The sequence below is a fragment of the Paraburkholderia diazotrophica genome (assembly GCF_900108945.1).
Classification (GTDB): domain Bacteria; phylum Pseudomonadota; class Gammaproteobacteria; order Burkholderiales; family Burkholderiaceae; genus Paraburkholderia; species Paraburkholderia diazotrophica.
Genome location: NZ_FNYE01000004.1, coordinates 1 through 227736 on the forward strand (window position 1 = coordinate 1; position 227736 = coordinate 227736).

213 protein-coding genes, 2 tRNA genes and 2 pseudogenes (1 of these 217 only partly in view) are annotated in these 227736 nt (G+C 63.1%); 97 read left to right on the forward strand and 120 right to left on the reverse strand.

The genetic code is table 11. The features are described from left to right. Positions 1 to 413 precede the first annotated feature (413 nt). On the reverse strand, positions 414 to 1547 hold the full coding sequence (locus BMW76_RS06630) for an AI-2E family transporter (protein WP_090864370.1): 1134 nt from the start codon (positions 1545 to 1547) through the stop codon (positions 414 to 416). A gap of 260 nt (positions 1548 to 1807) precedes the next feature. On the opposite strand from BMW76_RS06630, the gene BMW76_RS06635 reads away from it, so the two are divergent. The 4 genes from BMW76_RS06635 to BMW76_RS06650 all read left to right on the forward strand — a co-directional run bounded on the left by BMW76_RS06635 (position 1808) and on the right by BMW76_RS06650 (position 5785). Beyond that, entirely contained in the window at positions 1808 to 3022 is a 1215-nt protein-coding gene (locus BMW76_RS06635) for a DUF2863 family protein (RefSeq protein ID WP_090864371.1), read from the forward strand. A 198-nt stretch (positions 3023 to 3220) separates the two neighbouring features. After that, positions 3221 to 4105, forward strand: a complete 885-nt coding sequence (locus BMW76_RS06640) for a LuxR family transcriptional regulator (RefSeq protein ID WP_090864656.1) — start codon at positions 3221 to 3223, stop codon at positions 4103 to 4105. Positions 4106 to 4197: 92 nt separating this feature from the next. Then, a complete protein-coding gene (locus tag BMW76_RS06645; protein WP_090864372.1) occupies positions 4198 to 4872 on the forward strand; it encodes an energy-coupling factor ABC transporter permease in 675 nt (224 codons plus the stop codon). 223 nt (positions 4873 to 5095) lie between these two features. Then, entirely contained in the window at positions 5096 to 5785 is a 690-nt protein-coding gene (locus tag BMW76_RS06650) for a BspC domain-containing protein (RefSeq protein ID WP_090864373.1), read from the forward strand. A gap of 135 nt (positions 5786 to 5920) precedes the next feature. On the opposite strand, the gene BMW76_RS06655 is transcribed toward BMW76_RS06650, so the two are convergent. Next, positions 5921 to 7087 carry a M14 family metallopeptidase gene (locus BMW76_RS06655; protein ID WP_090864374.1) on the reverse strand — a complete coding sequence of 389 codons (1167 nt, stop codon included), beginning with the start codon at positions 7085 to 7087 and terminating at the stop codon, positions 5921 to 5923. Positions 7088 to 7116: 29 nt separating this feature from the next. Then, a complete protein-coding gene (gene yaaA, locus BMW76_RS06660; RefSeq protein ID WP_090864375.1) occupies positions 7117 to 7899 on the reverse strand; it encodes a peroxide stress protein YaaA in 783 nt (260 codons plus the stop codon). A gap of 57 nt (positions 7900 to 7956) precedes the next feature. Here yaaA and BMW76_RS06665 point away from each other — a divergent pair, with 57 nt between their 5' ends. Both BMW76_RS06665 and BMW76_RS06670 read left to right on the forward strand, forming a co-directional pair. Then, the gene (locus BMW76_RS06665; protein ID WP_090864376.1) at positions 7957 to 8472 is read left to right on the forward strand and encodes a putative toxin-antitoxin system toxin component, PIN family; all 516 of its coding nucleotides are present in this window, start codon (positions 7957 to 7959) and stop codon (positions 8470 to 8472) included. 170 nt (positions 8473 to 8642) lie between these two features. Then, positions 8643 to 9833 (forward strand): pyridoxal phosphate-dependent aminotransferase, encoded by a 1191-nt coding sequence (locus BMW76_RS06670; RefSeq protein ID WP_090864377.1) that lies wholly within the window; start codon positions 8643 to 8645, stop codon positions 9831 to 9833. Positions 9834 to 9909: 76 nt separating this feature from the next. Here the strand turns inward: BMW76_RS06670 and BMW76_RS06675 are convergent, their stop codons facing one another. After that, positions 9910 to 10557: a glutathione S-transferase family protein gene (locus tag BMW76_RS06675; protein ID WP_090864378.1), complete on the reverse strand. Its 648-nt coding sequence runs from the start codon at positions 10555 to 10557 to the stop codon at positions 9910 to 9912. Positions 10558 to 10729: 172 nt separating this feature from the next. On the opposite strand from BMW76_RS06675, the gene BMW76_RS06680 reads away from it, so the two are divergent. The 6 genes from BMW76_RS06680 to BMW76_RS06705 all read left to right on the forward strand — a co-directional run bounded on the left by BMW76_RS06680 (position 10730) and on the right by BMW76_RS06705 (position 17787). After that, the gene (locus BMW76_RS06680) at positions 10730 to 12298 is read left to right on the forward strand and encodes a 3-hydroxyacyl-CoA dehydrogenase (protein ID WP_090864379.1); all 1569 of its coding nucleotides are present in this window, start codon (positions 10730 to 10732) and stop codon (positions 12296 to 12298) included. Continuing rightward, positions 12298 to 13086: an oxepin-CoA hydrolase, alternative type gene (locus BMW76_RS06685; protein WP_090864380.1), complete on the forward strand. Its 789-nt coding sequence runs from the start codon at positions 12298 to 12300 to the stop codon at positions 13084 to 13086. The genes BMW76_RS06680 and BMW76_RS06685 overlap by 1 nt, the downstream gene beginning before the upstream one ends. Beyond that, positions 13083 to 13817 (forward strand): histidine phosphatase family protein, encoded by a 735-nt coding sequence (locus BMW76_RS06690; protein ID WP_090864381.1) that lies wholly within the window; start codon positions 13083 to 13085, stop codon positions 13815 to 13817. The genes BMW76_RS06685 and BMW76_RS06690 overlap by 4 nt, the downstream gene beginning before the upstream one ends. A 32-nt stretch (positions 13818 to 13849) precedes the next feature. Then, on the forward strand, positions 13850 to 14998 hold the full coding sequence (locus BMW76_RS06695) for a phosphotransferase (RefSeq protein ID WP_090864382.1): 1149 nt from the start codon (positions 13850 to 13852) through the stop codon (positions 14996 to 14998). Between the two features lie 30 nt (positions 14999 to 15028). Next, a complete protein-coding gene (locus tag BMW76_RS06700) occupies positions 15029 to 16294 on the forward strand; it encodes an acyl-CoA dehydrogenase family protein (RefSeq protein WP_090864383.1) in 1266 nt (421 codons plus the stop codon). A gap of 791 nt (positions 16295 to 17085) precedes the next feature. Then, positions 17086 to 17787, forward strand: coding sequence for a glutathione binding-like protein (locus BMW76_RS06705; RefSeq protein WP_090864384.1), 702 nt, complete (start codon positions 17086 to 17088; stop codon positions 17785 to 17787). 68 nt (positions 17788 to 17855) lie between these two features. Here BMW76_RS06705 and BMW76_RS06710 read toward each other — a convergent pair whose 3' ends face one another. The 28 genes from BMW76_RS06710 to BMW76_RS06845 all read right to left on the reverse strand — a co-directional run bounded on the left by BMW76_RS06710 (position 17856) and on the right by BMW76_RS06845 (position 45020). Further along, positions 17856 to 18320, reverse strand: coding sequence for a MaoC family dehydratase (locus BMW76_RS06710; RefSeq protein WP_090864385.1), 465 nt, complete (start codon positions 18318 to 18320; stop codon positions 17856 to 17858). After that, positions 18317 to 18775, reverse strand: coding sequence for a MaoC family dehydratase (locus BMW76_RS06715; RefSeq protein WP_090864386.1), 459 nt, complete (start codon positions 18773 to 18775; stop codon positions 18317 to 18319). The genes BMW76_RS06710 and BMW76_RS06715 overlap by 4 nt, the downstream gene beginning before the upstream one ends. Positions 18776 to 18808: 33 nt before the next feature. Further along, positions 18809 to 19948 carry an acyl-CoA dehydrogenase family protein gene (locus BMW76_RS06720; RefSeq protein WP_090864387.1) on the reverse strand — a complete coding sequence of 380 codons (1140 nt, stop codon included), beginning with the start codon at positions 19946 to 19948 and terminating at the stop codon, positions 18809 to 18811. Between the two features lie 10 nt (positions 19949 to 19958). Then, positions 19959 to 21155 (reverse strand): acyl-CoA dehydrogenase family protein, encoded by a 1197-nt coding sequence (locus BMW76_RS06725; protein WP_090864388.1) that lies wholly within the window; start codon positions 21153 to 21155, stop codon positions 19959 to 19961. Between the two features lie 54 nt (positions 21156 to 21209). Then, positions 21210 to 21644, reverse strand: a complete 435-nt coding sequence (locus BMW76_RS06730; RefSeq protein WP_090864389.1) for a DUF1178 family protein — start codon at positions 21642 to 21644, stop codon at positions 21210 to 21212. A gap of 309 nt (positions 21645 to 21953) precedes the next feature. Continuing rightward, on the reverse strand, positions 21954 to 22544 hold the full coding sequence (locus BMW76_RS06735) for an NUDIX domain-containing protein (RefSeq protein WP_090864390.1): 591 nt from the start codon (positions 22542 to 22544) through the stop codon (positions 21954 to 21956). 40 nt (positions 22545 to 22584) lie between these two features. Then, entirely contained in the window at positions 22585 to 22881 is a 297-nt protein-coding gene (locus tag BMW76_RS06740; RefSeq protein WP_090864391.1) for a DUF2818 family protein, read from the reverse strand. After that, entirely contained in the window at positions 22881 to 24359 is a 1479-nt protein-coding gene (gene nuoN / locus BMW76_RS06745) for an NADH-quinone oxidoreductase subunit NuoN (protein ID WP_090864392.1), read from the reverse strand. The genes BMW76_RS06740 and nuoN overlap by 1 nt, the downstream gene beginning before the upstream one ends. A gap of 26 nt (positions 24360 to 24385) precedes the next feature. Further along, the gene (locus BMW76_RS06750) at positions 24386 to 25879 is read right to left on the reverse strand and encodes an NADH-quinone oxidoreductase subunit M (protein WP_090864393.1); all 1494 of its coding nucleotides are present in this window, start codon (positions 25877 to 25879) and stop codon (positions 24386 to 24388) included. 22 nt (positions 25880 to 25901) lie between these two features. Beyond that, positions 25902 to 27962, reverse strand: a complete 2061-nt coding sequence (nuoL, locus tag BMW76_RS06755) for an NADH-quinone oxidoreductase subunit L (RefSeq protein WP_090864394.1) — start codon at positions 27960 to 27962, stop codon at positions 25902 to 25904. Positions 27963 to 27980: 18 nt separating this feature from the next. Then, complete coding sequence (gene nuoK, locus BMW76_RS06760; protein WP_087733282.1) at positions 27981 to 28286, reverse strand: NADH-quinone oxidoreductase subunit NuoK; 306 nt, start codon at positions 28284 to 28286, stop codon at positions 27981 to 27983. A gap of 17 nt (positions 28287 to 28303) precedes the next feature. Next, positions 28304 to 28972 carry an NADH-quinone oxidoreductase subunit J gene (locus BMW76_RS06765; RefSeq protein WP_090864395.1) on the reverse strand — a complete coding sequence of 223 codons (669 nt, stop codon included), beginning with the start codon at positions 28970 to 28972 and terminating at the stop codon, positions 28304 to 28306. 158 nt (positions 28973 to 29130) lie between these two features. Further along, on the reverse strand, positions 29131 to 29619 hold the full coding sequence (nuoI, locus tag BMW76_RS06770; RefSeq protein WP_012401389.1) for an NADH-quinone oxidoreductase subunit NuoI: 489 nt from the start codon (positions 29617 to 29619) through the stop codon (positions 29131 to 29133). Positions 29620 to 29634: 15 nt separating this feature from the next. Continuing rightward, on the reverse strand, positions 29635 to 30699 hold the full coding sequence (gene nuoH, locus BMW76_RS06775; RefSeq protein WP_090864396.1) for an NADH-quinone oxidoreductase subunit NuoH: 1065 nt from the start codon (positions 30697 to 30699) through the stop codon (positions 29635 to 29637). Then, positions 30700 to 33033: an NADH-quinone oxidoreductase subunit NuoG gene (gene nuoG, locus BMW76_RS06780; protein ID WP_090864397.1), complete on the reverse strand. Its 2334-nt coding sequence runs from the start codon at positions 33031 to 33033 to the stop codon at positions 30700 to 30702. Positions 33034 to 33130: 97 nt separating this feature from the next. After that, positions 33131 to 34459, reverse strand: a complete 1329-nt coding sequence (gene nuoF / locus BMW76_RS06785; RefSeq protein WP_090864398.1) for an NADH-quinone oxidoreductase subunit NuoF — start codon at positions 34457 to 34459, stop codon at positions 33131 to 33133. Continuing rightward, entirely contained in the window at positions 34456 to 34941 is a 486-nt protein-coding gene (gene nuoE, locus BMW76_RS06790; protein WP_090864399.1) for an NADH-quinone oxidoreductase subunit NuoE, read from the reverse strand. The genes nuoF and nuoE overlap by 4 nt, the downstream gene beginning before the upstream one ends. A 158-nt stretch (positions 34942 to 35099) precedes the next feature. Next, positions 35100 to 36353, reverse strand: coding sequence for an NADH-quinone oxidoreductase subunit D (locus BMW76_RS06795; protein WP_090864400.1), 1254 nt, complete (start codon positions 36351 to 36353; stop codon positions 35100 to 35102). 9 nt (positions 36354 to 36362) lie between these two features. Further along, positions 36363 to 36965: an NADH-quinone oxidoreductase subunit C gene (locus tag BMW76_RS06800; RefSeq protein WP_087733289.1), complete on the reverse strand. Its 603-nt coding sequence runs from the start codon at positions 36963 to 36965 to the stop codon at positions 36363 to 36365. A gap of 21 nt (positions 36966 to 36986) precedes the next feature. After that, entirely contained in the window at positions 36987 to 37466 is a 480-nt protein-coding gene (locus BMW76_RS06805; RefSeq protein ID WP_006052903.1) for a NuoB/complex I 20 kDa subunit family protein, read from the reverse strand. A gap of 62 nt (positions 37467 to 37528) precedes the next feature. Further along, on the reverse strand, positions 37529 to 37888 hold the full coding sequence (locus BMW76_RS06810) for an NADH-quinone oxidoreductase subunit A (RefSeq protein ID WP_007588164.1): 360 nt from the start codon (positions 37886 to 37888) through the stop codon (positions 37529 to 37531). 175 nt (positions 37889 to 38063) lie between these two features. Continuing rightward, positions 38064 to 38148 (reverse strand) — tRNA-Leu (locus BMW76_RS06815). Between the two features lie 112 nt (positions 38149 to 38260). Beyond that, the gene (secG, locus tag BMW76_RS06820; protein WP_090864401.1) at positions 38261 to 38650 is read right to left on the reverse strand and encodes a preprotein translocase subunit SecG; all 390 of its coding nucleotides are present in this window, start codon (positions 38648 to 38650) and stop codon (positions 38261 to 38263) included. An 88-nt stretch (positions 38651 to 38738) separates the two neighbouring features. Beyond that, complete coding sequence (tpiA, locus tag BMW76_RS06825) at positions 38739 to 39518, reverse strand: triose-phosphate isomerase (protein ID WP_090864402.1); 780 nt, start codon at positions 39516 to 39518, stop codon at positions 38739 to 38741. Positions 39519 to 39685: 167 nt separating this feature from the next. Beyond that, on the reverse strand, positions 39686 to 40702 hold the full coding sequence (locus BMW76_RS06830; protein WP_090864403.1) for an NAD(P)H-quinone oxidoreductase: 1017 nt from the start codon (positions 40700 to 40702) through the stop codon (positions 39686 to 39688). A gap of 128 nt (positions 40703 to 40830) precedes the next feature. Beyond that, the gene (gene pnp, locus BMW76_RS06835) at positions 40831 to 42969 is read right to left on the reverse strand and encodes a polyribonucleotide nucleotidyltransferase (protein WP_090864404.1); all 2139 of its coding nucleotides are present in this window, start codon (positions 42967 to 42969) and stop codon (positions 40831 to 40833) included. Between the two features lie 316 nt (positions 42970 to 43285). Further along, positions 43286 to 43555 (reverse strand): 30S ribosomal protein S15, encoded by a 270-nt coding sequence (rpsO, locus tag BMW76_RS06840; RefSeq protein WP_087733293.1) that lies wholly within the window; start codon positions 43553 to 43555, stop codon positions 43286 to 43288. A 190-nt stretch (positions 43556 to 43745) separates the two neighbouring features. Then, the gene (locus tag BMW76_RS06845) at positions 43746 to 45020 is read right to left on the reverse strand and encodes a branched-chain amino acid ABC transporter substrate-binding protein (RefSeq protein ID WP_245763144.1); all 1275 of its coding nucleotides are present in this window, start codon (positions 45018 to 45020) and stop codon (positions 43746 to 43748) included. A gap of 296 nt (positions 45021 to 45316) precedes the next feature. On the opposite strand from BMW76_RS06845, the gene BMW76_RS06850 reads away from it, so the two are divergent. Then, positions 45317 to 45835 (forward strand): hypothetical protein, encoded by a 519-nt coding sequence (locus BMW76_RS06850; protein ID WP_407668913.1) that lies wholly within the window; start codon positions 45317 to 45319, stop codon positions 45833 to 45835. A gap of 156 nt (positions 45836 to 45991) precedes the next feature. Here BMW76_RS06850 and BMW76_RS06855 read toward each other — a convergent pair whose 3' ends face one another. The 6 genes from BMW76_RS06855 to BMW76_RS06880 form a co-directional block, all read right to left on the reverse strand. Next, positions 45992 to 47542 (reverse strand): 2-isopropylmalate synthase, encoded by a 1551-nt coding sequence (locus BMW76_RS06855; RefSeq protein ID WP_090864407.1) that lies wholly within the window; start codon positions 47540 to 47542, stop codon positions 45992 to 45994. A 425-nt stretch (positions 47543 to 47967) separates the two neighbouring features. Beyond that, positions 47968 to 48843: a CDP-diacylglycerol--serine O-phosphatidyltransferase gene (pssA, locus tag BMW76_RS06860; RefSeq protein WP_090864408.1), complete on the reverse strand. Its 876-nt coding sequence runs from the start codon at positions 48841 to 48843 to the stop codon at positions 47968 to 47970. A gap of 19 nt (positions 48844 to 48862) precedes the next feature. After that, positions 48863 to 49501, reverse strand: coding sequence for a phosphatidylserine decarboxylase (locus tag BMW76_RS06865; RefSeq protein ID WP_090864409.1), 639 nt, complete (start codon positions 49499 to 49501; stop codon positions 48863 to 48865). Positions 49502 to 49623: 122 nt separating this feature from the next. Next, entirely contained in the window at positions 49624 to 50640 is a 1017-nt protein-coding gene (ilvC, locus tag BMW76_RS06870) for a ketol-acid reductoisomerase (RefSeq protein ID WP_090864410.1), read from the reverse strand. A gap of 110 nt (positions 50641 to 50750) precedes the next feature. Further along, positions 50751 to 51242, reverse strand: a complete 492-nt coding sequence (gene ilvN, locus BMW76_RS06875; RefSeq protein ID WP_007588180.1) for an acetolactate synthase small subunit — start codon at positions 51240 to 51242, stop codon at positions 50751 to 50753. 120 nt (positions 51243 to 51362) lie between these two features. Next, positions 51363 to 53126, reverse strand: a complete 1764-nt coding sequence (locus BMW76_RS06880; protein ID WP_090864411.1) for an acetolactate synthase 3 catalytic subunit — start codon at positions 53124 to 53126, stop codon at positions 51363 to 51365. Between the two features lie 396 nt (positions 53127 to 53522). Between BMW76_RS06880 and BMW76_RS06885 the strand changes: the two genes are divergently transcribed. From BMW76_RS06885 to BMW76_RS06900, 4 genes are read left to right on the forward strand one after another with little or no spacing between them, the layout of a single operon-like run. Beyond that, complete coding sequence (locus BMW76_RS06885; RefSeq protein ID WP_090864412.1) at positions 53523 to 54086, forward strand: RNA polymerase sigma factor; 564 nt, start codon at positions 53523 to 53525, stop codon at positions 54084 to 54086. After that, positions 54083 to 54511 carry a DUF3619 family protein gene (locus BMW76_RS06890; protein ID WP_090864413.1) on the forward strand — a complete coding sequence of 143 codons (429 nt, stop codon included), beginning with the start codon at positions 54083 to 54085 and terminating at the stop codon, positions 54509 to 54511. Before BMW76_RS06885 ends, BMW76_RS06890 begins: the two co-directional genes overlap by 4 nt. A 17-nt stretch (positions 54512 to 54528) precedes the next feature. After that, positions 54529 to 55299 (forward strand): DUF3106 domain-containing protein, encoded by a 771-nt coding sequence (locus BMW76_RS06895; RefSeq protein ID WP_090864414.1) that lies wholly within the window; start codon positions 54529 to 54531, stop codon positions 55297 to 55299. A 50-nt stretch (positions 55300 to 55349) separates the two neighbouring features. Next, entirely contained in the window at positions 55350 to 55883 is a 534-nt protein-coding gene (locus BMW76_RS06900; RefSeq protein ID WP_090864415.1) for an RDD family protein, read from the forward strand. Positions 55884 to 56103: 220 nt separating this feature from the next. On the opposite strand, the gene BMW76_RS06905 is transcribed toward BMW76_RS06900, so the two are convergent. The 4 genes from BMW76_RS06905 to BMW76_RS06920 all read right to left on the reverse strand — a co-directional run bounded on the left by BMW76_RS06905 (position 56104) and on the right by BMW76_RS06920 (position 61357). Continuing rightward, complete coding sequence (locus tag BMW76_RS06905; RefSeq protein WP_090864416.1) at positions 56104 to 57444, reverse strand: ABC transporter permease; 1341 nt, start codon at positions 57442 to 57444, stop codon at positions 56104 to 56106. A gap of 19 nt (positions 57445 to 57463) precedes the next feature. After that, positions 57464 to 59038: a sugar ABC transporter ATP-binding protein gene (locus BMW76_RS06910; RefSeq protein ID WP_245763135.1), complete on the reverse strand. Its 1575-nt coding sequence runs from the start codon at positions 59036 to 59038 to the stop codon at positions 57464 to 57466. A gap of 112 nt (positions 59039 to 59150) precedes the next feature. Beyond that, positions 59151 to 60107 carry a substrate-binding domain-containing protein gene (locus tag BMW76_RS06915; RefSeq protein ID WP_090864417.1) on the reverse strand — a complete coding sequence of 319 codons (957 nt, stop codon included), beginning with the start codon at positions 60105 to 60107 and terminating at the stop codon, positions 59151 to 59153. Between the two features lie 194 nt (positions 60108 to 60301). Next, entirely contained in the window at positions 60302 to 61357 is a 1056-nt protein-coding gene (locus BMW76_RS06920; RefSeq protein WP_090864418.1) for a LacI family DNA-binding transcriptional regulator, read from the reverse strand. A 291-nt stretch (positions 61358 to 61648) separates the two neighbouring features. Here BMW76_RS06920 and BMW76_RS06925 point away from each other — a divergent pair, with 291 nt between their 5' ends. From BMW76_RS06925 to BMW76_RS06950, 6 genes are all read left to right on the forward strand, one after another. Further along, positions 61649 to 62590: a UDP-2,3-diacylglucosamine diphosphatase gene (locus BMW76_RS06925; RefSeq protein ID WP_090864419.1), complete on the forward strand. Its 942-nt coding sequence runs from the start codon at positions 61649 to 61651 to the stop codon at positions 62588 to 62590. Positions 62591 to 62625: 35 nt separating this feature from the next. Then, entirely contained in the window at positions 62626 to 63657 is a 1032-nt protein-coding gene (locus BMW76_RS06930) for a glycosyltransferase family 4 protein (protein WP_090864420.1), read from the forward strand. Positions 63658 to 63726: 69 nt separating this feature from the next. Next, positions 63727 to 64506 carry a diacylglycerol kinase gene (locus tag BMW76_RS06935; RefSeq protein WP_177200321.1) on the forward strand — a complete coding sequence of 260 codons (780 nt, stop codon included), beginning with the start codon at positions 63727 to 63729 and terminating at the stop codon, positions 64504 to 64506. A gap of 227 nt (positions 64507 to 64733) precedes the next feature. Then, positions 64734 to 65450 (forward strand): TetR/AcrR family transcriptional regulator, encoded by a 717-nt coding sequence (locus BMW76_RS06940; protein WP_087733310.1) that lies wholly within the window; start codon positions 64734 to 64736, stop codon positions 65448 to 65450. 2 nt (positions 65451 to 65452) lie between these two features. Next, positions 65453 to 66037, forward strand: coding sequence for an LOG family protein (locus BMW76_RS06945; protein ID WP_090864421.1), 585 nt, complete (start codon positions 65453 to 65455; stop codon positions 66035 to 66037). Positions 66038 to 66112: 75 nt separating this feature from the next. Beyond that, positions 66113 to 66856 carry an SDR family oxidoreductase gene (locus BMW76_RS06950; protein ID WP_090864422.1) on the forward strand — a complete coding sequence of 248 codons (744 nt, stop codon included), beginning with the start codon at positions 66113 to 66115 and terminating at the stop codon, positions 66854 to 66856. 95 nt (positions 66857 to 66951) lie between these two features. On the opposite strand, the gene BMW76_RS06955 is transcribed toward BMW76_RS06950, so the two are convergent. The 14 genes from BMW76_RS06955 to BMW76_RS41785 all read right to left on the reverse strand — a co-directional run bounded on the left by BMW76_RS06955 (position 66952) and on the right by BMW76_RS41785 (position 82167). Further along, positions 66952 to 67587 (reverse strand): DUF924 family protein, encoded by a 636-nt coding sequence (locus BMW76_RS06955; RefSeq protein ID WP_090864423.1) that lies wholly within the window; start codon positions 67585 to 67587, stop codon positions 66952 to 66954. Next, complete coding sequence (locus BMW76_RS06960; protein ID WP_090864424.1) at positions 67584 to 68315, reverse strand: alanyl-tRNA editing protein; 732 nt, start codon at positions 68313 to 68315, stop codon at positions 67584 to 67586. The genes BMW76_RS06955 and BMW76_RS06960 overlap by 4 nt, the downstream gene beginning before the upstream one ends. A 134-nt stretch (positions 68316 to 68449) precedes the next feature. Further along, positions 68450 to 68860 (reverse strand): group II truncated hemoglobin, encoded by a 411-nt coding sequence (locus BMW76_RS06965; protein WP_090864425.1) that lies wholly within the window; start codon positions 68858 to 68860, stop codon positions 68450 to 68452. 86 nt (positions 68861 to 68946) lie between these two features. Beyond that, positions 68947 to 71436, reverse strand: coding sequence for an ABC transporter permease (locus tag BMW76_RS06970; protein ID WP_090864659.1), 2490 nt, complete (start codon positions 71434 to 71436; stop codon positions 68947 to 68949). A gap of 116 nt (positions 71437 to 71552) precedes the next feature. Beyond that, the gene (locus tag BMW76_RS06975; RefSeq protein ID WP_090864426.1) at positions 71553 to 72164 is read right to left on the reverse strand and encodes a DUF4126 domain-containing protein; all 612 of its coding nucleotides are present in this window, start codon (positions 72162 to 72164) and stop codon (positions 71553 to 71555) included. Positions 72165 to 72437: 273 nt separating this feature from the next. Next, the gene (gene sugE / locus BMW76_RS06980) at positions 72438 to 72758 is read right to left on the reverse strand and encodes a quaternary ammonium compound efflux SMR transporter SugE (RefSeq protein WP_090864427.1); all 321 of its coding nucleotides are present in this window, start codon (positions 72756 to 72758) and stop codon (positions 72438 to 72440) included. Between the two features lie 139 nt (positions 72759 to 72897). Then, positions 72898 to 73596: a two-component system response regulator KdpE gene (gene kdpE, locus BMW76_RS06985; protein WP_090864428.1), complete on the reverse strand. Its 699-nt coding sequence runs from the start codon at positions 73594 to 73596 to the stop codon at positions 72898 to 72900. Next, complete coding sequence (locus tag BMW76_RS06990; protein ID WP_090864429.1) at positions 73593 to 76499, reverse strand: DUF4118 domain-containing protein; 2907 nt, start codon at positions 76497 to 76499, stop codon at positions 73593 to 73595. The genes kdpE and BMW76_RS06990 overlap by 4 nt, the downstream gene beginning before the upstream one ends. A 587-nt stretch (positions 76500 to 77086) precedes the next feature. Continuing rightward, positions 77087 to 77398, reverse strand: coding sequence for a hypothetical protein (locus BMW76_RS06995; protein WP_143062218.1), 312 nt, complete (start codon positions 77396 to 77398; stop codon positions 77087 to 77089). A 4-nt stretch (positions 77399 to 77402) separates the two neighbouring features. Continuing rightward, complete coding sequence (gene kdpC / locus BMW76_RS07000; RefSeq protein WP_090864431.1) at positions 77403 to 77984, reverse strand: potassium-transporting ATPase subunit KdpC; 582 nt, start codon at positions 77982 to 77984, stop codon at positions 77403 to 77405. 36 nt (positions 77985 to 78020) lie between these two features. Next, complete coding sequence (gene kdpB, locus BMW76_RS07005) at positions 78021 to 80105, reverse strand: potassium-transporting ATPase subunit KdpB (protein WP_090864432.1); 2085 nt, start codon at positions 80103 to 80105, stop codon at positions 78021 to 78023. Between the two features lie 57 nt (positions 80106 to 80162). Continuing rightward, the gene (kdpA, locus tag BMW76_RS07010) at positions 80163 to 81968 is read right to left on the reverse strand and encodes a potassium-transporting ATPase subunit KdpA (RefSeq protein WP_090864433.1); all 1806 of its coding nucleotides are present in this window, start codon (positions 81966 to 81968) and stop codon (positions 80163 to 80165) included. After that, positions 81965 to 82057 carry a K(+)-transporting ATPase subunit F gene (kdpF, locus tag BMW76_RS07015; protein ID WP_090864434.1) on the reverse strand — a complete coding sequence of 31 codons (93 nt, stop codon included), beginning with the start codon at positions 82055 to 82057 and terminating at the stop codon, positions 81965 to 81967. Before kdpF ends, kdpA begins: the two co-directional genes overlap by 4 nt. Then, positions 82054 to 82167, reverse strand: coding sequence for a potassium ABC transporter ATPase (locus tag BMW76_RS41785; protein ID WP_090864435.1), 114 nt, complete (start codon positions 82165 to 82167; stop codon positions 82054 to 82056). The genes kdpF and BMW76_RS41785 overlap by 4 nt, the downstream gene beginning before the upstream one ends. 226 nt (positions 82168 to 82393) lie before the next feature. On the opposite strand from BMW76_RS41785, the gene BMW76_RS07025 reads away from it, so the two are divergent. Then, positions 82394 to 82750 (forward strand): hypothetical protein, encoded by a 357-nt coding sequence (locus tag BMW76_RS07025; RefSeq protein WP_090864436.1) that lies wholly within the window; start codon positions 82394 to 82396, stop codon positions 82748 to 82750. Between the two features lie 131 nt (positions 82751 to 82881). Here BMW76_RS07025 and BMW76_RS07030 read toward each other — a convergent pair whose 3' ends face one another. The 3 genes from BMW76_RS07030 to BMW76_RS07040 form a co-directional block, all read right to left on the reverse strand. Then, complete coding sequence (locus BMW76_RS07030; protein WP_090864437.1) at positions 82882 to 83856, reverse strand: quinone oxidoreductase family protein; 975 nt, start codon at positions 83854 to 83856, stop codon at positions 82882 to 82884. A 53-nt stretch (positions 83857 to 83909) separates the two neighbouring features. Then, positions 83910 to 84299, reverse strand: coding sequence for a methylglyoxal synthase (locus BMW76_RS07035; protein ID WP_090864438.1), 390 nt, complete (start codon positions 84297 to 84299; stop codon positions 83910 to 83912). Between the two features lie 112 nt (positions 84300 to 84411). After that, on the reverse strand, positions 84412 to 85191 hold the full coding sequence (locus tag BMW76_RS07040) for an SDR family oxidoreductase (protein ID WP_090864439.1): 780 nt from the start codon (positions 85189 to 85191) through the stop codon (positions 84412 to 84414). 319 nt (positions 85192 to 85510) lie between these two features. Here BMW76_RS07040 and upp point away from each other — a divergent pair, with 319 nt between their 5' ends. The 12 genes from upp to BMW76_RS07095 all read left to right on the forward strand — a co-directional run bounded on the left by upp (position 85511) and on the right by BMW76_RS07095 (position 95275). Then, a complete protein-coding gene (gene upp / locus BMW76_RS07045; protein WP_090864440.1) occupies positions 85511 to 86161 on the forward strand; it encodes a uracil phosphoribosyltransferase in 651 nt (216 codons plus the stop codon). Positions 86162 to 86618: 457 nt separating this feature from the next. Next, positions 86619 to 87347 carry a YebC/PmpR family DNA-binding transcriptional regulator gene (locus tag BMW76_RS07050; protein WP_090864441.1) on the forward strand — a complete coding sequence of 243 codons (729 nt, stop codon included), beginning with the start codon at positions 86619 to 86621 and terminating at the stop codon, positions 87345 to 87347. Between the two features lie 244 nt (positions 87348 to 87591). Further along, on the forward strand, positions 87592 to 88869 hold the full coding sequence (purD, locus tag BMW76_RS07055; RefSeq protein ID WP_090864442.1) for a phosphoribosylamine--glycine ligase: 1278 nt from the start codon (positions 87592 to 87594) through the stop codon (positions 88867 to 88869). Positions 88870 to 89207: 338 nt separating this feature from the next. Beyond that, positions 89208 to 90140 carry an oxygen-dependent coproporphyrinogen oxidase gene (gene hemF, locus BMW76_RS07060; RefSeq protein WP_090864443.1) on the forward strand — a complete coding sequence of 311 codons (933 nt, stop codon included), beginning with the start codon at positions 89208 to 89210 and terminating at the stop codon, positions 90138 to 90140. 63 nt (positions 90141 to 90203) lie between these two features. Continuing rightward, positions 90204 to 90941, forward strand: a complete 738-nt coding sequence (locus tag BMW76_RS07065; RefSeq protein ID WP_245763145.1) for a nicotinate-nucleotide adenylyltransferase — start codon at positions 90204 to 90206, stop codon at positions 90939 to 90941. 3 nt (positions 90942 to 90944) lie between these two features. Beyond that, positions 90945 to 91400, forward strand: coding sequence for a ribosome silencing factor (rsfS, locus tag BMW76_RS07070; protein WP_090864445.1), 456 nt, complete (start codon positions 90945 to 90947; stop codon positions 91398 to 91400). Between the two features lie 76 nt (positions 91401 to 91476). Beyond that, on the forward strand, positions 91477 to 91947 hold the full coding sequence (gene rlmH, locus BMW76_RS07075) for a 23S rRNA (pseudouridine(1915)-N(3))-methyltransferase RlmH (protein ID WP_090864446.1): 471 nt from the start codon (positions 91477 to 91479) through the stop codon (positions 91945 to 91947). 165 nt (positions 91948 to 92112) lie between these two features. Continuing rightward, a complete protein-coding gene (locus tag BMW76_RS07080; RefSeq protein ID WP_090864447.1) occupies positions 92113 to 92742 on the forward strand; it encodes a Maf family protein in 630 nt (209 codons plus the stop codon). A gap of 7 nt (positions 92743 to 92749) precedes the next feature. After that, positions 92750 to 94219, forward strand: coding sequence for a ribonuclease G (gene rng / locus BMW76_RS07085; protein WP_090864448.1), 1470 nt, complete (start codon positions 92750 to 92752; stop codon positions 94217 to 94219). Between the two features lie 81 nt (positions 94220 to 94300). Continuing rightward, on the forward strand, positions 94301 to 94525 hold the full coding sequence (locus BMW76_RS07090) for a hypothetical protein (protein ID WP_090864449.1): 225 nt from the start codon (positions 94301 to 94303) through the stop codon (positions 94523 to 94525). A gap of 138 nt (positions 94526 to 94663) precedes the next feature. Further along, the gene (locus tag BMW76_RS41015) at positions 94664 to 94825 is read left to right on the forward strand and encodes a hypothetical protein (protein ID WP_177200322.1); all 162 of its coding nucleotides are present in this window, start codon (positions 94664 to 94666) and stop codon (positions 94823 to 94825) included. A gap of 153 nt (positions 94826 to 94978) precedes the next feature. After that, on the forward strand, positions 94979 to 95275 hold the full coding sequence (locus BMW76_RS07095; protein WP_090864450.1) for a hypothetical protein: 297 nt from the start codon (positions 94979 to 94981) through the stop codon (positions 95273 to 95275). A gap of 132 nt (positions 95276 to 95407) precedes the next feature. Here BMW76_RS07095 and BMW76_RS07100 read toward each other — a convergent pair whose 3' ends face one another. From BMW76_RS07100 to msbA, 5 genes are all read right to left on the reverse strand, one after another. Continuing rightward, positions 95408 to 96661: a glycosyltransferase gene (locus BMW76_RS07100; RefSeq protein WP_090864451.1), complete on the reverse strand. Its 1254-nt coding sequence runs from the start codon at positions 96659 to 96661 to the stop codon at positions 95408 to 95410. After that, complete coding sequence (locus tag BMW76_RS07105; RefSeq protein WP_090864452.1) at positions 96658 to 97926, reverse strand: O-antigen ligase family protein; 1269 nt, start codon at positions 97924 to 97926, stop codon at positions 96658 to 96660. The genes BMW76_RS07100 and BMW76_RS07105 overlap by 4 nt, the downstream gene beginning before the upstream one ends. Beyond that, the gene (locus BMW76_RS07110) at positions 97923 to 99050 is read right to left on the reverse strand and encodes a glycosyltransferase family 9 protein (RefSeq protein ID WP_090864453.1); all 1128 of its coding nucleotides are present in this window, start codon (positions 99048 to 99050) and stop codon (positions 97923 to 97925) included. The genes BMW76_RS07105 and BMW76_RS07110 overlap by 4 nt, the downstream gene beginning before the upstream one ends. A gap of 263 nt (positions 99051 to 99313) precedes the next feature. After that, positions 99314 to 100393 carry a glycosyltransferase family 4 protein gene (locus tag BMW76_RS07115; protein ID WP_090864454.1) on the reverse strand — a complete coding sequence of 360 codons (1080 nt, stop codon included), beginning with the start codon at positions 100391 to 100393 and terminating at the stop codon, positions 99314 to 99316. A gap of 135 nt (positions 100394 to 100528) precedes the next feature. Next, the gene (msbA, locus tag BMW76_RS07120; protein WP_090864455.1) at positions 100529 to 102322 is read right to left on the reverse strand and encodes a lipid A export permease/ATP-binding protein MsbA; all 1794 of its coding nucleotides are present in this window, start codon (positions 102320 to 102322) and stop codon (positions 100529 to 100531) included. 336 nt (positions 102323 to 102658) lie between these two features. Between msbA and BMW76_RS07125 the strand changes: the two genes are divergently transcribed. Beyond that, complete coding sequence (locus BMW76_RS07125; protein ID WP_090864456.1) at positions 102659 to 103426, forward strand: glycosyltransferase family 2 protein; 768 nt, start codon at positions 102659 to 102661, stop codon at positions 103424 to 103426. A gap of 65 nt (positions 103427 to 103491) precedes the next feature. On the opposite strand, the gene dnaE is transcribed toward BMW76_RS07125, so the two are convergent. Continuing rightward, a complete protein-coding gene (dnaE, locus tag BMW76_RS07130; RefSeq protein WP_090864457.1) occupies positions 103492 to 107079 on the reverse strand; it encodes a DNA polymerase III subunit alpha in 3588 nt (1195 codons plus the stop codon). 282 nt (positions 107080 to 107361) lie between these two features. Between dnaE and BMW76_RS07135 the strand changes: the two genes are divergently transcribed. Together BMW76_RS07135 and gluQRS are read left to right on the forward strand one after the other, a co-directional pair. Continuing rightward, positions 107362 to 108234 carry a sulfurtransferase gene (locus BMW76_RS07135; protein WP_090864458.1) on the forward strand — a complete coding sequence of 291 codons (873 nt, stop codon included), beginning with the start codon at positions 107362 to 107364 and terminating at the stop codon, positions 108232 to 108234. A 44-nt stretch (positions 108235 to 108278) separates the two neighbouring features. Next, complete coding sequence (gene gluQRS / locus BMW76_RS07140) at positions 108279 to 109160, forward strand: tRNA glutamyl-Q(34) synthetase GluQRS (RefSeq protein WP_090864459.1); 882 nt, start codon at positions 108279 to 108281, stop codon at positions 109158 to 109160. Positions 109161 to 109274: 114 nt separating this feature from the next. Here the strand turns inward: gluQRS and BMW76_RS07145 are convergent, their stop codons facing one another. The 6 genes from BMW76_RS07145 to purT all read right to left on the reverse strand — a co-directional run bounded on the left by BMW76_RS07145 (position 109275) and on the right by purT (position 116647). Then, positions 109275 to 110729 (reverse strand): DEAD/DEAH box helicase, encoded by a 1455-nt coding sequence (locus BMW76_RS07145; protein WP_090864460.1) that lies wholly within the window; start codon positions 110727 to 110729, stop codon positions 109275 to 109277. Positions 110730 to 111207: 478 nt separating this feature from the next. Next, entirely contained in the window at positions 111208 to 112644 is a 1437-nt protein-coding gene (locus BMW76_RS07150) for an aldehyde dehydrogenase family protein (protein ID WP_090864461.1), read from the reverse strand. An 87-nt stretch (positions 112645 to 112731) separates the two neighbouring features. Then, on the reverse strand, positions 112732 to 114384 hold the full coding sequence (locus tag BMW76_RS07155; protein ID WP_090864462.1) for an acetolactate synthase large subunit: 1653 nt from the start codon (positions 114382 to 114384) through the stop codon (positions 112732 to 112734). Positions 114385 to 114694: 310 nt separating this feature from the next. Then, entirely contained in the window at positions 114695 to 115066 is a 372-nt protein-coding gene (locus BMW76_RS07160; RefSeq protein WP_090864463.1) for an MliC family protein, read from the reverse strand. A gap of 114 nt (positions 115067 to 115180) precedes the next feature. Then, positions 115181 to 115372, reverse strand: a complete 192-nt coding sequence (locus BMW76_RS07165) for a DUF6726 family protein (protein ID WP_245763146.1) — start codon at positions 115370 to 115372, stop codon at positions 115181 to 115183. A gap of 60 nt (positions 115373 to 115432) precedes the next feature. After that, positions 115433 to 116647 carry a formate-dependent phosphoribosylglycinamide formyltransferase gene (gene purT / locus BMW76_RS07170; protein ID WP_090864465.1) on the reverse strand — a complete coding sequence of 405 codons (1215 nt, stop codon included), beginning with the start codon at positions 116645 to 116647 and terminating at the stop codon, positions 115433 to 115435. A gap of 293 nt (positions 116648 to 116940) precedes the next feature. On the opposite strand from purT, the gene BMW76_RS07180 reads away from it, so the two are divergent. Together BMW76_RS07180 and BMW76_RS07190 are read left to right on the forward strand one after the other, a co-directional pair. Next, positions 116941 to 117555: an META domain-containing protein gene (locus tag BMW76_RS07180; RefSeq protein ID WP_090864467.1), complete on the forward strand. Its 615-nt coding sequence runs from the start codon at positions 116941 to 116943 to the stop codon at positions 117553 to 117555. A gap of 186 nt (positions 117556 to 117741) precedes the next feature. Next, positions 117742 to 121950, forward strand: a complete 4209-nt coding sequence (locus tag BMW76_RS07190) for a DNA translocase FtsK (protein WP_090864469.1) — start codon at positions 117742 to 117744, stop codon at positions 121948 to 121950. 38 nt (positions 121951 to 121988) lie between these two features. On the opposite strand, the gene BMW76_RS07195 is transcribed toward BMW76_RS07190, so the two are convergent. Both BMW76_RS07195 and BMW76_RS07200 read right to left on the reverse strand, forming a co-directional pair. Next, complete coding sequence (locus BMW76_RS07195; protein WP_245763136.1) at positions 121989 to 122627, reverse strand: antimicrobial peptide resistance and lipid A acylation PagP; 639 nt, start codon at positions 122625 to 122627, stop codon at positions 121989 to 121991. Positions 122628 to 122732: 105 nt separating this feature from the next. Further along, positions 122733 to 124040, reverse strand: coding sequence for a lactonase family protein (locus BMW76_RS07200; protein ID WP_456090124.1), 1308 nt, complete (start codon positions 124038 to 124040; stop codon positions 122733 to 122735). Between the two features lie 251 nt (positions 124041 to 124291). Here BMW76_RS07200 and BMW76_RS07205 point away from each other — a divergent pair, with 251 nt between their 5' ends. Further along, positions 124292 to 124447: a DUF3096 domain-containing protein gene (locus tag BMW76_RS07205; protein WP_090864472.1), complete on the forward strand. Its 156-nt coding sequence runs from the start codon at positions 124292 to 124294 to the stop codon at positions 124445 to 124447. 271 nt (positions 124448 to 124718) lie between these two features. On the opposite strand, the gene BMW76_RS07210 is transcribed toward BMW76_RS07205, so the two are convergent. Next, the gene (locus BMW76_RS07210; protein ID WP_090864473.1) at positions 124719 to 124964 is read right to left on the reverse strand and encodes a hypothetical protein; all 246 of its coding nucleotides are present in this window, start codon (positions 124962 to 124964) and stop codon (positions 124719 to 124721) included. Between the two features lie 254 nt (positions 124965 to 125218). On the opposite strand from BMW76_RS07210, the gene BMW76_RS07215 reads away from it, so the two are divergent. Together BMW76_RS07215 and BMW76_RS07220 are read left to right on the forward strand one after the other, a co-directional pair. Continuing rightward, complete coding sequence (locus BMW76_RS07215; protein ID WP_245763138.1) at positions 125219 to 127381, forward strand: glycoside hydrolase family 15 protein; 2163 nt, start codon at positions 125219 to 125221, stop codon at positions 127379 to 127381. A 230-nt stretch (positions 127382 to 127611) separates the two neighbouring features. Continuing rightward, entirely contained in the window at positions 127612 to 128892 is a 1281-nt protein-coding gene (locus BMW76_RS07220; RefSeq protein ID WP_090864474.1) for a polyhydroxyalkanoate depolymerase, read from the forward strand. A gap of 90 nt (positions 128893 to 128982) precedes the next feature. On the opposite strand, the gene BMW76_RS07225 is transcribed toward BMW76_RS07220, so the two are convergent. Next, on the reverse strand, positions 128983 to 129615 hold the full coding sequence (locus tag BMW76_RS07225) for a TetR/AcrR family transcriptional regulator (protein WP_090864475.1): 633 nt from the start codon (positions 129613 to 129615) through the stop codon (positions 128983 to 128985). 412 nt (positions 129616 to 130027) lie between these two features. On the opposite strand from BMW76_RS07225, the gene rsxB reads away from it, so the two are divergent. From rsxB to BMW76_RS07240, 3 genes are all read left to right on the forward strand, one after another. Further along, positions 130028 to 130924: an electron transport complex subunit RsxB gene (gene rsxB / locus BMW76_RS07230; protein ID WP_090864660.1), complete on the forward strand. Its 897-nt coding sequence runs from the start codon at positions 130028 to 130030 to the stop codon at positions 130922 to 130924. Positions 130925 to 130933: 9 nt separating this feature from the next. After that, positions 130934 to 131578: an endonuclease III gene (gene nth / locus BMW76_RS07235; RefSeq protein WP_090864476.1), complete on the forward strand. Its 645-nt coding sequence runs from the start codon at positions 130934 to 130936 to the stop codon at positions 131576 to 131578. Between the two features lie 197 nt (positions 131579 to 131775). Continuing rightward, complete coding sequence (locus tag BMW76_RS07240) at positions 131776 to 132210, forward strand: DUF1841 family protein (protein WP_028365591.1); 435 nt, start codon at positions 131776 to 131778, stop codon at positions 132208 to 132210. Between the two features lie 128 nt (positions 132211 to 132338). Here the strand turns inward: BMW76_RS07240 and BMW76_RS07245 are convergent, their stop codons facing one another. Further along, the gene (locus BMW76_RS07245) at positions 132339 to 132725 is read right to left on the reverse strand and encodes a c-type cytochrome (RefSeq protein WP_087734499.1); all 387 of its coding nucleotides are present in this window, start codon (positions 132723 to 132725) and stop codon (positions 132339 to 132341) included. A 110-nt stretch (positions 132726 to 132835) separates the two neighbouring features. Then, positions 132836 to 133204: a c-type cytochrome gene (locus BMW76_RS07250; protein ID WP_090864477.1), complete on the reverse strand. Its 369-nt coding sequence runs from the start codon at positions 133202 to 133204 to the stop codon at positions 132836 to 132838. Between the two features lie 494 nt (positions 133205 to 133698). Between BMW76_RS07250 and BMW76_RS07255 the strand changes: the two genes are divergently transcribed. The 5 genes from BMW76_RS07255 to BMW76_RS07275 all read left to right on the forward strand — a co-directional run bounded on the left by BMW76_RS07255 (position 133699) and on the right by BMW76_RS07275 (position 139099). Continuing rightward, positions 133699 to 134541 (forward strand): AAA family ATPase, encoded by an 843-nt coding sequence (locus tag BMW76_RS07255; RefSeq protein ID WP_090864478.1) that lies wholly within the window; start codon positions 133699 to 133701, stop codon positions 134539 to 134541. A 48-nt stretch (positions 134542 to 134589) separates the two neighbouring features. Continuing rightward, the gene (locus BMW76_RS07260) at positions 134590 to 135765 is read left to right on the forward strand and encodes a vWA domain-containing protein (RefSeq protein ID WP_090864479.1); all 1176 of its coding nucleotides are present in this window, start codon (positions 134590 to 134592) and stop codon (positions 135763 to 135765) included. A 169-nt stretch (positions 135766 to 135934) separates the two neighbouring features. After that, positions 135935 to 137149: a benzoate/H(+) symporter BenE family transporter gene (locus tag BMW76_RS07265; RefSeq protein ID WP_090864480.1), complete on the forward strand. Its 1215-nt coding sequence runs from the start codon at positions 135935 to 135937 to the stop codon at positions 137147 to 137149. Positions 137150 to 137470: 321 nt separating this feature from the next. Continuing rightward, a complete protein-coding gene (tal, locus tag BMW76_RS07270) occupies positions 137471 to 138424 on the forward strand; it encodes a transaldolase (RefSeq protein ID WP_090864481.1) in 954 nt (317 codons plus the stop codon). Between the two features lie 240 nt (positions 138425 to 138664). Further along, on the forward strand, positions 138665 to 139099 hold the full coding sequence (locus BMW76_RS07275) for a VOC family protein (protein ID WP_090864482.1): 435 nt from the start codon (positions 138665 to 138667) through the stop codon (positions 139097 to 139099). Positions 139100 to 139130: 31 nt separating this feature from the next. Here the strand turns inward: BMW76_RS07275 and BMW76_RS07280 are convergent, their stop codons facing one another. From BMW76_RS07280 to BMW76_RS07305, 6 genes are all read right to left on the reverse strand, one after another. Then, positions 139131 to 140360, reverse strand: coding sequence for an FUSC family protein (locus BMW76_RS07280; RefSeq protein WP_090864483.1), 1230 nt, complete (start codon positions 140358 to 140360; stop codon positions 139131 to 139133). A 160-nt stretch (positions 140361 to 140520) separates the two neighbouring features. Next, the gene (mctP, locus tag BMW76_RS07285) at positions 140521 to 142074 is read right to left on the reverse strand and encodes a monocarboxylate uptake permease MctP (protein WP_090864484.1); all 1554 of its coding nucleotides are present in this window, start codon (positions 142072 to 142074) and stop codon (positions 140521 to 140523) included. After that, positions 142071 to 142298 (reverse strand): DUF3311 domain-containing protein, encoded by a 228-nt coding sequence (locus BMW76_RS07290; RefSeq protein WP_090864485.1) that lies wholly within the window; start codon positions 142296 to 142298, stop codon positions 142071 to 142073. Before BMW76_RS07290 ends, mctP begins: the two co-directional genes overlap by 4 nt. A gap of 426 nt (positions 142299 to 142724) precedes the next feature. Beyond that, entirely contained in the window at positions 142725 to 143642 is a 918-nt protein-coding gene (locus BMW76_RS07295; protein WP_090864486.1) for a class I SAM-dependent methyltransferase, read from the reverse strand. Beyond that, the gene (locus BMW76_RS07300) at positions 143639 to 144112 is read right to left on the reverse strand and encodes a DNA-deoxyinosine glycosylase (protein WP_090864487.1); all 474 of its coding nucleotides are present in this window, start codon (positions 144110 to 144112) and stop codon (positions 143639 to 143641) included. The genes BMW76_RS07295 and BMW76_RS07300 overlap by 4 nt, the downstream gene beginning before the upstream one ends. Further along, on the reverse strand, positions 144112 to 144810 hold the full coding sequence (locus BMW76_RS07305; protein ID WP_090864661.1) for a chorismate--pyruvate lyase family protein: 699 nt from the start codon (positions 144808 to 144810) through the stop codon (positions 144112 to 144114). The genes BMW76_RS07300 and BMW76_RS07305 overlap by 1 nt, the downstream gene beginning before the upstream one ends. A 186-nt stretch (positions 144811 to 144996) precedes the next feature. Between BMW76_RS07305 and BMW76_RS07310 the strand changes: the two genes are divergently transcribed. Further along, entirely contained in the window at positions 144997 to 145263 is a 267-nt protein-coding gene (locus tag BMW76_RS07310; protein WP_090864488.1) for a hypothetical protein, read from the forward strand. 94 nt (positions 145264 to 145357) lie between these two features. On the opposite strand, the gene htpG is transcribed toward BMW76_RS07310, so the two are convergent. Together htpG and BMW76_RS07320 are read right to left on the reverse strand one after the other, a co-directional pair. Next, complete coding sequence (htpG, locus tag BMW76_RS07315; RefSeq protein WP_090864489.1) at positions 145358 to 147250, reverse strand: molecular chaperone HtpG; 1893 nt, start codon at positions 147248 to 147250, stop codon at positions 145358 to 145360. A 121-nt stretch (positions 147251 to 147371) separates the two neighbouring features. Then, positions 147372 to 148838, reverse strand: coding sequence for an aminotransferase-like domain-containing protein (locus tag BMW76_RS07320; protein WP_090864490.1), 1467 nt, complete (start codon positions 148836 to 148838; stop codon positions 147372 to 147374). A gap of 407 nt (positions 148839 to 149245) precedes the next feature. Here BMW76_RS07320 and BMW76_RS07325 point away from each other — a divergent pair, with 407 nt between their 5' ends. From BMW76_RS07325 to BMW76_RS07355, 7 genes are all read left to right on the forward strand, one after another. Next, the gene (locus BMW76_RS07325) at positions 149246 to 149926 is read left to right on the forward strand and encodes a VOC family protein (RefSeq protein ID WP_090864491.1); all 681 of its coding nucleotides are present in this window, start codon (positions 149246 to 149248) and stop codon (positions 149924 to 149926) included. 25 nt (positions 149927 to 149951) lie between these two features. Continuing rightward, positions 149952 to 150857 (forward strand): DMT family transporter, encoded by a 906-nt coding sequence (locus tag BMW76_RS07330; RefSeq protein WP_090864492.1) that lies wholly within the window; start codon positions 149952 to 149954, stop codon positions 150855 to 150857. A gap of 65 nt (positions 150858 to 150922) precedes the next feature. After that, positions 150923 to 152119: an aminotransferase-like domain-containing protein gene (locus BMW76_RS07335; RefSeq protein WP_090864493.1), complete on the forward strand. Its 1197-nt coding sequence runs from the start codon at positions 150923 to 150925 to the stop codon at positions 152117 to 152119. A 44-nt stretch (positions 152120 to 152163) separates the two neighbouring features. Further along, positions 152164 to 152628, forward strand: coding sequence for a RidA family protein (locus BMW76_RS07340; RefSeq protein ID WP_090864494.1), 465 nt, complete (start codon positions 152164 to 152166; stop codon positions 152626 to 152628). A 219-nt stretch (positions 152629 to 152847) separates the two neighbouring features. After that, complete coding sequence (locus BMW76_RS07345; protein ID WP_090864495.1) at positions 152848 to 153738, forward strand: PhzF family phenazine biosynthesis protein; 891 nt, start codon at positions 152848 to 152850, stop codon at positions 153736 to 153738. Positions 153739 to 154254: 516 nt separating this feature from the next. After that, positions 154255 to 156624 carry a bifunctional diguanylate cyclase/phosphodiesterase gene (locus BMW76_RS07350; RefSeq protein ID WP_090864496.1) on the forward strand — a complete coding sequence of 790 codons (2370 nt, stop codon included), beginning with the start codon at positions 154255 to 154257 and terminating at the stop codon, positions 156622 to 156624. Positions 156625 to 156831: 207 nt separating this feature from the next. Then, on the forward strand, positions 156832 to 158067 hold the full coding sequence (locus BMW76_RS07355; RefSeq protein WP_177200323.1) for a chromate transporter: 1236 nt from the start codon (positions 156832 to 156834) through the stop codon (positions 158065 to 158067). A gap of 114 nt (positions 158068 to 158181) precedes the next feature. Here the strand turns inward: BMW76_RS07355 and BMW76_RS07360 are convergent, their stop codons facing one another. The 3 genes from BMW76_RS07360 to BMW76_RS07370 form a co-directional block, all read right to left on the reverse strand. After that, positions 158182 to 158640, reverse strand: coding sequence for a CopD family protein (locus BMW76_RS07360; protein ID WP_087734477.1), 459 nt, complete (start codon positions 158638 to 158640; stop codon positions 158182 to 158184). Positions 158641 to 158938: 298 nt separating this feature from the next. After that, complete coding sequence (gene parC / locus BMW76_RS07365) at positions 158939 to 161260, reverse strand: DNA topoisomerase IV subunit A (RefSeq protein ID WP_090864498.1); 2322 nt, start codon at positions 161258 to 161260, stop codon at positions 158939 to 158941. A gap of 75 nt (positions 161261 to 161335) precedes the next feature. After that, positions 161336 to 163321 (reverse strand): DNA topoisomerase IV subunit B, encoded by a 1986-nt coding sequence (locus tag BMW76_RS07370; protein ID WP_090864499.1) that lies wholly within the window; start codon positions 163319 to 163321, stop codon positions 161336 to 161338. Positions 163322 to 163808: 487 nt separating this feature from the next. On the opposite strand from BMW76_RS07370, the gene BMW76_RS07375 reads away from it, so the two are divergent. After that, positions 163809 to 164168, forward strand: coding sequence for a HepT-like ribonuclease domain-containing protein (locus BMW76_RS07375; protein ID WP_177200324.1), 360 nt, complete (start codon positions 163809 to 163811; stop codon positions 164166 to 164168). 28 nt (positions 164169 to 164196) lie between these two features. On the opposite strand, the gene BMW76_RS07380 is transcribed toward BMW76_RS07375, so the two are convergent. Together BMW76_RS07380 and BMW76_RS07385 are read right to left on the reverse strand one after the other, a co-directional pair. Beyond that, positions 164197 to 166122, reverse strand: coding sequence for an ATP-binding cassette domain-containing protein (locus BMW76_RS07380; protein WP_090864501.1), 1926 nt, complete (start codon positions 166120 to 166122; stop codon positions 164197 to 164199). A 254-nt stretch (positions 166123 to 166376) separates the two neighbouring features. After that, positions 166377 to 166778, reverse strand: a complete 402-nt coding sequence (locus BMW76_RS07385) for a DUF4399 domain-containing protein (protein ID WP_090864502.1) — start codon at positions 166776 to 166778, stop codon at positions 166377 to 166379. 276 nt (positions 166779 to 167054) lie between these two features. Here BMW76_RS07385 and BMW76_RS07390 point away from each other — a divergent pair, with 276 nt between their 5' ends. The 5 genes from BMW76_RS07390 (at position 167055) to BMW76_RS07405 (ending at position 169987) form a co-directional block, all read left to right on the forward strand. After that, positions 167055 to 167246, forward strand: a complete 192-nt coding sequence (locus BMW76_RS07390) for a rubredoxin (RefSeq protein WP_407668900.1) — start codon at positions 167055 to 167057, stop codon at positions 167244 to 167246. Positions 167247 to 167356: 110 nt separating this feature from the next. After that, a tRNA-Arg gene (locus BMW76_RS07395) sits at positions 167357 to 167431 on the forward strand. 172 nt (positions 167432 to 167603) lie between these two features. Then, positions 167604 to 168950: a hypothetical protein gene (locus tag BMW76_RS07400; RefSeq protein ID WP_090864504.1), complete on the forward strand. Its 1347-nt coding sequence runs from the start codon at positions 167604 to 167606 to the stop codon at positions 168948 to 168950. Beyond that, complete coding sequence (locus BMW76_RS40205; RefSeq protein ID WP_143062220.1) at positions 168931 to 169251, forward strand: hypothetical protein; 321 nt, start codon at positions 168931 to 168933, stop codon at positions 169249 to 169251. Before BMW76_RS07400 ends, BMW76_RS40205 begins: the two co-directional genes overlap by 20 nt. Before the next feature lie 112 nt (positions 169252 to 169363). Beyond that, positions 169364 to 169987, forward strand: a complete 624-nt coding sequence (locus BMW76_RS07405; RefSeq protein WP_090864505.1) for a hypothetical protein — start codon at positions 169364 to 169366, stop codon at positions 169985 to 169987. Positions 169988 to 170213: 226 nt separating this feature from the next. On the opposite strand, the gene BMW76_RS07410 is transcribed toward BMW76_RS07405, so the two are convergent. The 9 genes from BMW76_RS07410 to BMW76_RS07445 form a co-directional block, all read right to left on the reverse strand. Continuing rightward, positions 170214 to 170843, reverse strand: coding sequence for a hypothetical protein (locus tag BMW76_RS07410; protein ID WP_090864506.1), 630 nt, complete (start codon positions 170841 to 170843; stop codon positions 170214 to 170216). Positions 170844 to 170883: 40 nt separating this feature from the next. After that, on the reverse strand, positions 170884 to 172488 hold the full coding sequence (locus BMW76_RS07415) for a hypothetical protein (RefSeq protein ID WP_090864507.1): 1605 nt from the start codon (positions 172486 to 172488) through the stop codon (positions 170884 to 170886). After that, positions 172488 to 175190, reverse strand: coding sequence for a transglycosylase SLT domain-containing protein (locus BMW76_RS07420; protein WP_090864508.1), 2703 nt, complete (start codon positions 175188 to 175190; stop codon positions 172488 to 172490). Before BMW76_RS07420 ends, BMW76_RS07415 begins: the two co-directional genes overlap by 1 nt. A gap of 191 nt (positions 175191 to 175381) precedes the next feature. Beyond that, positions 175382 to 175621, reverse strand: a complete 240-nt coding sequence (locus tag BMW76_RS07425; protein WP_090864509.1) for a hypothetical protein — start codon at positions 175619 to 175621, stop codon at positions 175382 to 175384. Further along, positions 175618 to 175788: a hypothetical protein gene (locus tag BMW76_RS41020; protein WP_177200325.1), complete on the reverse strand. Its 171-nt coding sequence runs from the start codon at positions 175786 to 175788 to the stop codon at positions 175618 to 175620. Before BMW76_RS41020 ends, BMW76_RS07425 begins: the two co-directional genes overlap by 4 nt. Further along, on the reverse strand, positions 175785 to 176135 hold the full coding sequence (locus BMW76_RS07430) for a hypothetical protein (RefSeq protein ID WP_143062221.1): 351 nt from the start codon (positions 176133 to 176135) through the stop codon (positions 175785 to 175787). The genes BMW76_RS41020 and BMW76_RS07430 overlap by 4 nt, the downstream gene beginning before the upstream one ends. Positions 176136 to 176220: 85 nt before the next feature. Further along, positions 176221 to 176490: a DUF5681 domain-containing protein gene (locus tag BMW76_RS07435; protein WP_090864511.1), complete on the reverse strand. Its 270-nt coding sequence runs from the start codon at positions 176488 to 176490 to the stop codon at positions 176221 to 176223. Between the two features lie 11 nt (positions 176491 to 176501). Further along, positions 176502 to 177320, reverse strand: coding sequence for a hypothetical protein (locus BMW76_RS07440; RefSeq protein ID WP_090864512.1), 819 nt, complete (start codon positions 177318 to 177320; stop codon positions 176502 to 176504). Positions 177321 to 177555: 235 nt separating this feature from the next. After that, positions 177556 to 177762, reverse strand: a complete 207-nt coding sequence (locus BMW76_RS07445; protein ID WP_090864513.1) for a hypothetical protein — start codon at positions 177760 to 177762, stop codon at positions 177556 to 177558. Positions 177763 to 177878: 116 nt separating this feature from the next. Here BMW76_RS07445 and BMW76_RS07450 point away from each other — a divergent pair, with 116 nt between their 5' ends. Further along, positions 177879 to 178223, forward strand: coding sequence for a HigA family addiction module antitoxin (locus BMW76_RS07450; RefSeq protein ID WP_090864514.1), 345 nt, complete (start codon positions 177879 to 177881; stop codon positions 178221 to 178223). A 10-nt stretch (positions 178224 to 178233) separates the two neighbouring features. After that, positions 178234 to 178599 carry an HVO_A0114 family putative DNA-binding protein gene (locus BMW76_RS07455; RefSeq protein ID WP_090864515.1) on the forward strand — a complete coding sequence of 122 codons (366 nt, stop codon included), beginning with the start codon at positions 178234 to 178236 and terminating at the stop codon, positions 178597 to 178599. 17 nt (positions 178600 to 178616) lie between these two features. On the opposite strand, the gene BMW76_RS07460 is transcribed toward BMW76_RS07455, so the two are convergent. Continuing rightward, positions 178617 to 178799: an antitoxin MazE-like protein gene (locus tag BMW76_RS07460; protein ID WP_090864516.1), complete on the reverse strand. Its 183-nt coding sequence runs from the start codon at positions 178797 to 178799 to the stop codon at positions 178617 to 178619. Between the two features lie 44 nt (positions 178800 to 178843). Between BMW76_RS07460 and BMW76_RS07465 the strand changes: the two genes are divergently transcribed. Beyond that, positions 178844 to 179284 (forward strand): GrlR family regulatory protein, encoded by a 441-nt coding sequence (locus BMW76_RS07465; RefSeq protein ID WP_143062222.1) that lies wholly within the window; start codon positions 178844 to 178846, stop codon positions 179282 to 179284. 169 nt (positions 179285 to 179453) lie between these two features. Here the strand turns inward: BMW76_RS07465 and BMW76_RS07470 are convergent, their stop codons facing one another. Next, positions 179454 to 179651: a hypothetical protein gene (locus tag BMW76_RS07470; protein WP_090864517.1), complete on the reverse strand. Its 198-nt coding sequence runs from the start codon at positions 179649 to 179651 to the stop codon at positions 179454 to 179456. A 288-nt stretch (positions 179652 to 179939) separates the two neighbouring features. On the opposite strand from BMW76_RS07470, the gene BMW76_RS07475 reads away from it, so the two are divergent. After that, positions 179940 to 180545, forward strand: coding sequence for a hypothetical protein (locus BMW76_RS07475; RefSeq protein ID WP_143062223.1), 606 nt, complete (start codon positions 179940 to 179942; stop codon positions 180543 to 180545). 58 nt (positions 180546 to 180603) lie between these two features. On the opposite strand, the gene BMW76_RS07480 is transcribed toward BMW76_RS07475, so the two are convergent. Beyond that, positions 180604 to 181296, reverse strand: a complete 693-nt coding sequence (locus BMW76_RS07480; protein ID WP_090864519.1) for an SOS response-associated peptidase — start codon at positions 181294 to 181296, stop codon at positions 180604 to 180606. A 303-nt stretch (positions 181297 to 181599) separates the two neighbouring features. Here BMW76_RS07480 and BMW76_RS40210 point away from each other — a divergent pair, with 303 nt between their 5' ends. Together BMW76_RS40210 and ligD are read left to right on the forward strand one after the other, a co-directional pair. After that, the gene (locus tag BMW76_RS40210) at positions 181600 to 181857 is read left to right on the forward strand and encodes a hypothetical protein (protein WP_143062224.1); all 258 of its coding nucleotides are present in this window, start codon (positions 181600 to 181602) and stop codon (positions 181855 to 181857) included. After that, positions 181854 to 182828 carry a non-homologous end-joining DNA ligase gene (gene ligD / locus BMW76_RS07485; protein WP_245763139.1) on the forward strand — a complete coding sequence of 325 codons (975 nt, stop codon included), beginning with the start codon at positions 181854 to 181856 and terminating at the stop codon, positions 182826 to 182828. Before BMW76_RS40210 ends, ligD begins: the two co-directional genes overlap by 4 nt. A 240-nt stretch (positions 182829 to 183068) precedes the next feature. Here ligD and BMW76_RS07490 read toward each other — a convergent pair whose 3' ends face one another. Next, a complete protein-coding gene (locus tag BMW76_RS07490) occupies positions 183069 to 186527 on the reverse strand; it encodes a DUF3455 domain-containing protein (protein WP_090864520.1) in 3459 nt (1152 codons plus the stop codon). A 698-nt stretch (positions 186528 to 187225) separates the two neighbouring features. Here BMW76_RS07490 and BMW76_RS07495 point away from each other — a divergent pair. The 8 genes from BMW76_RS07495 to BMW76_RS07535 all read left to right on the forward strand — a co-directional run bounded on the left by BMW76_RS07495 (position 187226) and on the right by BMW76_RS07535 (position 195549). Further along, entirely contained in the window at positions 187226 to 187486 is a 261-nt protein-coding gene (locus BMW76_RS07495) for a hypothetical protein (RefSeq protein ID WP_090864521.1), read from the forward strand. Continuing rightward, positions 187483 to 187695, forward strand: a complete 213-nt coding sequence (locus tag BMW76_RS07500; protein WP_090864522.1) for a hypothetical protein — start codon at positions 187483 to 187485, stop codon at positions 187693 to 187695. The genes BMW76_RS07495 and BMW76_RS07500 overlap by 4 nt, the downstream gene beginning before the upstream one ends. Positions 187696 to 188304: 609 nt before the next feature. Continuing rightward, positions 188305 to 188859 carry a jacalin-like lectin gene (locus tag BMW76_RS42755; RefSeq protein WP_090864523.1) on the forward strand — a complete coding sequence of 185 codons (555 nt, stop codon included), beginning with the start codon at positions 188305 to 188307 and terminating at the stop codon, positions 188857 to 188859. Between the two features lie 540 nt (positions 188860 to 189399). After that, entirely contained in the window at positions 189400 to 190938 is a 1539-nt protein-coding gene (locus BMW76_RS07510) for a hypothetical protein (RefSeq protein ID WP_090864524.1), read from the forward strand. A 1380-nt stretch (positions 190939 to 192318) separates the two neighbouring features. Beyond that, complete coding sequence (locus BMW76_RS07520) at positions 192319 to 193671, forward strand: hypothetical protein (protein WP_143062225.1); 1353 nt, start codon at positions 192319 to 192321, stop codon at positions 193669 to 193671. Then, positions 193668 to 194330, forward strand: coding sequence for a hypothetical protein (locus BMW76_RS07525; RefSeq protein ID WP_090864527.1), 663 nt, complete (start codon positions 193668 to 193670; stop codon positions 194328 to 194330). Before BMW76_RS07520 ends, BMW76_RS07525 begins: the two co-directional genes overlap by 4 nt. Positions 194331 to 194535: 205 nt before the next feature. Further along, a complete protein-coding gene (locus BMW76_RS40215; protein WP_143062226.1) occupies positions 194536 to 195021 on the forward strand; it encodes a hypothetical protein in 486 nt (161 codons plus the stop codon). Between the two features lie 153 nt (positions 195022 to 195174). Next, on the forward strand, positions 195175 to 195549 hold the full coding sequence (locus BMW76_RS07535) for a hypothetical protein (protein WP_143062227.1): 375 nt from the start codon (positions 195175 to 195177) through the stop codon (positions 195547 to 195549). Positions 195550 to 195586: 37 nt separating this feature from the next. Here BMW76_RS07535 and BMW76_RS07540 read toward each other — a convergent pair whose 3' ends face one another. Further along, the gene (locus BMW76_RS07540; RefSeq protein WP_090864530.1) at positions 195587 to 196156 is read right to left on the reverse strand and encodes a hypothetical protein; all 570 of its coding nucleotides are present in this window, start codon (positions 196154 to 196156) and stop codon (positions 195587 to 195589) included. 406 nt (positions 196157 to 196562) lie between these two features. Here BMW76_RS07540 and BMW76_RS07545 point away from each other — a divergent pair, with 406 nt between their 5' ends. Continuing rightward, entirely contained in the window at positions 196563 to 196778 is a 216-nt protein-coding gene (locus BMW76_RS07545; protein WP_090864531.1) for a hypothetical protein, read from the forward strand. A 143-nt stretch (positions 196779 to 196921) separates the two neighbouring features. On the opposite strand, the gene BMW76_RS07550 is transcribed toward BMW76_RS07545, so the two are convergent. From BMW76_RS07550 to BMW76_RS07570, 5 genes are all read right to left on the reverse strand, one after another. After that, positions 196922 to 197188, reverse strand: a complete 267-nt coding sequence (locus BMW76_RS07550) for a hypothetical protein (protein ID WP_090864532.1) — start codon at positions 197186 to 197188, stop codon at positions 196922 to 196924. 380 nt (positions 197189 to 197568) lie between these two features. After that, positions 197569 to 200517, reverse strand: a complete 2949-nt coding sequence (locus tag BMW76_RS07555) for a PriCT-2 domain-containing protein (protein WP_090864533.1) — start codon at positions 200515 to 200517, stop codon at positions 197569 to 197571. Between the two features lie 380 nt (positions 200518 to 200897). Next, positions 200898 to 201425, reverse strand: a complete 528-nt coding sequence (locus tag BMW76_RS07560) for a hypothetical protein (protein WP_090864534.1) — start codon at positions 201423 to 201425, stop codon at positions 200898 to 200900. Then, the gene (locus BMW76_RS07565) at positions 201425 to 201931 is read right to left on the reverse strand and encodes a helix-turn-helix transcriptional regulator (RefSeq protein ID WP_090864535.1); all 507 of its coding nucleotides are present in this window, start codon (positions 201929 to 201931) and stop codon (positions 201425 to 201427) included. The genes BMW76_RS07560 and BMW76_RS07565 overlap by 1 nt, the downstream gene beginning before the upstream one ends. Further along, a complete protein-coding gene (locus BMW76_RS07570) occupies positions 201928 to 202122 on the reverse strand; it encodes a helix-turn-helix transcriptional regulator (RefSeq protein ID WP_090864536.1) in 195 nt (64 codons plus the stop codon). Before BMW76_RS07570 ends, BMW76_RS07565 begins: the two co-directional genes overlap by 4 nt. 570 nt (positions 202123 to 202692) lie before the next feature. Here BMW76_RS07570 and BMW76_RS41025 point away from each other — a divergent pair. The 4 genes and pseudogenes from BMW76_RS41025 (at position 202693) to BMW76_RS07580 (ending at position 204489) form a co-directional block, all read left to right on the forward strand. Further along, positions 202693 to 202836, forward strand: a complete 144-nt coding sequence (locus tag BMW76_RS41025; RefSeq protein ID WP_177200327.1) for a hypothetical protein — start codon at positions 202693 to 202695, stop codon at positions 202834 to 202836. A gap of 252 nt (positions 202837 to 203088) precedes the next feature. Further along, positions 203089 to 203262, forward strand: a pseudogene (locus BMW76_RS07575) (helix-turn-helix domain-containing protein); the annotation flags it as partial. Positions 203263 to 203301: 39 nt separating this feature from the next. Next, positions 203302 to 203811, forward strand: coding sequence for a hypothetical protein (locus BMW76_RS40220; protein WP_143062228.1), 510 nt, complete (start codon positions 203302 to 203304; stop codon positions 203809 to 203811). A 246-nt stretch (positions 203812 to 204057) separates the two neighbouring features. After that, complete coding sequence (locus BMW76_RS07580; protein WP_245763140.1) at positions 204058 to 204489, forward strand: hypothetical protein; 432 nt, start codon at positions 204058 to 204060, stop codon at positions 204487 to 204489. On the opposite strand, the gene BMW76_RS07585 is transcribed toward BMW76_RS07580, so the two are convergent. After that, positions 204486 to 205496, reverse strand: a complete 1011-nt coding sequence (locus BMW76_RS07585; RefSeq protein WP_090864538.1) for a tyrosine-type recombinase/integrase — start codon at positions 205494 to 205496, stop codon at positions 204486 to 204488. The genes BMW76_RS07580 and BMW76_RS07585 overlap by 4 nt on opposite strands. Before the next feature lie 313 nt (positions 205497 to 205809). Beyond that, a complete protein-coding gene (locus BMW76_RS41630) occupies positions 205810 to 205995 on the reverse strand; it encodes a hypothetical protein (RefSeq protein WP_090864539.1) in 186 nt (61 codons plus the stop codon). A gap of 181 nt (positions 205996 to 206176) precedes the next feature. Here BMW76_RS41630 and BMW76_RS07595 point away from each other — a divergent pair, with 181 nt between their 5' ends. The 7 genes from BMW76_RS07595 (at position 206177) to BMW76_RS07625 (ending at position 212496) form a co-directional block, all read left to right on the forward strand. Next, positions 206177 to 206467: a hypothetical protein gene (locus BMW76_RS07595; protein ID WP_090864540.1), complete on the forward strand. Its 291-nt coding sequence runs from the start codon at positions 206177 to 206179 to the stop codon at positions 206465 to 206467. 477 nt (positions 206468 to 206944) lie between these two features. Further along, positions 206945 to 207268, forward strand: a complete 324-nt coding sequence (locus BMW76_RS07600) for a hypothetical protein (protein WP_090864541.1) — start codon at positions 206945 to 206947, stop codon at positions 207266 to 207268. A gap of 310 nt (positions 207269 to 207578) precedes the next feature. Further along, positions 207579 to 208877 carry a DNA (cytosine-5-)-methyltransferase gene (gene dcm / locus BMW76_RS07605; protein ID WP_090864542.1) on the forward strand — a complete coding sequence of 433 codons (1299 nt, stop codon included), beginning with the start codon at positions 207579 to 207581 and terminating at the stop codon, positions 208875 to 208877. After that, positions 208877 to 209323 (forward strand): very short patch repair endonuclease, encoded by a 447-nt coding sequence (locus BMW76_RS07610; protein WP_090864543.1) that lies wholly within the window; start codon positions 208877 to 208879, stop codon positions 209321 to 209323. The genes dcm and BMW76_RS07610 overlap by 1 nt, the downstream gene beginning before the upstream one ends. A gap of 232 nt (positions 209324 to 209555) precedes the next feature. Next, the gene (locus BMW76_RS07615) at positions 209556 to 210065 is read left to right on the forward strand and encodes a YbhB/YbcL family Raf kinase inhibitor-like protein (RefSeq protein ID WP_090864544.1); all 510 of its coding nucleotides are present in this window, start codon (positions 209556 to 209558) and stop codon (positions 210063 to 210065) included. A gap of 212 nt (positions 210066 to 210277) precedes the next feature. Continuing rightward, complete coding sequence (locus BMW76_RS07620) at positions 210278 to 211720, forward strand: MFS transporter (RefSeq protein ID WP_090864545.1); 1443 nt, start codon at positions 210278 to 210280, stop codon at positions 211718 to 211720. Between the two features lie 185 nt (positions 211721 to 211905). Further along, positions 211906 to 212496: a glycine zipper domain-containing protein gene (locus tag BMW76_RS07625; RefSeq protein ID WP_090864546.1), complete on the forward strand. Its 591-nt coding sequence runs from the start codon at positions 211906 to 211908 to the stop codon at positions 212494 to 212496. 125 nt (positions 212497 to 212621) lie between these two features. Here the strand turns inward: BMW76_RS07625 and otsA are convergent, their stop codons facing one another. From otsA to BMW76_RS07655, 6 genes and pseudogenes are all read right to left on the reverse strand, one after another. Continuing rightward, positions 212622 to 214043, reverse strand: a complete 1422-nt coding sequence (gene otsA, locus BMW76_RS07630) for an alpha,alpha-trehalose-phosphate synthase (UDP-forming) (RefSeq protein WP_090864547.1) — start codon at positions 214041 to 214043, stop codon at positions 212622 to 212624. Positions 214044 to 214242: 199 nt separating this feature from the next. Further along, positions 214243 to 214455: a hypothetical protein gene (locus BMW76_RS07635; RefSeq protein ID WP_090864548.1), complete on the reverse strand. Its 213-nt coding sequence runs from the start codon at positions 214453 to 214455 to the stop codon at positions 214243 to 214245. A 216-nt stretch (positions 214456 to 214671) separates the two neighbouring features. Continuing rightward, positions 214672 to 214884 (reverse strand): annotated as a pseudogene (locus BMW76_RS07640) (hypothetical protein); the annotation flags it as partial. Positions 214885 to 215071: 187 nt separating this feature from the next. After that, complete coding sequence (locus tag BMW76_RS07645) at positions 215072 to 216478, reverse strand: sigma-54-dependent transcriptional regulator (RefSeq protein WP_090864549.1); 1407 nt, start codon at positions 216476 to 216478, stop codon at positions 215072 to 215074. 309 nt (positions 216479 to 216787) lie between these two features. Continuing rightward, positions 216788 to 217045 carry a hypothetical protein gene (locus tag BMW76_RS07650; RefSeq protein ID WP_090864550.1) on the reverse strand — a complete coding sequence of 86 codons (258 nt, stop codon included), beginning with the start codon at positions 217043 to 217045 and terminating at the stop codon, positions 216788 to 216790. 68 nt (positions 217046 to 217113) lie between these two features. Then, a complete protein-coding gene (locus BMW76_RS07655) occupies positions 217114 to 217431 on the reverse strand; it encodes a DUF883 family protein (RefSeq protein WP_090864551.1) in 318 nt (105 codons plus the stop codon). Between the two features lie 521 nt (positions 217432 to 217952). Between BMW76_RS07655 and BMW76_RS07660 the strand changes: the two genes are divergently transcribed. The 3 genes from BMW76_RS07660 to BMW76_RS07670 all read left to right on the forward strand — a co-directional run bounded on the left by BMW76_RS07660 (position 217953) and on the right by BMW76_RS07670 (position 220521). Next, complete coding sequence (locus BMW76_RS07660) at positions 217953 to 219011, forward strand: sigma-54 interaction domain-containing protein (RefSeq protein WP_090864552.1); 1059 nt, start codon at positions 217953 to 217955, stop codon at positions 219009 to 219011. 362 nt (positions 219012 to 219373) lie between these two features. Continuing rightward, positions 219374 to 219961 carry a hypothetical protein gene (locus BMW76_RS07665; protein ID WP_407668903.1) on the forward strand — a complete coding sequence of 196 codons (588 nt, stop codon included), beginning with the start codon at positions 219374 to 219376 and terminating at the stop codon, positions 219959 to 219961. Then, positions 219958 to 220521, forward strand: coding sequence for a hypothetical protein (locus BMW76_RS07670; protein ID WP_090864553.1), 564 nt, complete (start codon positions 219958 to 219960; stop codon positions 220519 to 220521). Before BMW76_RS07665 ends, BMW76_RS07670 begins: the two co-directional genes overlap by 4 nt. A 131-nt stretch (positions 220522 to 220652) precedes the next feature. On the opposite strand, the gene BMW76_RS07675 is transcribed toward BMW76_RS07670, so the two are convergent. Beyond that, positions 220653 to 221996, reverse strand: a complete 1344-nt coding sequence (locus BMW76_RS07675; RefSeq protein ID WP_087734456.1) for an ABC transporter ATP-binding protein — start codon at positions 221994 to 221996, stop codon at positions 220653 to 220655. Positions 221997 to 222018: 22 nt separating this feature from the next. Next, positions 222019 to 223773 carry an ABC transporter permease gene (locus BMW76_RS07680; protein ID WP_090864554.1) on the reverse strand — a complete coding sequence of 585 codons (1755 nt, stop codon included), beginning with the start codon at positions 223771 to 223773 and terminating at the stop codon, positions 222019 to 222021. Positions 223774 to 224469: 696 nt separating this feature from the next. Between BMW76_RS07680 and BMW76_RS07685 the strand changes: the two genes are divergently transcribed. Next, positions 224470 to 226149, forward strand: a complete 1680-nt coding sequence (locus tag BMW76_RS07685) for a sensor domain-containing diguanylate cyclase (protein ID WP_090864555.1) — start codon at positions 224470 to 224472, stop codon at positions 226147 to 226149. Between the two features lie 158 nt (positions 226150 to 226307). Then, positions 226308 to 226574 (forward strand): double-stranded DNA-specific endonuclease, encoded by a 267-nt coding sequence (locus tag BMW76_RS07690; protein ID WP_087734453.1) that lies wholly within the window; start codon positions 226308 to 226310, stop codon positions 226572 to 226574. Positions 226575 to 226682: 108 nt separating this feature from the next. Here the strand turns inward: BMW76_RS07690 and BMW76_RS07695 are convergent, their stop codons facing one another. Beyond that, positions 226683 to 227736: the 3' portion of an ATP-binding protein gene (locus BMW76_RS07695; protein WP_090864556.1), read on the reverse strand. 278 nt of this gene lie beyond the right edge of the window; the window shows 1054 of its 1332 coding nt (coding positions 279-1332); its start codon lies off the right edge, out of view — the gene reads right to left on this strand; its stop codon occupies positions 226683 to 226685.

Below are 227736 nucleotides of genomic sequence, written 5' to 3' on the forward strand. Positions count from 1 at the left end.
TGACAGATGGTCCGACCGGGTTTCTCAACCCCATCGGACCTTCCTCAATTTCTTTCTGTGTGAGACTCGATTACTTTCGCTACCGGTGATTCCGCAGAACCACCGCGCGCCGCCATCGAGCACCCACATCTGTCGGCTGTTAGTTTTTAAAGAACATCCGCACGAGGCGCCTTGCCTTCGTTGCGTTGCTGCATCAGCAGCAGAGAAACGAGATTATGCAGAACCTTCCGGTGTTCGTCAACAGGTTTTTTGCATCATCGCTTCAAACCCTGCCGGCTACACCACCGCGCCGTTTCTGCCGCGGCCCCCCCCGCTGTGTCGCGCCACAAACCGCGCACCCGAACGAAGGACGCGAATCTTAGGTCATCCACGGACCAATGACAAGGGTGTGACGGAAGTTTTTTATCGGCGGCTTATTTGCTCGACGTGCCTGGCGCCTTCTCCACTTGCGCGACCGTATCGGCAGGTTGGCTGCCCGTACTCGCCGCCAGCTCGCGGGCATCCGGTGAACCAATTGTCCAGTCGTGCAGCACCGTATAAGCCACGGCAAGAAGCGTCGGCCCGATAAACACGCCCAGGAAACCAAACGCGAACGCGCCGCCCAGAATGCCGAGCATCACGAGGATCAGCGGCATGTCGCTGCTCTTGCCGATCAGAATCGGCTTGATGACGTTATCGGACATGCCGACGACCAGCACGCCCCAAACCACGAGAAAGATTGCCCAGCCCGTTTCGCCGCCGTGATAAAGCCAGATTGCAGCGGGCAGCCATACCACGACGGGGCCGCCGGGAATCACCGACAGGAAGAAAGTCGCGAGCCCCAACAGCGCCGGCGCCGGCACGCCCGCGATCCAGCAGCCGAAACCGGCCAGTACGCCCTGCACCAGCGCCGTCCCGAGGATGCCGTACACCACGCCCTTCACCGTGCTGCCCGCCAAAGTCAGCAGATAGTCGGCGCGCTCGCCCGCGATACGCCGCATGCCCAAGTTGAGCCACGCGGCAGCGCCCTCGCCGCCCGTATAGAAGAAGAAAGTGAGGATGATGCTGAGCGCCAGCATTCCGAGACCGTGCGTGACGGCGAGCGCCGCAGCGAGTATCCACTTGCCGGCCGGCGCGGCCAGCACGCGCAACTGCGCGACCATTTCCGAGTTGCTGCTCGTCACGCGCTCCCAGAAGGACTCGATGGTCGAGCCGACAAGCGGAATGCGCGCAACCCAGTCCGGCAGATCCGGCAAGCCCGAATCCATCAGACGCTCGACGAACGCGGTGATGTCCTTCGCATGCGCACCCAGCGCAAAACCCGCATAGACGAACGGCCCCAGCACGACGACCAGAATGATGAGCACGATCAGCGTCGCGGCCCATTTACGCCGCCCTCCAAGCGTCGCGGACAATTTGCGATAGAGTCCCCACGAGCTGTAGCTGAGAATCGCGCCCCACAGCAGCGCCGTCGTGAACGGCGCCAGCACCAGTAGCGAGCCGCCGACCAGCAGCAGCAGCGCGAACACGGCTGCGAGCCGCTCGATCAGTTGGTCCGATTTCACCATGCGCCTCTCCCGATGCCATTCCCGCCAGACCGCGGCGACCAACACGCAGACGGCCAAACGTCTGCAAAAAAAGTATAGGAAAGTGCGAAAGAAAGCACTGATCGACGGCAACGACGCTGACAGAACGCGCCGCCACCCGCCCTTTCGCGGCTGCGGGACGCCCGCTCGACGGGCCAACGACTGCCAGCAATGCGTGTCGATAATATGTCGACGCAGAAAGGACTAGAATATATGGTTCTCTGCACACAACCTCCGGATTTATGCGCTCGCGAATCGCCAAACGTCTCCCTCCCGACGCCGACAAGCTGGTCGGTCTTTCGCTCGCGCTTTTCGCGTCGGGCAGCCGCACCGAGGATCGCTTCTGGGAAGCCAAGCTGGACGCGCTGCTCGCAAAAATAGTCCGCAACGGCAACCAGACGACTCTCGACGCCGCGCTCGACCATCTTCAGCAGAATCATCCGGACGCCTATGGCGCCCTCGCTGACATGGCCGAAACACATAGCGAATCGCTGACCGTCGAGCACGACGGCGTCCAGTACGAAGCGTTGCTGATCGCCGCGCCCGTGCTGGCGTGGACGCGCTACGTGATCCCGTCGGGCTCGCTCAAAGGCGATGCGGCCGACGCGCTGCGCGCGCATCTGCAGGCGCATGTGCTGGCCGACGGCACCCGCGTCGCGATGGCGCCCTTCATGTATAGCATCGACCAATTGCCACGTCATCACGTCGAAACATGGCGTCTCGCGCAGCAACTCGCGCAGGCGGCTGTCGGCGGCGGCAACGCGAAGATCAACTTCGGCGAGTTGCCGGAAACGTCGCCCATTCTTGCCGATCCGCGCTTCCTGCTGGCCGTGGTCGCAGCGCCCGTCGGCGCGCCTGTGTTCCGCTGGCAGGAAGAAGAGCACGGCACGCGCATCGAGCGCGGCCAGTGTCTCGAGCAATGGGCGACGCAAGGCGGCGCCAACCTGGCCGTCGTGCTGCCGGGCTGCGAGTTCGAATGCCTGTTGCCCGATGCGTACTACTCGGCCTGCCGCGACGCGGACGAGCGCGTGCGCCCGCACACGGTACGCACGGCAGTCCGCTATCTGTTCGACACGATCGGCGCGACGCCCGATGAATTGCGCGCCGTCGTCGCTGGCTTCGGCGAGCGGCGCATCGACGAATACCGCATCGGCTTCACGCGCCGTGGCAGCAACGATGTTATCTACGGCGTCGTGTGGCCGCTGTACGGCCGCGAGAACGGCGACCCCGGCATCGACGAAGAACCGCAAGAAGCGATGGCAAGCGACGGCCCGCTCGAAGACATCGTCGCGCTGCTGAAAGAAACGGGCATCACCGATATTCGCCGTCACGCGGGCCGCTTCGAGCCGGAATATTGTGACGACTGCGGCGTGCCGCTTTATGCGGATCCGCTCGGCGAGATCGTTCATGCTGAAATGCCCGAAGATGCCGAGCCCGCGCAACCGCATTTCCACTGATCACTTCAGAATTTTCTCTGCGTCGAATCAAGCCCCGCTGAATGCGGGGCTTTTTTCATGGCACTCGTCCTATGCCACCTGGACAGGCCGTCACGAGACAGGGAATTTGTCATCATCGTTGCGATGGTGCGTCGCTGCACGACGACAATCTCGTCGCGTGCAGCGCGCCGCCACGACCGATCGATCAGGAGGCAGTGCATGCGATTTTCAGTTCTCAACTCGGACGCCGAACGCAGGGAAGGACTCAAGGCGCTTCTGCGGCAAATCGACCGACAGGCACGCTTCGGCGAAGCGCAGGACTGGCCACAGGCGGAGCGCACGTTGCGGCGCCTTGAGCCGGACCTGCTGCTGATCGACTGGGAAGACTGGATGTCGCCCGCCGACGCACGCGCGCTGCTCGCCAACCATCCGGGTCTGCCCGTCGCCGTGCTGGTCGATGATATATCGCCAGCTCACGTGCGCGCGCTCGTCGAAAAAGGCGTGCTCGGCGTCATTCCGCGTACGACCGATCCGCGCGTGATCGTGCGCGCACTCGAAATGGTTCTGCTCGGCTGTCATTACATCCCGGCCGGCGCGTTGTCGCTCGACGCGCCGACGCACGGCGGCAAGCTCGCACGTCCTCGGACGGAAGCGCGTTCGCTCGACCTGATCCCGACGCCGCCGAAGCGGCCGCGCTTCGCGGGCGGCCTTTCGCCGCGACAGGAACAGATCATGCGCTGCGTCCATATGGGCAGCACGAATAAAATGATCGCACGCGCACTAGGCATCAGTGAGGGCACCGTGAAAATCCATCTGGCGACGATCTTTCAGCAACTCGGCGCGCCGAACCGCGCAGCCGCCGTGGCCATCTACAACGGCTGGCTCACCGCGCAGCTCGAGGTGCTGCGCAGCGGACACAATCGCATCCCGCGGCCCGCGCGCGTGACGTCGAATGTTGCGCCGCTTCGTCAGCGCAAGCCGCGCACGTTCCGTTATCCGTTGCCTGCCAACGACAACGCGAATGCGCTGCCGATGGCGGCCGAAGCGACCACGCCTTACGGCGCGCGCCGCAAGAGCCGCGCACCCGACGACGGCGCGATGTAAAGGTTCAAAGGAAGCAACCGTGAATCGACATAAAACGTTGCTGGCACGGAATCCGCTCACACCTTTGGGCCTTCAACGAGTAATATGAAGACATGGGTTTCCTCTATACGCCGCTTCCGTTCTGGGTCGCTGTCGGTGGCTGGATCGCCGCTGTGGCCCTGCTCGCGCTCGCGTTCTGGAAGAACCCGTTCAAGCGATTGCAGGAACCCGTGCTTCAGCATGTGTGGCTCGCGATCATCGTCGCCGTTTCGGTGCTGTGGGCGACGAACGCATGGCTCGAAGACGGCACTGTGATTCACCTGCTCGGCGCAACGCTCGTCGTCACGCTGTTCGACTGGGGTCTTGCGCTCATCGCGATGGCCGTCGTCACCGGCCTCGCCGCCGTCGTCTTCGATGCACCGTGGCAAGGCATCGCGCTTACGTTCCTCGTATTCGGCGCAGTGCCCGTTGGTGTATCGACGCTTCTGCAGCGCGCGAGTATCGCATGGCTGCCGCGCAATCTGTTCATGTTCATCTTCGGGCAGGGCTTCGTGTCACCTGCGATTGCCGTTTCGGTCGCGTCAGCGGTTGCGCTGGGAACGCACATCGCGCTTGCCGACGGTTCGATGTCCGTTATCCCGGCCGGCTATGCATTCAGTGTGTTCCTGCTTGCCTCGGGCGAATCGTGGTTCACGGGCATGTCGACTGCATTGATCGCCGTCTATCGTCCCGCGTGGGTCACGACTTATGATGTGCGGCGCTATCGTCTCGGCGGCCCACGCACCTGAGCGCTTCGTGAGCTAACCTTAACCGTCGATGTCTGTCTGAAACGCTCGCGCTTACGCGTCTGCGAGCTGACACGCAAGCAGCACAGGCGCACCCATCTCCGCTTGAGTTGCGTCACGACGAAGCCGCAAAATATTTCTGCCGGGATTGAACTCAACCCCTTCGATGGGCATCTTATTTGCCTGAAGTCTCCAAAGCATTTCACAGCATTTTTTACCCAGATAGATGGAACGCACCAACGCACCGCGCCGATTGCTGCGGTTGGTCGGCCGGTTAGCGGTGTGGGCTGCGAGCGCGTCGCTCGTGTGCGCTATGCCCGCCTTCGCCGATCAACTCGGGCAGCACAACGACCTCGTCAACAAATTCATCAACGAAATGCACGCCGATCCGCTCGTCGCGGATTGCGCCGCGCATGGCGATTTCGTCGCGAGCACATCGACGGCTTTCGATCACGTGGAGTTTCCGCCCAGCTCGTTCGATAGCGCGCATGCAGCCGTCACCCCCTGGAACGATTCGTTCGACGAAGGCAAGCAGAAGGTCAAGGTCGACAACATCGTGACCGTCGAAGGTCTCGGCATTCCGCAAGGCGGCGGGGATCCGTCACAACTCAAGTTCCGCTGTGGCTATGTCGGCCCGCAGATGCTCGCATTCAGCTGGAACGATCCCGTGCCGCCGTTGCGCGCGCGTAGCGCAGCATCCTCAGGCTCGCACGGCGCGACAGGCAAGCACGCGGGCGGCAAGGGCTCGAAGAAGAAGTCTGGCGGAAAATCGACGAAGGGCGGCGCAGCCGGCAAACCGGCTACCAAACAGAGCAGCAAATCGTCGGGCAAGCCGGTGACGGCCAAGAGCAGCGCGACGAAGAGCAATGCCTCGAAGGCGAGCACGAAGAAGTCGGCGGCGAAGAAAAAGCAATGACGCTTGCGTAACGGCAGCGTCGAACGTCCGATCAAACGACAAGCAAAAAGCGAGGCCACACATCATGTGTGGCCTCGCTTTTTTTGCATACCTTTAGTACGCGCCAATTCGATGCACGTAAGCGGCCAGGCGCCGTCAGACAAACGCCTCCATATGCCAGAGAATCGCCTGCAGCATCGCCGCGCCGAGCGATGCGCTGCGCTCTCCGTTCCAGCCCACGCGCTCGTCCGGCAGATTCGCGTTGTCCTTGAACGGCATCTCCAGCGTCAGCGACAGGCAGCCGAACTCGTTGCTGATGTACTTCGACGCGAGCTTGAGCGCATCCTGCCGATACTTGCTCGCTTCGTAACCATACTTGTCCTGGAAGTCGGGACTCGCGTGCTTGAAGCCTTCGACAAACGCCGTCTGTTCCTGCCGTTGCCGCTCGGTAAAGCCCCGCAGCATCTCGGAGCCCGCGACGAACACATATGGCAGCGCTTCGTCGCCGTGAATGTCGAAGAACAGATCGCAGCCGGTCGCATGAATCGCGTCGCGCACGAGCAGCACTTCGGGACTGCGCGCGGCATCCGGCTCCATCCATTCGCGATTCAGGTTCGCGCCCGCCGCATTCGTGCGCAGATTGCCATGCACGCTGCCATCGGGATTCATGTTCGGCACGATAAAGAAGTCGGCGTAATCGTAGAGCTTGCGCGCGACGGGGTCGCCTGACCAGTCGCCCCACCCCGCGAGCCGCTTCACCAGTCCTTCGACGAACCATTCGGCCATCGTCTCGCCCGGATGCTGGCGAGCGATGATCCAGATTTTCTTCTTGGGCTTCAGCGTTCCGTCGTCGAGCAGCGTCGGCGTGCCGAGCGTCAGCAGCGACATCGGCCGGCCTTCGACGGTCTTGCCGAGTTCCGTCAGCGCGGCATGCGGCATCTGCTGGACGGCGCCGAGAAATTCCGAGTGGCGCTCTTCGCTATACGGCTCGAAGTACGCGTAGTAGATGCTGTCGAAATCGGGCGTGTGATCGATGGTGAGCACGCGGCCGTCATACTCGGTCGGCACGCGGAACCAGTTCACGCGATCGTAGCTCGCGCACGCCTTATAGTTGCGCCAGCCTTCGGCGAACGCGCAGTCGGCGGCGTTCTCGAACGTCATCACGCAGCGCTCGCCGCGCGCGCCCGTCAGGCGGAAATAGAACCACTGCGCGAAGTCGGCGTGGCTGTCGGGTCGCACGCGCAAACGGATGTTATCGGCCTGCTCGCACGACAGGACTTCGATCGCGCCGGCGTCGAAGTTGCTCGTAATGGATAACGTCATGATCTCTTTCCTGCTCGTTTGGCGCGGCGTCAATCCGCGATGCGCCGGCGAAATACGTAAGTGGAATCGTTCGATGCGTCGGCGTCGAACGCATAGCCTTCGGCATCGAAGGCCTTGAGCTGCTCCGGCGCATCGAGGCGATGCTCCACCGCGAAGCGCGCCATCAGACCGCGCGCGCGTTTCGCGTGAAAGCTGATGATCTTGTAGCGGCCGCCCTTCCAGTCCTCGAACACGGGCGTAACGACGGGCGCGGCGAGCAGCTTCGGCTTGACGGACTTGAAGTATTCCGTCGACGCGCAATTGATCAGCACGCGCGAATCACCGGCTTTTTTCTCCAGCTGCCGGTTGAGCGCCTGCGTGATGCGCTCGCCCCAGAACGCGTACAGATCCTTGCCGCGTTTGTTCGCAAAACGAGTGCCCATTTCGAGCCGATACGGCTGCAACAGATCGAGCGGACGCAAGAGACCATACAGCCCGGACAACACTCGCACATGCTGCTGCGCGTAGTCGAGATCGGATGCCGAGAGCGACTTCGCGTCGAAGCCTTCATACACGTCGCCGTTGAATGCGAGCACGGCCTGCTTCGAATTGGACACGTCGAATTTCGGCGACCAGTCGGCGTATCGCTGAAAGTTCAGATGCGCGAGCTGATCGGAAATGTCCATCAGCGATGCAATGTCTTGCGGCGACAGACGGCGCAGATCGCCGATCAGTTGGGCGGCGTCATCGACAAAATCGGGGATCGTGTGCTTCTTGACGTGCGGCGGGGTGTCGTAGTCGAGCGATTTGGCCGGCGACAGAACGATTATCATAGAGGCTTTCAGGCACGCCGTGCCTGGCGGTCAAAGACGAAAGCCAGATTGTAACGAATGCCCGAAACCCCTGCCTTGCCTCAAAAGAACGCCTCCGCAGCCACGCCCGCTATCGTGCTCGATTCGAACGTGTGGATCGATATTCTCGTGTTCGACGATCCGCACACGCGCCCCATTCTCGCCGCGCTCGAACGCGGCGCGTTGCGCGCGCTGATCGACGCGCGGTGTCTCGCGGAACTGACGCACGTGCTCGACTATCCGCAGTTCGAAAAGCGCGCCGTCGACAAAGCCGCCGCGCTCGCAAGGCTTGCGCGGCTGTCGACGCTCGTCGAGCCGCCCGCTCCCGCCGATCACACTGACGACACGCGCCCGCTGCCCAAATGCAAGGACCGCGACGATCAGAAATTCCTTGAGCTTGCGCATGCAATGCAGGCCGACTGGCTGATTTCGAAGGATCGCGCGGTGCTGAAGCTCGCGAAGCGGATCGGGCGCGATTTCGGTTTCCGGATCGCGCAGCCCGCGCCGTTCGTCGCCGAGTGCGCGCTCGCCAGCGACGAGCCCGTCGCGGCCTGAAGCCATCATGAAGAGATCCTGAAGCCGTCTCGCAGCCGAAGACCCATGCGCTTCGAGCCCGGCTCGCAGATGCGCCGCGCAGATTTTCCCTACAATCGAGCATCACACCCGCCCCCAACGGCATCGATGACCGCGGCCTCGGCAACCGGGCGCCGCATTCGGACCGCGAGATGAACGCACCGCACGACACGACGATCACGCCTATGACGACCACGCCCCCTTCGTTCCCCTCCCGCCTGCCGAACGTCGGCACGACGATCTTCACCGTGATGAGCGCGCTTGCCGTCGAAAAGGACGCGGTCAATCTCGGCCAGGGCTTTCCGGATTTCGATTGCGATCCGCGCATCGTCGAAGCCGTGTCGAACGCGATGCGCGAAGGTCACAACCAGTACCCGCCGATGGCGGGCGTCGCACCGCTGCGCCAGGCCATCTCCGACAAGATCTCAAACCTGTACGGCCGCCGTTACGACGCGACGACGGAAATCACCGTGACGGCAGGCGCAACGCAAGCGCTTCTGACGGCCATTCTGTGCGCCGTGCATCCGGGCGATGAAGTGATCGTCGTCGAGCCGACTTACGACAGCTATCTGCCGTCGATCGAGCTCGCGGGCGGCAAGCCTGTATTCGTGACGCTCGAAGCACCCGACTACGCGATTCCGTTCGACAGGCTCGCTGCTGCCATTACGCCGAAGACGCGCATGATCCTGATCAACACGCCGCACAACCCGACGGGTACGGTCTGGCGCGCTGACGACATGAAAAAGCTCGAAGAGATCGTGCGCGGCACCAACGTGCTGATCCTGTCCGACGAAGTCTACGAACATATGGTCTACGACGGCGCGCCGCACGAAAGCGTCGCGCGCTATCCGGAGCTTGCGCAGCGCAGCTTCGTGGTGTCGAGTTTCGGCAAGACGTATCACGTGACGGGCTGGAAGGTCGGCTACGTGGCCGCGCCCGCGCCGTTGATGGCTGAATTTCGCAAGGTTCATCAGTTCAACGTGTTCACCGTCAACACGCCGATGCAACTGGGCCTCGCGCATTACATGCAAGACCCGGCGCCGTATCTGAACCTGCCCGCGTTCTATCAGAAGAAGCGCGACTTCTTCCGCGCCGGTCTCGAAGGCACGCGCTTCAAGCTGCTGCCGTGCACGGGCACGTATTTCCAGTGCGTCGACTATTCGGCCATCAGCGACATGCCCGAAGCCGAATTCGCGCAATGGTTGACGAGCGAGATCGGCGTCGCGGCGATTCCCGTGTCGGCGTTCTATCACGAGCCGCATGAATCGGGCGTCGTGCGCTTCTGCTTCGCGAAGAAAGAAGACACGCTCGCGACCGCGCTCGAACGGCTGGCGCGTCTCTGACATGGCGCGCGCGATGTCGCGAACGAACCCAGGTTCTTCGCCATCGCGCGCGAAGCGGTCCGGCGCACCCGCTTCGTTACTTCTTCCTTTGCGCGTCGACGTACGCCTTGCGGTCGTCTGTCACGCGTTGCGCAGCCGGCCGCGCATTGATCGCCTTCACGTACGGCTTCCAGTCGATGCCGACATCGAGCAGAAAATCGCGTCCGTAAATGGCCTGCGTCGCCATGCCGACCAGCGGCAGACTCACAAAGCCCGCGACGTCCGCGATGCTGAACCGGTCGCCGCGCAGATACGGCGTGAACTTCGCAAGCCGTCTGAAGCCGTTTATGTGATGGATCAACAGTTTCTCGGTGCGCCCCTTGGTGGCATCAGTGATCGTGCCGCCGAAGAACGCCTGCTTGTACAGATTGCGCGCCACCAGTTCGAGATGCACATCGACGAACGTGATCAGCTCGCGCTCTTTCGCGGCTTCCCACGGATCGGGCGAGAACATCGCCTTTTCCGGGTAGGCAGCAGCCAGATATTCGATGATCGCCTGCGACTCGCACAGGCTGCCATGCTCCGTTTCGATGAACGGCACCTTGCCGAGCGGCGAATGCGTGAGAAACGCCTCATCCTGGCTCGGCATCGAAAGCACTTCCTCGAACGGAATGCCGAATTCGAGCAGCGCAAACTTCACTTTGTTGTAATAGTTGGACAGCGCAAAACCGTGCAGCTTGATCATCCGATGTCTCCCTGCGGATGGTTGTCGAAAGTCGTTTGTCGTTCGTCGCGCCTTGCGCTTGCGCACATCGCGCAGCGCACCGCCCGATTCGACGCGCACCGCGTCAGGCGACGAATGCGATCGATTCGAAACGAACGTACTATTTTAAAATAACCATGGAGTGAGTCACATCATGTCATCCGTCACCTCTCGCCAGTACAGCATCGAGACCGTCGGCATCGTCGGTACGGGCGCGATGGGCCGCGGCATCGCGCAGATCGCCGCGCTCGCGGGCCTCAAGGTCCGCCTCTACGATACCAATTCGACCGCCGTCGGTGCCGCGCGCGATTACCTGTCGGACACGTTCGCGAAGCTCGTCGCCAAAGGCAAGCTCGACAGTTCGCGCTCGCTCGCCGCCCTCGCCTGCGTGACGGGCGCGAATGCGCTCGAAGAACTCAAGGACTGCGATCTCGTCGTCGAAGCAATCGTCGAAAAGCTCGACGTGAAGCGCGGGCTCTTCAAGGAACTCGAAGGCATCGTCAGCGAGCGCTGCATCCTCGCGTCGAACACGTCGTCGCTGTCGATCACGGCGATTGCGGCCGCATGCGCGGACCCGTCGCGCGTGCTCGGCTATCACTTCTTCAACCCGGTGCCGCTGATGAAGGTCGTCGAAGTGATCGACGGTCTGCGCAGCGATCCGGCGGCCGGCGACGCGCTGATGGATCTGTCGCGCCGCATGGGCCACACGCCCGTGCGCGCGAAGGACATGCCCGGCTTCATCGTCAATCATGCGGGCCGCGGCATGAACACGGAAGGGCTGCGCATCGCGGATGAAGGCATCGCGAGCTTCGTCGATGTCGATCGCATCATGCGCGAGCAGGCGGGCTTTCGGCTCGGGCCGTTCGAACTACTCGATCTGACGGCGCTCGACGTATCGCATCCCGTGATGGAATCGATCTATCACCAGTTCTACGAAGAACCGCGCTTCACGCCGTCGCCGATCACGGGTACGCGGCTCGCGGGCGGCCTGATCGGACGCAAGGCGGGCGAAGGCTTCTACAAGTATGTCGACGGCAAGCAACAGGTAGATGCCGAAGCGGCCGCACCGACGGAATTGCCCAAGCGTGTGTGGGTCAGCAGCCGTATGCCCGCCGCGCGCGATGCGGTGCTCGAACTCGTCGCGAAGGCTGGCGTTACCGTGGACGATGGCGCGATGCCCGCCGCCGATTCGCTGATCGTCGTGACGCCGCTCGGTCTCGATGCGACGACGGCTGCCGTCGACGAAAGCCTGGACGCGAGCCGCGTCGTCGCGATCGATACGCTGTTCCCGCTCGTCGGCGCGCAACGCCGCACGCTGATGACGACGCCCGCGACCACGCGCGCCGCGCGCGATGCCGCGCACGCCCTGTTCGCGCACGACGGCGTGCCCGTCACCGTGATCCATGATTCGACGGGCTTTGTCGCGCAACGCGTCGTCGCGACCATCGTCAACATCGGCTGCGATATCGCTCAACGCAGAATCGCGTCGCCGCAGGACATCGATCTCGCCGTGACGCTCGGCCTCGGCTATCCGAGGGGACCGCTTGCGCTCGGCGACGCGCTCGGCGCGCAAACCATCCTCACGATTCTGCGCAACATCTTCAGCGTGCTCGGAGATCCGCGCTATCGCCCGTCGCCGTGGCTCGCGCGCCGCGCGCAGCTCGGCATGTCGCTGACGCAGGCCGATGCCGCGGACAACGGCAACGCACAGGAGCACGCATAATGGCCGCCGAACTGCTCGCCTGCCGCCCAGCCGAAAGCGAATCGACGCTCGTGCTGACGCTCTCGAATCCGGGCGCGCGCAACGCGATGCACCCGGACATGTACGCGGCCGGCATCGAAGCGATGGATACGGCCGAGCGCGATGCGTCGATCGGCGCCGTCGTCATCACAGGCGCCGACCAGTTCTTCTGCGCGGGCGGCAACCTGAACCGCCTGCTGGAAAATCGCGCGAAAAATCCTTCCGTGCAGGCGCAAAGCATCGATCTGCTCGGCGAATGGATTGCCGCGCTGCAGGCCTCGTCGAAGCCCGTGATCGCGGCCGTCGAAGGCGCGGCGGCAGGCGCGGGCTTCTCGCTCGCGCTCGCATGCGACCTGATCGTCGCCGCCGACGACGCGAAGTTCGTGATGTCTTACGCGCGCGTCGGCCTCACACCCGATGGCGGCGGCTCGTGGTTCCTCGCGCGCGCGTTGCCTCGCCAGATCGCGACGGAAGTACTGATCGAAGGCAAGCCGATCGGCGCGACGCGTCTTTATGAGCTTGGCGTCGTGAACCGGCTCGCGAAGCCGGGCGCCGTGCGCGATGCAGCCATCGCGTGGGCCGACGATCTCGGCAAGGTGTCGCCGAACGCGAAGGCGCGCATCAAAGGCCTGATCGCGGCGGCGGGCATACAGTCGCTGCCCGATCACCTCGTCGCGGAGCGCGACAGCTTCGTCGCGTCGCTGCATCATCGCGACGGGCTCGAAGGCATCACGGCGTTCCTCGAAAAGCGCGCGCCCCACTACAAATGAGCACGCCGACGCAATCGGGCTATCAGCTGCCGAAGCGCCGCCGCATCTATCTGATGCGGCACGGCGATGTCACGTACTTCGACGCGTCGGGTCGCACGATCGACCCGGAACGCGTGCCGCTCAATGAGAACGGCCGCGCTCAGGCGGACGCCGCGGGCCGCGAGTTCGCCGGGCAGAACGTGCGCTTCGATCGGGTGATCGTCAGCGGCTTGCCGCGCACGGTCGAGACGGCGCAGCGCGTGCTCGCGCAAATGAACCGACACGATCAGCAAGTCGAAATCGAACCCGCTTGGGAAGAAATACGCAGCGGCGCACCCGGCTCGATTCCCGCTGCCGATCTCGAAGCGGCGTTTCTCGGCGCGTTCGACGGCATCGTGGCGGAAGACACGCGCTTTCTCGGCGGCGAGACGATCGGCGAACTGTTCGACCGCGTGCTGCCCGCCGTGGCCGCGCTGCGCGACGACACATCGTGGGATGTCACGCTGCTCGTGCTGCACGGCGGCGTCAATCGCGCGATCCTGTCGCACGCGTTGACCGCGGGCGGCCGGACGTTCTTCGGCCATATCTCGCAGGCCACAGGCTGCATCAATGCGCTCGACCTTGGCGACGCGCCGCGCGACTGGGTCGTGCGGCTCATCAATCACTCGCCGCCGTCGCCGCTGCATCGTGACGTGCGCAACACGACGATGGAAATGCTTTACGCGCAATACGTCCGATACAAGGGCACCTAGAAGTCGCCAATCGTTCGTCCAATGGAGGAGACATGCCGCAAGACGCGACACCAGCCGGATCGACGACTCAAACCGACTACTCCGCTTTCGAAGGCACGCGGCCTGTCAGCGAACGGCAGCGCATCGACGTCGATGCGCTTTCCGCATGGCTCGCGCAGCACATCGAATACTTCGCGGGGCCGCTGACGCTCGAACAGTTCGCGGGCGGCCAGTCGAATCCCACCTTCAAGCTGATCACGCCCGCGCGCTCATACGTGATGCGCGCGAAGCCTGGCCCTTCCGCGAAACTGCTGCCGTCCGCGCATGCGATCGAACGCGAGTACCGCGTGATGGATGCGCTGCGCCACACCGATGTGCCCGTCGCGAAGATGCTCGCGCTGTGCGAGGACGAAAGCGTGATCGGCCGCGCGTTCTACGTGATGGAGTTCGTGCAGGGCCGCGTGCTGTGGGATCAGTCGCTGCCCGGCATGACACCTGCGCAGCGCGGCGCGATCTACGACGAGATGAACCGCGTGATCGCCGCGCTGCATAGCGTCGATGTCGGTGCGGTAGGTCTCGCCGGCTATGGCAAGCCGGGCAACTATTTCGCGCGGCAGATCGGCCGGTGGAGCAAGCAGTATCAGGCATCGGAGACAGAGCCGATCGACGCGATGAACCGCCTGATCGAATGGCTGCCGCAGCACATGCCCACAGAGACGGACGAACGGAACGAGCGTGCGTCCGTCGTGCATGGCGATTACCGGCTCGACAATCTGATCTTTCATCCGCATGAGCCGCGCGTGCTCGCCGTGCTCGACTGGGAGCTGTCGACGTTGGGCGATCCCCTCGCCGACTTCGCGTATCACTGCATGGCGTGGCACGTCGATCCCGCGCAGTTTCGCGGCATCGCGGGGCTCGACTGGGCCGCGCTCGGCATTCCCGACGAGGCACAGTACGTGCAACGTTACTGCGAGCGCACGGGCTTCACGATTCGCGGCGACTGGAACTTCTATCTCGCGTACAACATGTTCCGCATCGCGGCGATCCTGCAAGGGATCATGAAGCGCGTCGTCGACGGCACGGCGGCGAGCGAACAGGCGCTCGACGCGGGCCGCCGCGCGCGGCCGATGGCCGAACTTGCGTGGCGCTACGCAGAAAGTGCGCTGATTGAACATCGCCGCTGCCGTTCAGTCAGTCTGTAGAGCGGATTCAACGTCATCCATGAGGGCAAGATGAATTTCGACTACACCCCGAAGGTCCAGGCATTGCGCGAGAAGCTGCTCGCATTCTTCGACGAGTACATTTACCCGAACGAGCAGGCCTTTGCCGCCGAAGTCGCGCGCAATCGCGAAGCAGGCAACGCGTGGGTGCCGACCGAGCTGATCGAAAGCCTCAAGCAAAGCGCGCGCGATGCGGGCCTGTGGAATCTCTTCCTGCCCGACTCCGAGCGCGGCGCCGGTCTCACGAATCTCGAGTACGCGCCGCTGTGCGAGATCATGGGCCGCGTGCCGTGGGCGCCCGAAGTGTTCAATTGCAGCGCGCCCGACACCGGCAACATGGAGACCGTCGAGCGCTACGGCAGCGACGAGAACAAACGCGAGTGGCTGGAACCGCTGCTGCAAGGGCAGATTCGATCGGCGTTCCTAATGACGGAGCCGGAAGTCGCGTCATCGGACGCGACCAACATTCAGACGAGCATCGTGCGCGACGGCGATACGTATGTGATCAACGGGCACAAGTGGTGGTCATCGGGCGCGGGCGATCCGCGCTGCAAGCTCTTCATCGTGATGGGCAAGACCGATCCGGAGGCGCCGCGTCATCAGCAGCAGTCGATGATTCTCGTGCCCGCCGACGCGACGGGCATCACCGTGCATCGTCCGCTGACGGTGTTCGGCTACGACGACGCGCCGCACGGCCACATGGAGATCACGCTCGACAACGTCCGCGTGCCGGCCGCCAACATGTTGCTGGGTGAAGGACGCGGCTTCGAAATCGCGCAGGGGCGGCTCGGGCCGGGACGCATCCATCACTGCATGCGCCTGATCGGACTCGCCGAACGCGCGCTCGAGTTGATGTGCAAGCGCACGCTGCAACGTGTCGCGTTCGGCAAGCCGATCGCCGCGCAGACGGTCACGCAGGAACGCATCGCAGAAGCGCGCTGCCTGATCGAGCAGGCGCGCCTGCTGACGCTGAAGACGGCATACATGATGGACACTGTCGGCAACAAGGGCGCGCGCGGCGAGATCGCGATGATCAAGGTTGTCGCGCCGAACATGGCGTGCCAGGTGATCGACTGGGCGATGCAGGCACACGGCGCAGCGGGCATGTGCGACGACTTTCCGCTCGCGTATGCGTACACGACGGCACGCTGGCTGCGCTTCGCCGATGGTCCCGATGAGGTGCATCGGAATGCGATTGCGAAGGTTGAACTGGCGAAGTATCGCGATTTGGGTACTGCGTCCGCTTCTCGCACAGACGTGCCGGGCGCGGGTTCATGATCGGGCCTTGGCAGGCCGTCAGCGGCCTCAGGCGAACTGTGGTCTAATTTTTTTGTCTCTGCGGCGCTGGTTGGTTTTGGGTTTTCCAGGCGTGCCGCTGGCATCCGCTTTAGCGCCTCGCGGCGCGGGCGTTGCCCCTGTGCGGGGCGGCACCTACTTTTCTTTGCCGCCGCAAAGAAAAGTAGGCAAAAGAAAGCGGGCTAACACCGCCCGCGCTTGACGATTACCCACGGGCTCTCAACGTGCCCGTGTTTCGCACGGCAATGTGCTGGCTTGTGCTTGTTGCCAGCGCTCCCGCTAAACGCCTCACCCACTTCATACGCGTGTGGCACGGCTAAAGCTATCGAACGCTTCAGCGCCGCATGTCGGTAGTGAATGAGGTTGCTGTGTCGTAGAGGGCAACGCCCGCACTGTAGCCGCATCGCGTAGCGCAGATTTCCTGTGTGGTGCGAATGCCTACACACAGTTTGCCGCAAAGGGGCCGGAATATTCGATGTCGCCGGCTGCAACGGAGGTGCATGAAGCGGGTGAGGCATTTGCTCGGTACGCTGGCAACGAAGGCGGACCCGCAAGTTGCCGCGCGAAATATGGGGACGTTGAGAGCCCGTGGGTAAACGTCAAGCACTGGCGGTGTGAGCGGCTTTGCCTACTTTTCTTTGCCGCTGCAAAGAAAAGTAGGTGGCGCCCCGCACAGGGGCAACGCCTGCGCCGCGAGGCGCATCGCGGATGCCAGCGAAAGAGCAAAAAACCGAACAGCGTCGCAGACAACCAGACATACGGAAGGAGCCACGATGATCGACGTCTACAGCTGGGCAACCCCGAACGGCCACAAGATTCACATCATGCTCGAGGAGACGGGCCTCGAATACAAGGCGCATCCCATCAACATCGGCGCTGGCGATCAATTCACGCATGCGTTTCTAGAGATCAGCCCGAACAACAAGATTCCCGCCATCGTCGACAGCGACGGACCGAAACGCGCGGACGGCAAGCCGTTTTCGCTGTTCGAGTCCGGCGCGATCCTGATCTATCTCGCCGAGAAGGCAGGCAAGTTTCTCCCCACCGATCCCGCCGCGCGTTACGAAACGCTGCAATGGCTGATGTTCCAGATGGGCGGCATCGGCCCGATGCTCGGCCAGACGCACCACTTCCGCGTGTATGCGCCGCAGCCGATCGAATACGCGATCAACCGCTACACGAACGAAGCGAAGCGCCTGTACGGAGTGATGGATGCAAAGCTTGGCAAGACGCGTTATCTGGCGGGCAACGACTACACGATCGCGGATATCGCCACGTATCCATGGACGCGCTCGTGGCAAAACCAGGGTTTGCAGATCGACGAGTTTCCGAACGTAAAGCGCTGGCAGGAAGAGATCGCCGCGCGCCCCGCCGTGCAACGCGGCGTCGAAGTGCTCGCGTCGGAGCGCGTGCCGTTGATGGACGAAAAGGCGAAGGAAGTGCTGTTCGGCGCGACGCAGTACGCGAAGCACTGAGCGGCTGCATCGGCGAAGCGCGCCGTTGCGATGCTTTGAAGCTCATCGCAACCGCGCTTGCGGGCATGCTAGAAATAGTGTCGCGTGATGAATTCCGCGATGCACACGAGGCGCTCGCTGCCCTGCCGTTCGAGCGTCACGTTCCACACGATCTGCACGCCGCCCTCTTCGACATCCGTCACGCCCGACACGGCAAAGCGCGCGCGCAACTGCGAGCCCACGGGCACAGGCGCAGTGAAGCGCACGCGATTGAGCCCGTAATTGACGCCCATGCGCTGCTCGAAGACGAACGTGCTGACGAGCAGCGCCGGAATCAGCGACAGCGTCAGAAAGCCATGTGCGATCGGGCCACCGAACGGCGACTCGCGCTTGGCGCGCTCGGGGTCGACATGAATCCATTGATGATCGCCCGTCGCGACGGCAAAGCGATCGACGCTCGCCTGATCGACTTCGACCCAATGGCTCACGCGCGGCGGCTGGCCGACGAGCGCGCGCACGTCGTCGGCGTGGCTCAGCGTCAGCTCGGGCGTCATGCAGCCGCCCCGGGCTTGCGTAGCCCGAAGATCGCCTTCGAACGCACCGTGATCACGAGTTCGCCGTTCTGATTGATGCCCTGCCATTCCGTCGACACGATGCCGCGGTCGGGCTTGCTCGCCGATACGCGCTTGTCGAGGATGCTGTTGGTCATGCGGATCGTGTCGCCGACGCGCACGGGCTTGAGCCAGCGCAAGTCGTCGATGCCCGGCGAGCCCATCGACGTCGAGCCTTGCAGCATGTTGCGCACGAGCATGCCCATCATCACCGAGCATGTGTGCCAGCCGCTCGCGATCAGCGTGCCGTACGGTGACGCGGCGGCGCCGCCATCGTCGACGTGGAACGGCTGCGGATCGTACTGCTCCGCGAAGCGGATAATCTCGTCGCGAGTGAACGTGTGCGTGCCGACTTCATACGTCTTGCCGACTTCCATGTCCTCGTAGCTCAAACCCATCTGTCACCTCGTTGCATGTGTTGAAGGCGGCGCTCACGCGTCGGCCGTCGCGAACCCGGGCAGCGCGACGGAGCGCGCAAGATGATGATCGACATCGCCGAGCGTGGTCTCGATGATCGCGAGGCGCTTGAACAGATGCGCGGCCGCGACTTCGTTCGTCACGCCCATGCCGCCGTGCAGTTGCACAGCCTGCTGGCCGACGAAGCGCGCGGCCTGGCCCACGCGCACTTTCGCCGCGGACACCGCGCGGCGGCGCTCGTCGACATCATTGCTGCTGTAGCGCACGGCCGCGAGATACGTCGCGGAACGCGCCTGCTCGGTGTGAATCAGCATCTCGACCATCCGATGCTGCAGCGCCTGGAACCGCGCGATAGGCACGCCGAATTGCTGGCGCGTCTTCGTGTATTCGACGGTCGCGTGATTCAGCGCATCGAGCGCGCCGATCGCCTCCGAGCACAACAACACGATGCCGTAGTCGGCGATGTGCTCGAGCGCTGCTGCGCCCGCATGCCTGCCGTTCAGCTTGCGTGCCGGCGTCGCGTTGAACACGAGCGTCGCGGCGCGCTGGCCATCGATCGTCCGATAGTCGGTGACTTGCGCAGTGGTCTGCGTGCTCTCAGCATCGCGTGCGACGACGAACAGCGTCACTTCTCCGTCGAGCCGCGCGGGCACGATCCAACGATCGGCCTGCGCGCCGTGCAGCACCACCGACTTCGTGCCGCTCAGCACGTAGCCGTCGCCTTGACGCGTGGCCTTCGTTTCGATCACGAACAGATCGTAGCGCGCGTCGGGCTCATGAAACGCGACGGCAAGCTTGCTCTCCCCTTGCGCCGCGCGTTCGAGCAGCGCGACGTCATCATCTTCGCCCGTGCCGGCGAGCTTCAGCGCTTCGATGCCGACAGCCGTCGACCAGTACGGCTCGACGACGAGCGCACGTCCCAGCTCCTGCATCACGACCAGCATGTCGACCGTGCCGCCGTCGAAGCCGCCCTGCGCCTCGGGCACGGGCAGCGCGGTCAAGCCGAGCTCGGTGAACGCGGACCAGTGCTCTTCCGATACGCCCGCTTCCGAGCGCACGCTCGCCTGGCGCGCTTCGAAGCCGTAGTGCTTGTCGAGGTAGCGGCGCAGCGCGTCAGCGAATTGCTGTTGTTCCTCGGTGAAATTGAAGTCCATGCGCCGCTCCTCACAGTCCAAGAATCATCTGCGCGATGATGTTCTTTTGAATTTCGTTCGAGCCGCCGTAGATCGAGGTCTTGCGATAGTTGAAGTAGTACGCGGCGAGCGGCGCGGCATCGTCGTCGCCCGCGATGCTGTGCGCGCGTTCGCCTTCGAGGAACGGCACATCGAACGGCGCGGCAAGCGGCCCGACGGCTTCGACCATCAGCTCCGTCAGTCCTTGCTGCACTTCCGTGCCTTTGATTTTCAGCATTGACGCCTCCGGTCCGGGACCGCGCCCGCCCGCTTCGTTCGCCACGACGCGCTGCACTGTGACTTCGAGCGCCATCAGTTCGATTTCGAGGCTCGCGACTTTCGCGGCAAAGAGCGGATCGTGCAGCAGCGGCTTGCCGTTCTTTTTCCGCGTCAGTGAGAGACGCTTGAGAAACACGAGTTCGCGCTTCGACTGCCCGACGCGCGCGATGCCCGTGCGTTCATGACCGAGCAGATACTTCGCATACGTCCAGCCGCGATTCTCATCGCCGACGAGATTCTCGACAGGAACCTTCACGTCCTCGAAGAACACCTCGTTGACTTCGTGATCCTCGTCGAGCGTGATGATGGGACGCACGGTGATGCCCGGCGTCTTCATGTCGATCAGCAGGAACGAGATACCCTCCTGCTTTTTCGCGCCACTGTCGGTGCGCACGAGGCAGAACATCATGTCGGCGTGCTGGCCGAGCGTCGTCCAGGTCTTCTGGCCATTGACGACGTAATGGTCGCCGACGCGCTCGGCACGCGTGCGCAGCGACGCGAGATCGGAGCCCGCGCCTGGCTCCGAATAACCCTGGCACCACCAGTCGGTGCCGTCGAGAATGCGCGGCAGATAGTGGCGCTTTTGCGCTTCGCTGCCGTACTTCATCAGCACGGGCGCGACCATCGACACGCCGAACGGCAACACCGTCGGCGCGCCGACGCGCGCGCACTCTTCGTCCCAGATATGGCGCTGCGTCGCGTCCCAGTTCGGGCCGCCATATTCGGCGGGCCACGCAGGCGCCGACCAGCCGCGCTTGCCGAGCAGCTTGTGCCAGTTCGCGAAGTCGTCGCGATTCAGACGTTTGTGGTTGAGGACTTTGTCGCGCAGCTCGTCAGGCAGATTCGCTTCGAGCCAGGCGCGGATATCGGCGCGGAACGCGTCGTCGGCGAGGGAATAGTTCAGATCCATGCGCAGTGTCTCCTGGCCGCGGCCTGTCGCCGCCAGGAGCACTGCAAGCCATGGCTATTGCAGCGGCTCTTTCAGCGCGGCGGGTACGGGCAGCGGCATCACATCGATGCCTTCTTCGACAAGGGCGCGCGCATCTTCAGGCGTCGTGACGCCCCGGATGCTTCGAGCAGGCGCTTCATTGTAGTGAATGCGCCGCGCTTCCTCGGCAAAGCGGTCGCCCACGTTCTCGGTCTTTTCCAGCACCTCGCGCAGCGCGCGCATCACGTGCGCCTGCAATTCGCTAGCGTTCGCGGGAGCCTTGTCGGACGGAGCGCTCGTCGCCTTCGACAGATTCAGGCGCGGCGCCGACGGCAAACGGCTCACTTCGGTCGCACCGCAAATCGGACATTCGACCAGCTTGCGGGACAACTGCGATTCGAAGTCATCGGCGGAAGCGAACCAGCCTTCGAACCGATGATCGTGCGGACACTGTAGATCGAGGACCTTCATGTGGAATCAGGGCTTGCGTACGAGTTTAGCGCAAAATCGAAATTTGTGAACGGTCGTTCGTTAAGATCGCCTTGGCTTCTGCTTTGGCTTGCGCTCTTGCAAGCTGGCTGGCGGCGGCGCACCGACATAGCGCTCCGACATTGGGCAAGCACGAGGTGCGGCACAAAGCGGTAAGCAGAGATTTTAGCGCGTTGGCGCACGATGCGCGGAAGCGTCGATCGCCGCCCCACAACGAACGCCAGAAATGGAAAACGGCAGCACAAGGGCTGCCGTTTTGCGGGCGGTCGCCGAGTCGAAGCGGACGGCGAATCAGTCCGCCTCTGCCGCGTTCGCCGGCCATTCGCCCGACAGCAACTTCTCGAGCCAGAACGTGCCGATGATCGTCTTCACGTCGCTCAGTTGGCCCGTGCGTATCCATTCCGACACGTCCGTCACCTTCGCGATGAACGTTTCCAGGAACTCGCCGTCGTCGAGCTTGCGCTCGCCTGCCGTCAGGCCGCGCGCGACATAGATGTCGATGAACTCGGTCGAGTACGAAATGATCGGGTGAATACGCGTCAGATAGACGTACTCGCGCGCCGTGTAGCCTGTTTCTTCGAGCAGCTCGCGCTTCGCGCAGGTCAGCGAGTCTTCGTTCGGGTCCAGCTTGCCTGCCGGATACTCGTACATCACCTTGCCCATCGCATAGCGATACTGGCTTTCCATCAGCACGCGGCCGTCGTCGAAGAGAGGAATCACCATCACGGCGCCGGGATGCTGGACGTATTCGCGCGTCGCCGTTTTGCCATCGGGCAGGCGCACGGTATCGCACTTGACCGTCATGAAGGGCCCTTGATAAGCCACTTCGCTTTTGATGCAGGTCTCGATGAGCGCAGCGTCGTGATCGGGAAGTTCTGCCATGTGCGGCCTCTTGCGGCGAGAGGCGCGACGGCTGGAACCGTCAGCGCCGTTTGACGAGATATTGAAACGTGAAGCCCGGGAAGGCGAACACGATGAACAGGCTGAACGTGATCGCGTAGAACTGCCAGCCCTGTTCGAAGCGGTTGCCGGCGCGCGCTTCGAGCAGGAAGCCGAGCGCACCGACAATGAAATACAGCACGATCAGTTCGCCGATCCTGATCCACGCGCTTTTCTTCGCTGCACTCAAGGGCACGACACCGAAGAGGCGTTGATTCAGAAACGGCAAGTTGGCGCCCGCAAGCGCCAACAGCACGATGAACCATCCCGCCGCCGACATTACAGCGGCAGCGTATGCGAAATCGCGTTCAGGCAGATCGACATCAGCGGACCGGGAACGATGCCGAGCACCAGCACGGCGACACCGTTCAGTGCCAGCAGCGTGCGTTTGCAGGCGTCGCCCACGAGCGGCGTCGTGTCGACGGGGTCATCGAAGTACATCAGCTTGACGATGCGCAGATAGTAGAACGCGCCGAACAGCGACGTGATCACGGCGAGCACCGCGAGCCACGTGAGACCTGCGTTCATCGTCGCTTCGAGAACCGCGAGCTTCGCGTAGAAGCCGACCGTCGGCGGAATGCCGGCGAGCGAGAACATCATCACCATCATCACGAACGCGAAGATGGGGCTACGCTGGTTGAGGCCCTTGAAGTCTTCGAGCGTTTCGGCTTCGAACTCGCGGCGCGCAAGCAGCATCACGACACCGAACGAGCCGAGCGTCGTCAGCAGATAGACGATGCTGTAGAACATCGCCGAGCCGTATGCGCTCGCGGCCGACCCCGTCTTGCCGTCGACCACGCCGGCCAGCAGACCGAGCAGCACGAAGCCCATGTTCGAGATCGCCGAGTAAGCGAGCATCCGCTTGACGTTGCGCTGGACGATACCCGTGATGTTGCCGACGATCAGCGACAGCGCAGCGAGGATGACCAGCATCTCCTGCCAGTCGACGGCGAGCGGCAGCAGGCCCATCACCAGGAAGCGCAAGCCCCACGCGAATGCCGCAACCTTCGGACCGCCGCCGACGATCAGCGTCATCGCAGTCGGCGCGCCCTGATAGACGTCAGGCACCCACATGTGGAACGGCACGGCGCCCATCTTGAACGCGATACCCGCGACGATGAAGATCACGCCGAACAGCAGCACGACGTCGTTGATGCGGCCCGATGCAACGGCCTTCAGCACTTCGTTCAGTTCGAGCGAGCCCGTCGCGCCGTAGAGCATCGAAATGCCGTACAGCAGGAAGCCCGAAGCCAGCGCGCCCAGCACGTAGTACTTCATTGCGGCTTCGTTCGACGGGGCGGCATCGCGGCGCAGCGCGATCACCGCGTACAGCGACAGCGACATCAGTTCCAGACCGAGGTACAGCGTCAGGAAGTTGTTGCCCGAGATCATGATCAGCTGGCCCAGCAGCGAGAACATGCCGAGCAGGAAGAAGTTGCCTTCGTAAAGGCCGCGGTCTTCCAGGTACTTGCGCGAGTAGATGATCGTCAGCGCGTACCCAAGTGACACGACCGCCTTCATCACGCTGGCGAACGGATCCACCACGTACATGCGCGAGAAGAAGTACTGCGGCCCGGCGCCCGGCGCGAAGGCTTCGATGGCAAACCAGATGCCGGCCACCACCGACGAAACGAGCGCGATGAAATACGTCGTTTTGCGGCTGTCGGGCCCGGCAAAGGTGTCGTTGAGCCACGCGACGACGATGGCGGCCATCACCAGCGCGTCAGGCAACAAGGCGGTCATAGGAGCGTTTTGCATGATCTTTTAAATTCCTCCGCTCGGCATTACTGCGGTAGCGGCAGCTTCGACTGCGCGACGTGGGAGAGGAGGTTTTCCACCGACACGTGCATCACTTCGGTAAAGGGCTTCGGATAGATGCCCATGTACAGCGTCAACGCGGCGAGCACCGCCAGCATGAAGAACTCGCGACGGTTGATGTCGACGAGGCTCTTCACGTGGTCGTTCGCAACCGCGCCGAAGTACACGCGCTTGTACATCCACAACGTATAGGCCGCGCCGAGAATCAGCGTCACGGCCGCGCCGAACGCGATCCAGAAGTTGTACTGGACGGCGGCCAGAATCACCATGAACTCGCCGACGAAACCGGACGTGCCCGGCAAGCCGCAGTTCGCCATCGAGAACAGCATCACGAGCGCGGCGAACTTCGGCATCGTGTTGACGACGCCGCCGTAATCGGCGATCTGACGCGAGTGCATGCGGTCATACAGCACGCCGATGCAAAGGAACATCGCGCCCGACACGAAGCCGTGCGAGATCATCTGCACGATCGCGCCTTCCGTACCGAGCTGGTTGAAGATGAAGAAGCCGAGCGTGACGAAGCCCATGTGAGCAATCGACGAATACGCGACCAGTTTCTTCATGTCGGCCTGCACCATCGCGACGAAGCCGATGTAGATCACGGCGATCAGCGACAGCGTGATCACGACGGGTGCGAGGAAATGGCTCGCATCCGGTGCGATAGGCAGCGAGAAGCGCAGGAAACCGTATGCGCCCAGCTTCAGCATGATCGCGGCCAGCACGACCGAGCCGCCCGTCGGCGCTTCCACGTGCGCATCGGGCAGCCACGTGTGCACGGGCCACATCGGCACCTTGACGGCGAACGCGAGGAAGAACGCAATGAAGAGCAGCACCTGCGGCGTCATCGACAGCTTCGCGGCTTGCCACGTTGCCAGATCGAACGTGCCCGTCTGCGTGTACAGGTACAGCAGGCCGACCAGCATCAGCAGCGAGCCCATCAGCGTATAGAGGAAGAACTTGAACGCCGCGTACACGCGGTTCGCCCCGCCCCACACGCCGATGATGATGTACATCGGGATCAGCGTCGCTTCGAAGAACACGTAGAACAGCAGGCCGTCGGCCGCGCAAAACACGCCGACCATGATGCCCGACAGGATCAGGAACGCCGCCATGTACTGCGCAACGTTCTTCGTGATGACCTCCCACGCGCTGATCACGACGACCACCGTGATCAGCGCCGTCAGCACGACAAACCACATCGCGATGCCGTCGATGCCGAGGTGGTACGTGATATTGAAGCGATCGATCCAGCCGGCCTTCTCTTCGAACTGCAATGCGGCCGTGCTCGCGTCGAAGTCCGTGATCAGCGGAATCGTCACGATGAAACTGAGGACAGACCCGATCAGCGAAATCCAGCGCGCAGGACCGGGATTGCGATCTGATCCGATGGCCAGAACCACCAGGCCGAAAACAATCGGCATCCAGATCGCGATACTTAGAATCGGAAACGTCGTGTGCATGTGAAGTGTCTCCAGCCTGTTCTTATTTGCCGCCGAGCGTTACAAACAGGGTCAAGAGCCCCAGCATGCCGATGATCATGGCAAACGCGTAATGGTAGATGTAACCCGATTGCAGGAAACGGATCACGCTCGCGAACCAGCCGATAAAGCGCGCGCTTCCGTTGACAATACCGTCGATGACCACGACGTCGCCTTCCTTCCACAGGCCACGGCCGATTGCCACGGCGCCGCGTGCGAACACGACTTCGTTGATCTTGTCCATGTAGTACTTGTTATCCAGCAGCGTATAGATCGGACCGAACACACGGCGCAGCGTAGCGGGCAGATCCGGTCGCTGCAGATACAGGAACCACGCCACCACGACACCCGCGAGCGCCAGCCACACGGGCACACCCGACGCGGCGTGCAGACCCATCGAGGCCCAGCCCTGGAATTCTTCCGCCATCTCGTGCAGCGCCGGATGGTTTTCGCCGATGAAGATAACCTTCTCGAACGCCACGCCGTGCTGGAAGAAATCGCCGTACAGCATCGGGCCGATGCCAATCGCGCCGATCACGATCGACGGAATCGCGAGCAGGACGAGCGGCACCCACACCACCCACGGCGTTTCGTGCGGCTCGTGGGCATGGTCGTCGTGACCATGGCCGTGGCCGTGATCGCCGTGGCCGTGCGCGGCGGCTTCGGCGCCCATCGGCGAGTCAGGATGTTTCGGACCGCGGAAGCGCTCTTCACCGTGGAACACCATAAAGTACATGCGGAACGAGTACAGCGCCGTCACGAACACGCTTGCGACAACGGCGAAGTACGCGAAGCCCGAACCCGGCAGATGCGACAGCTTGACCGCATCGATGATCGAGTCCTTCGAATAGAAGCCCGAGAAGAACGGCGTGCCGATCAGCGCGAGCGAACCGACGAGCGACGTGATCCACGTGATCGGCATGTACTTGCGCAGGCCGCCCATGTTGCGCATGTCCTGGTCGTGGTGCATGCCGATGATGACCGAGCCCGCACCGAGGAACAGCAGCGCCTTGAAGAACGCGTGCGTCATCAGGTGGAACACGGCGACGGGATACGCCGATACGCCGAGCGCAACCGTCATGTAGCCGAGCTGCGACAGCGTCGAGTAAGCGACGACACGCTTGATGTCGTTCTGCACGATGCCGAGGAAACCCATGAACAGCGCCGTGATCGCGCCGATCACCGTGATGAACGACAGCGCCGAATCCGACAGCTCGAACAGCGGCGACATACGCGTCACCATAAAGATACCGGCTGTCACCATGGTTGCCGCGTGAATCAGCGCGGAGATCGGCGTCGGGCCTTCCATCGAGTCCGGCAGCCACACGTGCAGCGGGAACTGCGCCGACTTACCCATTGCGCCGATGAACAGGCAGATGCACGCGACCGTCAGCAGGCCCCAGTCGGTGCCCGGGAAAGTCAGCGAGGCCAGTTCGTGGCTTTTCGCAAACACTTCACCGTAGTTCATCGAGCCGCCGTACGCGAGGATCAGGCCGATGCCCAGAATGAAGCCGAAGTCGCCCACGCGGTTGACGAGGAACGCCTTCATGTTTGCGTAGATCGCGCTCTCACGCTTGAAGTAGAAGCCGATCAGCAGGTACGACACGAGACCCACCGCTTCCCAGCCGAAGAACAGCTGGAGGAAGTTGTTGCTCATCACGAGCATCAGCATCGAGAACGTGAACAGCGAGATGTACGAAAAGAAACGCTCGTAGCCCGTCTCTTCGTCGGCCATGTAGCCGATCGTGTAGATATGCACCATCAGCGACACGAAGGTCACGACGCACATCATCATGGCCGTCAGCGTGTCGACGAGGAAGCCGATTTCGAACTTGACCTTGCCGGCCGTCATCCATTCGTACACGGTCGCATTAAAGCTCGCGCCGTTCAGCACGTCGAGGAAAACGATGCACGAAAGAACGAACGAAATCGCGACGCCGAGGATCGTGACCGAGTGCGCACCCGCACGCCCTACCGTCTTGCCGAACAGCCCTGCGATCAGCGAGCCGGCCAGCGGTGCGAGCGCAACCGCCAGCAACAGGTTTTCATTGAGTGTCGTTGACATAAGAGCCTGTGCCTGAAATTAACCTTTGAGCTGATCGAGATCCTCGACGTTGATCGTGTCGAGGCTACGGAACAGGGTCACCAGAATTGCGAGGCCGATCGCCGCTTCGGCTGCCGCGACGGTCAGCACGAAGAAGACGAAGATCTGGCCATGCACGTCGCCAAGGTAATGCGAGAACGCGACGAAATTCGTGTTGACCGCCAGCAGCATCAGTTCGATCGCCATCAGGATGATGATGACGTTGCGACGGTTCAGGAATATGCCGACGACGCTGATCGCGAACAGGATCGCGCCGAGCACGAGGTAATGGGCAAGTGACAACATGTTTCTTCTCCTCTACGTCAGCTGTTCTTGCCGGCGCCAGCGTCGCCGGTAATGGCTTCAGGTTCAGCCAGACGTTCCTTCTCTGCTGCCATCCTGACCACGCGCACGCGGTCTTCGCGGCGCACCTTCACCTGCTCCGACACGCGCTGGCGCTTGCTGTCCTTGCCATGACGCGCGGTCAGCGCCATCGCCGCGATGATCGCGACCAGCAGCACGAGGCCAGCCACTTCGAACGCGAAGATGTAATCCGTGTAGATGACCTTGCCGATCAGGCGCGTGTTCGACCAGTCGGCGGCGCCCGCAACGGCGGCCGTCGTGTCGCGCACGGGCTGAACCGTCGCGCCATAGCCGTGCCACAGGATCAGCGCCGTTTCGACCACGATGATGGCGCCCACCACCGCTGCCATCGGCACGAAGCGTTTGAAGTCGCGCCGCAGCACGTCGAGATTGATGTCCAGCATCATCACGACGAACAGGAACAGCACCATCACCGCGCCGACGTACACCAGCACCAGCAGGATCGCGAGGAATTCCGCCTGCAGCAGCATCCAGATCGCGGCCGCGTTGAAGAACGCGAGCACGAGGAACAACGCGGATGCCACCGGGTTGCGCGAAGTGATCACCTTCAGCCCTGACACCGTCAGGAGTAACGCGAAGATGTAGAACAGTACGGTCGTGAATTCCATGATTACCGATTCATCGTTAGGCCATCGTCAGGCTTGGTGCTTCGGCGCGCGTCTTCTGATACATCGCTTTCTCTGACGCGGCACCCAAGCGGTCTGGCAGCGCCGCACGGTTTTGCGCCTGGTAAGCCGTGCGGCGTCGAATTGCTATATCAACCCGATCAACGATAGGGTGCGTCGGCTGCCTTGTTCGCAGCGATTTCCGCTTCGTAACGGTCGCCGACTGCCAGCAGCATGTCCTTCGTGAAGTACAGGTCGCCGCGCTTTTCGCCGTGATATTCGAGGATGTGCGTTTCGACGATCGAATCGACCGGGCAGCTCTCCTCGCAGAAACCGCAGAAGATGCATTTGGTCAGGTCGATGTCGTAGCGCGTCGTGCGGCGCGTGTTGTCCGCGCGCGTTTCCGATTCGATCGTGATGGCGAGCGCCGGGCACACCGCTTCGCACAACTTGCATGCGATGCAGCGCTCTTCGCCGTTCTCATAGCGGCGCAGTGCGTGCAGCCCGCGGAAACGCGGCGAGATCGGGGTCTTCTCTTCCGGGAACTGCACCGTGATCTTGCGCTGGAACGTATAGCGTCCCGTCAACGCGAGGCCTTTCAGCAGTTCGGTGAGAAAGAAGGTCTTGAAGAAGTTTTGGATTGCGGTCATGGTTCGTCCGCCTCCTTAATTCCAGATATTCAACGGCGACATGATCCAGAGGCCGACCACGATCACCCAGATCACAGTAACCGGCAGGAACACCTTCCAGCCCAGACGCATGATCTGGTCATAGCGGTAGCGCGGGAACGTCGCACGCGCCCAGATGAATACCGACAACAGGAAGAATACTTTCAGCACCAGCCAGAAGATGCCGGGAATGAACGACAGGAACCCGAACGGTGCACTCCAGCCGCCCAGGAACAGGACGGAAGCCAGCGCCGAGATCACGATCATGTTGATGTACTCGGCGAGGAAGAACAGCGCGAACGCCATGCCCGAGTAATCGATCATGTGACCTGCGACGATTTCCGACTCGCCTTCCACCACGTCGAACGGATGGCGGTTCGTTTCGGCGATGCCCGAGATGAAGTACACGACGAACGCGGGCAGCAGCGGCAGCCAGTTCCACGACAGGAACGTCACGCCGTGGCTCGCGAAGATGCCGCGCATCTGCGATCCGACGATGTCCGAGAGGTTCATCGTGCCTGCCGTCATCATCACGACGACGAGCGCGAAGCCCATCGAGATTTCGTACGACACCATCTGTGCCGCCGCGCGCATCGCGCCGAGGAACGCGTACTTCGAGTTCGACGCCCAGCCGGCGAGAATCACGCCATACACGCCCATCGACGAAATCGAGATTGCGTACAGCAGCCCCGCGTTGATGTCACCGAGCACCGCGCCCGACTGGAACGGAATCACCGCCCACACCGCGAAGGCGGGGACCACCACCATGATCGGCGCGATCAGGTAGATCCAGCGGCTCGCTTGCGTCGGCTGAATCACTTCCTTGAGGAGCAGCTTCAGCACGTCGGCGATCGGCTGCAGGAGACCTGCCGGACCGACGCGGTTCGGGCCGAGACGCACGTGCATCCAGCCGATCAGCTTCCGTTCCCACAGGATCAGGTAAGCCACGCACAACAGGATCGCGACGGACACCACGAGGATGCGCACGAGTGCCCACACCGTAGGCCAGGCCACGCCGAGAAGCTGGCTGCCGCCCGAGTTGATCGTATCGAACAAGGTCATTTACGCCTTCTCCACCACCAGTTCACCGAACAGGCTGCCCAGCGCTGCACCGGCAGGCGTCGCCGCCGATACGCGGACGACCGTCTCCGCAAGATTCGCATCTCGCACGGCCGGAACCTGCACCGAGCGATCGCCCTGACGAACGCGCACCGCGTCGCCTTCCTTCAAACCCAGCTTGTCGAACAGCGCCGCCGGCAAACCGACCGTGTGCGCGGCACGCGCGGCCGCCGTCAGCTGCAACGACTCTGCGCGGCGCACGAGCGGATCGGCGTGATAGATCGGCACATCGGCGATGCGCTCGAACGTGCCATCCGCCGCTTTAGCCGCGCTGCTGCGCGCGACGGCCGTCGTCGTTCTGTTCGACAGGCGCGGCGTCAGATCGCCATCGCCCAATGCGGCGACGCGCACTTCTTCAGCCGTGTCGTATTCGAAGCCCGGCACGCCGAGCAGGCTGCCCAGCACGCGCAGAACCTTCCATGCGGGTCGCGTATCGCCCAGCGGACGCACGACGCCGTTGAACATCTGCACCGTGCCTTCCGCGTTGATGAACGTGCCGGCCGTTTCCGAGAACGGCGCGATCGGCAGCAGGACGTCCGCGTATTCGGCGCCCGTCTGGAACGGCGACATCACGACGACCATTTCCGCCTGATTCAGCGCGGCGAGCGCTTGCGCCGGGTTGGCCGTATCGAATTCCGGTTCGAAGTTCAGCAGCACATAACCCTTGCGCGGCTGCTCGAATACTTCGCGAGCGTTCAGACCGCCCTCGCCCGGCAACGCGCCGACGAGATGAGCGCCGACCGTGTTCGCCGCTTCCGTCAGGAAGCCGAGCGATGCGCCCGTTGCATCAGCGATCCATTGAGCCGCTGCGTGGATGCGCGCGAACTCCGGATGCTGGACAGCGCCGTTGCCGAGCAGCACGACGCGGAGTTCGCCCGTGATGAGCGATGCAGCCGTCTGCTTCGCGACGTCCGACGCCTGCGCGCCTGCGAACGCTTCCGGCAACGCGGTGCCCTTTGCTTCCGACACGGCGGCAGCGATGCCGGCCAGTTCGCCGAGCCATGCGGACGGTGCCGCGGCGATGCGTGTAGCTTGCGGGATCAGCGCGTCGTCGCGCGTCGCCTGCAGCAGTGTGATCTTCGCGCCGCCCTTCGCGGCCTGGCGCAGACGCGCGGCGAACAGCGGATGGTCGCGACGCAGCGACGAGCCGATCACCAATGCCGAATCGAGCGTCGACAGATTGGCGATAGCCGTACCCAGCCACGGCGTGCCGTTTGCACCCGCCGGGAAGTCCGTCTGACGCAGACGGAAATCGACATTCGGCGTACCGACCGCATCCGCGATTTTCTTCAGCAGGAACAGTTCTTCGACCGTGCTGTGCGCGCTGCCGAGCGCGGCAAACGCGTCCGCGCCGTGATCCGCCTTGATGCCCTTCAGGCCCTTGATGACGTATTCGAGCGCTGTCTGCCAGTCCGTCTCGATCCACTGACCGCCTTGCTTGAGCATCGGGCGCGTCAGACGTTCCGGGCTGTTCAGGCCTTCGTACGAGAAACGGTCCTTGTCCGAAATCCAGCACTCGTTGATCGCTTCGTTCTCGAACGGCAGCACGCGCATCACGCGGTTGTTCTTCACCTGCACGACGAGGTTCGCGCCGACGGAATCGTGCGGGCTCACCGACTTGCGGCGCGATAGTTCCCACGTACGGGCGCTGTAGCGGAACGGCTTGCTGGTCAGCGCGCCGACGGGGCACAGGTCGATCATGTTGCCCGAGAGTTCGGAGTCGACCGTCTTGCCGACGAACGACGTGATTTCCGAGTGCTCGCCACGGCCCAGCATGCCGAGTTCCATCACGCCGGCGATTTCTTCGCCGAAGCGGACGCAGCGCGTGCAGTGAATGCAGCGCGTCATTTCTTCCATCGAGATCAGCGGGCCGACGTTCTTGTGGAACACGACGCGCTTCTCTTCGCTATAACGCGACGACGACTTGCCGTAACCGACGGCCAGATCCTGCAGCTGACACTCGCCGCCCTGATCGCAGATCGGGCAATCGAGCGGGTGATTGATCAGCAGGAACTCCATCACCGATTGCTGACCCTTCACCGCCTTTTCCGACTTCGTGCGCACGATCATGCCCGCCGACACCGGCGTTGCGCATGCAGGCACGGCCTTTGGCATCTTCTCGACATCGACGAGACACATCCGGCAGTTGGCCGCAATCGACAGCTTCTTGTGATAGCAGAAGTGAGGGATGTAGGTATCGACCTTATGCGCAGCCTGAATGATCATGCTGCCTTCGGCCACCTCTACTTTCTTGCCGTCTATTTCAAGTTCAACCATGATGGTCAATCTTCCTTAACCTGTTACCGCTCAATCGTTCGCCCGCTCGCCGCTGCGCTGTTGCGCGAAGCGGCGGCTCCTGCGCTTGCCTCTGGCGTTATGCAGCGACCGTTTCCGATGCCGCCGCTGCGCCCGCATGACCGCCGACGAGGCAACGCTTGTTGGCGACGTGATACTCGAATTCGTCCCAGTAGTGCTTGAGCATGCCGCGCACGGGCATGGCAGCCGCATCGCCGAGCGCGCAGATCGTGCGGCCCATGATGTTCTCGGCGACCGAGTTCAGCAGATCCAGATCTTCCTGGCGGCCGAGGCCGTGTTCGATGCGATGCACGACGCGATACAGCCAGCCCGTGCCTTCGCGGCACGGCGTGCACTGACCGCACGACTCTTCGTAATAGAAGTACGACAGACGCAACAGCGAGCGCACCATGCAGCGCGTCTCGTCCATCACGATGACGGCGCCGGAACCCAGCATCGAACCCGCCTTCGCGATCGAATCGTAGTCCATGTCGGTTTGCATCATGATGTCGCCCGGAACCACGGGCGCCGACGAACCGCCGGGAATCACGGCCTTGATCTTCTTGCCGCCGCGCATGCCGCCCGCAAGTTCCATCAGCGTCGAGAACGGCGTGCCGAGCGGGATCTCATAGTTGCCCGGACGCTCGACGTCACCCGACACCGAGAAGATCTTCGTGCCACCGTTGTTCGGCTTGCCCATTTCGAGGTAAGCCTGCGGACCGACCTCCAGCAGGAACGGCACGGCTGCGAACGTTTCGGTGTTGTTGATCGTGGTCGGCTTGCCGTACACGCCGAAGCTCGCCGGGAACGGCGGCTTGAAGCGCGGCTGACCCTTCTTGCCTTCCAGCGATTCGAGCAGCGCAGTTTCTTCGCCGCAGATGTAGGCGCCGTAACCGTGGTGCGCATGCAGCTGGAACGAGAAGCCCGAGCCCATGATGTTGTCGCCGAGGAAACCGGCTGCGCGCGCTTCCTCCAGCGCCTCTTCGAAGCGCTTGTACACTTCGAAGATTTCGCCGTGGATATAGTTGTAGCCGACCGTGATGCCCATCGCGTACGCACCGATGGCCATGCCCTCGATCAGCGAATGCGGATTCCACCGCAGGATGTCGCGGTCCTTGAACGTGCCCGGCTCACCCTCGTCCGAGTTGCAGACGAGATACTTCTGCCCCGGAAACTGACGCGGCATGAAGCTCCACTTCAGGCCGGTCGGGAAGCCCGCACCGCCGCGGCCGCGCAGACCCGAAGCCTTCACGTCGGCGATCACCTGCTCCGGCGGAATCTTCTCTTCGAGGATACGGCGCAGCTGCTTGTAACCACCGCGCGCCACGTAGTCTTGAAGATGCCAGTTGTCGCCGTTCAGGCCGGCGAGAATCAGCGGTTTGATGTGACGATCGTGCAAAGACGTCATTTCGAAAGTTCCTCGAGCAGCTGGTCGATCTTCTCGCGGCTCATGAAGCTGCACATCCGATGGTTGTTCACGAGCAGCACGGGAGCGTCACCGCACGAACCCATGCACTCGCCCTCTTTCAGGGTGAACTTGCCGTCCGGGGTGGTTTCGCCGAAGTCGATGCCGAGCTTCTGCTTCAGATATTCGGCGGCGCTGTCCGAACCGCCATCGGGACCGAGCTGGCACGGCAGGTTCGTGCAGAGCGTGATCTTGTGTTTGCCGACGGGCGAAGTCTCGAACATCGTGTAGAAGGTCGCGACCTCCTGCACGGCGACGGCCGGCATGCCGAGATAGTCCGCGACGAACTCCATCAGTTCGGGCGACAGCCAGCCATGTTCCTGCTGACCGACGGCCAGCGCCGCCATCACGGCGGACTGTTTCTGATCGGCGGGGTACTTCGTGATCGCACGATCGATTTCTTTCAGGCCTTCAGCTGAGATCATTTTCAGACACGACTCTTTCAATTCCTACCGAACGAAAACCTGTCGCGCACTGCGTGTTGCGACAGACCCGGCGTTCCTTTGCTTGACGCGCGCCCCGCTTCTCATGCGTTATCGGCTACGTGAGCGCGCGCCTTGATGAATACTGCTAGTGAATTCGCCTAGCGATCGACTTCACCGAACACGATGTCTTGCGTGCCGATGATCGTCACGGCGTCGGCGATCATGTGACCGCGCGCCATTTCGTCGAGCGCGGACAGATGCGCATAACCCGGCGCGCGAATCTTCAGGCGGTACGGCTTGTTCGCGCCATCCGACACCAGATAGATGCCGAACTCGCCTTTCGGATGCTCGACGGCCGCGTATGCTTCACCTTCCGGCACGTGGAAGCCTTCCGTGAAGAGCTTGAAGTGGTGAATCAGCTCTTCCATGTTCGACTTCATGCCGACGCGCGACGGCGGCGCGACCTTGTGATTGTCCGTCATCACAGGGCCGGGATTCTTGCGCAGCCATTCAATGCACTGTTTCACGATACGCGTGGATTGACGCATTTCTTCGACACGCACCAGATAACGGTCGTAGCAATCGCCATTCACGCCCACGGGGATGTCGAAGTCCAGCTGGTCATACACTTCATACGGCTGCTTCTTGCGCAGATCCCACTCGACGCCCGAGCCGCGCAGCATCGCGCCCGTCAGGCCCAACTGCAACGCGCGCTCCGGACTCACGACGCCGATGCCGACCAGACGCTGTTTCCAGATGCGGTTGTCGGTGAGCAGCGTTTCGTACTCGTCGACGTACTTCGGGAAGCGGTTGAAGAAGTCTTCGATGAAGTCGAGCAGCGAGCCCTGGCGGTTCTCGTTCAGCTTCGACAATGCCTTCGCATTGCGAATCTTCGATGCCTTGTATTGCGGCATCGCGTCCGGCAGATCGCGATAGACGCCGCCCGGACGATAGTACGCAGCGTGCATCCGTGCACCGGATACCGCTTCATACACGTCCATCAGGTCTTCGCGCTCGCGGAACGCGTAGAGAAACACCGCCATCGCGCCGACGTCGAGCGCGTGCGCGCCGATCCACATCAGGTGGTTCAGCACGCGCGTGACTTCGTCGAACAGCACGCGGATGTACTTTGCGCGGATGGGCACGTCGATGCCGAGCAGCTTTTCGATCGCGAGCACATAGCCGTGTTCGTTGACCATCATCGACACGTAGTCGAGACGGTCCATGTACGGCACCGACTGGATGAACGTCTTGTTCTCCGCGAGCTTTTCCGTCGCACGGTGCAGGAGGCCGATGTGCGGATCGGCGCGCTGGATCACTTCGCCGTCGAGTTCCAGCACGAGGCGCAGCACGCCGTGCGCTGCCGGGTGCTGCGGGCCGAAGTTGAGCGTGTAGTTCTTGATCTCTGCCATGACGTTCTCTTAGTGTTTCAGGCCGCCATAGTGATCCTCGCGGATCACGCGCGGCGTGATTTCCCGAGGCTCGATCGTCACCGGCTGATAGACGACGCGCTTCTCTTCCGGGTCGTAGCGCATTTCGACGTAGCCGGAAACCGGGAAATCCTTGCGGAACGGATGACCGATGAAACCGTAATCGGTCAGGATGCGGCGCAGGTCCGGATGACCTTCGAAGACGATGCCGTACAGGTCGAACGCTTCACGCTCGTACCAGTTGGCCGAATTCCAGATCTCGACGACCGACGGAACCAGAGGCACATCGTCGTCCGGTGCGAACACGCGCACGCGCAGGCGCCAGTTGTTCGAGATGGACAGCAGATGCAGGACGGCGGCAAAACGCGGACCTTCGTAAGCGCCTTCACCGTAAGTTTGATAGTCAACACCACACAGGTCGATCAACTGCTCGAAGTGCAGCGTCGCGTCATCGCGCAGACGCTTTGCCACTTCGAGGTAGTCGCCCGCTTTCACGACGATGGTCAGCTCACCGACAGATTCGGTGATGCTCGTCAGGCGGCCGCCAAAGGCCGCCTCGAGGTTCGCTTTGAGGGTCTCGAGTTTGCTTGCCATATTGTGGGGGAGGCTCTGGCTTTATTGACGGGCGATGGTATTGGTGCGGCGGATCTTCGCCTGCAGCTGGATCACGCCGTACACCAGCGCTTCAGCCGTGGGCGGGCAGCCCGGCACATACACATCGACGGGGACGATACGGTCGCAGCCACGCACCACCGAATACGAGTAGTGATAATAGCCACCGCCGTTCGCGCACGAACCCATCGAGATCACCCAGCGCGGCTCGGCCATCTGGTCGTAGACCTTGCGCAGCGCAGGCGCCATCTTGTTGCACAGCGTGCCGGCGACGATCATCACATCCGACTGACGCGGACTCGGACGAAACACTACGCCGAAACGGTCGAGGTCATAACGGGCGGCGCCCGCATGCATCATCTCGACAGCACAACACGCGAGACCGAACGTCATCGGCCACAGCGAACCGGTACGCGTCCAGTTGATCAGCTTGTCAGCCGTGGTGGTGACAAACCCTTCCTTCAAGACCCCTTCGATACTCATTTGTTTTCCACTCCAGACGGGCGGCGAGCCGTCGCCACCCATGCAAACCGGCGATTAACCCGTCACTCCCAATCAAGGCCACCTTTCTTCCAGATATAGGCGAAGCCCAACAGGAATTCGAGCAGAAAAATCATCATCGAGATGAAGCCCGGCCAGCCGATATCGCGCAGGGCAACACCCCACGGGAACAGGAACGCCGTTTCAAGGTCGAAAATGATGAAGAGAATGGCAACCAGGTAGTAGCGCACATCGAATTTCATGCGCGCATCTTCGAACGCTTCGAAGCCGCACTCGTACGGTGCGTTCTTTTCGGTATCCGGCCGATTCGGACCGAGGATCTTGCCGATACTGACCAGTGCTACGCCTAAACCGGTGCCCACGAGGAGGAACAACAATACGGGGAAATAGGCTGCGAGGTTCAAAGCTATCCTCAATCGGTTGGTTCTGAGTGACGTCAGGAGGAGACGTGGACTACTTTGAACAACCCCTGACGCGAAACACTTCGGGATGCTTGATGTCGAAAGCCCACAGCAAACGCAACCCTGGAAGTGAAAATGCCAGCCGAAGCTGAAGCAAGCGGCTGGCATTAGATAACATTGGTGCCGACGGCGAGACTCGAACTCGCACAGCTTTCGCCACTACCCCCTCAAGATAGCGTGTCTACCAATTTCACCACGTCGGCACTGTCTGCAATCCGGGAAAACAACTTGTAAAACCCGCGAATCGCTTCAAGACTTGAATTGTAACCCGCCTAAGCAGTTTGTTCAACGCACAAACGCGTTTTCTTCGAAAATTTATTTCGGCACATCCTGGCCTGGCGCAGAAGCTGCAGATGCAGCAACTGCAGCCGATGCATTAGCCGGTGCAGACGCAGCAGGAGCAACCGATGCAGCCACAGGAGCCGCTGCAGAAGCACCACCGAGCACGCCTGCCGAAGGTTTCGAATGGTAAGCGCCGATGTACGTCAGTGCCAACGTGGTGACGAAGAACACTGCCGCCAGTATCGCAGTCGTACGTGACAGAAAATTAGCAGAGCCCGTCGCGCCGAAGAGACTGCCCGATGCGCCACTACCGAAGGCCGCACCCATGTCGGCGCCCTTGCCGTGCTGCAAAAGCACGAGGCCGATGACGCCAAGCGCCGACAGCAACTGCACGACAATGATCAACGTTTTCAAATACAGCATCACACTCACCTGAGTCTTTATTTAACCGCGCAACAACACATGCTGCGCGTAATGGGTCATCCTCGCCCGGGCACTCTATTTTGTTGTGTCAGCGCGCGGCGGTCGCCGCGACGGCTGCACTGCAGATTGCCAGGAAATCCTTGTCTTTCAGCGATGCGCCGCCGATCAGACCGCCGTCGATATCCGGCTGGCTGAACAGCTCTTCCGCGTTCTCCGGCTTCACGCTGCCGCCGTACAGCAGCGACACGTTCCCCACATCACCGCCCTTCGCTGCGAGACGCGCACGCAGGAATGCATGAACGTCCTGCGCCTGCTGCGCCGTCGCGCTCTTGCCGGTGCCGATGGCCCACACGGGCTCATAGGCAACGACGATGCGAGCCGAATCTTCCACCGACAGCTTCGCGAGCACCGCATCGAGTTGCGCGCCCACGATCTGCTCCGTCTTGCCCGACTCGCGCTCTTCGAGCGTTTCGCCGACGCAAACGATCGGCGTCAAGCCTGCTTCAAGCGCGCGCTGCACTTTCACCGCGACGGTCTCGGCGCTTTCGCGGTGATACGCACGACGCTCGGAGTGCCCAACGATCGCAAACGATGCACCAAATTCAGCGGCCATTTCGGCAGCGACTTCACCGGTGTAGGCGCCCTGCGTGTGCGCGGACACATCCTGCACGCCCCACGCGACGCGGCCGCCTTCCAGCAGCGACTGCGCTTGCGCCAGATAAGGACACGGCACGCATACGCCGACTCGCACATCATCCGGAAGATCGTTCGCGCCATGCGATACGGCTTGCAGCAGCACGCGGTTATCGGCAAGCCGACCGTGCATCTTCCAGTTACCGACTACCAGTTTTGCTCGTTGTTTCGCCATCGTCTCGCTCGTTTTATCGTGGTGCGGGTCCTGGACGCTTCCGCTTCGTCAGCGTCCCCAGCTCTCTGGTGCCCGCGGTCCGCCTGCAAAATTCATGCAGAACGCGCAAAACACACGATTTTACTGTGTGCTGACAGACCGGGTCAAACTCAATCCAATGGGCGCTGTCAAGCACCCGCACCCCAATTCAGCACGATCTTGCCGACGTGCTGGCTGCTTTCCATCAGCGCATGCGCCTGCGCCGCCTGCGCGGCCGGGAACACCTTGTAGATCACCGGCTTGATCGTGCCGTCTTCGAGATGCGGCCACACGCGCTCCTTCAGTTGCGCCGCGATCTTCGCCTTGAATTCGACGGGACGCGGGCGCAGTGTCGAGCCCGTCACCGTCAGACGACGGCGCAGAATGTCGTTCAGATTCATTTCTGCCTTCGCGCCGCCGAGCAGCGCGATGATCACGAGACGACCGCCGTCGGCGAGCGCCTTCAGTTCGCGCGGCACGTAGCTGCCCCCCACCATGTCGAGGATCACGTCGACGCCGCGGTCATTCGTGAGCGACTTGATCACTTCGACGAAATCTTCCGTCTTGTAGTTGATCGCACGTTCCGCGCCAAGCGACTCGCACGCGCGGCACTTTTCGTCCGTGCCGGCCGTCGCGAACACACGAAAGCCGAGCGCATGCGCGATCTGGATCGCCGTCACGCCGATGCCGCTCGATCCGCCTTGCACGAGGAACGTTTCGTTCTCGCCACCCTCGCCTTTGCCGAGCATCGCACGGTCAAAAACATTGCTCCAGACGGTGAAGAAAGTCTCGGGCAAAGCCGCCGCTTCGACATCGGAGAAATCCTTCGGCACGGGCAGGCACTGCAGCAGCGGCACGCTCGCGTATTCCGCATAGCCGCCGCCCGCCATCAGCGCGCACACACGATCGCCGATCTTGAGACCGAACGGATTGCGCTTCTCGTCGATATTTCCGCCGACGATTTCGCCCGCCACTTCCAGCCCCGGCAGATCCGACGCGCCAGGCGGCGGCGCATAGCCGCCCTTGCGCTGGAACACGTCCGGACGATTGACGCCCGACGCGGACACTTTGATCAGCACTTCACCCGCTTTCGGCTCAGGCATCGGCCGCTCGGCAAGGTTCAAGACTTCCGGCGCACCGAATTCGGTGATTTCGATTGCGTTCATCGTCGTCTCTCCCAAGGTCTGGATAGCGCTGCAAACCGGCCAGGAAAACCGCTTCGCACTGCAATCCACCCTACATGAAAAACGGCCGGCGCGCTCTTGCGCCACCGGCCGTCCTGCTATTCACTGCGTTACTGCTGCGGCGTCGGTTCCGTCTGCGCCGCTTCGTTCAGAAGCGCCTTCGCCGACAGACGCACACGACCCTTTTCGTCCGTCTGGATGACCTTGACCTTCACTTGCTGGCCTTCCTTCAGGTAGTCGTTGATGTCCTTGATGCGCTCGTTGGCGATTTCGGAAATGTGCAGCAGACCGTCCTTGCCCGGCAGCAGGTTCACGATCGCGCCGAAGTCCAGCAGCTTGAGCACCGTGCCTTCGTAGATCTGGCCCACTTCGACTTCAGCCGTGATGTTCTCGATGCGCTTCTTCGCTTCGGCCATGCCTTCGCTGCTCGTGCTCGCGATCGTGACGACGCCGTCGTCCGAAATGTCGATCGTCGTGCCCGTTTCTTCCGTCAGCGCGCGGATCACCGAACCGCCCTTGCCGATCACGTCGCGGATCTTTTCCGGATTGATCTTGATGGTGATCATGCGCGGCGCGAATTCGGACAGTTGCGTGTTCGCACCCGAAACGGCTGCCGTCATCTTGCCGAGGATATGCATGCGGCCTTCCTTCGCTTGCGCGAGCGCGACCTGCATGATTTCCTTCGTGATGCCCTGGATCTTGATGTCCATCTGCAGTGCCGTCACGCCGTCAGCCGTGCCCGCCACCTTGAAGTCCATGTCGCCCAGGTGATCTTCGTCGCCGAGGATGTCCGTCAGCACGGCAAACTTGTTGCCTTCGAGGATCAGGCCCATCGCGATGCCCGCGACGTGCGCCTTCATCGGCACGCCGGCGTCCATCAGCGCGAGGCAGCCGCCGCACACCGATGCCATCGACGACGAACCGTTCGACTCGGTGATTTCCGACACGACGCGGATCGAGTAGCCGAACTCGTCCGCTGTCGGCAGGCACGCGACCAGCGCACGCTTCGCGAGACGGCCGTGGCCGATTTCACGACGCTTCGGCGAGCCGACGCGGCCCGTTTCGCCCGTCGCGAACGGCGGCATGTTGTAGTGGAGCATGAAGCGATCGCGGTACTCGCCTTCGAGCGCGTCGATGATCTGCTCATCGCCCTTCGTGCCGAGCGTCGCGACGACGAGCGCCTGCGTCTCGCCACGCGTGAACAGCGCCGAACCGTGCGTGCGCGGCAGCACACCCGTGCGGATTTCGATCGGGCGAACGGTGCGGGTGTCGCGGCCGTCGATACGCGGCTCGCCGTTCAGGATCTGCGAACGGACGATCTTTGCTTCGATGTCGAACAGCACGTTGCCGACGGCTGCCTTGTCGGCTGCCACCGTGCCCGCCGTTGCCGCTTCTTCTTCGAGCTTGACCTGCGTCGCTGCGTAGATTTCCTTCAGGCGGGTCGAACGAGCCTGCTTGTCGCGCGTCTGGTAAGCCGCGGCCAGATCGGCGTAAGCGATTTCGTTGACGCGCGAGATCAGCACTTCGTTCTTCGGCGCCGGCTGCCAGTCCCACTCGGGCTTGCCGCCTTCACGGACGAGTTCGTGGATCGCGTCGATGGCCGTTTGCATCTGCTCGTGGCCGAACACGACAGCGCCCAGCATCACGTCTTCCGGCAGTTGATCCGCTTCGGATTCGACCATCAGCACCGCACGCTCCGTACCCGCGACGACGAGGTCGAGGCGCGATTCCTTGCTTTGCGTGCGAGTCGGGTTCAGCACGTACTCGTTGTTGACGTACGCGACGCGCGCAGCGCCGACGGGACCGTTGAACGGCAGGCCCGACACCGCGAGCGCAGCCGACGCGCCGATCAGCGCGGGGATGTCGGCGGGGACTTCCGGGTTGATCGACATCACGTGCACGACGACCTGCACTTCGTTGTAGAAGCCTTCCGGGAACAGCGGGCGCAGCGGCCGGTCGATCAGGCGCGAAATCAGCGTTTCGCCTTCTGACGGACGGCCTTCGCGGCGGAAGAAGCCGCCCGGAATCTTGCCTGCCGAATAGGTCTTTTCGATGTAGTCGACGGTCAGCGGGAAGAAGTCCTGACCCGGCTTCGCAGTCTTCGCGCCGACGACGGTCGCCAGCACGACGGTGTCTTCGATGTCGACGAGCACGGCACCGCCAGCCTGGCGGGCGATCTCACCCGTTTCCATGCGAACGGTGTGCTGGCCCCACTTGAACTCTTTGACGACCTTGTTAAACATAGACATTTGTCCTCCTTGATCTTTTGGTCATGCCGCGCAGTACAGCGCGCGGCACCGTCAGGACCGAAGCCTTTCGGGTAGAGGAGTGTTATGCCATTCCAGAGAATCGCGTGGATGCCTCCACTTGCACGCGAACCGCTGGAATGACACAGCGCCCTACCCTCAAGCCCGGTTTTGTTTCGTTTTGCCCGCGACGCAACCGGCGCGCCAGACGGGCGATTCGACGGCAAACCTCACACGAAGCGTACCGTCGAAAAACAAAATGCCTGCATCAGCGGAACTGACACAGGCATCTTGCTGACAGAAAGTCCGATGCGTCCGATTACTTACGCAGACCCAGCTTCTCGATCAGAGCGCGGTAACGATCCGCGTCCTTGCCCTTCAGGTAGTCGAGCAGCTTGCGACGACGGCTCACCATGCGCAGCAGACCGCGGCGGCTGTGGTGATCCTTCGTGTGGGCCTTGAAGTGAACCGTCAGTTCGTTGATGCGCGTCGTGAGCAGCGCGACCTGCACTTCGGGGGAGCCGGTGTCGTTTGTGCCACGTGCGAATTGCGCGACGACGTCGGATTTCTTGATTTCAGCTACGGACATGTTGATTTCCTTTGAATCAAACAGGCGGTCACGGAAGAAAGGCCGTGCCGTGGGGTTACAACAAAACGAGTCGCGTATTGTAGCACAGCCGGACCATCCGGCGAACCCCGCCGTTTCGGACCGTGCTTCGGGCGAGGGCCGAGCGCCGTTTCGCGGTCAGTTTTGAGGCGCTTCTGGGCTCATTCACGGCTCACGGCCGCTTCATCCGGCACGTCGTGGCCGGCGCGGTGCGCTCGGGCGGCAATGCCAGCACCGTCCGGAAGCCGTAATGCGAACCCTCGTTGTCGAACTGGACGCCCGGCGTGCCTGCCTTGTCCATCTCCATCACGTAAAGGGGCTGGATCAGTTGATGATCGCCGGCGCGCATCCATGAGGGGTGGAAGCCATTGTCGTATTTCATGCCTTCCAACGCCTTCGCAACCTTGTCGGGCTGCGCGCTGCCCGCCCGGTTCATCGCTGCCGCCAACATTTCGATCATCAGCGGCATGCGCAGCACCGGGTAGTCGTCCTGTGCAGCAGGGAAACGCTGGCGGAACGACGCATACCATGCGTCCGACGCCGCGCCGCCCGCGTTCGGGTGCCAGTCGGCGACGGCGACCACGCGCTTGACGCCCGCATCGCCGAGCGCGGCCGGCGCGCCGAGGCTGTTGCCGTAGAACGTGTAGAACTTCGTAGCGACGCCCTGCTCGCGCGCCGCCTTGACGAGCAGCGTCAGATCATTGCCCCAGTTGCCCGTGATCACGGCATCGGCGCCGCTCCCGCGAATCTTCGCGATGTACGGCGCGAAATCCTTCACGCGGCCGATCGGATGAAACTCGTCGCCGACCACGGCGACATCCGGCCGCTTCGATGCAAGCGCCGCGCGCGCCAGCGTGCTCACGTCATGTCCGAAGCTGTAGTCCTGATTCAGCAGATAGACTTTCTTCACCGACTTGTCGCGCTGGATCACATCGGCGAGCGCGTCCATCCGCATGCCTGCGTGAGCGTCGAAGCGGAAATGCCAGAAGCTGCAGTTCGCATTGGTGAGCGCCGGATCGTCGGCGGAATAGTTGAGGAACAGTTCGCGATTGTCCGGCTCGCGCGTGTTCTGCTTGTCGATCGCGGCCAGCAGCGCCGCGGCCACGGCCGAGCTGTTGCCTTGCGCGATGAAGCCGATATGCCTGTCGGCGGCCGCGCGCAGTTGCACGAGCGCCTCTTCCGCGCTGCCCTTGCTATCGAGCACGACGAGTTCGAGGGGATGCGCGCCGTCCGCGAGCTTCACGCCGCCACGCGCGTTGACCCTCTCGACACCGAAACGCAAATTGCGCTCGACGGCCGCGCCCGCGTTCGCGAACGGACCGGACATGCCTTCGATCATCGCGATACGGATCGGCGCTCCCGACGGCGCATTCTGCGCATGCGCGCTCGCTGCCGGCCACGCTGCGATCGTCGCGATTGCTCCGATCGCACTAATTGACAGCGTCATCGCCGCCACTGCCGCCCTGGTCGATTTTGTTTTCATCAGCGCGTCTCATCTGTCGATCGAAGCGCGGATCATAGGATGCCGCGCCGCCCACGAGCAAGCGAATACGCGTCTTTCCAACTGCAACGCCCGAAAATCTTTTGGCCCGACGCGTGTCAAAATGTCTGGTCCGCAATGATCTTGCATGGGACGGGAGAAACCGCCTAAGCGCCGATTCCCGTCGACGGCACAATAACAACCAACCATCGAACGCCACCGGAGGTGTCATGATCAACCGCCTTTCATCCGTCGCGTCGACGATGCCAGGCTTGCGTACGGCGCGCGGCGCGCTGGCTATCCTCGTTTGCGCGGGCGTCGTCACGCTCGCCGGCTGCGCGCAGCCCTGGCAGAACTATCAGGAGGGCGCGGACGCGTCGACGATCGTCGCCCGCCTCGGGCCGCCGCGCGAAGTCTACGACCTGCCGAACGGCGGCAAGCGCCTGATGTGGCCGACGCAGCCGATGGGCGAAACAACGACGGCCGCCGACGTCGACGCGTCCGGCAAGATCGTGAACGTGCGTCAGGTGCTGCAGCCGAACGAGTTCTATCGCGCGGAAATCGGCAAGTGGACACGCGACGACGTACTCGTCAACTTCGGACGCCCCGTTGAAACGAACTATTTCCCGTTGATGAAGCGCGAGGTATGGACGTATCGCTATCAGGAGGACAACGTCTGGTACATGATGTACAGCTTCTATTTCGACGACCAGGGCATCCTGCGTCTGACGCAGAAGACGCCCGATCCGCTGCACGATCCGGATCGACGCAGCTTCTTCTGAAGCCGCCTTTCGCGGCCGGGCAATAACGAAAAAGCCGTCCATTGGGGCGTCCAATTGGTGGCGGCTTTTTTCATGCAACGTAGCTGATAAAAAACCCCGCCGCAGCGGATCGCCACAGCGGGGTTTTCGATGCAACCGAACGCAACGAACGCGGCGTCAGATTTCCGCGCGCTGCGGATTCAGCTTGTCCTGGCCCGCGTACAAACGGTTGAGCGCCGAGATATACGCCTTCGCCGATGCAGCGACGATATCCGGGTCCGTACCCACGCCGTTCACGATCCGCCCCGCCTTCGACAGACGCACGGTCACTTCGCCTTGCGCCTGCGTGCCCGTCGTGATCGCGTTGACGGAATACAGCAGCAGTTCCGAACCGCTGCCCACTTCGGTTTCGATCGCGTTCAGCGTCGCGTCGACGGGACCGTTGCCGTTCGCCTCGCCGACCACTTCCTTGCCTGCGACCGAGAACACAATGCGCGCATGCGGCCGCTCGCCCGTTTCCGAATGCTGCGACAGCGACACGAACTTGTAATGCTCCTTTTCCTGCGCTTCCGCCGACTCTTCCGCGACGATCGCGATGATGTCCTCGTCGAAGATTTCGGCCTTGCGGTCCGCCAGTTCCTTGAAGCGCTGGAATGCGAGGTTCAGTTCGCTTTCGCTGTCGAGCGTGATGCCGAGTTCCTGCAGACGCTGCTTGAACGCGTTGCGCCCCGACAGCTTGCCTAGCACGATCTTGTTCGCCGTCCAGCCCACGTCTTCAGCGCGCATGATTTCGTACGTGTCGCGCGCCTTCAGCACGCCGTCCTGATGGATACCCGACGCGTGTGCAAACGCGTTAGCACCGACCACGGCCTTGTTCGGCTGCACGACGAAGCCCGTGATCTGCGACACGAGCTTCGACGCCGGCACGATCTGCGTCGTGTCGATGCCGAGGTCGAGGCCGAAGTAGTCCTTGCGGGTCTTCACGGCCATCACGATTTCTTCGAGCGACGTATTGCCCGCGCGCTCGCCGAGACCGTTGACCGTGCACTCCACCTGACGCGCGCCGCCGATCTGCACGCCCGCCAGCGAGTTCGCCACGGCCATGCCGAGGTCGTTGTGACAGTGCACCGAGAAAATCGCCTTATCCGAATTCGGAATGCGCTCGCGCAGCGTTTTCACGAGATTGCCGTACAGCTCAGGCACGCCGTAGCCGACGGTATCGGCGATGTTGATCGTCGTCGCGCCTTCCGCGATCACGGCTTCGAGCACGCGGCACAGGAAGTCCATATCCGAGCGGCTGCCGTCTTCCGGCGAGAACTCGACGTCGTTCGTGAACTTGCGCGCAAAACGCACGGCCAGCTTCGCCTGCTCGAGCACCTGCTCGGGCGACATGCGCAGCTTCTTCTCCATGTGCAGCGCGGACGTCGCGATGAACGTGTGGATGCGGAAGTGATCGGCGGGCTTGAGCGCATCGGCGGCACGCTGGATGTCCTTATCGTTCGCGCGCGCCAGCGAGCAGACCGTGCTGTCCTTGACCATGCCGGCGATCGTGTGGATGGCGTCGAAATCGCCGTTCGAGCTGGCGGCAAAGCCCGCCTCGATCACGTCGACTTTCATCCGCTCCAGTTGCTTCGCGATGCGGATTTTTTCTTCCTTCGTCATCGACGCACCGGGCGATTGCTCGCCGTCGCGCAACGTCGTGTCGAAAATGATGAGCTTGTCTGCCATCTCAGGTCTCCAGGGGGATTCGGTTGGTTTGAATCAGGAAAACGGAATTCGAGTGTTTGCGCCACCACCGCAGGCGACGCTAAACAACGAACGAGGCAAACGGAGGGCGAAAACGATCAGCGCGGCAGGCGCGCTAGAGCTAGCGAGCTTAGTAGCTTGCCGGCTTGAAGAGACAGGAAGGGGAACTTGGAAAGTGCCATGCCAGCGACTATAGCGGCAATCCCGAAAACGCGCAATTGAGGCTAACCAGGGCGGTCATAGGATTTGCCGGCGCCCGGCGATCGCGACAATCACGTTCACGTCGCGAAGGTGAATCGGGGATACAAACGGGCAAGACGAACTAGCTGCGCAAAGCGGCAAGAAAAAAACGGCAGCCCGCATGCTGCCGCTCCGTATCCGTTTCACTGCGCCGCGTTTGAGCGTCGTCAGTTCGGACGCTGCGACGAGCGCGCCGGATTGCCCATCCCGCGCATCGCGCGGTACGCCCAGAACACATAGCCCGAGAAGCCGTACAGCACGAAGAGGCCGAACAGCATCAGCGGCGGATCGGACGACACCAGCACGAACGCGACCACCACCAGCAGGATCGCTGCGAACGGCACGCGATGGCGCACGTCGAGCGCCTTGCCGCTGTAGAACGGCGCGTTCGACACCATCGTGACGCCCGCGTAGATGGTCAGCGCGAACGCGACCCACGGCAGCCACACGAGCTTGAGCGGCACGCGGTTGTCGGTGGCGAGCCACACGAAGCCCGCGATCAGCGCTGCCGCGGCCGGGCTCGGCATGCCCTGGAAGAAGCGCTTGTCGACGACGCCGATGTTCGTGTTGAAGCGTGCGAGACGCAGCGCCGCGCCCGAGCAGTAGACGAACGCCGCAAGCCAGCCCCAGCGGCCGAGATCCTTGAGAATCCACTCGTACATCACGAGCGCCGGTGCAACGCCGAACGACACCATGTCCGACAGGCTGTCGAACTGCTCGCCGAATGCGCTTTGGGTATGCGTCATGCGCGCGACGCGGCCGTCCATGCCGTCGAGCACCATCGCGACGAAAATCGCAATCGCCGCGACTTCGAAGCGCACGTTCATTGCCTGCACGACGGCGAAGAAGCCGCAGAAAAGCGCGGCCGTCGTGAACGCGTTCGGCAGCAGATAGATGCCGCGCTTGCGCAGAAATTGCTGGCGCGCGGCACGCCGGCTGTCGATCACAGTGGATTCCGCGACGACGGGCGGCTTGTTGCGCCGGAACGGACGCGGCTGCGGCGCACCGCTGCTTCGAGGACGACGCGGTTTGAATGCGGCCATCGAACTCTCCCTGTGCCGCTTATAGCTCAGCCAGAATGGTGGACGACGCGGACACCTTCTCGCCGATCGACACACGCGGGCGGCTGCCCATCGGCAGATACACGTCGACGCGCGAACCGAAGCGGATGAAGCCGTAGCGCTGACCGCGCGTCAGCGGCTCGCCCGCCCTCACGTAGCACAGGATTCGCCGCGCGATCAGGCCGGCGATCTGCACCGACGTCACGGTCGCTCCGCTCGCGGTTTCGATGACAATCGCGTTACGTTCGTTTTCCGTCGACGCCTTGTCGACAGCGGCATTCAGATACGCGCCCGGAAAGTACTCGACCTTCGAGATCGCGCCATCGACGGGCGAACGCTGCGAGTGCACGTTGAACACGTTCATGAACACGCTGATCTTCAGCGCTTCGCGATTCGCATACGGATCGTGCGCGGTTTCGACGGCGACGATGCGGCCATCGGCGGGACACAGCACCGCGTTCGCCTGGGTCGGAATGGGACGGGCGGGATCGCGGAAGAACTGCACGACGAAGATGACCAACAGCCAGAAAATCCAGGCAATGCCGAACCCTGCGACGAAGTGGATCAACAACGCAACGACGACCGCGACGGCGATGAACGGCCAGCCTTCGCGCGCGATGATCGGATGGGGGTAATTCATAGATGGGTTCAGTCTTTTGGAAAACCGTAGGATAGCAAAAGCCGTCCAGGGTTCAGCACACCTGGACGGCTTTTTGACGCTTCCGGCGCATTTCGTGCGCCGGAGTGCGAAAAACAGGCAGATTAGTTCTTCGACTGATCGACCAGCTTGTTCTTCGCGATCCACGGCATCATCGCGCGCAGCTTCGAGCCGACCTGCTCGATCTGGTGCTCGGCCGTGATGCGGCGACGCGACTGCAGCGTCGGCGCGCCCGCGCGGTTTTCGATGATGAAGCTCTTCGCGTACTCGCCCGTCTGGATGTCCTTCAGGACTTCCTTCATCACCTTCTTCGTTTCTTCCGTGACGACGCGCGGACCCGTCACGTACTCGCCGTACTCGGCGTTGTTCGAGATCGAGTAGTTCATGTTCGCGATGCCGCCTTCGTAGATCAGGTCGACGATCAGCTTCAGTTCGTGCAGGCACTCGAAGTACGCCATTTCCGGTGCGTAGCCCGCTTCGACCAGCGTCTCGAAACCAGCCTTGATCAGCTCGACCGTACCGCCGCACAGCACGGCCTGCTCGCCGAACAGGTCGGTTTCCGTCTCTTCGCGGAAGTTCGTTTCGATGATGCCGGCACGGCCGCCGCCGTTCGCCGCTGCATACGACAGCGCGATGTCGCGCGCCGCGCCCGACTTGTCTTGCGCGACGGCGATCAGGTGCGGCACGCCGCCGCCGTTCTGGTACGTGTTGCGCACCGTGTGGCCCGGCGCCTTCGGCGCAATCATGATGACGTCGAGATCCGCGCGCGGGATCACCTGGCCGTAGTGCACGTTGAAGCCGTGCGCGAACGCGAGCGCTGCGCCCTGCTTGATGTTCGCGGCGACTTCCTTCGCGTACACCTCGGCGATCTGCTCGTCGGGCAGCAGCATCATCACGACGTCGGCGCCCTTCACGGCTTCCGCCACTTCCTTCACCGCGAGGCCAGCGTTCTCAGCCTTGCTCCACGATGCGCCGCCCTTGCGCAGACCCACCGTGACGTTCACGCCGCTTTCCTTCAGGTTCAGCGCATGAGCATGGCCTTGCGAGCCATAGCCGATGATGGTGACCTGCTTGCCTTTGATGAGGGAGAGGTCGGCGTCCTTGTCGTAGAAAACTTTCATGTCTGTTCCTTGGCGAAATTCAGAAAAATTCAAAGCTGCGTGTGTGTTGCGTGGGCCCGGCGGATGACGCGACGCCGGGTCCGGATCGAACCGGCTTCTGTGGCTCGTCATCAAACCTTCAGGATACGCTCGCCGCGTCCGATGCCCGAACCGCCCGTGCGGACCGTTTCGAGAATCGCGGTAGCGTCGAGCCCTTCGATGAACGCGTCGAGCTTCTCGCTCGCGCCCGTCAGCTCGATTGTGTAGGTCTTTTCGGTGACGTCGATGATGCGGCCGCGGAAAATATCCGACATCCGCTTCATCTCCTCACGTTCCTTGCCGACTGCCCTTACCTTGATCAGCATCAGCTCGCGCTCGATGTGGGCGCCCTCGGTCAGGTCGACCACTTTCACCACCTCGATCAGGCGGTTCAGATGCTTCGTGATCTGTTCGATCACGTCGTCCGAGCCAATGGAGACGATGGTCATGCGCGACAGCGAGCGGTCTTCCGTCGGTGCCACCGTCAAGGTTTCGATGTTGTAGCCCCGTGCGGAGAACAGGCCGACCACGCGCGACAGCGCGCCCGGTTCGTTTTCCAGCAGGACGGAAATGATGTGTCTCATGTTCGCTTCTTCCAGATGTCGATGCAGGCGATGCATGCCCTTATGCGATTTGGCGCCGCTCCATCCGCTCACGCCTTTTGTGAAGACGCGCATGACGAAGCCGGCGCACAAACGCGCTCGTTATAGATCTTCCGACCCGAGGAGCATCTCCGTGATGCCCTTGCCGGCCTGGACCATCGGCCAGACGTTTTCGGTCGGATCGGTCTGGAAGTCTAGAAACACCGTGCGATCTTTCAGGCGCAGCGCTTCCTTCAGCGCCGGCTCGACATCCGCAGTCTTTTCGATGCGCATGCCGACGTGCCCGTACGCTTCGGCGAGCTTCACGAAATCGGGCAGCGCATCCATGTACGAATGCGAATAGCGCTTGCTGTATTCGATCTGCTGCCACTGGCGCACCATGCCCAGATAGCGGTTGTTGAGCGAAATGATCTTGACGGGCGTGTCGTATTGCTTGCAGGTCGACAGCTCCTGGATGCACATCTGGATTGAGCCTTCGCCCGTGATGCAGACAACCTCGTCATCCGGATGCGCCATCTTGACGCCCATCGCCGCGGGCAGGCCGAAGCCCATCGTGCCGAGACCGCCCGAGTTGATCCAGCGGCGCGGCTTGTTGAAGCGGTAGAACTGTGCGGCCCACATCTGGTGCTGGCCGACGTCCGAGCACACGAACGCGTTGCCGTCCGTCAGCTCCCACAGCTTTTCGACCACGTACTGCGGCTTGATGATGTCGCTTGCGCGGTCGTACTTCAGGCAGTCTTTCGAGCGCCAGCCTTCGATGTCCTTCCACCACGCGGCGAGCGCCTCCGTGTCCGGGCCATGCTCGGCCGTCTGCAGCTGCTCGATCAGCTCCTTCAGCACTTCCTTCACGTCGCCGACGATCGGGATGTCGACCTTCACGCGCTTCGAGATCGACGAAGGGTCGATGTCGATGTGAATGATCTTGCGCGGGCGCGATGCGAAGTGAACGGGGTCGCCGATCACGCGATCGTCGAAGCGCGCGCCGATCGCGATCAGCACGTCGCAGTGCTGCATCGCCATGTTGGCTTCGTACGTGCCGTGCATGCCGAGCATGCCGAGGAATTTCTTGTCCGAGGCGCGATAGCCGCCGAGTCCCATCAGCGTGTTCGTGACGGGATAGCCCAGCAGATCGGCGAACTGGTTCAGCTCGCGCGACGCGTCCGCGAGGATGATGCCGCCGCCCGTGTAGATGTACGGGCGCTTCGCCGACAGCAGCAGCGCGACGGCCTTGCGGATCTGGCCCGAGTGGCCTTTCGTGACGGGGTTGTAAGAGCGCAGCGATACGCTCTTCAACGGCTCGTACTGGCAAGGCGCCTTCGACACGTCCTTCGGAATGTCGATCAGCACGGGGCCGGGCCGGCCGGTACGTGCGATATAGAAAGCTTTCTTGACGGTGGCGGCGAGGTCGCGCACGTCCTTCACGAGAAAGTTGTGCTTCACGCAGGGACGCGTGATGCCGACCGTATCGCACTCCTGAAACGCATCCTGGCCGATCGCAGCAGTCGGCACCTGGCCGCTGATGATCACCATCGGGATCGAGTCCATATAGGCCGTCGCGATGCCCGTCACCGCATTGGTGACACCGGGGCCGGAGGTCACGAGGCACACGCCGACCTTGCCGGTCGAGCGCGAGTAGGCATCGGCGGCGTGAACCGCGGCCTGCTCGTGGCGCACGAGGATGTGCTGGAACTTGTCCTGCTTGTACAGCTCGTCGTAGATGTAGAGTACCGAGCCGCCGGGATAGCCCCAGACAAACTCGACGTCTTCGTCGGCCAGTGCCTTCATGAGCACGGTGGCGCCGATCGAGTCAGCTTCGTGAGGGGGTGTGGTATCCGACGTGGAGAATTCCGCGCTGGGCATATTCATCGTTCACCTTTCGAATTTTCGGCAAAAAATTGATCGGGTGCTCTCTGCCGGGCTTGTGGCTCGGGTTCAAGCGGCGCGTCCAGTTTGACAGGCGAGCTTCTTGGGCTCGACTCAAATGAGACAAGTCACTTATGTTGCGAACCGTAGACGATATCTACGATGCGTCCGATGGTCAAGCAAATATTTCCATGATTGACGGCGGCCACCCTTCCGCCGTCCACTTCTGACCGCTTCGCCGAACCCGCATGATCCCTGGACAAGGCTCGACGAACGCTGGATGCAAGCCGCACGGTTGCCGCCTTTTTCCCCGATTCGCGCGAAAGTTTGTTAGCATCCGCGAGTTTTACGACATTTTTCGACCGATTCGCGCACACTCGCTGCGCCGACCCCCAACGGATGGCATCAGACAAGGAACTCGCCGATTTTCTGGCGGGCGTCGAAAGGCGCGCGTTCAAGCAGACGGTCTACGCCGTGCGGGACGATGACGCGTCGCTCGACATCGTGCAGGACGCGATGATCAAGCTCGCCGAAAAATACGGCGACCGCCCTGCCGCTGAGCTGCCGCTTTTATTTCAGCGTATTCTCCAGAATGCGACGCACGACTATTTCCGTCGGCAAAAAGTGCGCAACACCTGGGTGACGCTGTTTTCGTCGTTAGGCAATGCTGAAGACGAGGACTTCGACCCGCTGGAGACGTTCGAAAGCCAGGACGGCGCAACGGGCGCGGAAAGCAGCGAGCAGCAGTTCGAGCGCGAGCAGGTGCTGCAGTTGATTGACGACGAGATCCAAAAATTACCGGCACGTCAACGGGAGGCGTTTCTGATGCGTTACTGGGAAGATATGGATGTCGCTGAGACTGCTGCCGCGATGGGCTGCTCGGAAGGCAGTGTGAAAACGCACTGCTCGCGAGCCACGCACACGCTGGCGCACGCGCTCAAGGCCAAAGGAATCACGCTATGAGCTCCGCTCTCGAAATAAAAGAACTCGAGTTTGCGCGGCAGCTTCGCCGTGCGCTCGACGAAAACGCTGCCCGCATTCCGACCGCCACCACCGACCGGCTCGCCGCTGCGCGCAGTGCCGCGCTCGCTCGCAAGAAGCCCGAAGCCGTGCATGCGCCCGCCTTCGTGCCCGTCTTCGTCGGCGCCGGCACGCTTGCGGGCATGCCGCAACGGGAAGCATCGCGCCGCCTGCCGCGCCTGCGCAAGCTCGCGCTCGCGTGGCCGCTGCTTGCGCTCGTCGTCGGCCTCGCGGGCATCGCGTGGTGGGAAGATCATCAGCGCACGGCCGAGCTCGCCGATATCGACGCCGCCATGCTGAGCGACGACCTGCCGCTCAATGCCTATCTCGATCACGGGTTCAACGCGTATCTGACGCGCAACCACTGACCGCGGAGATTTGACGGGTGAGTTACAAGCGCGGCCTCGCCGTTGTGTCCGGATGCGTGATCGCAGCCTTGGTGTCATTCGCCGCCACCTATCCGCGCTTCTACCCGACACCGATAGCGGCCGCGGCGCCCGCTGCTGCCGGCGCGCCCGCGAAGCCGGCGCCCGCCCCGGCGCTGACCGTCGAACTGCCTGCCCTGCCGACGTCGAGCAGCCCGCTCGCATGGGCGAAGCTGACCAGCTCCGAGCACGCAGCGCTCGCGCCGTTCGCGTTGCAGTGGGACAGCTTCAGCGAAGAGCGCAAGCACAAGTGGCTGAAAATCGCGTCGCGCTACCCGAAGATGACACCCGAAGCGCAGAAGCGGCTCCACGAACGGATGACGGAATGGGTGCACATGACGCCCGAGCAGCGGCGTGTCGCGCGTGAGAACTATCAGGTGTCGAAGGAGCTGCCGCGTGAGGCGCGTCAGAACGCGTGGAAGGCGTATCAGCAGCTCTCCGAAGAGCAGAAGCAGAAGCTCGCCGCAAGCGAGCATAAGCGCCGCCCCACTGTCGTCAGCGCGCCGCCTTCCGGCAAGTCCGAGATCAAGGACATCAATCGCCTCGTGAACGGCAAGGACAAGCTCGCGAGCGTGCCCATGCCGCCGGCAGCAGGTGCATCGGCGGGCGCAGCGGCAGGCATGATGCCCGCGCCGGGCGCGCCTGCCGTTCCCGCCGCCGGCAGCTTCGCTCCGGCGACGCCGACGCCCGTGTCGCCGTCCGACGCGCCGTCGATCTTCAACGGCTCATAATCCCGCGAGCCTGCGCCGCGGGCTCATCACCGGCAACCGAGGCCCCGCCCGTGTCCACTTCCGTCGACTCCGCAGCCCTGCCGCCCAAGCCCGAATCCCCCGAACTCGCCGCGCCCACCGTCCGCCGGCGTCTCGCGACGCTGATGTACGAAGGCGTGCTGCTGTTCGGCGTGGTGTTCTTCGCGGGCTATCTGTTCAGCACGCTCACACAGCAGCGCAACGGGCTCGTGCATCACAACTGGCTCGCGGCGTGGGTCGCTCTGGTGATCGGCGTGTACTTCGTCTGGTTCTGGACGCACGGCGGGCAGACATTGCCGATGAAGACGTGGCGGCTGCGCGTCGTCGGCGCCCGGGGTGGCGAGCGCCTCTCGGTGCCGCGCGCAGTCGTGCGCTATGTGCTCGCGTGGCTGTGGTTCTTGCCGCCGCTCGCGCTGCATCCGCTGCTCGGGCTCGCCGTGCCTCAGACGTTGATCGTCGCCGCCGTGTGGTTCGTTTCGTATGCGGCCGTCGGCCGGATCGGTGCGAGCCGGCAGTTCCTGCACGACCGGCTGGCCGGCACGCGTATCGTTTCGTTGCCGCGCTGACGCGCCGGGCAGCGACCACACGAGTTCGCCACTGCGCGCCGTCTCCTTTTAGCGCACGCTTACGTTGACAGCACGCACGCTCGGCGTTCGCGACCGCCTTACGTTGATGCACACGCTTACGTCCACATCACGCAAGCGCGGCGCTCACGACGACCGCGCCACCTCACGCTGATGCACACGCCCAGGCGCGGCACGCGAGCAAGCGCTGCGCGCTCAACCCTCACGACCGGGCCTTCTCCTCAGGCCCCGGCGCATTCATCACCACGCGCCGGCCGCGCAGCCGCGCGAGCATCGTTTGCGGATTCATCCGCGTCTGCTGCAGGAACACCGCGACGACGATGATGAGCCCCTTCAACACCAGCTGCGTATTGCTGTCGATGTTGTTGAGCAGCAGGATGTTGCCGAGAAAGCCGAAGATCAGCACGCCCGCCACAGTGCCCGCGATCCGTCCGACGCCGCCCATCAGGCTCGTTCCGCCGATCACGACGGCCGCGATCGCATCCAGCTCCCAGCCGACGCCCGCATCCGCCTTCCCCTGCCGGTACTGCGCCGCGTAGAGCACGCCGACCAGCGCCGCGAGCATGCCCGAAATCGCATATGCGGCGATCTTGTGGCGATCGACCTTGAGCCCCGAAATGCGCGCGCACTTCTCGTTGCCGCCGATCGCATACAGGTACTTGCCGAACACCGTGCGATTGAGCACGAAGTCCGCGATCAGCGCGATGACAATGAAAAAGAGCGCAGGCACGGGCACGACACCGAACAACAGCGCGCGCAGATTTTCGATATCGGTGGTCGCGTTGCTGCCGCTGTAGATCGAATAAACGGCCGTATCCTGCCCGGCGACGAGCCGCGCGACGCCCATCACGCCGACCATCGCCGCGAGCGTCACGATGAACGGCTGCATGCGTCCGCGCGTGATCATGAAGCCATTGAACGCACCGATCGAGAGGCCAGCGAGCGGCACCATCCAGAGCACCGTCAGCAGCGACACCTTCTGCGGCAGCTGATGCCACGCGTAGCCGCACGCGAGCAGCGCGACGAGCGCGGCGATACCCGCGCGAACGGCGCGATGCCGCTCGCCTCGCGACCCGTGGGCATGAACGCCAGCACGAGCACCGGCACGCGCACCGCCCGCACGCATGCGCCGCGCGACCATGCCGCCCGCCATATAGACGACGGCGAACACGCTCGCGGCATCGAGTGCGAGCGACGTCCACGAAGCCGCGTTGCTGCCGGGCGTCGTGAGCAGGATCGCGGTGAGCACGCTGCCGAAGCCCATCACCGAGCCGACGGACAGATCGATGCCCGCCGTGATGATCACGAGCGTCATGCCCACCGACATCACGCCGACGTTCGCCACCTGGCGAAACACATCGGAGAAATTCGCCGACGACAGAAAGATATTGCTGCCGTCCGCTGCATGCGGCGAAGTGAGCGCGCCGAGCGCGAGCAGCACGATGAGTCCCAGGTAGTACTTCACGTTCGTCAGCCACGCGCGCAGACGCTGCTGCCGTGTGTCGGGCATGGCATTCATCGGATGTTCGTTGGTCTTCAGCATGTTCGGGGCTCCATCGGCATCATGGCGATGCCAGCTTCACGAGTTCATCGGCGGAAAACGCTTCGCGTTCGAGCACGCCGCGCGCGCGCCCTTCGCACAGCACGAGGATGCGGTCGCACATCAGCATCAGTTCGTCGATCTCCGAACTCGCGACCACCACCGTCAGTCCGCTGCGCGCCGCCTGCAGGATCTGGCTATAGATTTCGGCCTTCGCGGCCACGTCGACGCCGCGCGTCGGCTCGTCGAGCAGCAGAATCGCGGGCTGCGTCATCAGCCACTTGCCGATGATGAGCTTCTGCTGATTGCCGCCCGAGAGCGTCGCGACGGGCGACGACGCACCGCCGTGCTTCACGTTCGACGCTTTCGCCTGCGCGGCCACGCGTCGCGCGATCGCGCGAGGCCGGTAGAACGGAAAGCCTTCGATGTGCGCGAGACTCGGCAGCATGAAGTTCGCCTCGACCGACTGATCGACGATCAGCCCGTCCTTCTTGCGATCTTCGGTGACGAACGCAACGCCCGCGTCGACGGCCTCCGCCGGCGTTCTGAACACGCGCTTAGCCGGCCCGATCTCGATTGCGCCCGATACGCGATACGGCGACACGCCATACAGCGTTTCGAGAATCTCCGTCTTGCCCGCGCCGAGCAGGCCCGACAAACCGAATACCTCGCCGCGCCGCACTTCGAACGACACGCCGTCGACGACGGGCCGATGTTCGCCAAAGAGCGTGAGATCGCGCACGGCGACCATCGTGTCGGCGGCCGCGCGCACTTCGCCGGACTCTCGATGCGGCGCGACGAAGTTCTTGCCGATCATCATCGACACCAGCTGTTCCGCCGATTCGACGCGGCTCATCGGCAGCGTCGCGATATGGCGGCCGTCGCGCAGCACGGTCACGCGATCGGCGAGATCGAACACTTCGTGCAGCCGATGGCTGATCAGCACGATGCCCATCCCGCGCTCGCGCAACGCGCGCACGAGCACGGCGAGCGCATGCGTTTCGGTGTCGGAGAGCGCGGAGGTCGGCTCGTCCATGATGAGAACGCGCGCTTCTGCGAGCAGTGCCTTCGCGATCTCGATCAACTGCTTTTCGCCGATCCGCAACGCGCCGACGAGCGCATCCGGCGACGGCCTGAATTGCAGTTGCGCGAGCACGTCGCGCGCTTTGGCCCGCATCGCGCGATGATCGGGAAAACCGAAGCGCGTCGTGATTTCCTTGCCGAGAAAGAGGTTGTCGACGACGGAAAGGCTGTCCACCAGATTCAGCTCCTGGTGGATGATCGCGATCCCGGCATCCATCGCATCGGCCGTGGTTCTAAAATCGGTGCGCGTGCCGGCTACGTCGATAGAGCCAGCATCGGGCAGATACAGGCCGCCCAGTATCTTCATCAGGCTCGACTTGCCCGCGCCGTTCTCGCCGACGAGCGCATGCACTTCGCCCGGCATGATGTCGAAGTCGACGTCGGTGAGGGCAGGACTGCCGTTGAACGCAATCGAAATGCGCGTCGCGGCGACGAGCGGCGTCGCGCCCACCGGAGCGCGCTGCTGCGCGAGAGGTGGATCGAGACTGGTTGCGGTCGGCGTCATGGATTCCATCCGCTGCTTCTTCGTGGGTGGTGTGAAGTGGTATGCAAGGTGGCGTATGAAGCACGCGCGACGTTTGTGGCCACCGTTGCGCGTGCTTTACACCAACTCATTTACGTCCTGCTCAGCTCGCGACGAACTGCTTGGCGTTGTCGGCAAAAATGCCTTGCGTCGGCATGATCACCTTCTTCGGAATTTTTTCGCCGCCCAGCATCTTCAGCGCCTGGCGCAGCGCTTCGCCGCCCGGCGTCGGATAGACGAACGTCGCCGTGAGAATGCCCTTTTCAACCCACACGGCGCCTTCGTTCGGCAGCCCGTCCGCGCCGACGAACTTGATCTTCTTTTCGACCCCTGCGTCCTTCGCGGCGAGATACGCGCCGTACGCCATCGGATCGTTATGCGCGAACACGAGATCGACCTGCGGATTCACGCGCAGCACCGTCTTCATGTAATCGTAGGCCTTGTCCTGCTTCCAGTCGCAATCGACGCGCTGCCCGACGATCTTCAGCCCCGACTCCTTGCCGACGAACGACATCATGCCGTCGTGCCGGTCGTGCGAAGCCTGCGTGCCGAAGCCGCCCCACACCTCGACGATATTGCCCTTCGCCTTGCCTGCGCCGCCCTGCGTCTTCACGATGAACTCGCCCACGCCTTTGCCGATCAGCACGTTGTCGCCGCCGACGAACTGCGTGTACTGGTCGCCGTTCACCTCGCGGTCCAGCACGAACACGGGAATGCCCGCCTTGAACGCCTTCTCGACGACGCCCGTGAGCCCCGCCGACTCCTTCGGCGAGATGAAGATCACGTCCATCTTCTGCGCGATGAAGTTCTCCATGTCGGCGTTCTGCTTGTCGGTGCGATCGTTTGCATCGGCAATGACGAGATCGACATTCGGATGCCTGGCGGCCTCGGCCTTCATGTCCTTGTTGAACTGGACGCGCCACGGCTCGACGGTCGTCACCTGCGAAAAGCCGAAGCGGTACTTCTTGCCCTGCGCGTGCACATAGCCGGCTTTGATCATCAGCCCGGCGAAAGGCGCCGATAAGAGCGCGCCAGTAATCAGACGGCGATTGCGGTTCATCTTTGTGTCTCCTGTCGATCCGGAGTCCGGCGCTTTCGTGCCTCGCTCTGGTCACATGCAAGATAGTTGCTGTCATTGCGCATTACGTGATGCGCGGTTTGTGCGTCTCCTTCTCCTGCTCTCCTGCTCCACTGCCCTGCTGCTGTTACCGCTGTTGTTACTGGTTCTGCCTGCCCCACCCCGATTGAAACGTTTTAATTGCTGCGGGTCTCCTCGACTTCCGACTGCTCGACGGGCACGGGCGCCGTGCTCTCGCGCACCAGCAGTTCAGCCTTGAAGCTCAGATGCACGGGCGCATTGCGCTCGCCGTTCAGCAGCTTGAGCATCAGCTGCCAGATCGCATGGCCGATCGCCTCCACCGGCTGACGGATCGAGCTCAGATACGGACGCAGCACCGACATCCACGGCGCGTCGTCGAACGAAAGCAGCGAGATGTCCTCGGGCAGACGCAGGTCGGCGTCGCGGATCGCGCGCAACGCGCCGAGCGTCGTCACGTTGCCGCCCGCGAAGAGCGCCGTCGGGCGCACGGCATTCGACAGCACTTCGAGCGTCGACGCGTGGATCTCCGCCGCCGTCATTCCGCATTCGACGACGCGTATATGAGCGTCGAGTCCCGCGCGCTTCATCGCGTCGATATAGCCGTCCGCGCGCTCGCGCGAGTTCACGAGCTCGAGCGTGTTCAATAGAAACGCGATGCGCTTGTGGCCGAGCCCGATCAGATGCTCGGTGCCGTCGAACGACGCCGCGTGGCTGTCCGTCGTCACGGTATCGGCGGGAAAGGAATCGTCGACGCGGTCGGCCATCACGAGCGGCACGTTGCACTCGCGCACTTCTTCGATCGCGTGTTCGTAGCCACGGCACGGAATGATGATCATGCCCGCCACCTGGCGCGACATCACGAAGCGGATGCGCTCCATTTCGCGCTCGGGATCTTCGTCGGCGTGCGCCATGATCAGGCGGTAGCCGTGTTCGAGCGCGCGGTTTTCGAGCGCGCGCGCAATGTCGACGAAGAACTGATTGGTGAGATCGGGCAGCACGAAGCCGATCGAACTGGGCCTGCCGCGCCGCAAGTCGGCGGCGATGCCGTTGCGGCGATAGCCGAGCCGGCGCGCCGCGTCCCACACGCGCTGTGCGCGCGCTTCGCTCACGCCCGGCACGCCCGACAACACCTTCGACGCCGTGCCGACCGAGACCTCGGCGGCATTGGCCACGTCGCGCAGTGTCGGCAAAAGCCGCTCGGATACGCCCATGTTTCGTCAGCCCCTTTATCGATGTCCGGTTCGTCGCCCGGCCGGTCTTGTGCTCTGATCGTACGCAGAGATTGAAACGTTTCAGAGGATATGCAATCGATTACATCAGCACAAGCCACAGGCGGCCAGGGCTTTCCCGAGGGCCGATCGCGCGGTCGCAGCATTCGTGCATGGCATGTTGCGTTGCATCGAGCCGACACATCGGATACGTAATAAGAACTTCTCGTGAATGTCACGGCTTCGTCATGCGGCGATGGCGGAATGCGGGTACTGCAACTCGACGCGTGAGCCATGGACAACAACACGTCCGCGACCTCCCTCTTCCGCCAGACTGGCCCGAGCGTCGATCCCGTCGCTTTCGGGTCCCGCTCCCCCTCAGCAACCCTGCCGACGATTCCGCATCTGCCGACGCCGCCATCGCCCAACGAAAGCCACCACGATGACGATCACGAAAACTCGCATCGCTATCGCACGATCTGGCTCTCCGACATTCACCTCGGTTCGGGCGGATGCCAGGCGCCGTACCTGCTCGATTTCCTGCGGCACAACGAATCAGAGTATCTGTACCTCGTCGGCGACATCATCGACGGCTGGCAACTGAAGAAGGGCTGGTACTGGCCGCAGGCGCACAACGACGTCGTGCAGAAGGTGCTGCGCAAGGCGCGCAAGGGCACGCAGGTGGTCTACATCCCCGGCAATCACGACGAAGCGGCGCGCCAGTTCTGCGACCTCGCGTTCGGCGACATCCACGTGCGCGGCGAAGCGTTTCACACGACGCTCACGGGCAAGCGGCTGTGGATCGTGCACGGCGATCTGTTCGACGGCGTGATCCAGCACGCGAAGTGGCTCGCGTATCTCGGCGACACGCTCTATACGCTGATCCTCGTGCTGAACCGCTGGTTCAACCGGATTCGCAGCAAGCTCGGCTTCCAGTACTGGTCGCTGTCGCAATACCTGAAGCATCAGGTGAAGAACGCCGTCAACTTCATCTCGTCGTTCGAGCGCGTGATGACCGACGAAGCGCGCCGCCGCGGCTGCGACGGCGTCGTCTGCGGGCACATCCACAAGGCCGAGATTCGCGAGATCGACGGCGTGCTGTACTGCAACGACGGCGACTGGGTCGAGAGCCTGTCGGCGCTCGTCGAGACGTACGAGGGCGAACTGAAGGTGATCTACTGGACCGTGATCCGCTCGCCGCAAGCGAACGCGTCCAAGGCCCGCGCGACGGCATGACCGCACACAACCACCACTACGAGAGGGCCAACTGCATGAAGATCATGATCGTCACCGATGCGTGGGAGCCGCAGGTCAACGGCGTCGTCCGCACGCTGAAGAACACGACGCGCGAGTTGACGGAGATCGGCCACAAAGTCGATCTGCTGACGCCGCTGGAGTTCAAGACGATTCCGTGCCCGACATACCCTGAGATCCGCCTGTCGCTGCTGCCGAAGCGCCATCTGCGCGAGCGCATCGACGCATTCCAGCCGGACGCGTTGCACATCGCGACGGAAGGCCCGCTTGGACTCGCCGCGCGCGCCTATGCGATCGAGCACGAGCTGCCGTTCACGACCGCGTATCACACGCGCTTTCCCGAGTACGTGCAGGCGCGCTTCGGCATTCCGCTTGCGTGGACGTATCGCTTCCTGCACTGGTTCCACAAGCCGTCGCTGTCCGTGATGGCGCCGACGCCCGTCGTGAAGGCGGACCTCGAAAAATACGGCTTCACGAACGTGGTGCTGTGGACGCGCGGCGTCGATCTCGACATCTTCCATATGATGGATTCGAAGGTGCTGAACACCGCGCGGCCGATCTTTCTGTACGTGGGACGCGTCGCCGTCGAGAAGAATGTCGAAGCGTTCCTGAAGCTCGATCTGCCCGGCTCGAAATGGGTCGCCGGCGAAGGCCCGGCGCTCGCCGAACTCAAGTCGCGCTACCCCGCCGTCAACTATCTCGGTGTGCTGACGCAAGCCGAGCTCGCGAAGGTCTATGCGGCCGCCGATGTATTCGTGTTCCCGAGCCGCACCGACACGTTCGGCCTCGTGCTGCTCGAAGCGCTCGCATGCGGCACGCCCGTCGCCGCGTATCCCGTGACGGGCCCCATCGACGTACTTGGCGACGGAGGCGCGGGTGCGATGCACGAAGACCTGCGCGAAGCGTGCCTCGAAGCGCTGAAGATCGACCGCAGCCGCGCGCGCGAGTGGGCCGAGCGCTTCTCGTGGACGGCCGCCTCCGAACAGTTCGCCGCGCATCTGAAGCCGTTGCCGCGCGCCGCCTACAGCGAGGAAAACGCCGCCGCATAACGCGTATCCGAAGCGCGTATCCGAAGCGCACGGCCCGACGCGCGAGCGCCCTCACTTCCCGCCACGCCCATGCAAACGAGACAATCGAACGCATTGCGCGCCCCGCAGGAATCGCTGCGCGACGCAGAAACCATCGCGTCCGAAGCCGGTCCGGCCGTCGAGCCGGACCGGGAACCTTTCGGCGACGTGAACGCACGGCATGACGACGGCGCGCCGCAGTCGCGCTATGCTGGACATACTCAACCCGGTCCAGCACGCAAGCCATCTCCCATGTCATCCACGACGCGCAAGTCGATTCCGCGCGATTCCGCGCCTTCCGAAGAGGACACGCTGATCGAGACCGACATCGAAGCCGAAGCCACTGCCGACGTCCACCGCGACGCCCGTACCGAGACGCACGATCCGCACGAGCCTCTCGGCCCTGACGATCCCCTCGCGCCGCTGCCGTTCAATCCGTACAAGGGCAATCGCGGCATCACGCGCGCCTGGCACGCGATGAAGAACTCGTTCGCGGGCTTTCGCGTCGCGATCCGCGAGGAAAGCGCGTTTCGCCAGGAACTGACCCTCGCGGCGATTCTTGTGCCGTGCGGCATCGTCGTGCCCGTCGAGCCCGTGTCGCGCGTGCTGCTGCTCGGCTCCGTGTTCCTCGTGCTGATCGTCGAGCTGCTCAACTCGAGCGTCGAAGCGGCCATCGACCGCATCTCGCTCGAACGCCACGAGCTGTCGCGGCGCGCGAAGGATCTCGGCAGCGCGGCCGTGATGGTCGCGCTCTTCATGTGCGTGATGACCTGGGCGCTGATCGTCGGACCGCTCGTCGTCCACTGGGTCGGCGGGTGGTTCGGCCGGTGATCCGGATTCGGGCGCTAGCCGCCGCGCGCAAGACCCGAGCGCACATCCCGAGTCTTCAAGAGCCATCATCGCCACCGCATCCGCGCCATACAGAAGCGCGCGTTCTGGGTATAGAACGGTCGGTTTATAATCGTTCGATAGTCTCAAAAACAGCCAACCAGACCGGGCGGAAGAGCATGCCGTAGCACGGAGGCATCGCAACTGCCCGAAAACCAGGGCCGGACGATATGGAAGCCAAACCTCCCCGCCGCACGCGCGAACGGATTCTCGAACTATCGTTGAAGCTCTTCAACGAGATCGGCGAGCCGAACGTCACGACGACGACGATCGCCGAGGAAATGGAGATCAGTCCAGGCAACCTGTACTACCACTTCCGCAACAAAGACGACATCATCAACAGCATCTTCAGCCAGTTCGAGCAGGAGATCGAAAAGCGTCTGCGTTTTCCGGAAGATCATCGCGCGACCATCGACGAAATGTGGTCGTATCTACAGTACATGGTCGATTTCACGTGGCGCTACCGTTTTCTGTATCGCGACCTGAACGATCTGCTCGCGCGCAACCGCACGCTGGAAACGCACTTCAAGCAGATCATCAGCCACAAGGTGCGCTTCGCGAGCCAGTTCTGCGAGCAGCTCGTCGCCGACGGCGAAATGGTCGCGACGCCCGATGAGATCAAGGTGATCGCGACCAACATCGGCGTGATCGCGACGTACTGGCTGTCGTATCAGTTCGTGATGAACCCGCGCAAGTACAACGAGCAGGAAGCGATTCGCGCCGAGCTGCATCAGGTGAGCGTGCAGATCGTGTCGTTGATGGCGCCGTATCTGCGCGGCCGCTCGCGCGAGCTGTTCGACGATCTGGTGTCGGGCAAGCATCCGCAGCGCGAGTTCTACGACTATCTGCCGCCGCGCGAACCTCGCAACGAATCGAAGGAAAGCTGAAGATGAAGGCAGTCTGTGTGTATTGCGGCTCGTCGGACGGAGCCAAAACGCTGTATCGCGACGCCGCGAAGGCGTTCGGCCGCGCGCTCGTCGACGCGAACCTGTCGCTCGTCTACGGCGGCGGCAAGGTCGGCCTGATGGGCGTGATCGCCGATGAAGTGATGGCCGCGGGCGGCCGCGCAATAGGCGTGATTCCCGAGCTGCTGGTCAACAAGGAAGTCGGTCATGATGGCCTGTCGGAACTGCACGTCGTGCCCGACATGCATCAGCGCAAGAAGATGATGGCCGACCTGTCGGACGCGTTCGTCGCGCTGCCGGGCGGCGCGGGCACGCTCGAAGAGCTGTTCGAGGTCTATACGTGGGCGCAGCTCGGCTATCACCAGAAGGCGGTGGCCGTGCTGAACATCGACGGCTTCTACGATCCGCTGATCTCGCTGCTCGAGCACACGGTGCAGGAAGGCTTCATGCGTCAGACGTACTTCGACATCCTGCAGATCGATAGCGACCCCGCCGCGCTGATCACCAAGCTGCAGCGCTATCAGCCGCCCGCGCGCGACAAGTGGGCGGACAGGCGCGAGCGCGTGTAGCGCGCGGCGCGCTCGCTATGGTGAGCGGGATTTCGTCGCGGGCAGCGCACGTCAGGCACAGATGAGGCATACACGATGAAAGTGGTTCTGATCACGGGTGCGAGCCGCGGCATCGGCCGTGCGACGGCGCGCCTGCTCGGCGCGCGCGGCTGGTCCGTCGGTATCAACTACGCGGCCAACGAAGCCGCCGCGAAAGAAGCCGCCGCCGAAGTCGGGCGCGCAGGCGGCCACGCGCGCGTGATCGCAGGCGACGTCGCGGACGAAGCGCAGGTCGTCGCGATGTTCGATGCGCTCGAAAGCGCGTATGGCCGCATCGATGCGCTCGTCAACAACGCGGGCATCGTCGCGCCTTCGATGCCGCTCGCCGACATGGACGCCGCGCGTCTGAAGCGCATGTTCGACGTCAACGTGTATGGCGCATATCTGTGCGCGCGCGAAGCGGCGCGGCGCATGGCGAAGGATCGCGGCGGACATGGCGGCGCGATCGTCAATGTGTCGTCGGCGGCGTCGCGGCTCGGGTCGCCGAATGAATACGTCGATTACGCGGGCTCGAAAGGCGCCGTCGATACGATGACGATCGGCCTCGCGAAGGAACTCGGCCCGCAAGGCGTGCGCGTGAATGCCGTGCGCCCTGGCCTGATCGACACGGACATCCACGCGAGCGGCGGACGCCCCGACCGCGCCGCCGTGCTCGGCGCGCAAACGCCGCTGGGCCGTCCGGGCACGGCCGAAGAAGTCGCCGAGGCGATCGTCTGGCTGTTGAGCGATGCGGCGTCGTATGTAAACGGCGCTCTGCTGGATGTGAGCGCGGGCCGCTGATTCTTCGCCTGCTTCGCTCACGTTGCCATCATTGCGGACGGCACGGTGGCGGCTGCGAAGCGCCGTGCAACGTCGAAGCGCGACGCCACCGGCTTCTAGAACGACGATCCCGGCTCGCGCAAAAATGCGATTTCTTCATCAGTGGAAGGACGGGCGAGCAGCGCATTTCGATGCGGAAATCGCCCGAAGCGTTCGACGATCTGCAAATGCCGCGTGGCCGAGCGTGCATACGATGGGTCTAACCCTTGCGCTTCGAGCAGCGCGTACAGGCGCACGCCTTCGCGCTGGGCTTCCAGTGTTTCGTCGTGCTCGAACGGGATATACGCGAACGCGCGGTGATAGACGGTCGGCAGCAACAGGTCGCTACCCTGTTCGACCATCCGGCGCGCGATGCTGACCGCCTGCACATCGCCGCCATACATGCGTGCCGTATGCCGGTGACAGTTGCGCGTGAACTGATCGAGCACGATCACGAGCGCGAGCGAGCCGAGCGGCGTAGCGAGCCACGCGTCGAGTTCATGCGCGAGCGCCGCTTCGATCAGCGCGCCGAAGCGCTCGCGCAACATCGAGTCGAACGCGTCGCTGCGCTTGAACCAGCACTTGCGGTCGGTGCCGTATTCATCCGAGCCGGGCGTGCCGAACCAGCAGTCGAGCACATCGCGCGCATGCGCATCGAGCGACGCGTAGTCGCCTTGCGTCGAATAGCCAGCGGCGTCGAAGCGCGCGCTCATGCGAACTCCAGCACCAGCCGCCGTGTGCGCGCGCTCTTCTTTTCCAGCTTCGCGACGCGCAGCGCGCCGATCTCCTGCGTATTGCGCACATGCGTGCCGCCGCACGGCTGCAGATCGACGCCTTCGATACGCAGCAGCCGCACCCGCCCCAAGCCCATCGGCGGCTTCACGCTCATCGTGCGTACGAGTTCGGGGCGCGCGGCCATTTCGTCATCGGTGATCCATTGCGTCGCGACGTCATGCGCGCCGCCCACCAGCTCCGCGAGCCGCGCTTCGATCTGCTCGCGTCCGATCGGCTCGACGGTCGCGAAGTCGAGGCGCGCGTAAGCGGACGTGATGCTGCAGCCGTCGACGGGATACGGCAGCACCGCGCACATCAGGTGACTCGCCGTGTGCAGGCGCATATGCCGATAGCGGCGCTCCCAGTCGATCTGCGCCGTCACCCGCTGCCCGACGGCAAGCTGCGCGAGCAGCGCTTCCTGGCCGGGCGCCGGAACGTGGACGGCGTCGTCGGGCGTCGCGTCTTCGAATTTCGCCTTGCGCGTATCGGCGATCTCGATGCACGTGCCGTCGGCGAGCGTCAGTACGCCCGCGTCGCCTGCCTGGCCGCCGCCGAGCGGATAGAACACCGTCTGGTCGAGATGGATGCCCTGTTCGTCGATCGCGGTAATGACCGCGTCGCAGTGGGTCAGATAGGCGTCGTCGCGAAAGAGCGCACGCGTCGTCATCGGGTGTCTCCTGATTCTTTGTTCGTGCCGGACATTATGCCGGGATCGCGAATGTCCGCCGCATTCACATCGAGGCGCGCCCGGCGGGACTGTACCGGGCGTTTCGACGCGACGCTTCCAGGAAGCGCGACACGTCAGCCCGGATGATTGCGCATCCAGTCGGCCGTATCGAAGAACGAATGCAGCAGACGCTCGCGCAGCGGCTCGGGCAGGCCGACGTCTTCCATCGCCCACGCCATGCAGCGCAGCCACTGGTCGCGCTCGCTCGATGCGATCTGGAACGGCAGATGCCGCGCGCGCAGACGCGGATGGCCGAAGCGGCCGATGTAGTGATCGGGGCCGCCGAGCCAGCCGCACAGGAACCAGAAGAGCTTGTCGCGCGAGCCTTCGAGCGTCGGCGGATGCAGCTTGCGAATGCCGGCGAAGTCGGCTTCGAGGTCCATCAGGTCGTAGAAACGGTCGACGAGTTCGCGCACGCGCGCCTCGCCGCCCACGAGTTCGAAGGCCGTCGGCTGCGACGGTGCTTCGTCAATCGGATCAGTCATACGGGCAACTACACATTCAAGAGGAACACAAAGGCATCGCGCGTTCGCGCCGATGCATCAAACGACGCGCGCTTCTCACACGTTTCTCACGCGTCGCGCAGCGATTGCAGCGCGGGCCGCATCAGCACATGACGCAAGCTGATCCAGCCGCCGACGGCCGCACATGCGACGCCCGCCGCGATGCCCGTCGGCAGCAGCCACGGATTGAATTCGATCGTGAAATCGAATACACGCATCGCGAGAATGAAACCGATCAGCTGCGAGCCGAGCGCGGCCATCAACCCCGACAGCGCGCCGACCACGACGAACTCCGCAATCTGCACCGCCCGCACCTGCCGGTGCGACGCGCCGAGCGCGCGCAGCAGCGCCGATTCTCGCATACGCTCGTCGCGCGTGCCCGCCAGCGCCGCGTACAACACCAGCACGCCCGCGATCAGCGTAAAGGCGAACAGGAACTGCACCGCGCCGATCACCTGGCCGATCACGCGCTGCACCTGCGCGAGGATCGGCGCCGTATCGATCGCGGTGAGATTCGGATACTGGCCGACCAGCCCGTCGATCACCCTGTGCTGCTCGGGCGGCACATGGAAGCTCGTGATGAACGTCGCGGGATAGTCCTTCAACGCGGCGGGCGGCATCACGACGAAAAAGTTGACCTTGAACGAACCCCAGTCGAGCTTGCGCACACTCGTCACGGGCGCCTCGATCTGCAGGCCCGTCACGTCGAAGCGCATCGTGTCGCCGACCTTCACGTTGAGCAGTTTCGCGAGTCCCTGCTCGATCGATATCTGCGGCTTCGACGCATTGCCGTACCACTCGCCCGACACAATCCGGTTGTCGTCGGGCAGCTGCGTCGTGTACGACAGATTGAACTCGCGATCGACGAGACGCCGCGCGTCCTCGCTCTTGTAGTCGTTCGGGTTGACGGGCTTGTTGTCGATCGCGACCAGCCGGCCGCGCACCATCGGCGCCAGCTCGATGCCCGCAAAGCCGTGCGCGCCCAGATACTGCGTAACGGCATCGCGCTGGTCGGGCTGAATGTCGATGATGAACTCGTTCGGCGCGTCGGGCGGCGTCGAGCGATGCCAGCCTTCGATCAGGTCGTTGCGCGTCATCGCGATCAGCAGCAGGCACATCAGGCCGATCGCGAGCGCCGTGATCTGCAGCGCGCTCGCGTTCGCGCGCCGCTCCAGCGACGCGAGCGCATAGCGCCAGCCGATGCCGATATGGAAGCGCTCGCTGCGCATGATGCGCGACAGGCTCCACAATGCGGCGCGCGCGATCAGCGCGAACACCAGGAGGCCGCCCGCGAAACCGCCCGCGACGATGCCGCCGAGCTTCAACTCGCCCGCCGCGAGAATCAGCAAGCCCGCGAACAGCGCGATGCCGAGCGCGTACGCGGCCCACGCGGTGCGCCCTTCGTCGCCCCATTCGCGGCGCAGCACGCGCACGGGCGGCACATGCGTGAGCGGCAACAGCGGCGGCAGCGCAAAGCCGATCAGCAGCACGAGACCGGCCGCGATGCCTTCGAGCGCGGGCCAGATGCTCGGATACGGCAGCGTCACGTCGATCAGGCTGCCGAGCCACCAGAAGAGCGCGAGATGCCCGCCGAAGCCGAGCACGACGCCCGCGATGCCGCCGAGCAAACCGAGCCCGGCGAATTCGAACACGAACAGCGCGCGCAAGGTCCGCTGGCTCGCGCCAAGACAGCGCATCGCCGCGCAGCTGTCGAGATGGCGCCGCATATAGCGATGCGCGGCCATCGCAATCGCGACGGCGGCGAGCAACGCAGTCAGCAGCGACACGAGCGTGAGAAAGTGGTTCGCGCGATCGAGCGTCTCGCGCACCTGCGGCTGGCCGTCCCGCAGCGACTCCAGCGCGACGCCGCGCATCTTGCCGTTGTCGACGCGCTCATGCGCCCACGTCGCAAACGACGCAACGGGCTTGTCGCCGCCCGCCACCAGCAGCCGATACGTGACGCGGCTGCCGTAGCCGAGCAGTCCCGTCGACGCGAGATCGTCGGCACGCATCATCAGGCGCGGCGAAAAATTGACGAACGCGAAGCCGCGGTCCAGTTCGCGCGTGATCAGCGCGCCGATCGTGAAGTCGCGTCCGCCCACCTTGACCTTGTCGCCGATATGCACCCTCAGCGCGTCGAGCAGTTGCTGATCGACCCATACGTCGCCGGGCGGCGGAATGCCGCGCACTTCGCGGTCGGGCGCGCCGGGCGCGAGCGCGATCCGCAACGCGCCGCGCAGCGGATAGCCCGGCGACACGGCCTTCACCGCCGCGAGCCGCGAAACGGGCTGCGCCGCCGTCGAATTGACCATGCTGGGGAAGATGGCCGTCGTCGCCGTCTCGAGGCCGAGCGTTTTGGCCTGCTGCGCGAACTGCGCATCGACGGGATGATCGGCGCGGACCACGAAGTCGGCGGCGATCATGCGCCGCGCGTCGCGTTCGAGCCCTTGATGCAGACGGTCCGCGAGAAAACCCACGCTCGACAGCGCCGCGACGGCCAGCACGAGCGCGAACAGCAGCATCGTCAGCTCGCCCGCGCGCCAGTCGCGCGCCGTCATGCGCAACGACTGATGCAGCAGATGACCCAGCGACAGCCGGTGCGCGGATGCAGGCCGCGTGGGGTGTTCAGGCGGAAGCTCGGGGGGAGCCTGAGTGGTGACGCGTTCGGCTTCGCTCAATCGTGTCGGCTCCTCGCGAGTCGCGACACCATGTGCGTCGCCATGCCGCGAAAGCCGCCCTGCACGCCGCGCCACAGACGCGGCAGCGCCCAGCTCGCGAGCACCAGAAAGCCCACGAGCAGCACGAGGAACAGCACGGGGACGAACAGCGCGAGCAACAGGCCGCCGAACACGAGCCCGTCCTCGGCCGCCGACGTCACGACATTCGACACCGGCTCCGGCGACAGATTGATCAGCGCGCGCGTGCCCGCCTTAGTGAGATGCGACGCGCCCGCGAGCGTGCCGCCCGCCAGCGCGGCGATCGTCATCAGCGACGGATCGGCGTGGCCGAGTGCGCCGACGGCCAGCACGGCGCCCGCCGGAATGCGGATGAACGTATGGATCGCGTCCCACAGAGAATCGAGCGCGGGAATCTTGTCGGCGAGAAATTCAGCGATGGTCAAGACGGCCGCCGCGCCGATCACCCACGGCGACTGCAGCACGGACAGCGTATCGGGCAGATGGATGATGCCGGCGCGTCCGAAGACGCCCGCGATCAGCACGGTCAGGTACAGACGCAAGCCGCTGCCCCACGACAGCCCCGCCGCAAGCGAAAGAGGTTCAAGCATGGCCGCCTCCGAGGCGCGCGTCGCGTGCCGTCAGTTCCGGCAGCCTGCGCTCGGGACAGGAAGCCAGGGGGCTCCGCCGTGCCGAAGCCGCCGGATCCGCGCATCAAGGCCGCGCGGAGCAATTTCAGGATGATTTCCGTCTCATTATAGCCACGTCAATTCGACGGCCGCTGGGCTTAGCGGGCATTTGTGGCATGTTTGCGGCACTTTTTGAACGGGTGTGCCGACGCCGGGTGGACGAAGGTCGGCAACGGGCCGGAGATCGGCCGGCGCTCAGTGGCCCGAGGAGAGCTTGAGTCCGATCAGTCCGACGACGATCAGCACCGCGCTGCCGACGCGCGCGGCCGTCACGGCCTCGCCCATCATCACGATGCCGAAAATGAATGCGCCGACGGCGCCGATGCCCGTCCAGACGGCGTAAGCGGTCCCGAGCGGCAACTGGCGCATGGCCATCGCGAGCAGCGCGAAGCTGCCGAGCGCCGTCACGATGGTGAACACCGACGGCCAGAAACGGGTGAAACCTTCGGATGACTTGAGACCGGCCGCCCACGCGACTTCCAGCAGACCGGCGATAAAGAGAAGAACCCAGGACACGAGACGAACTCCAGTGTGAGTGGGGCCGTCCCCGTTGAAAGCGGATGCAGCAAGGTCGTCCTTGCCGGGCGCAATTATATCAAGACAGGCACCATTTCGCCGTTTGCCATACGCCGACGAATATAGCGACGCAGCCGTTTCAGACGACGCCGACGAGCCGATAGCCGACGCCCGTCTCCGTCACGATGTGCTCGGGCTGCGCGGGATCGTGTTCGAGCTTCTGCCGCAGATGCGCCATGTAGATGCGCAGATAGTGATGGCTTTCGACATGCGACGGCCCCCACACGTCGCGCAGCAGTTGCCGGTGCGTCAGCACGCGGCCCGCGTGGCGCACGAGCGTCGCGAGCAGCCGGTATTCGAGCGGCGTCAGATGCACGGGTTCGCCGTCGCGCGAGACCTGGCGCAGCCCGAGATCGACAGTCACGCCGCCGAAATGCACCTGTGGCGTTTCGTTCGCGCCGCCCTGGTTGCGCCGGCGCAGATGCGCGCGAATCCGCGCGAGCAGTTCGGAGACGCCGAACGGCTTGGTCAGATAGTCGTCGGCGCCCGCGTCGAGCGCGGCCACCTTCTCGCTTTCCTGGGCGCGCGCCGACAGCACGATCACGGGCAACTCGCTCCAGCCGCGCAGTTCGCGAATCACGTCGAGGCCGTCGGTGTCGGGCAGGCCGAGATCGACGATCAAGAGATCGGGCTTGCGCGTGGCTGCTTCGATCAGCCCCAGCTTGCCCGTCGGCGCGTCGTGCACGACGATGCCCTCGCCTTCCAGCGACGCGCGCACGAAGCGGCGGATCTGCTGCTCGTCCTCGATCAGTACGACGGTGATGCTCGGGTCACTCATGAATGGGTATGCGGGTGTGTGTCGGCTTGTTGTCGATTAGGCGGTTCCGGCGATTCCGTCGCTTTTTGCGTGTCGGACGCGTGTGTTTCACCGGGCACAGCATCGGCGGCTTCGGCCGGCTCCGGCAGTGCGGATGCCGCATCGTCGGGTCCGGGCGGCGGCGTCTCGACGGGCAGCGTGAACCAGAAGCGCGCGCCTTCGACGCGTCCGTCCGCCGCGACGCGGTTGGCCGCGCCGATTCTACCCCCATGCGCCTCCGCGATCGCGCGGCAGATCGCGAGCCCGAGGCCGATGCCCGGCTTCGCCGATTCCTTCTCGCCGCGCGTGAACTTCTCGAAGATGCGCGTTTCCATGCCGGGCGGCAGACCCGGGCCCCTATCGTCGACGGTCACGCGCACGAACGGCTTGCCGTTCTCGTCGATGCGCTGCGCGCCGATTACGAGCGGCGTATCGGGCGGCACATACTTCGCCGCGTTCTCGAACAGATTCGCGAAGAGGCGCTCCATCAACACGGCGTCGATCTGCAGCAGCGGCAGATCAACGGGCAGCGCGACCTGAACCGGATGCCGCGCGAGCGTGCGCTTGCAGTCGCGCAGCGCCGAGCCGACCGTCTCTTCGAGCAGCGACCATTGCCGGTTCAGCTTCAGGCTGCCCGCCTGCAGACGCGCCATGTCGAGCAGGTTCGTGACGATGCCCGTCATGCGCAGCGCCTCTTCGTGGATCGCGTCGACGAGCTCTCGCTGAGCGTCGTCCTGGTCGGCGCGCTGCGCGGCGAGCATCGACGAAAAGCCGACGATGGCCGTGAGCGGCGTGCGCAGATCGTGCGAAATCGCCGAGAGCAGCGAGTTGCGCAGCCGCTCCGACTCCATGCTGACGAGCGCATCGCGCGCGATATCGACGTAATGCACGCGCTCGAGCGCCAGCGCGATCTGCGCAGCGAACGCGTCGAGCATGCGCTGCTGCTCGGGCACGTCGAGCTCGCGCGCGTCCTGCGTCGCGACGGCGAGCACGCCGCGCGTGCGCATCGGCGCGCGCAGCGGCAGATAGAGCGCCTTCGCGGCAGGCAGCGTATCGGTGCCGTGGCCCGCCGGCTTCTGCTGGTCGTAGACCCACTGGCCCACGTCGACGTCGAGCGAAGCGGCATCGAGCATGATGCTCACGTCGGGATCGTCGACTTTCTGCTTCACCTGATCGGCGCTATCGGGCAAGAGCACCGCGACGCGCGCGCGGAACACCTCGCTCACGTGCCGGCTGCCGATGCCGACGATCTGCTCCGTCGTCAGCGCGGCCGCCAGTTCGCGCGCCATCGCGTACATCGCGCTCGTGCGCTGCTCGCGCCGGCGCGCGACGCTCGCTTCGCGCCGCAACGTCGACGTCAGATGGCCGATGACGAGCGACGTCAGCAGCATGCCGAAGAATGTCAGCAGGTATTGCGTATCGCTGACGGAGAACGACATGCGCGGCGGCACGAAGAAGAAATCGAACGCCGCGACGGAAAGGAACGACAGCATCACGCCCGGTCCGCGGCCGAGCTTCACCGCCGCGAAGATCACGCCGAGCAGGTACAGCATCACGAGATTGGCGAGATCGATGCGATCGATCAGCTGGCTCGCGACCAGCGTCACGCCCGCGCAGATCGCGAGCGCCCATGCGTAGCTGCGCGGCGGCGAGTGGCGGTCGCGCGCGACGCTCAACGCTTCGCGCCACGCGCGCACTTCTTCGTCGGCGCGGCGGTCGCGCGTCAAACCCTGCGTCCGTTCCGCTTCATCGCTGCTCGCGCGGATCAGCGTGAGGTCGAGATCGCTCGCGCGTTCCGCGAGACGCTCGCCGAACGGCCGGCGCAGCCAGCGCGCGAAGCCCATCGCTGCCGAGCCGCCCGCGACCAGCTTCGACACGTTGCGCACGCGCGCATAGCCGATCAGCGTCGAGACGGCATCCGCACCCGCGAGCGTGGCCGTTTCCGCGCCGAGTTCGGCGGCGAGCTTCAGCGCGTCGAGCGTGCGCTTGCGGTGCGCATCCGGGAGACGTTGAAGCTTCGGCGTCTCGACATAGACGGCGATCCAGTCGGCCTTCAGGCTCGCCGCGAGACGCGCTGCCGCGCGCACCAGCAGCGGCGCTTCGGGGCCGGGACCGACGCACACCAGCAGACGTTCACGCGCCTGCCAGATGCGCTGGATCGAACGGTCCGCGCGATACTCGCGCATCTGCGCATCGACGCGATCCGCGGTGCGCCGCAGCGCCAGTTCGCGCAGCGCGATCAGATTGCCCTTGCGAAAGAAGTTGCGCACCGCGCGCTCGGCTTGCTGCGGCATGTAGACCTTGCCATCGCGCATGCGGTCGAGCAGTTCTTCGGCGGGCAAGTCGACGAGCGTCACTTCGTCCGCGCGATCGAACACGCGATCGGGCACCGTCTCCCACACGCGGATGCCCGTGATCTGGCCGACGACGTCGTTGAGGCTTTCGAGGTGCTGGACGTTCACCGTCGTATAGACGTCGATGCCCGCGTCGAGCAGTTCGTACACGTCCTGCCAGCGCTTCGCATGACGCGCGCCCTGCACGTTCGAGTGCGCAAGTTCGTCGACGAGGATCAGTTGCGGCTTGCGTTCGAGCGCGGCATCGAGATCGAATTCGGCCAGCAGCCTGTTGCGGTATTCGATGCGGGCAAGCGGCAGGACGTCGAGGCCATCTAGCAGCGCCGCTGTTTCGCTGCGGCCATGCGTCTCCGCGATGCCGACGACGACATCGACGCCCTCTTCCTTGCGGCGGCGCGCGGCGAGCAGCATTGCATAGGTCTTGCCGACACCCGCCGACGCGCCGAAGAAAACCTTCAGCTTGCCGCGCTGGCGTTTTTCTTCTTCGCGCTGGAGTTTGTCGAGGAGTTCGTCGGGGTCGGGGCGGGGCATAGCGTATCGGTTTGCACTGGCGTGCGGGTATGGTGACATGTTTTTTGTCTGCGACGCTGGTTGGTTTTTTTAGCGTGCCGCTGGCGTCCGCGTATGCGACTGTCTGCGATGCATTGGTTTTTTTAGCGTGCCGCTGGCATCCGCGATGCGACTGTCTGCGATGCATTGGTCTTTTTAGCGTGCCGCCGGCATCCGCAATGCGCCTCGCGGCGCGGGCGTTGCCCCTGTGCGGGGCGGCACCTACTTTTCTTTGCCGCCGCAAAGAAAAGTAGGCAAAAGAAAGCGGGCTAACACCGCCAATCCTTGACCTCTACCCACGGGCCCTCAACGTCCCCATAGTTCATGCGGCAGCATGCTATCTCATGCGCGTTGCCTGCGCCTTTATTCGATGCCTCACCCGCACCGTGCACCTGCGTTCCGGCTCGCGACATCGAATACTCCGGCCCCTTTGCGGCAAACTGTGTGTAGGCAGTCGCACCGCACAGGACACCCTCGCTAAGCGATGCGGCTACAAGTGCAGGCGGCGTCCTGTACGCTACAGCAACCTCGTTCACTACCGACATGCGGCGCTAAAGCGTTCGATGCCCTTAGCTGTGCCATATATGCGTGAAGCGGGTGAGGCGTTCAAGTAGCGCGTTGGCAACGAACACAAGCCAGCACACTGCCGTATGAAACTCGGGGACGTTGAGGGCCCGTGGGTAAAGGTCAAGCACTGGCGGTGTGAGCCCGCTTTCTTTGCTTACTTTCTTTGCGGCGGCAAAGAAAGTGAGTGCCGCCCCGCACAGGGGCAACGCCCGCGCCGCGAGGCGCATCGCGGATGCCCGCGATAAGGGCAAAGCAACGAACGCATCGCGGATGCCGGCGGCAAGCCACAAAACCAAAAAAGCCGTCGCAGACATCAAATCAACGATGCTCCGCCTCATCAAGCGCAAGGTTCAACTCGAGCACATTCACCCGCGCCTCGCCGAACAAACCAAACTGCCGACCGCGCGTATAGCGGTCAACAAGCGCCGCAACATCGTTCGCGTTCATCTTGCGCGCGGCCGCCACGCGCTCGATCTGATACGCGGCCGCCGCAGGCGAAATCTCGGGATCGAGGCCGCTGCCCGACGACGTCACCAGATCGACGGGAACGGCCGTGCCGGCGGGCATGTGGCCCGCTGCCTTCAACGCATCGAGACGCCCTTTGACTTCATCGGCGAGCGCCGGATTGATCGGGCCCAGGTTCGAGCCGCTCGAACCCTGCGCGTTGTACGGCATCGGCGTCGTCGCCGACAGCCGGCCCCAGAAGTACTGCGGCGCGTCGAACTGCTGGCCGATCAGCCGCGAGCCGACCACCTTGCCGTCGTGCCCGATCAGACTGCCGTTGGCCTTGTCGCGAAAGACGGCCTGGCCGAACGCCGTCATCACGGCGGGATACGCGAGACCCGTGAACGCCGTCAGCACGGCAAAGATCACAAGCATCGGACGAAAAAGCGATTTCATGATTCAGCTTCCTTTATCTGTCTGTCGTCGCGCGCATCAGACCCAGCCGAACGCGGCCAGCACCATGTCGATCAGCTTGATCCCGAAGAACGGCACGATGATGCCGCCCAGACCGTAGACCAGCAGATTGCGGCGCAACAGGATCGCCGCGCCGAGCGGCCGGTACTTCACGCCTTTGAGCGCAAGCGGAATCAGCAGCACGATGATCAGCGCGTTGAAGATCACAGCCGACATGATCGCGGACGTGGGCGTCGCCAGATGCATCACGTTCAGCGCATTCAACGCCGGGTACGTCGTCGCGAATGCCGCGGGGATGATCGCGAAGTACTTCGCGACATCGTTCGCAATCGAGAACGTCGTGAGCGAGCCGCGCGTCATCAGCATCTGCTTGCCGATCTCGACGATCTCGATCAGCTTGGTCGGATTCGAATCGAGGTCGACCATGTTGCCCGCTTCCTTCGCGGCCTGCGTACCCGTGTTCATCGCGACCGCCACATCGGCTTGCGCGAGCGCAGGGGCATCGTTGGTGCCGTCGCCCGTCATCGCGACGAGCCGGCCTTCGCCCTGATGCGCGCGGATCGTCGCGAGCTTGGTCTCCGGCGTCGCTTCCGCGAGGAAATCGTCGACGCCCGCTTCCGCTGCGATCGCAGCGGCCGTCAGCCGGTTGTCACCCGTCACCATCACGGTTTTGATGCCCATCTTGCGCAGCTCGGCGAAACGCTCCTTAATGCCGCCCTTCACGACGTCCTTCAGCTCGATCACACCGAGCACGCGCGCGCCGCCCTCGCCCTTTTCGGCAACGACCAGCGGCGTGCTGCCGCGCCGCGCGACCTCCGTCACCGCGGTCGACACATCGACAGGGAAGCGGCCGCCGTGCGCTTCGACGTAATGCTTCACGGCATCGGCGGCGCCCTTGCGGATTTCGCGGCCGGGCAGATCGACGCCGCTCATGCGCGTCTGCGCGCTGAACGCGAGAAAGACGGGATGCAGCATCGCCATGTCACGCTGGCGGATATTGAAGCGCTGCTTCGCGAGCACGACGATGCTGCGGCCTTCCGGCGTTTCGTCGGAGAGCGACGACAGTTGCGCGGCATCGGCGAGCGCTTCTTCCGTCACGCCTGATGCGGGAATGAACGCCGATGCCTGGCGGTTGCCGAGCGTGATCGTGCCCGTCTTGTCGAGCAGCAGCACGTCGACGTCGCCTGCGGCTTCGACGGCGCGGCCCGATGTCGCGATCACGTTCGCCTGCATCATACGGCTCATGCCCGCGACGCCGATCGCGGACAGCAGGCCGCCGATCGTCGTCGGAATCAGGCAGACGAGCAGCGCGACGAGCGCTGTGATCGTCACGACATGCCCTGCTTTCGCCGCTTCGACGGAGAACATCGAGAACGGTAAGAGCGTTGCGGTCACGAGCAACAGAACGATGGTCAGCGCGACGAGCAGAATGGTCAGGGCGATTTCGTTCGGCGTCTTCTGACGCTTCGCGCCTTCGACCATCGCGATCATGCGGTCGAGAAACGCTTCGCCAGGATTGGCCGTCACGCGCACGACGATCCAGTCCGACAGCACGCGCGTGCCGCCCGTCACCGACGAGAAGTCGCCGCCCGACTCGCGGATCACGGGCGCGGATTCACCTGTGATCGCCGATTCGTCGACGGACGCGACGCCTTCGATCACCTCGCCGTCGGCGGGAATCGTGTCGCCCGTCTCGACGAGCACGACATCGCCGCGACGCAGATCGGACGCCGTCATGATGCGAATCGGCGACTTCGGATGCGGCTCGTTGAGCTTCTTCGCCATCACGTCTTTCTTCGCGCTGCGCAGCGACGCCGCCTGCGCTTTCGAGCGCCCTTCGGCGAGCGCTTCGGCGAAGTTCGCGAACAGCACCGTGAACCACAGCCACAGCGACACCGCGAGAATGAAACCCGCTGGCGCCTCCGCCTGGCCCGTCAGCGCGGCGATCCAGAGAATCGTCGTCAGGATGCTGCCGACGTACACGCAGAACATCACCGGGTTGCGGAACTGCGTGTGCGGCTTGAGTTTCTTGAATGAGTCCACGATTGCCGGGCGCACGAGCGCCGGATCGAACATGGACCGCGTAGCGGAATGATCAGTCATTTCTTCCTCTAATTGCTTCGCTTGTTTTGCGCGCCTTTCATGTGGCACATGCAGTCCTCAATGGCCTGCGATCATCATCAGATGTTCGACGCCGGGACCGAGCGCGAGCGCGGGCACGTAGGTCAGCGCGCCGACCAGCAGCACCGTGCCGAGCAGCAGCACGACGAAGAGCGGACCGTGCGTCGGCAGCGTGCCGCCCGTCACCGCGATGCGCTTCTTCGCGGCGAGCGAGCCTGCGATCGCGAGCACCGGAACGATCGTGCCGAAGCGGCCGAACCACATCGCAATCGCCGTGAGCCAGTTGTAGAACGGCGTGCTCACAGTCAGGCCCGCGAATGCGCTGCCATTGTTGTTGGCTGCCGAGCTGAACGCATAGAGAATTTCGGAGAAGCCATGCGCGCCCGGATTCAGGATGCCCGCCTTGCCCGCTTCGGTGAGCACGGCAATCGACGTCGCGACGAGCACCAGCAGCGGCGTCAGCAGCACGACGATCGACACCATCTTCATCTCGTACGCTTCGATCTTCTTGCCGACGTATTCCGGCGTGCGGCCGATCATCAGCCCCGCGACGAACACGGCCAGCATTGCGAATACGAGCATCCCGTACAGACCCGAACCCACGCCGCCGAAGATCACCTCGCCGAGCTGCATCAGGAGCATCGGCACGAGACCGCCGAGCGGCGTCAACGAGTCGTGCGTGTTGGCCACCGCGCCGCACGAAGCCGCCGTCGTCGCGACCGTGAAGATGCCCGACTGCGCGATGCCGAAGCGCGTTTCCTTGCCTTCCATGTTGCCGCCCGCCTGCAGCGCGCTCGCGGACTGATCGACGTGCAGCGTCGTGAAGAGCGGATTGCCGCTTTGCTCCGCGCCGATCTCGCCCGCGATGCACGCGGCGAACGCGATCGTCATCACCGCGAGCACGGCGACGCCCTGCTTGCCGTCGCCGATCATGCGGCCGAACACGAGACACAGCGCGGCGGGAATGATCAGGATGGAGAAGATCTCGACGAAGTTCGAGAACGGCGTCGGGTTCTCGTACGGATGCGCCGAGTTTCCGTTGAAGAAGCCGCCGCCATTCGTGCCGAGCATCTTGATCGCTTCCTGCGTCGCGACGGGGCCCATTGCGATGGTCTGCGACTTGACGGGCGTATCGACCATCACGGGGTTGCCCATCGCGTCCTTCACCGCGTTGTCTTGCGCGTCCGCTTTCGGCGCCTGGTACGTGGTGGTTTGCAGCGTCGGCACTTCCTGATAGGACTCGAAGTTCTGGATCACGCCCTGGCTCATCAGCAGCGCTGCGATGATCGCGGCCATCGGCAGCAGCACGTAAAGCGTCACGCGTGTGATGTCGATCCAGAAGTTGCCGATGGTTTGCGCGGTGTGACGCGCGAAGCCGCGCACCAGCGCAATCACGACGACGATGCCCGTCGCCGCCGACAGGAAGTTCTGCACGGTGAGTCCGAGCATCTGCGTCAGATAGCCGACCGTCTGCTCCGGCGAGTAGTCCTGCCAGTTCGTATTGGTGACGAAGCTGACGGCCGTATTGAACGCGCTGTCGACGGTCATCGCGCCGAACTGCTGCGGGTTGCCGGGCAGCGAGCCCTGCACGCGCAGCAGCACGTACAGGAACACGACGCCCAATACGTTGAACGCGATCGTGGCGATCGCGTACTGCTTCCAGCCCATTTCATGCGCCGGATCGACGCCCGCGACGCGATACAGCAAACGCTCGAGCGGTCCGCCCAGTTTGACGACGCGCGACGTGCCGTCCATCACGCGCGTCAGATAGCGCGAGACGGGTACGGCCAGCGCAAGCAGCACGACGATGAAGATCGCCGGCTGCAGGACATTGTTGAAGTTCATTCAATGTCCTCCGCGCGCAGCAGCGCATAGACGAGATAAACGAAGAGCAGCGCGGTCGCCGCCCCCGATAGCCAGAGGACCCAGATCATGAGCGCGCTCCCTGACCGCGGCCATATCGTGTGAGCCGCTCGCATCCGGCGATCAGTCCAAAGGTCAGCGCAGCGAAAAGCGCGATGCCCCCGACGTACAGCACATCCATTTTCATGTCCTCCAAATGTTGGATGATGAATGTCCGCAACGTTATGCCGATCGGCGTAAAGGGCTGGTCAAAGGTTTGTTGATGGGTATAAAAATGGCGTAAACAGATATCGCACAGCGGATAGCAGGCACGGGGACTTGGGTCGGTGGTGTCGTGCTTGACAAAACATGATGAGTGAGGAACAAGAAGCTAAATGCTTTGCGCAATATGAGCGCGACATGGACGAATGCACGACATATCGAAGCGCAATGGGCGGACAACGTTTCATGGACGCCTGCTCGCAGCGCGCATTTATGAACTATCAGCAATGCAGAGGCTATTGATGGCGAATCACCCAGACAAGAAGTGCGTGGTAATCATGTGGTCGGAAGAAAAGCAGGCGCTCGTTTCTTACACGCTTGAGGTCGAACGAGTGCTTGCAGTCACACAACGTCAATTCCCGCTGGAGCTGCCGGCGGCAGACTACAACAACGCTTTCGATGATGAATTCGCTCGCCGGTTCGGTGGTGCGACGCTCAATCTGCTCGCGCTGTCGAATCCCGGCCTCAAGCCATTCGTCAAGTTCACCCCGGCTGAAGAGTGAGACCACGGAAATCCCCGTGCTCATCACCACCAAGATCGTCCCTATAAGGGCGGCGTTGTCCCTGTCGGCGTAAACGGAAAAAGCCGCTTCACGCCCAGCGTGAAGCGGCCTTCCTTTCGAGCGAGCAGTCCTTACGGCAGCAAAACCGTCGACCCCGTCGTCCTGCGCGCTTCCAGATCCTCATGCGCCTTGCCCACATCAGCAAGCGCATAGCGCTGGTTGATGCTCGTCTTGACCTTGCCCGACGCGATCACGTCGAACAACTCACCCGCCATCGCGTCGTAATCGCTGCGCCTGCCGATGTACGTGAAGAGCGTGGGCCGCGTGAAAAACAGCGAGCCGCGCCCCGCGAATTCCGACGAATCGATCGGCGGCAGCGGGCCCGACGCATTGCCGAAACTCACGAACATGCCGAGCGGCGCGAGGCAATCGAGCGAAGCCGTAAACGTGTCCTTCCCGATCGAGTCGTACACGACGGGCACGCCCGCGCCGTTGGTGATCTCGCGCACGCGCTTCGTGAAGTTCTCGCGCGTATAGACGATGGGATGATCGCAGCCGTGGGCCTTCGCGATGGCCGCCTTCTCGTCGGAACCGACCGTGCCGATCACCGTCGCGCCCAGCGCCTTCGCCCACTGGCACACGAGCAGGCCGACGCCGCCCGCAGCGGCTTGGATCAGGATCGTGTCGCCCGCCTTCACCGGGTACGTGCGGCGCAACAGGTATTGCGCCGTCAGCCCTTGCAGCATCACCGATGCCGCGTCTTCGTAACCGATCGCATCCGGCAGTTTCACGACCTGCGCGGCGGACAGCACGCGCTCCTGTGCATACGCGCCAGGCGGCCGCGCGACATACGCGACGCGGTCGCCCGCCTTCAGGTTCGTCACGCCCGCGCCGACGGCGACCACCTCGCCCGCCGCCTCCATGCCGAGCCCGCCCGGCAGCGGCAGCGGATACAGGCCCGTGCGGAAATACACGTCGATATAGTTGAGGCCGACTGCATGCTGCCTGATGCGGATTTCGCCATCGCCCGGCTCGCCCACCTCGACGTCGACCCACTTCATCACTTCGGGGCCGCCCGTCTTGTCGAATCGAATTGCCTTGACCATCTTCTCTCCAGATTCGTTCGTGATGCCTGCTTGAATGAACACGGACGACGCCGTCAGATCTGCTGCGAAAAGCGCAGTGTCAGATCGTCGAGGATCATCCGCGCGGTCGAGATGTTCGTCGCGCACGGCACGTTGTGCACATCGCACGCTCGCACCAGCGCGTTGATGTCCGGCTCGTGCGGCTGCGGCGTCATCGGGTCGCGCAGGAAAATCACCACGTCGACCCGTCCTTCGGCGAGTTGCGCGCCGATCTGCAGATCGCCGCCGTTGGGGCCGGAGAGCATCCGCTCGACCTTCAGCCCATGCGCATCGGCGATACGCGAGCCCGTCGTGCCCGTGGCGATCAGCTCGCAGCGCGCGAGCGTGTCGACGTATTCGCCCGCCAGCCTGACGATGTCGTCTTTCTTGTGATCGTGCGCGATCAGCGCGACGCGTGTTGTCATGTCATTGCTCCTCTTGCGTTGTCTTTATGGTCGTTATGGTCGTTATGGGCGTTGTCGTTATCGTCGCTACGTCGTTGTTATCGTTGCGTTTGCGAAAGCGCGCGCGGCCCGCTCAGAACGTGCCGGGATAAGCGCCGCCGTCGAGCAGCCAGTTCTGTCCCGTGATGTAGCCCGCATGCACGCTGCACAGGAACGCACAGGCACGGCCGAATTCGTCGGGCGTGCCGAAGCGGCGCGCGGGAATCGTCGCCATGCGCTGCTCGCGCGCGTCGTCGACGGAAATGTTCTGCGATTTCGCTGACGCCTCGAACGTCACGGCGATGCGGTCCGTATCGAACAGGCCCGGCAGCAGGTTGTTGATCGTCACGCCGTGCGGCGCGACCTTGCGCGCAACGCCCGCGACGAAGCCCGTCAGGCCCGAGCGCGCGCCATTCGACAGGCCGAGCACATCGATGGGCGCCTTCACCGACGAGCTCGTGATGTTGACGACGCGGCCGAAGCCGCGCGAGATCATGCCGTCGATGCTTGCGCGGATCAGCTCGATCGGCGTAAGCATGTTCGCTTCGAGCGCGCGAATCCAGTCGTCGTGCGTGAAGTTGCGGAAGTCGCCGGGCGGCGGACCGCCCGCATTGTTGACGAGGATGTCCGGCTGCGGACACGCGGCGAGCGCTGCGGCGCGGCCTTCGGGCGTGGTGATGTCGCAGGCCACGGCCTTCACGTCGACGCCCATCTTCGCTCGGATATCGGCCGCCGTCGCTTCGAGCGTTTGCGCGGTGCGTGCGACGATCGTCACGTTCACACCCTCCGCCGCCAGCGCCTCGGCGCAGCCGCGTCCCAGTCCCTTGCTCGCTGCGCAAACCAGCGCAGTCTTTCCTGCGATTCCCAGATCCATGTGCTTTTCCTATTGTCTTGCGCGCGATACGTATGGGCGCGTCGCGCTCGCGGTCGGTCAACTGTCCCCCGATTCTAGAAGAATCGACGCGGCGCTGCCGGACGTCGCTTCGGCCGCGCTTGCGTCCCGCTTCGATTCCTTTCCACAATCTCCAGTCTCTTTCCGCCACCCTTCCGGTAAACTCGCAGCCATGGCGCACGTGTCCGCTGCCCTGCATCGCCCTCCGTAGCCCGATAAGGGGCCACAAAACGGGGCCGCGAAACGCCGCGCCGCTCTCCATCGACAGCACAGCCCATTTACCGCCGCGAGGCGCCACGTCATGACTCAGGACAGCCGTTTTCCCAATCTTTTCATCCTCGATCACCCGCTGATCCAGCACAAGCTGTCGCACATGCGCGACCGCGACACGTCCACGCGGACGTTCCGCGAGCTGCTGCGCGAGATCACGCTGCTGATGGGCTATGAAATCACCCGCAACCTGCCGATGACGACCCGCCGCGTGAGCACGCCGCTCGTCGACATCGACGCGCCCGTGATCGCCGGCAAGAAGCTCGCGATCGTGCCCGTGCTGCGCGCGGGCGTCGGCATGTCGGACGGGCTGCTCGAGCTGATTCCGTCGGCCCGCGTCGGCCATATCGGCGTGTATCGCGACGACGCTCACCGTCCCGTAGAGTACCTGGTGCGCCTGCCCGATCTCGAGGACCGCATCTTCATCCTGTGCGATCCGATGGTCGCGACGGGCTACTCGGCCGTGCACGCGATCGACGTGCTGAAGCGCCGCGGCGTCGCGGGCGAGAACATTTCGTTCCTCGCGCTCGTCGCCGCGCCGGAAGGCGTCGAGGTGTTCCAGAATGCGCATCCGGATGTGAAGCTGTACGTCGCGTCGCTCGATTCGCACCTGAACGAGCATGCGTACATCATTCCCGGACTCGGCGACGCGGGCGACCGGCTGTTCGGCACGAAGAACTGACGACAGCCACGGACAATGCGGCTGACAAAGCAGCTGACAGCAGCCGCCAAAGAATCCGGCTGACGGCGCGCCGACACACAGCGCCGCTCGGGGCCGCACGGCAAGGACAGACTCGCGCCGCCCCGAGCGAATCCGCATCCCTCCCCTACAGAAGCCGGCCCCCGGCATGATAAAATCGCACTCTGCCCATTGAACGGGCAGTTCACCCTGCTGGCATCGCTTTGCGGCATTCCTACCCCGGTTTGCGCCTTCACCGGCTACTGTACTGACGACGCCAACTGCGGCGCTTTGGCCGCTTCCGTCGATCCCGCGACGCTTTCACGGCGCCATTCTGGCGCGTTTCAGGGTGCGACCAGACTCACATCGAGGCGCGAGCGCGAATCCGCACCGCCGCCCGAAATCGCAACGACTATTGCACTATGCGTGCGCCCCGCTGGCGCGCGCGACGGAGAAAGGTATGGCGGGTCATTCGAAATGGGCCAACATCAAGCATAAGAAGGCAGCGGCCGATGCCAAGAAAGGCAAGGTCTGGACGCGGCTCATCAAGGAAATCCAGGTCGCGGCGCGCATGGGCGGCGGCGACATCGACTCGAACCCGCGTCTGCGGCTCGCCGTCGACAAGGCGTACGACGCCAACATGCCGAAGGACAACGTCAATCGCGCGATCCAGCGCGGCGTGGGCGGCGTCGACGGCGCGAACTACGAGGAAATCCGCTACGAAGGCTACGGCATCGGCGGCGCGGCCATCATCGTCGACACGATGACGGACAACCGCACCCGCACCGTCGCGGAAGTGCGCCACGCGTTCTCGAAGTTCGGCGGCAACATGGGCACGGACGGCTCGGTGTCGTTCATGTTCGATCACGTCGGCCAGTTCCTGTTCGCACCCGGCACACCGGAAGACAAGCTGATGGAAGCGGCGCTCGAAGCGGGCGCCGACGACGTCGTCACGAACGACGACGGCAGCATCGAAGTGATCTGCCCGCCGAACGATTTCCCGAAGGTCAAAGCCGCGCTCGAAGCCGCGGGCTTCAAGGCGGAACTCGCGGAAGTGACGATGAAGCCGCAGACGGAAGTCGAGTTCACAGGCGACGACGCCGTCAAGATGCAGAAGCTGCTCGACGCGCTCGAAAACCTGGACGACGTGCAGGAAGTCTATACAAACGCGGCAATCGCCGACGAGTGAGGCCGACGGTGAGCGCGCCGCCCCTGTCCGGGCCGTTGCGGCGCTCCCCGCTTCCCTCGTGTTGCGCCGGCGCGTCACGCCGTGCGCACCAATCGCACGGCATCCAGGCGATTTCCGCCACATTGTCCCGTTCCGTTGCCTGCATCACAGGCGTGGCGTTCGCGTTGTGCGAAGGTAGAGGCAGATATCCACGGCTCGCGCCGCCGCGCGGGCCGTTCACGGTTTTTAGTATTCGGGGAATCACATGAAGTTACTCGTCGTCGGTTCCGGCGGTCGCGAACATGCGCTCGCATGGAAGCTCGCGCAATCGCCGCGCGTCCAGCTCGTCTATGTCGCGCCCGGCAACGGCGGCACCGCGCAGGATGACCGCCTGCGCAACGTCGGCATCACTGACCCGAACACGCTCGCCGATTTCGTCGAGCAGGAGCAGATCGCGTTCACGCTGGTCGGTCCGGAGCAGCCGCTCGCGGCGGGCATCGTCAACATCTTCCGCGCGCGCGGCCTGAAAATTTTCGGCCCGACGCGCGAGGCCGCGCAGCTCGAAAGCTCGAAGGACTTCGCGAAGGCGTTCATGAAGCGCCACGCGATTCCGACGGCCGAATACGAAACCTTCCCGGATGTCGCAGCCGCGCACGCATACATCGACGCCAAGGGCGCGCCCATCGTCATCAAGGCCGACGGCCTCGCGGCCGGCAAGGGCGTGGTCGTCGCGCAGACGCTGGAAGAAGCGCACGCCGCCGTCGACATGATGCTGTCGGACAACAAGCTCGGCGATGCGGGCGCGCGCGTCGTGATCGAAGAGTTCCTCGCCGGCGAGGAAGCGAGCTTCATCGTGATGGTCGACGGCAAGCACGTGCTGCCGCTTGCGTCGAGCCAGGATCACAAGCGTCTGCTCGATGGCGACCAGGGCCCGAACACGGGCGGCATGGGCGCCTACTCGCCCGCGCCCATCGTCACGCCGCAAATGCACGCGCGCGTGATGCGCGAAATCATTCTGCCGACCGTGCGCGGGATGGAACAGGAAGGCATCCGCTTCACTGGCTTCCTGTACGCCGGCCTGATGATCGACGCACAAGGCAACCCGAAGACGCTCGAATTCAACTGCCGGATGGGCGACCCTGAAACGCAGCCGATCATGGCGCGCCTGAAGGGCGACTTCTCGAAGGTCGTCGAAGCCGCGATCGCGGGCACGCTCGATACGGTGGACCTCGAATGGGACCGCCGCACAGCGCTGGGCGTCGTGCTGGCCGCGCACAACTATCCGGACGCGCCCCGCAAGGGCGATTTCATCAGCGGCATTCCGCCGGAAACCGCGGACGCCGTCACGTTCCACGCGGGCACGACGCTCGCGGACGGCAAGCTGACGACGTCGGGCGGGCGCGTGCTGTGCGTCGTGGGTCTCGCGGATTCGGTGCGCAGCGCGCAATCGGTCGCGTATGAAGCGATCAACCACATCTCGTTCGACGGCATGCAATATCGCCGCGACATCGGTTATCGCGCGGCCAACCGCAAGCACAGCTGAGCCTGCCTGTCCCGGCAGGAACGCGCTACACGGGGGCGGCGAACTGGTCTCCACGGCCCTGCGGGGCCGTTCGATCCGGTTCGATCCGGGTTCGATTTGGGCTCGCTTCTGTCCGCTTCTGGCCCTTTCCGGGTCGTCGAGCCGCGCCGGCGCTACACTTGAAGCTGGCAGTGGCATCCGTAATGCGACAACGGCCTGTGCTCTGCCCGCCCCGGCGACTGCCGGCGCACCCGCCGCTGAGGGCCTGACGAAGGCCTGACGAAGGCCCGATAAAGGCCTGATGAAGTCCTGTTGAATCTCGACTGCGCCAGCGTTTCGACGTGCCGCGCCCCAACCATATGACCGATTCGATTCACGACGCCAACGATGCCCACGCCGTCCGGGCCTGGATGCAAGGTTTGCAGACGAAGATCGCCGACACGCTCGGCGCGTTCGACGGCACGCCGCTCGCCACCGACAACTGGCAGCGCACGCCCGGCGACAAGCTGCGCGGCGGCGGCTGCACGCGCATCGTCGAAGGCGGCCAGTTCTTCGAGCGCGCGGGCATCGGCTTTTCGGACGTGCAGGGCGATGCGCTGCCTGGCTCGGCCAGCGCGCTGCGTCCGCAGTTGACGGGACGCGGCTTCGAAGCGATGGGCGTCTCGATGGTGCTGCATCCGCGCAACCCGTACTGCCCGACGGTTCACATGAACGTGCGGCTGCTCGTTGCAACGAAGGCGGGCGAAGCGCCCGTGTTCTGGTTCGGCGGCGGCATGGACCTCACGCCGTACTACGGCTTCGAGGAAGACGCACGGCATTTTCACCGCGTGTGCCGCGACGCGCTGCAACCATACGGCGACGACCTGTACCCGCGCTTCAAGCGCTGGTGCGACGACTACTTCTTCCTGAAGCATCGCAACGAGCCGCGCGGCATCGGCGGGATTTTCTTCGACGACTACGCGGAGCCCGGCTTCGAGCAGTCGTTCGCGATGGTGAAGAGCGTCGGCGATGCGTTTCTGGACGCGTATATGCCCATCATCGAGAAACGCCGCGACATCGCATACGGCGAAACCGAGCGCGATTTTCAGGCTTACCGGCGCGGCCGCTACGTCGAATTCAATCTCGTGTTCGACCGTGGCACGCTGTTCGGCCTGCAAAGCGGCGGCCGCACCGAATCCATCCTGATGTCGATGCCGCCCGTCGTTAACTGGCGCTACAACTGGCAGCCTAAGCCGGGCACGCCGGAAGCGCGCCTGTACAGCGACTTTCTCGTGGCCCGCGAGTGGGTCTGACGCGCGCCGCGCCTCGTTAACCGCTGTGTCATCCGCTCCAACCGACAGGCAAAGGAACCGCAACTGAATCCGACCGTTCAACACGCCGCCTCGCGACGGGCGCTGCGCCGCCGCATCGGGATACTCGGCGGCACGTTCGATCCGATCCACGACGGCCATCTCGCGCTCGCGCAACGTTTCGCCGACGTGCTGAAGCTGACCGAACTCGTGCTGATGCCGGCTGGGCAGCCCTGGCAGAAAGCGGATGTGTCGGCGGCCGAACATCGGCTCGCGATGACGCGCGCCGCCGCTTCGTCGCTGAAGCTGCCGGGCGTGACTGTCAGCGTCGCGACGGATGAAATCCAGCACGAAGGCCCCACCTATACGGTCGATACGCTGCAGCGCTGGCGGGAACGCGAAGGCGCCGATGCGTCGATTGCGCTGCTGATCGGCGCGGATCAACTGGTGCGGCTCGATACGTGGCACGACTGGCAGCGCCTGTTCGACTACGCGCATATCGCCGCCGCGACGCGCCCCCGTTTCGACGTGACGGCCGTGCCGCCCGCCGTCGCCGCGACGATCGCGCAGCGCGCCGCGAGTGCGGACGTTCTGCAGACGACGCCGTCCGGTCATCTGCTGATCGACACATCGCTGGCCTTCGATGTGTCGGCGACCGACATCCGCGCGCACTTGCGCGCATCGTTCGAAAACCACGCGGACGGCGCCGCAGGTGCCGCGAACGGCACTGCACTGTCCGCGCAGAGTCATGTCCCCACCGCAGTGTGGGACTATATTGTTCAACATCATCTGTACCACCGGTAAACCATGGATATACGCAAGCTGCAACGCGCGATCGTCGACGGACTCGAAGACGTGAAGGCGCAAGACATTCGGGTGTTCAACACCAGCCACCTGACCGAACTGTTCGACCGCGTGATCGTCGCGAGCGGCACGTCGAACCGGCAGACCAAGGCCCTCGCGTCCAGCGTGCGCGAGAAAGTGAAGGAAGCGGGCGGCGACATCGTCAGTACGGAAGGCGAAGACATCGGCGAATGGGTGCTGGTCGATTGCGGCGATGCCGTCGTTCACATCCTGCAACCTGCGCTGCGCCAGTACTACAACCTCGAAGAAATCTGGGGCGACAAGCCGGTGCGCGTGAAGCTGTCCGCGCCGAACCCGTTCGGCGGCGCCCGTCCGTCCGAACCGATCGACGATGAAGACGAAGAAGACGCACCCGTCGCGCGCCCCGCACGCAAGGCGTCCGCACGCCGCCGCTCGTGAGCGCGCCGCTGGCGCCGTTCGAGCCGTGGGCCTCGCTCCCGGCTGCGTACCCATCTGATCCGGCGCAATCCCGACGATGAAACTGCATATCCTCGCAGTCGGCAACAAGATGCCCGACTGGATCGCGACGGGCTTCGACGAATACGCGAAGCGGATGCCGCCCGAGTTGCGCATCGAACTGCGTGAGATCAAGCCCGAGCAACGCTCGTCGGGACGCTCTGCCGAGAGCGTGATGGCTGCCGAGCGGCAGAAGATCGAAGCCGCGCTGCCGAAGAACGCGCGCATCGTCGCGCTCGACGAACGCGGCAAGGACTGGACCACGATGCAGCTCGCGAACGCGCTGCCGACGTGGCAGCAGGACGGACGCGACGTCGCGTTTCTGATCGGCGGCGCCGACGGCCTCGACCCCGAACTGAAAGCGCGCGCCGACATGATGCTGCGCGTGTCGAGCCTTACGTTGCCGCACGCGATGGTCCGCGTGCTGCTTGCCGAGCAGTTGTATCGCGCGTGGACCATCACGCAGAATCATCCGTACCATCGGGCCTGAACCTCGGGTCTGAACATGCCGGCCATCTTCCGGCCGCGCATCACGGGGCGCAACCTGGCCGAACGGCCAGGTGCGCGGCGCCCGCCTCGTCTGTTACGCTCACCACCAGTCGTCCGCTTCGCATTGCCGTAGCTGGACCCATCTCTTTCAGTTGAAGACCGATCCATGTCCACTTCGTCCGCGGCTGTTTGGCCGTTCGTCTATCTCGCGTCGCAAAGCCCGCGCCGTCAGGAACTGCTGACCCAGCTCGGTGTGCGTTTCGAACTGCTGCTGCCGCGCCCCGATGAAGATGCCGAAGCGCTCGAAGCCGAACTCCCCGCCGAGCGCGCGCACGACTACGTAATGCGCGTGTGCATCGCGAAGGCGCAGGCGGCGCGCGCGCGGCTGGTGGCGGGAGGCCATGCGAACGCGCCCGTTCTCGTTGCCGATACAACCGTCACGATCGACGATGCGATTCTCGGCAAGCCCGTCGATGCCGACGACGCCGTAGCGATGCTCACGCGTCTTGCCGGCCGCGATCATGAGGTGCTGACAGCCGTTGCCGTCGTCGATGCGCATGGCGAATTGCTGACGCCCGCGCTGTCGGTATCGCGCGTGCGATTTGCTGCGGTGCAAAGCGATGCGCTGCGGCGCTACGCGGCCAGCGGCGAGCCGCTCGGCAAGGCAGGCGCGTATGGCATCCAGGGACGCGCGGCGGAGTTCATCGAGCATATCGACGGGTCCTATTCAGGTATCATGGGTTTGCCATTGTTTGAAACCGCTGCCCTTCTGCGCGCGGCCCGCATCGACTTCTAACAAAACCATGAACGAAGAAATCCTGATTAACGTCACGCCACAGGAGACGCGCGTCGCGTTGGTCCAGCAGGGCGCAGTGCAGGAGCTTCATGTCGAACGCACGCTGTCGCGCGGGCGGGTCGGCAACGTCTATCTCGGCAAGGTCGTGCGCGTGCTGCCGGGCATGCAGTCGGCGTTCATCGACATCGGTCTGGAGCGTGCCGCGTTCCTGCATGTCGCCGACATCTGGCATCCACGGCTCGCTGGCGAAACGCAGCAACCGGCGCCACATCAGCCCATCGAGAAGATCGTCTTCGAAGGGCAGACGCTGATGGTCCAGGTCGTGAAGGACCCGATCGGCACCAAGGGCGCGAGGCTTTCCACGCAGGTGAGCATCGCGGGGCGCACGCTCGTCTATCTGCCGCAGGAGCCGCATATCGGCATCTCGCAGAAGATCGAGAGCGAAGCCGAACGCGAGGCCGTGCGCGCACGGCTCACGTCGGTGCTGCCCGTCGACGAGAAAGGCGGCTACATCGTGCGCACCATCGCCGAAGACGCGACAAGCGAAGAGCTGGCCGCCGATGTCGCGTATCTGCGCAAGACGTGGGCAACGATACTCTCGCAGGGGCAGCGCATGCCCGCCACGAGCCTGCTCTATCAGGACCTGAATCTCGCGCAGCGCGTGCTGCGCGACTTCGTCAACGACGAGACCACGCGCATTCAGGTGGACTCGCGCGAGACGTATCAGATGCTCGCGGAGTTCGCGGCGGAGTTCACGCCGGCTGTCTCATCGAAGCTGCATCACTACACGGGCGAGCGCCCGCTTTTCGATCTCTACGACATCGAAACGGAAATCCAGCGCGCACTGTCGCGGCGCGTCGATCTGAAGTCGGGCGGCTATCTCGTGATCGACCAGACGGAAGCGATGACCACCATCGACGTCAACACGGGCGGCTACGTCGGCGCCCGCAATTTCGACGACACGATCTTCAAGACCAACCTCGAAGCGGCGCACACGATCGCGCGTCAACTGCGGCTGCGCAACCTGGGCGGCGTGATCATCATCGACTTCATCGATATGGAAAACGCCGAGCATCGCGACCAGGTGCTCAACGAACTGAAGAAGGCGCTTGCGCGCGACCGCACACGCGTGACGGTCAACGGGTTCTCGCAGCTCGGGCTCGTCGAGATGACGAGAAAGCGCACGCGCGAATCGCTCGCGCACGTGCTGTGCGAGCCTTGTCCTGTCTGCCAGGGCAAAGGCCAGGTGAAGACGGCGCGCACCGTCTGTTACGACGTGCTGCGCGAAATCCTGCGCGAGTCGCGCCAGTTCAACCCGCGCGAGTTTCGCGTGGTGGCGTCGCAGCAGGTCATCGATCTGTTCCTCGAGGAAGAATCCCAGCATCTGGCGATGCTGATCGATTTCATCGGCAAGCCGGTGTCGTTGCAGGTCGAGTCGAATCTGAGCCAGGAGCAGTACGACATCGTGCTGATGTAACGCATCGCCCTTCCCATCTCGCCCACCCTCCCGTGGCACAGCAATTGCGGTGACGCACTGACACCACGCGCGGGAGGCGACATGCACACGGAACAATTCGAATACACCGACGACCCGGAACCCTTGCCAGAGGCCTGCTACGACAGGCTTTGCAGGGCATCACCCGGCAATGCCCCGACGCTGCCGAAGCGCTCGGCGGCCGGCATCTTCGCGCTCGGTGTCGCGTGGCTGTTCGGCCTCGAAGCGCTCCTTTCCGACGATGAAAATCGTTCCGCCGATGCGCGCCGCATCGACGGGCGATACTGAATTTCAATGGGTTCCGTGTAGGCGTTACAAAGATCGATCGGGGACGGCATCGAGGAAAGCGCGGACCGGGCACCGGCCGCCCTCTTCTAACAAATCAACTAGACTTTCCGTATGCAGTTGCAATAGACGGAGGCTGCCATGGCTGAATCAATGGTAAGCATCGTGGTCGGCATCGTCGTGTTGGCCGTCATCGCGACGCTGATATCGCATCAGTGGCGACGCGATCACCCTCTTCGCGACAGGATGTTGGGCCGCTTCGACGGGCATCGCTGGTGGGAACGCATGCGGCATCGGCACTGATCCCGCTGTCGCTGACCATCCATGCCGCGCCATTCGCGCCGAACCATTCGACATCACCGCGCCGCGCACCGCGGCGCATGACACGCGGCGCAGCGTCAGTCTCGCCCGTTACCCACAGGCCCATCGACGCGCCCGCCCTGCACGGAGGCAATCATGTCCGACGACGCCGTAATCCTGCGTTGGCAGACGGTCGAATACGAAGGCTTCGAGATTCATATCGCGCCATCCCTGAAGGATGACAGCGAGCGCTACACGTACATCGGCTACGTGTGCCACCCCGGCGCGGACCCGAAACTGCCCGGCCACACGGTGCCGTTTCACGCGGACGGCGAGGAGTCGTTCAAGACGCTCGACGATGCGACGTATGAAGCCGTGCACGTCGGCAAGAGCATCGTCGAGGGGACGCATCCGGATCTGTCGGTGTTATCGCTGGTGACGAGCGGCGTGTAGCGCGCGTAGCAGCGAGACACACGTCAATGGAGAGAGCGCAATGACTGCATGCTTCGCCTAGGCGCATGCGCGCATGCACGCACGCGCCCACTGCGACGCAATCGCAGCGTCAGCCGATCATCGCGTCGACCTTTACTTCATTCCGCGAAGCCGCCGCACGAGTTGCAGCATGCGTCGGCTTGCGTTTTCCGGCGCAAACGACGCCACTTTCCTGTTGGCGTTTTCGATCTGCGCGCGGCGCGCGGCGCTGTCCGTCAGCAGACGCTCAATCGCCGCCGCCATCGCGCCGACGTCGCCTGGCGGCACGAGCAGACCCGCGTCGCCGCCGTCTAAAAGATCGCGCGGCCCCGTCGGACAATCGGCGGAAACGACGGGCGTGCCGATCGCCATCGCTTCGCCCAGCACCATCGGGCAGCCTTCGTAGCGGCTGCTCAGAACCAGCATCTCCGCACGTCGTATGTACGGGAATGGATTCGCGCGAAACCCGAGGAATTGCACGTGAGCGCCGATGTCCAACTCGGCCGCGAGTTGCTCCAGCTTGGCGCGGTCGCGGCCTTCGCCGATCAGCACGAGATCGATCGGCGTCGCGGCGCGTCGGCGAACTTCGGCGAACGCGCGCAGCAGCGTCGAGTTATCCTTTTGCCCCTCGTCGAGCCTTGCCACCGACACGATATACGGATTCGCCGGATAGTCGACGCTCGCCGTCGCGTCGCGCCGGATTCGCGCGATGTCGATCACGTTTGGCAGCTCGACCAGGTTCAGCCGGTCGCCGCCGGAAAGCGACTCGGCTTCACGCGCCATGGCCGGTGTGATCATCGCGACGGCGGCATAGCGCCGGTACTGGTTCATCCTTCGCGCGATAAAGCGCGCGCCGCGGTTGCCGATGCGGGTCGCGAGACTGAAGTGGCTCACGCCGACCACGGGCACGTCGCAGCGGCCGGCCAGATGGCGCAGCGAAAAATCGTAGTCGCAGACGATGTCGAAGCTTCGCGCGATCCGCGTGAAGCGGCGCGCGGCCAGCGGCCTGACGACGCCATACGTCAGCAGCTTGTGATAGAGCTTCTTCGCGCCCTTCAGCTTGCGCTTGCGCGCGATCAGATGCGTGCCGTGCATCCAGCCCGGCTCAGCCAGCACGTAGACGGGGACATCGGCGGGAATCGAATGGGCCTGCCAGAACGCGAGATCGTCGGTCGGATACGCGACCGAGACGGCCGGCGCGAAATGCCGTCTGTCCAGCGCATTGAGCCACGCGAGCAGCGAGGTTTCCGTACCGCCTTTGCCGAAGTCGTTGATATGGAACAGGATGCGCAACGGCGCGCCGTCGGCTTCGCGCACATGCGCGTCGCGGGCTGTAACCGGTTTGGGGGCTTCGTGGCGGAGCGTCATGACATCACCGTGCGCGTTTCGCGGCTGCGCTCGCCGATTCCCAGCAGCAGACCAGAGAAAGACCAGAAAGCGAGAATTGTCGTTTGCCACATAAAGTCGTCCGTCAGATTCTTCGCGAGCATGCCCGCGACGAGCGCGATACCCGCTGCGCTGACGAGCGGCTCGACATGACGCAAATTCCAGAAGCGCGCGATGAGCGCGAGCAGCAGCACGGATTGCAGCGCGAGGCCGATGATCCCCGTCTGCAGCCACGTGTTGATGAACAGATTGTGCGCATGCGTCAGCGCCTGAGGCTCGAGCGTGAGCAGGCTCGCGGGCATCTGGTTCCGATAGGCGATGCCCGGCAGCGGCTTGCCGAAACCGATGCCAGTCCACGTATGCTCGGCGCCCACGCGCTCGTAGAACGCCCACAGCTTGGGACGCGTATCGTTCGACACCGTGTCGCCGATGCCCATCAGCGCGGGCGGCAGGTAGATCTGATGTCCGCCGATATGAAAGTCGCCTTGCGCCGGACGCGGCGCCGCGTCGCCGTAGCGCAGCCGCGCGCTGAGTTCGAGGCTTCCGAGCGCCGCAGCGGCCGCGATGATGCACACCACGCCCGCGATCAGCATCCGCTTGCGGTAGAACGGAAACAGCGCGACTAGCAGCGTGATCGCCGCGGCGGGCCAGAAGAAACGATTGAGCGTGGCGAGCCCGACGAACAGGCACAGGATAAGCCCCGTCATGCCGACTGCCCGCCAGCGCGCGCGCAACATCACGCCGGAGAAGAGCGGCATCGCGAAAACGGCCAGCGTGCTCGTATGGCCGACGCGGTTGTAGTAGTGAAGCAGAAACGTATCGGCCGTGGGCGGCTGCAGATGGCCCCAGTTGACGATGCTCGTGAGCGCCAGCAACGCGGCGGCGATCCACGTGACGGCGACGAAGGACGCCGGCCGCTGCGTGCGGCTGCCGACGACCCAGAAGCCGAGAAAGGCGACGAACGGATAGAGAATCTCGTCGAACCACTGATGCAGGCTGACGGGTTGCGCGCGCGACCATACGACGGCAGCCAGCGCCCATGCGGCCCACGCGCAGATCGGCAGGACGAGCGGCCAGCGGCGCAGCGCCGGCGTGTCCGATGCGCATGCGGCGCACAGCGTGCCGATGGCCAGCAGCGCGAGACCGTTGTAGACGATCGCGGTCATGTGTCCGAACATGACCGCAAACAGGATGATCGGGCAGGCAACCCAAAGCACGCGCTCTCCGCGCGCCGCCAAGTTTTTCATGAGACTCCCAGTGCAACGCTCAACGCCCGGCAGACGGAATCGACCGTCAGGCGACCCATGCAGGCAGCGTGATCGCCGCGCCAGTCGACGCAAGTCTCCGCGTTGCGGTCGCAACGGCGGACCCACGGCACCTCGCGGCGAAAAATAAACGGCTCGTCACGGCACGGCATATCGGCGATCGTGACGGGCACGAACGGCACATCGCTCCAGTATTGACCGGCGCCGTGAATCAGCGCATTGCCGGGACCGAAGAGCGCGATCGTCGGCACGCCGACGAGGCGCCCCAGATGCGCGACGCCCGTATCGGGACACACCACCGCACGTGCGCCGGCGAACAGATGCCACAGTTCGCCGAGCCCGAGCCGTCCCGCCAGATTCGGGTGCCCGGGGTCGGGATCGATGCGGCGAATCAGATCGGTTTCGCCGGGGCCACCGCTCCAGACTGGCAAGTATCCGAGGCCGGCAACGTATTGCGCGACTTCGCGCCAGCGCGCGTCCGGCCACCGCTTCACGGCCGTGCTCGCGCCCGGATGCAGCACGACATACGGCCGTTGTTTGAGCCGTTCGTCCAACACGGCTGAAGCGGCGGGCTGCGGCCAATCCTGTGTCCGGTAATGACGCGGCGGCTCGCCATCCACCAGCTCCGTCGCGAGGTCGGCCCAGGCGGCCGGCTTCGACGGATACGAAATGTGTTCGTTGACGGGCCAGTTCTTCCATGCGGGCACATCGGCTGCATGCGCAACGATCCAGCGGCAGCCCGCGCCGAGCGCAAGCCAGCTATGCCGGTTGTCGCCCGCGACAATGCCCAGATCGTACGGGCCCGAGCGCAACACGCGCTGCACCGTCGACAGATCGCGCGGATCGAACGGCAACGCCGTGACGTCGAACGGCCGCGCGGCATACAGCGGCACGATCGGCTTCGGGCACGCGAGCACGATGTCCGCCTGCGGATACTGCGCGCGCAGCTTCGCCAGCAACGGCGTGAGCAGCAGCGTATCGCCGAGCAGCAGATGGTGAGCAATCAGGATGCGCGCCGGCGCGGCGGGCCGGCGGCGCAATGGCTTGAGGGCGAGCCGCGGAACGGCGCGCGCAAAGATTCGGATACGTCCGGACAGTCGACTCATTGGGTGATCGCCGCGTTGGCCCTCTTCAGCGATTCCCATCTGCTGCTCACCTTGATGACAGCAGGCCGCTCTTTTCTCATACAAAACATTTCCGACGGTGTCATCTCTGATGCCCGCTGATACGTGAGCGCAACTTATCGCAAAAAAGGCGCGCAATGACTTCCGTTGCCCGTCACCCGAAATACGCGGTCGTTCGACGATTAATCTGCATCAGAAGCGCCTGATTTTACCATGTGGCCCTCCAATCCCAGCCCCGCAAGCGGCTAGCGGGCGCGGCTCAAGCGCTGCGCCAGTTTCAACAGCGTCGCGACGTGAGCCGCCACGCTCGTGTCGTAGAGCACGGAGCCGGCGGGCACGCGCGGGCCGGCAGCGGCATGGACTTCGGCTGATGACGCATTCACTGCGCGCTCGATCGCCGCCCGCAACGCGGCCACGTCGCCGTGTGCAAAAACGAACTTCGCCTGCCCGGCAATCGCCGAGCAGCAGCCGATTGTCGACGGGAAGATGACGGGCGTGCCGCACATCACCGACTCGACGCCGACCAGTCCGAAAGGCTCATATTCGGATGCGAGGATCGTGAAGTCCGCGGCACGGTAGCAGTCTTCGATTTCACGCACGTAGCCGATATGGCGGATGCGCTCTGCCGGCCTGTCGAGCGGCCGGCCCGCAACCGCGACGACGACGCGCGGATCGATATCGCGCAGCGCGGCTTCGATCAGCGGCAAGCCCTTGCGCCGGTGGCTGCTCGACGGAAACAGCAGCACGATTTCGTCGTCGGCAAAGCCGTAACGCTTGCGCAGCGCTGCGCGCGTCGCGGCGTCGACGGGCGTGAAGCGCGTTGAGTCGACGGGCGGATAGAGCACTTCGATCTTCGTCTCGTCGACGCCGTACAGCTCGATCAGCTCGTCGCGCATCAGATCGGAATGCGCGACGATCACCGCCGAGCGCTCGTACTGGCGCTTTTCGAGTTCGATCTGCCGCCGGTCGGAACGCTTCGCCGGGCGGCGCGTCGCGCGCAGAAAGCCGATGTGCGTACCGCCGCAGATCGCGATATCGGAAGAATCGACACGGTTGCAGCCGATCAGCACGTCGACGCGCGCGGCGTGGCGTGCCCTGCGCAGACGGGCCGAAAACCACACGTCGCGCCATTTTCCCGGCAGCAGCGACACGGGGATTCGATGACGCTCGACAAGTCCGCTCTCAGGCACCGACATATCGAAGCGCCGCGCGAAGAATGCAGGCTCGATGCCGATGCCGGCGAATCCGCGCACGAGGTCCATCGCATAGCGTTCGAGGCCGCCGCTGTATTTGAGCGCGTTGGCGGAGATTCCGATTTTTAGCATTGAAGGGGCTTTGCCGGAGCGTCGATCGAACGGGTATGAACGCCGAGCGCGCGGTGCGAACGCGGCACGTCGGCGTCAGCGGGCGAGGGCGAGACAATTCGCGCCGCGCGCTCAGCGATGCGCGCGCGCATCCGCTCACGCCGCATGCTGCTGAAACTGGATCCGATGCAGATGCGCGTACAGCCCGTCTTGCGCGAGCAGTTCGCGATGACTGCCGCGCTCGACGATGCGCCCCGCGTCGAGCACAAGAATGCGGTCCGCGCGTTCGATGGTCGACAGGCGGTGCGCGATCACGAGCGTCGTGCGGCCCTTCATCAGCGTTTCGAGCGCGGCCTGTACATGGCGCTCTGACTCGGAATCCAGCGCCGACGTGGCTTCGTCGAGAATCAGGATGGGCGCGTCCTTGTAGACCGCGCGCGCGATTGCGAGCCGCTGGCGCTGGCCGCCCGACAGCATCATGCCGTTGTCGCCGATCAGCGTGTCGATGCCGTTCGGCATCGAGGCCACCGTGTCCCACAGATTGGCCGCGTGCAACGCCGCTTTCACGCGCTCGGCGTCGGCTGCCTGGCCATACGCGACGTTGTTCGCAATCGTGTCGTTGAAGAGCACGACGTCCTGGCTCACCATCGCGATCTGGCTGCGCAGCGCGTGAATGCCGTACTCGGGCAGCGCGATGCCGTCGACGAGAACCTTGCCGCCGCTCGGATCGAAGAAGCGCGGCAGCAGGTTCACGAGCGTCGTCTTGCCGCTGCCCGACGGGCCCGCCAGCGCGACCATCTCGCCCGGCGCGACCTTGAACGACACGCTATCGAGTGTCTGCCGCTGCATCGGGCCGCTCGCGCCATACATGAACGACACGTCGCGGAATTCGACCTCGCCCGTCGCCCGCTCCAGCTTGCGCCCGCCGCCCTCCGGCTCCGACGGCTCGTCGATCAGCCCGAAGATCAGCTCGGCCGCCGTCATGCCGCGTTGCAGCGGCTGGTTCACGTCCATCAGGTGCTTGAGGGGCGAAATGATCAGCAGCATCGACGTGACGAACGCGACGAAGCCGCCGACCGTCGTCTGATCGTGCGACGACTGCACGACGGCAATCGTGATGACGACCGCGAGCGCGATCGACGCAAGGAACTGCGTGAGCGGCTGCGCGAGACCGCCCGACACTGTCATGCGCATCGAGTAGCCGCGCAGGCGCTTGCTCATCTGCGTGAAGCGGTCGATTTCGTACTGCTCGCCGTTGTGGACCTTGACGACCTTGTAGCCGCCCACCGTCTCTTCGACGATGTACGACAGCTCGTTCGTGAGCGTCTGGTGCTCGCGGTTCAGCCGCCGCAGCCGCCGGTTGATCTTGCCGACCAGCCAGCCGATGCCCGGCAGCAGCACCGCGACGATCAGCGTCAGGCGCCAGTTCAGATAGAACAGGTAACCGAGCAGGAACACGACTGTCAGCGAATCGCGCACGAGCGTGACCATCACGCCCGTCAACACGTTCAGGATCTGGTTCACCTCAAAGACGATCGCGTTGATCACCGTGCTCGCCGTCTCGCGCTGAAAAAACGCGACGCTGCCGTGGATCATCCGGTTGAACATCGTGAGCCGCAGATCGAGCAGAATCCGGTTCGATACATACGACAGCAGATAGCCCGACGCGTACTGCGCGACGCCGCGCACGAGCGCGAGGCCGATCACGGCGAGCGGCACGTACCATTTCGCGCTGTCGCTGCCGTGCGAGCCGAAGCCATGATCGAGCAGCGGCTTGAGCAGCGCGGGAATGCCGGCCTCGGTGGCGGCGACGGCGCCCATCGTAGCGATGGCGGCGATGACGGTCCAGATGAGCGGCTTCACATACGGCCACAGACGGCGCAGCACGACGACTGACGACGATACTTCACCCGAGCCGATGGGTTTGCTTAACGTTGGCTTGGCGCTCAAGAGATCCTCTGGAAATGCGGACGCGCTTCGCGGCGTCCCGCCGCGTCCATGAACCGCCCCTCGGGCGGATTTGCAAATGCGACATTGTAAACCGTCCAGGTTGCTATCCCGGGTCGGCCGATTGACGGTAAAAGCCCGCATTGGCGGAGTGTCCTGGCTCGTCTTGCCTGGGGTTGGCCGGGTTGGCCTTTTCAGTAGCGCGGGGCGTGATATGCGTTGTGCTGTGCGCTGTGCCGTGCGCGGTGCTGTGTATACTTGCGCAACTTTCGCTGGGCTCTGACGGCGCTTCAGCAGCAGAGCGCGCGCCGTCCGCCTTTTCTCCCGCTTTCGACTCGCATGACACAACCCACGCTCGGCGTCGCCATCATCACGAAGAATGCCGCGCGCAGGCTCGACGAATGCCTGCGGGCCGTCGCGTTCGCCGACGAGATCGTCGTCGTCGATAGCGGCAGCACCGATGGCACGGTCGAGATCGCCCGCGCGCATCGCGCCCGCGTGCTCACGCACACCGACTGGCCGGGTTTCGGTCCGCAGAAGAACCGCGCCGTCGACGCGCTCACTACGACATGGGTCCTGTCGATCGACGCCGACGAAGTCGTGACGCCCGAACTGGCCGTCTCGATTGCGAGCGCACTGGCCGCGCCCGTCGCGGATGTCTATGCGATCGACCGGCTGTCGGCGTTTTGCGGTCACTGGGTACGCCACAGCGGATGGTACCCGGACTGGATTCCGCGCCTCTTCAAACGCGGCGCCGCTCGCTTTTCCGATGATCTCGTGCACGAGCGACTCGTGTACGATACGCCCGCGAAGCGCCTCGAAGGCAAGCTGATGCATCACTCGTACGAAGACTTCGAGACGGTGTTGCGCAAGCTCGACGCGTATTCGACGCTGGGCGCACAGCAGCGTCACGCGGCCGGCCAGCGCGGCAGCTTCGGCAAGGCCGTCGCAAGAGGCACGTGGGCGTTCGTGCGGACGTACCTGCTGCGGCGCGGATTTCTCGATGGGCGCGCGGGCTTCATGATCGCGATGTTCAATGCGGAAACCGTGTACTACCGGTTCGTGAAGCTCGCGCAACTGGGCCGCAAGAACGCTTCGGGCCGTTGAACGAAGCGGAGGCCCGCTCGCGCGAGCCGGCCTCTCGTTCATCACTCGATCGATCTGTCGATCAATCAGTACACGATCTCGATCGCGCTGCCTGAAAACTCGTTGCGCAACGCGGCCAGCAATTCGTCCGTCGGCTTCACGCGCCACGCATCGCCGAGCCGCACCTCGCCTTCCGCGTTGTCGCTGCGATAGACGATCTGCACGGCGAGACCGTTAGGCATTGGCGCGGATGGGCGCTGCCCACGGCCCATATCCCCGTTCTGGCCGTTCTGGCCATTCTGCCCATACTGACCGCCACGGCCACTGCGACTCGACGCAGCAGCGGGCGCAGCGCTTTCGGCATCTTCCGGCTTCGCGCAATGCGCTTCGAGCACACGCCGCAGCGCGTGGGCGTCCGCGTTGCCGTTCATCCGCACCTTCACCGCCTGTGCGTAACGCGTGCGGGCGCGGCCGAGATCCATCGGCGTATCGACGGTAAAACGGATGCCGCCCGTGAACGCGTCGTTGCGCGCCTGGCCCTGCACGACGAGCAGTTCGTCTTCCTTGAAGAGCTGCTTGTGCGCCTCGAACTGTTCGTTGAAGACGGTCACTTCGCACTGGCCCGTGCCGTCGTCGAGCAGCGCGATCAGCATCTTGCCGCGCTGGGTCATCTGCGTGCGCAGCGAAACGATGACGCCCGCCACCAGCTTGTCGCGCCCTTCCTTCAGTTCGCCGATCTTCTGCCGCACGAAGCGCCGCACTTCGTCCTTGTACGCGTCAAACAGATGGCCCGACAGATAGAAGCCGAGCGCCGTCTTTTCTTCCTGCAGGCGGCGCTTGTCCGGCCACACGGGTTCGTCAACAAGCTCATGCCCTTGCGACGGCGCATCGCCCATGTCGAACAGGCCCGCCTGCATCGCGTTGGCGCTCGCCTGATCGGCGGCTTCCATCGCGAGCGACACCGACGCGAGCAGTTGCGCGCGGTTCGGGTGCAGCGAATCGAACGCGCCCGCGCGAATCAGCGCTTCGATCGTGCGGCGGTTGACGATGCGGCGATCGATACGGTTGCAGAAATCGAAGAGATCGACGAACGGACCGTCTTCGCGCGCGCGCAGGATTTCTTCGATTGCGTTCTGGCCGCTGCCCTTTATCGCGCCCAGGCCATAGCGAATCGTGCGCGAACGCTTGCCGTCGCTTTCAGCAACCGGCTCGAATCGATAGGCGGACAGATTGATGTCCGGCGGCAGCACGGCCATCTTGTTCGCGAGGCAGTCTTCGAACAGGATCTTGACCTTGTCCGTGTCGTCCATCGCGAGCGACATGTTGGCCGCCATGAATTCGGCGGGATGATGCGCCTTGAGCCACGCGGTGTAGTACGCGAGCAGCGCATAGGCGGCCGCGTGCGACTTGTTGAAGCCGTAGCCCGCGAACTTCTCCATCAGGTCGAAGATCTCGTCCGACTTCTCGCGCGTGAGGCCGTTCGTCGCGGCGCCCTCGGCGAAGATCTCGCGGTGCTTCGCCATTTCCTCGGGCTTCTTCTTGCCCATCGCGCGGCGCAGCAGGTCGGCGCCGCCCAGCGAATAGCCGCCGATGATCTGGGCCATCTGCATCACCTGCTCCTGATAGACCATGATGCCGTAGGTCTCTTTCAGAACAGGCTCGACGCGCGGGTCCGGATACTCTACTGTTTCGCGGCCGTGCTTACGCGCGCAGAAGCTCGGGATCAGATCCATCGGCCCCGGACGGTACAACGCGACCAGCGCAATGATGTCCTCGAAGCGGTCGGGCTGTGCGTCCTTCAACATGCCCTGCATGCCGCGGCTTTCCAGCTGGAACACGGCGACGGTGTTCGCTTTCTTGAGGATCGAGAACGAGGCCGGGTCGTCGAGCGGCACTTGCGAGAGCGACCAGTTTTCCTTCGACGGGTCCAACCGGCGGATGTATCGCTCGGCCCAGTCGAGAATGGTCAGCGTGGTCAGGCCCAGAAAGTCGAACTTCACGAGGCCGACGGCTTCGACGTCGTCCTTGTCGTACTGGCTCACGACGCCGCTTTCGTCGCCCTGCGTATAGAGCGGACAGAAGTCCGTCAGCTTGCCGGGCGCGATCAGCACGCCGCCCGCGTGCATGCCGACGTTACGCGTCAGGCCTTCCACGCGCTGCGCGAGCTCGAGCAGCTGGTGTACTTCGTCTTCGTTGTCGAAGCGCTCCTGCAGCAGCGGCTCTTCCTTCATCGCATCGGCAATGGTCACGTGCTTGCCGGGCTTGAACGGAATCAGCTTCGCGACGCCGTCCGTGAACATGTAGCCGAGATCGAGCACGCGGCCGATGTCGCGCACGGCCGCCTTCGCGGCCATCGTGCCGAACGTCGCGATCTGCGACACGGCATCGGCGCCGTACTTCTCCTTCACGTACTGGATCACGCGATCGCGGCCGTGCTGGCAGAAGTCGATATCGAAGTCGGGCATCGACACCCGCTCCGGATTCAGAAAACGTTCGAACAGCAGGTTGTAGCGCAGCGGATCGAGATCGGTGATGCCAAGCGCGTACGCGACGAGCGAGCCCGCGCCCGAGCCCCGGCCCGGCCCGACGGGCACGCCGTTGTTCTTCGCCCAGTTGATGAAGTCCGCGACGATCAGGAAGTAGCCGGGGAAGCCCATCTTGATGATCGTGCCGCATTCGAAATCGAGACGCGCATAGTACGTCTCCCGCTGCGCGTCGCGTTCGGCCTGATCGGGGTACAGCTGCTCGAGACGCTTCTCCAGCCCTTCCTTCGACAGTTGCACCAGATAGTCGTCGAGCGACATGCCATCCGGTGTCGGGAAGAGCGGCAGCTTCGGCTTGCCGAGTTCGAGCGTGAGATTGCAGCGCTTCGCGATCTCGACGGTGTTCGCGAGCGCGGACGGAATGTCCGCGAACATCGCGGCCATCTCGTCTTGCGTGCGGAAATACTGGTCCGTCGTAAAGCGCTTCTGGCGACGCGGATTCGCGAGAATATCGCCCTCGGAAATGCACACGCGCGCTTCGTGCGCGGTGAAGTCGTCGGCCGTCATGTACTGCAGCGGATGCGTCGCGACGACAGGCAGCTTCAGCGAAGCGGCCAGCGCGACCGCATGCTGCACGTACGTCTCGGCGCCCAGCTGCCCGCTGCGTTGCAGTTCGATATAGAACGCGTTCGGAAAGACTTTCGCCCAACGCGATGCATTGCGCTTGGCGGCTTCCTCGTTGCCCGCCGCGAGCGCGATGCCCACGTCGCCGTGCTGCGCGCCCGACAGCGCAAGCAGTCCCTCGGCGAGGCCGCTTTCGAGCCACGCCGCCTCGACTTCCGCGCGTCCGCGATACTGGTTCGTGAGCCACGCCTTCGACAGCAGTTCGCACAGGTTCAGATAGCCGGTCTTGTTCTTGACCAGCAATAGAAGCCGCGAAGGCTTGTCGCGGTCGTCGGGATTCGTGATCCAGACATCGCAGCCCGCAATGGGTTTGACCCCTTTGTCGCGGGCTTCCTTGTAGAAACGGACGAGACCGAATGCGTTGCCGAGATCGGTGAGCGCGAGTGCGCCCTGACCGTCTTTGGCAGCGGCGGCGACGACGTCGTCGAGGCGCACGATGCCATCGGCAATCGAGAATTCGGAGTGAACGCGGAGATGGACGAAGCGGGGATCTGACATGGGCGACATTGTAACCCTGCCCTCCCGAAAATTTTCGGCAAAACGGCCCTGAACCGGCCCGTTGGCCATCCGGCCAGGCGGGCTCGCGCGTGGCGCTTTTACGGCGGCGATCCGCGCGCATGTAGGTCGGCCATTCGGGCTATTCGCGCGCAAGTCAATATGCCGCCCGGCAGATTGCGAAGCGATCCGCAGGATGAGGGATAATACGGACTCGCACCAATTCCCCGCCGTACACGTGCTGCGCCCGCCATCGACGCGCGCCGGGGCACGGCGCTTTATCGCTGGACCAGCATGAATATCCTGAATCTCTCGGCCTACCAGTTCTCGACGCTCGACAAGACGGTCGAATGGCGGCCGCTCGTCACCGCCCGCTGCAACGAGCTCGGCTTGCGCGGCACGATCCTGCTCGCGCCGGAAGGCATCAACCTGTTTATCGCCGGTGAAATCGCGCAAGTGCGCGAGTTCATCGACTACGTCCGTCATGACCCTCTGTTCGAGGGCAAATTCGCCGAGCTTCAGTTCAAGGAAAGCCTGTCGGAGACGCAGCCGTTCCGCCGGATGCTCGTCAAGCTCAAGCGCGAAATCATCACGATGAAGAAGCCGGCCATCAAGCCGGAACTGGGCCGCGCGCCCGCCGTCGATGCGCGCAGGCTCAAGATGTGGCTCGACCGCGGTCACGACGACGCGGGCCGCCCCGTCGTGATGCTCGACACGCGCAATGCGTTCGAAGTCGATGTCGGCACGTTCGACAACGCGCTCGATTACCGCATCACGAAGTTCAGCGAATTTCCGGCTGTGATCGAGCGGAACCGCGCGGACCTCGAAGGCAAGACGGTCGTATCGTTTTGCACGGGCGGCATTCGCTGCGAGAAGGCGGCGATCCACATGAAGGATGTCGGCATCGAAAACGTCTACCAGCTGGAAGGCGGCATCCTGAAGTACTTCGAGGAAGTGGGCGGCGCGCACTACAACGGCGAGTGCTTCGTGTTCGACTATCGCACCTCGCTCGATCCGAGTCTGCAGCCGACGGCCACCGTGCAGTGCTTCGGCTGCCGCAGCGTCGTCACGCCGGAAGACCAGAAATCGCCGTACTACGTGCCGGGCAAGACCTGCACCGCCTGTCATCCGCAAGCGCAACACGCCAGCGCAGCGCGCGCGGCGTAACCCGCGCGCGCACGCCGTGATGGCTCGATGCTGACGTTCGCTGCATGACAGCCTATCGCGGACGTTTCGCCCCGTCGCCGACCGGCCCGCTGCATTTCGGTTCGCTGGTCAGCGCGCTCGCAAGCTGGCTCGACGCGCGCGCGCATCGCGGTACGTGGCTCGTGCGGATCGAAGACATCGACGGTCCGCGCACCGTCCCCGGCGCGGCAGAAGATATTCTCGAAACACTTGCGCGCTTCGGCATGGTCGCCGACGAGCCGCCCGTCTGGCAAAGCCGGCGCATGCCGCTTTATCAGCGGGAATTCGAACGCCTGCAATCGACAGGGCTCGTTTATCCGTGCGGCTGCACGCGCAAGGAGATCGCCGATTCGCTCGTGCACGCGCATGCGCGCCATACGACGCTCGCCTATCCCGGCACCTGCCGCAACGGCCTGAACGGCAAGCCCGCGCGCGCATGGCGATTGCGCGTGCCCGACGGCGATGCCGCCATCGTTACGTTCGACGATCGCTGGCAAGGCCCGCAGACGCAGAATCTCGCGACGGAAGTCGGCGATTTCGTCTTGCGCCGGGCCGACGATCAGTGGGCGTATCAACTGGCCGTCGTCGTCGACGATGCGGATCAGCGCATCACGCATGTCGTGCGTGGCGCGGATCTGCTCGACTCGACGGCGCGTCAGATCTATCTGCAACAGTGCCTGCGCGCGCCGACGCCCTCTTATCTTCACGTGCCCGTCGTCACGAATGCCGACGGAGAAAAGCTCAGCAAGCAGACGGGCGCATTTGCGCTCGACGCAAGCCGGCCGCTCGTCGCGCTCAACGACGCGGCGTTGCATCTGGGGCTGAAGCCGAGCGGGACGGCTGCGTTGTCGCGGGAAGCGTTTTACGCCGAAGCGATCGGGGCGTGGTCGGAGCGCTTGAAACGCTGACGCGTCCCGCGCGGTGCGATGAAGAGCATGAAGAGAAATGAAAACGGCGCCAGCAATGGCGCCGTTTTCAGCCAGTCTCGCCGCTCAGCGTGCCGCCGATGGCGTTAAGCGATATCAGTTCGAAGAGGTCGTCTTGCGCGGCATCCCGAAACCGCCCAGCAGCGCAGCGAGCGGCTGTTTCGAAGCCGGCTTCTGCGGCGCGGCCGGCGCCTCTTCGCGCTTGGCGGAAGCGGACACGGCCGAAGGCGACGGCTCGTACGGCTTGAAGAAGAAATCGTCGACGGGCTGCTGACGATGATGCGCCCCATGCGACGGACGCTCGTGCGCACCCGTCGTGCGACGGCGGCTACGGTCGTCGCGGTCGCGCCGCGAGCCGCGCTCGTCGTGGTGATGACGCACAGGCGTATCGACGGCGAGACGCTGCACGTCCAGCGGACGCTTGATCAGCTTCTCGATGTCGGCGAGCTGCTTGCGCTCGTTCGGGCTGAATAGCGACAGCGCGTCGCCCGATGCGCCCGCGCGGCCCGTCCGGCCGATCCGGTGCACGTAGTCTTCGGCGTTGAACGGCAGATCGAAGTTGATCACGGCAGGCAGTTCCGCGATGTCGAGACCGCGTGCCGCCACATCCGTCGCCACCAGCGCTTCGATTTCGCCGCGCTTGAACGCGTCGAGCGCCTGCATCCGTTCGCTTTGGGTGCGGTCGCCGTGAATCGCGGTCGCGACCACGCCGTCGCGTTCCAGCTGGCGCGCGAGACGGCTCGCGCCGATCTTGCTATTGCAGAACACGATCACCTGCTTGAGGCTGCGTTCGCGGATCAGTTGCACGACAGCGCCCGTCTTGTCGCCCTCGGCCACTTCGTAGACGATCTGCGTGACGTTGGTCGCCGTCGAGTTGCTGCGCGCGACTTCGATCGTCTGCGGGTCGCGCAGATAAGTAGACGCGAGCTTCTTGATTTCGGGCGAAAAGGTCGCCGAGAAGAGCAGTGTCTGGCGCTCGCTCGGCAGCAGGTTCAGGATGCGCTGCAGATCGGGCAGGAAGCCCATGTCGAGCATGCGGTCGGCTTCGTCGAGCACGAGCATTTGCACCTGGCCGAGATTGGCCGTCTTCTGCTGCACGTGGTCGAGCAGGCGCCCCGGCGTCGCGATCAGGATTTCGACGCCGCGCCGCAGTTCCGCCGATTGCGGATTCATGTCGACGCCGCCGAATACGACGGCACTGCGCAGCGCCGTGTGCTTCGCGTACGACTGCACGTTCGCGGCGACCTGGTCGGCGAGTTCGCGCGTCGGCGTGAGGATCAGCGCGCGGACGGGGTGGCGCGCGGGCGACGCGCTCGTGTTCGCGAGCGGCAGCAGGCGCTGGATGATCGGCAGCGAGAAGCCCGCTGTCTTGCCCGTGCCTGTCTGCGCGGCGCCCATCACGTCCCGGCCGCCCAGCACGACGGGAATCGCCTTGGCCTGGATCGGCGTCGGCGTCGTGTATCCCTGTTCCGCGATGGCTTTGAGGATGTCGGCGTGAAGACCGAACTGGTCGAAGGTCACGGTGCTGGGCGTGGTTGCTGTGTCGGACATGGTGGCTTTCGCTAAAAATGCGCTTGGGCGGAACCGCTTGCGCGTTGCCAAAGGCGGGCGCCCGGGCGTCCGCTCAAACTCTCTTGCAGCTTCTTCTGCAGCGGCCGGGGCCGCGGAGGGCATCAGGATGAAGGCGGAGCCACGGCGTCCATCACAAGACCCGCCCTTGGTATCACCAGATACCAGTATCGGCAGGCAGGCATGCGGCCGGCTCCGGCCGGCGGAAACATCCGCCGGAAAGGCCGGTATTGTAGCACTTCGGCTTCTGGCCTGTTCTTGTGGGACACCGGCCTGCGTCGCCCGGGGACGGCCGCGCCATCGCCCGGCGCGACGCCCGGCGCGAGCGGAACGGAGCGGACGTGTCCGACGCGGGCAGCGTAGACGGCGAACGAGTCAATCCGGTGACAGCCGCCTGACATGCGAATGAAGCGGCAAACAGCCCGCGTCATGCGCAGCCGCCCTCGTTCCTCACCCGACCTCACCACGTCTCGCGCATCACCATCAGGCGCAGTTCCGTCATGTCCTCGATCGCGTAGCGGATGCCTTCGCGCCCGAGGCCCGAGTCCTTCACGCCGCCATACGGCATATTGTCGACGCGGAACGACGGCACATCATTGATGACCACGCCGCCTACTTCCAGTTCGTCCCACGCCTGATGCGCGTGCGCGAGCGAATCGGTGAAGACGCCCGCCTGCAATCCGAAATCGCTGTCGTTGACGGTTGCGAGCGCGCTTTTGAAATCGTCGAACTTTTCGAGAATTGCGACGGGCCCGAACGCCTCCTTACGGTACAGATCGGTGTCGCGCCCGACGTTTTCGAGCAGCGTCGCTTCGAACATCGCGCCGTCCACGTTGCCGCCCGCAACGATCTTCGCGCCCGCCTTCACCGCGCCGTCCATCCAGCCCGCGAGCCGCCGCGATTCGGACTCGGAGATCATGGGCCCGACGAAGGTCTTTTCGTCCTTCGGGTCGCCCATCTTCAGCGATTTCGTCTTCGCGATCAGCTTCTCGCGCAGCGCGTCGTATAGCGATGCGTGCGCGAGAATCCGCTGCACGCCGATGCAGCTTTGTCCCGACTGATAGAACGCGCCGAACGCGAGCCGGTCGACGACATAATCGAGCTTGTCGCGCTGATCGCCATCGACGATCGCGGCCGCGTTGCCGCCCAGCTCCAGGATCACCTTCTTCTTGCCCGCCTTCGCCTTCAGGTCCCAGCCGACAGCAGGCGAGCCCGTGAACGACAGCAGCCTGAAGCGCTCGTCGGTGGTAAAGAGATCGGCGCCGTCGCGATGCGCGGGCAGGATCGAGAAAGCGCCCTTCGGCAGATCGGTTTCCGCGAGCACCTCGCCGATGATCAGCGCGCCGATTGGCGTGCGGCTCGCCGGCTTGAGCACGAACGGCACGCCCGCCGCAAGCGCCGGCGCGACCTTGTGCGCAGCGAGGTTCAACGGAAAGTTGAACGGCGAGATGAACGAGCATGGCCCGATGGGCACGCGCTTCACATACGCGTGATAGCCCTTCGCGCGCTGCGAGATTTCGAGGTTGACGATCTCGCCGTCGATGCGCACCGATTCTTCCGCCGCGACCTTGAACGTATCGATCAGGCGCGTGACTTCGCCGCGCGAATCGTTGATCGGCTTGCCTGCCTCGATGCACAGCGCCATCGCGAGTTCGTCGAAGCGCTCGCGAAAGCGCTTCACGCAATGTTCGAGCACCGCCTGGCGCTTGAACGGCGGAAACGCGCGCAACTCGGGCATCGCGGCGACCGCGAGGCCGATGGCCTTGTCGATCGCCGCCGCGTCGGCGAGCGCGACGCGCGTGGCGACTTCGCCGCTGAACTTGTCGGTGACTTCGAGATCGGTGTTCGCGGCTACCGCGACGTTCGCGAGGTAGTACGGGTAACTCTTCTGCAACATGACACGTTCTCCTTGATCCGATCAAAGGAGCGCAGCAACGGCCGTTCCGCATCCGCCGCGCCGCGCGCCGGGGAAAGCGGCGACACGTCAAAGCTGCGCCGACAGCCGCTTGATCTCGCGATTGAGCACGCGCTCGTTGTCCGAGTAGTCGATGGGCACGTCGATCACATGCACGCCGGGCGTCGCGAAGCACTCGCGCACGAGCGGCGCGAATTCGGCCGCCGACGCGATCCGGTGTCCTTGCGCGCCATAGCTCTTCGCGTAATCGACGAAATCGGGGTTCTTGAGCGTCATCCCGTAGTCGGGGAAATTCATGTTCTCCTGCTTCCAGCGGATCATGCCGAACGCGTCGTCGCGCAGGATCAGCACGACGAGGTCGAGCTTCAGGCGCACGGCCGTCTCGAGTTCCTGCGAGTTCATCATGAAGCCGCCGTCGCCGCACACGGCCATCACCTTGCGCTCGGGCAGCACGATCTTCGTCGCGATCGCCGACGGCAGCCCCGCACCCATCGACGCGAGCGCATTGTCGAGCAGCAGCGAGTTCGGCTCGTGCGCGCGGTAGTAGCGCGCGAACCAGATCTTGTACATGCCGTTGTCGAGACAGATGATGCCGTCGACGGGCATCGTCTCGTACACGTCGTTGACGATGCGCACCGGGTACATCGGGAAGCGGTCGTCGTGCTGGCCCTTCACGAGATGCGCTTCGAAATGCTCCTTGATCTCCTTGAAGCGCGCGAAGTCCCAATGCTCGCCCTTGCCCTGCAACGCCTCCTTCATTTGCCACACGGCATTCGCGATATCGCCGACCACTTCGATCTGCGGGAAGTACACGGGGTCCACTTCCGCGCCGAGAAAGTTGACGTGAATCACCGTCTTCTCGCCGGCATCGGCGCCGCGCATGAAGAACGGCGGCTTTTCGATCACGTCGTGGCCGACGTTGATGATGCAGTCCGCGTGATCGATCGCGCGGTGCACGAAGTCGCCGTCCGACAGCGTCGCGTTGCCGAGCCACAGCGGATGCGATTCGTCGATCACGCCCTTGCCCATCTGCGTCGTAAAGAACGGAATGCCGATCTGGTCGACGAATTCGCGCAACATCTTGCGTGTGGTCTTGCGGTTGCCGCCCGCGCCGATCATCAGGATCGGATGCTTCGCGTCGGCGATGGCCTTCACCGCGCGCTCGACGGCTTTCTCTTCGGCGACGGGCCGGCGGCTGTAGCTCTTCGGAATCGGCTTGCCGTCACCCTCTTCATGCGCGACGTCCTCGGGCAGTTCCAGATGCGTGGCGCCCGGGCGCTCTTCTTCGGCCTGGCGGAACGCCTCGCGCACCGACGCGGGAATATTGCCGATCGACACGATCTGCCGCGTGTACTTGGTGAGCGGCTCCATCATCCGCACGACATCGACGATCTGGAAGTGGCCCTGCTTGCTCGACTTGATCGGCTTCTGGCCCGTGACCATCAGCATCGGCATGCCGCCTAGCTGTGCGTACGCGGCCGCTGTCACGAAGTTGGTCGCGCCCGGACCGAGCGTCGCCAGGCAGACGCCCGTGCGGCCCGTGAGGCGGCCATAGGTCGCGGCCATGAAACCGGCCGCCTGTTCGTGGCGGGTGAGGACGAGCCTGATCCGGGAGCGGCGCAGCGATTCGAGGAGATCGAGATTTTCTTCGCCGGGAATGCCGAACACGTACTCGACGCCTTCTGCCTCCAGCGATTTGACGAACAGATCCGATGCTTTCATGGGAAGTCTCGCTTGACGAACGCAGACCACGTCACCGTTGCGGCGCGCGGACAAGGATGATCGAAAACGATGACAGCCGCGCAACGGCATCAGAAGGAGGCGCGGCTCGTGTGTCGCAGACAGCTTACTCCGGGTGGGGAAATCGTGTCGGCGTGCGTCCGCGGTGCGTGGGGCAGGCCGTGAACGATGAGCGAGCACACGTGATGTGCGAGGGAATCCACAAGAACGAGGGTCGGGCCCGGCACCCGGCGCGAGCAAGCGCTGCGCCGAACGACATCAGCAACACGTTAGCCGCGCGTCAGCGCACGAGTCAGCGCACGATCGTCACGCAATCGGACAACATCGGCGGCGCATTCTCTCCGAGCATCGCGTCGTACAGCGTGGCCTGCGGGCCTTTCGTCCACCACGTATAGCTCGCCGCCTGATACTTCGCACCCGATCCCGACAGCACGTTGACGAACAGCATCTGCTTGCCCTTGACGGGCAGGATCGCGAAGCTCTGTCCGTTGCTCGTGTTCAGATACGTGACCTGCAGAATGCGTCCCGTCGCACAGGTGTATTTCTGCGTGACGCGATGCGTGGTCCTGATGTCCGGCAGCGGCATCAAGTCCGCAGCGCGGGCCGCGCCCGATACGGCGGCGATCGTCAGCAAGCCCATCAACGCACACTGCCTCATGCTCATCGAAAGCCTCGTTTTTGGATGACGCAGCGACGCCGCTTTTCCCACTGCTGTTCCCATCATTTTTGCGGCCATCATCGCGCGGCGGGCCGCTGACGCGCGCGATTCAAACACGGTTCAAGGATCGATCACGTCGGCGCATGCGTCCGTCGGCGCGGCGGCCGCATGGCCGACCACGGGCACGATCTTCAGCCCCGCCGACGCAATCCGGCACGGCGCGGCGGCAAGGCCGCAGCCGCTCAGCGTCGCCATCAACGCGACGGCCGATGCGAGCAGCGCGGCTCGCCGCACGAGTCCGCCGCATTGCACACCACCTGCCCGTTTCGCTTTCACGCGCTGCTCCTCACCTGCGCCGCATCTACGTACCGACTACTTCGCCGACACCGGCTTCACGGCCGCCGCTGCCTGCTTTGCGCGCTGACGCGCTTCGCCGATGTCGCGCCCCGTCGCGAGCGCCACGCCCATGCGGCGCTTGACGAAGCTCTCCGGCTTGCCGAACAGGCGCAGATCCGCGTTCGGCACGGCGAGCGCGTGCGCGACGCCTTCGAACGCGATGCCCGCTTCGTCGAGCCCGCCGTAGATCACGGCCGATGCGCCCGGCGCGCGCAGCGACGTATCGACAGGCAGACCAAGGATCGCGCGCGCGTGCAACTCGAACTCCGACAGACGCTGCGACGCGAGCGTCACGAGCCCCGTGTCGTGCGGGCGCGGACTCACTTCCGAAAACCATACGTCATCGCCGCGCACGAAAAGTTCCACGCCGAACAGACCCCGGCCGCCGAGCGCCGCCGTCACCTTGTGCGCGACTTCGCGCGAGCGCTCGAGCGCGAGCGGGCTCATCGGCTGCGGCTGCCACGATTCGACGTAATCGCCCGCCACCTGCACGTGCCCGATGGGATCGCAGTAGTAGGTCGAAGTCTGCTGCGTGGAGGGGTCGATTGCGCGCACGGTCAGTTGCGTGATCTCGTACTCGAAGTCGATAAAGCCCTCGACGATCACGCGCCCGTAATTCACGCGCCCGCCTGCCATTGCGTACTGCCATGCCGCTTCGACGTCGGCGTCGCTCTTGAGCACCGACTGCCCCTTGCCCGACGACGACATCACCGGCTTCACGACACACGGATAGCCGACCTTCGCGATGCCCGCCTTCAGTTCGTCGAGTGAATCGGCGAACGCATAGGGCGAAGTCGGCAGGCCGAGTTCCTCGGCAGCAAGACGGCGGATGCCTTCGCGGTTCATCGTCAACTGTGTGGCGCGCGCCGTCGGGATCACTTCTGCCAGGCCATCGGTTTCGATCGCGGCGAGCGCATCGGTCGCAATCGCCTCGATTTCCGGCACGATTAGATGCGGGCGCTCCTGTTCGACAAGCGCGCGCAAAGCCTTCGCATCCGTCATGTCGATCACGTGCGCGCGATGCGCGACCTGATGGCCCGGCGCGTTCGGGTAACGATCGACCGCGATCACTTCGACGCCGAGCCGTTGCAGCGCGATGATCACTTCCTTGCCCAGCTCGCCCGCGCCGAGCAGCATGACGCGCGTGGCGGAAGTCGAAAGCGGTGTGCCGATGCGTTGGCCGATCTGCATGGAAACTCCAGAGAATTTTTACGAAACGCGGGTGGAATGAATGACTGCGGCGATGTTAACATGCGCGGCCCCTGCGCCTGCGCGCCGCGCGTGCCGATAAACCGTCCGCAGGCCGCGCTTCGAGCCGGTGAATTGCAACGGCTGCACGCGATGCATCGTGCATGGGCGCATCCGCGCCGCCGGGCATTTCGCCCATGCGCGCCGATGTGTTTTGCCGGGCGCGTTTGCGCTCGCATGCGGCAAGCGTAGTGCGATACCCTTACGCCTTCGCCAGTTTAGAGAGGAACGACGACATGCAGCCCACGTCCGCCACGCCACGCGACGCACGCTCGAACGCAACATCCGGCGCATCGTCGAATGCACTGGGCGCTGCATCGTGGGCATCGTTCCGACGCCGCGCCAGACACGCGACGACCGCGCGGGCCCTGCTTGCCGCCGTGTCGGTCGCCGGCCTGCTCGCCGCCTGCGCGATGCCGAAGCATCCCGACGTCGAAGCCGCGCCGCCCGATCCGTTCAACCCGGCGGCCACGCAACTGCTCGACAACACCGACTGGCAGCTGAGCGGGTGGAAAGTGTCTGGCGGCGGCACGCGCGACGTGCCGGGCAGCGCGAGCGGCGAACCGATCACGCTCGTGCTGTCGACGGAAAGCGGCCTGCGCCGCGCGAGCGGCTTCTCGGGCTGCAACCGCTATACGGGCACCTACATGCTGAAGGACGGCAAGCTCAGCTTCGGTCCGCTCGCAGGCACGCGCATGGCGTGTGCGACGCCGGGCGGCAAGATCGAAGCCGCGTATCTCGATGCGCTCACACATGTCGAGCACTCGGGCGTCGACATGCGCAAGCCGCAGCAACTGCAACTGATCCTCGACAACGGCGACACGCTCGTGTTCGCGCGGCGCAGCCAATGACGATGCGGCCGGCGAGCGTCCGCACTGCGCGCGATGCGTGTCGAGGCGCCCGCTCGTGCGTTGCCGCGGCATCGCGCGCCGATGCCCACGCGCCGCATGCGACGCCGGCCTTCGAAGCACAATGCTTCGTCCGATTAAACTCGACGGGTTGCGCGAGCGCGCGTCCGTCATTCGTTGATGTCTAGCATGCAAACGGTAGTTTTCGGCTGGTTCGGCGCTTCCGCCGTCTGGTTTCTTCCCCTCGTGTGGCGTCTCGTGAAGTCCGCGTTGCCGGGCGGCGCGGGGCTGCGCGGTCCGGGCACGATCAGGCTGTGGCTCGGCTTTGTCTGCGTGCTGGTCGCGAGCTGCACGCTGGAAGCGTCGCTGATCGACGCGCAGGGGCTCGATGCGTTCGGTCACGCGCTGGCGGCGGGGCTCACGCGCCTGATGGGGCGCGTCGCGACGCCGCTCGTGATGCTCGGCCTGCTCGGGCTCGCGCTGCCGTGGCTGATCGGATTCAGATGGTCGTCGTTCGTCGCGTGGGCGAATGACGCGTTCGGGCTCGGCCTGTCGAAGCGCGCCCGCGACGACGAGCCGCGCAGCCATCACCGCGCCGCCGCCGATACGGCACCTGCGCATAGCAGCGCGCCCATCAACACGATGGCGCCGAAGAACAACGGACGCTATGCGCGGCCAACCGTATGGCGGCCGCCCTCGACGGCGCGCGGCTCGAATGCGGCGGCGGCTGGCGCGGCAAGCGCGGGTGCGGCGCAGGAGGCGATGGGGATGCCTTCGGGCGTGTCGACGGGACCGTCGTCCGGTGCTGCGGCCGCGGCTATTGCGCGCGGGACGAGCGGGGCCGCAGGTGGGAGCGCGAGCGGAACAGCAAGCGGAATGACGGGCGGCGTCGCGGCAAGCCGCGCGGCCGGCCGTCAGCCGGGCCGTCCGACGCCGTGGACGCCCGCCGAACCCACGGCGCCCGCCGGCTGGCTCAGCGCCGACGCGCAGCGCCCGCATTCGCGGGAAACCATCCCGGCATCGATCGAAGGCGCGCGCGTCGCGGCCACGCCGCCGACCGTGTTCGGCAGCACCGCGGCGCTGCAATCGTCGAAAGCGGCGGCGGCCCAAGCGGCCGCCCGCGGCGTATCGGTGAATCCCGCTGTGTCGTCGGCGCGCGCGGCGTCTTTGCGCGCGGCCACGCTCGCGCAGAGCCGCCAGTCGATTTCAACCGGGGCGTCTTCATCAACCCAGACGACGCGTCCTGCAAGCCAGCCGGGTCTGCCGGGCACGCGCCGTGGGATGTCGCAGTTCAGCGCGCCCGCTTATACCCGCGCGAATCCGCCTGCCCAGCCTGCCGCGCCCACGACGAGCGTGCAGGAAACGTTGCGCAGCATCGAGGAAAACGCCGCGCGCTGGACGACGCTCGCGGGCGCGAGCCTCGCGCGGCGCTCGGCGGGCGATCCGACGCGAGTGGTCGAGGCACGGCCTTCGGCAACTGGTATCGATCAACCTGCCGCCACGCAGACACCGTTGGTTGCCACGCCAGTGACGCCCGTGGCTCCCGTTCCGCAGATGGGCATGGATGCGGCGGCTAGCGCTGCGGGCAGCGGCATGGCAGCTAACGTCGCAGCCGTCACCGCCGTCGATGAGGCCGTGTCGGCGCTCGAAGCGGCCATCGGCGCCCGTCATGCCGGCGATGCGTCAACGGTCGCGCCGCAGTCCGATGCAGCCGATGCAGTTGCGCAGGCGAAGTCGTCTGTTGTCGCAAATGCCGCGAGAGCTACGGCTATCGTGCACGGTGCCGCTTCCGAAGACGAGCCGCGAGCGAGCGCAGCGGATGCTTCGGCTGCAGCGGCAGGCTTGATCGATCGCGAAGCCACAGCGCTAGACGCGCCCCCTCCCCTATCGGCTGAAGCAAGCGATTCGACGACTGAACAAGCCCGGGACGCTTCGCACACTGCTGAGCCCGTCGCGCATACGGCAGCAACTCCGGCACCTTTGGAAGAAGCGAACGAAGACGCTGCGACGCATGTCGAGGCGCCGCACACGCCGACGACTGCCAACGTGGTCGCCGACACCCAACAGCCGCAAGCTGCGGCGCCCGAATCGGCGCCATCCACAGACGACGCGACTTCAAGCGTCGAGTCGCAACCGCACATGAGCGCTGTGCACGTCACGACGCAAAGTCAAACGGCAGAGCCAGCCATCGAACAGGCGAGCCCGACACCGTCATCGTCCACGACGAAGGAAATCCCGGCAGCCCACGTCGATCACGAGCCAGCGGATACAACATGCGCAGCCGCATCATTGACAGCAACGACGACGCCCTCCGCCGAATCAACGCCAACGACCGGCGACGAAACGGAATCGGACCCGTCTGAACCGCAAAGCAATCATCCTGCTGCGGCTCATTCAAACACTGCCGACGAAGAAACCGAATCCGCAACAGAAGCAGCCGATCAGCAGCCCGATCACGCGCAGGCACACGACGACGTGGCCTCAAGGCTCGCGCCATGGGACGCGATCACGCAATCCGTGACGCTGCTGCGCACCGCTTCCAGCCATGATCGCGCGCCCGTATCGAACGCGTCGGCGTACGACTCCGCTGTTACGCCGCTGCATCCCGTCAGTCCGCTCACCGTCATCGGCAACCCGTCCGACGTCGAAGCGGCTGACTTTGCGAACGAGGAGCCCCAGGCGCACGTATCGTCGAACATCGTCCGCTTCCCCGGCGCGACACCTATCGCGCCGACGCAAGCGCCTGATCAGCACGCCGCCGACAGCCTCGCGCAGCCGGCGCACGCGCACGACGAAGCGCCGGCATCCGCCCAGACGCCCGACGCCGAAGACGCGCCACAAGCTCCCGCGCCCCGCCCTGCCGTGCGCGGCCACACCGGTCCCGCGTTCGAGTTCCACGCGCCCTCGGCCTCGCACATCGAATTGCCGAGCCTCGATCTGCTCGCGCCCGCGTCAAGCGACGCCGAACCCGTCAGCGAAGAAAGACTCGCCGAAACGAGCGCGCTGATCGAGCAGCGCCTGCAGGAATTCAAGGTGCCCGTGACGGTCGTCGGCGCATCGGCGGGCCCCGTGATCACGCGCTTCGAAGTCGAGCCGGCGCTCGGCGTGCGCGGCAGCCAGATCGTCGGGCTGATGAAGGATTTGTCGCGCGGTCTTGGACTGACGTCGATCCGCGTCGTCGAGACGATTCCCGGCAAGACGTGCATGGGTCTCGAACTGCCGAACGCAAAGCGGCAGACGATCCGCCTGTCCGAAATTCTGCAAGCCGACGTGTATCAGAAGTCCGCGTCGAATCTGACGCTCGCGATGGGCAAGGACATCACGGGGCACCCCGTCGTCACCGATCTCGCGAAGGCGCCGCACATGCTGGTCGCGGGCACGACGGGCTCGGGCAAGTCGGTCGCGATCAACGCGATGATCGTTTCGCTGCTATACAAGGCGACGCCCGAGGACGTGCGCCTCATCATGATCGACCCGAAGATGCTGGAGCTGTCCGTCTACGAAGGCATCCCGCATCTTCTCGCGCCCGTCGTCACCGACATGAAGCTCGCGGCGAACGCGCTCAACTGGTGTGTCGGCGAAATGGAGAAGCGCTACCGGCTGATGTCGGCCGTCGGCGTGCGCAATCTGCAAGGCTTCAACCAGAAGCTCCGCGACGCCGAGGCAAAAGAGAAGAAGATCGGCAACCCGTTCTCGCTGACGCCCGACGCGCCCGAGCCGCTGTCGCCGTTGCCGCTGATCGTCGTCGTGATCGACGAGCTGGCCGATCTGATGATGGTTGCGGGCAAGAAGATCGAAGAACTGATCGCGCGTCTCGCGCAAAAGGCGCGCGCGGCGGGCATCCATCTGATTCTCGCGACGCAGCGCCCTTCCGTCGACGTGATCACGGGCCTCATCAAGGCGAACATTCCGACACGCGTCGCGTTCCAGGTGTCGTCGAAGATCGACTCGCGCACGATTCTCGACCAGATGGGCGCGGAATCGCTGCTCGGCCAGGGCGACATGCTGTTCCTGCCGCCCGGCACCGGCTACCCGCAGCGCGTGCACGGCGCGTTCGTCGCGGACGAGGAAGTGCATCGCATCGTCGAGCATCTGAAGCAGTTCGGCGAACCGGAATACGTCGAGGGGATTCTCGACGGCCCGGCAACGGACGGCGGCGGCGTGGGTCAGGACCTGTTCGGCGAGACGCCGGATGCGGAAGCCGATCCGCTCTACGACGAAGCCGTCGCATTCGTCGTGCGCACGCGGCGCGCGTCGATTTCGGCGGTGCAGCGGCAGTTGCGCATCGGCTATAACCGCGCGGCGCGCCTCGTCGAGCAGATGGAGACGGCGGGCCTCGTGTCGGCGATGGGCATCAACGGCAGCCGCGAAGTGCTCGCGCCGGGGCCGGCCGAGTAATCCGCCTGCGGTCGGCAGCTTCCTCGGTAATCGCGACATCAGAACTCGTAGCGGCCCCAGAAGAACGCGACATCGCCCTTGTTGACGCCGGGGATGCCCGGAATGAACGTGCCCATCACGGACGCCTTTCGATAGCGGATCGAGCCGATGGGCAACACGAGCGGAACCGGGAGGTAATGCGCAACGTCTTCGCGCGCGGTAAAGCCCGCGAAGTAGCCGCCGCCCAGCGACAGCCCGCCCGCCACGGGCTTCGTGTACCACTGTCTCGCCCAGCCGCCGATCGGCTCCGGGTTCTCGTGCGAATCGAGGAACACGAAAGCGAACAGGATGTCCTCATTGCCGTTTTCGTCGGTGAAGTGCTTGCCCGCGCCTCCGCCCCACGAACGGGAATTGAGCGACTTGCGCTCGTCGTCCGTATAGCCGTTGATGTGCCAGCCGTAGCCCGTCACGTAGAGATCCCACGTGCCCTGTTTCGCGACGCGCTCGATGCGCCGGCAGGCGCCCGCGAGCCATTCCGTCGAATAGCTGCAACTCGCCTCCGCGAATGCGGGCGTGCTAAAGAACCCGCTGCACGCGCCGCACATCGCGCCCGCTGCGATAAACGCGGCGCTTGTCCTCGTCTTTATCTTTGTCTTTGCCCTCGGCCTCGGCCTTGTCCTGGTTAGCGTCGTTCTCATCGTGCGTTCCGTTGTTGTTCGCGTCAGCCGGCAGCACAACCGATGACAACCGATCACACCGGCGACATGCCGGCGGACTCGTCCGGATCGCTCAGGTCACGGCAATCAGGACGGCGACACCCATTTGAAGTCGACGGGCGAGCCGAGATCGATCCGTTTCGGATTCGCTTCCAGCAAGCCGCTTTGCTGATCGCGGCGGAACACATAGACCGTGTCGCTGTTCTGGTTGCCCACGATCAGCCATTGCCCCGTCGGGTCGATCGTAAACTCGCGCGGCGCCTTGCCGAGCGTCGACTGACGGCCTGCCTCGCGGATATGGCCGTTACCGGGATCGACAGCGTAGATGACGATTTCGTTCGCGTCGCCCCGGTTGCTGGCGTAAAGAAAGCGTCCGTCCGGCGACAGATGGATCGCGGCCGCCCCGACCTGCCCCTTGAACCCGGGCTTCGTCATCGGCACGACTTGCAGCTGCGTGAGCTTGCCGTCGTCGTAGTGGAAAACGGTGACGGTTGCCGTCAGCTCGCTCGTCAGATACGCGTATTTGCCGTCCGCGCTGAACACGAGATGCCGCGGACCGGAGCCCGCCTTAACGTCGGTATAGCGCTTCTCGGTGGGGCCGAACAGGCCGCGGCTGCCGTCCGGCGTGTAGCGGTACGAATAGAGCTTGTCGGTGCCGAGATCCTGCGCGAACAGATACTTGCCGTCGGGCGAGAACACGGTCGAATGCACGTGCGCGTTGTCCTGGCGCCCCTTCACGGGACCGCCGCCCTCGTGATGCACGGTCAGCACGGATGCGCCGACCTGGCCGTCCGCCTGCAGCGGAAAAACGGCGAAGCTACCGCCGGGGTTCGCGGCAACGGAGTAGTTGGCCGTCGTCAGATATCTGCCGTCGGGCGAGATGCTCAGATAGCACGGGTCGTTGCCATCCGACGATACGCGGTTCAGGAACGTCAGCTGTCCGCTCTTCGCATCGAAGGCGAACGCGCTGATGCCGCCGCGCTGCGTCGCGGGACCGTTGTCGCCCGGCTGCTCGTTGACGGAATAGACATGGCGGCCATCGCGCGTCGCGATCACATACGACGGATTGTCTGTCTTGATCGACGATACCTGCGTCGCGTCGCCCGACTTCGTATCGAAACGGTAGACGTAGATGCCCTCGCTTTTCGGCCCGGTATAGGTGCCGACGATCAGATCGTAGACGCCGTCGGCGGGCGCGGCGGCCGTGCCTTGCGCGAAGGCCTGTGTACCAGCAAGCGAGGAAAACGAGGCAATCGATACCATGAGTGTCAATCCTCTTATCATCGAACGTAGTGCGGAGCAGGAGCGAGAGCAAGAGCCGGTTGAACCCAGGGAAATCCGGCAATTGAAAGACTGTGGCACGGCACACGCTACTCCTCGTGTACGACGCTGCATGACGACCTCCTGGCGAGACGGGTTATTCGGATTGTGCGTGTCGCTGGTCTGCCGCGCGGCTCGATCGAAGCGTGCCGTTATCGTGACGGTTGCATGGCGACGGCGGCCGTCGCGCTGCGCGCCCTCGTGGCGGGGGCTGGTCGTCGATGTCGTAGTTGGGGCAAGTATAGAAGCGTTGCTCGCGATCGCACAGTCACGCGGGCACGCGCAGGTTGTCGCTCACAGCAGTCAAGTCCAACAAAGGAGTCGCCATGAATATCCATGTCACCCTTGGCCCGCTCGTCGCGCTGATCGCCGGCGTTCTGATCCTGATCGTGCCGCGTCTGCTCAACTACATCGTCGCGCTGTATCTGATCATCATCGGCCTGATCGGGCTGTTCGGCGTCGGCGGCACCGTGCGCTTCTGACGCGTGCGTGCAGACACCCATGCGGAACGCTTCGATTCGATCGCTTCGCTTCGATTCGATTCGGTCCGCTCCGCATGGCGAGCATGCGTGAAGTCCGGCGCATGCAGCGCTGCAAGAGCGCGCGCTGTAGAAAGACTCGCAGCGCAGACGCAGCGCGCATCGACACGCGTGTCGACGCACGGACCGCCTGGTGCACGGTCCGGATGCTGGTTGCATGTCATGTGCCGCAGCGCGGCGGCGCGATCGTCGAACGATGGGCGCTAGCGTGCGGTCAACCGTTCGAAAGTTGGTCGAGGCGCCAGCGCCCCTGCAATGACAGCCCACCGACGGCATAATGACCGTCGGCTTCGCTGTGGCGCTTGAAGCAGGCGCGTTCGATCAGAAATGCCGCGGCCGTTTCCATCCCGTTGCGCGTGAGGCCGAGCGTGCGGAAGTCGAGTGGCAGGAGCGAGTCGTCAGGCAGTTCACTCGCGGCGGAGAGAATCGTGATGCAGTCGGATTTCGACGGGTTCAGCATGGCTTTATTTCCTCGAAATCGGCACTGTGCTGCATGCTGCAACACTGGGCGCCGGTGGGCTGCGATTCGTCAGAAGTCACGTTCGAATCGATTGTAAGCAGCCAATACGCAGATTGCCAATACTCGAAGTGCTCGCTGGTGTACGAACCAAAACGCATCGCGCGAGTCCGGTAACAACGACGCTCGCGCACCGTCTTGCGCTGTGCGGGAGCGTACTTATTACGCGCTGACCGACCGCTATAGACCGCCTTATCATGCCTGCACGTATCGAAGACTATGCACTCATCGGCGACGGCCATACGGCCGCGCTGGTTTCCCGCGATGGCTCCGTCGACTGGCTTTGCTGGCCGCGTTTCGATTCGGGCGCCTGCTTCGCCGCGCTGCTCGGCGCCGACGACAACGGCCGATGGTTGATCGCACCGGCAGCCGACACGGATGGCCCCCATTCCACCGATCCCACCCATTCCGCCCGCGACGACACGCATGCTGGCGCGCAACAGCACCAAGAGGAATCGGACGGCGCGGCATCGGACGCGAGCGCCGAGCCAAAGACGGACGAAAAGCCCGTCCCGAGACCAGCCGGAAAGCCTCCCGCACAAGCAACCGGAAGCGAACGCGACAAATCCCGCGCGAAGGCGGCGGCACGACACAGGAATGCAGCGGCGCAGCGCAGCCACGACGAGCATCAGGGCGACGACAGCACGCCGCGCCAGCCCGGCTATGCGCGCTCGACGCGCCGCCGCTATCGCGGCGAAACGCTGATCCTCGAAACCGACTTCGAGACACCGGAAGGCGCCGTCACGCTGATCGACTTCATGCCGCCGGGCAACGGCTGGTCGGAGATGATCCGCATCGTCGTCGGCAAGCGCGGCACCGTGAAGATGCGCATGGAACTGGTGCTGCGCTTCGACTACGGCTTTTCGATTCCGTGGGTCAGCCGCCTCACGCACGACAGCGGCATCAAGGCGATCGCCGGCCCTGACACCGTTGCGCTGCGCACGCCCGTCGACCTGCGCGGCGAGAACATGAAAACGGTCGCCGAGTTCACGGTCTCCGAAGGCGAGCGCGTGCCCTTTTCCCTCACGTACTCGGCGTCGCATCTGCGCGTCCCGCCCGCGCACGATCCGCATACGGCGCTCGCCCGCACCGAGAACTACTGGCTCGAATGGGCCGCGCGCGGCACCGTCGAGGGCAAATACGCGCCCGCGATCCGCCGCTCGCTGCTGACGCTCAAGGCGCTCGCCTACGAGCCGACGGGCGGCATCGTCGCCGCGCCGACGACGTCGCTGCCCGAGCGGATAGGCGGCTCGCGCAACTGGGACTACCGCTACTGCTGGCTGCGCGACGCGACCATCACGCTGCTCGCGATGATGCGCGGCGGCTACTACGACGAAGCGCGCGCATGGCGCTCGTGGCTCGGCCGCGTGATGGCGGGCTCGCCCGAGCAGCTGCAGATCATGTATGGCCTCGCGGGCGAACGCCGCCTGCCGGAATTCGAACTCGACTGGCTGCCGGGGTATGAGGGCTCGAAACCCGTGCGCGTGGGCAACAACGCCGTCGGCCAGCTGCAACTCGACGTGTATGGCGAAGTGATGAACGCGCTGCATCTGGCGCGCGTCGGCGGCTTGCAGGCCGACGAGACGGCGTGGAACGTACAGTGCGCGATGCTCAGGCACCTGGAAACGATCTGGGAAGAACCCGACGAAGGCATCTGGGAAACGCGCGGCGGCCGTCAGCAATTCACGTTCTCCAAGGTGATGGCGTGGGTCGCGTTCGATCGTGCGATCAAATCGGCGGAAGCGTTCGATCTGCCGGCGCCGCTCGACCATTGGCGAACGATGCGCGCGCGTATACACGCGGATGTCTGCGCGAAAAGCTGGAATCCCGGGCTCAACGCGTTCACGCAGACCTACGGCGGCGACACGCTCGATGCGAGCGTGCTGCTGATGCCCCTGCTCGGCTTTCTGCGGCCATCGGACCCGCGTGTCGCTGGCACCGTCGACGCGATCGAAAAGCATCTGGTGCACGACGGTCTCGTGCTGCGCTACCGCACGACGGAAGTCGACGACGGCCTGCCGCCCGGCGAAGGGACGTTCCTCGCCTGTAGCTTCTGGATGGTCGACAACCTGGCGCTGCTGGGGCGCGTCGCGCAAGCGCGCGAGATGTATGAGCGGCTGATGGCGCTGGCCAACGATGTCGGGCTGCTCGCGGAGGAATACGATCCCGTTTCCGGGCGGCTTGTAGGTAATTTTCCACAAGGGTTTTCCCATGTGGCCCTCGTTCATACGGGGCTGAACCTGATGAAACACGAGCAAGACATGGCAAGCGCCGCAGGGCAGCCGCCCCACGACGGACAAGGCCGGGAACCGCCCGCTGGCACGTCAGATGCTGATACGAAATCGTCACCTGTCGTCTAAAGAAAATTCGCGCTTTGACGATGACGTGAATATGACATCCGGTGCGTGCGCTAACGAACTGTTGTTGCATTGCACAAATCGTATGCCTTCTATATCATCGAACGAAGCAGACGGCCGATAATCGTCGCCATTCGCCACTAACAATTCCACACGTAACCAAAAACGGCCCGCCTCGTCGCCGCGCTTCAAAACACGCTGCCGTGCGCGAACCGCTTAACGCCGGAGCCTCCATGCTCTATCAATTTCACGAATTCCAGCGGGCACTCCTGAGCCCGCTTACCGCCTGGGCTCAGGCTGCTTCGAAATCGTTTGCGAATCCGGCCAGTCCGTTCGCCTATGTGCCAGGCGCCACCCGCCTGTCCGCAGGCTACGAACTGCTGTACCGCCTCGGCAAGGATTACGAGAAACCCGAGTTCAACCTGCATCAGATCGTCAAGGACGGCCGCAACATTCCGATCGTCGAGCAGACGATCGTCGAGAAGCCGTTCTGCCGCCTGCTGCGCTTCAAGCGCTATTCCGACGACAGCGACGCCGTCACGCAACTGAAGGAAGAGCCCGTCGTACTGGTGTGCGCGCCGCTGTCGGGCCACCATTCGACGCTGCTGCGCGATACCGTGCGCACGCTGCTGCAGGACCACAAGGTGTACATCACGGACTGGATCGACGCGCGCATGGTGCCGCTCGAAGACGGCTCGTTCGATCTGGATACTTACATCGCGTACATCCAGGAATTCATCCGCCACATCGGCGCGAAGAACCTGCATGTGATCTCCGTGTGCCAGCCGACGGTGCCCGTGCTCGCCGCCATCTCCCTGATGGCGAGCCGCGGCGAAGACACGCCGCGCACGATGACGATGATGGGCGGCCCGATCGACGCTCGCAAGAGCCCCACGTCCGTCAACTCGCTCGCAACCCAGCATTCGTATGAATGGTTCGAGAACAACGTGATCTATAACGTGCCTTCGAACTATCCGGGCTTCGGCCGCAAGGTGTACCCAGGCTTTCTGCAGCATACCGGTTTTGTCGCGATGAATCCGGAACGTCACGCGGCGTCGCATTGGGACTTCTATCAGAGCCTTCTTCGCGGCGACGAAGAAGATGCCGAAGCACACCGCCGTTTCTACGACGAATACAACGCGGTACTCGATATGGCCGCCGAGTACTATCTGCAGACAATCAGGGTCGTGTTCCAGGAATTCCGTCTTGCTGAAGGCACATGGGTCGTGGACGGCGAACCCGTGCGTCCGCAGGACATCAGGAAGACAGCCCTCTTCACGATCGAAGGCGAACTCGACGACATCTCCGGCGACGGCCAGACGCGTGCAGCACACGACCTGTGCACAGGTATTCCCGAGAAGAACCGCCGCCATTTCACTGCAGAAAAGTGCGGACACTACGGCATTTTCTCGGGCCGCCGCTGGCGCACGATCATCTATCCGCAGTTGCGCGACTTCATCCTCGAACATGGCGCCAGGAGCACGCGCAGGACGGAGGAGCACGTCGAAGCATGACGCGACCGTTCGCTGCATTCCGCCGATTGGCGGGATGCACGCATATAGCAAAACGGCCTCTCACGAGGCCGTTTTTCTTTGGGACGGCGCTTAGCGCCGCATCAGATACGCGAGCAGGATCTCGGTATTCATCTGAATGACTTCGCTGCGCTCGCCGGCGGCGCTGAAGTCGCGGCCGAGCGTCGCTTCGAGCGTGAAGCGGTTCGACACGATGTAGTAGCCCATGCCCGAGAGCGTCACGTAAAAGCGCAGCGGATCGACGTTGGTGCGAAAGAGCCCCGCGCGCTGTCCGCGCTCGAGAATCGAGCCCAACGTGGCGACGATCGGCGAAATCATTTCACGAATGCGCGTGGACTTCTGCATATAGCGCGCCTCGTGCAGATTCTCGTTGTTCACGAGTCTCAGCAGCTCGGGATGGTCGCGATAGTAGTCCCACACGAAGTGCGCAAGACGCGTCACGGCTTCGACAGGCGCAACGCCTGCGAGATCCAGTGTGCGCTCGGCTTCCGTGAGCGCGCTGAATGCGTGCTCGAGAACGGCCGTGAATAGCTGCTCCTTGCTACCGAAGTAGTAGTAGAGCATGCGTTCGTTGGTCTCCGCGCGGCGGGCAATCTGGTCGACGCGCGCGCCGAACAATCCACCATTCGCGAACTCTTCGGCCGCCGCGAGCAGAATGCGGCGACGGGTGCCTTCAGGATCTCTTTTGATTTTCGGCTGATTCATGGTGGCATGTGCTTTGTGAGCCGCGTTATCCGGATCGCCCGCCGTCCTCTTGCATGGCCTTGCAACGGCGGCGCTGCGCGGGCTGGTTGGTGGAACACCCTCCTGCGGTCATACTAAAAAGCGTTTTGATTATGGCACATGCTTCAGTAATAACAACTGGGGAAATCGGCGATAATGTGCTTTTGACCGATTGCCGATTGCACTCGCCGCGACGCTCTCATTTTTGACAACGTAATTGAGAACATTAATGCGGTTCGCGCACGATCTATGCTCACGCATTGTCTGAATTTCAGCGCGAGCTTCTGAGCTGGATGCGGCCGCACCGTTGAGGTCGCACCCATCGGAGTGAGCGCGTGACAGCGTGACGAGCAATCGGTAACAGCAAGCCCCACGAAGTCCCCGCGTCTTGACCGTGACACATTCCCAAACACTCGCCGACCGCATCGAAGATTTATTGCCGCAGACGCAGTGCACGAAGTGCAGCTATCCGGACTGCCGCGCTTACGCCGAAGCGATCGCGGACGGCAAAGCGAACTACAACCAGTGCCCGCCAGGCGGCGCCGAAGGCGTCGCACGGCTTGCCGCATTGCTCGGCAAGCCGGTGATCCCCATCAATCCCGAGAACGGCGTCGAGCGAGCGCGCCCTGTCGCATTCATCGACGAGAACCTGTGCATCGGCTGCACGCTGTGCATGCAGGCGTGTCCCGTCGATGCGATCGTCGGCGCGCCGAAGCAGATGCATACGATAGTCGCCGAACTGTGCACGGGCTGCGATCTGTGCGTGCCGCCCTGCCCCGTCGATTGCATCGCGATGATTCCTGTTACGGGTGACAAGACGGGCTGGGACGCGTGGACGCAACAACAGGCCGACGCGGCGCGCGCGCGCCACGACCGTCGCCAGGCGCGCCTCGCCGCAGAACGCGATGCGGCCGAAGCGCGTGCTGCGGCACGGCGCGCGTCGAGTGCAACGGCTGTCGCCGAAGCGCCAGCGTCGACCGTTGGCTCGCGCCCAACAGAAGCGTCAGCTGCACCGGCGGAAGCCGCCGCCGCGCCAACATCTGCACACGCCCCCACCGACGACGCCGAAGCAAAAAAACGCGCGATCATCCAGGCCGCGCTCGAACGCGCGCGAAAGAAGAAGGAAGAAAACGCGGCGCATGGTCTAGGGCCGCAGAACACGACGAACGTGAGCGCTGAAACGCAGGCGCAGATCGATGAAGTTGAAGCGCGTCGTCGTCGGCTTGGCATTGCGCGGGACAACGCCGAATCGGCACCCAAGCCAGACAACGATCAACCTGAAAAGCCCTGACTTCGCCGAATGAATGCGAACAAACGACGCGCGATCTACGAGACGCTTCAGAGCCTCAACCCGCATCCGACGACAGAGCTCGAATACTCGACGCCGTTCGAGTTGCTGATTGCCGTGATGTTGTCCGCGCAAGCAACGGACGTATCGGTGAACAAGGCGATGCGCCGGATGTTCCCCGTCGCCAATACGCCGCAGAAAGTGCTCGACCTGGGCGAAGAAGGCGTCGCCGATTACATCAAGACGATCGGCCTGTATCGCACGAAAGCGAAGAACGTGATCGCGACGTGCCGCATCCTGCTCGATCAGTACGGCGGCGAAGTGCCGGAGGACCGCGACGCGCTGGAGAGCCTGCCGGGCGTCGGCCGCAAGACGGCGAACGTCATTCTGAATACGGCGTTCGGCCATGCGACGATCGCCGTCGATACGCACATCTTTCGGGTTGCCAATCGAACGGGTCTTGCGCCCGGCAAGGACGTGCGTGCCGTCGAACTGGCGCTGGAAAAGTTCACACCGGCCGAGTTCAGACACGACGCGCATCATTGGCTGATTCTGCACGGGCGTTATGTGTGCAAGGCGCGTCGGCCGGAGTGCTGGCACTGCGTGATCGAGCCACTGTGCGAGTTCAAGCAGAAGACGCCGCCGCCCGATCTTTGAACTACTTTCGCCTCTCGCCGCAAGCGTATTTCGCTGCAACCGCGCCGCGCCCGCCCTGCCTCCCCGGGCCGCCCGTCAGCGGGCAGCATGGTCGCGGCGTAAAATAAGCGTCTGCGTGCGCGGTCCGTCATCGACGGCCTGCAATGCGCGCGTCGCCGCATCCGGCTCCACTCGCCCTTACCGCCCGAAGTCCATCGATGTTCAATCCCAGCCGCGACGAAGTCCGCCGTTTTTTCACCGACACCTGGCGCAAGCAGCGCGCGGGTGAAATCCTGACGCCGCTCGAAGCCATCGCCGCCGACTGGATCGTCGAGCACCCCGAATATCACGCCGAGCTCGCCGACCCCGACGCCGCATCGGCACAGGACTATTCGCCCGAGCGCGGACAGACCAACCCGTTCCTGCATCTGTCGATGCATCTCGCCATCAGCGAGCAGCTGTCAATCGATCAGCCGCCCGGCATCCGCGCCGCGCACGACCGTCTCGCCGCGCGCCTCGGCTCGACGCACGACGCGCAGCACGCGATCATGGAATGCCTCGGCGAAACGATCTGGGAAGCGCAGCGCACGAACACGCCGCCCGATACGGACGCCTATCTGCAACGTATCGAGCGCCGCGCGTCGCGCGATTGAGCGCCTGAGTCGCACGCGCCGACTCTCGTCTCGTCACGTCACGCGCGACGTCCGTCGCACCAAAGCAAACACCCCGCGCATGCGGGGTGTTTGTGTTTGTCGCGAACCGTCAGCAGATGTCGTGCCGATTACTTCTTCTGCACGAGATCGCCATTCAGCGATTCGATATAGGCCGCGAGATCTTTCATATCGTTCTGCGACAGGCTTTGCACCTGCGCCTGCATGATTGCGTTGTTGCGGCCGAGATGCGGATTGCCGTTGCCCATCTGATACTGGCGCAGCGCCCAGTAGATGTAGTCGGCATGCTGGCCCGCGAGCTTCGGATATTCGGGGCTCACCGGCTTGTTCAGGTTCGGGCCGTGGCAGGCCGCGCAGTTGTGGCTCTCCGCGAGCACCTTGCCGTTGCCGGCATCCGCCGCGTGCGCCGCATTCGAAGCGACGACGAAACCGGCCAGCGCGAGGGTCGCGCATGCCGCCTTGACCACCGTATGAAGTGCGTGTGGGTGCTTCTTCATGAATTCTCCTGTGTCGACGGGGGCGCTTTAGCGCTTGCTTCCGTCCCATGCAATCTGATTGCGACCCGCGAACCGGACGAGCAAATGAGCCGCCTTGGTCGGGACGACGATCACTTGTCGGGATTGTTCTTCGAAGAGGAAGTCTGCGATGCGTAGTACGCGGCGATGTCGGCGATGTCCTGATCGGACAGCGACGTCGCGACAGCATGCATCGTTTCGAAATGGCGATCGCCCTTCTTGTACGCGTGCAGCGCGTTTTCGAGGTAGGTCTGATTCTGCCCGCCCAGCATCGGCACCCGGTATACCTCGGGGTACGCCGTACGATAGTCAGGAATACCGTGACAGCCGATACACATCGCGACCTTGCCCTGGCCCGCCTTGGCATTGCCGATGATATCCGCTGCCTGCACAGTTGACGCTAAGCCCGCGAGCACCGACATCGCTGCGATCACGACATGTTTGCCGACGAATTTGTTCATAGCTCTTCTAACCTGGCTTGAGGGGAAACGGGCGCCCGAAAAGGCAACGGCCTGCGCCGTTTTACTTGTCGGGTTGCCACGCAGGCCAAAAAAAATCGGCCCAATTGTACCGCGACGCCGCGCCGGGCGTCCACCTGGCGGGAGCCCGCGCCCTTTGCCGCGAAAGCGCCGCAGCGAGCAGCGCGCGGCGCACCCCTTGGGCGTCTTACTGCATTTGACGCACGACGGGGCGCGGCACATTGCCGCAGGCCGAATGAGCGGCTGGCGAAGGCTGCACGACAGGTTCGGCCGCCCCGGCCCATGCGTCGGCCACACATCTGCCGCTTTTTCAGGCATCGCGCCGAACAGCACATGACACCTTACGCTCTATCGCCCGAGCGTCCGGGCACGCGTTCTGCGCACCGTGCAACGCGGCTGACACCATACTGGAGCGCGGTTCAGCACAACAGGGCTTCTGACTTATACTGGAATTTTTCCCGAACGGGCGTCCAGTCATGCGTTTCGAAGGCTCATCGCAATACGTCGCCACCGACGATCTCAAGCTCGCGGTCAATGCCGCGATGACGCTCAAGCGCCCGTTGCTCATCAAGGGCGAGCCGGGCACGGGCAAGACCATGCTCGCGGAGGAAGTCGCGGCGGCCCTCGGCATGCCGCTGCTGCAGTGGCACATCAAGTCGACGACGAAGGCGCAACAGGGCCTGTACGAATACGACGCCGTCTCGCGTCTGCGCGATTCGCAGCTCGGCGACGAGCGCGTGAAAGATATCGGCAACTACATCGTCAAGGGCGTGCTGTGGCAGGCGTTCGAATCGGACCGGCAGGCGGTGTTGCTGATCGACGAAATCGACAAGGCCGACATCGAGTTTCCGAACGATCTGCTGCGCGAGCTCGACCGCATGGAGTTCTATGTGTACGAGACGCGCGAGCTCGTGAAGGCCAGGCACCGTCCGCTCGTCATCATCACGTCGAACAACGAGAAGGAACTGCCCGACGCGTTTCTGCGCCGCTGCTTCTTCCACTACATCAAGTTCCCCGATCCCGCGACGATGCAGCAGATCGTCGAAGTCCACTATCCCGGCATCAAGCAGGAGCTGCTGCGCGCCGCGATGGAAAGCTTCTTCGAATTGCGCAATGTATCGGGCCTGAAGAAGAAGCCGTCCACGTCCGAGCTGCTCGACTGGCTGAAGCTGCTGCTCGCCGAAGACATTCCGCCCGAAGCGCTGCGCTCGCAGGACCAGAAGCAGATCGTGCCGCCGCTGCACGGCGCGCTGCTGAAGAACGAGCAGGACGTGAGCCTCTTCGAGCGGCTTGTGTTCATGAACCGCAATAACCGCTGATTGACCGCTGATAGAAGGCATCCACGCGGAAAGCCTGGAGACGACGGCATGCTGATCGACTTTTTCTACACGCTGCGCGCCGCGAAGCTGCCCGTCTCCGTGAAGGAGTACCTGACGCTGCTCGAAGCGCTGAAGGAAAGCGTGATCCAGCCGTCGCTGGACGAGTTCTACTACCTCGCGCGCATGACGCTCGTGAAGGACGAGCAGTATTTCGACAAGTTCGATCAGGCGTTCGGCGCGTATTTCAACGGCGTCGCGCAGAAGTCCGATCTCGCATTCGACGTTCCTCTCGACTGGCTGAAGAAGAAGCTGCAACGCGACCTGAGCGCCGAAGAAAAGGCGCAGATCGAAAAGATGGGCGGCCTCGACAAGCTGATGGAGCGCCTGAAAGAACTGTTCGACGAACAGAAAGGCCGTCACGAAGGCGGCAGCAAATGGATCGGCACGGGCGGCACGTCGCCGTTTGGCAATGGGGGCTACAACCCGGAAGGCATTCGGATCGGCGGCGACTCGTCGGGCAACCGGACGGCCGTCAAGGTATGGGACCAGCGCGCCTATCGCGATTACGACGATCAGGTCGAGATCGGCACGCGCAACATCAAGGTTGCGCTGCGCCGGCTGCGGCGCTTCGCGCGCGAAGGCGCCGCCGAAGAGCTCGACTTGCCCGACACGATCCGCAGCACGGCCGCGAACGCCGGCTGGCTCGACCTGAAGATGGTCCCCGAGCGGCACAACAACGTGAAAGTGCTGATGCTGCTCGACGTCGGCGGATCGATGGACGATCACATCAAGCGCACGGAAGAACTGTTCTCGGCCGCGAAGGCCGAGTTCAAGCACCTCGAGTTCTACTACTTCCACAACTGCGTCTACGACTTCCTGTGGAAGAACAACCGCCGCCGGCACGTCGAGCGGCTCGCGACGTGGGACATGCTGCACAAGTTCACGCCCGACTACAAACTGATCTTCGTCGGCGACGCGACGATGAGCCCGTATGAGGTGCTGCAGCCGGGTGGCTCGGTCGAGTACAACAACGCCGAAGCGGGCGCCGTGTGGCTGCGCCGGATCGCCGATCATTTCCCGCATCACGCGTGGCTCAATCCCGAGCCTGAAGGCTTGTGGGAATATCGGCAGTCGGTCTCGGTGATCCGCGAAGTGCTCGGCCACCGGATGTACCCGCTCACGCTCGCCGGGCTCGAAACCGCGATGCGCATGCTAAACAAGTAAACTCCACCGATCTTCGACGTCCGAACGCAAGGCGACGATAGCGGACGCACTGCGCCCGCTCGCGCTTCGTTGCCGCGCCGCGCGCGCGGCAACGGCGCTGCAACAACGCATCACCCCAAACGCACCGCTATAACGCACCACCCAGAACACACCATAAGAGACACGCAGGATGACCACCCCTTCTTCCCCCGATTTCTCCACGGCCGCGCGCGCGCCGCTCAGGCCATTCACCGACACGTCGCTGTCCGCGCTCGTCGCCGGCTTCGTCGCGATGATGACGGGCTACACGAGTTCGATCGTACTGATGTTCCAGGCAGGCCGCGCCGCACATCTGACCGATGCGCAGATTTCTTCATGGATCTGGGCGCTGTCGATGGGCATGGCGCTGTGCACGATCGGACTGTCGCTGCGCTTTCGCGCGCCCATCGTGATCGCATGGTCGACGCCAGGCGCGGCGCTGCTCGTGTCGTCGCTGCCGCACGTCGCGTATCCCGAAGCGATCGGCGCATTCATCGTCTGCGCGCTGCTGCTGACGGTCGTGGGCCTCACGGGCTGGTTCGATACGCTGATGAGAAAGATTCCGGCGGGCATCGCGGCGGCACTGCTGGCGGGCATCCTGTTCGAGATCGGCATCGAAATTTTTCGCGCCGCGCAATTCCAGCCGGCGCTCGTGCTCGCGATGTTCTTCACCTACCTCGCGATCAAGCGTTTCGCGCCGCGCTATGCGATCCCTGCGACGCTGGTAGTCGGCACGGTGGTTGCAGGCGCGCTCGGCCTGCTCGACTTCAGCGCTTTCCGCGTCGCGTTCGCCGTTTCCGTACTGACTGTGCCCGCGTTCTCGCTGTCGGCGATCGTCAGCATCGGCATTCCGCTTTTCGTCGTGGCGATGGCCTCGCAGAACGTGCCCGGCATCGCCGTGCTGCGCGCCGATGGCTACCAGACGCCGTCCGCGCCGCTGATCGCGACGACGGGCGTCGCGTCGCTGTTGCTCGCGCCGTTCGGCTCGCACGGCCTGAATCTCGCCGCGATCACGGCCGCAATCTGCACGGGCCGCGAAGCGCACGAAGACCGCTCGAAGCGCTATATGGCTGCCGTCTGGTGCGGCATGTTCTATCTGATCGCGGGGATCTTCGGCGCGACGATCGCGGCGCTCTTCGGCTCGCTGCCGAAAGCGCTCGTGGTGTCGGTCGCGGCGCTCGCGCTGTTCGGCTCGATCATGAGCGGGCTCACGAACGCGATGCACGACGCAAGGCAGCGTGAAGCCGCGCTCGTCACGTTCATGGTGACGGCCTCGGGCCTCACGCTGCTGTCGATCGGCTCGGCATTCTGGGGGCTCGTCGCGGGTCTGGTCACGCAATTCGTGCTGAACGCTCGGCGCGCATGACAGCGCATCACAGCGCACAACGCGCGAAACGCGAAGTGCGAAGGTCGGCCCGTGCCCCAGGGACGGCCAGCTCCAAAGGCGGAAAGTGCCAGGGCCCATGGCGCGACCGGACGGACAGACGTACCTGTCAAACCAGCATCACTCAATCCGCCATAGAATAGAAGTATCGGGCGGCGTTCCACGGTAACATTTCCGGCTTGCAACGTGGACACTGCCGGTGACGCGCTCACGCGTGGCCGTTTGCGTGCTGACGGCGGCCTCGCGCGACGTCATCATTTCCCTGGACCTTGGCGCGCGTGCGCCCCGAAGCGAAGGCTCGACATGACTACTGCACTCGATCAACTCAAGCAATACACCAAGGTCGTCGCGGATACCGGCGACTTCCAGCAACTCGCGCAATACAAGCCGCAGGACGCGACGACGAATCCGTCGCTGGTCCTGAAGGCCGTGCAGAAGGACGAATACAAGCCGCTGCTCGAAAAGACGGTACGCGACCACGCGTCGAAGCCCGTCAGCGCAATCATCGACAACCTGTTGATCGCCTTCGGCACCGAAATCCTGAAGATCGTCCCGGGCCGCGTATCGACGGAAGTCGACGCACGCCTTTCGTTCGACACGAAAGCGTCGATCGACAAGGCGCATGAACTCATCAAGATGTACGAAGCGCAAGGCATCGGCCGCGAGCGCGTGCTGATCAAGCTCGCGTCGACGTGGGAAGGCATCCGCGCGGCCGAAGTGCTGCAGAAGGAAGGCGTCAAGTGCAACATGACGCTGCTGTTCTCGCTGCCGCAAGCCGTCGCGTGCGCGGAAGCGGGCGCGCAGCTGATTTCGCCGTTCGTCGGCCGCATCTACGACTGGTACAAGAAGAGCGCCGGCAGCAACTGGGACGAAGCGCGCGACGGCGGTGCGAACGATCCGGGCGTGCAATCGGTGCGCCGCATCTATGCGTACTACAAGAAATTCGGCTACCCGACTGAAGTGATGGGCGCGAGCTTCCGCACGACGAGCCAGATCACCGAACTGGCGGGCTGCGATCTGCTGACGATCAGCCCCGATCTGCTGCAAAAGCTGCACGACAGCACCGACAAGGTCGAACGCAAGCTGTCGCCGGAAGCCAGCAAGAACGCCGAGATCGCGCGCGTGCCGACGGACGAGCCGTCGTTCCGCTTCCTCGTCAACGAAGACGCGATGGCGACCGAAAAGCTGTCGGAAGGCATCCGCGTGTTCGCAGCGGACGCGATCAAGCTCGAAAAGGTGATCGACGCGCTGCGTTGATCCGCTCCGTATTTCTTCTCTGCGCAAAAGCGCGCGTGGCCGGCAAGGCTGCGCGCGCTTTTTTATGTGCTTTTTGCGCCTGCTTCCCTACGATTCCTTCTCACGCCGTCAGCGCGCCGCGCGCGTCACTTCGGTCAACACAGTTTCACATTCGACGCTCCCGCGACGACTACAATCGTTGACACGAATGCGTCGCTGCGCGTTCGCATGAAACGACATGTCAATTGAGTGGAGACATCGATGCAAGTCCAACCCTATCTGTTTTTCAATGGCCGCTGTGAAGAAGCGCTGAAGTTCTACGGCGAGAAGCTCGGCGCGCAGGTGCTGTTCCAGATGCGCTTCAAGGATGCGCCGCCGAGCCCCGAGCAGCCGATCCGCCCCGGCACCGAAGAAAAGATCATGCATTCGACGATCAGAATCGGTTCGACGGAACTGATGGCCTCGGATGGCAATTGCGACGGAACGCCCGTGACGCACTCGGGCTACAGCCTGTCGATCACCGTCGACGACCCGTCGCAAGGCGAAAAGACGTTCAAGGCAATTTCGGAAGGCGGCAATGTCGTGATGCCGTGGCAGGCGACGTTCTGGAGCAGCGGCTTCGGTATGGCCATCGACAGGTTCGGCGTGATGTGGATGGTCACGAACCCGCACGAAGGCGACAAGCACCCGAGCTGATATCAACCCGAATAGCGAGCCGGCAAGCAGATCAGCGTGACGCGTGCTCGCGATCTTTGCCTTCGATATTCCAGTTCGGCTCGGCATCAGCCAGCAACGCACGCATGCGCTCGACCTGTTCCGCGAAGCGCTGCGCAAGCCAATATGGCCCCTGCAATTCAGGGGCCATTTCTTTGCGCGAAGCCTGCGCGCCTGTCGAATCTTCTTCACTGTGTGCCGTCGCATCGGCAGGCGGACAAGCCAGCGTCTCCGCTGAAATCTCCTCCGGCGTTCCGAACTGCGTCGCGCCCGCGAAGCGCAGCGCACGCGCGCTCGCAAGCAGCGTCAGGCGCACCGCGTTCGTCTCCTCGCCGCACTCGTGTGCAAACGCTGCGCGTATTTCCGCGTGCGCGAGCGTGCCCGTCGACAGCATTTCCAGCGCGCTCAGCATGGAGCGATGCAGACGCTGGATGTCGTCGAGCCGCGCAATCGGCACGTCGATTTCCTTCGCCACCGATGGCATCAGCGAGCGCAGTTGCACGAGCCGCTTGCCCATACGGATGAACGTCGCCACCAGCTCATCGCTGCCGATGGGCACGCCCGTCATCATCCGCGTGTAGAGGCGCGCGCACTCGCGCAGATTGTCGGCGAGCAGATAGCGCCACGAATAAGTCGCGTGCAGCGGCAGCGCGAATGAAAACGCGAGCGCGATCACGATGCCGATCAGCACGTTCAGCGTGCGCCATAGGCCCGTGTCGATCATGTTGTCGCCGTGGCCCGCGACGATGCACATCGTGATCGCCGTCAGCAGCGCGACGTAACCGGCCGTGCCGATCGCGAACCACGCGCAGACGGCGGCAATCACCGACATCAGCACATACGTGAGAGGCAGCGAGTCGAACAGGTTCTGTTGAAGGATCAGCGCAAGCCCGAGGGCCGCGCCGAGCAGCGTGCCCGCCGCGCGCTCCGCCGCCTTCTTGCGGATATTGCCGTGATGCTGCAGCCCGCCGATCACCACCAGCAGCGTCACCGACGACCAGATGCCATGCGGAATGTCGATGCCCGTCGTCGCGAGAATCGACACGAGCATCGCGAGACCGACGCGCAGGCTATGGAAAAACTTCGCGTGCCGGTAGCGGTAGTACGGCGACGTAATCGCGCGCGCGATCCGTCCGATGCGTGTGCGGCGCGGCGCGAGGCGCGCGGTGACGGCGTCGTTCGAGACGGGCGGCTTGTCGCTGCGCTTGCGCGACGGATTCGAATGCGGGTCGGCGAAAGCCATCGGTTATCTCACGTTGGGTCGAAGCCACCGGACGAGCATAAACGATGTGAGCGGCGTCGGCAGGAGACCGCCGGGCCGGGCCGGGCCGCGCCGCGCCAACGAAAAAGCCCGCAGCATTGGCTGCGGGCTTCGTGTGATGCGGACCAAGCAAACGGCGCGATCAGCTTTCGACGGGGTGATCCAGATAGTCTTCCGGACGCGTGCGGTCTTCCGCGTGCTTCATGCCCGCTGCGCGCACGGCGAAGCTGACGACGATCGACACGACGAGGTTGACGATCAGCGACCAGACAGCCGCATAACCCGGAATCGCCAGACCGCCGATGTGGATCGTGTAGATCGAGCCCGCGAGCTTCAGCGAGATCGCCATCCATGTGCCAACGGCGATGCCCGCCGCCCAGCCGAGCAGCAGGCCGCGATAGTCGAGCACGCGCGTGTAGAGGCCGAGCACGATCGCGGGCAGCGTCTGGATGATCCAGATGCCGCCGAGCAGTTGCAGCTGGATCGCGTACGTCAGCGGCAGGCCGAGAATGAACGCGACGGCGCCCACCTTCACGATCAGCGAGACCAGCTTCGCGATGTTCGTTTCCTGCTCGTGCGTCATGTTGCGGTTGACGAACTCCTTGTGGATGTTGCGCGTGTACAGGTTCGCCGCTGCAATCGACATGATCGCGGCGGGCACCAGCGCGCCGATGCCGATCGCCGCGAACGCGACGCCGACGAACCACGACGGGAAGAAGTGCAGGAACAGCGCGGGCACCGCGAAGTTCGGACCGAAGGCCTTGAAGTACGGCGCGAACTCCGGCATGTCCTTCACGCCCGCTGCGAGCGCCATGAAGCCGAGCAGCGCGAGCAGGCCGAGCACGAGCGAGTACGCCGGCAGCATCGCCATGTTGCGGCGGATCGTATTGCCCGACGACGACGACAGAATCGCCGTCACCGAGTGCGGATACAGGAAAAGCGCGAGCGCCGATCCCACTGCCAGTGTCGCGTATGCGCTATAGCCGTTGAGGCTCGCCACGTCCGGCGCCTTCAGCAGCAGCTTGGCGGGCGGCACCGCGCCGAAGATGTGGCCGAAGCCGCCGAGTTGCGGCGGAATCACGATGATCGCAGCGGCGATCGTGATGTAGATCAGCACGTCCTTGACGACAGCGATCATCGCCGGCGCGCGCAGACCCGACGTGTACGTGTAGGCGGCGAGAATCGCGAACGCGATGATCAGCGGCAGATCGCCGACGAAGCCCGTCGTGTCGAAGCCGAGCGCGCCGATCACCACTTCGATGCCGACCAGTTGCAGCGCGATGTACGGCATCGTCGCGACGATGCCCGTCACGGCGACGACGAGCGCGAGCATGCGGCTGCCGTAGCGCGCGTTGACGAAGTCAGCGGACGTGACATAGCCATGACGCTTCGCAATGCTCCACAGCTTCGGGAACACGACGAACGCGAACGGATAGATCAGGATCGTATAGGGAAGCGCGAAGAAACCCGTCGCGCCCGCGCCGAACACGAGCGCCGGCACGGCGATGAACGTGTAGGCCGTATAGAGGTCGCCGCCCAGCAGGAACCATGTGACGACCGTGCCGAAGCGCCGGCCGCCGAGGCCCCACTCTTCCAGATGCGCGAGATCGCCGCGCCGCCAGTGGGCCGCGACGAAGCCGAGAATCGTGACGCCGATGAAAAACAGAACGAAGACGAAGGTTGCGATTGCATTCATCGTGCGGCTCCCTTCGAACGGGTCTTCGTCTTGAAGTACACCAGCGCGGTGATCACGGCGCTGATCAGCACCCACAGGAGCTGATACCAGTAGAAGAACGGGAAGTCGAACAGTTGCGGTTCGACCTTGTTGTATGACGGCACCCAGATCATCGCGATCCAGGGCAGCAGCAACAGCCAGAGCCAGTGCTTGCTGGCCTTGTTGGCGTCGGCGTCGTGAGCCATGACGTCTCCTCTTTCCTTTTATTGAATTGTGGCCCGTGTTTGGCGGGCAGATGGACCCGGCTGCGGATAACAGCTTGGGCTCCCCGAAAGCATCGAAAGAGTATCGGAGTGGCGAACGACCGGTCAAGCAGGGCTGACCCTAAACGCAACGGTGTTGTCAATAGGAGAATCGTCGGGGAATGTGGGATCGGAGACTAAAGCGGAAACTTCTGCCGCTTCGTTGGACGGGTTGCGCTATGTCCCATCGATTCGAGTGCGGTTGAGCCAAGGCCGCGTTGCAAAGCCGCTTTGATTCCGCCGTGCCGTGTCTACGGCACGGCGGTTGGCGCGCTGGCGTTGCACCAGCGCGGGGCCTACGCCGTTCGTTATGGCGGCGCTTCTCGCGTTCTCGTTGCATTCCTTTTTGCGTTCGAACGCCGACGCGCGTCAGACCGCGAACGCGCCGTCCTGGCCCGTCGACTCCTGCAAGCCCTTGACCCACTTGCGCGCCGGCAACGCGAGCTGCGCTTCGAGCAGCTTCGCGCGCTCCTGCAACTGCCTGAACGGCACGTCGATCGCGGGCCCCGAGAACGCGATCGCGATGCGGTTGCCGTCGTGCACTTCCGGCAACGCGACGACGCGTCCGTCGAAGGCTTCGTTCAGCCGCTTCATGTTGCGCACGAAGCTCGGATGGTCGCCGAACAGGTTGATGGTAGCCACACCCGCTTGCGCAAGGCATGCGCGCGCGGCGCGATAGAACGCGACGCTGTCGAGCACGGGGCCGCGCGCCGTCGCATCGTACAGATCGATCTGCAATGCGCCGACCGTGCCGTGGTTCGCGCGGTCGTTGACGAACTCCCATGCGTCCGTCTCGCGCACGGTGAGACGCGCGTCGTCGGCGGGCAGGCCGAACATCGTGCGCGCCGCGATCACGACAGCGGGATTCAGTTCGACGGCTTCGACCTGCGCGCGCTTCAGGAAGCGGTGCGCGAACTTCGTCAGCGAGCCGGTGCCGAGTCCGAGCTGCACGATGCGCTTGGGTGTTTCGAGGAACAGCAGCCAGGCCATCATCTGCTGTGCGTATTCGAGTTCGATGTGATCGGGCTTCGACAGGCGCATCGCGCCCTGCACCCATTCCGTGCCGAAGTGCAGATAGCGCACGCCGCCCTCTTCCGAGAACGTGACAGGCGCAAAACGCGGCTTGCGCGGCGCTTCGATCATCGAAGCCTTCGCGACATCGGCGAAGTCGTCTTCGTCACGCGAGGCACGCGTTTTCGCGCGCGAGATTCTTTGCTTGGAGACTGCGGATTCTTTGTTGCGGAAAGCACGCGCCTCGGCCGAAGCACGCTTGATCAGTTTCGTCATGTAAGGATGTCGCGCCACAGGCGCAATTTTTGGTCGAACGAGAGCATAGCATTCGCGGGACTCGACGACGGCAGCACGAGGGTTTCGTAGCCGGCCGCGGCGATCACGGTCGCAAAGCGGCCCGCCGTCTTGCCATTGAAGCAGACCTTCGCGAGCTTCGGCGCGTACTCGCGCAGCGATGCGAAGTCGTTGGGCGTCGCGTTGCGGATCGCGGCATCGAGACTGCCCTCGCGCGTGCATGCGGCCAGCACGTCCCACACGCCGACGCCGTGCTTCAACAGGTGCTCGAGGCGCGTCGGGTAATCGAGTTCGGCCAGCGGTTCGCCGATTACCGCGCCGAGCAAGCGCCAGAACTGGTTGCGCGGATGCGCGTAGTACTGCGTCGCCGCGAGCGACGCCTCGCCGGGAAAGCTGCCGAGTATCAGCGTATGTGTGCTCTCGGCGACGACGGGAGGAAAGCCGCGCAACATCAGCGTGCCTCCTCACGCTTGTCAACGCGCCTGTCGACGCGTTTTGCGTTGACCTCGGCGCGCGACGCCGTGTGATCGAGCGCCTGGCCATGATCACGCGACACGGGTTGCGCGATCTGCCTGAACGCGCGCCCGCCGCCGCGCGTCGCGAGCTTTGCCCACAGCGCGGGCAGCATGCATTCGGTGACCATCAGCGGCTCGCCATAGCGCTCGAACACCGAGCGCCGCGCGACGAGCGCATGCGCGCGCGCGTCGCCCGCTTCTTTCGACGCGAGCCGATACAGCGGATGCCGCGCCGTCACGCGCCGGCTCGCCAGCGACGAACGCGACACGCTGCTGTCGCTGTACAACAGCTCCGCGAGCGGACGCGTGCGCAGACGCCGCATCGCTTGCCAGACGCCCGTGCTCGCCGTGAGCGGCACGATGCTGTGCGCGGCGACGAACGGCGTGCCGTCCACCGACAACGCCACTTCGCGCACCCACACGGGCGTGCGCGGCGCGATGCCGAGCGCGGCGTACTCGTCTTCATAGGGCAGATCGACGGCTTCGCGCGTCACGCGCACAACCACCGCGCCGAGCGTGCGCAGATGCGCGGTCAGCGAACCACCACGCGTGAGCCAGTCTTTTTGATCGGTCGAAAAACCTGGAAGGGGCGCGACGCGCCAATGGGCGTCGGCAGCATCGAAACGAATAGACATGGGCGGCATTATAGGGTGGCCAGAAAAAGCCGGCCCTTGACACGCCATATCCGCATGAATTCACCGACCGTTCCGGCACGCGGTTCGGACCATTCGCGACTTCAAGCGACCGCCGAACGATGAAGATAAACGCCGAGCGCCGCGCTCTCACGCACGGCCTTTAATCCACAGCCCAGGGAGTTTCAATTGACCGCTCAGGACAAAGCCACGTCGGACCGCGTCGCGCATCTCGCCGCGATCGTGCTCAAGCGTTCCGCCGCATCGAAGATCGAAAAGGAACTCGCCGCCTCCGCGCTCGCGCAGCATCACACGACGAAGCACACGAGCGCGGCCATCGGCAAAGTCGCCGCGCATATACTCGGCGACGCGCATGCATGCACCGAAGCCAAGGAGCTCGCGGGGTCGGTGCTTGCTCAGGTGCGCAAGCTGAATAAGACATTGCCACAGCGCTAATCGCACGTCGCCGCGCGAACGGCGCACGCAAAAAAAATGCGCTGCCGAAGCAGCGCATTTCCTCTTCTCGCGCCCCTTTATCGGGCAACGCGCATCAGCGCGCCAGCAACAGCGTATTCGTGCGCTTCACGAAGCTCGCCGGGTCTTCGAGTGAACCGCCTTCTGCCAGCAACGCCTGATCGAACAGCAGGTGGCACCAGTCGTCGAAATTCGCGTTGTCGGCGCTGAGGTTCTTCACCAGCGCATGTTCCGGATTCACTTCGAGAATCGGGTGCATCGCAGGCGCATTCTGGCCCGCGGCCTTCAGCATGCGCTGCAGGTAGCCGCTCATCTCGCCTTCGTCGGCGACGAGGCACGACGGCGAATCGGTCAGGCGGAACGTCAGACGCACGTCCTTCGCCTTGTCCTTGAGCGTCTCCTTCATGCGCTCGACGAGCGGCTTCAGCTCTTCGCTGACCTTCTCCTGCGCCTGCTTTTCCTCGTCGTTCAACTGGCCGAGATCGAGGTCGCCGCGCGCGACGCTTTGCAGCGGCTTGCCGTCGAAGTCCTGAAGGAACGACAGCATCCATTCGTCGACGCGATCCGTCAGCAACAGCACTTCGACGCCCTTCTTGCGAAACACTTCGAGATGCGGGCTATTCTTCGCGGCCTGATACGTATCCGCCGTCACGTAGTAGATCTTCGTCTGCTCGGGCTTCATGCGCGCGACGTAATCCGTCAGCGACACGTTCTGCTCCGACGAGTCGTTATGCGTCGACGCAAAACGCGCGAGCTTCGCGATGCGCTCCTTGTTCGAGAAGTCCTCGCCGATGCCTTCCTTCAGCACCTGACCGAATTCCTTCCAGAACGTCGCGTACTTTTCCTTGCCGGCCGCTTCTTCCGAATTGGCCAGCTCTTCGAGCATCGACAGCGCGCGCTTGGTCACGCCTTCGCGGATCGCCTTCACGTCGCGGCTTTCCTGCAACAGTTCACGCGACACGTTCAGCGGCAAATCGCTCGAATCGACGACGCCCTTCACGAAACGCAGATACGAGGGCAGCAGTTGCTCGGCGTCGTCCATGATGAAGACACGCTTCACGTACAGCTTGAGGCCGCCGCGATGATCGCGGTTCCACAGATCGAACGGCGCATGCGCCGGCACGTACAGCAGCTGCGTGTACTCGCTGCGGCCTTCGACGCGGTTGTGCGTCCACGTCAACGGGTCCTGGTGATCGTGCGACAGATGCTGATAGAACTGCTTGTACTGCTCGTCGGAGATGTCGTTCTTCGCGCGCGTCCACAGCGCGCTCGCCTGGTTGACGGTCTCGTCCTCGTCCTTCGCGACCATCTCGCTCTTCTCGGCGTCCCACTCTTCCTTCTGCATCAGGATGGGCAGCGCGACGTGATCCGAGTACTTCTGGATGATCGACTTGAGCTTGTACGTGGACAGCAGTTCGTCTTCGTCGGCGCGCAGATGCAGCGTGATCGTCGTGCCGCGTTGCGCGCGCTCGATGGATTCCACCGCGAAATCGCCCTCGCCCGAACTCACCCAGCGCACGCCTTCCGAGGCCGGCAGGCCGGCGCGGCGCGTCTCCACCGTGATCTTGTCCGCGACGATGAAGCCCGAGTAGAAACCGACGCCGAACTGGCCGATCAGCGCCGCATCCTTCTGCTGGTCGCCCGACAGCTTGCCGAAGAATTCCTTCGTGCCCGAGCGCGCGATCGTGCCGAGGTGCGAGATCGTTTCGTCGCGGCTCATCCCGATGCCGTTGTCGTCGATGCTGACGGTGCGCGCCGCCTTGTCGAACGACACGCGGATGCGCAGATTCGGATCGTTCTCGTACAGCGCGTTGTTCGCGATCGCTTCGAAGCGCAGCTTGTCGGCCGCGTCCGATGCGTTCGAGATCAGTTCGCGCAGGAAGATTTCCTTGTTGCTGTACAGCGAGTGAATCATCAGGTGCAGAAGCTGTTTCACTTCTGCCTGGAAGCTCATGGTTTCTTGTGCCATGGTCGGTTTCCCTTTCTGTTGCAGGTTGATTCGAAGCAGACGATGTCCGTGCCGGCTGCGCGCGACACGGACGTTGCGCGTTCAGATGGGGTCGCGCGCCGCCAATTCAAGAGGCTTCATGTCATGAAGCGCGGCGCGCGACTCCGTCCAGATAGCCGCACAGAAACGCCGGCAGCGCCGGATCGCCGCAATTCGCGACGTTGAAGCGCATCCACGTGGTCGGCGACTGCTGCGGCGAAAACAGGCTTCCCGGTGTCAGCAAGAAGCCTTCCTCGTGGCCGGCGGCCGCGAGCGCATCGGCGTCGACGCCCGTATCCGCCCACACGAACATGCCCGCTGCCGGTGTCAGAAACATCCGCAGCCCCGTTTTTTCGAGCATCCGCACGGATTTGTCGCGCACGCCGTCGAGCCGCGCGCGCAGCCGCTCGACGTGCCGCCGGTAGTGCCCTTCCGTCAGGATCTTGTAGAGAACGCGCTCGTTCAGTTCGGGCGTCGTCATGCCGACGAGCATTTTCTGATCCGTCACAGCCTTCGCCACATCCAGCGACGACGCCATGAAGCCGACCCGCAGATTCGCCGCAAGCGTCTTCGAGAAACTGCCAAGGTAAATCACGCGCCGCAGCTGGTCGAGGCTCGCGAGGCGCGTCGCTGCAAAGCCCGGCGGGCACAGGTCGCCGTAGATGTCGTCCTCGACGACGATGAAGTCGTACTCCTCCGCGAGCCGCAAAATGCGGAACGCCTGCGCCGCCGTCAACGACGTACCCGTCGGATTTTGCAGCACCGAGTTGATCACGAGCATCTTCGGGCGCCACGTCTGCACGAGTGCCTCCAGCGCGTCGAGATCGGGGCCGTCCGGCGTGTACGGCATGCCGACGAGGCGCGCGCCCTGCGACGCGAAGCGCCCGAACATCTGGAACCACGCTGGATCGCCGACGATCACGGTATCGCCCGGCTGCACGTAGAGCCGCGCGATCAGGTCGATCGCCTGCGTGATGCCGGACACGAGCACGATCTGTTCCGGCGACGCGCCGATCTCCAGCTCTTCGAGCCGCGTCTGCAACTGCTGACGCAGCGGCAGGAAGCCTTGCGGCGTGCCGAAACCGAGCATCTGCGCGCCGCTTTGCCGGCCGAGCGTGCGCAGCGCGCCCGTGATCAGCTCGCCGTCGAGCCAGCGCGACGGCAGATAGCCGAGGCCCGGTCCGCGCTCAGGCCGCGTCGACGTGTGAAGCATATTGCGCAGCAGCCAGACGACGTCGATCGTGCTGGGCGCGGGCGCCGCATCGGGCGCGGCGTTGGACGAAAGACGGCGCTCGACGGACACGGGCCCCGCAAGACGCTCGCGCACGTAGAAGCCGGAGCCACGGCGCGAATCCAGATAGCCCTGCGCGACGAGCCGCTCGTACGCCTCGACGACCGTGAAGCGCGACACGCCCTTGTCGAGCGCAAGCTTGCGGATCGACGGCATGCGCATGCCGGGACGGAACACGCGCTCTTCGATGCGTCGGCGCGCCCACTGGACGAGCTGATCGACGAGCGTGAGCGCCGACGCGTCGTGGGGTGCGGGAATCAGGTCGAGCGGGACGGACATGGCGGACTCCAGCTATGCGCTGCAAGGGCAACGTCGGAAACGGCAACGGAAACAGGCACGATGGCCGGCGTGGGCAGCGCAAACAAGGCCGCCGCCGCTGTACGGCAGGCACGGTCAAATGGACAACGATGTGACCAGACAACTGTACCGAACAGTATCGAGCCGATTGTACCGTTACTGTGCCGGTCGCTGCCGGTACATTTGATTCGACGCTGCTGCTGTTTTCACATTGCCCGCTTTATCAGACGGCGGCGCAAAGCCCGCCGATACCGGCCTTGCCTCACTGCGCATGGTCCGGCCGCGCCGAACGGTTATTCTTACGGATTAACCCTGGTGGCCCCGGCATCCGGCAGACAGTTGCCTGCCTTAGCGGCGGCTTCCAGCCGACCGACCGTTCCCTTGCAGCCATGACCGCACACACGCTACGACTCGACCATCTCGTTGTTTCCGCCCGCACGCTCGACGAAGGCACGGAATACGTCGCCGATACGCTCGGCGTCGCGCCGTCGGGCGGCGGCGCGCATCCGTCGATGCGCACGCACAACCGGCTGCTCAACCTGTGGGACGGCGCGTATCTGGAAGTCATCGCGATCGATCCGGATGCGCAGGACACCGCGAACGCGCGGCCACGCCTGTTCGCGCTCGACGATCCCGCGACGCACGCGCGGCTCGCCAACGGTCCATATCTGTCGCACTGGGCCGCGCGCGTCGAGCGGCCGAAGCATCTCGCGCTGTGGCAACAGCAGTATCCGCAGCGCATCCCCACTGTCGTGCCGATGACGCGCGGAGATTTCACGTGGAGCCTCACCGTCGCCGACGATGGCGCGTTCCCCGCATGGCAAGGCGCGGGCGATGGCATCGTGCCGTCGCTGATTCAATGGGACACGCCGCGCCATCCGTCGACGGTGCTGCCGGAAACGGGCCTGCTGCTCAAGTCGCTGAAGGGTTGGCATCCGCGAGCGGATCTCGTCGCGCAGCAACTGCAGTGGCTCGGCGCGGAACAACTGATCGCGCTCGAAAGCACGGACGGCGCGCGCTCGCTCGCCGCCGAAATCGAAACCCCGAGCGGCCTGCGCACGCTCAAATAACCACACGCACGGAGAGAGAGAAGCAATGAAGCGCGAAACCCAAGGCATGTTGCTCGGCCTGATCGGCGTGATGATCTTCAGCCTGACACTGCCGATGACCCGCATCGTCGTCGCCGAATTCAGCCCGTTGCTGAACGGCCTGGGGCGCGCGCTCGCCGCTTCCGTTCCCGCCGCCGCGCTGCTCGCGATCCGCCGCGAAAAGCTGCCGACCTGGCCACAGCTCAAGGCCCTCGCGGTCGTGTCGCTCGGCGTGATCATCGCGTTTCCCGTGTTCTCTGCGTGGGCGATGAAGAGCGTGCCCGCGTCGCATGGCGCCGTCGTCAACGGCTTGCAGCCGCTGTGCGTCGCGATCTACGCGGCGTGGCTGTCGCACGAGCGGCCGTCGAAGGCATTCTGGGCGAGCGCCGTCGCGGGCAGCGCGATCGTCGTCGCGTTTGCGTTGCAGGCGGGCGGCGGCGCATTCCAGGCAGGCGACCTGCTGATGCTCGTGGCCGTCGGCATCGGCGCGCTCGGCTACGCGGAAGGCGCGCGGCTCGCGCGGCAGATGGGCGGCTGGCAGGTGATCTGCTGGGCGCTCGTCGTGTCCGCGCCGTTCCTGCTGATTCCCGTCGCGTGGCTCGGCTGGGAGCAGCACGTCACGCATCCCGGCCCCGTCGCGTTGAAGACCTGGCTCGCGTTCGGCTACGTGACGCTGTTCTCGCAGTTCATCGGCTTCTTCGCGTGGTATGCGGGCCTCGCGATGGGCGGCATCGCGCGCGTCGGCCAGGTTCAGCTGCTGCAGATCTTCTTCACGATGGCCTTTTCGGCCCTGTTCTTCGGCGAGGACGTCGCGGCCATCACCTGGATCTTCGCCGCCGCCGTGATCGCCACCGTGATGCTCGGCCGCAAGACCGCCGTGCAAACGACCGCGCGGCCCGTTCGCGCCGCGTGACGAGTTCGCGCGATAATCGCTTTTTTGACCGACCACCTGTTCAAGCCATACCGACGAGGAGACCCATGAATCAAAGCGACCTCAATGCCCCGACCTGGCAATTGTCCGAACGCGCTCGCAAGCTGACCAGCTCGGCGATCCGCGAAATCCTGAAGGTCACCGAGCGGCCCGAGGTCATTTCGTTCGCGGGCGGTCTGCCTTCGCCGGCCACGTTCCCGGCCGAGGAAATGCGCACAGCCTCCGACCGCATCCTGCGCGACTCGCCCGCCGCCGCGCTCCAGTACAGCGCGACGGAAGGCTACATGCCGCTGCGCGAATGGGTCGCGCATCGCTACTCGGTGAACGGCGCGCAAATCCGTCCGTCGCAGGTGCTGATCACGACGGGCTCGCAACAGGCACTCGATCTGCTCGGCAAGGTGCTGGTGTGCCCGGAAAGCCCCGTGCTCGTCGAAACGCCGACGTATCTCGGCGCGCTGCAATCGTTCTCGATGTACGAGCCGCGCTATGTGCAGGTGCCGACCGACGCCAACGGCCTGATCCCCGAAGGTCTCACGCCGGAACTGACGAAAGGCGCGCGTCTCTTGTACGCGCAGCCGAACTTCCAGAATCCGACAGGACGCCGCCTGCCCGTCGAACGCCGCCGCGCGCTCGCGGAGTTCGCGAAATCGGCGCCCTTCCCCGTCATCGAAGACGATCCGTACGGCGCGCTCGACTACAAGGGCGAGCCGCTGCCGACGATGCTGTCGATGGCGCCCGATCACGTCGTGCATCTCGGTTCGTTCTCGAAGGTGCTCGCGCCGGGTCTGCGCATCGGCTACATCATTGCGCCCGAAGAACTGCACTTCAAGCTCGTGCAGGCCAAGCAGGCCACCGACCTGCACACGCCCAGCTTCACGCAGCGCATCGTGCATGAAGTCGTGAAGGACGGCTTCCTCGATACGCACGTGCCGAAGATTCGCGCGCTGTATCGCGACCAGTGCGAAGCGATGCTCGGTTCGCTCGAACGCTACATGCCGGAAGGCGTTACGTGGAACCGTCCGGAAGGCGGCATGTTCATCTGGGTGTCGCTGCCGAAGCATATCGACTCGATGAAGCTGCTCGAAGAAGCCGTCGCGCAAAACGTCGCGTTCGTGCCGGGCGGTCCGTTCTTCGCGAACGAGGCGCAGCAGAACACGTTGCGCCTGTCGTTCGTGACCGTGCCGCCCGCGAAGATCGACGAAGGCATTGCGCGTCTCGCTGAACTGATTCGCGCGCGCGTGTAAGCGCATCGCAAACGACTCTTTCCATTCACCGACGAGGACACGTCATGGCTCAATCGAATGTGTATGACAAGCTGAAGGAACTGGGCATCGAACTGCCCGTAGCAGGCGCACCCGCCGCCGCTTACGTGATGAGCGCGCAAAGCGGCAACACGGTTTATCTGTCCGGACACATCGCGAAGAAGGACGGCAAGGTGTGGGCGGGCAAGCTCGGCGACACGTTGAAGACGGAAGAAGGCAAGGCCGCGGCGCGCTCGATCGCAATCGACCTGCTCGCGACGCTGCACGCGCATGTCGGCGACCTGAACCGCGTGACGCGTATCGTCAAGCTGATGAGCCTCGTCAACTCGACGCTCGATTTCACCGAGCAGCACATCGTGACGAACGGCGCATCGGAGTTGATCGCCGATGTGTTCGGCGAGCGCGGCAAGCATGCGCGCTCGGCATTCGGCGTCGCGCAGATTCCGCTCGGCGCGTGCGTCGAGATCGAGCTGATCGCCGAGGTGCAATAAGCGGCGCGTATTGCATGGATAGGCGCTCGTTGCGAGCGCCTTCATCACCGGTTCGACGCCGACACGCCGTCGATGACGTGAACGCGTCATCGGCGGCGTGTTTTTTTGTGCCTTCACTGTCGCGCGGACTGGACGCAGTTGACGTTGTGCGGTCACAACACACAACCAGCCACATCGCTGAGCGAGCAACCGGGCAAAACACCGAACAGGAAACAGACGATGCAAGAGAAAACCGTTCGCTTCAAACAGGTCGACGTGTTCACGTCAGTGCCGTTCAAAGGTAATCCGCTCGCCGTGGTTTTCGATGCGGACGGACTCGACACCGTACAGATGCAGGCAATCGCACGCTGGACGAATCTGTCGGAGACGACGTTCCTGTTAAAGCCGACCGACCCGTCGGCCGATTATCGCGTGCGCATCTTCACGACGCGCGGCGAGTTGCCGTTCGCCGGCCATCCGACGCTCGGCACCGCGCACGCGTGGCGCGAAGCCGGCAATCAGCCGAAGCAGGCGGGACGTATGGTCCAGCAATGCGCCGCGGGCCTCATCGAAATGATGGAAGAAGATAGCCAACGCAACGTGTGGGCTTTCGCCGCGCCGCCCGCGCGCGTGACGCCGCTCGCCGAAAGCGAATACCCGGCACTCGCTCAAACGTTGCGCAGCGATGCAATCGATTACACGGCGCAACCCTGCGGCGTCGATAACGGTCCAAAATGGCTCGTCGTCCGTATGAATTCGGCCCGTGCATGTCTCGCGCTCGAACCGGATGCCGCACTGCTCGAGCGTGTCGCGAAGACGGTCGGTGCGCACGGCATCGCAGCCTACGGTCCGCACGATCCGAACGGACCCGCGACCTTCGAGTTGCGCTGCCTGATGATGGGCGGCGGCCTCGGCATTGGGGAAGACCCCGTGACGGGCAGTGCAAACGCTGCGCTTGCAGGACTGCTCACGCAGCAGAGCCGCCGGCCCGGCGCGCAATACACGGTGCGCCAGGGCACGGCGCTGGGCCGTGCGGGCGATGTCTCGATCCGCTACGACGATGCGGCAGACAAGATATGGATTGGCGGCGCATCCGTGACGATCGTCGACGGCACTTTCAGGTTGCCATAAACGCAGCAACCATTCGCGTCGTTGCCGAAACTGACATTCGCGCGTCACCTGGATGTTCTAAAAGTCGCCGGATGCGCCGACACAGCAAAGCCAATTGCACGCATTCGAGGCCATTCATGCAGCCTGCATGAATGGCCTCGCTGCCATAATGGCTGTTGCCGATCCATTCACGCGATTGCTGACACGCCGGCTGTTTTCGACTCAGTCTTTCAAACGCCCGCCTGGCGCGCCCGTCCGGCCAGTGGTGGCAACGCGCGCATGATTCGTTCGCATGCCCGCCAGGCCGAGCGTATACCCGATGCGCGAGACCTTTCTTAATTATTGCCCTTTCAGTAATATCAAAACGTAACCGTTGACCAACCGGGTGGTTTGGCTCGCCACCACGCCCCTGCTTCCCGCAGCAGTTGCGGCATCTCAACCATTCGATGCAGCCGGTTTTAACATTCGCGCAGTCGTTCGCAACGCAAGCACCGAAACGCAAGCACAGCCGCAACGCACAGGGTCACGGTCTATCCGATGAATCAGTTCCGCCTCTCTTCCGCGCGCGACGTCAGGCACCGCCTCGATCCGGCCGGTACGCGCCGACGCGCGCTGCTCGCGATTCCCGCGCTCGGCGTGCTGGTGCTCGTGCTGCTATGGACGGTGATCTTCGCGCGACTGTCGGTTGAGAAGGACACGACTTATCGCGAGGCGATGGCGTCGGCCGCTATTCTGTCGGCGGCGCTCGAACAGCACACGGTGAAGGCCATTCACCAGGTCGATCAGATCACGCGCTTCGTCAAATACGAATTCGAAAAATCGCCGGGGCGTTTCGATCTCACGAGCACAGTCGAAAAAGGCGTCGTGCAAAGCGAAACACTCGTGCAGGTGTCGCTGATCGACGAGCACGGCAAGCTCATCGCGAACACAGCCGAATCCAATCCGAAGCCGATCGATCTGTCCGACCGCGAGCACTTCAAGGTTCACGAGCACGAGAACGACGATCAGCTCTTCATCAGCAAGCCCGTGCTCGGCCGCGTATCGGGCCACTGGACCTTGCAGATGACGCGCCGCCTGAATCATCCCGACGGCACGTTTGCGGGTGTCGTGGTCGTGTCGGAAGACCCGAGCTATTTCACGACCGACTTCTACAACAACGCGGCCATCGGTCGCGAAGGCGTGATCGCCGTGATCTCCGACAGCGGCGCCGTGCTTGCGCGTCGCACGGGCAACACCGAAAGTGCGCCAGGCGTGTTCACGGCGACGGGTGTCTATCCGACTTCGGAGCACGTGTCGGGCACCTACGTCGATTCGATCGACAACGTCACGCGTATCGTGTCGTACCGGCATATCGACGGCTATCCGCTCGGCGTGCTGGTCGGTCTGTCGCAGGCCGAAGAGTTCGCCGACTACAACCACACGCGCAACGTCTATCTGCTGATGGCGAGCTTCATCTCGCTCGCGATGCTTGGCTTCTTCGCGGTCGCCACGGGTCTGATCGGCAAGCTGCTCGGACGCGAGCGCGAGATGACGCATCTCGTCGAGTTCGATCTGCTCACGGGTCTGCGCAACCGCTACTCGACGCTGCAAAGCCTGCGTCACGACGTGACGCAACCGATGAACGTCGGCCACCTGGCGATCCTCTTCATCGACCTCGACAACTTCAAGACTGTCAACGACACGCTCGGCCACAACGCGGGCGACATCGTGCTGCAGATGACGGCCGCGCGTCTCGCCGATGCCGTCGCCGATGCGGGCACCCTGTCGCGGATCGGCGGCGACGAGTTCGTCGTCGTGCTCAAGGGCGACGATGTCGAGAAGCGCGCGGTGACGCTCGCGGAAGTGATCTCCGACGTGTTCGCAAAGCCGTTCGAAGTGCGCGGCAGTTCGTTCGTGCTGCATGCGAGTATCGGCATCGCGCTGTACTCGGTGGCGAACGAAAGCGAAATCGATCTGCTGAAGAAGGCCGACCTCGCGATGTACAGCGCGAAGGATGCGGGCAAGAATTGCTATCAGTTCTACTCGCCGCATCTGTCGCATCGCGCGGACCATCTGATGAAGTGGGAGCAGCAGCTGCGCGTCGCACTCGCCGACCAGCAACTGTTCCTCGCGTATCAGCCGAAGATCGATCTGTCGCGCCGCTGCATTACCGGCTTCGAGGCGCTCGTGCGCTGGAATCATCCGCAGCACGGTCTGATTCCCGCGAACGAGTTCATCCCCGTGGCCGAGTCCACGGGCCTCATCGTGCCCATCGGCGATTTCGTGATCCGCACTGCGTGCCGACAGCTCGCGCAGTGGCAGCAGCAAGGCTACGACACGCTGTCGCTGGCCGTGAACATTTCGGCTGTGCAGTTCTGGCGCGGCGACCTGTACGAAACGATCTCGCAGGCCATCGAGGAATCGGGCATCAGCGCGCGCCGCCTCGAGCTCGAAATCACCGAGACGGCGATGATGGAGTATCCCGATCTCGTCTCCGAAAAGATCTTCGCGTTGAAGCGGCTCGGCGTGCGCATCGCGCTCGACGACTTCGGCACCGGCTATTCGTCGCTGTCGTATCTGAACCGCTTCTCGGTCGACACGCTGAAGGTCGACCGCTCGTTCGTGCAGGCCATTCCCGGCGACCGCAGCGTCTGCGTGATGGTGTCGGCCATCGTCAATCTCGCGCGTTCACTCGGGCTGACAGTGGTGGTCGAAGGCACGGAGACGGAAGAGCAGATCGCGTGGCTCGCGGCACTCGGACATATCGAGGCGCAGGGCTTTCTGTTTTCGCGGCCCGTGCCCGTCGAGGGCATCCCGGCGCTGCTCGAACGCTTCGGCGTGTGCGGCGCGCACGGCGTGCGGGTCGCGCACATCGGCGACGCCGACAGCACCAGCGACGCTTCGAGCACGAGCGACGAGTCGGCCTGACGAACAACGCCGCATCGACGCGGCTTCGTTCCTGTCAGCCTGTCCGGCGTCATAGAGGCAAGACACACGGGCAGGACATACAAGCAGGACATGAACGGTATCGGCGCATATCGGGCGGTTGCGCCCGGACGCGCATCAGGGCGGCGCGCGCCGTCGCGGCCATCGACAGCGCGCGCCGCATCAGAAACCAACCCGACAGGTGTTCGCATGCGGCCAGCCCGGCACATGTCGGCGCTAAGCGCGCCAACCGCAGACGAAGCTGCACGAAGCAACGAGCGCGAGCCGCTCTGGACGCTCTTTCGCGTCGTGTTCGGATTGTCCGCGCTATCGTGGGGCGGACTCGCGCTGATGGCGCAGTTGGAGAACCACTACGTCGAGCGAGAAGAACGCCTGACGCACCTCGCGTTCTCCGATATCGTGGCGCTCGCGTGGATGGTGCCTGGGCCCGTCGGCTGCAACGTCGCGGTCCAGCTCGGCCATGTGCTGCGCGGACGCGCGGGCGCATGGGTCGCGGGCCTCGCGAGCGTTCTGCCCTTCTTCATGCTGATGACGGCATTCGCGGTCTTCTACCGTACGCCGATCGTGCGCGAGGTCGCGTCGCAGACGTTGCTCGATCACTTCAGCGTCGTGCTTGCCACGCTGATCGGCGTGACCTGGTACAAGCAGACGCGCGCGCTCGTGCGCGGACGGCTCGAATGGACGGCGGCCGTGCTCGGATGCATCGCGCTGGTCGGCGCGCATACACCTGCTGCCTACATCGGCCTGCTGGGCGTGGCGTTCATGTCGGGATGGCTGCGCAGCGACGCGCGCGGCGAGCGCCTCGCGACGACGCTGAGCGCGGGCGACTGGCGTCTGCTGACCGGCATGGGCGTGCTGCTGCTGATGTTCGCGCTGCCCTTGCCGCATCGCTACGAACTCGCGCTGTTATGGCCGCGTCTCGCCGGCGCGGGACTGACGCTGTTCGGCGGCGGTTTTTCCGCGCTGCCTGTGCTCAAGACGCTGCTGGTCACGCCGACAATCGGCGTCACGGACAATGAATTCACGCTCGCGTTCTCGCTGTCGCCGTTGTCGCCGGGACCGCTTCTGAACGTGGTGCCGTTCTTCGGCTATCTGGTCGAAGGATGGCATGGCGCGTTGATCGCGACGATTGCGCTCTTCGTGCCGTCGGGTTGCCTTGTCGTGCTCGCGCAGCGCCATCTGCATCGACTGAAGACGAACCCGCGCTTCGAGCATGGGATGCGCGTGCTGCGCGCGGTGACGACGGCCTTTCTCGCCGTCGCCGTGCTGCGCATCGTGCGCCATGTGCCGCTCGAACCGTCCTATCTCGTGACGGCGCTGTTCTCGGGCCTGTGCTTCACGAAACTGAAGCTGCCCGTGTATGCCGTGTATGGGACGGTCGCCGTCGTATGCGGCGTGTGGCTGTATATCGGACACGTGGCGTGACGCAGCGCTTCACCGCCGCCGATGTCAGAAGCGCCGCCCATGCCGTTGCAAGGACGACATGGGCGGCGCTTCTGGCTGGAACGGTCGAGCGCTACAGCGGCACGGACACGATCATCAGAACCCGCGCGACAGCACCGCTACACCGATCGTCACGATGCCGAGCACCAGATTCACGATGACGAGACGCCGCACGGTTGCCACCGCGCGCGCGCCGTCGGGCCATTTCTGCGCCTGCACCGCGCGGCGGATACGCGGAAACACCGCGAAGCGGATATGCCCGAAAATCAGCATCATGATGATGCCGAGGCCGGCCATCGCGTGCAGTTGCCAGGTGGCGTGACCGCCGCCGAACTGCATCAGCAGAAAACCGCCCGACAGCAGAATGACCAGCACGGACACGCCCACCCAGTTGAAGAAGCGGCCGAACACCGATTCCCACAGCGGCAGACGCAATTGCGGCGAGAGATCTTCGAGTGCCGGGCGCAAGCAGAAGTGCGCGAACACCATACCGCCGATCCACACGGCGACGCCCAGCAGATGCAGAAAGAGCGCGACTTCGATCGCCTTGTTCATATTTGTTTTCCTTTCCCGATGATGGCGCGCTGCCGTTATGTCCCGGTCGATAATGTGTCGGCTCCGACATGAGCCAACGACCGCGTTCGACCCGCGACGTTATGCGCAGTTCATTCTCTGCGCTGATTTCTTTTGTATTGCGCCGTGAGAGACCCCGCTCACGGTTTTCGCCGCGGCGCGCGTTCGCAAAGCACACTGCAATGACGCGCGCCGCAGCGAAGATAGTACGGCCAGACGTTCATGCCGTGCGCGGCGAATGAACCCTGCACATTCCCCGCACTGACACGGCTGACACGGCTTACTCGCCGCCCAGCACCGGACGCAGCGACGTCACCTTCAGCTTCGTATCGGGCGCACGTCCCTTGCGCGCGCGCTTGCCGACATGCGGCGCGAGCGCCTTGCCCGACAGCTGTTCCTCGGAAGGCTTGTTGCGGTAAATGCCTTGCAGCACGACGCCCGCATCGTTGATCGCGAGCGCCTGCGTCAGCGCTTCGTTCGCATCGAGCGCCACCAGCGTCACGCCGCGTCCGCCGCCCGACAGCGTCTTCATCTCGTCGAGACCGAACACGAGCAGACGCCCGCCGCCCGACAGACACGCGACCTGCGTCGCGTCGGGCAGCATCGGCATCGGCACGAGCGGCGTCGCGCCCTCGTCGATCGTCATGAACGCCTTGCCCGCCTTCACGCGGCTCACCATGTCGCCGACCTTCGCAATAAAGCCGAAGCCATTCGACGACGCCAGCAGCAGCGACTGGTCCGCCGACGCCGCGAAGTAATGCATCAGGTGCGTGCCCGATTCGAGTTCGATCAGCGACGTGACGGGAACGCCGTCGCCGCGTCCGCCCGGCAATTGCGCCACGGCTACCGAGTACACACGGCCCTTGCTGCCCCACGCGATCAGCGTATCGGGCGTGCGGCACTGGAACGCGGCATAGAGACTGTCGCCCGCCTTGAACGTGAAGCCGGCGGGGTCGAGCCCATGACCCTTCAGCGCGCGCACCCAGCCCTTTTGCGATACGACGACCGTCACCGGCTCGTCGACGATGCGCGCTTCGAACGTCGCGCGCTTTTCCTGCTGGATCAGCGTGCGGCGGTCGTCGCCGTATTGCTTCGCGTCCGCTTCGATTTCCTTGATGAGCAGGCGCTTCATCGCCGGCTCGCTGCCGAGCAGTTCTTCGAGCTTCGCTTTTTCGTCGCGCAGCTCGGACAGTTCCTTCTCGATCTTGATCTTCTCCAGGCGCGCCAACTGACGCAGCCGGATTTCAAGGATGTCCTCGGCCTGTCGATCGGACAAACCAAAGGCCTGGATCAGTGCCGTCTTCGGTTCTTCGGATTCACGGATGATGCGGATGACTTCGTCGATATTCAAAAAGACGATCATCCGGCCTTCGAGGATGTGAATCCGGTCGTTGACCTTGCCCAGGCGATGCTGCGAACGGCGCGTGACCGTCGTGAAGCGGAAGCCGACCCACTCGTGCAGCATCTCGGCGATGCCCTTCTGACGCGGACGGCCATCCGCGCCGACCATCACGAGGTTCAGCGTCGCGTTCGATTCGAGGCTCGTATGCGCGAGCAGCGTGTTGACGAACTCCGTCTGATCGATCGTGCGCGACTTCGGCTCGAACACGAGACGCACGGGCGCATCCTTGCCCGACTCGTCGCGCACGGCATCGAGCAGGCCCAGAAGCGTCTGTTTCGTCTGCAACTGTTCGGGCGTCAGCGACTTCTTGCCGAGTTTGATCTTCGGATTCGTCTGTTCCTCGATCTCTTCGAGCACCTTCTGGCCGGACGTATTCGGCGGCAGTTCGGTGATGACGAGCTGCCATTGGCCGCGCGCGAGATCTTCGATCTTCCAGCGCGCGCGGACCTTCAGACTGCCGCGGCCCGTCTCATACGCCTGGGAGATTTCTGCTTCGCTCGAAATGATCTGGCCGCCGCCCGGGAAGTCCGGCCCCGGCATGTGCTGCATCAGCTCGGCGTGCGTGATCTTCGGATGGCGGATCATCGCGACGGCGGCCGCCGCGACTTCGCGCAGATTGTGCGACGGGATTTCCGTCGCGAGACCGACCGCGATACCCGACGCACCGTTCAGCAACACGAACGGCAAACGCGCGGGCAACAGCTTCGGCTCTTCGAACGAGCCGTCGTAGTTCGGCATGAAATCGACGGTGCCCTGGTCGATCTCATCGAGCAGCAGTTTCGCGATCGGCGTGAGACGCGCTTCCGTGTAACGCATCGCCGCCGCGCCGTCGCCATCGCGCGAGCCGAAGTTGCCCTGGCCGTCGATCAGCGGATAGCGCATCGAGAAGTCCTGCGCGAGACGCACGAGCGCGTCGTATGCCGACTGGTCGCCGTGCGGGTGATACTTGCCCAGCACGTCGCCGACGACGCGCGCCGACTTGACGGGCTTCGCGTTGTCGCCGAGGCCCATCTCGTTCATCGCATACAGGATGCGCCGCTGTACGGGCTTCTGACCATCGCTGACGTCGGGCAGCGCGCGGCCCTTCACCACGCTCACCGCATAGTCGAGGTACGCGCGTTCCGCGTAGTTGCCAAGCGTCAGGACATCGCCCTCGGGCGCTGCCGGCTCGGCAAAAAGATCGGGAGTGTTGTCGTCCATCTAGATTCCGTGTCCTTGTTCGGCGTGCGCGCTTCGTGCTTCACATGCATTCGCAGGCACGAAGCGCAGCGGCGCTCAGATATCCGCTTCGACCTGGTTGCCCTTCTCTTCGAGCCAGCTACGGCGCGATGCCGCTTCGCCCTTGCCCATCAGCATCGTCATGCGCGCGACGGTCGCGTCGAAGTCGAGTTCGCCGAGCGCAACGGGCGACAGGCGCCGTGTGTCCGGGTTCATCGTCGTGTCCCATAGCTGCTCGGCGCTCATTTCGCCGAGGCCCTTGAAGCGGCTGATCGTCCATTGCGATTCGCGCAGGCCGTCCTTACGCAGCTTGTCGAGAATCGCTTCGAGTTCGCCCTCGTCGAGCGCGTACAGCTTTTGTGCCGGCTTCTTGCCGCGCGCGGGTGCGTCGACGCGGAACAGCGGCGGACGCGCGACATGCACATGGCCTCGTTCGATCAGTTGCGGGAAATGCTTGAAGAACAATGTGAGCAGCAGCACCTGAATGTGCGAGCCGTCGACGTCTGCATCGGACAAGATACAGATCTTGCCGTAACGCAGATTGGACAGATCGACGGTGTCGTCCGGGTTGTGCGGATCGACACCGATCGCCACAGAAATGTCGTGCACTTCATTGTTGGCGAACAGACGATCGCGCTCGGTTTCCCAGGTATTCAGCACCTTGCCGCGCAGCGGCAAAATCGCCTGGTATTCCTTGTCGCGGCCCATCTTCGCGGAGCCGCCTGCCGAATCGCCCTCGACGAGGAACAGTTCATTGCGGCCGATTTCCGTCGATTCGCAATCGGTCAGCTTGCCCGGCAGCACGGCGACGCCCGAACTCTTGCGCTTCTCGACTTTTTGGCCCGCGCGCGTGCGCGCCTGCGCCTGCTTGATGACGAGATCGGCGAGCTTCTTGCCGTGCTCGACGTGCTGGTTCAGCCACAGTTCGAGCGCGGGACGCGCGAACGACGACACGAGCTTGACGGCGTCTCGGCTATTCAGGCGTTCCTTGATTTGCCCCTGGAACTGCGGGTCGAGTACCTTGGCGGAGAGCACGAACGACACGCGCGCGAACACGTCTTCCGCGAGCAGCTTCACACCTTTCGGCTGCAGGTTGTGCAACTCGACAAAGCTCTTCACGGCCTGGAAGAGGCCATCGCGCAGACCCGCTTCGTGCGTGCCGCCCGCCGGCGTCGGAATCAGATTGACGTAGGACTCGCGCGTGAGCGGCCCTTCTTCGCTCCACGCTACGACCCAAGCCGCGCCCTCGCCCTCCGCGAACGTCTCTTCGTTCGAGCGCGAGCTTTCCGCGTAGCGCTCGCCTTCGAAGAGGGGGATCAGCAGGTCGCTGCCCGCCATGCCTTCCATCAGATAGCCGCGCAGGCCGTCTTCGTATTTCCAGCTTTGGCGCTCGCCCGTTTTCTCGTTGACGAGAATGACTTCGACGCCCGGCAGCAGCACAGCTTTCGAGCGCAGCAGGCGTTGCAGTTCGCCAAGCGGCAAATTGGGCGAATCGAAGTATTTCGGATCGGCCCACGCAGTCACGCGTGTGCCGGACTTCTTGTCCGTCCGGGCCGCGGCGCGCACCTGCAGCGGCTTGACAACATCGCCGTGCGAGAAGGTGAGCTCGGCGACCTTGCCGTCGCGCCACACGGTGACGTCGAGGCGCGTGGACAGCGCGTTCGTCACCGACACGCCGACGCCATGCAGACCGCCCGAGAACGTATAGGCGCCGCCCGCAGCCTTGTCGAACTTGCCGCCGGCATGCAGGCGCGTGAAAACGATCTCGACGACGGGGACGCCTTCCTCCGGATGCAGGCCGAACGGAATGCCGCGGCCGTCGTCTTCGACGGACACGGAATGGTCGGCATGCAGCGTGACGGTGATCTGACGGCCGTAGCCGCCGAGCGCTTCGTCGGACGCGTTGTCGATGACTTCCTGAATGATGTGCAGCGGGTTTTCGGTGCGCGTGTACATGCCGGGCCGCTGCTTGACCGGCTCCAGGCCCTTGAGCACCTTGATCGATGCTTCGCTATACGCGGCGTTAGGCTTTTTCGTTGACATGGCTCGTTCGGGTCCGTCGGTTCATCGTTGTCCACATGTCTTGTGGACATGTGCGTGGACAATGCGTTGAGTTTTCAAAAAAAGCGAAACGAAACAACGGAGTGTGTGTGCTGCGCGACTTGCGTGCAGCAGCACGGTTGGTGTGCCTTTCTGCTTTCCACGATTTTCCGTCGCGCCCGATTGCGGACGATACGCTGGAACGACCGTGGGAAGCAGGTTCGCGGGTATTTTACTGATTTCGATGCGCGGGGCAATTTAGACGGAGGGTGTAGGACGGTTGGCAGGTTCGAATTGTTGTTGATTGTTGTTGACTTTCGTTAGCTGCAGCGAACTTGCGCTGTATAAACTGGAGACCCCACGCGAATGTTCCTGAGGCTTGCCGACATGAAACCTTCCGACGAGGTGCGCGCACGTCGCGCGGGAATCAGAACGTTCGTCGCGGGCGAACGCGCGGACAATGTATCTGTCTTTAGCAAAGGATGCTGACGTGAAGCGAACCGACCAGCGCGTCGCCGATCGCCTGGACCGCATGTTGGAGGCGATGGCGAGAATCGGGCACTACACCGAGGACATGACAGGCGATATGTTCCGCGTCGATTCGCTCGTACAGGATGCCGTGATCTACAACCTGGGCATCGTCGGCAAGGTCGCATCCGATGTCGAGCGCATCCAGCCGGACTTCGCCGCCACGCATGCGCACGTGCGATGGAAACACCTGCGGCAGACATGCGACCGCATCGTGCACGATTACTTTTCGTTCGATGCGGACCTGGCCTGGCAATGGATAACCCGCGAGCTTCCCGTGCTCAAAGAGCAACTGGCGCAAATCCGGCGGCAGACGTCCTAGCGTTTTACCGAGCGCGGCCAGCTCGCGATCACTTCCCCTTGCTCTCCAGCTCATCCCATCGTTCGATGGCGACAAGCAGTTCGTCTTCGATCGCCGCATAGCGCTCCGTCAGGCGCGCGCCTTCCTGCGCGTCCTTCACGAAGATCGAGCCATCCTCGATTTGCGAGGCGATCGTCTTCTGTTCCGCTTCGAGTGCCGCGATCCGGTCGGGCAATGCTTCCAGCTCGCGTTGTTCCTTGAACGAAAGCTTCACCGTGCGCTGCGCATTGCGGCCCGCCGCGCTTTCCTTCGGCGCGGCCTCCTTTGGCGGCTCCTTGGGCGCATCCTGCTGCGCGATCCGCTCGGAACGCTCGCTTTGAATCTGCCAGTCGGTGAAGCCGCCGACGTATTCGCGCCACTTGCCCTCGCCTTCCGACGCGATCACCGACGTCACGACGTTGTCCAGAAACGCGCGGTCGTGACTGACGAGCAGCACGGTGCCTTCGTAGTCCGTCAGCAGTTCTTCGAGCAGTTCAAGTGTCGGGATGTCGAGGTCGTTGGTCGGCTCGTCGAGCACCAGCACGTTCGCGGGACGCGCGAAGAGACGTGCGAGCAGCAGCCGGTTGCGCTCGCCGCCCGACAGCGACTTCACGGGCGAACGCGCGCGCTCCGGCGCGAACAGGAAGTCGCCGAGATAGCTCATCACATGCTTTTTCTGGCCGTTGATCTCGACCCAGTCGCTACCTGGGCTGATCGTATCGGCGAGACTCTTTTCGGGGTCGAGCTGCGCGCGCATCTGGTCGAAGTACGCGACCTGCAGGTTCGTGCCGACGCGCACCTTGCCTTCTTCAGGCTGCAGTTCGCCGAGAATCAGCTTGAGCAGCGTCGTCTTGCCCGCGCCGTTCGGACCGACGAAGCCGATCTTGTCACCGCGCATGACCGTCGTCGAGAAGCGGTCGACCACCGTGCGCGCGCCGTAGCGCTTCGTCACGTCCGTGAGTTCAGCGACGATCTTGCCTGACTTCTCGCCCTGCCCGACGTCGAGCTTCACGTTGCCCTGCACGTTGCGGCGCTCCGCCTGCTCCTTGCGCATCTGCACGAGCCGCGCGATGCGGCCGACGCTGCGCGTGCGCCGCGCTTCGACGCCCTTGCGAATCCACACTTCTTCCTGCGCAAGCAGCTTGTCGAACTTCTCGTTTTCGACTCGTTCGACTTCGAGCTGCTGCGCCTTGCGCGTCTGATACGCGGAGAAATTGCCCGGATACGACAGCAGCCGCCCGCGATCCAGCTCGACGATGCGCGTCGCGACGCGATCGAGAAACGCGCGGTCGTGCGTGATGAACAGCAAGCCCGCGCGCTGCGCGATCAGCAGTTCTTCGAGCCAGCGAATGCCGTCGAAATCCAGGTGATTGGTCGGCTCGTCAAGCAGCAGCACATCCGGCTGCACGACGAGCGCGCGGGCCAGCGCGACGCGCTTTTGCATGCCGCCTGACAGCGCGCCGACGCGCGCATCGCCGTCGAGACCGATCTGCGCGAGCGTCGTGGCGACGCGCGTGCGCCAGTTCCACGCGTCCGTCGCATCCAGCGACGATTGCAGCGCGTTCATCCGCGCGAGCAGCGCGTCGTGCTGCGCGCCTTCGGGCGTTTCCGCAAGCGCGTGCGCGACCGTGTTGTATTCGTCGAGCAGCGCGCTTGCGTGCGTGAGGCCCGCCGCGACCGTATCGAACACCGACACGTCGGCGTCGAACTCGGGTTCCTGCGGCACGTAGACCGTCACCAGATTTTGCTGGCGCGTGATCAGGCCGTCGTCCGGCCTGGCCAGTTCGGCGACGATTTTCAGCAGCGACGACTTGCCCGCGCCGTTACGGCCGATCAGCCCGACGCGCTCGCCGGCTTCGAGTGAGAAATCCGCGTGATCGAGCAGCGCGACGTGGCCGAACGCCAGTTGCGCGCCCGTGATGGTGTAAAGCGACATGGAAAAATAAGGAAACCAGCGATGAGTCAGAAGCGCTCATTGTACCGGTCGATGGCGCGGACACTGAGGCGATACGGCCCGGCACGACGGCATAGGACGAATCGCATGGGCGTCGGTCGGCTGCGGCAACGCAAAGACCGCGAAGTCCAGGTCTCGCTCGAAGGCGCGAAGAAAGTCGCGAAAGCAGCCGGCAGCTGGCAAACGCCAGCCCCAAGCCCGCGTTGCAGATGCGAACGCTCCATTCGCGCCGACGCTTACTTCACGTGGATCGTGATGGTCTTGCTCATTCCCGGACCGTACGAACGATGCGCGCCGTCGCCGAAATCGAGCGTCAGCGTATGGTCGCCCGGCGGCAGCGTGAGTTCCGTTTCCGTCTGACCCTTGCCGAAATGGAGCGATTTGTCGTTGGCGGGAATGACCTCGCCCTTCGGCAGCGGCTGGCCGTCGACGATCAGGTGGTGGTGCCCCGTGCGCTCCGTCATCGTGCCGGCGGGCGCGACCTTCATGCCGTCGACGGCAAACTTCACGTGGACGGGATTGCTCACGGTCGCGCCATCCTTCGGCTCGACAAAGGAGACGCTTGCAGCATGCGCCACGCCCGACACGACCAGCATGCCCGCGCACGCTGCGCCGGCCAGCCATCTGTTGTTCAGCATCGTTTTTCCCTCCTTGTTGAAGGTGACTCGAGAGGCGCGAGGCGCACCGACGTGGGCGCGCCATGCAAAGCGGCGCCGCAATCGAAGAATAGACGCTCGCATCGCGCCGCACGCGAGCCGGATAGCCCGCCGCGCGTGCGCCTCTGCATTGATTTAGAACGATAAACGGAACGGGGGACTCAAGCCTTCCAGCGAATTCCGGTAAGATTGCGGGTCGCCGCTGGACGCCCAATAAAGGGGCAGAGCTGTGCGGATATTGCGTTGAATCGATGAAGAGTGTGTGTCGTGAGTGAAGTGATCGAATACAAGAGCTGGGTCTGCCTGATTTGCGGCTGGATCTACAACGAGGAAGAAGGTTTGCCCGAAGAAGGCATTGCGGCCGGTACGCGCTTTGCCGACATCCCGGATAACTGGCGCTGCCCGCTGTGCGACGTGGGCAAGGCGGAATTCGCGGTCGTCGAGTTCTGAGCGGGTCGACAGGCGTTGATATTGCGCCGGTGTAGCGCTGATCCGCGGGCGCTCCGGCCAGTCTCCGAACCGCTCCGTCGTGCGTTATACTCTTCGCTCGTCGGCGGCTCCTCCCCGTAGTTCAATGGATAGAACGAGTGCCTCCTAAGCGCTAGATACAGGTTCGATTCCTGTCGGGGGGACCAGACAAAAGGCTAGGATGGCCACCCAGCAAGGCCCTGCGGTCAATTTGGCGTAATTTTGGCGTAACACTAGTCTTTTCGCGAATGGCCTTTTGAAGCCTTCCGCTACAGGTTGCCCGAACTATACCGTCCGCAGGTGGCGTGTTTCGCGTCCCAAAAATATAAAAAATACCTCATGCCAATCCCCCTAGCCGTCGACCAGCTTCTTTCGGACAAGCGCCTTCGCAAAGCCAGTCGGCGGCGCTGGCGCGAGATGAAAGGACGCGCACGGCTCGCCGAGCAGCGCCGTGTGAACAAGCTCCGATTTGGAGACTATTCTCGAATTGTCCGCATGCTGGCCGATTGTTGCACGGCCGATCTGAAGCTCCCGCGTACGGGCGCTAAGGTTGTCGTCCCACCGACCTTTTCAATTATCGATGACCCGGTCACGGCGCTGCAGGTAATCCTCTCGTTCGCAAAGCTGGCTCGCGAGAACCGGCTGCGGACGGTAGAAATCGACCATAGCAGAATGCAGGTCTGCGACCTCGCAGCGAACGCAGTTCTCGATCTCGTCGCCAGCGAACTGTCGACCGAAGCACGCCAAAGGGGTTCAAAGATACGTTTCTTCGGTCGCTATCCCATCCCCACGCATCTGAAGCGCTTTGTTCAATGCATAGGGATTGTGAAGCAACTCTCAATCGCGCACGAAGTGCCCTCTCCGGAGGAAAAAAACGGCGTGCGGGTTTTTGACAAGCGAAAGCGCCATTATCATGATCCGGTCGACCCGACCCAAGCTGACTTCAAATCGCGCGTCGCCGTAGATTTTGTGGACCATATCAACGGCTGCCTCAACGATCATGGACGAGCGCTGACGCCGGCAGCAGTCCATAAGCTTTGCGTATACATCGGCGAAATCCTCGGGAACGCGGAAGACCACGCGGGATTTGAGGACTGGACAATTCAAGGCTATCTTGATAACGCCGTTAACACACCCATGTGTGAGATAGCGATCTTCAATTTTGGAGCGTCTATCGCGGAAACGCTGACTGGGCTTCCAGCGGACAGTTATACGTGGCGACAAATCAGTTCGTATGTGTTGATGCATCGAGGCGCCAAGTTGTTCCGAGCTGGCTGGCGGGAACGAGATTTGCTTACGTTGATTGCCCTACAAGGGAACGTCAGTTCGAAGAACCGCTCCGAAAAGGACACGCGCGGGCAAGGTACCGTTGATCTGATTGAGTTTTTTCAAAAGGTCTACGAGGAATGTGCGAAAGATAGCGGAGAGGCGGCGAAAATGGCGATACTGTCGGGAAGCACGCACATCCTATTTGATGGCAAGTACCGACTGAGCGGATCGCCTGAGCGTGGTAAAGTTATTGCGTTCAACGCAGAAAACACGTTGTACAAGCAGCCGGATAGTTCATATGTTAAGTCCTTGGGCACGTTGAAATTTCCAGGAACCATCATTAGCATCCGTTTTCCCCTAAGTACGACCAGTACGGTTGCTTTGGGAGTGAACAGAAATGAGCCAAACCGTGATTGATTTTGGAAAGTTAGAGGGTCCCGTATTTACAGGCCGACCGAGAGGCGAGCAGCTTCGGACGAAGCTCGGCGTCGATGCGCTTGACGAATCTGATCAAGTAGTCGAGGTAAAAATTCCCGACACGACTTATTCAGTAAGTAGTTCATTCGTCTTGGGCTTGTTCGGGAAAAGTGTCGTTCATGCGGGAAGCAAGCAGGCGTTTTACGAAAAATTCCACTTCCAAACGTCCCAGCTATTTCGAGACGTCGTTGATACCTGTGTAACGCGTGCACTCCAAAACAAGACGTTGTTCGATCATTGATCTTGCGGTCCTGGTAGCGCTCGTCTGTAGCTTGCCCAACGCGTCGGTAGCGCGTCCGGCAAGCCAAACGAGCGCAGTTTCCGCACCTCCCGCATCCCCCCTTACTGCTTCGATGGTTGCGCAAGTTGCGCAATCTTCAAGCGGCATCTACGCCGAACTCCATAGCATCGCCGCTGACGTTCGCGAGAGCCATCTAGAATCAAAGAGGGCCCCGAGCTGGACACTCGCGACCACGTTCTCATTACTGGCATTGCTGGTATCGCTCGGCTCCGCCGCCTATACGGCGGTGTACACCCGACGAAAGGATTCGAGGGCACGTCAGCAGTCGATCAACGACGAGTACTGGCTCCGCAAAATCGTAAGCCCGCTCGTCATTGAACCCTTGGTCAAATGGCTCTTGGAGACTGTCGGCGAGCTTCCTGCGGACTGCTCCGAAGCGACATTTTCGAAAGATGCCGCGTCGGCCTACCGAGATACGTTCCAAGCGCAAATGCTCGTGCACCGACGCAATCTGATCGTTCTCAAGCAGCTTGAGCTCGCCCTGTTTGAAAAGGCTGGCGAGCATCTGGACGACATCGAGGACGGGGTGCTCGACTATTGCGGCGAGAATGCTCTAGAGACAAAGCGCGCCGACGGGTCTGCAGCCCAACCAAGAGGCCCGCTAGTCGCAAAAATCCAAGAAAACATGACTGGCATTCTAGGCGCGGTCCAGCGTTTTCAGAATCGACTCTCATGAAGCGGGACGACGAAACTCATGCTGCGCCTCGCACGGTTGTCAGGCACGCGGCGGACCCAAGGGCCAGCAATTGCGCACCGCGTTCGTCGCGTTCAGCGCGATCTGCAAATGCAACGACAGAACGCGTACCGTCGTGAGCGATAAAGCAGAGAACGTAGGGGCGGAGTGCCGGCTATCGTGTCACCCTCGAGAATCCTCCCGAAACATTGACGGCAGCAGTGCGATGTTAGTCGCCAAGCTTGTCCGTTGACAGTCGTGCCCCATCCAGCGCGCGCAGCGCAAGAAACTTCGCCGGCAACGTCGGGACGAACTTCATAGCATGCGTTTCATCGCGGAGCACGGCCACGATGAGCTCGTTCATATCGAGGGAGTGCTCAACCGTCTTAGTGTGTAGCTGCCCGGCCGCGAGATAGCTAATCGAGCGTCGACGTAGCGGTTCGAGTTTCACTGGCGCAGTACCCTTTCGGTTCTTGCCAACGAGCTGCTCGCGCTGACGGTTGTAGCAGCTGATACAGAGATGCTTGCCGATCAGACGCGTGCAGCCCTGATGACATCGACTGCATACAGTCGTCCCCTTCAGTTGGGACGGGTTAGCGTCCTGAACGCCTGCATGGCGCGCACCGATCGGGCAACCCCTGCAGGTCACGCAGCGCATGCTGGCGTCGCTCGACGCGTCTGCGTCGAAGCCATCTACAAAACTCTTCCGGGCACCCGCCGCCTGACTAAGCAGCATGTTTCCTGCGCGCCAACGTCGGTCGCACTCCTCCGCAGTAATCGAAGCCCGCAGCGGCTCGCATCGAAAGAACTTGCGGCCGGGCATCAGATCCATCTCGTAGTATTCGATCGTCATCTTCATAGTCCCAGTTCGCGGCGCCAGTCGCCCGGCGCCACACAGCTCATGCGCCAGCCGGCACCGCCAATTCTGCGAGGTACGGACTAGCAGCACCCGAGCCCGCGTTCATCCGCTGCACATAGCCCGTGCCACGCTCGAGCGTCAGCGTCTGGAACAGTCCAACGAAGGGGACGTAGTCCACCACAACCTTCGGCACATAGAACACGGACGAAAACGCGCCCTGTACGATGCGCACATAACAACCGGCCCTGATCTGCTCGTTTGCACGGATACGCGCCGTCCCAGCCTCCAGCAAGGCATTGTCACGGTTCTGCGCGGCCAGGATCTCGCGCCGGTTCGTTATCCAGTTCGCCATGCTCGCGTCGCGCACGTTCTGTACCGTCTTAGGCTGGCCGCTGTTGAACGTCGTCACATCGTTGCCGCCCTGCTGCGTCTCGGCGAACGAGCCGCGCATGCCATAGAATCGCTCAGCGCAATTCGGATAGCGCGTCAGATTGACGGATGCTTCTTCTGCCTGCTGGAGTGACACTGCGGCGAACTGAGTCCTGAAAATATCGCTCACCAGTTCAAATTTTGGCGCGCGAATCCAGAAAAAGTTGGCCGTCCCCGCATCGCTACGCGCCACCTTCAGGCTGATGACGTCTTCTCCACTCACGTCGATGGGCATCAGGTTGGGCGCATCATCCTGGATTGGATGTCCAAGCATGTCCTTCGCGGGATTTGGCCGGTAGACGCAATACACGCCGTCTTCACGATCTTCTAAAAAAAGTTCGTTAAACAGACCGACGTCGCCGAAGTAAGTCAACAGGTTGTGGATCGTGCCCTGCTGGTTCTGGACCCCGCCAATGTCGACGACGCCGTTTGCAACCGAGATGTCGAATTTGATTGTGGCCGGGTTCGGCGAATTCGCGGGCATCAGTGACTGAAGAAATGGGTCTACGACCGCACTCACCGTCTGCTGGACAAAGTCTGCCGCCTTCATTGCAGTCACAAAGCCAACGTTGAAGCGCTCGAACAATTTGAAAGCCGAAAGAATGTTTTCTCCAATCACGTACCCTTGGGTGTACATGATCTGGAGCATCTGCATCAACTTGCCGTAATCATTGCCCGAAATCGAGACCGTACGATGCGGCTTGCCGTCCTCCCCCGTAATCTGCTCGCGCTCGACCTCCGAGACGAACCCTCGCATCAGGATCGGAGGTTGGGACGGATTTGCAGCGCCGACCGGATTGGAATGGCGCATGCGTACCTCGATGAAGTCCATCGGCTCTACGCACGCATAGATCGATTCGAACACGCCGTTCTTAAGGTAAGGTTTATCCGCCAGCACGATGGAAAAGCTGCCGGCCGGATCGCGAACCGACTTTGTGACACTCATGCTGCCAAACTCTCCAAGGAACGGCGTCAGGTCAATCGCCTGATTTACTGTGAACGCCTTGTGAGAACCAACTGCGGGCTGCCCAAACAGATTCCAGCTATCGCTGCTCGACTGCGTCGAAGAGGCCACAGCGCTATCGACTGTGTTTGAGCTGGCCGGACCGAAGAGCGTCGCCGAGCCGGGACTTTGCGCCGCCGCAAGATTCCGGTCGACAACCTTATAGAGAGTCACCCGGACGTCGGGCGTATAAAGTTTCACATCTTGTGACATCAATTAACTCCTTGGAGCTTCGGCGCATTGACTTGCGTTGTATAGGTCCGCGTCTGAATCTTTGTCCTACCGTTTACAACGGTGTGCGTGTGCTCATGCCGATGCTCAAACACCTGAGCACCCTTCTCAGTGCTCTGAGCCTGCTTCATCGCAACGCGAGCCTCGTCAGGCATGGGGGTACCGATAGAACTGTTGACCTTCGCCAGATACCGGTCACCCTCCCCGTCGTACATGGCTGACGCCGTTGGACCCCGATGAAACGCGCGCACCACAGCACCCGCGTCGCCATGAAACTGCCTTGCGTACTGGCGCAGCAGCATGTTTTTCAGTTCGCGGGAGTCGTCGATTCGATACGGATCCGGTGCGCGTCCAAACTTCTTCTGGAAGTCAGGCGTGAGCCCCGCGAGCGTCTTGCTGTTGATCTGGAACAGCCCTTCGTCGGCTGTACCGTTGCTGTTGAGGTTGGTCGCCGATGCATCGAAGCTGCTTTCGGTCTGCGCGATCGCACGTGAGACGCCTTTGGGCAGACCAGCTGCTCTATCATCCTCGTCGAGCGCGGCGAGGAACGAAGGCGAAGCGACGGACGCGCCCTGAGTGAGTCCAACGCCGGTCTCACCGTGTGCCACTGCCCAGTCACGCTGAGATTGCAACGCTGACAGTTTTGCGTTCACGTCAGCGAGCGAGCGGCGCGCGGCCGCAGTCGATGCGCGATTGCCCTCGATCCCAGCAATCTTCGGTGCGAGCTGCCTGTGCAACACGTCCTGCTGCTCGAGCAGCGGCGCGGCCGCGTCGTTGTACTCGGCGTTCGCGATGTCCGCCATTACTTGGCGCTGGGACTTCTTGCCGCCACCGGCGAGGAACAGGATACCGGTACGCATGTCATTCATCAGCGGCACCGCCTTGTCGGCAAGCTTCGTGATTTCATTCGCGACGTCAGCAATTGACTTGCGCGTCCTGTCGCCCTCGGTCGACTCCTGGTTCTGACTCGCAACCGCCTTCGCCTGCCTGTCTTTCTCCACGTCGGTAAACGATTTGTCGGCCTCAATCTGGCTCAGGCGTGAGATGCCGGTCGCGTTGACCTTCGTCAGGTCGATACCGAGTCGCGACAGGCGAGAACCCATGCCATTGACGTTCATCGGGTTGGTCGTCGACAACGCCATCGCCTGGCTGATGTTCGTACCCGTCAGATTCGAGAGCGCCGACAGCATCAGCTCCGGTCGACCGGCGTAGACCTGGCGCAGCTTGCTCATGACCAGCGACAGGTTCGTCTGGTTTGAGCTCACGGCGATTCCCGGCGTGCGCAGATGATTCTGCTCAGCGAACCGACTCCACAACGAGCCCGGTCCGAACGTCGCCGCACCGGTGCCGAATGCACCCTGCTCCTCGAGAATCTTCGTCTGGATCGGATCAAGACCGTTGCGCTGACCGAGCGCCGTGTACAGGAAGTTCTGGCCTGCCTCACCGGCGTTGCCGCCGGCCGCGATCGCTGCATTCACGCGCGACAGGATGCCGGACACGCCCTCCGGATCAAGTCCTGGCGTGCGCGACCCGGCAAGGCCTGCAAACTCTCCCGCGTAGCCCGCCGCATTGGCCGCCGTCAGGCCCGTGCGCGTCTGCTGCATCGTGAAGGCTGCGACGGCCTGCAGAACCTCATCCGCCTTCTCGAATGCGCCCGACTTCGCAATCGCTTCGCCGATCATAAGCGCGACGCGGCGGCTACCCTGCTCGTCGCTGGTGACGCCCGCCTGGCGCATCTGTCCGAAGAAGGTTGCGGAGCGAGCCGGATCCAGACCGAAGCTGCGCGCGAACCCGCCTGCAACCCGCGCCTCCGCCGCCAGGGTCTTCGCCTGCTGTCCGAAGATACCCGAGGCCTGCGCGAACGACGACGCCACCTTCTGCGTCTCCTCAAATGTCGCACCGAACTCGCCCGCTGCGTCTTGCAGCGACACTTTCAGCGCTTCGAATCCGACGTTAACGTCGCCCAGTTGACGCTTCATCGTGTCATAGCCGACGTCCAGCCGCTCTGCCGTGCCAATCTTGTCCTTGACTGCGCTGACAGCCTTGCCAATCCCCATTGCAAGCAGCCCGCCGGCGAGACCAGCGAGACCCGCCATCGCGCCTGCGCTAAGTCCACCGGCTGCACTCGCGGCCGAACCCGCAGAGATAGCGTCATTTGCCACCACGCCGAACGGACCTACAGCCCGCAAGCCAGAGCCCAGAATGTTGCGACCGATACCGCGCCACGATACGCCGCTGGAACCTGGCGAACCCGGCGCAGGCGATGAGCTTGGCGACGAACCCGTCGCGGGGGATGGGGTTGGTGTAGGCGCCCGGGGAATTGGTTGAAATCCTGCCCCCGTGCCCCGCGTGACGCGCTCGTACGCGCCGTAGCGACTGGCATGGCGCACGATTGCGCTGCTGAACATCCGAGACCAGTCCAGGTCAAAGAAGCCCGCGCCCGCCTGCCCACTCGCCTGGATCTCTTTAGCAAGCGACGGCACGCCGCGCTTCAGTTCTTCGAACTGCGCGTTGACGCGCTTCAGATCCTCGAGCGAAGTTTTGCTTATTGGATTGAACTGCACCCTGTTCGCGCGCGCGATCGACTCGCCCATTTTGTTGATCTGGTCGGTCAGTTGCTGCAGCGCGCGCTCTGTTTGCGTGCTATCGAGAGTCGCCTCGACGGGAATCTTGACACCGCTCATCGCGGCCTCCCTTCCATTACAGCAATGAGCTCAGCAGCAAACGGGCGGCGCGCCAGGTACGCGAACGCGGAGCGTTGCCCGTCTTCCCGGGTGTACATCGATACATCGAGACTCATCGTCAATTACCTTTTTAAGTGGCGCGGCACGCGCGCCTGAGAGTTGATCGGTAGCGGCTATGACACACGCAGCAACTAATCCGGCCCGCCCTCTAACACAGCCGCCACATCATCCGGCAGCGGCTTGCGCATGTACCAGGCGTCGGACACAGCTCCGAGAGACTCCATCGGCAGGTGACCACGATGCACCGCTCGCACCACCGCATCGAAATGCCTGCCAGTAATTGGCGCGCGCACGTCTACGTCGCGCGCCAAGAGCGCTGGTACCGGGCGATAGGTGATCGGCTTGACCAGAAGCAACCGAGGCCCTTTCATTGATTCCGCCTCGCTTCCCTGCGCCGGCCCGCGTCGACTGCATCAGCGAGCTCGATCAGCGCGCGGTCGACCAGTTCGTCGACTGTGGTTCCCATGTCGCGGGCCTCGCGCTCGATACGCCGGAGCGTGCCGGGCGAGAGGGATTGCGCTACGTCACGGGCGTTCATCGGGACGCCTCTTGCAGTTTGCTCAACACGGACGTCGGCAGCGCGCGGCCAGCGGCATGAGCCTCGTTGCAAAGCTGCACGTCCTGCCGCGACAACTTCCCGGCACGCGCGGCAGCCAGCACACGGCGCAGAATGTCTTCGTTGATCGGTGCGTGCATCACTGCGACACTCGCCGCGTGGCGCGCAGCCTGCTGCTTGAGGTGTTCGGTACGCAGACTCGCGGACTGCGGCGCCGGCGTCGCTTTGACGATGAGTCGCGGCCTCCCGGCGCGCTTCTGGCGCGACTGATACCAGGGTGTGAGTGAGTCGACGAGCTTGTCGAACAGAGATTTGCCTTTTTTCTTCACGACATGAAACCTCGAAAAAACCCGGCCGACCATCGCCAGCCGGGTAAGGTCCGCACCGAGTCATGGGCACGGACGGAGCAAAGGGTTAGTCCTGGGGCGCCACCGACAGGCGCTTCACCGCCTCCGCTTGCTCGACCGTCGACATCAGGTTGAGCAGCGCGGCAAGACAGACAGCATCGCCAGCGAGCGCCTTGGCCATTGCGTGCTCGACAAGGACACCCGCGTGCCGCCGCAGCGGCTTGCAAGCCTCCGAAACGACGTTTTTCATCTGCTTTGTGCGGCCGCGCTCATTGCCCGATTCGCCGGTCCGGTACTTCGTATCCCGGCTGAATTCGTTACCTATCGCGAACTTCATGACCGACCCGATCAGCGCAGCGCGCCAGTGCGGCAGAAAAAGTCCAGGTCCGCGTTCATCAGATAGTGCGAGCGCGGCGTCGAGCCTCGATGCGGGGCATGCTTCAATCCCGTCCGATGTAGCTTCCTGATACCGTCCAGAAGCGCGATTTCTGCCTGCGCGACGTGTACCGTCACAGCCTCGATCAGTGTGGCGGATACGAGTTGCTGCATATCTGCTCGCAGGCGCTCCACAGCCGCCTTTTCGGCGCTATCGTCGATGCCGTCCAACTTCGCGCGCGCGTCGTACAACAGTCCGTTCAGCGCGTCGATATCGGCCGCCAGCGCGACGAACTCGTTGACTTCGCGATCGCTGGATTTGCCGTCAAGGCGAGCCGCAGTGATGGTCGCCCGTCGTGCGGCGCACTCATTGATGCGCGTTTCAAGGCGCTCGACTGCGGCGGCCGCCTCGCCAATCTTCTCGCGGACCTTTTCGTGAATCCGCAGTGCAACGGCGATCCGGTGCGCCACTTCGGCGAAGCGGTCGCCGCCCTGCTCGATGCGGCACACAACGCCAAGCGCCTCGAGCTCGGCATTGACCGCCGCAATCGTCGATGCGGCGATCTCCGTGCCTGCTCCCAGGACAAACGCCTCGTCCTTCGCCTGTTCGTCTGCGATGCCGGCCGCCTCAAATTCCTGCGCCGTCTTCAGGTCGCCGTGAAGTGTCGCGAGCTTCTTGCGCAACTTGTCGGTAGGAGTGCCCGCGACGAGCGCTGCGTTAATCAGCGCGTTCGTCTCGCTGATCTGACTATTGATGCTGGCGATTACTTCCTCGTGTGCTGCATTACCCATATTCGATGCTCCGTTTGCTTGGGGTCTGTTTTGTCGGCGCGCTCAACATGAGCAGCCGATGGACAAATCCTCCTGTCACGACCAAACGGTATGGCGGGATCAGACGGCAAAAAGCTCGTTATCAGACGGGAAATAGATCCGTCGCAGTGGTGTGCGGCGGCAAAGAAAAAGGCCCTCGAGGGGCCTTATCTGGTCGAGCGAGTCCGACGATGCCGGCCTACCGAGCCGGACAAGTTCAGCCGTGAGCACCCGCCGCCGGAAGCGCGGACAGTTCTTCCGCCGCGCGGCGCCGCGCAATCACCAGTTCAGCCTCGAGTTGGGCCAGCTTGCGCTTGACCAGGTGTGTCTGTGTGCCTTGGCTGCTGGCCGCCTCGAGCCGTGCTTTGAACTTTTCAATCTCTTCGACCAGGTACGCCACCTGTGCCTCTGCCTTCGAACCCACCTTTACCTCCGTTTTGGGGCGCGGCCGCGCCGATCGCGGCCGTCGCTCAGATGCTGGCGTAACGACGCGCAGCGACGGCAGCTACAATTAGCGCATCAACGCTCGCGGAGGCGGACATGGAACAAATTGAAGCTGGAAGCGCCGGGCGTCCGGTCAACGGCATGCGCGCTGTACACCCCGGCGAGATCCTGCGCGAAGACTTCTTGCTGCCGCTGGGCATGAGTGCGAGCACGCTCGCCCGCGCTCTGAAGGTTTCGATTTCCAGCGTTGACGACATCGTGAACGAGCAACGGCCCGTCACCGCCGAGCTGGCATTACGCCTCGCGCGCTACTTTGGCGGAGGCGCCGAGTCGTGGATGAATCTCCAGCAGACGTACGATTTGAAGGTAGCGCGGCGAGCGCACGAGCGACGGATCGAGGCGGAGATTACGCCTCGAGCAGCCGAAGAACCTAACCGGTGAAGGCTCGGCAATGACCACCGTAACTATCTGCGTCGAGTCTCGCGACGCCATGAAGGCGAAATTCGTCGCCGCGATGAAAGGAGAGGCACAAGGCCAATTCATCACCTTTCAGTCCACATCTGACCTGTTCCGGACAATGACGCCGTTGCGCTGGGAACTGATCGCAGCCATGACGGGCGCCGGCGCGATGTCGATCCGCGAGCTCGCGCGGCGCCTCGATCGCGAGCAAGAACAGGTGCATGAGGACGTCCGCGCGCTGCTGAACGTCGGTGTGCTCGACCACGCGGAGAATGAGGCTGTCGTGTTCCCGTATGACGTTGTGCACGTCGATTTCACGATCGAGCCAAAGCATGTCGAGGAATATCGACACAGGTGAAGTCTACGCGGACGATATCAGTCCCACATATCCCACATATCTCTGAACGCCTGCTCGATGAAGTCCAGGTCTTCCTTTTCGCCCGGACTTTCTGCTATCAGCTGGGACTGTCGCCGGCATTCTTCAATAAACGCAGGATCGGAGGTATCAGGCAAGCCATCCGCGTACGGTGACTTGCGAAGATCTGGAGGGTTGGGCATGGCCGGCTCCTGGTTGACCAGCTGATTATAGGCGCACTGGCTTCATGGTGAGCGACGCCAACGTGTCGGTCATCTCGTACACCCGGTTAGTGGGATATGCTTCCGATTCGCTCAATCAGAGCGGTCATAAAAACGGAGAAACAGCGATGCCTACAAACGGGTTTTACGCAGTTGAGTTTAGCGCTGCCGTCCAAGGCGCCGGCGGAATTGTCGTTCTCGAGGACGGCAACATTCGCGGCGGAGACGGCGAATATCTGTACTCGGGAACCTATTCAGGTCAGGACGGGAGGCTGAGTGCGAAAATCACAGTCAAGGCGCACAGTCCTAGGGCTATCTCGGTATTCAACACTGTCGGCGGAAAATTTACGCTCGACCTCGTTGGAAATGTGGTCGGCGACGGCTTCCAGGCTTCCGGTAACGCACCGGTGTCCGGCGCCCCGGGCATTACGATCCGCGCCCGCAAACTTGACGACCTCGCACTGTAATAACAGGCGTTAGACGGGGCCGCCGTCGGCGGCTCCGCACCAACACATTTACAGTCTGTTTTTCGACGCGCGCCCTGCCTTGTCTGGCGGGGCTCTCCAGCGGTATCACCGAAGCCTGAGCGCAGGTCGGGCGCATCGCTGAGCCACATGACCGCCGTCGACGAAGCTTTCAGTCGGACTGCTTGATCCAGCCCATCTTGCTGTATGCGGCGGAACACTTGTCGATCTCGTGCTGCGCGATGATCGGGAAGATACCCGGGGTCGACGCATTGCACTGCGCGACCTGACCCGTCTTCGGATCTTGAAACACTGTAGGCGATGCGCAACCCGAAAGAATCAGTGCGCCGATGAGAATGGCCCGTCTCATATGTTCTTCTAGATGTTCAAGTTGTATCGAGTATAGCGAAACGTCACGGCTCCGTCGTTACTGAACGCGTCGCGAGCACCTCCACCCCCATGCGGGGTTTCACTCGCCCGAGAGACGCACTATTATTGGCGTCTGCGGAAATTCGTCTAATGCCTGCTTATTTAATGCGCAAGCAAAATTCGCATACAGCTTTGTTCGTCGTTTCCGTATTAGACAGAAAATGAGCCCAAAAACGAAAGTGCGTACCAGCCTGCCAAGCCGTGCGCGATTTCTATGTTCCGGGGAAAAATGAAAACGTCAGATGCTCTCAAATTGATCAAAGGTGCCGTGGAGGATGTAGAGACCAAAGGGCAGACAGTAGTTGCAACAGTGAACCTGAAACAGCTACTCGACCAAATGATCAACGACGCCCAAAAAGAAGAGGCAGGCGTTGTAGTGAAAACTGCTGAGCAGATCGGACACGAGCTCGAAGTATGGAAAGCGCGGACCGCAGCAACAACATCACTCGGCGCCGAAATGCTTAAGGCAACGACAGAGGCCGGACAAACTGCGCTCAAGTCCGCGATCCTTATAAACGGCGGCGCCGCCGTTGCAATCCTCGCTTTCGTTGGAAATGCCGTCACAAGGTGGAAAATTGATCCAGGCTCCCCGCTGCTCACGGCAGTCGGTTTCGCCATGTTGACGTTTGTGATCGGTACTGGACTCGCGGGAGCTTCAACTGCCTTCAGATACCTCTCTCAATTCGCGTACGGGACCGCCTTCGACAACTCCAGTAAGCGATGGAGAACGTGGGGTGATCTGGGCAGCCTAGTGGCGGTTTTGCTCGGGGTCGGCTCTTTTGTCGCGTTTTTCATTGGCGGGTATCAGGCATTTCGCGCAATCGTTCAGGCGTGATCCGCGAATAGCCTGTCTAGGGTTCAAATCCCCGACTCTTCGCCATCCCACGTACCAGTCAGTCAAGCAGCGACTGCTGTGTGCCTTCCCCTTCAACTGACGCCTGCGGTTTCCGTGGCGGCAACGGATACGGCCCGGCGCACATCTCGTCGGCCGGATAGAGCTGCAGGAACGAGCGCGCCTCGTCGGTCGATGTGCACGACAGCCAGTCATCGTATCGCGCCGGCGGCACGATCACGACGGAGCGTTTTTCGTCGCCCGGTTTGTGGAAGCGCGTCATCAGCGGATGCTCGTCCGAGCTGACCGTCAGCATCGTGAACGCGAGCGACAGCGAGCCGTCCACCTCCTTCCACTGACGCCACAGGCCCGCGATGGCGAGCGGATCACCGTTTGCCATGCCGATCTTCCAGCGCACCGCTTTTCCGGTCTCATAGTTCGGCTCGAAGAACGTCCGGCACGGAATTAGGCATAGCTGCAGGCTCTTCCACGCGCCGCTGAAACTCCGCTTCTGTTCCACTGACTCCGAGCGCGCATTCATCGTATCGAAGACCTTCACGCCCGGCGGGATGTGCCGGCGCGGCACGATGCCGAACGATGCCGGCACAGTCGTGAACTGCTCCCCGCCGCGCAGGAAGATCGGCGCGTAATAGTCCTTGTAGATCTCAGGCTTGTAGTCGAAGTCCGGCTGCGGGAACAGGCTGAAAACGTCCCAGCGAGCAGCATTCGGATTGGCTTCGTAGCTGGTGCACATGGCGGCCTCCTCGAGCCGCCATGATAGCCCGGAGCGCTTGCGGATAACGATCGGCTAGACTACTGTATATTTATACAGTATCTGCACCATGTCCACACTCACCAATCCCTACGGATCGAAGCGTCCGTGTCGCGAATGCGAGCATTGGGGCGGCACCGTGAACGGAACGTCGCACGCCGTTTGTCTGCGTGGAAACCGAGTTCAGGTGCACGCGGACGGCGAGTATGGCTGCGTGTTCTGGGTGCGTGCGATCGGTTCAGACGACGAATCGGGCCCGAGCCGTGCTCGTGATGAGCCGTGGAGGTGAGCCATGAAACCCAAGGCATTCATCGAACAGGCCGAGCGCGAGTCGAAGCTAATCGACGCGCTGCTGCTCGCGCGCTACTGCTGGTGATTCACGACGGCAAGATGTGCTCGGCCGAGGGCGAGACGTGGGAACTCGATTTCAGTTCTGAGCTGGAGCGCATCGACGAGGTGCTGCAGATGGCGGGGATTGACACGACGCAGCCGCTACATTGTCCGATCAGATGGCGAGATGAGGACGAGGACGGCGACAAATGATGCCGGCGCTGATCGAGCCGGAACTGGCGACGCTCGCCAGACACCCGCCCACGCACGGTGAATGGTCGTACGAGATCAAGTTCGACGGCTATCGGATGATGACGCGGATCGAGAACGGCACCGTGCGGCTCATTACACGCAACGGCAACGACTGGACCGGTCGCATGCCGAAGTTGCGCGATGCACTTCGGAAGCTTCCGGTAAATGAAGCGTGGATTGATGGCGAGGCCGTCGTGCTCAACGCGCAAGGCGTGCCGGACTTCAATGCCCTGCAAAACGCGTTTGACCGGCGCAGCACGGCTGAGATCGTTCTGTACCTGTTCGACCTGCTCTGGCTCAATGGCAACGACCTGCGGACACGGCCCCTGCGGGAGCGCCGGGGGATGCTTCGCGAACTGATGCTGGAAGTAGCCAGCCTGCTACTGCGCTACTCCGACGATTTTGCGAACGACCCGGACTCGCTGCTGGAATCCGCCCGCGAGATCAAGCTAGAAGGCATCATTGGCAAAAGAGTTGATGCGCCTTATCGTTCGGGCCGCTCTCCGAACTGGATCAAGCTCAAATGCCATCAGCAACAGGAATTCGTCGTTGGCGGCGTCGCACGAGGTAGGGCTGGTATTGATTCCCTGCTACTCGGCGTATTCGATCCAGACGGCTCGTTTCGATATGTTGGCAGCGTTCCACCCTACTTCACCAGCCACCAGGCGTCCGCTTTTGTGGCCCGCGCGAAGGCAGGCGTGCAGGATGACTCGCCTTTCCACAACTCGCCGAAACTTGACCGCGACCGCGCTTATCTGTGGCTCAAGCCTGAGATCGTTGTCGAGGTTTCGTTCCTCGAATGGACGCGCAGCGGCGAACTGCGTCAGGCCGTCTTTCATGCAATGCGCGACGACAAGCCCGCGAGCGAAGTAACGCTCGAGCCAGCGATTGATCCAGACCGGCAGCCTCCGACGCGCGCACGGGAAAAGTGAAGTTACTGTGGCGACGCCAGATAGCGCAGATCGTCGATTGGGATGATCCGCGACAAAACTTCAACAGGATCATCGGCAAGCACCCAGATGTGGATTACCAGTTTCTGCCGTTCGTCCAATCGATGCAGTGGTCTTCCGCTGCTCCACTCCCAAACCCGCCCGAAACGCCACGCGCGATTGTCCGGCCAGCTCTGACGTTCAGACATCGACGCCGATATGCCCGCTTAGGGCTGTTCACGATTACGGCCGAGCTTCCTTGTATAAAACGTACTTCGCCGAGAACGCTGCACGCGCTCTGGCATTCGCAGGTCCCGGAGAAGTGTCCGGGGGAGTGCCCCCCTCCGTTGCAAGACGCTGAATATAAGTGATATTGGTCAATATGCCGCTTCCCGCACTGCTTTTGACTCTATAAAGCGCCCACGACGCAGCGCCGTCCTGGGGAGCAGCGAAGTGCTGGACTAGCTCAGCTCGCGCTCTGCTCCCGTCGCTCGCGGTCCATACGAGGTCGGGCGTTATCTCCACGTGGATCTTCTCCTTGCGGGGGAATAATTGCCCAGCGACCGTTACCGACACTTCCAGTGAAGTGTCTTCGCTTCTCCAGCTCGACTGTTCTCCGGAAGACACCGTCGTCGGCGCGAAACTGATGGTGCCATCCGCGATGAGGACGGCATATTTGCTGGCTTCCGGCGGCGGCGAGATCTGAGCGAGCGCTTTGTCTGAAAGCGTGTTCATGACCACTTCGTCTCGCGGAACGGCCGTCATATGGTGCGCCAATGCGGCCGCCGAGGCCATCGGCTTGTAGGGGACCCATGTCGTGGTGCCGGGTGACTGTTCCGGGCCCAGTTCATAACAGATCGCAAAGCCTGAGGACGTTGCGACAAACACCTTCCCGTCCGCAACAGCAGGAGGTGCCCAATGGCCGATACTCGGTATCGCTGTGTCCCAGAGTGGCTGGAATGTCTCGGCGTTGAAAGCATAGAGGCGCCCAGGAGGCGGGAGGTTTGTCGCTGGACCAGTCGGAAGCACGGCCCATAGGACTGCGCTGCCGGGGTGGTTCCCGTTCGTCGATACTGAGATCATCCCGCCGGGCATCGCATGGAAGGTCTCCAACGCCTTGACGGAGCCTCTAAGCGGACATCCCGGGCCGCTCGAGCCCCCGGAGCAAGTTTCAAACTTTCCGGTTAACGTGTTATACGAGTAACGCCGGAGGTAGTCTTTCTCGCCCCAGACGTACAAGTACCCGTAAGTCCGATCCGGTCCACGCCAATAGGTGGGAGACCCGTGAAGATGAGGCCCTAAGTTCCATGTGTCGTCCCGCCTCGCAGGATCATATTGGTTCGTTGAAGCAGTGAATTCTTGCCTTTGCTGCAGTGTGCCGCGTTCGAGGGCAAACATGAAACCCGCCTTTCCTCCGCCTATTACAGGGCCGCCCCCCGGAATGATCGTCATCCCGCCCGCGCCAAGATCTGAGTCGTTCTGTTGCATTAGGACGGAATCGAATGGAACCGACGTGGCAACGGGAGCGAGCGTACTGCCGGTAGGAAAGAGTTTTACGAAGGTGTCGCCGTATTTACCGTTGACGACGTCTGCGGTCCCATTACCTGTGGCGAAATAAATATTACCGTCCGGATCGGCGGCCAATCCTCCACCGCCTTGCCAAATCCCAGCAGCATCATCGGGGTGGGACCGTGTATACGGGGTCCGCGGAGGCGCATAGTCCTTTGAAGTGTTGAAGGAGCCTTGGAAGCTGAGGTCGGTAGCACTATAAGCCATTACCCAACCGTGATATTCGAGGTAAGCCTCGGAGCCGGCGATAGAGCCAAAGGCAACGTACACGGAGCCGTGATCGAGTAAAAGCGCCGGATGTTGCCGGTGAAATGGCCCTTCAAAAGAAACAGTTTGTCCGTTCGTTCGATAGGTGACCGCGCGGATCATGGTCCTCGCGACCTCTTTGCCCGTACGGGTATCGAGTGCGACCAACCAGAAAGCTACGTCCAAGTTTTTCAAATCGGTGTCTTGAAAAACGGGCGGCGTGACCGTGCCATCGCTCGCCTGTCTCGGCGGCGGTGGATGGGTACTGTCCGGGTCAGTAGCTGTGTCAAGTTTCTGATTTTTCGTAGCGAATACGACGTAAATCCGATTACTGGCTGCGTCGATGACCGGAGTCGAGTCAATGCCGAAGCTCAGATTACGCCTTCCCAGATCGCTGTCTACCAGCGCGGTGCTCCAGATTTCGTTTCCAGTGTCTGCGTTTAGTGCATACACCTTGTTGGAAAACAGCGCGCCGACGAACACCGCGTTGGCAGGCCGCCCCTGAAACTCGACATTCCGAACGTACAGTGGTTGTCCCTGCAACCATCCGTCAATAGGATGCTGCCACTTAAGTTTCATTCCGCGGGCGAGAACGGCAGCAGGGGTGAGTGTCGTTTCATACGGGTAGACGCCCGTGCGGAAGTTGTCATTGTGTTGTGTGACGACATTACCACCGCTTCCACAGCCAACCGTCACATCCGACGGCGTACTTTTGGCGCTGCCGGACACCTGCACCGCTTCAACAGTATCGTTCTCATTGAGCACCGTCGGTGAGCCGATACCGAACTTCACAGTGCCGCCGTTGCCGTCGGTTGCTCCAACGAATGACCCGTTGTGATACAACATAACCGTGGCACCCAAGTCCGTGTTGGCCACGCTGACGTAGTGGGCTCCTGGGCAGATGGGATTGCCTAGTATCGGGATATTCAGTGAGCTTTTCGGGTCAACCGGCGCAGACGGAGGACTGGTAGTACACAACTTCTGGGTTGCTGTGATTCCTGGGACTGCCGGCGGTATGTCGACAATATTGCTATCGGCGTTCGCCAGTCCAGTAACAACAGTTCCCCCGACATTAACGGCGATTTCGGCACCGACCTTGAGGTTACCGACGAGGACCTCCGTGCAGTTCTGACACGGCTGCTTTACCGTCGGCGCGGGCGGCGGATTAGGCGCTTGCTTCTCGCCCAATGGGGCCGAAAATGGACTGATTTCTTTGGGTGGGGTTGCGTTTGCAGGACACGCAATTTGACGAACAACGACGCTGCGTTGATTGCCGGCAAGCGCGGCGGTCGTAACCGCATCCCAATTGCTGGTGTTTTCGTTGCTTCCTATGGTCGGTGAATTGTCAGGGAGCGGGTTAGGAGGCGGCGGAGGAAACTCCGATACCTCGACGTGGGTGCTCTCCACCATGTTCGCTGCAGGCACCACCTGACCGCATTGGTACACGTCCGGGAGTGCGACTGGCGTCGTAAGTGGATCGGGGTAACCCGTTACCGGCACAGAATCGTAAGATTGTCCGCCTTCGATGGAATTGATAGTTTGTGTTGCGGTGATGCTGTCGCTGGTATCTAGCGGCCTAAAAAGCTTGACAACTCCGGGCGGGTGCTTGTCGAGGGGTTGATCTCCAATGACCTTGCCTTTCGAGTAGATCCGGATGCGTGCGTGCTTGACGTATGTATCGACTTGCACCGTCAAAGCGCATTCATGGATTGGCTGATGGACGAGAGGCGGTGAAATCTCAGAAGGCTCGCGCACGAGATGAGAGGGGTCATTAGGCGCTTGAGCAAAAGAGCACCAACTCGCAATTAACGCAACTAGCATCAAGAAGACGCGTTTAGCCCGCGACAGCTTTCGCAGACTCAAAAGCAGATCTCTTCTTACCTTCATTCTTGCTGCTCCTTTGGCGCTGAATGGGCCGGGCGCAGTAAAGCACCTCCAAAGTCTGGAGCGGGATAGGTCAAAGGCAAATTAATGGACCTACTGGAATGGGAGGTATCCTTTGGATGATTCTAGGATGCTATTTCCCGCTGTCAACCAAACGTCGAGCCCCTGAAATCGCCACGTTAGATCCTCGAGGGAGTAGCTTTTTCGACGAAAGATATGCTCGCTTTGCACCCTATCAAACCAGGTGAGCAACGAGTCGCGCAACGAGCATTTCGCGACGCTCTCGTCCTTTCCGGGCGCAGGTCGGGCTTTCCGTAGTTTCGGTAGCACGGCTTTGTGCATGCACTTTGCCTCAAGTGCCGCCAGCCGCCCCACGGATGATCTTTTCATCGGGTTGCGAACGGTTACCTCGATCTCTTGCCATCGTTCATCCCCGCACGACCACAGCGGCGACAGTTGTATCGGCCAGTCGGCGCCGCTCCATTCAGGTGATCAGCATGACGGATTGCGCAACTCACGGCATTTTTATGCCATTAATTGCAATGCCGCCAATAACCGTTAGCGGCATTGCAAGCGTGCCGGCGTGGTTCGTTTACTGTGTGGACAAAAGCTCTTTTTGGGTCGCTGGAGTGGCAACGGTCCTGAAAGGAGAGACGCAGACGCGTGATTCCACGCGTACGCATTTTTAATGGAGGTGTCCCATGGCTTTCAACAATGTCGGTCCATTGACGTTTTTACCGCCTGGAGGGGTTGCGTTTTGGAATTATAGCTATGGCGGCGGCGACCAAGGTACCCAGTTCGCTTCTGCCGATATCAAAATTCCTAACGAGGGGGCGGTGCACCTAGCCGACCAGCAGCGAAAGCTGAAGGATAACAATGGCAATGCCACCTACTTCGTGAACGTTACAAACCAAGGTCCCGGCGGCTGCTTCCACAACCTTCAAGGGGGAGGAATGTCATGAAAATGACCATTGTCACGGACAGCAACGGCGAACTGGTCGGCGCCGTTCACGGCCACACGCTCACGGAAAAGCAAGGCGGCGTGGAGGCCAAAGTCTCATTCCCGTCGAGCCACAAGTTGCACAAGGTCGAAGTCGAAGACGACATTGCCCGAATCACTGACCCAGACGAGTTTCATAAGAGACTGCTCAAACATGTGCCCAAATCCTGACGCTCGGCCATCGATTCGCTGAGCGTGAGCACGCGAGTTGATGGTCCGATTTGCCAGTTGTGTTGTTGTTCGCAGCCAACCCGGTCGGCCAGTGGAGTCTCACCGCGCTCGCCGGCTTGCCGGGAGCGGCTGATGTCCGGAGTGTGCTATGAGTGGCCACATCACTTGGTACCACGCACCGGATTGGCGTCTGTCACGTAGTCAGGCTGGGCCGATTCTTGCCCGATGAGACTCCTCTGTTATGCCACGGACCGACGCCGCCCGCCAAACAACACACTGTGAATCTATTGAGCGTCTGCCGATTGTCCCTCCTGGCACGACTTCGACCGCGCGCACCATTCTCGGGCGCGGGTCGGGCGCAGCTTACTTGCGCAAGGCCCCGTCACCCGCAAACTGTTCCGATATGTGTGCTAGCGCACATAAGGAAAGGTCCGTGCAAAAATCATCAGATACTCTTGGACGATAGGCAACCCAGCGCCCAGCGTAGTAAATGCGTTGCGTGGCCTATGAGGAAAACCCGTTTTCGTGGGCAGCAACAAACCCCAAGCCCTTCGCAAGCGGTGAAGCATTTCGACTAACCGCAAATAGCAGATATGTAGGCAGTTCAAGATGAGGAGCACCGTCGTGAGAGATCGCCTCCGCCTTCTAGAAACCGCCAGACTACTTACGCTTCTCGCCCTGTCGCTTCTGGGTTCTGCCGCTCTTTCGCAGTCCGAACTTTCTTTCGGTCCGGTTGGAGGACCTGGAGGACAACCATTCCGAGATAGCGTCGGAAGCAACTCGCCTCGTGGTCCGTTAGTTCGACTTGTCGCGTTATATGTACGCTCTGGCAACTACGTTGATTCTATCACTGCTCTTTACGCTCCGATCGGAAAGGAACAAGACTGGAATGCATGGTCTTCGTCCACGCGGCATGGAGGGAATGGCGGGGAACCGTCTAGATTAGATCTTGAGGCTGGCGATTGCATAACGTCCTTGGGAGTGAGATACGGAAAATACATTGACTCACTCTTCGTTAAGACGAAACAAGGTGTGTATCGGCGTTGGGGTGGAAACGGCGGGAACACGGACTACGTCTACACGGCTCCGGCCGGAATGTGTATTGACGGCTTCCTCGGGCGTGCAGGAGACTACTTGGATGCTGTTGGCGTGTTTATAAAGTGAGACTCTTATAAACTGGAAGTAGAGAGCTTTAGGCGTCGGCAACAAACTCGCGCCCGTAGTCTGCAATGAATGGGGCCGACCATCAACAATTCCGAGACACGATTCCTTCGCCAATGTGAGGGTTGCGCGGCGCCTTTATCGGTGGGCGTTTTCGGGAAACGTGTGAGGCGCGTGTACGGAGGTCGGGCGCGCCCTCGATAGGCTCGACGGGCAACCGACTCGTTTGCGCCGTCCAGGAATCACCTGCGAGTGTCCGTTCCCGGGCCTACGTGAGACGATCGTCGTTATAGCTTGGCTCTCTGCCCCTCTGCGGCCGGTTAGCCAACCGTATCGACCATGTTATTGCGACAGCCCTTCTCGTTGCTGGATTATGGACTCGGCGGATTGGGCGGCGACAACTTATCTTGGCCGATCGGCCGTGCTGCTTGTCGCTGTCTAGCGGATGGCGCGACACGCTTATGCACTCGTCAATCTTTCCTTTCGGGCCAATTGTGAGTTCAGCGGGACGACGTGACAATTCCACCGATTCGGAGGGCAATCATGCCAAGTGTCATTCCATTTCCGTCTACCAAAATTCTCTTTTACGCAGACTACTCAGCGACGCACCTGCTCTCTGTTCCCACCGGTGGCACCAACTTGCGGAAAACCACGACCGAATTTGGACTTAGCATCCTAAAGGAACTGCTTGAGGCATCATTGATCCCAAGCGTAACTGTCGATCTCGTTAATCGATTTTGGGAGTTAAACGAATTCGGGGACATCCCGGAGAATACGACGCGGAAACATCCGCCGACCCTACTGACGCCAGACCTTCTGAAACAGTATGGACAGATATGGTTTTTTGGGCAGCATCTGGGGAACTTCAACGATTCCGAAATGGTTACGAGCAGCGGCGGTGTAAGAACCGCGCCAGATCAAAATGGCTATCCAGAGAGTCTGCTGTCTTCTGACGAGCTAACCGCGTTACGTAACTGGATGGACAATGGCGGAGGAGTGTTGATTCTGGGCGATCATTCCAATATGGCGCCCGATGGGTTGCTCCATAACCTGGGGTACGCGCTAGGTCGGACCATCCCGAGAGCTGGGCAGATGCGCAAATGGTTCGGCACGGACAGTGGCTGCGCATACGTGACCCAAGGTGGGCCAGTGATTAATACTTCAGGAGACGATTCGGCCATGGGGCTCATGCCCAAACAGGCTGATGGCGTTCCCCAAACAATTTATCCATTCATTTGGGAAGTAGTTACGCCATGGACGATCGAACTCCACTGGCATCCGCTTTTTCAAGGCGCACCAAGCGACGACGATCCGACGGGAATCATCACCGTCATGGCGGACCACGGCCACGAAGGGGTCGTGACGTTGCCGTCCGGGTCGCCCGACTTTAACGACGCCGATTGGCCACGAGCCGCCAATGGGTATCAACCGATGCCAACAATCGTGGCCCGAGGCGTCAATCAGAACAACGGAGAGCGGATAGATTTGATATCTGCATACGATGGCCAACAGGCAGGTGTTGGCCGCATAGTCGCGCATACCACGTGGCACCATTTTGTAAACGTCAACCTTAACGGGTTCCGCCATCCTGATGGTTCGCCCGATGAGACTCTTCAAATTCTCAGCCAATACTACTTGAATCTCGCATCGTATTTGATGCCACGGCGAGACCGCGCAGGAACATTGGGCATGATGTTGCAGTTAGCCGCTGGTAGCTCGAACATGCGTGATCTTGTGGGTGCGCCACTCGACATCATTGGTCGCGCGGCGTTTGAACATCTTGGGAAGCTTGTCACCCGAGGCCAGATTCATGATCTTATTAATCTCTCAGTCGAACAGGTGATTCCGCCAAATCAGGATTCGCTACAGTTACGGCTTCCCAGCCGCGAACATCTCCTCGGAGGTTTGATTGCGGAGCACAGATCTTCCTATGAGCCTTGTGAAGGCGCAGATTCGCGCCAGATGCATGCGCAGATGGCCTGTGCCGCGCGCGGGATAAAGCGAGCATTACGTAGTCGCCTAGAGGAATATGCGACGGAAGCTGAAAATATCAAGAAGTTATTGGGAAAGATATCTTACTGACCTTTATGTTAGTACTACAGCCGTAGACGCGTCTATCCGTCGCTGTCCGACGGGATGCCGGAACAGGGAACAACAGATTCAAGATCTGTTGCTTGACACTCGCCGTGCACCTATCCGTGAGGGTTTCCGGAACGTGCGTGATCGCCCGGGCGCAGGTCGGGCGCACCGACACGAACGAGCGGGAACTCGCACGGAAGGCCCCATATGCGACGACCGAGTTCGTCAGAGAGAACCGGCCGGCCGAATCGGCGAAAATTTGGAGCTTACTGCTACTATAGTCGGCACGACCATTCGTCGATGCCACAACATACAGGCGCCGGGGCTATGAGAAGCAGAAGCACGTTCAACGAGTCTGAGGCGCCTTGTCGCGAAAGACCAGTGCCGACTCTTCGGTACAAAAGCACGTTCGCGGACAGCTAAGAACCCTCGGATTCTACGTGAGCGACTTCCCGCGTGATGCCGAGGGATTCACCGTCACTGATTTCGACAATCTCGTGGGCGGCGGAACTATTTCGATCATTTGCGCCGAGTTGAACTCCTCGGAGCTCCCCATGTCGGACACGTCGCTGCCACCCAAAAGCGTACGCGAATAGCCGCATCGGATCCCGCCATACCAGCGGCTTACTGACATTGGGTGTAAGTCTGGCTCCCGTTCTGTTGCGATACGCAGTTATGTGACGGCTTGCCGTTCACCGCTCCAAGAATGCCTGCCATTGCACGGGCTCGTGTTGCACGTTCGAAAGTATTATGACCACCGTTGATGTACTCGAGCGCCTGATCGTACTGCTGTTGCTCCTGTCGGGACGTTTGATTTCGCTGCACTGGGTGTGCGCCGCCGATCCATTGCGCGTGCACGGACATCGAAATGCTCGATGCGAGTACAAACGTGAATGTAACGACTGTAGTTTTCATTATCGCCCCCATCTGTGTATCCGCTCGAATGGCGGTCAGAATCCCACCTTTTGATGGCTGGTCCAGGCCATCACGTGAGCCGCATTCTCATCAGACCGAAGGCAGCGGTCTGTGTGCTAACGAACACGCTAGATGAGCCCATGCCAGCACTGGGCCACTTGCTGCTCATAACGCGGTCCCGGACCCTCAGCCGCAAGCGGTTGCGATATGTGTGCTAGCGCACATAAGAAAGCTCGATGCAAAAATTACAGAATAGTCTTGGAAGATAGACAACCCGGCCAATGTCTGAGACGGACGCGAGAACCGTGACTCATTAGGGCTTTCGATCAAGGCGAGCGCGCAGTTCGCAATTGCACTAGTTAAAGACATCGTCAAACCTAGCATAAGCGATTCAACTCGTTCGAGAGTCCGATGCACCAGTTTTTGCCGACGGGGCAATGAGGGTAGAACGACCTCAAAGGACAAGCCGTGGCCATCAACAATCCGCAGGAACTTGAATCACAAGGTACCGCCCGCGCACCGGAAATACCCGCCGTCACTCGGTTCTGGCTCTTGGGGGTCGCAGTTCTCATGGCTGCAGTCGCGACATATGGGATGTGGCGACTTCACTCGGAATACCCTAAACATTGGGCGAGCATTCTTGCGCCAGTTGCCGCGACGGAATCGCCACCAATAGGTATTCAGAAGGCCCTTGAAGCTTTGGGTGATAATTCTGGACCAAAATTCGGTGCTCAGCTACCTCTCGTAGAATTCATTCAGGCAAATGGCCATCGAGTCGAAGTCTCAATGGTCGAGGGGCAATTCTTTGACCAGTCGATAGAGCCGCGCAACGTCTGGCGAGATCTCGGAGAAAGCATGCTGCTGCTTTCCTCGGTCGACGAGCGTAGAGCTAACATCGGAGAATTCAACCATGCCGCAACCGCCGGGTGCGGGATTAAGCAAGAATCACGAAGCTTTCAGGAAATCGGAACGACTTCGATTGATCCTTGTAATGATATCTATCGCAAATCCTTCCACATCCGTTGGCTCGCAAGGCTCTCAGCCATCGTTGAAACATCGGGGGACTCTGCTCGCCAGCCATGTTGGAATAGCTATGGCATTGCCGTTGCCGAGGGTGACTATCAAGCCTGCGTTAGCAATGCCGTCTCGGATGGCTTGAAATCGCTGTTTTCGGAAATGCGCCGTAAACAGCCCATCGATGCGCTGGTCATGCCGGCAGTAGGTACCGGAATAGGAAAACTGAGCAAGGCGGGTTTCTACAACAAATTTCTTGGGGAGGTATTGATCGAAGAACTCAAAAAGCCGTATGACGTCACGTCCAAAATCTACTTGCAGGTTAGGCGTGGCGAAACTCCGAATCGCTGGCCCGAAACCCGAGTTGCAATCGCACATGCCGTTTCGGCCGCGGCAACGAAGTGGGACTTCGACTCGGAGCATAAAAGTCCCGATTCTGAGTGGCTCTCTCTAACCGGCGTCGCTATCGGGTGCTGCATGATCTTGGTTTTCCTTGCCTTCGGTCGCCCTCTGAAGATCGTGTCAGATATAGCGCCCTTGATCGACCACCCGAATCCCCTGATTTTCGTTGCTTGGATTTCCGCCGCGGTGGGACTCGTAACTATGTTCAAATCGGTGGTGGAGTTTTTCCCAGCGACTTCGAGTCCATACCTGCAGGTCGTTGTAGGAATATTAACTGCATTTCTCTGTGGACCTCTGATTCGCGCAACAGATGATTTTAATAAGTCAATTAAGCTTAAAAGAAAAGCGAAATCAGAAGCCATGACCGAACGACTTATCAACGAATCGAACGAGTCAGGATCATGAACACATCGCTTATGCAGCTAGTGGTCTCTGCTTCGTCGTTGATCATCGCGACACTGTCATTACCCGCAAGAGCAGATTCCGTAACGTTTCACGCTGTGCAGTATGGTTGCGACCTCAAGATCGACGGGCACACCGAAGGACGGCTCGAGGTCGGTACAGCTAAATCGCTCGAGCTCCAAAGAGGTCGAGAATATCTGGTCGAATGCGAAAGCCACGACATCCCCGTAAAACTTTACGCACGCAGTTATGTCTTTTCTCGCGGAGACTTTCGAAACGGTCCACTTCTCAATGACGTGGTGCTCACACCGGTTGCCGTGCTCCCGAACGTCGTTCGGGCGGCTGCCATGAACCAAATCGACGTGACAAGCACCGTCGATAGCGCTGAGGTTAGTTGTCGGACCACCAAAGACCCCAAGGATCAGAGATCAAATATTACGAGTCAGGTGATTCCACAATCGCCGCATCGCATACCCAAAGGTTCACAAATTCACCTTACGGGCGCACCTATGATGCACTGTGGGGATACGAATCTAATTCAGGCAAACGTCGACGGTGCAAAGCGGTGGTTCAAGAATCGGGATTTCGCGTTTTCCTATCACGGAAAGGCTATTACACTCTTCGAGGTCAGTCAGGATCTAGAGTGCTGTTGGATCAATTAGCTTCAACTTTATCAACCTGAAGTCTCGCTAACAGGCGATCAATCTGTTGTTCAACACGCCCGGCGCCTTTACAGGTGAGGGTTTTCGGGATATGCGCGTCAATCCCGGGCGCAGGTCGGGCGCTCGTCGCTTCCAACGGTTTTCGGATAACATCAAGCATCGCCCGAGAGCGATGCGGCCGAGTACGAATCCAAGGACTATAAAAATGAAAAGATCGAGGTTACCGATTGTTTTTGCGCTGCTCCTGTTGACGGGTTGCGATGGAAAGCTGGACAACATCAACGATTGCATAGCCGGGAAGGAAAAACCGGTACCACTCCAAAAAGCGATAGAAGTCGTAAAGGCGGCCGGATTGGAGGTTCGAGAACCCGAGCCTGCCAAAGCAAACGAGCCATCGCCGCCTCGTCAATTCATGCTTCTGTGTGTTACAACGGTTCAAGGACAACGACTCACTCAATCCCTTTCTGTTGACCTGGATGCCAGAACCGTAAACGGCGCATCTGCTGATATCACCCCCGACCAAATCAAATGGTCGACGCCCGAGCGCAATCCCTACAACGGAACGCAGACTAAGGACGTACATAGTCTGAATCGCCTCAACGGTGACTATCGCTCATATACGGAAGGAGCTATATACGCGGCTCCGCCGCCGACGTATGGGTGTACAACCGCGCCCAAACCTGCCTTTTGATTGACGCACTGAACGAAACCGCCTCACCTCAACGGCCGGCGTTCGCTCCGCTATCGCGCGCACGAAAAGAGGTACCCAAAGCCTTCAGAGCTGGATAGGATGTCGATGCGATAACAACAAACGGGGTTCTGTATGGCGTACGGCAAAAAGGCTTTGGGCGCGATCGCGCTAGCCGCTGCGTTGCTCGCCGGCGCGAATGCAGCCAGCGCGCGCGAGATCGCAATCTTCCCGGGCAACGGGGACATGGATCCGACCATCCTCACCAACGAGCAATGCACGCCCGGAAAGCCCGGCGACGGCCTGCGTGCGATCGTTCAGCTGCGCGGCCGAGGAGATTTCGAGTCCTGCTGGCACAAGACTGACAGAACACCCTCCGGCCTGCAGACCATCAACGGCGAGAAGCGCGTTATCGTCGTCTGCGCGCGCGCCTACGGCAAGCGCGACGGCTTTCTGACCAACGACTGCCGTTGGATCGACCAGCATTACTTCCTCGACCCGGCTACTGTGCCTCGAAGCGCATTCGACTGAGCCGGCCGCGTTCGATCCACAGGACGGCGGAACGCCACTACTGTCGAATGTTCCACTTCTCGCTGACACCTCGCATAGCGTTAATCACTCGGGTCGCAACGTCCTGATCAATGTCACTGATCGCGTCGATCAGCTCGTCGAACATCGCCTGCATGCGGGAAACGTCCCAAACGAGCTCGGAGTGCCGCATCGCAAGATTGATGTTCGTCGCCCGCATGCGATTGGCCAATGCTAGGGTCACAGGATTCTTGACTCGTCGCCGGCCGTTATCATCAACCACAACAGAGTAATCGGCCAAAAGCTTGGCATCGTCGACCATTGCAGCCATTTCGCCGAAGAAGTCGATCGCTTGACGAGTTGCAGCTCGATGATGATCCGTTAAAGGCGGTAGCGGCGCATCCGGTCGCGGTACTAGCCGTGCGGCCTCCGCAGCCATATCGCTGTCCTCGTCTCGGACCTGCCGGACCCAAGCGAGCCACGTCATCTTGCCGACGCCCGGAAACCTTTCGCGCGCCTTGCGCGGCCCCTCGACTGCGCCGTATTCGCCGATGTGCCTGCGGATTTCGATAAGAGCTCGAGCGCGCTCCGGATGTGATGGACGGGCCATGATGCTATTTCTAAAGGGTTTATAAACAAAGATACATTCACGACCGCGCGCACTGCTAGACCCTTGCGCGGCGGCGCTTCCCGGCTCGCGGATGGTTTAGAAACGCCCCCCGAAGACGGCGGAAATTGATCAAACATGGTTAATGCATTCCGCGCACGTTTGGGCTACGATATCTTCATCGCTGAGACAACAGCGATCGAGATTGGCGTCTCGACTAGCAAAGGCGGACAACCGCCGCCGGCGGTATTTTTTCGTCCGCACATCGAGCTCCTATGGCTGGGACTTGGTGAGGGAGCGCTTGCGCTCGCCGGTTCCTTTGCTCCGGTACGCCAACCTCGCCATGCTCCCGGCCACCACGATTGGCGTCGTGGGTCGGGTGACTTCACCCAGCAAAGGACTCCTCATCATGCGTCACACTATCACCGCACCCGAATTCAACACTGGCACGCCCGCCGCTCCCGGCGTTTATCGCACGTTGCGCGGCAAGCAAAGCCGCCCCACCTATTCGCTTTGGAACGGCAACGCCTGGCACTGGGACGAATTCAACCAGCAGGCCGCGCGCGAGGCGCGGTACGTCTCGAACTTCCAACGCCGCGCCTGGGCACCTGTCGAGATCCATTGATTCGCTTTCGGGCCGGCCTCGACAGCCCTCGTCCGGCCCGCATGTGACTTTGGCCTGCCGGATATATCAAACCCCGGCGCTGCGCATATATCAAACCCCGATCAAAAATATCCGGGTCGGGGTTTGACATATTTTCCCGCCGGTCAGCCCTCCCCGTTGAGCGTTCGTTTGGCCCGTGCGATCAGCTGCTCGAGCACACCTCGCTCCGCAATTAGCGCCTCATACGCCATGCGTTGCGCGGCGTCCCCGCCGGTAAGTACTGCGCCGCGCGCCGCTCCGATCAGCTGCTCGACGTGCTCGAGCCGCTCCGTCGCACGCGCAAGAATCCGCCGCTCCGCCTCGTCGCACTGCGACGCCATCGCGGCCAGCTCGCCAAGAACTTTTCGAATGTTTTCTGCGTTAGCTTGCATAGCGCCGCTACCTCAAATTTTGCTTGTCATGACCGCCACCGCGCACAGGTCAGGGACCCGGTCATAACGCCAAACCGTTGTCCAGCTTAGGTTTGCGCTCCTCTTATGACTACTATGACCATTATGACCGGTATAGATAGATATAGAGAGACATTCGTCGCTTTCATTCCATGAAGACGGATGGATGCGTATATGTAGATGTCTACGTTTCGAGAAAAACGGTCAGAGTGGTCATGTTGGTCATAACGTCCCGCAAGCCCTTATCTGGTAAGCCTTGCTGCCATGACCGTCGCCGAGGCAGCCGGGCATGACTCAATAGACCGGCCATGAAAAAGCCCGCGCAAGCGCGGGCTGATAGAGAGCGGATCCCAGCTCGACCGCTAATCGGTGATGATCATGTCGAGGGGGAAACCGATGCAGTGGCGGCTGTTCATGCTGCCAAACGACTTCTTGATTCGAACCGGAGCGCCGGTCTTCTTGCTAGCGCCTCGCGGCAAAAAGTTCCCCGGTATCTGTTCGAGGCGCCCGGCGAACCCGGTCTCGAGTGTGGTTCCCTTGAGCGCCTTGTCTCTGTCAGGAAATTCGCCGGTCCCGATGTACACGACGCCCGGATCGAGATCCGCATTCACCCCATACCGATTCAGCGCAGCCTTCGCCTGCTGTTTGCTGATCCTGACCAAACAGTCATCGTCCATTCGTCCGTGTACGATGCGCACGAGCTCGTATAGCGTGGCCCTCGCGCCAACGTCGACATCGACCGATCGCCCAAAGAACGTGCTGAGCGTGGTGTCATCGACGTGACCAGGATCGCGGTCCTCAAAGCGCTCCGACCATTCAAAACCGTCGATCATCTGCTCCGCATCCGAGCGCGTCACCGGCTCGTGTGTGAGCAGTGCCCATGCGCCGGCCAGCAATGTGCCGTACTGGTCGCCATCGCGCTGCGAGCCGAAGCGCGTCGCCGCGACCTCCGCGAACACCTCGATGTTTTTCTGAATCACGGGGAGCAGCGTCAGCGCACGGCGCATGAGACGCGCGGCGATCGTCGGATCGCGCTTGATCAGGTACAAATCCTCCTTTAACGCCTTCCACGACTCTGCCGTATCTGTCTCGCCGTCGCGCTTCGGGCGCATCGCGAGCACAGCCAAACGTTCGACGTCGGCCTGATGCTTGATTCCGACCTGGATCGACGCAAGGCAGAACATCGAGCGGATATGAAACGACATCGATTCGCCGCCGGCCGTGCCCTTGAGCGTGCGCGCCTCCGACTCCGTCGACGCCTGGCGGATCAGCGACAGCACGTTCTGGATCCGGCGGATGTCGCCCTCCTCATTCGATTCGGACTCGTCGAACAGCACCGGCCGCGCGTCCGTGCGCAAGGTTTGCCGAAAACCCGCCTCGGACGAATTGCCCTGCGCAAAGAGGTCACTCCCGTTCATCAACGGGTGCACGAACTCATTGAGCACGGTCGACTTGCCGCAGCCGGCGCCGCCCGTCAGCCACACGTGCGGCCGCCAGCGCAGCGCACCGCATAGCGGCGCGAGCATGACGAAACCCGCGAGCAGCGCAGCCGACCCAGGCGTCGTCCAGCGGAAGCGCTTCGCAATATTGAAAATGCGCTTGCCGTCTTCGTCCGACAGTGCTTCGTCCGCAGGACGCGGCAGCGCCATGTTTCGTGGATACGTGTAGCGCGACGTGATTTGCGAGACTGGAGTGTCGACGCCGTTGACCGAAAGCGTGTCTCCATGATGAAAGACGACACGCCCGTCGTCGATCCAGGCGCCGCGACCGCGCACATTCGAAGGATCGAATACTCCGCGTTTGAATGCGGTCCCTGCTAGGAACGCGATGGCCGAACGCTTATCGATGCCCTTCTCACGTCCATTAGGGAAGTGGCGCTCCCACCAATTGATGTTTGGGTACAACGACATCAGATGACCTTCATTGATGGTCGATGCATTCAGTTTGACAATCGTCAAGCTCGAGTGCGAGAAGACGTGGATTGTGACGCCGTCGAGACCATGTCCAAGAACACGAAAGCCGTGCTCCCGCGACTCGTCGGCATCATCCGCCTGCGCCGCGTCCACCTCTGCGGACGCTTCCGCCTCCATCGCTACGTTCGCAGCCGACTGCGCCCGCCCGAGCACCTCCTGCGTCTTGGCGACCGCCCACTGCGCCCACGGCGCTTCGAGTTCTGCGTCATCCTCATCAACAGCCGGCGCTGACGCCTGCTCGATTGCTTCGCGCACGGCGTCAACACCTTCGAGCACCGCCAGATCATTGAAATCCGTCGGCCGCCGATCGTCGTGCGATGCGTCGAACTGCGGCACCGCCAACTTTCCGTGAAACGCCGCTGCAGCGGCGCGCGCCGACTTCAAACCTGGATTCCCGGCCGTCCATCGATCGTTGTCCGCACAGAAGACCAAAATCGCCTCCCGCAATTTGTCCATCGTGCGAAGAGCGGCCGCGACGGGCTCGAGATTGCCGGCCGAGAGAGCCCCCACGACCGCGTGCTTCGTCGCGACGTGTAGAGACGCCGCCGTTGCAAAGCCCTCACAGATCAAGACGACGGGCCTACCCTCTACCGATTTAGGCTGTCCGATGGTGAAGAAGTTGCCACGCAGTTGGCCGCCTGGAGAGAAATCCTTGCTGCGGCCAAGAAAATTGTCGGAGCCGTCAAAGATCGCCTGCAGCATACGGGTCTCGCCCGCCGCATCACGAATGCGGATCAACAACGCGTTTTCGATCGTGCGCACTTCGCCCGTCGTCGGGTCGCGCCGCGCCCACGTGCCGACGCGCGCACCGCACGGTGTGATCCTTTTGAAGACCAGGTATGGGTGGCCGTCAACGCCACACTCGCGTGCGTCGCCCCACTGGCGCTTGGCATATTCCGCGACCTTCGCCTGCCGCTCGGCGGCCTTCAACGCCTCGGCTGCCTGCCGCTTGGCGCGATCATGGTTGCGTCGGATGAGTTCCTCTGCAGATGGTACTTCACCGGATATTTGCGGACTCCAACCGCCGTCGCGGGCCAGACGTGCAATCGTGGCGAACGTCTTGGGATTGCTGCTCGAAGTGCCTTTGATGGAACGCCACGTCGCCCGCGTGCCGTGATGATCGTATCGGTCGGGATCGACGACGCCTTGCGACCACGAGTCGAACAGATCGAAGGCCGCATCGCCGAACTCGTTATAGAGTGCCGCGCCGATACCGAACCACTCGTTGCGATCGCAATCCGGCGAGACGTATATCAGCGCGTCGCGCGCTTCCTCGAGCGTCGCCGGTGCAAACGGCCGCTGGGGTCGTTCGACAATCGCCTGCGGAGCCTCATTCATGAGCAGCCCCCGAATCGACGATGTCAAGGTATTTTCTATAAAAATTAGTTGTGCGAACGTGACGCCGCACGAGCCATGCTGTAAAATCCATCACTGTAGATTCCCAAGCCGGTGTCCCGCGTCCAACGGGCCCGGCTTTCTTATTTGCCGACGAAACACCGGAGATTAAACACTGCGGCATGAGCCGCCCTGCTGACCCTGCCTAGTGGGCCGATGTCGCGATCCTACCGGCGCCGCCCGGAAACCGGTAGCCGTTGACGCCGGCCGGCGAAGGTGTCTGATTCGTGACAACCACCCGCAAATCCTTGCCCGACGGACGTCCAGCCATCACGACGCCCGATCAAACTTTTTCGCTACCGGGTCAACGACCTACATCAGCGTCAGCCAGCATCGCGCCGCGCATACGCCGAGCGACGGCGATCGCCCAGCATGTCCAGCCGACGGTATATTTCGCGTTGCCCGTCCTCAATCTGCCGTTCGGCAAAGACATCGGCAACCGCCTGACGCGCCAACTCGATGGACGCGTTACCGAGCAGCAAAAACCGGCCACAGCACGCTTCAAACCGAGCGGCATCGAATCGGCCAATGCCGGTGTGCTGCGCCACCTTTAAAAGCACAATCACGAGCTCGAACGGGCTCGCGCAATCTAGCGCCTGGCCGTTGGCGCACACGGTTACTCGCGCCGGCACCCGGCGGTCCCAAAAGGCTCGCAGACCCTGCTGCTTCTCCGTCGGCACGTCGCATGGCGGATCCCATTCAATGCCCCTCTCGTCCGACCGGAAAGATTCCCAGCCCATCGCAGTGAACCACGGGTCAATCATCCCAGCAGCGACCTCGTTTACATCGTCGGCGCTAAGAGTCGCCGGATCAAAGCCGGGCGCCGGGTCGAACCAGTTGAAACTCGTCATCAGATTTGCTCCGCAGCGGAAATATTATTCGTTAACATCCCAAAACTCTCGGTCACCCACCCGCGCACGACGCGCTCGAGCTCGCCTGGGTCGCGACGCTCCGCCTCGAAGTCGTCCGCAGACCGCCAGCTTCGTCGCGGCGCATAACGCTGCTCGTCGCGCTCGTTATCCTCTTCAAGATCGTCCGCCTCGGTCATGCTCGGCACCTGCGCCAGTTCAACGCGCACAAGCGACGCCCGGTCGACGGGCTTGTCAGCGAGCCACGAGCGTACATCGGACGCGAGCCATAGGCGCGTCCCGCGCGGCGTCAGCGTGAACGGCCGGGGCAACTCCTTTCGCTTGTCCATTCCCGCGAACACGCCCGGTGAGACCTCCAAGGCACGTCGCAAATCGCCGTGAGTCATCAGCCGCAGCGGATCAGGGTCTGTCAGCGGATCGCCCGGATCGCAGCCGACCGCGCGGTCGTCCCGCTCGAGCAGAACGTCGCCAAGACTGAGCTCTGTCATTGCGACGCCCCTTCCGCGCGACGCGCGACGAGCCATGCCTCAATGTCGGCCAGCCAAAACCGCAGAGCACGGCTACCGAGCCGCGCGGGCTGCGGAAACTGCCCGGCTTTTCGCATGCGAAAGATCGTCGCCCGGCTGATGCCCGTCATTGCGATCACGGACTCGAGCCCAACGACACGAACGTCATTCATACGCCTCTCCTATCTTGCGGACGCGGCGCGTCCACCGCCGATAGTTTTTTGTCACGACGCGTGAGACTCGCGGAGACGCAAGGATTTTTTTGTAGACACAGGGAGACGCACAGAGACGGCAAACAGTACTAAAACGACTGGCTGGCCGTCCTCGTCGTCGGGTTTCTCGCCGGCATCGTATGGGGCCTTACGAGGCAGCGACAGCGAACCCCGCAGACGAAGGCTGGGAGGACATTCCGACTCAGAATGGCGCCGAACGGCTTCTACGCAGCGTTGACGGGCAAGGCCGCACGAGCGTCCATATACGGAAGAAGGTGTTTCAGGACGGCAAGCGCGTGTAGCAGAAGCGCGAAGGCGAGCCTCGGCCGGGTTTTTTCAGTAATGGCGAGAGACGAAGCACACGATCTCGGCGGGTATCGCTCGTAACAGATCGTCGCGCCGGCGACAGCCTGAGTCTCGGTTGACCGAGGACATGGCGGAAACTGCCAGTGGGGGAGCACACATTGGCAAGGGCGATATTTGGGCGCGCTCGCTAAGCTGAAATATCCAAACACGCCGCTTGCAATGTCAATGGCCGCTCTCTCTTTCTGTCTGTCGGCTGTGATGGCTGGCGCGGGATTCGGCACGTCAAACCTCTTTGGCACGCTGTTCGACTGGTCGGGCGTGCTCCTTCTGTTCCTGACGTTCTTTTTCGAAGCGGTCGAAGGAGCTTGATCGAGGACGACCAGCGGCCGAGCGTCCATTTGATTAGTTCCCGGAGCATGAAGTCGTCGCGTTTCGTCGGTTAACCCCTTATGCGCTTGTTCTGTGGTGGCCATGAAAACGCAATTGCCCCCCTCGGAAATGCCTTTGTCACTTCTTCGGCGTTAGCGCTGATATAGCGCTCCGACCGTTCCGGTCATTCGAACGGTACCCAAGAAACGCCGTCACTGCCATCGCGCTTCCACTTTTCGCGTACATGGGCCGCGCGCGAAATCGCAGGAAAAGGCTATGGGGCGTCCGTCCGCTCTTACACAAGCGCAACAGGCCGAAGCGCGCCAGAAATTGGCGGCAGGAGTGCCAGTCATCCGGCTCGCGCACGACTACAATACGACGCGCCAGACGATCATGCGCGTGCGCCAGAAGGCGATCACGGCGTAGCGATCGCAATCATCAAACCCGATCTTGGAGGAGTTGTCGATGACCGTTAAATGTCCGCCGCTGTATTCCGTTTGGGAGAACGACAAAGGCGGGAAAATCTTTGTCGAGCACGTCTACGACGAAGCGACCGATCCGGAGGTCGAGCTCGAAGAAGGCGATGAGCCGCAATTTTTTGTGACGGTCGTACCGTACTCCGATCGCAACAACATGGATGCCGGAGCTGATGAGCTCGACGCTGAGCGTGGGCCGAACTCATTCGCGTCGACGGAATCAGGCAAACCGGGATCGAGCCGCCGGACAGCAACTGAAAGCAACTACTTTGTTCTGGTGCCTCGACGACAGCGTCGACTAGGATGGACGGCATCTCAACCGGAGGTGTCACGTGAATACCTACAACGAAGTGCGGAACCGCGTGCAACAGCGCATAGGACGAGTGATGCAGCCGTGCTGGATCGCAGATACGAAAGAGAAGAACGGGATACGGCTGCGGTCAACCCGCACGGCGCCACGCAAGCATCCCTGCCCACCCCGATATCAATCAGAGATTGAAGAGGCGCTGCGGTATTTTGGCGTGCTGCCGCCGTGTACGCGAGCGCTGCAACCTTGAATCTGCTGCGCCCGATCTTGCGCCCGAAACCGACTCGAACGTGTCAGGAAGCCAGCCAGTAGCGCTTGACGGGCAGTCGCCAACAGATTCCATGTCTGCTGGCGATTCCCTTTAAAAACAATAGCTTGCATAGCATTTCGCCTCACCATATAATCCGCCGAGTAATAGCAGTCTCGAGGACCGAAGGCATGGCGAAAACAACCGACGACGCAGAGATTCACACGGATATCCGGCATCAGACCGACGAGCAAGCCTTTGACCGTTTCATGCAACGCATGGACAGTCTGACCGACGGTCTGCCGAAACCGACCGACGACGCAGCAGGGATGCAGCTCGTGATCGCCAGGCTCGACCGGATCATTACAGCGCTTGAAAAACCGCGACTCACGCCAGAGCAGACACTATGGAGCTCGGAGCAGATCGCCAACTGGCTCGGCGCGTCAAAGCAGACCATTGAGGCGCGCGTGGTCACGCGCCCGGGATTTCCCACCGCCCTGCGAGCAGTCGACTCGAAGCAGGCTCAGCGCCGCTGGTTCGCCAGTGACGTGATGGAGTGGGCGCGTACCACAGCCGGCACCCTTCCGGCATCGAGACCGGGACGCCGGCGCAAGGCCGCCTAATCCAGCCGCGCCGCCAGTTCGGCGGCCGTCTCATCGTAGTAGATCATTAGCGACTGGATATCCCGGTGCCCGATCATCTTGGCCAACGCCAAGACATTGAGCTTGCGCGACAGGCGCGTGGTCGCCTCGTGCCGCGAGTCATGGAAATTCAAGTCTGCGAATTCCGGTTTCTCCTTCGCGACCTTTGCCCTCACCTTTCGCCACAGCGCGTCCACGCTCGCCTGCGAGATCGGAAAGCAACGCGACTCGTCTTTCACGTGCGGCAGCCGCTCGAACAACTCCATTGCCCGGCCCGATAGCGGGACGTCGCGTGCATCGCCGTTCTTCGATTTCGGGATGTGCACGTAGCGGTGGGCCAGATGGAGATTCGCACGCGTCGTGGCAACAATCTCACCCTGTCGCATCCCGGTCTCGAGCGCAATAAGAAACGCGATCGCGGTGTACTGCTGCGTCGTACGGATCTCGCCGTCATCCGTCAGCCCAAGTCCCGCCGTCATTACCTTTGCCTCGTCGTCCGACACGCGGCGCCTCCTGGGTGGCGGATCCTTCGGACGCTTCACCTCATGCACCGGGTTCGTGTGAATCCACTTCCATTCGTTTCGCGCAGCCTCAAAAACTGCAGAAAGCAGGTTCATATCCCGATTGACCGTCGAATTCTTGACGACTTTCAGCCGGGCGTCGCGCCACTCCGCGACCTGCTCCGGTTTCACGTTTCGCACCAGCACGCCGACGAAATCCATGTTCTCCTTGAAGAAAGCGATCCGCGTCACGTTCCAGTCGTGCTTGCCCATGCTGGGCGAGACCTTTTCGAGGTACTCATCCATTGCATCCGCGAGCGTCTTCTGAACCTTAGAGTAAGAACGGCGCCGACCCGCGTCGATTTCAGCCTCGAGCTGGGTTGCCCAGGTGACTGCCTCGGCTTTGGTGTCGAACGTGCGCGACTCGCGGATCCCGGCTTTCGCGACTTCCGCCCGCCATGTTCCGCCGCGTTTCCTGTAGCTGGCCATGTCCCTTCCCCGTTGGCGTAAATTTGGCGTAAAGGATACAGGAAAGTTGGTGAATTCTGAGGGAATTTGGAATCGAACCCGCACCGGAGAACTGGCCGAGGAGCCGCCACTGTATTGGCTTTGATGGACTTTGAAGAATTTTGACGTAGTTTGACAGGAGCGCTGCCGATTCCTGTCGGGGGGACCAGACACCAGTTCGGTGACGGAAGGCGCCCCAGTAAAGAACCCGCAACAGCTTACGCTGTGCGGGTTTTTTATTGGCTGCAATGCCGGCGTCGCATCGGACGCCGACACTTCGACTGCGATACGCCGTCTAGCGCCGGCGTGAGATCCGAACCGGCGCAAGTTGTTGCTGGTCCCGACGATCGAAGAATCGGGCGAGCGCGAACAGCGACGCGGCCGTCAGCGGCCAAAGCACGAGGAAGGTAACGAGCATGATCGGCTCCAAAAGCGAAATATCTAGCTTGAGTCTACCGGCTCGCCGGTCGGAGAGAATCATCGGAATTGCCAAAACACCGTTCCCTTTTTGATAACAAAAGGGCGCGCGACGCTGCAGACGACGGCGTGGCGCGGATCGTGCGGCGGTTTCGCGGACTGCACGCGTCGGGTCGCCCTCGACCGTCCGTGACAAAATCACGCACTTTGCGCAACGCGCGCCAAGACTACGAAGGACACTTTCCATGGACATCAACAAGCAAGTCGCCGCCCTCACCGCTTCGGAACTGCAGACGGCGGGCGCAAGCCAGGCGACGGCCATCGCCGTCAGCGTGCTGCTGCGCCATCTGAGTTCGCCCGAATTGTCGAAGCTGCTCAACTCGGCGTTCGAGAATCATCAGGCGGTGATGCTGCAAACGCCGTGGCCGGAGCAAATGCTGCAAGCGTTCGAAGCGACACGGCGATTCCTCGAAGGCGCTGCTGCCCAGCCGCCCGCGAGTCCGACGAATCCAGCCGATCCCGACGCGCCCGCCTGATACACCGTCCAGCGGCGTGCTGCCCGGTTGCACTGCTCCGACGCGCTGGCAGCCGCCTGTTATGCAGCGAACCCGCCACACAACACGAGCCGCTGGGCGCGAGGCGGTACGAAAATGCCACGCACGCCATCCTGCGCCCGACGCCCGCCTGCGCCAGCCTCGAATCCCCCGCACCGCCGCCCGACCAGTGTGCGTTCTCCCACCTAACCCGCTATTTGTCTGAAGACGAGCGGGCGGCATCTTCTTATCATTTCGTCACTCCTCCGATACGTCGGGTTGAAGAGATGCGCTACCCATACAACCTCGCTGTCGCCGCTGGCCTGATGATCGTGGTGCTCATGTGCAGCCTCGCGCTGGCGCTGACGTGACTCGACCGTGCAGCGCAGGCGAACGCCGTCCACATTGGCGCGCCGGCTGGACCGAAAAAAATATTTCACGGGACCCTAAAGTTTTCCCGGCCCCTGCCGTAGTGCGGGCATGGACAACTTCCTCACTTCATCGGCGGGATCGTTCAAATCGACTCTGATCGATCAGGACATCGCGCACATTGCCCGCGTTATGCGGCCTTCAATGCACGGCGACCTGGGTGGGGCAATTTTCCCAGCCGTCTACTGGCGAAAGCGGCTCTTCGAGCTGCTTGAAGCTGAGCATCTGACCAACTCGCAACTTTGCGCAATCGACGACTTGCTGCTGCAACTCGACGACCTCTGCGCGAAGGAACTGGCTCCGCTGCCTGTGGCGACCGCGCAGCCCGCGGCCTCGCGCGACGCGAACCGGCATCGCGTGCGCCGCCGGCGCTGAGCGCGCGAGTCCGACGACGAGTGTGACCACAGGCGGCTGGCCGCCCAGCCGCAGGGTGAACGCGCCTCGCGCATTTGACATTGGTTGACCCGCCACGCGCGTCCATCCACGATGCTGCTCGCGGCAGCGCGAACACCCGGCGGCACGGCGACAGCGCAAGCTGGCGCGCCGCCGGGGCTGCCCCCTTCCTGAATCATCGCCGCCGTCAAAACATCCAGGCTGGGTGTTTTCTCCGCCGACCGCGCAACGATCGCAAATTGGGGACATTAATAGGTCATAATGTCCGCAAAAATACCCAGCAAGGACTCCTGTGACCCAGGCTTCGCCGCTCGACCTGCTGAAGCAGGCGCGCACCCGCTTCACACAAAAAGAAATCGCCGCGCATGTCGGCAAGGACATCAAGACGGTGCGCCGCTGGGAAAAAGGCGAAACGCCTTGTCCCGCAATGCTCGAACCGTCACTGCGCGCGCTGCTGTATTCCACGGCTGGGCAAGGTTTCTCGGCAGCAACGGGCGACCATTCGCGCCTGCGCTTCATCGATCTGTTCGCGGGGATCGGCGGAATTCGCATGGGCTTCGAGGCGCACGGCGCGCAATGCGTGTTCACGAGCGAGTGGAACGATTTCTCGCAGAAGACGTACTGCGAAAATTTCCGTGACGAACCCGCGAAACGCGAAGGCGCCGGGCACCACACGCTAATCGGCGACATCGTCACCTTTCCCGCCGAAGACGTTCCCGCACACGACATCCTGCTCGGCGGCTTTCCCTGCCAGCCGTTTTCGATCGCCGGCGTCAGCAAAAAGAACGCGCTCGGCCGCCCGCACGGCTTCGAGTGCGCGACGCAGGGCACGCTCTTTTTCGACGTCGCGCGCATCATCGCCGCGCGCCGCCCGGCTGCGTTCCTTTTGGAAAACGTGAAGAATCTGCTGTCGCACGACAAGGGCCGCACGTTCGACGTAATCCTGCAGACGCTGCGCGACGAGCTCGGCTACGAAGTGCATTACCGCGTGATCGACGGCGCACATTTCACGCCGCAGCATCGCGAGCGGATCATCATCGTCGGCTTTCGCGGCAAGACGTCGTTCACCTGGGACGACCTGCGGCTGCCAGAAGAAGGGCCGCGTCTCGCGTCGATCCTGCACAGGACGGACGGCACGGAGCCCGTTCTGCCGTGGGATGGCGAGCGTTTCTTCGATCACGCCGCCCGCCACGTTCAACCGAAGTACACGCTGACGCCCAAGCTCTGGACCTACCTGCAGAACTACGCGGACAAGCACCGCGCAGCCGGCAACGGCTTCGGGTACGGGATGGCGTATCCGCAAAGCGTGACGCGCACGCTGTCGGCGCGGTATCACAAGGACGGCTCGGAGATTCTCGTCTACCAGGGCGAGCGGCAACGCCCGCGCCGCCTGACCCCGCGCGAATGCGCGAGACTGATGGGCTTTCCCGATACGTACCGCATTCCCGTTAGCGACACGCAGGCGTATCGCCAGTTCGGCAACAGCGTCGTTGTGCCCGTGATGCGCGAAGTCGCGCGGATCATGCTGCCGCACGTGCTGGCGCTCACTCGCGCGACGCACGCCGATAGTGCGGTGGAGCTGGCCGCCTGATGATCGATATCGTCGACGCCGCTACGCGCAGCCGGATGATGTCCGGCATTCGCGGACGCAACACGAAGCCCGAGATCCTGATCCGCAGCCTGCTGCATCGGCGCGGCTTCCGCTTCCGGCTCGACGCACGCGATCTGCCCGGCCGTCCCGACATCGTGCTGCCACGCTACCGCGCCGTGATCTTCGTGCATGGCTGCTTCTGGCACGGTCACGATTGTCATCTCTTCAAATGGCCGCAGACGCGCCCGGACTTCTGGCGCGAAAAAATCGGCCGCAATCGGGCGAACGACGAGAAGGCCCTGGCCGCGCTGCTCGATGGCGGCTGGCGCGTCGCGACGGTGTGGGAATGTGCCTTGCGCGGAGCGAACCGGGATATCGACGGCGTTCTGCAGCGGCTCATCGACTGGCTGCACGGCGACGCGCCGCTGCACGAGGAACGCGCCTGACGCACCGCTTGCCGCGCCGCTTGCCGCACCGCTTGCCCGCGCCGCTTGTTGCACCGCTTGCTGCACCGCTTGCCCGCGCCCTTGCCGCATCGCCAGAGAGACCAGCCGCCGCGCGTTCACTGGCGAACATTGCAAGGCGCCGGTGCTACACTCGATTGACCCGCTGAACTCTTTCCAGCGGTCTTTCAGCGGCTTCCGTCCAATCCTGGAACCCCCTTGAAGGAGGCACACGATGGCTGATTTCCGAATCTGGTCGGACGACTTCCCCCCCAACGGCTTCATGCCGAAAGCGCAGGAGATGAACGACAAGTCGTTCGGCGTCGCCGGCGACGGCGAGAACGTCTCGCCGGCGTTGCAATGGGAGTCGCCACCCGCCGACACCCAGAGTTTCGCGCTCACCGTCTATGATCCCGATGCGCCCACGGGTAGCGGCTTCTGGCACTGGGTCGTCGTCAACATTCCCGCCGACACGCGCTCGCTGCCGCGCAACGCGGGCAAAGCCGACGGCAGCCTGCTGCCGCAAGGCGCGCTGCAGTTCCACAACGATTACGGCACGGTCGGCTTCGGCGGCGCCGCGCCGCCACGCGGCGACAAGCCGCATCGCTACATCTACCGCATTCACGCGCTGAAAGTGACGAATCTGCCCCTTTCCGCCGATACGACGAACGCGGTTGCACGCTTCATGACGCATCTGAACGAAATCGATTCGGCGACGTACACAGGCTTGTACGAACTGAAGTAACGATGCGCGCGGGCAACGGGAGCGCGTCGCCGCGCTTCGCCTCATCCGCGCGTTCGCCGCGCAGCCCGCATGATCCGGCGTGAAGCTCCGCGCAATGGGGTTTCACGCCGAGTCCGCGCGGCCGTGCATCGTCCCGTCGACAACGGGAATCACAATCCTGAACTCTGCCGGCGGCCACGCATGGCCGCCCCGCCGTCCATCACAACAACACGATGCAAGCATCTTCTTCGAGGGACAACGGCAATACTTCCGGCGCGCCCGTCTCTGCTGCCGCGTCGCCCGCACCGGACGCCGAACTCGGCTTGCCGCTGCCGCAACGCTACTGGGCGATTCTCGTCGTCGCGCTCGGCATCACGCTCGCCGTGCTCGACAGCGCGATCGCCAACGTCGCGCTGCCGACCATCGCGCGCAATCTGCATGCGAGCGCCGCGAGTTCGATCTGGATCATCAATGCATACCAGTTGTCGGTCACGATCTCGCTGCTGCCGCTGTCGTCGCTCGGCGATCGGATCGGCTACCGGCGCGTTTATCTGAGCGGGATGGTGCTGTTCACGGTTGCGTCGCTCGGCTGCGCGCTGTCCGGCTCGCTGCCGATGCTCGCGCTCGCCCGCGTGATCCAGGGCTTCGGCGCGGCGGGCATCATGAGCGTGAACACGGCGCTCGTGCGGATGATCTATCCGCCCGCGCGCCTTGGGCGCGGCATCGCGATCAACGCGATGGTCGTGGCGATCTCGTCGGCGGTCGGGCCGACCGTGGCGTCAGGCGTGCTGTCTGTTGCGCCGTGGCCGTGGCTCTTCGCGATCAACGTGCCGATCGGCATTGCGGCAATCGCGGTTGGCCTGCGCGCGCTGCCGCGCAACGAACGCCATCCGTCGCCCTACGACTATCCGAGCGCGATCATGAACGCGTTCGTGTTCGGCCTGCTGATCTTCGCCGTCGACGGGCTCGGCCACGGCGAACGGTATGGTTTCGTTGCCGTCGAAGTGATCGCCGCGGTCGTGATCGGCTACTTCTTCGTGCGGCGGCAACTCACCCAGCCGGCGCCGCTTCTTCCCGTCGATCTGCTGAAAATTCCGATCTTCGCGCTATCTGTGGGCACGTCGGTGTGCTCGTTCTGCGCGCAGATGCTGGCGTTCGTGTCGCTGCCTTTTCTGCTGCAGAACCATCTCGGCATGTCGCAAGTGGAAACCGGCTTGCTGATGACGCCGTGGCCGCTCGTGATCGTCGGCGCCGCGCCGCTGTCGGGCGTGCTGTCGGACCGGATTTCGGCGGGCTGGCTGGGCGGCGCCGGACTCGCGACGCTCGCTGTCGGCCTGGTGCTGCTCGCGACGCTCGGCGCGCACCCGACGCCCGTCGATATCGTGTGGCGCATGGCGCTGTGCGGCGCAGGCTTCGGCCTCTTCCAGTCGCCCAATAACCGGACGATGCTGTCGGCTGCGCCGCGCCATCGCAGCGGCGGCGCGAGCGGCATGCTCGGCACGGCGCGCCTGACGGGGCAAACGCTCGGCTCGGCGCTCGTCGCGCTCGTGTTCGGCGTCGCGCCGGAGCATGGCCCCATCATCTCGCTGTATGTGGCGGCGGGCTTTTCGGCGGTGGCGTCCGTCGTCAGCACGATGCGCGTGACGCAGCATGGCGCTGCGACGGCCGCGCGATAGTTTCAGCGTGGCAGTCGCAGCGCGCCGTTTCTCCCGCCGTCCCGCCTCACACAGCCGTTTGCGCGCGAGCGGCTTCCGTCCGCGCACTTTGCGCCTATTCTTGTAGTCGAAGGTTACGACCCGCCGCCGCTCTTCGCGACGGCCAGCGGGTCTTTCGCTCTGGCCTTTGAACGATAGGGGGCGCCATGTCACTCATCGTCGCTGGACGTTTCACCACGTTCCCCGCCGCCGAAGACGCAGCACAGAAGCTCTTCGACAACGGATTTCTGGGGGAAGACGTCACGCTGTTCTTCGTCAATCCGCGCGGCCAGCACGCGCGCCATCCACTCGACGAACACGCGGGCGCACCACCCACGATTTCGAGCGCGCCGCCGCCGACGCTGCATCGCCATCAATACGCGGTGACGATCGGCGCCGTCGCGGGTGCCGTGATCGGCGTCGCGGTGTTCTCGGCGTTCGCGGCGTCGATGCCCGTCGTCGTGATCGCGGCGGGTACGGGTGCGTATCTGGGCGCGCTCGTCGGCAGGATGGTGCATGCGCGCAGCCGTCCGCTCGAGCATCACGACGTTGTGCATCACGAGTTGCGCAATTCGGGTGTGCTCGTCGCCGTGCACGTGTGCCCGGAGAATCAGATGGAAGCCGCGCGCATCCTGCGTGAAGCGGGCGGCGCGGACATCGAGCGCGCGACGGGCCGCTGGCAGCGCGGCAAATGGGCGGATTTCGATCCGCGCCAGACGCCCGTGCCGCTGACCGACCTGAACCAGCAGCAAGCCTGAGCCCGCCCGGCTGGAAACGAAAACGGCAGCCGTTACAGGCTGCCGCTTCGGCGTGCGCGCCTCGCTGGCGCACACTACGCACACGCGCTCATGCCGCACGCAGCGCGTCGAGGCGCGGGATTACGTCATGCCGTCACGTCGGCGCGCTTGACCGCCTTCTCCGTCACGGATGAAGCCGTCGCGACATGCCGCAAGTCCGCGAGGAACGTATCGCGCCACACCGACAGGTTGTTCTCGCGCAGCGGCGCCATCATGTCCGCGTGACGCGCCTGGCGCTCGGCGAGCGGCATCGACAGCGCGCGCTCCAGCGCCTCGGCCATCTGCGACAGATCGAACGGATTGACGACCAGCGCACCCGGCAACTGCTCGGCCGCGCCCGCGAACTGCGACAGCACCAGCACGCCAGGATCGGCGGGGTCTTGCGAGGCGACATACTCCTTCGCAACGAGATTCATCCCGTCGCGCAGCGGCGTCACATAGCCGACCTGCGACTGGCGGAACAGCGCCATCAGCAGATTGCGTTCGTACTTGCGGTTCAGGTACTGGATCGGCGTCCAGTCGAGCTGCGCGAAACGGCCGTTGATGCGCCCCGCCTCGCCCTCCAGGTTCTGGCGAATGCGCTGATAGGTCTGCACGTCGGAGCGCGTCGGCGGCGCGATCTGCACGAGCGACACGCGACCGTGCCAGCCGGGCGCGTTCAGCAGAAGACGCTCGAACGCCTGGAAACGCTCGACGAGCCCCTTCGAATAGTCGAGCCGGTCGACGCTCATGATCAGCTTGCGGCCGCGCATCGCGTCGCGCAGGCTGCGGACCTGCTTGCGATCGCTGAACTGTTCGGAGGCTTTCGCAATCGCGTCGGGATAGATGCCGATCGGGTAGGCGGCGACTTTCAGGAAACGGCCGTACGCGTGGATCATGTTCTCGTCGCTGAGCGTGCCGTGATTGCCGCGCTCGATGTAATCGACGAACGATTGACGGTCCGCGTCCGTCTGAAACCCGACCACGTCATAGCTGCACATGCACTTCACCAGTTCTTCGTGCGGCGGCACCGTGCGCATCACTTCGGGCACGGGAAACGGAATGTGCAGGAAAAAGCCGATCGGGTTCTTCACGCCGAGATCGCGCAGGCAGCGCGCGAACGGCAGCAGGTGATAGTCGTGGACCCAGATGATGTCGTCGGGCCTCACCAGTTCCTTCAGTTGCTGCGCGAGCGATACGTTGACGCGCAAGTAGCCCGCGTATTCCTGGCGGTCATAGCGCGACAGGTCGTTGCGATAGTGGAAAGTCGGCCACAGCGTCGCATTCGAGAAGCCGCGGTAGTACTGGTCGTAGTCGCGCTTGGTCAGGCCCACCGTCGCATAGGTCACGTTGCCCTGCTTTTCGATGACGGGCGACGACGGCTCGGCGGCGATCTCGCCGCTCCAGCCGAACCACACACCTCCCGTTTCCTTCAGGGCATCCAGCACCCCGATCGCCAGACCGCCCGCTGCGGGGCGTCCTTCCTGAGTCGGCGCGACGCGGTTTGAAACTACGATCAATCTGCTCATTGCGGCTCCACCTCATTCAGTTGACTTACATGCGGTGATACACCGGGTTACGGCACGCAAATCTCATGCCGTTTTACGCAAATTCACGGAATAAAAATGTATGCAAATGTGACAGACAAGCAAAAACACGCTGCGCGCATCGTTGCGCGCAGCAAAATTATCCCCTGGCTAATGAGTCGGGACCGGCTGGAAAAGCGGCTCAGGCGTCCTGCTCGGAGCCCAGATCGCGCTGATAATCCAGCCCTTCCTGGCGCGCGCCGCCCTGGTTGTGTTCCCCGTCAGGCGGGGCGTCCGGCGCGGCGCGGTTCTCGTGCGCCGGATCGGGCGTCGCTGGTTGATTGCCCGTGCCGCCGGCTGGGCGCTGATCGCGCTTCGAATGGCGCGCGGAGCGCCGCAATGCGGGATGTCTCATGATGGACGCCTCCAGGGAAGGCCGCTGCCCGAGCGTGGGGTCGATCGGGCCGCATCACATTAGTCTAGGCCGATGAACGTAATTTGCCGGTAAAAAGTTCGCCGGTTTTGTAACCGATACATCTGTCAGGCCCGGCAATTGCACTCGCTCGGCGGATGCCCCGCGAGCGGCCGTTACGGCATCCGTATTCATCGCGCGCCGGCTCGCAGCGCGGCGCCGGGGGCGCGTGTGCGGCGTCTGCGAAGGTTGCGGCGGCGGATCGCCGATGGGCGGCGTGTCGGGTTCGACGGGCTCGCGCGTCGGATCGGGCACCGTGTCCGGCTGATCCGGCTCGGGCGGCTGGCCGGGCTCGGGTGTCTCGGGCGTATCAGGCGTGGTGGGATCGGGGCGATGCGCGCGCAGATCGTGGACGGCGTCGTAATCCGGCATGTTGGACTCCCTGTTTCCGTTCGCTGTCGGCTGGCTTGTGCGATGCAACTGTCGAACTGAATTCAGCAAAGCCTGTGCCGTTCGGAAGCAGCCCGACGTAGCGGCGAGAATGACCGGCCCGACTGGTCGCGCTGGCTGACCAGCCTGATTGATCGCCGTGACCGACCGGTCCGCCCTTACGCGCCGCTCAGGCGTCCGCCTTGCCCAGCGCCTGAGGTTCGTCGTTGACATCGTCGCCGTCGGCGCGGCCGGCGTCGTTGCCGTACTCGACAAGCCGGTTGTACAGCGTCTTCAGGCTGATGCCGAGAATCTCCGCGGCGCGTGTCTTCACGCCGCTGCACTGCTCGAGCGTGGCGAGAATCAGCTGGCGGTCGGCTTCGGCCAGCGACGTGCCGAACGGTATCGTGATCGCCGTGCCCGCCGTCGGTTTCGACAGCGAAATCTGCAGCGGCACGGTGGCCGTGCTGTCCGAATCGGCGCTCGACATGATGTGTGCGCGCTGCACGTAATTCTTCAGCTCGCGCACGTTGCCCGGCCACGGATACGACAGCAACATCTCGCGCACGGCGGACGGAAAGTGCTTCTTCGTGCCGTGCTGCTCGTTGAGGTCGTCGAGGAACGATTGCGCGAGCAGCTCGACGTCCTTGCCGCGCTCGCGCAGCGGCGGCAGGCTGATCGGAAACACGTTGAGCCGGTGATACAGGTCGAGCCGCAGCTTGCCTTCCAGCACCGCCTGCTCCGGATCGCGGTTGGTCGCGGCGATCAGGCGCACATCCGTCTCGATCTCCTTCGTCGTGCCGACGCGCATGAACATGCCCGTCTCCAGCACGCGCAACAGCTTCACCTGCAACTCGATCGGCATTTCGGTGATTTCGTCGAGGAACAGCGTGCCGCCGTTCGCGCGCTCGAAATAGCCTTTGTGCTGCCGGTCCGCGCCCGTGAACGCACCGCGCTCGTGGCCGAACATCTCCGATTCGATCAGGTTCGGCGAGATCGCGCCGCAATTCACCGCGAGAAACGCATGCTTGCGGCGCAGGCTCAGCTGGTGCAGCGTCTGCGCGGCCACTTCCTTGCCCGTGCCCGATTCGCCGACGAGCATCACCGAGGCCGCCGTCGGCGCGACGCGGCTGATCTGGTCGTACACCTGCTGCATGACGGGCGAGTTGCCGAGCATCAGGCCGAAGCGGCCCATGCGGCGCAACTCGCCGCGCAGCGTGCCGATCTCGGCTTTCAGATCGCCGGCGCGCGGCAGGCGGCTCAGAATCGCCTTCACGCGCTGCATGTTGATCGGCTTCACCAGATAGTCGGCGGCGCCCATCTTCAGCGCGCTCACGGCCGATTCGACCGTCGCATGACCCGTGATCACGACGAACTCGACGCCCGAGCGCGGATCGAGATCCTCGAACAGATCGACCCCCGTCCCGTCGGGCAGCTTCAGGTCGGTGAATACGACATCGGGCATCTGCCGCACGAGCTGGATGCGCGCCTCGCGCAGATCGCCCGCCGTGGCCGTCGTCAGCCCGTCTTCCGCGATGATCGCCGCAAGCGCATCGCGGGTACTTAGATCGTCATCGACAATCAATACATGTGGCATCGCGTGTGAGAAGCTCGAAAGTACTGGTAGTGAACACGCGCAGGCTGCGTTCGCCAGAAAGTTGCGACGACGAAAACGCCCGCGCGCTGCGATTCCAGGCCTATGCCTGCGTCGCGACGCCGGACGCCTGAATCGGAAGCATTTTCCGACTTAACGCATCTGCGCAACAATTTCCGTAAATTTTGCCGTAAAACTCATATATTGTTGTTGTTTTTGACTATTATACGGCTTTATATCGAAAAAACATCGGCGTTGACCAACAGGCGCGCACCGCGCTCACGACGGGTCGCGGCCGTAGCGACAGCAGCATCATCCGCGCGGAAACGGCCATGCGTCGCCGCTCGCGCTGTGATCCGCGCCATTGCCGCCACGCAGATGCGCTGCGGGCGCCATTTGCGCGCCGGGCGGCTGCTCAGCCTCCGTCACCGAGCCGCCCTCGCCTTCCCAGCGCGTCAGATCGCGCGCCAGCGGCTGTTGCGCGTTGCGCTGCCGTTGCACCCAGCGCCAGGCCAGTACGCTGCCCACTGCGAACAAAGCGCCGAATATGCCGATTTTGGGTCGTGCCATCTTGAACTCCTCGTTGTCGTGAATGGGACTGGGCCATCAACGCGCCCGACAGCGTCCAGGAACGCCGATCACCGCGCCGCCAGCAAGCCGAGCGCGAAGCCGACGCCAGCCGCAATGCCGAGCGACTGCCACGGGTTCTGACGCACGTAGCGTTCGGTCTGAACCGTCGCGCTACGGTAGCGCCGCTGTGCCGAGGTCTGCGCATCGCCGAGCGCCGCCTGCAACGTATCGACGTGCGTGCGCAGCCGATCGCGCAAGGCATCGAGGCCCTCACCCGGAACGGTCGCCGCAAGCCGCAGCATTTCTTCCGAGTCGGTCAACAGCACCCTGAGATCTTCGACAATTTTTTGCCTGCCCAATGCCAGCTGCTCGGTTGTTTCCGTCATTGCAATCTCCTTTCCGGCGCGGGACCGGTCTGTCTCATTGGCCGACGGCCGGCTCCAGTGGAGGCGAGCGCCGCGCGCTGGAGACGTCTTTGCGCCGCCCCTTTGCGCGCGCGGCCACGCATCGCGCGCGTCGTCGGATCGACCTCCGGCGCCCGTCTATCCGCCCTCTCCGGTGTCTTGCAACGGCCATACCCGGCCACCTTTATGCGATCCACGCCTGCCCGCCGAGTTCCGCCTCGCCGCTGATTTCAAGATACATGCAAGCGGCGCGGAATACAGACAAAGTTGCCGGAAGCTCGCACGGCGGATGCAAGTTTTCCCGATATCTCACATCGATCGTACGTCAAAGTTTGCGCATTTCTAGCGAATGCCAAATTTGCAGACGCCTTGCCGGAAATGACATGCCAATGGTTAAATTGCCTTTTATGGGATAGTGATTCACTACCAGAGCAGTCCGCACACTCGATACTGGCCTGCGCCATTCAGACACTCACCCGAAATTGCACAGGACACCCTTGGTTATGACGTCAACCGATCTGGACTCGCCCGCTGCGGAAGCCGGTGGCAGCGCTCCCGCGCCACAGGGCAAGCAACGCACGGTGGAAGGCGTCCCCGGACTGAAGTCGTACGGCGTGCTGTACGGCTCGTCGCCGGTGATGCTGGATCTCTACGAGCAGATCGACCGCGTGGCCGCAACCGATGCGACCGCGCTCATCATCGGCGAATCGGGCACGGGCAAGGAGCTGATCGCCCGCACGATCCACGAGCACAGCGCGCGCAAGGACGGCGCGTTCGTCGCCGTCAACTGCGGCGCCATTCCCGACGAACTGATCGAAGCAGAACTGTTCGGCCACGAGAAAGGCAGCTTCACGGGCGCAGTGCAAGGCCGCGTTGGGTACTTCGAGCACGCGAACGGCGGCACGCTGTTCCTCGACGAAGTGACGGAAATGGCGCCCGTGCGCCAGGTCAAGCTGTTGCGCGCGCTGGAATCGGGCACGTTCTATCGCGTCGGCGGCACCGAGCTGATTCGCGGCGACGTGCGCGTGATCGCCGCGACCAATCGCGACCCCGCCGTCGCCGTGAAGGAAAACGGCCTGCGCGAGGACCTGATGTACCGGCTCGCCGTGTTTCCGCTGCGCGCGCCGCCGCTCCGGGAACGTGAAGGCGACCGCGAACTGCTCGCGATGCACTTCCTCGATGAACTCAATCGCCAGGAAGGCACGAACAAGGTCTTCAGCAAGCGGTCGATGGAAACGCTGCGCACGTGGTCATGGCCGGGCAACGTGCGCGAGCTGAAGAACGCCGTGTATCGCGCGTTCATCCTCGCCGAGAAGGCGGTCGAATTGCCGCATCCGCATTTGATGTCGCGCGTGAAGAAGCCCGTCACGCTCGGCGATTCGATGAGCGTGTGGATCGGCACGCCGCTCGCCGATGCGCAGAAGCAGATCATCCTCGGCACGCTCAAGTACTGCGGCGGCGACAAGCGGCGCGCGGCCAAGGCTCTCGGCGTGAGTCTCAAGACGCTGTACAACCGACTCAGCGCATACGGCGACGAAGATTCGAATCCCGACGAATCGTGACACGCAACGCGGCACGCAATGCATCGCGTGCCGCGCCACATTCGTGCGTTTCGTTGCACGCTCATCTATCGCGCCTGGCGGCATCGCCTGCCGCTCATTCACAGTCGATACTTACGACGCGCCGCGCATGTCCGCGCGTTAGCGGTGACGCTGCGCGGCCCGTCCGGGCATGCGGACTGCTAGCAAATCAATCAGAAAGACGGCGGCCCCGCAGCACCTTTTGCAATTGCTTGCACTTTCCCTATGCCAATTACAAAAGGCATCCTGCACAATGCCGCTGCATAAAAAAATCAGACGCAGTCCGTCCTTTGCGCCGGCGCGGTCCGCGCATCGAAGGCACGAGCAGGAGCAATGACCAAGAAATGCAAAAAGCCATGCACCGCAACGCGCACACGGCGCGGCCCGCAACGATGCGGCGTTCAATCTTTCCGGGCGCCACGCTGATTGCCACGCTGGCCGTCGCCGTCACGACGGCACTGAGCGGCTGCAGTTCGCTCTACTCGGAAGGCGCGACGGCGGGCGCCGGTATCGCGGGCGCGGCCATCGCCGGCAAAGTCACCAACAACGCAGCCGTCGCAACGGGCATCGGCCTTGGCGCCGTCGCGGCGGCGCGCGCGGGCGTCCAGTACTCCGAGCGCATCATCCACCGCAATACTCAGGACAGCATCGCAATCGCGGCGGGCCCGCTCGCGGTGGGCGCCGTCGCGCCGTGGAGCATCACGCATTCGGTGCCGCTCGAAGACGACGAGCACGGCCGCGTGACCGTGAGCCGCACGATCAGCATGGGCGAGCTCGACTGCAAGGAGATCGTGTTCTCCGTCGACAAGACGGCGACGAAGAACGTGCCCGCATCAAGCGCGTTCTATGTCGCGTCGATCTGCCGCGACGGCACTGCGTGGAAGTGGGCATCGGCCGAACCCGCGACGGAACGCTGGGGCTCGCTGCAATGAGCACGCGCTCGACACAAAGGCGGGCACTGGATCGGCTGCGCGCGACGGCGTCTGCACGGCTCGCGCTCGCCGGCGCGTTGTGCGTCGGCGCGCTGACGCTCATGAACGGCTGCAGCTCGACCTCCGTCGGCGCAGCGGCGGGCGCGGGAGCCGGCGCGGCGACCGGGCTCGTCACGGCAAATCCAGCCGTGGGCATTGGCGTCGGCATCGCTGTACAGGCGGCCACCGACGAAGCCGTCGCGCGGTACATGCGCGTCATGCATTCGGATCAGCAGAATGTGATCGCGGCGCTCGCGGGCGCGATGCCCGTCGGCGAAACGCGCGACTGGAGCGTCAAGCACACGCTGCCCATCGAGAACGGCCACGGCCAGGTGCGCGTGACGCGCGCATTCGCTTCGTCGCTCGCGATCTGCAAGGAATTCGTGTTCTCCGTCGTCGATGGCGACAAGCCCGACTCGAAAGTCTTCTGGTACACGGCTGCCGCATGCCAGCAGGACAACAACTACTGGAAGTGGGCATCGGCGGAACCCGCCGTCGAGCGTTGGGGCAATCTGCAGTGACGATCCGCTGACCCGTCCCGTCGCACGATATGACGCAGACACGTCGCATAAACACAAAGGGGAGCCACACGGCTCCCCTTCTGCATTTGTGCGCGCCCGAATCGCTTGGGGCGCAGATCCGCAACGCAAGATCAGGACTCGACGTCCTCGAGACTGAAGATTTCCGTCTGGTCGTTGTACGAGAAGATCTCGGCATAACGGCCCCAGTTGATGACGGCATCGAGCGTCTCTTCCGCCGCGCTGTCCGACAGGAAGTCTTCCAGCTCCTGCTCGAAGCGCACGCGCGGCGCGCGGTGTCCCGGCCGCTCGTTCAGCACCTTCTTGATCCGCGCCGCGAGCGGCACGTGGCGCAGCAGATGCTCGGCGAACATCATCTTGCGCTCCTGCGTGCCGAACTCTGCGAACACGCGCGCAGGCGGCGTCAGGAAAATATCGCCCTCGCGCACGTCGGCGAAGCCCAGGTGCTGCAACACTTCGGCGACCGGGAACAGGTCGTCCACTTCCAGATGCAGCGAGCGCGCGATTTCCGGCATGTCCGCGCGGCCGTGGTAAGGCGCGGCCGCCAGCATTTCGATCAGACCCGCCATCAGGTTGGTCGACACGTGTGGCAGCCAGCTGTGTAGCTCCAGCCCCTTCTTCGTCGTTTCATCCTTCTGGCGCGCGGTCATCTTCGCGTAAATATCGTCGACGAGGCGGCGGAACGCCGGGTCCAGACGATTGCGCGGATGCTTGAACGGCACCTTGATCTCGGCGATCACGCGGCCCGGATTCGACGACAGCACGAGAATGCGATCGCACATGAACACCGCTTCTTCGATGTTGTGCGTGACGATCAGCACCGACTTGATCGGCATGCGGCCCTGGGTCCACAGATCGAGCAGATCGGTACGCAGCGTCTCGGCCGTCAGCACGTCGAGCGCGGAGAACGGCTCGTCCATCAGCAGGAGCGTCGGATCGACGACCAGCGCGCGCGCAAAGCCGACGCGCTGGCGCATGCCGCCCGACAGCTCGCGCGGATACGCGTTCTCGAAGCCGTCGAGACCGATCAGGTCGATCGCGGCCAGCGCGCGCTCGCGGCGCTCGCGCGCGCCGACGCCCAGCGCTTCGAGACCCGCCTCCACGTTCTGCAGCACGGTGAGCCAAGGAAACAGCGCGAACGTCTGGAACACCATCGCGACGCCTTCGGCGGGGCCTTTGAGCGGCTTGCCCATATAGGTCACTTCGCCGTCCGTCGGCTCGATCAGCCCGGCGATGATGCGCAAGAGCGTCGACTTACCCGAGCCCGAACGACCGAGCAGACCGACGATCTCGCCTTCGCGCAGCGACAGGTTGGCGTCGTCGAGGACGAGCAGCTCGCCCTGCGTCTTGTTGAACCCGCGGCACACGTCCTTGACGCGCAGAATTTCTTCGCCGAGACGCGGCGGCATCGGCGGCGTCTGGATCGGCGTAGCGGTAACGGCTTTAGGGTTTTGCATCGCGTTTTGCCTTCAATGAATCTCAATCGAGCCGCAGACGGCTTTCGGCATAGGCATACAGCGGACGCCACAACACACGATTGAACAGGGACACGAACAGGGACATCACCGCGATGCCCAGAATGATCTTCGGATATTCGCCGGCGGCCGTGTACTGCGCGATATACGCGCCGAGACCATGCGCCGCGACTTTCGTATCACCCCACTGCACGGCTTCCGCGACGATGCTCGCATTCCACGCGCCACCCGAGGCCGTGATCGCACCCGTCACGTAGTACGGGAACACGCCCGGCAGCATCGCCTGGCGCCACCACTGCCAGCCGCGGATGCGGAAATTCTTCGCGGCTTCCTTATAGTCGTTCGGATAGGCGCTCGCGCCTGCAATCACGTTGAACAGGATATACCACTGCGTTCCGAGCACGATCAGCGGCGAGAGCCAGATGTCCGGGTTCAGATGGAATCTGACGATCGCGATCACGAACACCGGGAACAGCAGGTTCGCCGGAAACGCCGCAAGAAACTGCGCGAGCGGCTGGATCTTTTCGGCGAGCGCCGGACGCAGCCCGATCAGCACGCCGAGGGGCAGCCACACCACCGATGCGAGCGCGATCAGCAGCGTCACGCGCAACAGGGTGAAGAGGCCGAGCACCAACACATGGCCGACCTCGTCGAGCGTCACGCCCGTGCTCACATATTCGACGACGCGATATACGACATACAGCGTGACCACGACGACGATCACGGCCCACACGATGTCGCCGACCTTCGACGACTTCTCGCTCGCCGGCTTCACGAACTTCACGGGACGCACGCTCGGCCAGCGGATCGGAATGCGCGCGGCCCTCGCGAACATCCAGCCAATGGGCACGAGCAGACGGTGAATCAGCCGCGTGCGGCGGATCAGGTCGAGCAGCCACGACTCGGGTGCGTCGCCGGAACTCGTGGTCTCCATGCGGAACTTGTCGGTCCACGCAACGAGCGGACGAAACAGGAACTGGTCGTACGCGAGGATCACGACCGTCATCGTGAGGATCACCCAGCCGATCGCGTGCAGGTTCCGTTCGGAGATCGCCTGCGCCAGGTATGAACCGACACCCGGCAACGTGATCGTGTGATTGCCGACCGTGATCGCTTCCGACGCGACGACGAAAAACCAGCCACCCGACATCGACATCATCATGTTCCAGATGAGGCCCGGCATCGAGAACGGCACTTCGAGCTTCCAGAAGCGCTGCCACGACGTCAGATGGAAGCCCTTCGACACTTCGTCCAGATCGCGCGGCACCGTGCGCAGCGACTGATAGAAGCTGAAGGTCATGTTCCACGCCTGGCTCGTGAAGATCGCGAAGATCGCCGCCAGTTCGGCGCCCAGCACGCGCGACGGAAAGAGCGCGAGGAAGAACGTCACCGTGAACGAGATGTAGCCGAGCACGGGCACCGACTGCAGGATGTCGAGAATCGGCACCAGCACCTGGCCCGCGCGGCGGCTCTTCGCGGCGAGCGTGCCGTAGACCAGCGTGAAGACGAGCGATGCGACCATCGCAGCGAGCATGCGCAGCGTCGTGCGCAACGCGTACTCGGGCAGGTTCGACGGATCGAGCGAGATCGGCTTCGCCTCGAGCGTCGAGATGGGCGCCATCGTCTGATGGAAGCCGATGGCCGCCATCGCGATCACGCAGATGATCAACGGAAATGCAATGAAGTCCCAGCGGTTGGGCAGCACGCGCCACGCCGACGCGTTGGCGGTACGGTTCAGGGTGAAGCCGAACACATCCATCAGGCGGCCCTCCCGTCGTGCGGGAGCGCGAGCTTGCCGCAAGCCATCATGGCTACGCCCGCGGGGCGCGCGGCGCGGCGGTCCGAGTTTCGATCCGGAAAGCGGAAATCAGGCATGACAAAACGCTAATGCGCGGTAGATCGTTGGCGTTGAATACGCATTGGCCGGCAACGCAGACGTTGCGCGGCGCCCCGTGCCGGCCTGCGCACACGGCCGGCGCAATCGGTTGCGCGGGTCGCCGCCGGCAGAACGGCGAGCTTTCCTCGTTTTGGACGGCACGACACTACTACAACCTGTGTGACAGAAACAACCGTTGACATTCAAATGTCACGCTGAATGGTTCTCAGAATGCATCTGTAAGCAGCGAACCGCGCGCGGGGCCGCCCGCCAATGCTCGCGAACCGTCGCGCGCGAGCCACATTGGAATCGCGCCGTGCTATTCAGAAAGTCCCTTCCCAGGCCGTTAAAGACCACACGGGACTTTCAAGCGAGCAAATCCTGACTGGCGCCTCGCCGCGCGACGGTTAAAATCTGGAAGCGGCGTATCCAGCAGGCTGCCAGCAACGAGGACGGCGGACCGGCGCATCTATCCTGGGTCCGTGCGGCGCACGAGAAGATCGACAGGAACGGCCCAGCGCCGGCGCGTTGCAACGAAAGGCTTTGTTGCATGAATCAGTCAGACGGATCAGAGGGTCGATGAAAAGGACAATCTTGCGCCAGGCATCGGGACCGGCCAGTTTCATACTGGTCGTGATCGCATGCTGGTTCGCATCCGGCCTGGTCGCGGACCGGATGGTACAGCAAGAACTGGATGCCGCCTTGCGCCAGCAGCGGCAGATGTCCGGCTCGATCGTCTACAACATGGCCGAAGTGATCGCGAGCGACCTGGCGATGTCGCGGGCCATACCTGCCACGATGGCCGAACTCGGCGTGATCCAGCAGGCGCTGACGCACTCGCAGAATTATGCCGTTTCGGGCGTCGACGGGGAACCCGCTCATCGGGAAGAACTGCTGAAATCGCCCGAGCTGGCGGGCATCGACGGCTTTCTGCGCGACGCTCAGGGCTTCTCCGGCCTCGACATCATCTGGCTCGTCAACGCGAACGGACTATGCGTCGCCTCGAGCAACGCGCAGAACGCGCAGTCGTTCGTCGGCATCGACATGCGCTCGCGCAGCTATCTGACCAACGCGCTGCTCGGCGCCTTCGGCGAAGCGTACGGCGTGGGCCGCGCGAGCGGCGAGCCAGGCATCTTCATTTCCGCGCCCGTCTACGACGACGGCCTGCTGGTCGGCGCGATCGTCGCGAAGGTCGGCATCGCGCGGCTGCGTCACTGGGTCGCGCACGCGGGCACCTTCGTCACCGACGACAACGGCGTGATCATCATGGCGCACAACGCCGCGCTCGAAGGCCAGGCGATGCCGAACTCGCGCGTCACTCAGATGCGCGAGGCCGAACGCATGAGCACCTATCACCGCGACGAGTTCCAGCCCGTGCAGATCAGGGCCGTCAAGGGCCAGGTGCGCCGCGATGCGCCGTGGGTCCCGCCCGAGATCGCCGAGCAGCTGTTCGACATGCCCGGCCAGCCGATCCCGACGCTCTACCAGTCGCGCGAAGGATTGAACTCGGGGCTCTCCGCGCATCTCGTCGATCCCCTCGCCGCGTGGCCCGAACTGATGCGCAACCACAAGCGCGATCACATGCTCGTGTTCCTCACGCTCGCGGGCACGGTCGCGCTGGCCTGGGTGATCACCGTGTCGTATCTGCGCGAGCGGCGCCACCATCGCGCGACGCGCGTGCTTGCCGAGCAGTTGCAGTCGGCCAATACGCTGCTGTCCGCCGAGGCCCGCCACGATGCGCTGACGGGTGCGCTGTCGCGGCGCTATTTCCTCGACCTGCTGCGCCATGAGATCGACCGCGCGCATGCGGCGGGCGAGCCTCTTTGCATGGCGATCGCCGACCTCGATCACTTCAAGCAGATCAACGACCGCTTCGGCCACGCGGCGGGCGATCGCGCGCTCGAACATTTCGTCGATACGTGCCGCAGCGAGTTGCGCGGCAGCGATGCAATCGGGCGGCTGGGCGGTGAGGAGTTCGGCATCCTGCTGCCCGCGACGGCGCTCGGCGCGGGGCTCGAAGTAGTCGAGCGTCTGCGCATGAGGCTCAAGTCGATGCCGTCGACGAAGCTGCCTCCATCGGTGGGCTTGAGCGTGAGTATCGGCATCACGGAGCTGTCGCAGGAGGACTTGCCAGAGCGCATCGTCAGCCGCGCCGACCAGGCGCTCTATACGGCGAAGCAGGGCGGCCGCGATCGCAGCGAAGCCGTTCCGCCCGACGACACCGCGCCGCCCACGCGCGCATCCGCCAGCGTCTGGTGATCATCTGAAATACGCGGTCGGGCACGCGCGTGGCATTCGCGGGCGATGCAGCCCGCATCGCTCGTGTCGAAGCCGCCGGGCAAGCGAAGCGCAAGCAGGTATCATCGACTTTCGAACGAAGGTTGTGATCACCGCTGTACGCTCCCCCGGAGGTTCGCATGAAGGGAAATCTGGTCATCGTCTGCCGCGATCAGGACGCAGACGCTTTCGATCATCTGCTTGCAGAGTACGGCGCATTTCAGACGCGCCTGTCGTCGACCGCGTGGTATCTGAAACTGGAAGTGGCGCCGGAAGTGATCCAGGAAGAAATCCTGGCGCGTCTTGGCAAGTACACGACGCACTACATCTTCGAGGCGGACACGGTCACGTGGAATACCGTCGACAGCGAAGCGGCCGCCGCGCTCAACTCGCTCTTCACCGAATAGGCGGGGTCCTCTCGCCTCGTGTGCAGCACGTGTGAAAGGGAATGACGGGCGTCACTGCCCGTCGATACACGTCAAGCTCCGCCGATCCTTCTCACCCCGCGCAGCAGATCACCAGGCACTTTCCGAGGTCGCCGCCGCGCGCGACTCCGATTCGAGCGGGAACGTCATCTGCACGCGCAGCCCTCGCCCGCCGTTGGTTGCGGCGTCGTTGTTGCCGATCTGCCATTCGCCGCCCGCGCGCCGCACGAGACGCTCGACGATCGCGAGCCCCAGGCCGCTATGGCCGTTGCCGCCGCGCGCGGGATCGAGCCGCACGAACGGACGGCTTGCGTTGATCAGGTCCTGCGCGGCAATGCCGTTGCCGTTGTCGCTGATGGTCAGCGTGAAGCCGCGCGGCGTGCGCGCCGTGGAAACGACGACGGGCGGCGCGCCATACGCATGCGCGTTGTCGAGCAGATTCGAGAGGATGCGGTCGAGCGTCGCGGCGGGCAGCATGAAACCGGGACCGGCGCGCAAATCCGTTTGCACCGTCGGCGCGCCCGACGATACCGCGCGATAGCTGCGCACCACGCGCTCGCACTGCGCGTCCACTTCGACGGGCTCGCTGCGGTCCGCGCCGTCATGTGCGAACACCAGGAACTGCTCGACGATATGCGTCATCGAATCGACGTCGCGCACGACGCCGTCGCGCATCTTCGGTTCGTCCATCATTTCCGCGCGCAGACGCAGACGCGCAAGCGGCGTCTTCAGATCATGCGCGACGCCCGCGAGCATCACCGCGCGGTCGTGCTCCGTGCGCTCGACTTCCTGGACCATCTGATTGAAGCCGTGCGTCAGCTGGCGCAGTTCGCGCGGCCCGCGTTCGCGCAACGGCGGCACGGGCAGGCCGCGCCCGAAGCGCGCGACAGCCTGCGCGAGCGAGCGCAGTGGCTGCTGCAACTGCCACGCCGCGAAGAGCGCCGCCATCACGCCCGCCGAGAAAATGATGCCGAGCCACAGCACCATCCGGTCGAGCGGCCTCGGCGGCCGCAGCGGCTGCACGGGCACGACGATCCAGCTCGCGTCGTTCGCCGAGCGCACCCATAACGTGGGCGGCTTGCCGGGCGCGCCGATGCGCACCTGCGTCGAAGTCGGCATGCGGTCGCGCACGTCGTCGAGGAAA

Excerpts from the sequence above, each read along its gene's own strand:
- BMW76_RS06630 (WP_090864370.1), bottom strand. The coding sequence starts at position 1,547 with ATGGTGAAATCGGACCAACTGATCGAGCGGCTCGCAGCCGTGTTCGCG.
- BMW76_RS06635 (WP_090864371.1), top strand. The coding sequence starts at position 1,808 with ATGCGCTCGCGAATCGCCAAACGTCTCCCTCCCGACGCCGACAAGCTG.
- BMW76_RS06640 (WP_090864656.1), top strand. The coding sequence starts at position 3,221 with ATGCGATTTTCAGTTCTCAACTCGGACGCCGAACGCAGGGAAGGACTC.
- BMW76_RS06645 (WP_090864372.1), top strand. The coding sequence starts at position 4,198 with ATGGGTTTCCTCTATACGCCGCTTCCGTTCTGGGTCGCTGTCGGTGGC.
- BMW76_RS06650 (WP_090864373.1), top strand. The coding sequence starts at position 5,096 with ATGGAACGCACCAACGCACCGCGCCGATTGCTGCGGTTGGTCGGCCGG.
- BMW76_RS06655 (WP_090864374.1), bottom strand. The coding sequence starts at position 7,087 with ATGACGTTATCCATTACGAGCAACTTCGACGCCGGCGCGATCGAAGTC.
- yaaA (WP_090864375.1), bottom strand. The coding sequence starts at position 7,899 with ATGATAATCGTTCTGTCGCCGGCCAAATCGCTCGACTACGACACCCCG.
- BMW76_RS06665 (WP_090864376.1), top strand. The coding sequence starts at position 7,957 with ATGCCCGAAACCCCTGCCTTGCCTCAAAAGAACGCCTCCGCAGCCACG.
- BMW76_RS06670 (WP_090864377.1), top strand. The coding sequence starts at position 8,643 with ATGAACGCACCGCACGACACGACGATCACGCCTATGACGACCACGCCC.
- BMW76_RS06675 (WP_090864378.1), bottom strand. The coding sequence starts at position 10,557 with ATGATCAAGCTGCACGGTTTTGCGCTGTCCAACTATTACAACAAAGTG.
- BMW76_RS06680 (WP_090864379.1), top strand. The coding sequence starts at position 10,730 with ATGTCATCCGTCACCTCTCGCCAGTACAGCATCGAGACCGTCGGCATC.
- BMW76_RS06685 (WP_090864380.1), top strand. The coding sequence starts at position 12,298 with ATGGCCGCCGAACTGCTCGCCTGCCGCCCAGCCGAAAGCGAATCGACG.
- BMW76_RS06690 (WP_090864381.1), top strand. The coding sequence starts at position 13,083 with ATGAGCACGCCGACGCAATCGGGCTATCAGCTGCCGAAGCGCCGCCGC.
- BMW76_RS06695 (WP_090864382.1), top strand. The coding sequence starts at position 13,850 with ATGCCGCAAGACGCGACACCAGCCGGATCGACGACTCAAACCGACTAC.
- BMW76_RS06700 (WP_090864383.1), top strand. The coding sequence starts at position 15,029 with ATGAATTTCGACTACACCCCGAAGGTCCAGGCATTGCGCGAGAAGCTG.
- BMW76_RS06705 (WP_090864384.1), top strand. The coding sequence starts at position 17,086 with ATGATCGACGTCTACAGCTGGGCAACCCCGAACGGCCACAAGATTCAC.
- BMW76_RS06710 (WP_090864385.1), bottom strand. The coding sequence starts at position 18,320 with ATGACGCCCGAGCTGACGCTGAGCCACGCCGACGACGTGCGCGCGCTC.
- BMW76_RS06715 (WP_090864386.1), bottom strand. The coding sequence starts at position 18,775 with ATGGGTTTGAGCTACGAGGACATGGAAGTCGGCAAGACGTATGAAGTC.
- BMW76_RS06720 (WP_090864387.1), bottom strand. The coding sequence starts at position 19,948 with ATGGACTTCAATTTCACCGAGGAACAACAGCAATTCGCTGACGCGCTG.
- BMW76_RS06725 (WP_090864388.1), bottom strand. The coding sequence starts at position 21,155 with ATGGATCTGAACTATTCCCTCGCCGACGACGCGTTCCGCGCCGATATC.
- BMW76_RS06730 (WP_090864389.1), bottom strand. The coding sequence starts at position 21,644 with ATGAAGGTCCTCGATCTACAGTGTCCGCACGATCATCGGTTCGAAGGC.
- BMW76_RS06735 (WP_090864390.1), bottom strand. The coding sequence starts at position 22,544 with ATGGCAGAACTTCCCGATCACGACGCTGCGCTCATCGAGACCTGCATC.
- BMW76_RS06740 (WP_090864391.1), bottom strand. The coding sequence starts at position 22,881 with ATGTCGGCGGCGGGATGGTTCATCGTGCTGTTGGCGCTTGCGGGCGCC.
- nuoN (WP_090864392.1), bottom strand. The coding sequence starts at position 24,359 with ATGCAAAACGCTCCTATGACCGCCTTGTTGCCTGACGCGCTGGTGATG.
- BMW76_RS06750 (WP_090864393.1), bottom strand. The coding sequence starts at position 25,879 with ATGCACACGACGTTTCCGATTCTAAGTATCGCGATCTGGATGCCGATT.
- nuoL (WP_090864394.1), bottom strand. The coding sequence starts at position 27,962 with ATGTCAACGACACTCAATGAAAACCTGTTGCTGGCGGTTGCGCTCGCA.
- nuoK (WP_087733282.1), bottom strand. The coding sequence starts at position 28,286 with ATGTTGTCACTTGCCCATTACCTCGTGCTCGGCGCGATCCTGTTCGCG.
- BMW76_RS06765 (WP_090864395.1), bottom strand. The coding sequence starts at position 28,972 with ATGGAATTCACGACCGTACTGTTCTACATCTTCGCGTTACTCCTGACG.
- nuoI (WP_012401389.1), bottom strand. The coding sequence starts at position 29,619 with ATGACCGCAATCCAAAACTTCTTCAAGACCTTCTTTCTCACCGAACTG.
- nuoH (WP_090864396.1), bottom strand. The coding sequence starts at position 30,699 with ATGACCTTGTTCGATACGATCAACTCGGGCGGCAGCCAGCTTCTCGGC.
- nuoG (WP_090864397.1), bottom strand. The coding sequence starts at position 33,033 with ATGGTTGAACTTGAAATAGACGGCAAGAAAGTAGAGGTGGCCGAAGGC.
- nuoF (WP_090864398.1), bottom strand. The coding sequence starts at position 34,459 with ATGACGTCTTTGCACGATCGTCACATCAAACCGCTGATTCTCGCCGGC.
- nuoE (WP_090864399.1), bottom strand. The coding sequence starts at position 34,941 with ATGATCTCAGCTGAAGGCCTGAAAGAAATCGATCGTGCGATCACGAAG.
- BMW76_RS06795 (WP_090864400.1), bottom strand. The coding sequence starts at position 36,353 with ATGGCAGAGATCAAGAACTACACGCTCAACTTCGGCCCGCAGCACCCG.
- BMW76_RS06800 (WP_087733289.1), bottom strand. The coding sequence starts at position 36,965 with ATGGCAAGCAAACTCGAGACCCTCAAAGCGAACCTCGAGGCGGCCTTT.
- BMW76_RS06805 (WP_006052903.1), bottom strand. The coding sequence starts at position 37,466 with ATGAGTATCGAAGGGGTCTTGAAGGAAGGGTTTGTCACCACCACGGCT.
- secG (WP_090864401.1), bottom strand. The coding sequence starts at position 38,650 with ATGCTGTATTTGAAAACGTTGATCATTGTCGTGCAGTTGCTGTCGGCG.
- tpiA (WP_090864402.1), bottom strand. The coding sequence starts at position 39,518 with ATGGCGAAACAACGAGCAAAACTGGTAGTCGGTAACTGGAAGATGCAC.
- BMW76_RS06830 (WP_090864403.1), bottom strand. The coding sequence starts at position 40,702 with ATGAACGCAATCGAAATCACCGAATTCGGTGCGCCGGAAGTCTTGAAC.
- pnp (WP_090864404.1), bottom strand. The coding sequence starts at position 42,969 with ATGTCTATGTTTAACAAGGTCGTCAAAGAGTTCAAGTGGGGCCAGCAC.
- rpsO (WP_087733293.1), bottom strand. The coding sequence starts at position 43,555 with ATGTCCGTAGCTGAAATCAAGAAATCCGACGTCGTCGCGCAATTCGCA.
- BMW76_RS06845 (WP_245763144.1), bottom strand. The coding sequence starts at position 45,020 with ATGACGCTGTCAATTAGTGCGATCGGAGCAATCGCGACGATCGCAGCG.
- BMW76_RS06850 (WP_407668913.1), top strand. The coding sequence starts at position 45,317 with ATGCCAGGCTTGCGTACGGCGCGCGGCGCGCTGGCTATCCTCGTTTGC.
- BMW76_RS06855 (WP_090864407.1), bottom strand. The coding sequence starts at position 47,542 with ATGGCAGACAAGCTCATCATTTTCGACACGACGTTGCGCGACGGCGAG.
- pssA (WP_090864408.1), bottom strand. The coding sequence starts at position 48,843 with ATGGCCGCATTCAAACCGCGTCGTCCTCGAAGCAGCGGTGCGCCGCAG.
- BMW76_RS06865 (WP_090864409.1), bottom strand. The coding sequence starts at position 49,501 with ATGAATTACCCCCATCCGATCATCGCGCGCGAAGGCTGGCCGTTCATC.
- ilvC (WP_090864410.1), bottom strand. The coding sequence starts at position 50,640 with ATGAAAGTTTTCTACGACAAGGACGCCGACCTCTCCCTCATCAAAGGC.
- ilvN (WP_007588180.1), bottom strand. The coding sequence starts at position 51,242 with ATGAGACACATCATTTCCGTCCTGCTGGAAAACGAACCGGGCGCGCTG.
- BMW76_RS06880 (WP_090864411.1), bottom strand. The coding sequence starts at position 53,126 with ATGAATATGCCCAGCGCGGAATTCTCCACGTCGGATACCACACCCCCT.
- BMW76_RS06885 (WP_090864412.1), top strand. The coding sequence starts at position 53,523 with ATGGCATCAGACAAGGAACTCGCCGATTTTCTGGCGGGCGTCGAAAGG.
- BMW76_RS06890 (WP_090864413.1), top strand. The coding sequence starts at position 54,083 with ATGAGCTCCGCTCTCGAAATAAAAGAACTCGAGTTTGCGCGGCAGCTT.
- BMW76_RS06905 (WP_090864416.1), bottom strand. The coding sequence starts at position 57,444 with ATGCTGAAGACCAACGAACATCCGATGAATGCCATGCCCGACACACGG.
- BMW76_RS06910 (WP_245763135.1), bottom strand. The coding sequence starts at position 59,038 with ATGGAATCCATGACGCCGACCGCAACCAGTCTCGATCCACCTCTCGCG.
- BMW76_RS06915 (WP_090864417.1), bottom strand. The coding sequence starts at position 60,107 with ATGAACCGCAATCGCCGTCTGATTACTGGCGCGCTCTTATCGGCGCCT.
- BMW76_RS06920 (WP_090864418.1), bottom strand. The coding sequence starts at position 61,357 with ATGGGCGTATCCGAGCGGCTTTTGCCGACACTGCGCGACGTGGCCAAT.
- BMW76_RS06925 (WP_090864419.1), top strand. The coding sequence starts at position 61,649 with ATGGACAACAACACGTCCGCGACCTCCCTCTTCCGCCAGACTGGCCCG.
- BMW76_RS06930 (WP_090864420.1), top strand. The coding sequence starts at position 62,626 with ATGAAGATCATGATCGTCACCGATGCGTGGGAGCCGCAGGTCAACGGC.
- BMW76_RS06935 (WP_177200321.1), top strand. The coding sequence starts at position 63,727 with ATGCAAACGAGACAATCGAACGCATTGCGCGCCCCGCAGGAATCGCTG.
- BMW76_RS06940 (WP_087733310.1), top strand. The coding sequence starts at position 64,734 with ATGGAAGCCAAACCTCCCCGCCGCACGCGCGAACGGATTCTCGAACTA.
- BMW76_RS06945 (WP_090864421.1), top strand. The coding sequence starts at position 65,453 with ATGAAGGCAGTCTGTGTGTATTGCGGCTCGTCGGACGGAGCCAAAACG.
- BMW76_RS06950 (WP_090864422.1), top strand. The coding sequence starts at position 66,113 with ATGAAAGTGGTTCTGATCACGGGTGCGAGCCGCGGCATCGGCCGTGCG.
- BMW76_RS06955 (WP_090864423.1), bottom strand. The coding sequence starts at position 67,587 with ATGAGCGCGCGCTTCGACGCCGCTGGCTATTCGACGCAAGGCGACTAC.
- BMW76_RS06960 (WP_090864424.1), bottom strand. The coding sequence starts at position 68,315 with ATGACGACGCGTGCGCTCTTTCGCGACGACGCCTATCTGACCCACTGC.
- BMW76_RS06965 (WP_090864425.1), bottom strand. The coding sequence starts at position 68,860 with ATGACTGATCCGATTGACGAAGCACCGTCGCAGCCGACGGCCTTCGAA.
- BMW76_RS06970 (WP_090864659.1), bottom strand. The coding sequence starts at position 71,436 with ATGACGGCGCGCGACTGGCGCGCGGGCGAGCTGACGATGCTGCTGTTC.
- BMW76_RS06975 (WP_090864426.1), bottom strand. The coding sequence starts at position 72,164 with ATGCTTGAACCTCTTTCGCTTGCGGCGGGGCTGTCGTGGGGCAGCGGC.
- kdpE (WP_090864428.1), bottom strand. The coding sequence starts at position 73,596 with ATGAGTGACCCGAGCATCACCGTCGTACTGATCGAGGACGAGCAGCAG.
- BMW76_RS06990 (WP_090864429.1), bottom strand. The coding sequence starts at position 76,499 with ATGCCCCGCCCCGACCCCGACGAACTCCTCGACAAACTCCAGCGCGAA.
- BMW76_RS06995 (WP_143062218.1), bottom strand. The coding sequence starts at position 77,398 with ATGTCTGCGACGGCTTTTTTGGTTTTGTGGCTTGCCGCCGGCATCCGC.
- kdpC (WP_090864431.1), bottom strand. The coding sequence starts at position 77,984 with ATGAAATCGCTTTTTCGTCCGATGCTTGTGATCTTTGCCGTGCTGACG.
- kdpB (WP_090864432.1), bottom strand. The coding sequence starts at position 80,105 with ATGACTGATCATTCCGCTACGCGGTCCATGTTCGATCCGGCGCTCGTG.
- kdpA (WP_090864433.1), bottom strand. The coding sequence starts at position 81,968 with ATGAACTTCAACAATGTCCTGCAGCCGGCGATCTTCATCGTCGTGCTG.
- kdpF (WP_090864434.1), bottom strand. The coding sequence starts at position 82,057 with ATGATCTGGGTCCTCTGGCTATCGGGGGCGGCGACCGCGCTGCTCTTC.
- BMW76_RS41785 (WP_090864435.1), bottom strand. The coding sequence starts at position 82,167 with ATGGATGTGCTGTACGTCGGGGGCATCGCGCTTTTCGCTGCGCTGACC.
- BMW76_RS07025 (WP_090864436.1), top strand. The coding sequence starts at position 82,394 with ATGCACGACATATCGAAGCGCAATGGGCGGACAACGTTTCATGGACGC.
- BMW76_RS07030 (WP_090864437.1), bottom strand. The coding sequence starts at position 83,856 with ATGGTCAAGGCAATTCGATTCGACAAGACGGGCGGCCCCGAAGTGATG.
- BMW76_RS07035 (WP_090864438.1), bottom strand. The coding sequence starts at position 84,299 with ATGACAACACGCGTCGCGCTGATCGCGCACGATCACAAGAAAGACGAC.
- BMW76_RS07040 (WP_090864439.1), bottom strand. The coding sequence starts at position 85,191 with ATGGATCTGGGAATCGCAGGAAAGACTGCGCTGGTTTGCGCAGCGAGC.
- upp (WP_090864440.1), top strand. The coding sequence starts at position 85,511 with ATGACTCAGGACAGCCGTTTTCCCAATCTTTTCATCCTCGATCACCCG.
- BMW76_RS07050 (WP_090864441.1), top strand. The coding sequence starts at position 86,619 with ATGGCGGGTCATTCGAAATGGGCCAACATCAAGCATAAGAAGGCAGCG.
- purD (WP_090864442.1), top strand. The coding sequence starts at position 87,592 with ATGAAGTTACTCGTCGTCGGTTCCGGCGGTCGCGAACATGCGCTCGCA.
- hemF (WP_090864443.1), top strand. The coding sequence starts at position 89,208 with ATGACCGATTCGATTCACGACGCCAACGATGCCCACGCCGTCCGGGCC.
- rsfS (WP_090864445.1), top strand. The coding sequence starts at position 90,945 with ATGGATATACGCAAGCTGCAACGCGCGATCGTCGACGGACTCGAAGAC.
- rlmH (WP_090864446.1), top strand. The coding sequence starts at position 91,477 with ATGAAACTGCATATCCTCGCAGTCGGCAACAAGATGCCCGACTGGATC.
- BMW76_RS07080 (WP_090864447.1), top strand. The coding sequence starts at position 92,113 with ATGTCCACTTCGTCCGCGGCTGTTTGGCCGTTCGTCTATCTCGCGTCG.
- rng (WP_090864448.1), top strand. The coding sequence starts at position 92,750 with ATGAACGAAGAAATCCTGATTAACGTCACGCCACAGGAGACGCGCGTC.
- BMW76_RS07090 (WP_090864449.1), top strand. The coding sequence starts at position 94,301 with ATGCACACGGAACAATTCGAATACACCGACGACCCGGAACCCTTGCCA.
- BMW76_RS41015 (WP_177200322.1), top strand. The coding sequence starts at position 94,664 with ATGGCTGAATCAATGGTAAGCATCGTGGTCGGCATCGTCGTGTTGGCC.
- BMW76_RS07095 (WP_090864450.1), top strand. The coding sequence starts at position 94,979 with ATGTCCGACGACGCCGTAATCCTGCGTTGGCAGACGGTCGAATACGAA.
- BMW76_RS07100 (WP_090864451.1), bottom strand. The coding sequence starts at position 96,661 with ATGACGCTCCGCCACGAAGCCCCCAAACCGGTTACAGCCCGCGACGCG.
- BMW76_RS07105 (WP_090864452.1), bottom strand. The coding sequence starts at position 97,926 with ATGAAAAACTTGGCGGCGCGCGGAGAGCGCGTGCTTTGGGTTGCCTGC.
- BMW76_RS07110 (WP_090864453.1), bottom strand. The coding sequence starts at position 99,050 with ATGAGTCGACTGTCCGGACGTATCCGAATCTTTGCGCGCGCCGTTCCG.
- BMW76_RS07115 (WP_090864454.1), bottom strand. The coding sequence starts at position 100,393 with ATGCTAAAAATCGGAATCTCCGCCAACGCGCTCAAATACAGCGGCGGC.
- BMW76_RS07125 (WP_090864456.1), top strand. The coding sequence starts at position 102,659 with ATGACACAACCCACGCTCGGCGTCGCCATCATCACGAAGAATGCCGCG.
- dnaE (WP_090864457.1), bottom strand. The coding sequence starts at position 107,079 with ATGTCGCCCATGTCAGATCCCCGCTTCGTCCATCTCCGCGTTCACTCC.
- BMW76_RS07135 (WP_090864458.1), top strand. The coding sequence starts at position 107,362 with ATGAATATCCTGAATCTCTCGGCCTACCAGTTCTCGACGCTCGACAAG.
- gluQRS (WP_090864459.1), top strand. The coding sequence starts at position 108,279 with ATGACAGCCTATCGCGGACGTTTCGCCCCGTCGCCGACCGGCCCGCTG.
- BMW76_RS07145 (WP_090864460.1), bottom strand. The coding sequence starts at position 110,729 with ATGTCCGACACAGCAACCACGCCCAGCACCGTGACCTTCGACCAGTTC.
- BMW76_RS07150 (WP_090864461.1), bottom strand. The coding sequence starts at position 112,644 with ATGTTGCAGAAGAGTTACCCGTACTACCTCGCGAACGTCGCGGTAGCC.
- BMW76_RS07155 (WP_090864462.1), bottom strand. The coding sequence starts at position 114,384 with ATGAAAGCATCGGATCTGTTCGTCAAATCGCTGGAGGCAGAAGGCGTC.
- BMW76_RS07160 (WP_090864463.1), bottom strand. The coding sequence starts at position 115,066 with ATGAGCATGAGGCAGTGTGCGTTGATGGGCTTGCTGACGATCGCCGCC.
- purT (WP_090864465.1), bottom strand. The coding sequence starts at position 116,647 with ATGCAGATCGGCCAACGCATCGGCACACCGCTTTCGACTTCCGCCACG.
- BMW76_RS07180 (WP_090864467.1), top strand. The coding sequence starts at position 116,941 with ATGCAGCCCACGTCCGCCACGCCACGCGACGCACGCTCGAACGCAACA.
- BMW76_RS07190 (WP_090864469.1), top strand. The coding sequence starts at position 117,742 with ATGCAAACGGTAGTTTTCGGCTGGTTCGGCGCTTCCGCCGTCTGGTTT.
- BMW76_RS07195 (WP_245763136.1), bottom strand. The coding sequence starts at position 122,627 with ATGAGAACGACGCTAACCAGGACAAGGCCGAGGCCGAGGGCAAAGACA.
- BMW76_RS07200 (WP_456090124.1), bottom strand. The coding sequence starts at position 124,040 with ATGCAGCGTCGTACACGAGGAGTAGCGTGTGCCGTGCCACAGTCTTTC.
- BMW76_RS07205 (WP_090864472.1), top strand. The coding sequence starts at position 124,292 with ATGAATATCCATGTCACCCTTGGCCCGCTCGTCGCGCTGATCGCCGGC.
- BMW76_RS07210 (WP_090864473.1), bottom strand. The coding sequence starts at position 124,964 with ATGCTGAACCCGTCGAAATCCGACTGCATCACGATTCTCTCCGCCGCG.
- BMW76_RS07215 (WP_245763138.1), top strand. The coding sequence starts at position 125,219 with ATGCCTGCACGTATCGAAGACTATGCACTCATCGGCGACGGCCATACG.
- BMW76_RS07220 (WP_090864474.1), top strand. The coding sequence starts at position 127,612 with ATGCTCTATCAATTTCACGAATTCCAGCGGGCACTCCTGAGCCCGCTT.
- BMW76_RS07225 (WP_090864475.1), bottom strand. The coding sequence starts at position 129,615 with ATGAATCAGCCGAAAATCAAAAGAGATCCTGAAGGCACCCGTCGCCGC.
- nth (WP_090864476.1), top strand. The coding sequence starts at position 130,934 with ATGAATGCGAACAAACGACGCGCGATCTACGAGACGCTTCAGAGCCTC.
- BMW76_RS07240 (WP_028365591.1), top strand. The coding sequence starts at position 131,776 with ATGTTCAATCCCAGCCGCGACGAAGTCCGCCGTTTTTTCACCGACACC.
- BMW76_RS07245 (WP_087734499.1), bottom strand. The coding sequence starts at position 132,725 with ATGAAGAAGCACCCACACGCACTTCATACGGTGGTCAAGGCGGCATGC.
- BMW76_RS07250 (WP_090864477.1), bottom strand. The coding sequence starts at position 133,204 with ATGAACAAATTCGTCGGCAAACATGTCGTGATCGCAGCGATGTCGGTG.
- BMW76_RS07255 (WP_090864478.1), top strand. The coding sequence starts at position 133,699 with ATGCGTTTCGAAGGCTCATCGCAATACGTCGCCACCGACGATCTCAAG.
- BMW76_RS07260 (WP_090864479.1), top strand. The coding sequence starts at position 134,590 with ATGCTGATCGACTTTTTCTACACGCTGCGCGCCGCGAAGCTGCCCGTC.
- BMW76_RS07265 (WP_090864480.1), top strand. The coding sequence starts at position 135,935 with ATGACCACCCCTTCTTCCCCCGATTTCTCCACGGCCGCGCGCGCGCCG.
- tal (WP_090864481.1), top strand. The coding sequence starts at position 137,471 with ATGACTACTGCACTCGATCAACTCAAGCAATACACCAAGGTCGTCGCG.
- BMW76_RS07275 (WP_090864482.1), top strand. The coding sequence starts at position 138,665 with ATGCAAGTCCAACCCTATCTGTTTTTCAATGGCCGCTGTGAAGAAGCG.
- BMW76_RS07280 (WP_090864483.1), bottom strand. The coding sequence starts at position 140,360 with ATGGCTTTCGCCGACCCGCATTCGAATCCGTCGCGCAAGCGCAGCGAC.
- mctP (WP_090864484.1), bottom strand. The coding sequence starts at position 142,074 with ATGAATGCAATCGCAACCTTCGTCTTCGTTCTGTTTTTCATCGGCGTC.
- BMW76_RS07290 (WP_090864485.1), bottom strand. The coding sequence starts at position 142,298 with ATGGCTCACGACGCCGACGCCAACAAGGCCAGCAAGCACTGGCTCTGG.
- BMW76_RS07295 (WP_090864486.1), bottom strand. The coding sequence starts at position 143,642 with ATGACGAAACTGATCAAGCGTGCTTCGGCCGAGGCGCGTGCTTTCCGC.
- BMW76_RS07300 (WP_090864487.1), bottom strand. The coding sequence starts at position 144,112 with ATGTTGCGCGGCTTTCCTCCCGTCGTCGCCGAGAGCACACATACGCTG.
- BMW76_RS07305 (WP_090864661.1), bottom strand. The coding sequence starts at position 144,810 with ATGTCTATTCGTTTCGATGCTGCCGACGCCCATTGGCGCGTCGCGCCC.
- htpG (WP_090864489.1), bottom strand. The coding sequence starts at position 147,250 with ATGGCACAAGAAACCATGAGCTTCCAGGCAGAAGTGAAACAGCTTCTG.
- BMW76_RS07320 (WP_090864490.1), bottom strand. The coding sequence starts at position 148,838 with ATGTCCGTCCCGCTCGACCTGATTCCCGCACCCCACGACGCGTCGGCG.
- BMW76_RS07325 (WP_090864491.1), top strand. The coding sequence starts at position 149,246 with ATGACCGCACACACGCTACGACTCGACCATCTCGTTGTTTCCGCCCGC.
- BMW76_RS07330 (WP_090864492.1), top strand. The coding sequence starts at position 149,952 with ATGAAGCGCGAAACCCAAGGCATGTTGCTCGGCCTGATCGGCGTGATG.
- BMW76_RS07335 (WP_090864493.1), top strand. The coding sequence starts at position 150,923 with ATGAATCAAAGCGACCTCAATGCCCCGACCTGGCAATTGTCCGAACGC.
- BMW76_RS07340 (WP_090864494.1), top strand. The coding sequence starts at position 152,164 with ATGGCTCAATCGAATGTGTATGACAAGCTGAAGGAACTGGGCATCGAA.
- BMW76_RS07345 (WP_090864495.1), top strand. The coding sequence starts at position 152,848 with ATGCAAGAGAAAACCGTTCGCTTCAAACAGGTCGACGTGTTCACGTCA.
- BMW76_RS07350 (WP_090864496.1), top strand. The coding sequence starts at position 154,255 with ATGAATCAGTTCCGCCTCTCTTCCGCGCGCGACGTCAGGCACCGCCTC.
- BMW76_RS07355 (WP_177200323.1), top strand. The coding sequence starts at position 156,832 with ATGCGGCCAGCCCGGCACATGTCGGCGCTAAGCGCGCCAACCGCAGAC.
- BMW76_RS07360 (WP_087734477.1), bottom strand. The coding sequence starts at position 158,640 with ATGAACAAGGCGATCGAAGTCGCGCTCTTTCTGCATCTGCTGGGCGTC.
- parC (WP_090864498.1), bottom strand. The coding sequence starts at position 161,260 with ATGGACGACAACACTCCCGATCTTTTTGCCGAGCCGGCAGCGCCCGAG.
- BMW76_RS07370 (WP_090864499.1), bottom strand. The coding sequence starts at position 163,321 with ATGTCAACGAAAAAGCCTAACGCCGCGTATAGCGAAGCATCGATCAAG.
- BMW76_RS07380 (WP_090864501.1), bottom strand. The coding sequence starts at position 166,122 with ATGTCGCTTTACACCATCACGGGCGCGCAACTGGCGTTCGGCCACGTC.
- BMW76_RS07385 (WP_090864502.1), bottom strand. The coding sequence starts at position 166,778 with ATGCTGAACAACAGATGGCTGGCCGGCGCAGCGTGCGCGGGCATGCTG.
- BMW76_RS07400 (WP_090864504.1), top strand. The coding sequence starts at position 167,604 with ATGCCAATCCCCCTAGCCGTCGACCAGCTTCTTTCGGACAAGCGCCTT.
- BMW76_RS40205 (WP_143062220.1), top strand. The coding sequence starts at position 168,931 with ATGAGCCAAACCGTGATTGATTTTGGAAAGTTAGAGGGTCCCGTATTT.
- BMW76_RS07405 (WP_090864505.1), top strand. The coding sequence starts at position 169,364 with ATGGTTGCGCAAGTTGCGCAATCTTCAAGCGGCATCTACGCCGAACTC.
- BMW76_RS07410 (WP_090864506.1), bottom strand. The coding sequence starts at position 170,843 with ATGAAGATGACGATCGAATACTACGAGATGGATCTGATGCCCGGCCGC.
- BMW76_RS07415 (WP_090864507.1), bottom strand. The coding sequence starts at position 172,488 with ATGTCACAAGATGTGAAACTTTATACGCCCGACGTCCGGGTGACTCTC.
- BMW76_RS07420 (WP_090864508.1), bottom strand. The coding sequence starts at position 175,190 with ATGAGCGGTGTCAAGATTCCCGTCGAGGCGACTCTCGATAGCACGCAA.
- BMW76_RS07425 (WP_090864509.1), bottom strand. The coding sequence starts at position 175,621 with ATGAAAGGGCCTCGGTTGCTTCTGGTCAAGCCGATCACCTATCGCCCG.
- BMW76_RS41020 (WP_177200325.1), bottom strand. The coding sequence starts at position 175,788 with ATGAACGCCCGTGACGTAGCGCAATCCCTCTCGCCCGGCACGCTCCGG.
- BMW76_RS07435 (WP_090864511.1), bottom strand. The coding sequence starts at position 176,490 with ATGAAGTTCGCGATAGGTAACGAATTCAGCCGGGATACGAAGTACCGG.
- BMW76_RS07440 (WP_090864512.1), bottom strand. The coding sequence starts at position 177,320 with ATGGGTAATGCAGCACACGAGGAAGTAATCGCCAGCATCAATAGTCAG.
- BMW76_RS07450 (WP_090864514.1), top strand. The coding sequence starts at position 177,879 with ATGGAACAAATTGAAGCTGGAAGCGCCGGGCGTCCGGTCAACGGCATG.
- BMW76_RS07455 (WP_090864515.1), top strand. The coding sequence starts at position 178,234 with ATGACCACCGTAACTATCTGCGTCGAGTCTCGCGACGCCATGAAGGCG.
- BMW76_RS07460 (WP_090864516.1), bottom strand. The coding sequence starts at position 178,799 with ATGCCCAACCCTCCAGATCTTCGCAAGTCACCGTACGCGGATGGCTTG.
- BMW76_RS07465 (WP_143062222.1), top strand. The coding sequence starts at position 178,844 with ATGGTGAGCGACGCCAACGTGTCGGTCATCTCGTACACCCGGTTAGTG.
- BMW76_RS07470 (WP_090864517.1), bottom strand. The coding sequence starts at position 179,651 with ATGAGACGGGCCATTCTCATCGGCGCACTGATTCTTTCGGGTTGCGCA.
- BMW76_RS07475 (WP_143062223.1), top strand. The coding sequence starts at position 179,940 with ATGAAAACGTCAGATGCTCTCAAATTGATCAAAGGTGCCGTGGAGGAT.
- BMW76_RS07480 (WP_090864519.1), bottom strand. The coding sequence starts at position 181,296 with ATGTGCACCAGCTACGAAGCCAATCCGAATGCTGCTCGCTGGGACGTT.
- ligD (WP_245763139.1), top strand. The coding sequence starts at position 181,854 with ATGATGCCGGCGCTGATCGAGCCGGAACTGGCGACGCTCGCCAGACAC.
- BMW76_RS07490 (WP_090864520.1), bottom strand. The coding sequence starts at position 186,527 with ATGAAGGTAAGAAGAGATCTGCTTTTGAGTCTGCGAAAGCTGTCGCGG.
- BMW76_RS07495 (WP_090864521.1), top strand. The coding sequence starts at position 187,226 with ATGGCTTTCAACAATGTCGGTCCATTGACGTTTTTACCGCCTGGAGGG.
- BMW76_RS07500 (WP_090864522.1), top strand. The coding sequence starts at position 187,483 with ATGAAAATGACCATTGTCACGGACAGCAACGGCGAACTGGTCGGCGCC.
- BMW76_RS42755 (WP_090864523.1), top strand. The coding sequence starts at position 188,305 with ATGAGGAGCACCGTCGTGAGAGATCGCCTCCGCCTTCTAGAAACCGCC.
- BMW76_RS07510 (WP_090864524.1), top strand. The coding sequence starts at position 189,400 with ATGCCAAGTGTCATTCCATTTCCGTCTACCAAAATTCTCTTTTACGCA.
- BMW76_RS07525 (WP_090864527.1), top strand. The coding sequence starts at position 193,668 with ATGAACACATCGCTTATGCAGCTAGTGGTCTCTGCTTCGTCGTTGATC.
- BMW76_RS40215 (WP_143062226.1), top strand. The coding sequence starts at position 194,536 with ATGAAAAGATCGAGGTTACCGATTGTTTTTGCGCTGCTCCTGTTGACG.
- BMW76_RS07540 (WP_090864530.1), bottom strand. The coding sequence starts at position 196,156 with ATGGCCCGTCCATCACATCCGGAGCGCGCTCGAGCTCTTATCGAAATC.
- BMW76_RS07545 (WP_090864531.1), top strand. The coding sequence starts at position 196,563 with ATGCGTCACACTATCACCGCACCCGAATTCAACACTGGCACGCCCGCC.
- BMW76_RS07550 (WP_090864532.1), bottom strand. The coding sequence starts at position 197,188 with ATGCAAGCTAACGCAGAAAACATTCGAAAAGTTCTTGGCGAGCTGGCC.
- BMW76_RS07555 (WP_090864533.1), bottom strand. The coding sequence starts at position 200,517 with ATGAATGAGGCTCCGCAGGCGATTGTCGAACGACCCCAGCGGCCGTTT.
- BMW76_RS07560 (WP_090864534.1), bottom strand. The coding sequence starts at position 201,425 with ATGACGAGTTTCAACTGGTTCGACCCGGCGCCCGGCTTTGATCCGGCG.
- BMW76_RS07565 (WP_090864535.1), bottom strand. The coding sequence starts at position 201,931 with ATGACAGAGCTCAGTCTTGGCGACGTTCTGCTCGAGCGGGACGACCGC.
- BMW76_RS07570 (WP_090864536.1), bottom strand. The coding sequence starts at position 202,122 with ATGAATGACGTTCGTGTCGTTGGGCTCGAGTCCGTGATCGCAATGACG.
- BMW76_RS41025 (WP_177200327.1), top strand. The coding sequence starts at position 202,693 with ATGGCCGCTCTCTCTTTCTGTCTGTCGGCTGTGATGGCTGGCGCGGGA.
- BMW76_RS40220 (WP_143062228.1), top strand. The coding sequence starts at position 203,302 with ATGACCGTTAAATGTCCGCCGCTGTATTCCGTTTGGGAGAACGACAAA.
- BMW76_RS07580 (WP_245763140.1), top strand. The coding sequence starts at position 204,058 with ATGGCGAAAACAACCGACGACGCAGAGATTCACACGGATATCCGGCAT.
- BMW76_RS07585 (WP_090864538.1), bottom strand. The coding sequence starts at position 205,496 with ATGGCCAGCTACAGGAAACGCGGCGGAACATGGCGGGCGGAAGTCGCG.
- BMW76_RS41630 (WP_090864539.1), bottom strand. The coding sequence starts at position 205,995 with ATGATTCTCTCCGACCGGCGAGCCGGTAGACTCAAGCTAGATATTTCG.
- BMW76_RS07595 (WP_090864540.1), top strand. The coding sequence starts at position 206,177 with ATGGACATCAACAAGCAAGTCGCCGCCCTCACCGCTTCGGAACTGCAG.
- BMW76_RS07600 (WP_090864541.1), top strand. The coding sequence starts at position 206,945 with ATGGACAACTTCCTCACTTCATCGGCGGGATCGTTCAAATCGACTCTG.
- BMW76_RS07610 (WP_090864543.1), top strand. The coding sequence starts at position 208,877 with ATGATCGATATCGTCGACGCCGCTACGCGCAGCCGGATGATGTCCGGC.
- BMW76_RS07615 (WP_090864544.1), top strand. The coding sequence starts at position 209,556 with ATGGCTGATTTCCGAATCTGGTCGGACGACTTCCCCCCCAACGGCTTC.
- BMW76_RS07620 (WP_090864545.1), top strand. The coding sequence starts at position 210,278 with ATGCAAGCATCTTCTTCGAGGGACAACGGCAATACTTCCGGCGCGCCC.
- BMW76_RS07625 (WP_090864546.1), top strand. The coding sequence starts at position 211,906 with ATGTCACTCATCGTCGCTGGACGTTTCACCACGTTCCCCGCCGCCGAA.
- otsA (WP_090864547.1), bottom strand. The coding sequence starts at position 214,043 with ATGAGCAGATTGATCGTAGTTTCAAACCGCGTCGCGCCGACTCAGGAA.
- BMW76_RS07635 (WP_090864548.1), bottom strand. The coding sequence starts at position 214,455 with ATGAGACATCCCGCATTGCGGCGCTCCGCGCGCCATTCGAAGCGCGAT.
- BMW76_RS07645 (WP_090864549.1), bottom strand. The coding sequence starts at position 216,478 with ATGCCACATGTATTGATTGTCGATGACGATCTAAGTACCCGCGATGCG.
- BMW76_RS07650 (WP_090864550.1), bottom strand. The coding sequence starts at position 217,045 with ATGGCACGACCCAAAATCGGCATATTCGGCGCTTTGTTCGCAGTGGGC.
- BMW76_RS07655 (WP_090864551.1), bottom strand. The coding sequence starts at position 217,431 with ATGACGGAAACAACCGAGCAGCTGGCATTGGGCAGGCAAAAAATTGTC.
- BMW76_RS07660 (WP_090864552.1), top strand. The coding sequence starts at position 217,953 with ATGACGTCAACCGATCTGGACTCGCCCGCTGCGGAAGCCGGTGGCAGC.
- BMW76_RS07665 (WP_407668903.1), top strand. The coding sequence starts at position 219,374 with ATGCAAAAAGCCATGCACCGCAACGCGCACACGGCGCGGCCCGCAACG.
- BMW76_RS07670 (WP_090864553.1), top strand. The coding sequence starts at position 219,958 with ATGAGCACGCGCTCGACACAAAGGCGGGCACTGGATCGGCTGCGCGCG.
- BMW76_RS07675 (WP_087734456.1), bottom strand. The coding sequence starts at position 221,996 with ATGCAAAACCCTAAAGCCGTTACCGCTACGCCGATCCAGACGCCGCCG.
- BMW76_RS07680 (WP_090864554.1), bottom strand. The coding sequence starts at position 223,773 with ATGGATGTGTTCGGCTTCACCCTGAACCGTACCGCCAACGCGTCGGCG.
- BMW76_RS07685 (WP_090864555.1), top strand. The coding sequence starts at position 224,470 with ATGAAAAGGACAATCTTGCGCCAGGCATCGGGACCGGCCAGTTTCATA.
- BMW76_RS07690 (WP_087734453.1), top strand. The coding sequence starts at position 226,308 with ATGAAGGGAAATCTGGTCATCGTCTGCCGCGATCAGGACGCAGACGCT.